This is a genomic window from Streptomyces sp. NBC_01264 (assembly GCF_026340675.1).
In the GTDB taxonomy this organism is placed as follows: domain Bacteria; phylum Actinomycetota; class Actinomycetes; order Streptomycetales; family Streptomycetaceae; genus Streptomyces.
The window spans coordinates 1,367,127-1,593,009 of sequence record NZ_JAPEOX010000002.1; the positions used below are offsets into that span (position 1 = coordinate 1,367,127).

209 protein-coding genes, 2 tRNA genes, 6 pseudogenes and 1 riboswitch (2 of these 218 only partly in view) are annotated in these 225,883 nt (G+C 72.0%); of the genes and pseudogenes, 99 read left to right on the top strand and 118 right to left on the bottom strand.

The genetic code is table 11. The annotated features are described in order from the left end of the window. Positions 1-338, bottom strand: the start of a protein-coding gene (locus OG435_RS39150) for a response regulator transcription factor (RefSeq protein WP_430625846.1). The gene continues 382 nt to the left of window position 1, outside the view; 338 of the gene's 720 nt are visible here — the first part of the coding sequence; it begins with the start codon at positions 336-338; its stop codon lies off the left edge, out of view. Positions 339-545: 207 nt separating this feature from the next. On the opposite strand from OG435_RS39150, the gene OG435_RS39155 reads away from it, so the two are divergent. The 3 genes from OG435_RS39155 to OG435_RS39165 are packed head-to-tail and all read left to right on the top strand — an operon-like array spanning position 546 to position 2,580. Then, complete coding sequence (locus OG435_RS39155) at positions 546-1,256, top strand: glycosyltransferase family 2 protein (protein WP_266884578.1); 711 nt, start codon at positions 546-548, stop codon at positions 1,254-1,256. After that, positions 1,253-1,879 carry a TIGR04282 family arsenosugar biosynthesis glycosyltransferase gene (locus OG435_RS39160; RefSeq protein ID WP_266884580.1) on the top strand — a complete coding sequence of 209 codons (627 nt, stop codon included), beginning with the start codon at positions 1,253-1,255 and terminating at the stop codon, positions 1,877-1,879. Before OG435_RS39155 ends, OG435_RS39160 begins: the two co-directional genes overlap by 4 nt. Beyond that, the gene (locus OG435_RS39165; protein ID WP_266884582.1) at positions 1,876-2,580 is read left to right on the top strand and encodes a class I SAM-dependent methyltransferase; all 705 of its coding nucleotides are present in this window, start codon (positions 1,876-1,878) and stop codon (positions 2,578-2,580) included. The genes OG435_RS39160 and OG435_RS39165 overlap by 4 nt, the downstream gene beginning before the upstream one ends. Positions 2,581-2,645: 65 nt before the next feature. Here the strand turns inward: OG435_RS39165 and OG435_RS39170 are convergent, their stop codons facing one another. Next, positions 2,646-3,761: a serine hydrolase domain-containing protein gene (locus OG435_RS39170; protein ID WP_266884584.1), complete on the bottom strand. Its 1,116-nt coding sequence runs from the start codon at positions 3,759-3,761 to the stop codon at positions 2,646-2,648. Positions 3,762-3,847: 86 nt separating this feature from the next. Here OG435_RS39170 and OG435_RS39175 point away from each other — a divergent pair, with 86 nt between their 5' ends. Beyond that, a complete protein-coding gene (locus OG435_RS39175; protein WP_266884586.1) occupies positions 3,848-4,717 on the top strand; it encodes an AraC family transcriptional regulator in 870 nt (289 codons plus the stop codon). 12 nt (positions 4,718-4,729) lie between these two features. Here OG435_RS39175 and OG435_RS39180 read toward each other — a convergent pair whose 3' ends face one another. Together OG435_RS39180 and OG435_RS39185 are read right to left on the bottom strand one after the other, a co-directional pair. Then, entirely contained in the window at positions 4,730-5,191 is a 462-nt protein-coding gene (locus OG435_RS39180; RefSeq protein WP_266884587.1) for a hypothetical protein, read from the bottom strand. Next, the gene (locus tag OG435_RS39185) at positions 5,188-6,411 is read right to left on the bottom strand and encodes a molybdopterin-dependent oxidoreductase (protein ID WP_266884589.1); all 1,224 of its coding nucleotides are present in this window, start codon (positions 6,409-6,411) and stop codon (positions 5,188-5,190) included. Before OG435_RS39185 ends, OG435_RS39180 begins: the two co-directional genes overlap by 4 nt. Before the next feature lie 114 nt (positions 6,412-6,525). Here OG435_RS39185 and OG435_RS39190 point away from each other — a divergent pair, with 114 nt between their 5' ends. Next, positions 6,526-7,983 carry a glycosyltransferase family 87 protein gene (locus OG435_RS39190; RefSeq protein WP_266884591.1) on the top strand — a complete coding sequence of 486 codons (1,458 nt, stop codon included), beginning with the start codon at positions 6,526-6,528 and terminating at the stop codon, positions 7,981-7,983. Here OG435_RS39190 and OG435_RS39195 read toward each other — a convergent pair. Continuing rightward, entirely contained in the window at positions 7,931-8,776 is an 846-nt protein-coding gene (locus OG435_RS39195; protein ID WP_323187994.1) for a chitosanase, read from the bottom strand. The genes OG435_RS39190 and OG435_RS39195 overlap by 53 nt on opposite strands. A gap of 337 nt (positions 8,777-9,113) precedes the next feature. Between OG435_RS39195 and OG435_RS50830 the strand changes: the two genes are divergently transcribed. Continuing rightward, the gene (locus tag OG435_RS50830) at positions 9,114-9,701 is read left to right on the top strand and encodes a hypothetical protein (protein ID WP_430625819.1); all 588 of its coding nucleotides are present in this window, start codon (positions 9,114-9,116) and stop codon (positions 9,699-9,701) included. After that, entirely contained in the window at positions 9,698-10,087 is a 390-nt protein-coding gene (locus OG435_RS39200) for a class I SAM-dependent methyltransferase (RefSeq protein ID WP_430625820.1), read from the top strand. The genes OG435_RS50830 and OG435_RS39200 overlap by 4 nt, the downstream gene beginning before the upstream one ends. Before the next feature lie 33 nt (positions 10,088-10,120). Here the strand turns inward: OG435_RS39200 and OG435_RS39205 are convergent, their stop codons facing one another. From OG435_RS39205 to OG435_RS39220, 4 genes are all read right to left on the bottom strand, one after another. Continuing rightward, positions 10,121-10,759 carry a GNAT family N-acetyltransferase gene (locus OG435_RS39205; RefSeq protein ID WP_266884593.1) on the bottom strand — a complete coding sequence of 213 codons (639 nt, stop codon included), beginning with the start codon at positions 10,757-10,759 and terminating at the stop codon, positions 10,121-10,123. Between the two features lie 90 nt (positions 10,760-10,849). Beyond that, complete coding sequence (corA, locus tag OG435_RS39210) at positions 10,850-11,938, bottom strand: magnesium/cobalt transporter CorA (protein WP_266886480.1); 1,089 nt, start codon at positions 11,936-11,938, stop codon at positions 10,850-10,852. Between the two features lie 83 nt (positions 11,939-12,021). Continuing rightward, positions 12,022-12,414 (bottom strand): TOBE domain-containing protein, encoded by a 393-nt coding sequence (locus OG435_RS39215; RefSeq protein WP_266884595.1) that lies wholly within the window; start codon positions 12,412-12,414, stop codon positions 12,022-12,024. 165 nt (positions 12,415-12,579) lie between these two features. After that, on the bottom strand, positions 12,580-13,476 hold the full coding sequence (locus OG435_RS39220) for a LysR family transcriptional regulator ArgP (protein ID WP_266884597.1): 897 nt from the start codon (positions 13,474-13,476) through the stop codon (positions 12,580-12,582). Between the two features lie 70 nt (positions 13,477-13,546). Here OG435_RS39220 and OG435_RS39225 point away from each other — a divergent pair, with 70 nt between their 5' ends. Further along, positions 13,547-14,182 (top strand): LysE/ArgO family amino acid transporter, encoded by a 636-nt coding sequence (locus OG435_RS39225; RefSeq protein ID WP_266884599.1) that lies wholly within the window; start codon positions 13,547-13,549, stop codon positions 14,180-14,182. Positions 14,183-14,288: 106 nt separating this feature from the next. Beyond that, complete coding sequence (locus OG435_RS39230) at positions 14,289-15,368, top strand: NUDIX domain-containing protein (RefSeq protein ID WP_266884601.1); 1,080 nt, start codon at positions 14,289-14,291, stop codon at positions 15,366-15,368. 7 nt (positions 15,369-15,375) lie between these two features. Here OG435_RS39230 and OG435_RS39235 read toward each other — a convergent pair whose 3' ends face one another. The 3 genes from OG435_RS39235 to OG435_RS39245 form a co-directional block, all read right to left on the bottom strand. Next, positions 15,376-17,256 (bottom strand): hypothetical protein, encoded by a 1,881-nt coding sequence (locus OG435_RS39235; protein WP_266884603.1) that lies wholly within the window; start codon positions 17,254-17,256, stop codon positions 15,376-15,378. A gap of 133 nt (positions 17,257-17,389) precedes the next feature. Continuing rightward, on the bottom strand, positions 17,390-17,800 hold the full coding sequence (locus OG435_RS39240; protein ID WP_266884605.1) for a VOC family protein: 411 nt from the start codon (positions 17,798-17,800) through the stop codon (positions 17,390-17,392). After that, the gene (locus tag OG435_RS39245; RefSeq protein WP_266884607.1) at positions 17,797-18,099 is read right to left on the bottom strand and encodes an ArsR/SmtB family transcription factor; all 303 of its coding nucleotides are present in this window, start codon (positions 18,097-18,099) and stop codon (positions 17,797-17,799) included. Before OG435_RS39245 ends, OG435_RS39240 begins: the two co-directional genes overlap by 4 nt. Before the next feature lie 267 nt (positions 18,100-18,366). On the opposite strand from OG435_RS39245, the gene OG435_RS39250 reads away from it, so the two are divergent. Beyond that, a complete protein-coding gene (locus OG435_RS39250; RefSeq protein ID WP_266884609.1) occupies positions 18,367-18,960 on the top strand; it encodes an RNA polymerase sigma factor in 594 nt (197 codons plus the stop codon). Further along, entirely contained in the window at positions 18,957-19,229 is a 273-nt protein-coding gene (locus tag OG435_RS39255) for a hypothetical protein (protein WP_266884611.1), read from the top strand. Before OG435_RS39250 ends, OG435_RS39255 begins: the two co-directional genes overlap by 4 nt. A 57-nt stretch (positions 19,230-19,286) precedes the next feature. Here OG435_RS39255 and OG435_RS39260 read toward each other — a convergent pair whose 3' ends face one another. The 4 genes from OG435_RS39260 to OG435_RS39275 all read right to left on the bottom strand — a co-directional run bounded on the left by OG435_RS39260 (position 19,287) and on the right by OG435_RS39275 (position 23,942). Further along, positions 19,287-20,075 (bottom strand): class I SAM-dependent methyltransferase, encoded by a 789-nt coding sequence (locus OG435_RS39260; RefSeq protein ID WP_266884613.1) that lies wholly within the window; start codon positions 20,073-20,075, stop codon positions 19,287-19,289. Positions 20,076-20,094: 19 nt separating this feature from the next. After that, a complete protein-coding gene (locus OG435_RS39265) occupies positions 20,095-21,471 on the bottom strand; it encodes an FAD-binding oxidoreductase (RefSeq protein WP_430625821.1) in 1,377 nt (458 codons plus the stop codon). 132 nt (positions 21,472-21,603) lie between these two features. Beyond that, a complete protein-coding gene (locus OG435_RS39270) occupies positions 21,604-22,293 on the bottom strand; it encodes a PadR family transcriptional regulator (RefSeq protein WP_266884617.1) in 690 nt (229 codons plus the stop codon). After that, a complete protein-coding gene (locus OG435_RS39275; protein ID WP_430625795.1) occupies positions 22,290-23,942 on the bottom strand; it encodes an ISAzo13 family transposase in 1,653 nt (550 codons plus the stop codon). The genes OG435_RS39270 and OG435_RS39275 overlap by 4 nt, the downstream gene beginning before the upstream one ends. 127 nt (positions 23,943-24,069) lie before the next feature. On the opposite strand from OG435_RS39275, the gene OG435_RS39280 reads away from it, so the two are divergent. Next, positions 24,070-24,963: a class I SAM-dependent methyltransferase gene (locus OG435_RS39280; RefSeq protein WP_266884619.1), complete on the top strand. Its 894-nt coding sequence runs from the start codon at positions 24,070-24,072 to the stop codon at positions 24,961-24,963. On the opposite strand, the gene OG435_RS39285 is transcribed toward OG435_RS39280, so the two are convergent. Then, a complete protein-coding gene (locus tag OG435_RS39285; RefSeq protein ID WP_266884621.1) occupies positions 24,953-26,083 on the bottom strand; it encodes an NADH:flavin oxidoreductase in 1,131 nt (376 codons plus the stop codon). The genes OG435_RS39280 and OG435_RS39285 overlap by 11 nt on opposite strands. A 95-nt stretch (positions 26,084-26,178) precedes the next feature. On the opposite strand from OG435_RS39285, the gene OG435_RS39290 reads away from it, so the two are divergent. Next, positions 26,179-26,706, top strand: a complete 528-nt coding sequence (locus tag OG435_RS39290; protein ID WP_266884623.1) for a MarR family winged helix-turn-helix transcriptional regulator — start codon at positions 26,179-26,181, stop codon at positions 26,704-26,706. Between the two features lie 105 nt (positions 26,707-26,811). Here OG435_RS39290 and OG435_RS39295 read toward each other — a convergent pair. Then, a tRNA-Pro gene (locus tag OG435_RS39295) sits at positions 26,812-26,888 on the bottom strand. A 170-nt stretch (positions 26,889-27,058) separates the two neighbouring features. Between OG435_RS39295 and OG435_RS39300 the strand changes: the two genes are divergently transcribed. Both OG435_RS39300 and OG435_RS39305 read left to right on the top strand, forming a co-directional pair. After that, a complete protein-coding gene (locus OG435_RS39300; protein ID WP_266884625.1) occupies positions 27,059-27,763 on the top strand; it encodes a transketolase in 705 nt (234 codons plus the stop codon). Between the two features lie 62 nt (positions 27,764-27,825). Further along, a complete protein-coding gene (locus OG435_RS39305) occupies positions 27,826-28,725 on the top strand; it encodes a transketolase family protein (RefSeq protein ID WP_266884627.1) in 900 nt (299 codons plus the stop codon). Here the strand turns inward: OG435_RS39305 and OG435_RS39310 are convergent. From OG435_RS39310 to OG435_RS39355, 10 genes are all read right to left on the bottom strand, one after another. After that, positions 28,712-29,131: an MmcQ/YjbR family DNA-binding protein gene (locus tag OG435_RS39310; RefSeq protein WP_266884629.1), complete on the bottom strand. Its 420-nt coding sequence runs from the start codon at positions 29,129-29,131 to the stop codon at positions 28,712-28,714. The genes OG435_RS39305 and OG435_RS39310 overlap by 14 nt on opposite strands. 81 nt (positions 29,132-29,212) lie before the next feature. Continuing rightward, a complete protein-coding gene (locus tag OG435_RS39315; RefSeq protein WP_266884631.1) occupies positions 29,213-29,779 on the bottom strand; it encodes a GAF domain-containing protein in 567 nt (188 codons plus the stop codon). A gap of 20 nt (positions 29,780-29,799) precedes the next feature. Then, on the bottom strand, positions 29,800-30,441 hold the full coding sequence (locus OG435_RS39320; protein ID WP_266884633.1) for a GTP-binding protein: 642 nt from the start codon (positions 30,439-30,441) through the stop codon (positions 29,800-29,802). Further along, positions 30,419-30,838: a DUF742 domain-containing protein gene (locus OG435_RS39325; RefSeq protein WP_266884635.1), complete on the bottom strand. Its 420-nt coding sequence runs from the start codon at positions 30,836-30,838 to the stop codon at positions 30,419-30,421. Before OG435_RS39325 ends, OG435_RS39320 begins: the two co-directional genes overlap by 23 nt. Further along, complete coding sequence (locus OG435_RS39330) at positions 30,835-31,296, bottom strand: roadblock/LC7 domain-containing protein (RefSeq protein ID WP_266884637.1); 462 nt, start codon at positions 31,294-31,296, stop codon at positions 30,835-30,837. The genes OG435_RS39325 and OG435_RS39330 overlap by 4 nt, the downstream gene beginning before the upstream one ends. 38 nt (positions 31,297-31,334) lie before the next feature. After that, positions 31,335-32,993, bottom strand: a complete 1,659-nt coding sequence (locus tag OG435_RS39335) for a sensor histidine kinase (RefSeq protein WP_266884639.1) — start codon at positions 32,991-32,993, stop codon at positions 31,335-31,337. Positions 32,994-33,338: 345 nt separating this feature from the next. Next, a complete protein-coding gene (locus OG435_RS39340) occupies positions 33,339-34,538 on the bottom strand; it encodes an MBL fold metallo-hydrolase (protein WP_266884641.1) in 1,200 nt (399 codons plus the stop codon). A gap of 192 nt (positions 34,539-34,730) precedes the next feature. Then, positions 34,731-35,660 carry an SGNH/GDSL hydrolase family protein gene (locus OG435_RS39345; RefSeq protein WP_430625822.1) on the bottom strand — a complete coding sequence of 310 codons (930 nt, stop codon included), beginning with the start codon at positions 35,658-35,660 and terminating at the stop codon, positions 34,731-34,733. 109 nt (positions 35,661-35,769) lie between these two features. Beyond that, entirely contained in the window at positions 35,770-36,210 is a 441-nt protein-coding gene (locus OG435_RS39350) for an ester cyclase (protein ID WP_266884645.1), read from the bottom strand. Positions 36,211-36,374: 164 nt separating this feature from the next. Beyond that, positions 36,375-36,914 carry a MarR family winged helix-turn-helix transcriptional regulator gene (locus tag OG435_RS39355; RefSeq protein WP_266884647.1) on the bottom strand — a complete coding sequence of 180 codons (540 nt, stop codon included), beginning with the start codon at positions 36,912-36,914 and terminating at the stop codon, positions 36,375-36,377. A 144-nt stretch (positions 36,915-37,058) separates the two neighbouring features. Between OG435_RS39355 and OG435_RS39360 the strand changes: the two genes are divergently transcribed. The 4 genes from OG435_RS39360 to OG435_RS39375 are packed head-to-tail and all read left to right on the top strand — an operon-like array spanning position 37,059 to position 40,121. Beyond that, positions 37,059-37,541: a hypothetical protein gene (locus tag OG435_RS39360; RefSeq protein WP_266884649.1), complete on the top strand. Its 483-nt coding sequence runs from the start codon at positions 37,059-37,061 to the stop codon at positions 37,539-37,541. An 8-nt stretch (positions 37,542-37,549) separates the two neighbouring features. After that, a complete protein-coding gene (locus tag OG435_RS39365; RefSeq protein ID WP_266884651.1) occupies positions 37,550-38,134 on the top strand; it encodes an MFS transporter in 585 nt (194 codons plus the stop codon). Then, positions 38,032-38,910, top strand: a complete 879-nt coding sequence (locus OG435_RS39370; RefSeq protein ID WP_323188028.1) for an MFS transporter — start codon at positions 38,032-38,034, stop codon at positions 38,908-38,910. The genes OG435_RS39365 and OG435_RS39370 overlap by 103 nt, the downstream gene beginning before the upstream one ends. 14 nt (positions 38,911-38,924) lie before the next feature. Next, entirely contained in the window at positions 38,925-40,121 is a 1,197-nt protein-coding gene (locus OG435_RS39375) for an FAD-dependent monooxygenase (RefSeq protein ID WP_266884655.1), read from the top strand. A gap of 2 nt (positions 40,122-40,123) precedes the next feature. Here OG435_RS39375 and OG435_RS39380 read toward each other — a convergent pair whose 3' ends face one another. Continuing rightward, positions 40,124-40,411, bottom strand: coding sequence for a hypothetical protein (locus OG435_RS39380; RefSeq protein ID WP_266884657.1), 288 nt, complete (start codon positions 40,409-40,411; stop codon positions 40,124-40,126). Between the two features lie 54 nt (positions 40,412-40,465). Here OG435_RS39380 and OG435_RS39385 point away from each other — a divergent pair, with 54 nt between their 5' ends. The 3 genes and pseudogenes from OG435_RS39385 to OG435_RS39395 all read left to right on the top strand — a co-directional run. Then, on the top strand, positions 40,466-41,197 hold the full coding sequence (locus tag OG435_RS39385; protein ID WP_266884659.1) for a MerR family DNA-binding transcriptional regulator: 732 nt from the start codon (positions 40,466-40,468) through the stop codon (positions 41,195-41,197). An 80-nt stretch (positions 41,198-41,277) separates the two neighbouring features. Beyond that, positions 41,278-41,505 (top strand): PadR family transcriptional regulator, encoded by a 228-nt coding sequence (locus OG435_RS39390; RefSeq protein WP_266884661.1) that lies wholly within the window; start codon positions 41,278-41,280, stop codon positions 41,503-41,505. 77 nt (positions 41,506-41,582) lie between these two features. Further along, positions 41,583-41,879, top strand: a pseudogene (locus OG435_RS39395) (sensor histidine kinase); the annotation flags it as partial. 546 nt (positions 41,880-42,425) lie between these two features. Here OG435_RS39395 and OG435_RS39400 read toward each other — a convergent pair. Beyond that, entirely contained in the window at positions 42,426-43,436 is a 1,011-nt protein-coding gene (locus OG435_RS39400; RefSeq protein WP_266884663.1) for a helix-turn-helix domain-containing protein, read from the bottom strand. On the opposite strand from OG435_RS39400, the gene OG435_RS39405 reads away from it, so the two are divergent. The 3 genes from OG435_RS39405 to OG435_RS39415 all read left to right on the top strand — a co-directional run bounded on the left by OG435_RS39405 (position 43,435) and on the right by OG435_RS39415 (position 45,378). Then, positions 43,435-44,193 (top strand): nuclear transport factor 2 family protein, encoded by a 759-nt coding sequence (locus OG435_RS39405; protein WP_266884665.1) that lies wholly within the window; start codon positions 43,435-43,437, stop codon positions 44,191-44,193. The genes OG435_RS39400 and OG435_RS39405 overlap by 2 nt on opposite strands. A gap of 16 nt (positions 44,194-44,209) precedes the next feature. Continuing rightward, positions 44,210-44,533: a phenolic acid decarboxylase gene (locus tag OG435_RS39410; protein WP_266884667.1), complete on the top strand. Its 324-nt coding sequence runs from the start codon at positions 44,210-44,212 to the stop codon at positions 44,531-44,533. 173 nt (positions 44,534-44,706) lie between these two features. After that, the gene (locus tag OG435_RS39415; protein WP_266884669.1) at positions 44,707-45,378 is read left to right on the top strand and encodes a dioxygenase family protein; all 672 of its coding nucleotides are present in this window, start codon (positions 44,707-44,709) and stop codon (positions 45,376-45,378) included. A 548-nt stretch (positions 45,379-45,926) separates the two neighbouring features. On the opposite strand, the gene OG435_RS39420 is transcribed toward OG435_RS39415, so the two are convergent. Further along, on the bottom strand, positions 45,927-47,063 hold the full coding sequence (locus OG435_RS39420) for a DegT/DnrJ/EryC1/StrS family aminotransferase (RefSeq protein WP_266884671.1): 1,137 nt from the start codon (positions 47,061-47,063) through the stop codon (positions 45,927-45,929). A gap of 226 nt (positions 47,064-47,289) precedes the next feature. Next, the gene (locus OG435_RS39425) at positions 47,290-47,754 is read right to left on the bottom strand and encodes an SRPBCC family protein (protein WP_266884673.1); all 465 of its coding nucleotides are present in this window, start codon (positions 47,752-47,754) and stop codon (positions 47,290-47,292) included. A gap of 93 nt (positions 47,755-47,847) precedes the next feature. Here OG435_RS39425 and OG435_RS39430 point away from each other — a divergent pair, with 93 nt between their 5' ends. Next, positions 47,848-49,437, top strand: coding sequence for a hypothetical protein (locus OG435_RS39430; RefSeq protein ID WP_266884675.1), 1,590 nt, complete (start codon positions 47,848-47,850; stop codon positions 49,435-49,437). Beyond that, positions 49,434-49,973 (top strand): cupin domain-containing protein, encoded by a 540-nt coding sequence (locus OG435_RS39435; protein WP_266884677.1) that lies wholly within the window; start codon positions 49,434-49,436, stop codon positions 49,971-49,973. The genes OG435_RS39430 and OG435_RS39435 overlap by 4 nt, the downstream gene beginning before the upstream one ends. A 16-nt stretch (positions 49,974-49,989) precedes the next feature. Here the strand turns inward: OG435_RS39435 and OG435_RS39440 are convergent, their stop codons facing one another. The 3 genes from OG435_RS39440 to OG435_RS39450 all read right to left on the bottom strand — a co-directional run bounded on the left by OG435_RS39440 (position 49,990) and on the right by OG435_RS39450 (position 51,709). Continuing rightward, complete coding sequence (locus OG435_RS39440) at positions 49,990-50,703, bottom strand: nucleotidyltransferase domain-containing protein (protein ID WP_266884679.1); 714 nt, start codon at positions 50,701-50,703, stop codon at positions 49,990-49,992. 110 nt (positions 50,704-50,813) lie between these two features. Beyond that, positions 50,814-51,032 carry a hypothetical protein gene (locus OG435_RS39445; protein ID WP_266884681.1) on the bottom strand — a complete coding sequence of 73 codons (219 nt, stop codon included), beginning with the start codon at positions 51,030-51,032 and terminating at the stop codon, positions 50,814-50,816. Positions 51,033-51,301: 269 nt separating this feature from the next. Then, the gene (locus OG435_RS39450) at positions 51,302-51,709 is read right to left on the bottom strand and encodes a hypothetical protein (protein ID WP_266884683.1); all 408 of its coding nucleotides are present in this window, start codon (positions 51,707-51,709) and stop codon (positions 51,302-51,304) included. 513 nt (positions 51,710-52,222) lie between these two features. On the opposite strand from OG435_RS39450, the gene nhaA reads away from it, so the two are divergent. The 3 genes from nhaA to OG435_RS39465 all read left to right on the top strand — a co-directional run bounded on the left by nhaA (position 52,223) and on the right by OG435_RS39465 (position 55,284). Next, positions 52,223-53,542, top strand: coding sequence for a Na+/H+ antiporter NhaA (nhaA, locus tag OG435_RS39455; protein WP_266884685.1), 1,320 nt, complete (start codon positions 52,223-52,225; stop codon positions 53,540-53,542). A 585-nt stretch (positions 53,543-54,127) separates the two neighbouring features. Further along, the gene (locus tag OG435_RS39460) at positions 54,128-54,379 is read left to right on the top strand and encodes a hypothetical protein (RefSeq protein WP_266884687.1); all 252 of its coding nucleotides are present in this window, start codon (positions 54,128-54,130) and stop codon (positions 54,377-54,379) included. Positions 54,380-54,531: 152 nt separating this feature from the next. Continuing rightward, complete coding sequence (locus tag OG435_RS39465) at positions 54,532-55,284, top strand: hypothetical protein (RefSeq protein WP_266884689.1); 753 nt, start codon at positions 54,532-54,534, stop codon at positions 55,282-55,284. A 1,141-nt stretch (positions 55,285-56,425) separates the two neighbouring features. Here the strand turns inward: OG435_RS39465 and OG435_RS39470 are convergent. Then, positions 56,426-57,574, bottom strand: coding sequence for a winged helix DNA-binding domain-containing protein (locus OG435_RS39470; protein ID WP_266884691.1), 1,149 nt, complete (start codon positions 57,572-57,574; stop codon positions 56,426-56,428). Between the two features lie 78 nt (positions 57,575-57,652). Then, entirely contained in the window at positions 57,653-58,642 is a 990-nt protein-coding gene (locus tag OG435_RS39475; protein WP_266884693.1) for a M23 family metallopeptidase, read from the bottom strand. Between the two features lie 2 nt (positions 58,643-58,644). Beyond that, a riboswitch (cyclic di-AMP (ydaO/yuaA leader) is annotated at positions 58,645-58,842 on the bottom strand. Between the two features lie 324 nt (positions 58,843-59,166). Between OG435_RS39475 and OG435_RS39480 the strand changes: the two genes are divergently transcribed. Continuing rightward, positions 59,167-59,973 (top strand): tyrosine-protein phosphatase, encoded by an 807-nt coding sequence (locus OG435_RS39480; RefSeq protein WP_266884695.1) that lies wholly within the window; start codon positions 59,167-59,169, stop codon positions 59,971-59,973. 39 nt (positions 59,974-60,012) lie between these two features. Here the strand turns inward: OG435_RS39480 and OG435_RS39485 are convergent, their stop codons facing one another. The 15 genes from OG435_RS39485 to OG435_RS39555 form a co-directional block, all read right to left on the bottom strand. Then, positions 60,013-61,395 carry an aspartate aminotransferase family protein gene (locus tag OG435_RS39485; protein WP_266884697.1) on the bottom strand — a complete coding sequence of 461 codons (1,383 nt, stop codon included), beginning with the start codon at positions 61,393-61,395 and terminating at the stop codon, positions 60,013-60,015. Further along, positions 61,392-62,426, bottom strand: a complete 1,035-nt coding sequence (hpnH, locus tag OG435_RS39490; protein ID WP_266884699.1) for an adenosyl-hopene transferase HpnH — start codon at positions 62,424-62,426, stop codon at positions 61,392-61,394. The genes OG435_RS39485 and hpnH overlap by 4 nt, the downstream gene beginning before the upstream one ends. Positions 62,427-62,431: 5 nt before the next feature. Then, positions 62,432-63,115 carry a 1-hydroxy-2-methyl-2-butenyl 4-diphosphate reductase gene (locus OG435_RS39495; protein ID WP_266884701.1) on the bottom strand — a complete coding sequence of 228 codons (684 nt, stop codon included), beginning with the start codon at positions 63,113-63,115 and terminating at the stop codon, positions 62,432-62,434. Next, complete coding sequence (gene shc, locus OG435_RS39500) at positions 63,112-65,181, bottom strand: squalene--hopene cyclase (RefSeq protein ID WP_266884703.1); 2,070 nt, start codon at positions 65,179-65,181, stop codon at positions 63,112-63,114. The genes OG435_RS39495 and shc overlap by 4 nt, the downstream gene beginning before the upstream one ends. Before the next feature lie 125 nt (positions 65,182-65,306). After that, positions 65,307-66,401, bottom strand: a complete 1,095-nt coding sequence (locus tag OG435_RS39505; protein ID WP_266884705.1) for a polyprenyl synthetase family protein — start codon at positions 66,399-66,401, stop codon at positions 65,307-65,309. A gap of 101 nt (positions 66,402-66,502) precedes the next feature. Then, positions 66,503-67,876 (bottom strand): hydroxysqualene dehydroxylase HpnE, encoded by a 1,374-nt coding sequence (hpnE, locus tag OG435_RS39510; protein WP_266884707.1) that lies wholly within the window; start codon positions 67,874-67,876, stop codon positions 66,503-66,505. A 91-nt stretch (positions 67,877-67,967) separates the two neighbouring features. Beyond that, positions 67,968-68,918, bottom strand: a complete 951-nt coding sequence (gene hpnD, locus OG435_RS39515; protein ID WP_266884709.1) for a presqualene diphosphate synthase HpnD — start codon at positions 68,916-68,918, stop codon at positions 67,968-67,970. A gap of 62 nt (positions 68,919-68,980) precedes the next feature. Further along, positions 68,981-69,940, bottom strand: coding sequence for a squalene synthase HpnC (gene hpnC / locus OG435_RS39520; protein ID WP_266884710.1), 960 nt, complete (start codon positions 69,938-69,940; stop codon positions 68,981-68,983). A gap of 369 nt (positions 69,941-70,309) precedes the next feature. Then, entirely contained in the window at positions 70,310-71,089 is a 780-nt protein-coding gene (locus tag OG435_RS39525) for an ABC transporter ATP-binding protein (RefSeq protein WP_266884711.1), read from the bottom strand. Beyond that, positions 71,082-72,011, bottom strand: coding sequence for an ABC transporter permease (locus OG435_RS39530; protein ID WP_266884713.1), 930 nt, complete (start codon positions 72,009-72,011; stop codon positions 71,082-71,084). Before OG435_RS39530 ends, OG435_RS39525 begins: the two co-directional genes overlap by 8 nt. 96 nt (positions 72,012-72,107) lie before the next feature. Beyond that, positions 72,108-72,971: a glycosyltransferase family 2 protein gene (locus tag OG435_RS39535; protein ID WP_430625847.1), complete on the bottom strand. Its 864-nt coding sequence runs from the start codon at positions 72,969-72,971 to the stop codon at positions 72,108-72,110. A 35-nt stretch (positions 72,972-73,006) separates the two neighbouring features. Further along, a complete protein-coding gene (locus OG435_RS39540) occupies positions 73,007-73,786 on the bottom strand; it encodes a CDP-alcohol phosphatidyltransferase family protein (RefSeq protein WP_266884717.1) in 780 nt (259 codons plus the stop codon). Continuing rightward, entirely contained in the window at positions 73,764-74,825 is a 1,062-nt protein-coding gene (locus OG435_RS39545; protein WP_266884718.1) for an iron-containing alcohol dehydrogenase family protein, read from the bottom strand. Before OG435_RS39545 ends, OG435_RS39540 begins: the two co-directional genes overlap by 23 nt. After that, positions 74,813-75,565: a phosphocholine cytidylyltransferase family protein gene (locus tag OG435_RS39550; RefSeq protein ID WP_266884719.1), complete on the bottom strand. Its 753-nt coding sequence runs from the start codon at positions 75,563-75,565 to the stop codon at positions 74,813-74,815. Before OG435_RS39550 ends, OG435_RS39545 begins: the two co-directional genes overlap by 13 nt. Next, positions 75,562-77,352: a DUF5941 domain-containing protein gene (locus tag OG435_RS39555; protein ID WP_266886482.1), complete on the bottom strand. Its 1,791-nt coding sequence runs from the start codon at positions 77,350-77,352 to the stop codon at positions 75,562-75,564. Before OG435_RS39555 ends, OG435_RS39550 begins: the two co-directional genes overlap by 4 nt. A 526-nt stretch (positions 77,353-77,878) precedes the next feature. Here OG435_RS39555 and OG435_RS39560 point away from each other — a divergent pair. Both OG435_RS39560 and idi read left to right on the top strand, forming a co-directional pair. After that, positions 77,879-79,129, top strand: a complete 1,251-nt coding sequence (locus tag OG435_RS39560) for a bifunctional class I SAM-dependent methyltransferase/N-acetyltransferase (protein ID WP_266886484.1) — start codon at positions 77,879-77,881, stop codon at positions 79,127-79,129. Between the two features lie 151 nt (positions 79,130-79,280). Beyond that, positions 79,281-79,880 (top strand): isopentenyl-diphosphate Delta-isomerase, encoded by a 600-nt coding sequence (idi, locus tag OG435_RS39565; protein ID WP_266884721.1) that lies wholly within the window; start codon positions 79,281-79,283, stop codon positions 79,878-79,880. 64 nt (positions 79,881-79,944) lie between these two features. Here idi and OG435_RS39570 read toward each other — a convergent pair whose 3' ends face one another. Both OG435_RS39570 and OG435_RS39575 read right to left on the bottom strand, forming a co-directional pair. Next, the gene (locus tag OG435_RS39570; protein WP_266886487.1) at positions 79,945-80,463 is read right to left on the bottom strand and encodes an ATP-binding protein; all 519 of its coding nucleotides are present in this window, start codon (positions 80,461-80,463) and stop codon (positions 79,945-79,947) included. 130 nt (positions 80,464-80,593) lie between these two features. Next, complete coding sequence (locus tag OG435_RS39575; RefSeq protein WP_266884723.1) at positions 80,594-81,286, bottom strand: HdeD family acid-resistance protein; 693 nt, start codon at positions 81,284-81,286, stop codon at positions 80,594-80,596. Positions 81,287-81,412: 126 nt separating this feature from the next. Between OG435_RS39575 and OG435_RS39580 the strand changes: the two genes are divergently transcribed. Continuing rightward, entirely contained in the window at positions 81,413-82,162 is a 750-nt protein-coding gene (locus OG435_RS39580; protein WP_266884725.1) for an enoyl-CoA hydratase/isomerase family protein, read from the top strand. Here the strand turns inward: OG435_RS39580 and OG435_RS39585 are convergent. After that, complete coding sequence (locus tag OG435_RS39585) at positions 82,137-82,775, bottom strand: DJ-1/PfpI family protein (protein WP_266884727.1); 639 nt, start codon at positions 82,773-82,775, stop codon at positions 82,137-82,139. The two genes, OG435_RS39580 and OG435_RS39585, sit on opposite strands and share 26 nt — an antisense overlap. Positions 82,776-83,031: 256 nt before the next feature. On the opposite strand from OG435_RS39585, the gene OG435_RS39590 reads away from it, so the two are divergent. The 3 genes from OG435_RS39590 (at position 83,032) to OG435_RS39600 (ending at position 86,460) form a co-directional block, all read left to right on the top strand. Further along, entirely contained in the window at positions 83,032-84,273 is a 1,242-nt protein-coding gene (locus OG435_RS39590) for an ArsB/NhaD family transporter (protein ID WP_430625848.1), read from the top strand. A 73-nt stretch (positions 84,274-84,346) separates the two neighbouring features. Next, the gene (abc-f, locus tag OG435_RS39595) at positions 84,347-85,984 is read left to right on the top strand and encodes a ribosomal protection-like ABC-F family protein (RefSeq protein ID WP_266884730.1); all 1,638 of its coding nucleotides are present in this window, start codon (positions 84,347-84,349) and stop codon (positions 85,982-85,984) included. A 242-nt stretch (positions 85,985-86,226) separates the two neighbouring features. Next, a complete protein-coding gene (locus tag OG435_RS39600) occupies positions 86,227-86,460 on the top strand; it encodes a hypothetical protein (protein ID WP_266884732.1) in 234 nt (77 codons plus the stop codon). Between the two features lie 69 nt (positions 86,461-86,529). Here OG435_RS39600 and OG435_RS39605 read toward each other — a convergent pair whose 3' ends face one another. The 6 genes from OG435_RS39605 to OG435_RS39630 all read right to left on the bottom strand — a co-directional run bounded on the left by OG435_RS39605 (position 86,530) and on the right by OG435_RS39630 (position 93,598). Continuing rightward, positions 86,530-87,318, bottom strand: coding sequence for an SDR family NAD(P)-dependent oxidoreductase (locus tag OG435_RS39605; protein ID WP_266884734.1), 789 nt, complete (start codon positions 87,316-87,318; stop codon positions 86,530-86,532). A 63-nt stretch (positions 87,319-87,381) separates the two neighbouring features. After that, complete coding sequence (locus OG435_RS39610) at positions 87,382-88,563, bottom strand: MAB_1171c family putative transporter (RefSeq protein ID WP_266884736.1); 1,182 nt, start codon at positions 88,561-88,563, stop codon at positions 87,382-87,384. Beyond that, positions 88,553-89,098, bottom strand: a complete 546-nt coding sequence (locus OG435_RS39615) for a hypothetical protein (RefSeq protein ID WP_266884738.1) — start codon at positions 89,096-89,098, stop codon at positions 88,553-88,555. Before OG435_RS39615 ends, OG435_RS39610 begins: the two co-directional genes overlap by 11 nt. A 241-nt stretch (positions 89,099-89,339) precedes the next feature. Next, entirely contained in the window at positions 89,340-91,829 is a 2,490-nt protein-coding gene (locus tag OG435_RS39620; RefSeq protein WP_323187997.1) for a Tex family protein, read from the bottom strand. Between the two features lie 145 nt (positions 91,830-91,974). After that, positions 91,975-92,838 (bottom strand): SCO6745 family protein, encoded by an 864-nt coding sequence (locus OG435_RS39625; RefSeq protein WP_266884740.1) that lies wholly within the window; start codon positions 92,836-92,838, stop codon positions 91,975-91,977. 187 nt (positions 92,839-93,025) lie between these two features. Continuing rightward, entirely contained in the window at positions 93,026-93,598 is a 573-nt protein-coding gene (locus OG435_RS39630) for an isochorismatase family protein (protein WP_266884742.1), read from the bottom strand. A 300-nt stretch (positions 93,599-93,898) separates the two neighbouring features. On the opposite strand from OG435_RS39630, the gene OG435_RS39635 reads away from it, so the two are divergent. After that, the gene (locus OG435_RS39635) at positions 93,899-95,425 is read left to right on the top strand and encodes a M1 family metallopeptidase (protein WP_266884744.1); all 1,527 of its coding nucleotides are present in this window, start codon (positions 93,899-93,901) and stop codon (positions 95,423-95,425) included. A 34-nt stretch (positions 95,426-95,459) separates the two neighbouring features. On the opposite strand, the gene OG435_RS39640 is transcribed toward OG435_RS39635, so the two are convergent. Then, a complete protein-coding gene (locus OG435_RS39640; RefSeq protein WP_266884746.1) occupies positions 95,460-96,320 on the bottom strand; it encodes an oxygenase MpaB family protein in 861 nt (286 codons plus the stop codon). A gap of 210 nt (positions 96,321-96,530) precedes the next feature. On the opposite strand from OG435_RS39640, the gene sph reads away from it, so the two are divergent. Beyond that, entirely contained in the window at positions 96,531-97,520 is a 990-nt protein-coding gene (gene sph, locus OG435_RS39645) for a sphingomyelin phosphodiesterase (RefSeq protein ID WP_266884748.1), read from the top strand. Between the two features lie 97 nt (positions 97,521-97,617). Here the strand turns inward: sph and OG435_RS39650 are convergent, their stop codons facing one another. The 4 genes from OG435_RS39650 to OG435_RS39665 form a co-directional block, all read right to left on the bottom strand. Beyond that, positions 97,618-99,276: a bifunctional aspartate transaminase/aspartate 4-decarboxylase gene (locus tag OG435_RS39650; RefSeq protein WP_266884750.1), complete on the bottom strand. Its 1,659-nt coding sequence runs from the start codon at positions 99,274-99,276 to the stop codon at positions 97,618-97,620. A gap of 63 nt (positions 99,277-99,339) precedes the next feature. Further along, on the bottom strand, positions 99,340-101,043 hold the full coding sequence (aspT, locus tag OG435_RS39655; protein WP_266884752.1) for an aspartate-alanine antiporter: 1,704 nt from the start codon (positions 101,041-101,043) through the stop codon (positions 99,340-99,342). A 23-nt stretch (positions 101,044-101,066) separates the two neighbouring features. Beyond that, complete coding sequence (gene aspT, locus OG435_RS39660; protein ID WP_266884754.1) at positions 101,067-102,749, bottom strand: aspartate-alanine antiporter; 1,683 nt, start codon at positions 102,747-102,749, stop codon at positions 101,067-101,069. 121 nt (positions 102,750-102,870) lie between these two features. Next, positions 102,871-104,727 carry an AMP-dependent synthetase/ligase gene (locus OG435_RS39665; RefSeq protein ID WP_266884756.1) on the bottom strand — a complete coding sequence of 619 codons (1,857 nt, stop codon included), beginning with the start codon at positions 104,725-104,727 and terminating at the stop codon, positions 102,871-102,873. Between the two features lie 104 nt (positions 104,728-104,831). Between OG435_RS39665 and OG435_RS39670 the strand changes: the two genes are divergently transcribed. After that, positions 104,832-105,608 (top strand): MerR family transcriptional regulator, encoded by a 777-nt coding sequence (locus OG435_RS39670; RefSeq protein WP_266884758.1) that lies wholly within the window; start codon positions 104,832-104,834, stop codon positions 105,606-105,608. Further along, positions 105,571-106,245, top strand: a complete 675-nt coding sequence (locus tag OG435_RS39675) for a maltokinase N-terminal cap-like domain-containing protein (protein WP_266884760.1) — start codon at positions 105,571-105,573, stop codon at positions 106,243-106,245. The genes OG435_RS39670 and OG435_RS39675 overlap by 38 nt, the downstream gene beginning before the upstream one ends. A gap of 18 nt (positions 106,246-106,263) precedes the next feature. On the opposite strand, the gene OG435_RS39680 is transcribed toward OG435_RS39675, so the two are convergent. From OG435_RS39680 to OG435_RS39705, 6 genes are all read right to left on the bottom strand, one after another. Beyond that, a complete protein-coding gene (locus tag OG435_RS39680) occupies positions 106,264-108,435 on the bottom strand; it encodes a 3-hydroxyacyl-CoA dehydrogenase NAD-binding domain-containing protein (RefSeq protein WP_266884762.1) in 2,172 nt (723 codons plus the stop codon). A gap of 55 nt (positions 108,436-108,490) precedes the next feature. Next, positions 108,491-109,705 carry an acetyl-CoA C-acetyltransferase gene (locus OG435_RS39685; RefSeq protein WP_266884764.1) on the bottom strand — a complete coding sequence of 405 codons (1,215 nt, stop codon included), beginning with the start codon at positions 109,703-109,705 and terminating at the stop codon, positions 108,491-108,493. A gap of 47 nt (positions 109,706-109,752) precedes the next feature. Further along, positions 109,753-110,895: an acyl-CoA dehydrogenase family protein gene (locus OG435_RS39690; RefSeq protein WP_266884765.1), complete on the bottom strand. Its 1,143-nt coding sequence runs from the start codon at positions 110,893-110,895 to the stop codon at positions 109,753-109,755. A gap of 12 nt (positions 110,896-110,907) precedes the next feature. Continuing rightward, positions 110,908-111,933: an LLM class F420-dependent oxidoreductase gene (locus tag OG435_RS39695; protein ID WP_266884767.1), complete on the bottom strand. Its 1,026-nt coding sequence runs from the start codon at positions 111,931-111,933 to the stop codon at positions 110,908-110,910. After that, positions 111,933-113,099: a CaiB/BaiF CoA transferase family protein gene (locus OG435_RS39700; protein ID WP_266884770.1), complete on the bottom strand. Its 1,167-nt coding sequence runs from the start codon at positions 113,097-113,099 to the stop codon at positions 111,933-111,935. Before OG435_RS39700 ends, OG435_RS39695 begins: the two co-directional genes overlap by 1 nt. Before the next feature lie 104 nt (positions 113,100-113,203). Then, complete coding sequence (locus OG435_RS39705; protein ID WP_266884772.1) at positions 113,204-113,641, bottom strand: MmcQ/YjbR family DNA-binding protein; 438 nt, start codon at positions 113,639-113,641, stop codon at positions 113,204-113,206. Between the two features lie 151 nt (positions 113,642-113,792). Here OG435_RS39705 and OG435_RS39710 point away from each other — a divergent pair, with 151 nt between their 5' ends. Beyond that, positions 113,793-114,998 carry a saccharopine dehydrogenase family protein gene (locus OG435_RS39710; RefSeq protein ID WP_266884774.1) on the top strand — a complete coding sequence of 402 codons (1,206 nt, stop codon included), beginning with the start codon at positions 113,793-113,795 and terminating at the stop codon, positions 114,996-114,998. 29 nt (positions 114,999-115,027) lie between these two features. On the opposite strand, the gene OG435_RS39715 is transcribed toward OG435_RS39710, so the two are convergent. Beyond that, a complete protein-coding gene (locus OG435_RS39715; protein WP_266884775.1) occupies positions 115,028-115,708 on the bottom strand; it encodes an endonuclease V in 681 nt (226 codons plus the stop codon). A gap of 26 nt (positions 115,709-115,734) precedes the next feature. Here OG435_RS39715 and OG435_RS39720 point away from each other — a divergent pair, with 26 nt between their 5' ends. The 3 genes from OG435_RS39720 to OG435_RS39730 all read left to right on the top strand — a co-directional run bounded on the left by OG435_RS39720 (position 115,735) and on the right by OG435_RS39730 (position 118,616). Beyond that, positions 115,735-116,034, top strand: coding sequence for a YciI family protein (locus tag OG435_RS39720; protein ID WP_266884777.1), 300 nt, complete (start codon positions 115,735-115,737; stop codon positions 116,032-116,034). A gap of 300 nt (positions 116,035-116,334) precedes the next feature. Next, positions 116,335-116,751, top strand: coding sequence for an SsgA family sporulation/cell division regulator (locus OG435_RS39725; protein WP_266884779.1), 417 nt, complete (start codon positions 116,335-116,337; stop codon positions 116,749-116,751). Between the two features lie 224 nt (positions 116,752-116,975). Beyond that, a complete protein-coding gene (locus tag OG435_RS39730) occupies positions 116,976-118,616 on the top strand; it encodes an ABC-F family ATP-binding cassette domain-containing protein (RefSeq protein WP_266884781.1) in 1,641 nt (546 codons plus the stop codon). Positions 118,617-118,622: 6 nt separating this feature from the next. Here OG435_RS39730 and OG435_RS39735 read toward each other — a convergent pair whose 3' ends face one another. Next, on the bottom strand, positions 118,623-119,090 hold the full coding sequence (locus OG435_RS39735; RefSeq protein WP_266884783.1) for an ATP-binding protein: 468 nt from the start codon (positions 119,088-119,090) through the stop codon (positions 118,623-118,625). A 211-nt stretch (positions 119,091-119,301) separates the two neighbouring features. On the opposite strand from OG435_RS39735, the gene OG435_RS39740 reads away from it, so the two are divergent. The 6 genes from OG435_RS39740 (at position 119,302) to OG435_RS39765 (ending at position 123,946) form a co-directional block, all read left to right on the top strand. Then, a complete protein-coding gene (locus OG435_RS39740) occupies positions 119,302-120,153 on the top strand; it encodes a helix-turn-helix domain-containing protein (RefSeq protein WP_266884785.1) in 852 nt (283 codons plus the stop codon). A gap of 67 nt (positions 120,154-120,220) precedes the next feature. Next, entirely contained in the window at positions 120,221-120,460 is a 240-nt protein-coding gene (locus OG435_RS39745) for a hypothetical protein (RefSeq protein ID WP_323187999.1), read from the top strand. A 166-nt stretch (positions 120,461-120,626) separates the two neighbouring features. Then, positions 120,627-121,598, top strand: coding sequence for an acyl-ACP desaturase (locus OG435_RS39750; protein ID WP_266884787.1), 972 nt, complete (start codon positions 120,627-120,629; stop codon positions 121,596-121,598). 134 nt (positions 121,599-121,732) lie between these two features. Then, complete coding sequence (locus OG435_RS39755) at positions 121,733-122,044, top strand: hypothetical protein (protein WP_266884789.1); 312 nt, start codon at positions 121,733-121,735, stop codon at positions 122,042-122,044. Beyond that, on the top strand, positions 122,037-123,227 hold the full coding sequence (locus tag OG435_RS39760; protein ID WP_266884791.1) for a putative T7SS-secreted protein: 1,191 nt from the start codon (positions 122,037-122,039) through the stop codon (positions 123,225-123,227). Before OG435_RS39755 ends, OG435_RS39760 begins: the two co-directional genes overlap by 8 nt. Positions 123,228-123,250: 23 nt before the next feature. Further along, the gene (locus OG435_RS39765) at positions 123,251-123,946 is read left to right on the top strand and encodes a hypothetical protein (RefSeq protein WP_266884793.1); all 696 of its coding nucleotides are present in this window, start codon (positions 123,251-123,253) and stop codon (positions 123,944-123,946) included. A 9-nt stretch (positions 123,947-123,955) separates the two neighbouring features. On the opposite strand, the gene OG435_RS39770 is transcribed toward OG435_RS39765, so the two are convergent. Continuing rightward, the gene (locus OG435_RS39770) at positions 123,956-124,210 is read right to left on the bottom strand and encodes a WhiB family transcriptional regulator (protein WP_266884795.1); all 255 of its coding nucleotides are present in this window, start codon (positions 124,208-124,210) and stop codon (positions 123,956-123,958) included. A gap of 100 nt (positions 124,211-124,310) precedes the next feature. Between OG435_RS39770 and OG435_RS39775 the strand changes: the two genes are divergently transcribed. Continuing rightward, on the top strand, positions 124,311-125,051 hold the full coding sequence (locus OG435_RS39775) for a TetR/AcrR family transcriptional regulator (RefSeq protein ID WP_266884797.1): 741 nt from the start codon (positions 124,311-124,313) through the stop codon (positions 125,049-125,051). A gap of 314 nt (positions 125,052-125,365) precedes the next feature. On the opposite strand, the pseudogene OG435_RS39780 reads toward OG435_RS39775, so the two are convergent. Both OG435_RS39780 and OG435_RS39785 read right to left on the bottom strand, forming a co-directional pair. Then, positions 125,366-126,466 (bottom strand): annotated as a pseudogene (locus OG435_RS39780) (MFS transporter); the annotation flags it as partial. Further along, positions 126,463-127,353: an alpha/beta fold hydrolase gene (locus OG435_RS39785; protein WP_266884800.1), complete on the bottom strand. Its 891-nt coding sequence runs from the start codon at positions 127,351-127,353 to the stop codon at positions 126,463-126,465. The gene OG435_RS39785 and the pseudogene OG435_RS39780, both read right to left, overlap by 4 nt. A gap of 344 nt (positions 127,354-127,697) precedes the next feature. On the opposite strand from OG435_RS39785, the gene OG435_RS39790 reads away from it, so the two are divergent. Beyond that, the gene (locus OG435_RS39790) at positions 127,698-129,179 is read left to right on the top strand and encodes a S41 family peptidase (protein WP_266884802.1); all 1,482 of its coding nucleotides are present in this window, start codon (positions 127,698-127,700) and stop codon (positions 129,177-129,179) included. 24 nt (positions 129,180-129,203) lie between these two features. Here OG435_RS39790 and ligD read toward each other — a convergent pair whose 3' ends face one another. Further along, a complete protein-coding gene (gene ligD / locus OG435_RS39795) occupies positions 129,204-130,223 on the bottom strand; it encodes a non-homologous end-joining DNA ligase (RefSeq protein ID WP_266884804.1) in 1,020 nt (339 codons plus the stop codon). Between the two features lie 75 nt (positions 130,224-130,298). On the opposite strand from ligD, the gene OG435_RS39800 reads away from it, so the two are divergent. From OG435_RS39800 to OG435_RS39810, 3 genes are all read left to right on the top strand, one after another. After that, positions 130,299-131,369: an ATP-dependent DNA ligase gene (locus OG435_RS39800; RefSeq protein ID WP_266884806.1), complete on the top strand. Its 1,071-nt coding sequence runs from the start codon at positions 130,299-130,301 to the stop codon at positions 131,367-131,369. Positions 131,370-131,866: 497 nt separating this feature from the next. Beyond that, on the top strand, positions 131,867-132,166 hold the full coding sequence (locus OG435_RS39805) for a thioredoxin family protein (RefSeq protein ID WP_266886495.1): 300 nt from the start codon (positions 131,867-131,869) through the stop codon (positions 132,164-132,166). Next, a complete protein-coding gene (locus OG435_RS39810; protein WP_266884808.1) occupies positions 132,157-132,756 on the top strand; it encodes a protein-disulfide reductase DsbD family protein in 600 nt (199 codons plus the stop codon). The genes OG435_RS39805 and OG435_RS39810 overlap by 10 nt, the downstream gene beginning before the upstream one ends. A gap of 44 nt (positions 132,757-132,800) precedes the next feature. On the opposite strand, the gene OG435_RS39815 is transcribed toward OG435_RS39810, so the two are convergent. After that, positions 132,801-134,039 (bottom strand): NAD(P)/FAD-dependent oxidoreductase, encoded by a 1,239-nt coding sequence (locus OG435_RS39815; RefSeq protein WP_266884811.1) that lies wholly within the window; start codon positions 134,037-134,039, stop codon positions 132,801-132,803. A gap of 355 nt (positions 134,040-134,394) precedes the next feature. On the opposite strand from OG435_RS39815, the gene OG435_RS39820 reads away from it, so the two are divergent. Then, on the top strand, positions 134,395-134,952 hold the full coding sequence (locus OG435_RS39820) for an NUDIX domain-containing protein (protein WP_266884813.1): 558 nt from the start codon (positions 134,395-134,397) through the stop codon (positions 134,950-134,952). A 41-nt stretch (positions 134,953-134,993) separates the two neighbouring features. On the opposite strand, the gene OG435_RS39825 is transcribed toward OG435_RS39820, so the two are convergent. From OG435_RS39825 to OG435_RS39840, 4 genes are all read right to left on the bottom strand, one after another. Next, complete coding sequence (locus tag OG435_RS39825; RefSeq protein WP_266884815.1) at positions 134,994-135,662, bottom strand: GOLPH3/VPS74 family protein; 669 nt, start codon at positions 135,660-135,662, stop codon at positions 134,994-134,996. 153 nt (positions 135,663-135,815) lie between these two features. Continuing rightward, complete coding sequence (locus tag OG435_RS39830; RefSeq protein WP_266884817.1) at positions 135,816-137,948, bottom strand: MDR family MFS transporter; 2,133 nt, start codon at positions 137,946-137,948, stop codon at positions 135,816-135,818. A gap of 35 nt (positions 137,949-137,983) precedes the next feature. Then, positions 137,984-139,333 carry a 6-phospho-beta-glucosidase gene (locus tag OG435_RS39835; protein ID WP_266884819.1) on the bottom strand — a complete coding sequence of 450 codons (1,350 nt, stop codon included), beginning with the start codon at positions 139,331-139,333 and terminating at the stop codon, positions 137,984-137,986. A 72-nt stretch (positions 139,334-139,405) separates the two neighbouring features. After that, positions 139,406-140,395, bottom strand: coding sequence for a helix-turn-helix domain-containing protein (locus OG435_RS39840; protein ID WP_266884821.1), 990 nt, complete (start codon positions 140,393-140,395; stop codon positions 139,406-139,408). A 225-nt stretch (positions 140,396-140,620) separates the two neighbouring features. On the opposite strand from OG435_RS39840, the gene OG435_RS39845 reads away from it, so the two are divergent. The 3 genes from OG435_RS39845 to OG435_RS39855 all read left to right on the top strand — a co-directional run bounded on the left by OG435_RS39845 (position 140,621) and on the right by OG435_RS39855 (position 143,086). Further along, a complete protein-coding gene (locus tag OG435_RS39845) occupies positions 140,621-141,289 on the top strand; it encodes a helix-turn-helix domain-containing protein (protein ID WP_266884823.1) in 669 nt (222 codons plus the stop codon). A 64-nt stretch (positions 141,290-141,353) separates the two neighbouring features. Beyond that, positions 141,354-141,911 (top strand): toxin-antitoxin system, toxin component, encoded by a 558-nt coding sequence (locus OG435_RS39850; RefSeq protein WP_266884824.1) that lies wholly within the window; start codon positions 141,354-141,356, stop codon positions 141,909-141,911. Further along, entirely contained in the window at positions 141,908-143,086 is a 1,179-nt protein-coding gene (locus OG435_RS39855; RefSeq protein ID WP_266884825.1) for an MAB_1171c family putative transporter, read from the top strand. The genes OG435_RS39850 and OG435_RS39855 overlap by 4 nt, the downstream gene beginning before the upstream one ends. A 23-nt stretch (positions 143,087-143,109) precedes the next feature. Here OG435_RS39855 and OG435_RS39860 read toward each other — a convergent pair whose 3' ends face one another. Together OG435_RS39860 and OG435_RS39865 are read right to left on the bottom strand one after the other, a co-directional pair. Continuing rightward, complete coding sequence (locus OG435_RS39860; protein WP_266884827.1) at positions 143,110-143,886, bottom strand: DUF4239 domain-containing protein; 777 nt, start codon at positions 143,884-143,886, stop codon at positions 143,110-143,112. Positions 143,887-143,937: 51 nt separating this feature from the next. Further along, a complete protein-coding gene (locus tag OG435_RS39865; RefSeq protein ID WP_266884829.1) occupies positions 143,938-144,486 on the bottom strand; it encodes a hypothetical protein in 549 nt (182 codons plus the stop codon). Between the two features lie 350 nt (positions 144,487-144,836). On the opposite strand from OG435_RS39865, the gene OG435_RS39870 reads away from it, so the two are divergent. After that, the gene (locus OG435_RS39870; protein WP_323188001.1) at positions 144,837-146,237 is read left to right on the top strand and encodes a M20/M25/M40 family metallo-hydrolase; all 1,401 of its coding nucleotides are present in this window, start codon (positions 144,837-144,839) and stop codon (positions 146,235-146,237) included. Continuing rightward, complete coding sequence (locus OG435_RS39875; protein ID WP_266884831.1) at positions 146,234-147,784, top strand: YfcC family protein; 1,551 nt, start codon at positions 146,234-146,236, stop codon at positions 147,782-147,784. Before OG435_RS39870 ends, OG435_RS39875 begins: the two co-directional genes overlap by 4 nt. Before the next feature lie 33 nt (positions 147,785-147,817). Here OG435_RS39875 and OG435_RS39880 read toward each other — a convergent pair whose 3' ends face one another. The 9 genes from OG435_RS39880 to ubiG all read right to left on the bottom strand — a co-directional run bounded on the left by OG435_RS39880 (position 147,818) and on the right by ubiG (position 157,234). Beyond that, positions 147,818-148,900, bottom strand: a complete 1,083-nt coding sequence (locus tag OG435_RS39880; RefSeq protein WP_266884833.1) for a polyprenyl synthetase family protein — start codon at positions 148,898-148,900, stop codon at positions 147,818-147,820. Next, complete coding sequence (locus tag OG435_RS39885) at positions 148,897-150,105, bottom strand: 3-hydroxybenzoate 6-monooxygenase (RefSeq protein ID WP_266884835.1); 1,209 nt, start codon at positions 150,103-150,105, stop codon at positions 148,897-148,899. The genes OG435_RS39880 and OG435_RS39885 overlap by 4 nt, the downstream gene beginning before the upstream one ends. Continuing rightward, a complete protein-coding gene (locus tag OG435_RS39890) occupies positions 150,102-151,991 on the bottom strand; it encodes an anthranilate synthase family protein (protein WP_266886500.1) in 1,890 nt (629 codons plus the stop codon). The genes OG435_RS39885 and OG435_RS39890 overlap by 4 nt, the downstream gene beginning before the upstream one ends. 17 nt (positions 151,992-152,008) lie before the next feature. Continuing rightward, positions 152,009-152,671: an isochorismatase family protein gene (locus OG435_RS39895; protein ID WP_266884837.1), complete on the bottom strand. Its 663-nt coding sequence runs from the start codon at positions 152,669-152,671 to the stop codon at positions 152,009-152,011. 79 nt (positions 152,672-152,750) lie between these two features. Next, positions 152,751-153,521, bottom strand: coding sequence for a 2,3-dihydro-2,3-dihydroxybenzoate dehydrogenase (locus OG435_RS39900; RefSeq protein WP_266886503.1), 771 nt, complete (start codon positions 153,519-153,521; stop codon positions 152,751-152,753). A gap of 20 nt (positions 153,522-153,541) precedes the next feature. After that, positions 153,542-154,012, bottom strand: coding sequence for a DUF2834 domain-containing protein (locus tag OG435_RS39905; RefSeq protein ID WP_266884839.1), 471 nt, complete (start codon positions 154,010-154,012; stop codon positions 153,542-153,544). Positions 154,013-154,062: 50 nt separating this feature from the next. After that, the gene (locus tag OG435_RS39910; RefSeq protein ID WP_266886505.1) at positions 154,063-155,574 is read right to left on the bottom strand and encodes a flavin-containing monooxygenase; all 1,512 of its coding nucleotides are present in this window, start codon (positions 155,572-155,574) and stop codon (positions 154,063-154,065) included. 5 nt (positions 155,575-155,579) lie between these two features. After that, the gene (locus OG435_RS39915; protein WP_266884841.1) at positions 155,580-156,500 is read right to left on the bottom strand and encodes a 1,4-dihydroxy-2-naphthoate polyprenyltransferase; all 921 of its coding nucleotides are present in this window, start codon (positions 156,498-156,500) and stop codon (positions 155,580-155,582) included. Next, entirely contained in the window at positions 156,497-157,234 is a 738-nt protein-coding gene (ubiG, locus tag OG435_RS39920) for a bifunctional 2-polyprenyl-6-hydroxyphenol methylase/3-demethylubiquinol 3-O-methyltransferase UbiG (protein WP_266884843.1), read from the bottom strand. Before ubiG ends, OG435_RS39915 begins: the two co-directional genes overlap by 4 nt. 189 nt (positions 157,235-157,423) lie before the next feature. Here ubiG and OG435_RS39925 point away from each other — a divergent pair, with 189 nt between their 5' ends. Continuing rightward, the gene (locus OG435_RS39925; protein WP_266884845.1) at positions 157,424-158,689 is read left to right on the top strand and encodes an FAD-binding protein; all 1,266 of its coding nucleotides are present in this window, start codon (positions 157,424-157,426) and stop codon (positions 158,687-158,689) included. 89 nt (positions 158,690-158,778) lie between these two features. Here the strand turns inward: OG435_RS39925 and metG are convergent, their stop codons facing one another. After that, positions 158,779-160,494 (bottom strand): methionine--tRNA ligase, encoded by a 1,716-nt coding sequence (gene metG / locus OG435_RS39930; protein WP_266884846.1) that lies wholly within the window; start codon positions 160,492-160,494, stop codon positions 158,779-158,781. A gap of 297 nt (positions 160,495-160,791) precedes the next feature. Then, positions 160,792-163,128: a hypothetical protein gene (locus OG435_RS39935; protein ID WP_266884847.1), complete on the bottom strand. Its 2,337-nt coding sequence runs from the start codon at positions 163,126-163,128 to the stop codon at positions 160,792-160,794. Between the two features lie 313 nt (positions 163,129-163,441). Between OG435_RS39935 and OG435_RS39940 the strand changes: the two genes are divergently transcribed. Continuing rightward, on the top strand, positions 163,442-163,969 hold the full coding sequence (locus tag OG435_RS39940) for a sigma-70 family RNA polymerase sigma factor (RefSeq protein ID WP_266884848.1): 528 nt from the start codon (positions 163,442-163,444) through the stop codon (positions 163,967-163,969). Positions 163,970-164,802: 833 nt separating this feature from the next. Beyond that, positions 164,803-165,522 (top strand): annotated as a pseudogene (locus tag OG435_RS50835) (IclR family transcriptional regulator domain-containing protein); the annotation flags it as partial. A 411-nt stretch (positions 165,523-165,933) separates the two neighbouring features. On the opposite strand, the gene OG435_RS39950 reads toward OG435_RS50835, so the two are convergent. Next, positions 165,934-167,508 carry a serine/threonine-protein kinase gene (locus OG435_RS39950; RefSeq protein ID WP_266886507.1) on the bottom strand — a complete coding sequence of 525 codons (1,575 nt, stop codon included), beginning with the start codon at positions 167,506-167,508 and terminating at the stop codon, positions 165,934-165,936. A gap of 207 nt (positions 167,509-167,715) precedes the next feature. On the opposite strand from OG435_RS39950, the gene OG435_RS39955 reads away from it, so the two are divergent. Together OG435_RS39955 and OG435_RS39960 are read left to right on the top strand one after the other, a co-directional pair. Continuing rightward, complete coding sequence (locus OG435_RS39955; protein ID WP_266884850.1) at positions 167,716-170,871, top strand: NACHT domain-containing protein; 3,156 nt, start codon at positions 167,716-167,718, stop codon at positions 170,869-170,871. An 11-nt stretch (positions 170,872-170,882) separates the two neighbouring features. Beyond that, positions 170,883-171,467 carry a TetR/AcrR family transcriptional regulator gene (locus OG435_RS39960; RefSeq protein WP_266884851.1) on the top strand — a complete coding sequence of 195 codons (585 nt, stop codon included), beginning with the start codon at positions 170,883-170,885 and terminating at the stop codon, positions 171,465-171,467. A gap of 233 nt (positions 171,468-171,700) precedes the next feature. Here the strand turns inward: OG435_RS39960 and OG435_RS39965 are convergent, their stop codons facing one another. Together OG435_RS39965 and OG435_RS39970 are read right to left on the bottom strand one after the other, a co-directional pair. Continuing rightward, positions 171,701-174,406 carry a hypothetical protein gene (locus OG435_RS39965; protein ID WP_266884852.1) on the bottom strand — a complete coding sequence of 902 codons (2,706 nt, stop codon included), beginning with the start codon at positions 174,404-174,406 and terminating at the stop codon, positions 171,701-171,703. 860 nt (positions 174,407-175,266) lie between these two features. Next, complete coding sequence (locus OG435_RS39970) at positions 175,267-176,121, bottom strand: helix-turn-helix transcriptional regulator (RefSeq protein ID WP_266886510.1); 855 nt, start codon at positions 176,119-176,121, stop codon at positions 175,267-175,269. Between the two features lie 209 nt (positions 176,122-176,330). Here OG435_RS39970 and OG435_RS39975 point away from each other — a divergent pair, with 209 nt between their 5' ends. The 3 genes and pseudogenes from OG435_RS39975 (at position 176,331) to OG435_RS39985 (ending at position 179,535) form a co-directional block, all read left to right on the top strand. Then, positions 176,331-177,506, top strand: a complete 1,176-nt coding sequence (locus tag OG435_RS39975) for an agmatine deiminase family protein (protein ID WP_266884853.1) — start codon at positions 176,331-176,333, stop codon at positions 177,504-177,506. An 80-nt stretch (positions 177,507-177,586) separates the two neighbouring features. Next, positions 177,587-177,919, top strand: a pseudogene (locus tag OG435_RS39980) (urease subunit beta); the annotation flags it as partial. A 79-nt stretch (positions 177,920-177,998) separates the two neighbouring features. After that, positions 177,999-179,535 (top strand): annotated as a pseudogene (locus OG435_RS39985) (urease subunit alpha). A gap of 14 nt (positions 179,536-179,549) precedes the next feature. Here the strand turns inward: OG435_RS39985 and OG435_RS39990 are convergent. Both OG435_RS39990 and OG435_RS39995 read right to left on the bottom strand, forming a co-directional pair. Next, positions 179,550-180,095, bottom strand: a complete 546-nt coding sequence (locus tag OG435_RS39990; RefSeq protein WP_430625849.1) for an N-acetyltransferase family protein — start codon at positions 180,093-180,095, stop codon at positions 179,550-179,552. A 51-nt stretch (positions 180,096-180,146) separates the two neighbouring features. Next, a complete protein-coding gene (locus tag OG435_RS39995) occupies positions 180,147-180,719 on the bottom strand; it encodes a TetR/AcrR family transcriptional regulator (protein ID WP_266884855.1) in 573 nt (190 codons plus the stop codon). A 243-nt stretch (positions 180,720-180,962) separates the two neighbouring features. On the opposite strand from OG435_RS39995, the gene OG435_RS40000 reads away from it, so the two are divergent. The 7 genes from OG435_RS40000 to OG435_RS40030 all read left to right on the top strand — a co-directional run bounded on the left by OG435_RS40000 (position 180,963) and on the right by OG435_RS40030 (position 188,732). Continuing rightward, the gene (locus OG435_RS40000; RefSeq protein ID WP_266884857.1) at positions 180,963-181,976 is read left to right on the top strand and encodes an agmatine deiminase family protein; all 1,014 of its coding nucleotides are present in this window, start codon (positions 180,963-180,965) and stop codon (positions 181,974-181,976) included. Positions 181,977-182,090: 114 nt separating this feature from the next. Next, entirely contained in the window at positions 182,091-183,830 is a 1,740-nt protein-coding gene (locus OG435_RS40005; protein WP_266884859.1) for an ABC transporter substrate-binding protein, read from the top strand. Next, complete coding sequence (locus tag OG435_RS40010; RefSeq protein WP_266884861.1) at positions 183,827-184,786, top strand: ABC transporter permease; 960 nt, start codon at positions 183,827-183,829, stop codon at positions 184,784-184,786. The genes OG435_RS40005 and OG435_RS40010 overlap by 4 nt, the downstream gene beginning before the upstream one ends. After that, complete coding sequence (locus OG435_RS40015) at positions 184,783-185,637, top strand: ABC transporter permease (protein ID WP_266884863.1); 855 nt, start codon at positions 184,783-184,785, stop codon at positions 185,635-185,637. The genes OG435_RS40010 and OG435_RS40015 overlap by 4 nt, the downstream gene beginning before the upstream one ends. Continuing rightward, positions 185,634-186,662, top strand: coding sequence for an ABC transporter ATP-binding protein (locus OG435_RS40020; RefSeq protein WP_266884865.1), 1,029 nt, complete (start codon positions 185,634-185,636; stop codon positions 186,660-186,662). The genes OG435_RS40015 and OG435_RS40020 overlap by 4 nt, the downstream gene beginning before the upstream one ends. Further along, on the top strand, positions 186,659-187,498 hold the full coding sequence (locus OG435_RS40025; RefSeq protein ID WP_266884867.1) for an ABC transporter ATP-binding protein: 840 nt from the start codon (positions 186,659-186,661) through the stop codon (positions 187,496-187,498). The genes OG435_RS40020 and OG435_RS40025 overlap by 4 nt, the downstream gene beginning before the upstream one ends. A gap of 91 nt (positions 187,499-187,589) precedes the next feature. Beyond that, positions 187,590-188,732 (top strand): agmatine deiminase family protein, encoded by a 1,143-nt coding sequence (locus OG435_RS40030; protein WP_266884869.1) that lies wholly within the window; start codon positions 187,590-187,592, stop codon positions 188,730-188,732. Between the two features lie 35 nt (positions 188,733-188,767). Here the strand turns inward: OG435_RS40030 and OG435_RS40035 are convergent, their stop codons facing one another. Together OG435_RS40035 and OG435_RS40040 are read right to left on the bottom strand one after the other, a co-directional pair. Then, complete coding sequence (locus OG435_RS40035; protein ID WP_323188029.1) at positions 188,768-189,145, bottom strand: DUF4440 domain-containing protein; 378 nt, start codon at positions 189,143-189,145, stop codon at positions 188,768-188,770. A gap of 72 nt (positions 189,146-189,217) precedes the next feature. Further along, positions 189,218-189,805, bottom strand: a complete 588-nt coding sequence (locus tag OG435_RS40040; RefSeq protein ID WP_266884873.1) for a MepB family protein — start codon at positions 189,803-189,805, stop codon at positions 189,218-189,220. Positions 189,806-190,398: 593 nt separating this feature from the next. Between OG435_RS40040 and OG435_RS40045 the strand changes: the two genes are divergently transcribed. After that, on the top strand, positions 190,399-191,643 hold the full coding sequence (locus tag OG435_RS40045; protein WP_266884875.1) for an NAD(P)/FAD-dependent oxidoreductase: 1,245 nt from the start codon (positions 190,399-190,401) through the stop codon (positions 191,641-191,643). 42 nt (positions 191,644-191,685) lie between these two features. On the opposite strand, the gene OG435_RS40050 is transcribed toward OG435_RS40045, so the two are convergent. The 3 genes and pseudogenes from OG435_RS40050 to OG435_RS40060 form a co-directional block, all read right to left on the bottom strand. After that, a complete protein-coding gene (locus tag OG435_RS40050; RefSeq protein WP_266884877.1) occupies positions 191,686-193,191 on the bottom strand; it encodes a cryptochrome/photolyase family protein in 1,506 nt (501 codons plus the stop codon). Further along, complete coding sequence (locus tag OG435_RS40055; RefSeq protein ID WP_266884879.1) at positions 193,188-193,628, bottom strand: SRPBCC family protein; 441 nt, start codon at positions 193,626-193,628, stop codon at positions 193,188-193,190. Before OG435_RS40055 ends, OG435_RS40050 begins: the two co-directional genes overlap by 4 nt. 50 nt (positions 193,629-193,678) lie before the next feature. Then, positions 193,679-194,319 (bottom strand): annotated as a pseudogene (locus OG435_RS40060) (MMPL family transporter); the annotation flags it as partial. A 203-nt stretch (positions 194,320-194,522) separates the two neighbouring features. On the opposite strand from OG435_RS40060, the gene OG435_RS40065 reads away from it, so the two are divergent. Further along, a complete protein-coding gene (locus tag OG435_RS40065; RefSeq protein ID WP_266884881.1) occupies positions 194,523-194,966 on the top strand; it encodes a helix-turn-helix domain-containing protein in 444 nt (147 codons plus the stop codon). A 14-nt stretch (positions 194,967-194,980) separates the two neighbouring features. On the opposite strand, the gene OG435_RS40070 is transcribed toward OG435_RS40065, so the two are convergent. Genes OG435_RS40070 through OG435_RS40080 form a run of 3 tightly spaced genes read right to left on the bottom strand, consistent with a single transcriptional unit; the run spans position 194,981 to position 196,556 of the window. After that, positions 194,981-195,325, bottom strand: a complete 345-nt coding sequence (locus tag OG435_RS40070) for an Asp23/Gls24 family envelope stress response protein (protein WP_266884883.1) — start codon at positions 195,323-195,325, stop codon at positions 194,981-194,983. Next, a complete protein-coding gene (locus OG435_RS40075) occupies positions 195,322-195,978 on the bottom strand; it encodes an Asp23/Gls24 family envelope stress response protein (RefSeq protein WP_266884885.1) in 657 nt (218 codons plus the stop codon). The genes OG435_RS40070 and OG435_RS40075 overlap by 4 nt, the downstream gene beginning before the upstream one ends. Next, complete coding sequence (locus OG435_RS40080) at positions 195,969-196,556, bottom strand: RNA polymerase sigma factor (RefSeq protein WP_266884887.1); 588 nt, start codon at positions 196,554-196,556, stop codon at positions 195,969-195,971. Before OG435_RS40080 ends, OG435_RS40075 begins: the two co-directional genes overlap by 10 nt. Before the next feature lie 181 nt (positions 196,557-196,737). On the opposite strand from OG435_RS40080, the gene OG435_RS40085 reads away from it, so the two are divergent. Genes OG435_RS40085 through OG435_RS40100 form a run of 4 tightly spaced genes read left to right on the top strand, consistent with a single transcriptional unit; the run spans position 196,738 to position 198,945 of the window. After that, the gene (locus OG435_RS40085; protein WP_266884889.1) at positions 196,738-197,229 is read left to right on the top strand and encodes an Asp23/Gls24 family envelope stress response protein; all 492 of its coding nucleotides are present in this window, start codon (positions 196,738-196,740) and stop codon (positions 197,227-197,229) included. A gap of 45 nt (positions 197,230-197,274) precedes the next feature. Next, positions 197,275-197,460, top strand: coding sequence for a hypothetical protein (locus tag OG435_RS40090; RefSeq protein WP_266884891.1), 186 nt, complete (start codon positions 197,275-197,277; stop codon positions 197,458-197,460). Then, positions 197,457-198,389 (top strand): DUF6286 domain-containing Asp23/Gls24 family envelope stress response protein, encoded by a 933-nt coding sequence (locus OG435_RS40095; RefSeq protein WP_266884893.1) that lies wholly within the window; start codon positions 197,457-197,459, stop codon positions 198,387-198,389. Before OG435_RS40090 ends, OG435_RS40095 begins: the two co-directional genes overlap by 4 nt. Then, entirely contained in the window at positions 198,373-198,945 is a 573-nt protein-coding gene (locus OG435_RS40100; protein ID WP_266884895.1) for a hypothetical protein, read from the top strand. The genes OG435_RS40095 and OG435_RS40100 overlap by 17 nt, the downstream gene beginning before the upstream one ends. A 94-nt stretch (positions 198,946-199,039) precedes the next feature. Here OG435_RS40100 and OG435_RS40105 read toward each other — a convergent pair. Then, positions 199,040-199,127, bottom strand: a tRNA-Leu gene (locus tag OG435_RS40105). Positions 199,128-199,457: 330 nt separating this feature from the next. Here OG435_RS40105 and OG435_RS40110 point away from each other — a divergent pair. After that, complete coding sequence (locus tag OG435_RS40110) at positions 199,458-200,690, top strand: low temperature requirement protein A (protein WP_266884897.1); 1,233 nt, start codon at positions 199,458-199,460, stop codon at positions 200,688-200,690. Here the strand turns inward: OG435_RS40110 and OG435_RS40115 are convergent. After that, the gene (locus OG435_RS40115) at positions 200,677-201,618 is read right to left on the bottom strand and encodes a beta-ketoacyl-ACP synthase III (protein ID WP_266884898.1); all 942 of its coding nucleotides are present in this window, start codon (positions 201,616-201,618) and stop codon (positions 200,677-200,679) included. The two genes, OG435_RS40110 and OG435_RS40115, sit on opposite strands and share 14 nt — an antisense overlap. A gap of 205 nt (positions 201,619-201,823) precedes the next feature. Between OG435_RS40115 and fdhD the strand changes: the two genes are divergently transcribed. Further along, complete coding sequence (fdhD, locus tag OG435_RS40120; protein ID WP_266884899.1) at positions 201,824-202,657, top strand: formate dehydrogenase accessory sulfurtransferase FdhD; 834 nt, start codon at positions 201,824-201,826, stop codon at positions 202,655-202,657. A gap of 76 nt (positions 202,658-202,733) precedes the next feature. On the opposite strand, the gene OG435_RS40125 is transcribed toward fdhD, so the two are convergent. The 3 genes from OG435_RS40125 to OG435_RS40135 form a co-directional block, all read right to left on the bottom strand. Next, a complete protein-coding gene (locus OG435_RS40125; RefSeq protein ID WP_266884901.1) occupies positions 202,734-203,009 on the bottom strand; it encodes a hypothetical protein in 276 nt (91 codons plus the stop codon). Positions 203,010-203,127: 118 nt separating this feature from the next. Then, positions 203,128-203,559: a (2Fe-2S) ferredoxin domain-containing protein gene (locus tag OG435_RS40130; RefSeq protein ID WP_266884903.1), complete on the bottom strand. Its 432-nt coding sequence runs from the start codon at positions 203,557-203,559 to the stop codon at positions 203,128-203,130. Between the two features lie 9 nt (positions 203,560-203,568). Then, a complete protein-coding gene (locus OG435_RS40135; protein ID WP_266886512.1) occupies positions 203,569-204,630 on the bottom strand; it encodes a bile acid:sodium symporter family protein in 1,062 nt (353 codons plus the stop codon). A 135-nt stretch (positions 204,631-204,765) separates the two neighbouring features. Here OG435_RS40135 and OG435_RS40140 point away from each other — a divergent pair, with 135 nt between their 5' ends. From OG435_RS40140 to OG435_RS40175, 8 genes are all read left to right on the top strand, one after another. Beyond that, the gene (locus OG435_RS40140; RefSeq protein ID WP_266884905.1) at positions 204,766-205,617 is read left to right on the top strand and encodes a LysR substrate-binding domain-containing protein; all 852 of its coding nucleotides are present in this window, start codon (positions 204,766-204,768) and stop codon (positions 205,615-205,617) included. A gap of 506 nt (positions 205,618-206,123) precedes the next feature. Then, positions 206,124-206,783 carry an NADPH-dependent F420 reductase gene (locus tag OG435_RS40145; protein ID WP_266886514.1) on the top strand — a complete coding sequence of 220 codons (660 nt, stop codon included), beginning with the start codon at positions 206,124-206,126 and terminating at the stop codon, positions 206,781-206,783. A 98-nt stretch (positions 206,784-206,881) separates the two neighbouring features. Continuing rightward, positions 206,882-208,705, top strand: coding sequence for an AMP-dependent synthetase/ligase (locus OG435_RS40150; protein ID WP_266884907.1), 1,824 nt, complete (start codon positions 206,882-206,884; stop codon positions 208,703-208,705). Positions 208,706-208,849: 144 nt separating this feature from the next. After that, a complete protein-coding gene (locus OG435_RS40155) occupies positions 208,850-210,112 on the top strand; it encodes an ABC transporter substrate-binding protein (protein ID WP_266884909.1) in 1,263 nt (420 codons plus the stop codon). A 16-nt stretch (positions 210,113-210,128) separates the two neighbouring features. Beyond that, entirely contained in the window at positions 210,129-213,230 is a 3,102-nt protein-coding gene (locus OG435_RS40160; protein WP_266884912.1) for an ABC transporter permease subunit, read from the top strand. Beyond that, the gene (locus OG435_RS40165; RefSeq protein ID WP_266884914.1) at positions 213,227-214,021 is read left to right on the top strand and encodes an ABC transporter ATP-binding protein; all 795 of its coding nucleotides are present in this window, start codon (positions 213,227-213,229) and stop codon (positions 214,019-214,021) included. Before OG435_RS40160 ends, OG435_RS40165 begins: the two co-directional genes overlap by 4 nt. A 157-nt stretch (positions 214,022-214,178) precedes the next feature. Next, positions 214,179-215,027: an aldo/keto reductase gene (locus OG435_RS40170; protein WP_323188002.1), complete on the top strand. Its 849-nt coding sequence runs from the start codon at positions 214,179-214,181 to the stop codon at positions 215,025-215,027. 7 nt (positions 215,028-215,034) lie between these two features. Further along, on the top strand, positions 215,035-215,475 hold the full coding sequence (locus OG435_RS40175) for an RICIN domain-containing protein (protein WP_266884916.1): 441 nt from the start codon (positions 215,035-215,037) through the stop codon (positions 215,473-215,475). 81 nt (positions 215,476-215,556) lie between these two features. On the opposite strand, the gene OG435_RS40180 is transcribed toward OG435_RS40175, so the two are convergent. Together OG435_RS40180 and OG435_RS40185 are read right to left on the bottom strand one after the other, a co-directional pair. Next, on the bottom strand, positions 215,557-216,315 hold the full coding sequence (locus tag OG435_RS40180; RefSeq protein WP_266884918.1) for a class I SAM-dependent methyltransferase: 759 nt from the start codon (positions 216,313-216,315) through the stop codon (positions 215,557-215,559). 20 nt (positions 216,316-216,335) lie between these two features. Then, positions 216,336-216,641, bottom strand: coding sequence for a 4a-hydroxytetrahydrobiopterin dehydratase (locus OG435_RS40185; protein WP_266884920.1), 306 nt, complete (start codon positions 216,639-216,641; stop codon positions 216,336-216,338). Positions 216,642-216,883: 242 nt separating this feature from the next. Here OG435_RS40185 and OG435_RS40190 point away from each other — a divergent pair, with 242 nt between their 5' ends. Beyond that, positions 216,884-218,683 carry a hydroxysqualene dehydroxylase gene (locus OG435_RS40190; RefSeq protein ID WP_266884923.1) on the top strand — a complete coding sequence of 600 codons (1,800 nt, stop codon included), beginning with the start codon at positions 216,884-216,886 and terminating at the stop codon, positions 218,681-218,683. 36 nt (positions 218,684-218,719) lie between these two features. Beyond that, a complete protein-coding gene (locus tag OG435_RS40195; protein ID WP_266884925.1) occupies positions 218,720-219,568 on the top strand; it encodes a helix-turn-helix domain-containing protein in 849 nt (282 codons plus the stop codon). Positions 219,569-219,570: 2 nt separating this feature from the next. Here the strand turns inward: OG435_RS40195 and OG435_RS40200 are convergent, their stop codons facing one another. Continuing rightward, the gene (locus OG435_RS40200) at positions 219,571-219,993 is read right to left on the bottom strand and encodes a hypothetical protein (protein WP_266884927.1); all 423 of its coding nucleotides are present in this window, start codon (positions 219,991-219,993) and stop codon (positions 219,571-219,573) included. A gap of 314 nt (positions 219,994-220,307) precedes the next feature. On the opposite strand from OG435_RS40200, the gene OG435_RS40205 reads away from it, so the two are divergent. From OG435_RS40205 to OG435_RS40220, 4 genes are all read left to right on the top strand, one after another. After that, positions 220,308-221,387, top strand: coding sequence for a hypothetical protein (locus OG435_RS40205; protein WP_266884929.1), 1,080 nt, complete (start codon positions 220,308-220,310; stop codon positions 221,385-221,387). After that, positions 221,384-221,947, top strand: a complete 564-nt coding sequence (locus OG435_RS40210; protein ID WP_266884931.1) for a toxin-antitoxin system, toxin component — start codon at positions 221,384-221,386, stop codon at positions 221,945-221,947. Before OG435_RS40205 ends, OG435_RS40210 begins: the two co-directional genes overlap by 4 nt. Positions 221,948-222,051: 104 nt before the next feature. After that, complete coding sequence (locus tag OG435_RS40215; protein ID WP_266884933.1) at positions 222,052-223,521, top strand: NAD(P)/FAD-dependent oxidoreductase; 1,470 nt, start codon at positions 222,052-222,054, stop codon at positions 223,519-223,521. After that, positions 223,518-224,801, top strand: coding sequence for an MAB_1171c family putative transporter (locus tag OG435_RS40220; protein WP_266884934.1), 1,284 nt, complete (start codon positions 223,518-223,520; stop codon positions 224,799-224,801). Before OG435_RS40215 ends, OG435_RS40220 begins: the two co-directional genes overlap by 4 nt. Before the next feature lie 25 nt (positions 224,802-224,826). On the opposite strand, the gene OG435_RS40225 is transcribed toward OG435_RS40220, so the two are convergent. Further along, positions 224,827-225,883 carry the 3' portion of a peptide MFS transporter gene (locus OG435_RS40225; RefSeq protein ID WP_266884935.1) on the bottom strand. It continues 482 nt past the right edge of the window, so 1,057 of the gene's 1,539 nt are visible here — the last part of the coding sequence; the start codon falls outside the window, past its right edge; its stop codon occupies positions 224,827-224,829.

Consider the following 225,883-nt stretch of genomic DNA (forward strand, 5'->3'; position numbering starts at 1 on the left):
ACGGAGGCGACCCGCAGGACCAGCTCGCGTGGGCTGAAGGGTTTCGTGACGTAGTCGTCGGCGCCCAGTTCCAGTCCCGCGATCCGGTCGTCCTCGTCGCCCCGCGCGGTCAGCATGATCACGGGCACCGGGCCGCCGGCCGCGCGGAGCCTGCGGCACACCTCCAGCCCGTCCAGACCCGGCAGCATGAGGTCCAGTACGACCAGGTCGGGCCTGCTCAGAGCGGCTCGGGCAAGCGCCGCCGGGCCGTCGGCAGCGCTCTCCACCGTGTGGCCGGCGCGCCTGAGGTAGCCGGTGACGACCTCCGACACGGTCGGGTCGTCGTCGACGACCAGGATCCGCGCGGGCGCCGGTGCCGCACCGCCGCCACCGCTGCTGCTGTTGCTGTTGCTGTTGCTGTTGCTGACGCCGTCACCGCTCATACCGTCCACCCTCCCACCCGCGGGCGCCGGGCCGGGCCCCGGACTGCGTCCGTGGGAGCGACGTCCGCGTTTCGTAAGGAGTCCACGGCCCTTTTGCGGGGCCCCGGTTCCTACGGTGAATCCGTGAGCGAAACCGTGACGGTAGACGTCGTACTCCCCTGTCTGAACGAGGCGGAGGCCCTGCCCTGGGTCCTCGCGCGCATTCCGGACGGCTGGCGGGCCCTGGTCGTGGACAACGGTTCCACCGACGGCTCCGCCGAGGTCGCGCGGGCCCTCGGCGCGACCGTGGTCACCGAGGACCGGCGCGGTTTCGGAGCCGCCTGCCACGCCGGGCTGCTCGCCGCCGAGGCGGACGTCGTCTGCTTCTGCGACTGCGACGCCTCGCTGGACCCCGGGCTGCTGACCGGCTTCGTGGCGGCCGTCGCCGCGGGCGAGGCCGATCTGGTGCTCGGCCGGCGCCGGCCGCAGGGCCGCGGCGCCTGGCCCGCGCATGCGCGGGCCGGAAACCTGGCCCTGGCCCGGCTGCTGCGCCGGCGGACCGGCCTGCGGCTGCGCGACCTGGGCCCCATGCGGGCCGGGCGCCGGGAGGGCCTTCTCGCGCTGGACCTGTCGGACCGGCGCTCCGGCTACCCGCTGCAGATGGTGGTCCGGGCCGCGGACGCGGGCTGGCGGATCCGGGAGGTGGACGTGCCGTACCTGCCGCGCTCGGGGAAGTCGAAGGTGACGGGCACCTGGCGGGGCACCTGGCAGGCGGTGCGCGACATGAGCCGGGTCCTGGCACAGCCGGCCGACGGCCGGACCGCCGCGGACGCGCACCCGGGCGGTGCGCGATGAACACGACGACCACGCTGATGGTGATCGCCAAGGAGCCGGTCCCGGGCCGGGTCAAGACCCGGCTCACCCCGCCGTTCACCCCGGCCGAGGCGGCCGCGCTCGCCGAGGCCTCGCTCGCCGACACCCTCGCCGCCGTGGCCGCGACCCCCGCGCGGCGCCGGGTCCTGGTCCTGGAGGGCCGGCCCGGCCCGTGGCTGCCGCCCGGCTTCGAGGTGGTCCCGCAGTGCGCCGGGAGCCTGGACCTGCGGCTCGCCGCCGCGTTCGGGGCCTGCGACGGGCCCGCGCTGCTGATCGGCATGGACACCCCACAGGTCACACCGGAGCTGCTGGACGTCGACTGGTCGGCGTACGGGGCCTGGTTCGGGCCCGCCGTCGACGGCGGGTTCTGGGCCCTGGGACTCGCCGTCCCGGACCCGGCGCTGCTGCGCGGGGTACCCATGTCGCTCCCCGAGACGGGCGCGGTCCAGTACGAACGGCTGCGCGCGACCGGGCTGCGCACCGGCCGGCTGCCCGTCCTGCGGGACGTCGACACCGCCGGGGACGCCCGACTGGTCGCCGCCGAGGCCCCGGCGGGCGCCTTCGCCGCGCGGCTGGCGGACCTCACCCGGCCGGTCCTGCGATGACCACGCTCACCTCGGGCGACGCCCGGGCCGGCGGTCCGGTCACCGCCTGGTCCGCCGATCCGTACACGGTGGCCCTGCGGCGCGGCCGCGGGCCGCTCTATCTGCGGCGGGGCGACGGATGGCTCCTCCCGCTGGACGTGGAGCGCTGGTGCGAGGCTCCGGACGGCGCCGACCGGACGGTGCTGGGCCGCTGCCGCGGCGCCGTCCTGGACATCGGCTGCGGCCCCGGCCGGCTGGTCTGCGCGCTCGCCGCCCGCGGACACCGGGCCCTGGGCATCGACGTCAGCCCGGAGGCGGTGGCCCGGACCGCCCGCACGGGTGGCACCGCCCTGCACCGGTCGGTCTTCGACACCCTTCCCGACGAAGGCCGTTGGGACACGGCGCTGCTCATCGACGGGAACATCGGCATCGGCGGGGACCCCACCGCGCTGCTGCGCCGGACGGCCGAGGTGCTCGCGGTGACGGGCTCGCTGATCGTGGAGTGCGTGCAGGCGGAGGCCGGGGCCGACGTGGACGAACGCTGCGAGGTCCGGGTGGCCGACGGCCGTGGCGGCCTCGGCGTTCCGTTCCCCTGGGCCCGCGTCGGCCCGGCGGCCCTGACCCGGCACGCGGCGGCCGCGGGCTGGACCCCGGCCGGCCACTGGACCACGGCGGGCCGGGCCTTCACCGTACTGACGCGGGGAGCGGCCCCGTCCCCGTAGTAGGAGCCCCGTAGCCGCAGTCCCGTAGCCGCGTCCTCGTAGCCGCAGCCCCGTAGCCCGGGCCGTCAGTGCAGTCCGCCGTACGCGGCCATGACGATCTCCATGCCGCGGTCGTCCTGCTCCCGGTCCCGGTCGGTCATCTGGTTCATCACGTAGGCCACGGTCATCCGCGCGTCTGGATCGCTCACCACCAGCGAGCCGCCCCAGCCGCCCCAGCCGAAGGTGTTGCCGAACTTCCCGAAGCCCGTCGTCCAGGACATCGGCGTGCCCAGGACGCGGTCCGGGCCGCTGAACACCTCCTGCCACGCGGGCTCGCACCCCCGGGGCGACAGCAGGCGCACACCGCCGGCCGTCCCCCGGTTCGCCAGGACCGACTGGACCAGGGCGACCGAGCGGGCATTGCCGAAGCCGTTCACGGCGGGGATCCGCGCACGGCGCCAGGCGGGAGAGTTGACGTCCCTGACCCGGACGGCGAGGCCGGTGTCCTCGCGGGGCGCGCCGTCCGGTCCGGGCGGCGCACTGGCGGCGTACGCGTCGGTCAGGGACGGCGGCGGGATGAGCGGTGCGACGCGGTGGTCGTGCTCGGCGGGCAGCCCGATGTGGAAGTCCGCGCCCAGCGGCCCGGCGACCTCCTGCGCGAAGAACTCGCCGATGCCGAGGCCGGTGACGCGGCGGACGATCTCGCCGACGAGGAACCCGAAGGTGAGTGCGTGGTACCCGGCGGCCGTTCCCGGTTCCCAGGCGGGTGCCCGCGCGGCCAGGCCCGCCGTCACGCCCTCCCAGTCGTACAGTTCCCCGACCGTCCGCAGCCGGGGCAGATCCGGCAGCCCCGCGGTGTGCGAGAGCACGTGCCGTACGAGCACGCCCTCCTTGCCCGCCGCGGCGAACTCGGGCCAGTAGGCGGCGACCGGCGCGGACAGGTCCAGGAGGTCCCGGTCGGCGAGGATCAGCGCGCACAGGGCCGTCATGTTCTTCGTCGTCGAGTTCACGCAGGCGAGGGTGGAGTCCTGCCATGCGACGGAGCGGTCCGTGTCGGCGTACCCGCCCCAGAGGTCGACCACCGGCTCACCGTCCACGTGGACCGCCACCGAGGCACCCACGTCGCGCTTCTCGAGCAACCCCGCGAGTGCCTCGTGAACAGCGCCGAACCGCGGCGCGCAATATCCCTTAATGTCGTTCATGGGACCGAGCCTCGGGCAGCGCCAGGGCTTGCCGCCCGACAATTCCCGCACCGGATCCGTCGGGCGGGCAGGGAAGGACGGACAGCGTGCTGGAGCGGCTCAACCAGGCGTTGGAGCACCTGGAGTCCCGCCTCGACCAGGAGATCGACATGGCCGAGGTGGCCCGGATCGCCGCCGTGTCGGAGTACCACTTCCGCCGGCTGTTCTCCGCGCTCGCGGGGATGCCGCTCCCGGTCTACGTGCGGCGCCGGCGGATGACGCTCGCCGGGGCCGAGGTGCTCGCCGGGGAGCTGACCCTGCTCGACGTCGCGGTGCGCTACGGGTACGGCTCGGGCGAGGCCTTCGCCCGCGCGTTCCGGTCGGTGCACGGCATCGGTCCGGGCGAGGCCCGGCGCACGGGCGCGGTGCTCACGGCGCAGCCCCGCATGTCCTTCCGGGTCGTCGTCGAGGGCAGTACGGCCATGCGGTACCGGATCGTGGAGAAGGGGCCGTTCCGGGTGCTCGGCCGCAAGGCCCGGGTCCCGCTCGTGCACGAGGGGGCCAACGCGGCCGCCACGGCCCACGTGGAGAGCCTGGACGAGTCGGCGGTCCTACGGATGAAGGAGCTGCCCGGCCTGGAGCCGGAAGGGGTCCTGTCGGCGGTGGTCTACCTGACCGACAGCCGGGACGAGGGTGCCGAGGCGGACTACTGGGTCGGTGTGGTGAGCGGTCCCGGGACCACCGCCCCGGAGCTCGACGCCCTCGACGTGCCGGCCGGGACCTGGGCTGTCTTCGACAACCACGGGCCCTATCCCGACGCCCTCCAGGAGCTGTGGCGGGACGTGTTCACCCAGTGGTTCCCCTCGAACCCGTACACGAGCCGGCCGGGTCCGGAGCTCCTGCTGACACGGCCGGTGGCGATCGGCGCGGAGACCGGCTCCCAGCTGTGGATCCCGGTCGAGCGGGGCAGGAGCTGACGCCGCGCCGGGCTACCCCTCGCCCGGCGCGGCGCCCGGCCCGTCGCCCGGCCCGTCGCCCGGCGCTGCGCCGCCGGAGGCGCGTCGCCGTGACCGCCGCCACCGGCCGCCGGCCGCCGTCACCCCGGCGGCCACCGCCACCGCGGCGAGCACCAGGAGCAGGTTCCGCCCGTACGGCAGCGGCAGGGCCGACGGGTTCGGCGGCGTCCCCGGTCGCAGCAGCAGGGGCAGGGTGACCAGTACGAGCACGCCCGCCGTCAGCAGCGCTCCCCGTACGAGGCCCCGCGCGGGCACGGCGGCGACCGCGAGCCCGGCCAGCAGGACGAGGGGCGCGATGATCCCGTCGTGCAGGACGACCGCCCCGCCCATCCACACCAGCACGTCGAAGGGGTCGGGGAGGACCGCCAGCAACCGGCCGCCGATCGCGATCAGCAGCAGCCCGGCGGCGCCCAGGACCAGGCGCAGGCTCTTCACAGCACCTCCAGCCGGGTGACCCATTTGGTCTGCAGGACCCCGGGCCGGTTCGGCGCGATGACGCGCGCGGGGTAGCCGTGGTCGGCGCTCAGCACCTGGCCGTTCAGTTCCAGTGCGAGCAGGGTCAGCGGGTCCTCGGCGTAGTCCCGGCCCATCTCCATCACCCGGTAGGCGCCGCCCGTCTCCAGCGAGGTGACCCTCAGTCCGGCCCCGGCCGGGGCGCCGGCCCGCGCCATCAGGTCGCGGATCCGTACGCCGCTCCAGCGCGCCTCCACGCTCCAGCCCTCCACGCAGGCGATCGGCAGCCGCGCCTGCGCCCTTGGCAGGGCGTGGAGCTGATCGATCGTCAGTGTGTAGGGGGTCGGGCCCCGCACCTCCAGCCGCCAGTCCCGTACCGCCTGCCCGGTGATCCCGGCGGCCGCGGCGGTGCGGTTGACCGGGAGCCCCTGCGGTCCGTGGTCGGGATGCCGGGGCGCGAGCAGGTCGAGCCGCTTGAGCGGGGTGAAGGACTGGCCGACGGTGGTGAGGGTGACGGCTCCGACGGCCGCACCGACGCCGAGCATCAGGGAGCGCCGGTCCGGGCCGTCCTGGGCGGGGAGTTGGAGCGTGCCGGGTGACCGGCTGCTCCAATGGGCCTTGATTTCAGGCGCCTTGACCGCGAGGTGCAGGAGCAGCGAGCCGGTCACCACCCAGGCGAGCGCGAAGTGCGTCTGGATGAAGCCGAACGGCCATGGATACCACTCGGCGATGTTGAGGAGTCCGGTGAAGACCTGGAGGACGGCGGAGGCCACGAGCACCGCCACCGACAGCCGTTCCAGCCCGTGCCGGACACCGCGCACGGGGGGCCACACGAACAGCCTCGGGTACACCGCCCACAGTTTCGCCAGCAGCAGCACGATCGCCGCGAGCCCGGTGGCGATGTGCAGGCCCTGGCTGAGCCGGTAGCCCCAGACCGGGCGGCTGGGCAGCGAGTTCTCGGCCCAACCGGGCGGGTGCTGGAGGTAGTGGCTGATCAGGCCGGTCAGGAAGCAGACGGCGAAGGCGGCGCCGAGCCAGCGGCCGAGCGAGGTGGCGGTACGGGCATCGTGCAGCCGGCCGCCGAAGGAGGGCGGCCGGAACGGGAAGCGGGAGGCCGGTTCCGGCGGGACCGGGGGCGGAGGAGGCGTGGGCGGCGGGGCGGACGGAGGTGGCGGCGCGGACGGAGGCACGGGCGGAGTCATGCCCTCCATGAGAGCGCCGCCGGGCCCCGCGCGGGCGGCCCGACACCTTACGAAACGCGGACGCCGGGCCGGGTCGCCCGCCCGGCGGCGCCCCGCGCTGCCAGGCTGGCCCGTATGGACCACCCCCGCGCCCGGCCCCTCCTCACCACCGTGCTGCTGCTCGCCGCGCTGACCGCCGTTCTCGTGCCCGCCGTCCGCGAGGAGGGCTACTTCGCCGACCCGGCCCGGCTCACCTGGTGGTACGCGGCCGCCTGGACGCTGTTCGGGGCGGCCGCCTGGTCGCTGCGGCGGGTCCCGGAGCGGTACGTGGTCCCGCTCGTGCTGGCGGGTGCACTGGCCGTCTGCGCGGCGGGGCTCTCCGGGCCGCCGCTGACCAGCACCGATTCCTTCCGCTACGCCTGGGACGGGCGGGTGCAGGCCGCCGGGATCTCCCCCTACGACCACGCCCCCGCCGATCCGGCGCTGCGCACCCTGCGCGACGACTGGCTGTTCCCGCGCGGCGGGGCCGCCTGCGCCGGGCCCGACCGGGTGGCCATCGAGCCGGGGGTGTGCACCCGCATCAACCGGCCCACCGTCCACACCGTCTACCCGCCCGTCGCGGAGGGGTACTTCGGGCTGGTCCACGCCCTGTCCCCGGCGGGCGTGCGGCACAAGGCCCTGCAGACCGGCGGGGCCCTGCTGGCGCTCGCCGTCACAGGGGCGCTGCTGCTGGTCCAGCGCCGCCGGGGCGCGCGGCTCCGTACCGCCGCGTACTGGGCCTGGTGTCCGGCGGTGGCGGTGGAGGCGGTGAACAACGCACACGTGGACGTGCTCGCGGTCCTGCTGTCGGTGGCGGCGCTGGGGATGGTGGTGCGCCGACGCGCCCTCGGCGGCGCCCTGTTCGGGCTGGCGATCGCGGCGAAGCTGCTGCCCGCCGTGCTGCTGCCGGGCGCACTGGCCGGCGTACGGCGGTGGCGGGACGCGGCGGCGCTGCTGCTGCCGGCGGCCGCTGTGGTGGCCCTGACGTACCTGCCGTACGTACTGGTCTCCCGCGCGTCGGTCTTTGGTTATTTGGGCGGCTACGCCGAGGAGGAGGGGTACGAGGACCCGGGCGCGGGCGGCCGCTACGCGCTGCTGCGCCTCGTGCTCCCGGACTCCTGGTCGGTGCCCGCGGTCGCGGTCGGGATGCTGGCGGTGACGGCGTACGTCTGGCGCCGCGGGGATCCCGAACAGCCCTGGAGCGCCGCGCTGTTGGTGACGGGTACGGCGTTCCTGCTGATGACGCCGGGGTACTCCTGGTACGCGCTGCTGCTGATCGCGCTGGTGGCGCTGGACGGCCGCGCCGAGTGGCTGGGGGTGGCGCTCGCGGGGGCGGCGGCGTACGTCTCGGTGCGCGCGCTGGGCGGGGCTACGATCCCGGTGGCGTACGGGCTGGCGGGCGCGGCCGTGCTCGCGGGATGGGCGCTGCGCCGACGGGCGGCGGCCCGGGGAGGAAGGGGATTCACCCCGGACCGCCGCCGCCGCACGCTCCCCGGAGCGGTCAGCCGATGTGGAACGGGTCCCCGTAGACCTTCCAGTCCAGGGGGGTGTTGAGGTTGAGGTTGTCCTTCTTGAGCCACACCCGCTGGGCCGTGTCGACGCGGCTCGTGTCGCTGTGTGCCTCCTCCTGCTTCATCGCCCAGACCCGGGCGTCGAGGAAGGCGTTCAGCCAGGTGGTCTCGTTGCCGCCCTGGGCCGGGGGCTTGGCCTTGGTGAGGGCGCGCTTGCGGATGTTGCGGAAGCTGGTGGAGTCGCCGCCGTCGCCGTGCATGACGATGGCGTCGTAGTAGGTGAACTGCCCGAGCACGCCGACTCCGTCGGACTTGCCCTGCTTCACCGCCGGGTTGAAGTAGACGCGGTCGCGCTCGTGGTCCTGGGCCTTCTTGAAGTCGGAGTCGGAGGCCGCCTTCACCCAGTCCTTGGTGAAGTTGGGGTCGAGGCCGGCGTGCGAGTCGCTGCCGTCGACCTTCCGCAGGGCGGGCAGGTACTTGGCGAGCACGTTGCCCGGCTTGATCTGCGTGTAGTACTCGACGAGTTCGAGCATGTCGTGGGTGCCGGAACAGAACCCGATGATGCCCGCCGTGTAGCCGCGGCCGTCGTCTATGTCCTCGATGTACTTGTACTGCGCCTTCCAGTTCAGCGAGGAGTTCTCGGCGCTGGAGACGATCTGCATGGCGATGTCCTTCTTCACCGGATCGTCGAGTCCGACGGCGGCGGCCGACGCCTGCGCGGAAGCCGGAGCCGCGGCGGGGGCGGAGGCGGTCGCGTGGGCGGTGACGGGCACGGCGAGAAGGGCGGCGCCGAGCAGGGTACTTACGGCCAGTCGCTTGCGGTGGGGGGTGAACACAGTTCCTCCATGAGGGAGTTGATGCTCGGGCGACTTCGTTAGGAAACTTTACTACCAGAAGTCGCGCCACCTCAAGACCTGGGCACGACCCGCTCCTGCCGGACGGGGTTCACGATTCCCGCCCCTTGCATATGAGAGGCTGCTCGGGGCATGCTTACGCAGATGCGGCCGCCTGTGGCCACTGAAACCTCATATGCACGATCAACGGCAAGCGCGGTCCCGCGCGGGGCGAGCGCACGAGCGGGCGCACGCACGACGCGAGAACGCGAGCGACGCGGGAACGCGGGCACGCGGGCACGACGCGAGAACGCGCACGACGCAGGAAAGGAAGGCGCCGATGGCCGTCCTCGTCATCGGAGACGCACCCACCGCCGCCATCGAGGCGGCCGGGCTGCGGATCCACCCGTGCCGGCCCGACGCCGACGACCCCCTGCCGGACACCCTCGCCGGGATCGACGCGCTGATCCTCTCCCCCGGGGCCACCCCCGCCGCCCTTCCCCTCGTCGGGCCGGCGCTGGCCGCCGAAGTCCCCGTCCTCGCCCTGGGTGACGGCGCACGACTGCTCACCGAGGCGGCGGGCACGAAAGGCGCCGGAGGTGGCGGGACCCCGGGCCCGAGCACCGACCCGCTCCTCGGCGGCGGCCGCGCGCCGCACGGGTTCCGCGTGGGCGCCAGCGCCTGGGGGCTCCCCGTCCCCGGCGAGGCCGACCGCGAACTGCTGTGCCGCTTCGCCGAGTTGGTCGCCGGGCGGGCCGAAACCACCGCCACCCGCACCTTCTTCACTCCCCGGGCCGCCGCCTGGGAGGAGCGGTTCGCCTACCAGACCCCGGCCTACGAGGCCGCCGTCGCCCGGATGGGGCTGCGCCCCGGGCAGTGCGCGCTCGACCTGGGCTGCGGGCCCTGGTCGGAGCCGCCGGCACGGTGATCGGCGTCGACGTCACGCACGCCATGCTTGACGCCGCCGCCCGCGCGGGGCACGGCGGCCCGGCGCGGCTGCTGCTGGCCGACTGCGCGCGGCTCCCGCTGGCGGCCGGCGCCGTCCACGGCATCTTCGCCGCCGGGCTCCTGGACCATCTGCCGCGTCCGGCCGCCGCCCTGCGCGAGTGGGCCCGCGTCACCGCCCCCGGCGGGGAACTGCTGCTCTTCCACCCCTCCGGCCGGGCGGAGCGCGCCGCCCGCCACGGGCGCGCCGTCAGCCCCGACGACCCGCTGGCCGAACCGAACCTCCGCCCGGCCCTCGAAGCGGCGGGCTGGCACGTGGCCACGTACGAGGACGCCCCCACCCACTTCCTGATCCGCGCGACCCGCTGACCGGGCGGGGGCGGTCACGGGGCGGGGCTTCGCTCAGCCCTCGGCGCGAGCCGCGCCGCCGGCCGCGCCGTGGGCCGCCAGGCGGGCGCGCAGGCCCCGCTCCACCTCCGGCCACTCCGGACGCGTGATGCTGTACACCGCCGTATCGCGGATCCAGCCGTCCCGCATGACCATGTGGTGCCGCAGTACGCCCTCGTGCTGCGCGCCGAGCCGGGTGATCGCCGCCCGCGACTTCGCGTTCCGCACGTCCGTGAGCAGCTCGACCCGGTTCATCCCCATCGTCTCGAAGGCGTGCGTCAGCATCAGCAGCTTCGCCTCCGTGTTCGCTCCGCTCCGCTGCCGGGACGCGGCCAGGAAGGTCCAGCCGATCTCCAGTCGCCGGTTCGCGGTGTTGATCACCATCAGCCGGGTCGACCCGATGACCCGCCCCGTCGCCGCGTCCACGGTGGCGTACGGGAGCTGTGTGCCCGCCGCCCGTCCCGTGACCGCGTCCTCGATGTAGCCCCGCACGTCGTCCGGGTGCGGGACCGTGGTCACCGCGAGCTCCCACAGACTGCCGTCGCGGACCGCCTCGCACAGGCCGTCGTGGTGGCGGAGCTCCAGCGGCTCCAGCCGTACCCGCTCCCCGACCAGCTCAGCCGTCACCGTGCCGTCCGCCACCCGCTGTTCCATGCCTGGCCTGCCCGTTCTTCGTCGCCGCGCGCCAACGCAGGGACCCTACCCGGGCAGGCCGGTGCCCTTCACCCGCATTTCCCGCCGCGGTCAGAGCCAGCCGTTGCGCCGGAAGCCCCGGTGGATGACGAAGCAGGCGACGGCCATCACGCCGAGCACGAGGGGATATCCGTAGGTCCAGTGCAGTTCGGGCATGTGGTCGAAGTTCATGCCGTAGACCCCGCAGACCATCGTCGGAACGGCGACGATGGCCGCCCACGCGGTGATCTTGCGCATGTCCTCGTTCTGGGCGACGGTCACCTGCGCGAGATGGGCCTGCAGTATCGAGTCGAGGAGGGCGTCGTACGCGGTGATCTGGTCGGTGGCGCGGGTCAGATGGTCGGCGACGTCCCGGAAGTACGTGCGCATCTCCGGCGGGATGACCGGGATCGGCTGGGTGCTCAGCTGCTGGAGCGGGCGGGCCAGCGGGGCCACCGCCCTGCGCAGTTCCAGCAGTTCGCGCTTGAGCTGGTAGATCCGGCCGGCGTCCCCGCGGCCGCCGTGCTCGCTGAAGACCATGGTCTCGACGGCGTCTATGTCGTTCTGCACCGCGTCCGTGACGGCCACGTACTCGTCGACCACGTGGTCGGCCAGCGCGTGCAGGACGGAGACCGGCCCCTTGGTCAGCCGTTCGGGGAAGGTCTCCAGCTCCTCGCGCACCGACCCGAGGGTGCCGCGCCCGCCGTGCCGGATGGTGATGACGAAGTCGCTGCCGGCGAAGGCCATGAGCTCGCCGGTCTCCACCACCTCGCTGGTCGCCGTCAGTTCCTCGTGCTCCACGTACCGCACGGTCTTGAACACGGCGAAGAGGGTCTCGTCGTAGCGCTCGATCTTGGGCCGCTGGTGGGCCTGGACCGCGTCCCCGACGGCGAGCGGGTGCAGGCCGAGCAGCTCGGCGAGCCCCGCGAACTCCTCCTGCGAGGGCTCGTGCAGGCCGACCCAGACGAAGCCCTCGCCCGTCTTGCGGACGCGGCGCAGCGCCTCGCCCACATCGGCGTGGCCGTGCCCGTCCTGGCGTACGCCGTCCCGGTACACGATGCAGTTGACGACGGCGCTGCCGAGCGGGGAGCGGGCCGGGTGACTGAGGTCGACGGCCCGCCGGTAGCTGCGGCGCACGGCCCGGCGCAGGGTGCTGAACATGGACAACGGACGTACTCCCCTTCGGCGGATCAGCGGCCAGTGTGCCACCGGCACGCGCCCCGGCCGACCAGCCTGCCCCGGGCCTAGGCCCGGTCGATGAAGACGCTCGTGGACTTGACCCGTGCGGTCGCCCTCGCGCCGACCTCCAGGCCGAGTTCCTCCACGGCCTCCCGGGTCAGCAGCGACACGACGCGGTGCGGTCCGGCCTGGATCTCCACCTGTGCGTCGACCGTGCCCAGTTTCACGCCCGTCACGATGCCGGGGAAGGCGTTGCGCGCCGAGGTGTACGGGGCCCCCTCGTCGTCGCCGCCCTCCTGCGCGACCTCCACGCAGAACGCGGCGAGGTCCGGCCCGTCGACCATCCGCCGGGTGCCGTCCCGACGCGTCGGGAACCTTTCCGCGTCGGCCCACCGCCGGGCCGTGTCCACGCTGACGCCGAGCAGTCGCGCCGCCTGACCGATGGTGTAGGACTCCATGCCCGCAGCCTAAGCCCTCCCCCGACCGGTCCCCGCAGGCCAAGGCCCCGGCCCCGGCCCGCGCGAGATCCCCGCAGGGCCTCGGCGGGCCCTCCGCGGGCCGTCGGTCCCCCTAGGCCGTCTCTTTCGGATCTTGCCGGCCCGGCAAGATCCGAAAGAGACGGCCTAGTCCAGCGCCCCCGCCGCCGCCCGCGCCACCGCCTCCGCGACCATCGACAGCACGGGCGAGTCCAGCTTCCACTGCTGCCAGTACAGCGGGATGTCCAGGCTCCGCCCGGGCGCGATCACCACCAGCCGCCCCGCCTCCAGCAACGGGTCGGCCTGCACCATCGGCAGCATCGCCCAGCCCAGCCCCGCGGCCACCGCGTCGCAGAAGCCCTCCGACGTCGGCACGTGGTGGCGCACCGCGGACGCCGTGGCCTCCGCGTCCCCCGTCACCACCCGCACGAACTCGTCCTGGAGCAGGTCCCGCCGGTCGAACACGACGACCGGCGCCCGCCTCAGGTCCCGCTCCACCGTGCCCCGCAGGTGCCGCGCCGCGAACTCCGGGCTCGCCACCGCCCGGTAGCGCACGAGCCCCAGCCTGCGCGCCGTGCACCCCGCGACGGGCACCGGCTGCGAGGTGACCGCCGCCATCACGCGTCCGTCCCGCAGCAGCTCGGTGACGTGCGCCTCGTCGTCCCGGTGCAGTTCGAAGCAGACCGGCGGGTCCTGCGGCACCGCCGTCAGCGCGGGCAGGAACCACGTGGCCAGCGAGTCCGCGTTGACCGCGATCGGCAGCCGCACCGGCCCCAGGCCCTCGGCCATGCCGAGCTCGGTCCGCGCGTCGCGCTCCAGCCGGACGAGCTGCCGCGCGAAGCGGACGAGGACCTCCCCCGACTCGGTCGCCCGCACGGGCTTGGTCCGCATCAGCAGCACCCGCCCGGTCCGCTGCTCCAATGCCTTGACGCGCTGGCTGACGGCGGAGGGGGTCACGTTCAGGGCGGCGGCCGCCGCGTCGAAGGTGCCCTCGTCGATCACCGCGAGCAGGGTCCGTACCTGGTCGACAGGCAGCTCATCCATCACAGCTGCTAAAGGTACGTAAGAATCTTTAGCTGTACTCCTCGCCGCGCCGCTGCCTACCGTCGAAGACATGACCCACGGCATCATCCCGGCCGCCCTCGCGGGCTTCGGCACCGGACTTTCCCTCATCGTCGCCATCGGCGCCCAGAACGCCTTCGTCCTGCGCCAGGGCGTACGCCGCCAGTCGGTCCTCGCCGTGGTCGCCATCTGCGCCCTCTCGGACGCCGCCCTGATCGCGCTCGGGGTGGCCGGCGTCGGTGCGTTCGTCACCGCCTGGCCGCCCGCCCTCACCCTCGTCGGGCTCGTCGGCGGCGCCTTCCTGATCGGGTACGGAGCCCTCGCCGCCCGCCGCGTGCTGCGCCCCGACCCGGGTGCCGCCCTCGAGGCGGGCGCCACCGGCGGGGTCACCGGCTCCGCCTCCGCCCGGCGGGCGGTGCTGACCTGCCTGGCCATGACCTGGCTCAACCCGCACGTGTACCTCGACACCGTGCTGCTGCTCGGATCCCTGGCCGTCGGCCGCGGCGACCTGCGCTGGGCCTTCGGAGCCGGGGCCGTCCTGGCGAGCCTCACGTGGTTCGGCGCGCTCGGCTACGGCGCCCGGCTGCTCAGCGGCCCGCTCGGCAGGCCCGCGGCCTGGCGGGCCGTGGACGGCCTCGTCGCGGCGACCATGGTCACGATGGGCAGCCTGCTCCTCGCCCGGGCCTGAACCCGCCACACGGCCGGTCCGCCCCCGACCCCCGAGGTCCACCCCATGGACCCTCCGCGAGTGGGTACGGATCACCGTGCCCACCCGCCCCACCCCAGGAGCCCCCGTGCCGGATCAGCCCCCATCCCCGCCACCACCGCCCCTCTCCCCGTACACCGACTCGGTCCGCGCCTACTACGCGGCCCAGCCCTCCCCCCTCGTGGCCGCCACCGGGATCGTGCTGGACCCGCGCGGGCGGGTGCTCGTCCTCACCACCTCGTACAAGGCGGAGCTGGAGCTCCCGGGCGGGGGCGTGGAGGACACCGAGACCCCGGAGGAGGGGCTGGCGCGCGAGCTGAAGGAGGAGCTGGACCTGAGCGTGCCGGTGGGGCGGCTGCTCGCCGTGGACTCCCGCCCGCCGGGGCCCCTCGGGCGCTCCCTCGTCGTCCACGTCCACCTGGTCGGCCCGCTGACGCCCGAGGAGACCTCCGCGATCTCCTTCCCGGACGGGGAGGTCACCGAGGCGCGCTGGCTCACCCCCGAGGAGGCCTACGCGGCCCTGGACACCCGCAAGGCGTCCCGCCTGCGCGCCGCACTGGCGGCCCTGTACTCCGGCTCCCTCGCGCACCTGATCGAGGGGGTGCCGCAGCCGGGCTCCCCGGCCGGCTTCGATCCCGCGCGCCGGGCGGAGCTGGAACACGCGGGCGCCTACGACACCGCCGGCCACCGCGCCGCCCGCCCCAAGGCCCTCACGGCGGCGAGCGTGCTGTTCACGGACTCCGCGGGCGGGGTCCTGCTGGTGCGGCCCGCGTACGGCGACCCGGACCACTGGAACCTGCCCGGCGGCGGCATCGACAGCGACCTCGGCGAGATCCCGCGCGCGGCGGCCCGCCGGGAGGTCCTCGAGGAACTCGGCCTCGACCTCGCCCCGGGCCGGCTGCTCGCCGTCAACTGGTCCCACCGCCCCGGCTATCCGGCAAGGGTCCGCTTCCTCTACGACGGCGGCACCCTCGACCCCGCGACTCTGGCCCGGATCCGCCTGCCCGCCACGGAACTCCTCGAATGGCGCACGGTCCCCCCACCCGAACTCCGCCGCTACACCAAACCACCCCTCCGCCGCCAGATCGAAGCCTCCCTCACAGCCCGCACCACGGCCACCGGCCCCCTCGAACTGCACGCGGGGCGGCCGGTGGCCCAGGCGAAGTAGGGCGGGATCAGAAGAGGCCGGCGACCGCGGTCGCCCAGCCGCTCGCCCCGACCAGCAGGGGCGCCTTGAGCCCGGCCGGGCCGCCCGGGTAGAAGAGCAGGCAGCCGGTGGGGCAGGTGGTGGTGGCCGCCTTCCCCGCGCTGTCGACGTACTCCACCTTCCGTGCGGGATCGGCCGCGGTGGTGGCCCACAGGTCGCCCTGCTCCTGTCCCGCCTTGGGCTGGAACTGGCTGTACTTGATGACCTGGCCGTCGCTGGTGAGCGTCTTGCTGACGACGGTGCCCTGGGCGTTGCCGTGGCTGACGATCAGCGGGCGGTTGGCGGGCTGCCACCCGGCGGCGTAGACGGCGCGGGGCTGGAGGCCGAATCTCCCGTCCTTGCCGATCTTTCCGGGGTAGAGGTACAGGTTCCCGTCGCTCTTGTTGCGGGCGAGGACGTCCTTCACCCCGTCGCCGTTCTGGTCCCCGATGCCGAGGATCGCGTAGTTCTTCCAGGTGGTGCCGCCGGTGTAACCGGGGTCCTGGAAGTCGAAGGGCTTGGTCTGGTCGGCGCTCCCGTCGGCCGTGGTCCGGCCGGAGTAGACGCGCAGGCGCGCTCCGGAGCACGCGTCGTCCACGCATTCGACGACGGCCAGGTCGTTGCCCTTCCTGAAGCCGTCGCCGGAGCGCTGGTCCAGATCGCCGGGGGCGATGATCTGCTGGACGCGCCCCCACCCCCTGGAGCCGAGGGCGGCGGGCGGGGTCAGCTCGCGGCGGGTGTCGTACAGCACGTCGCCGAGCCCGTTGCCGGGATAGAGGTAGAGCTTGTTGTCGCTCAAGCGCGCGATGACGTCCTCGTAGCCATCGGGTGCGGCCGAGGAGCCGGCGTAGCCGGTGAAGTCACCGCCGTGCGCGATCAGCGCACCCTTCCAGCCGGATTCCGCGATGACGCGCCTCTGCACGCGGCCCGCTCCGTTGCCGGCGTAGAAGCGCAGACCGCCGTCCGGTTCCGGGCCCAGCAGGTCGACGAAACCGTCTCCGTCGAGGTCGCCGGGCAGGTCTCCGATCGCCCGGTTCAGCGGGGTCTGCCCGGCCGGGTAGACGAAGGAGGGCGAGGTGACCACCAGTACCGTGCCGGCGTCGCCCGGCGAGGAGTTGCCGGCCTTGTCGAAGGCGCCCACGTACAAGGTGCTCCCGGTCTGGCCCAGGAGGAGGATTTCGACGACGGCTTCGGTGGCTCCCTCGGCGAGGGGAACCCGGTTGCTCCCGGCACAGGGGGTGCTGGACGCGGAGAGAGGGCGGCCCATCGACCAGCAGAAGCCGGCGAGGTCGGTGGCCGCGTGCTTGAACTTGAGCCGCAGCCTGGTGCGCGCCTGCTGGCTGGTGAGGGCGGTGCCGTCCTCCTTGGTGACGGTGACGGGGCCCGTGGGCGCCTTCGCGTCGACCCGGAAGGCGCATTCGGCGGTGAAGGCGCTGTAGCCGCCCTCCTGGTCCTTCGCGCGGACCTTCCACTTGTAGCTGCCGGTGGGGAGGTTCTTGGCGAGGACCCTCGCGGTCGCCGTGCCGCCGCTGGACACGGTGGTGACCTCCGAGACCGGTACGGCCGCGCCCGCGGCGGTGGTGACGACGAACTGCGGGGTGACGGTGCCGCCGTCGTTGTCGCGCAGTCCCGCGGTCAGGGCGAGGCCGCTGTTGCCCATCAGGCCGTTGCAGGCGACGGGCCTGTTGCCGTCGCCCGCAGGCTCCCAGCTCCCTTCGAAGGCTCCGGCGCTGACGACCTCGGGCTTGGTCGGGGTCGCCGCGGCCGCGCCCTGCGCGGAGAGCAGCTCTGCCGCCGTGAGCGGGAGGACGAGGGTGAGGAGGGTGGTGAGTGCGCGGGGCAGGCGTATGCCGGCTCTTCGGCGAGTCATGGAAATGGTGAGTCCCTCTGCGGATGTCCGGGCGTGGATCACCGCAGGGTAGGGCACGCGGTTCGCGTGAGCACAGCGCAATCTGAGTGCACATCACCACGCCGACACCAGCCTTGATCCCACATGATCTGGTTCAAGACAGCCCGGACGGCTCCTTCGGTTCGGTCGCGAGCTGGATCAGGTTGCCGCAGGTGTCGTCGAGGACGGCGGTGGTGACGGGGCCCATCTCCAGCGGCTCCTGGGTGAAGCGGACGCCGAGGGCGCGCAGGCGCTCGTACTCCGCCGTGACGTCGTCCACGGCGAACTGGGCGAGCGGGATGCCGTCCTCGACGAGGGCGTCGCGGTAGGTCCTGGCGGCGGGGTGGCCGGCGGGTTCCAGGAGGAGTTCGGCGGCGCCGGGCTCCTCGGGGGAGACCACGGTCAGCCACCGGGCGCCGCCGCCCAGCGGGACGTCGTGCTTCTTCACGAATCCGAGGATCTCGGTGTAGAAGTGCAGGGCCTTGGCCTGGTCGTCGACGAAGACGCTGGTCATGTGGATCTTCATGGGGTGCTCTCTTCCGGTCCGGACGGGTCGGGCGTGGGCCATCGCTCGGCGATCTGGCGCAGCGGGGCGGTGTTCAGGTCGTGGAACTTGTACCGGCCCTCCCGCCTGGTCTCGACGAGTCCGGCGGCCTCCAGCACGGCGAGGTGCTGGGAGACGCCCTGGCGCGAGATGCCGCGCTGGTGCTTCATCGTCAGTCGCGAGCAGATCTCGAACAGCGTCTGCCCGGACTTCTCGGCGAGCTCGTCGAGGATGGTGCGGCGGGTCGGGTCGGCCAAAGCTCTGAAGAGTTCGTCGGCCACCGCTCCAGCATAGGCAAGCAATCACTTGCCTATCAACTCCGGCCCGCCGGTGAATCCTTTTCGGGCCTCCCCGCCTCCTATCCCCGTACCGGCCGAACGGGCCGGTACGGGGACAGGAGGAAACACTCATGATGATCACCAGCCTCGTAGTGATCGGAGCCCTGCTCGTGGGCGCGTGCAGTTGGCATCTGCTGCGTCGCCACAGGAGCCGGACCTGACCGGAACCGGGCACGGGAGACCTTCTGGAACGACTGGAATGAGCAGCGCATGAACCAACGCTTCCGCTGGCCGGACGAGCGGCTGATCAGGGCCGCCCAGGACGGCGACGCCACCTCGCTCACCGCGGTCCTCATGGAGTCGCAGCCCCATGTGCGCAAGTTCGCCGTCTCGCTCTGCGCCTCGCCCCAGGACGCGGAGGACGCGGCGCAGGAGGCGCTGATCATCCTCTACCGGAAGATCGGCACTTTGCGGGCCACGGGCGCCCTCGCCTCGTGGATGTTCCGGATCGTGCGCAACGAGTGCCTGCGGCAGCTGCGGCTCGTGGTCCCGCGGAGCGACGGAGCCCCGGACGACGCGACGCCGGCGGAACCGTCCGCCGAGGACTCGGTGCTGCACCGGCTGGAGGCGGAGCGGGTCGCGTCCGCGATCAGCGCCCTGCCCCGCGACCAGCGCCAGGTCCTGATCCTGCGGGACGTCCAGGGCCTGCCCGGCAGGAGGGTCGCCGATGTGCTCGGCCTGAGCACCACCGCGATGAAATCGCGGCTGCACAGGGCACGCGCGGCGCTGCGCCACTCACTGGCAGCGATCGACCGACCGGTCGCACAACCGGTCGCACGAGAGGAAGGAGACGTAGGGCGGTGAACTACGCGAGTACGTCCCTCCCGCGCCACCTGGCGCGCGGCGCCATCGGCTTCGGGCTGATCATCGGCTCGATCGCGCTGGTGCCCGTCGTCGGTCCGGTCGCCCTGCTGGCCGCCCCACCGGCTCTCATCGCCTTCCGCGGCTGCCCCACGTGCTGGATGGTCGGCCTGGTGCAGACCATCTCGCGCGGCCGCCTCGAGCGCCGGTGCGTGGACGGGGTCTGCACCCTCACCAAGGCCCACCCCGCGGCCAGGACTACGGAGACATAGCGGGGCGCGCGGCAGGGCGGGAGCCGTACGGGGGACGGCTCCCGCTCCGCCGCCAGTTCAGCGGGTCGGGCGCCTGCCCCGGCCGTTCCACGCGCGGGCCGTCAGCGCGATCGAGCCGTCGGCCTCGACGGGTACGCGAGCACGCAGACGCTCGCGCAGTGCGTCGTGCCGCTTCCGCGGGAGCGAGGCGAGGTACGACGGCGCGGGCCCTTGCCCGCCCAGGAAGGGAGCCCAGTAGGCCTCGAAATCATCGAAGCGGGTGGGGATGTCGATCGCGTCGACCGCCACGTCCGCCCATCCGCCCGCCCGCAGCAGCTCGGCCAGGGGCCCGGGCGCGCACCAGGGGAACCGGCGGGCCTCGTCCAGTTCCCGGCTGCCCGCGTCCAGGGAGACCGCGGCTTCCCAGAAGGAGCGGATGAGTTCCATGCCTCCCCGGGTGTAGTCCCAGACGTACGCGGCGACCGCGCCGCCGGGGCGCACGATGCGGGCCATCTCGGCCACGGCCCGCTCCGGAGCGGGGAGGAAGTTGAGGACCAGGCCGCTGACCGCCGCCGTGGCCAGGCCGTCCGGGAACGGCAGCCTCGTCGCATCGCCGCGTACGAACCCGGCCCGGGCATCCGTGACGTGCCGCCGGGCGTACCGGACGTAGCCGTCCGACGGGTCGGCTCCCACGACCCGTTCGGGGTCCGCCACCTTCAGGACCGCCTGTGTGACGGCGCCCGTGCCGCAGCCGATGTCCCGCCAGTCGCCGCCCGCGGGGACCTCCAGCCGGCGGACGCACTGCGCCGCCACCTGCCGGCTCCACCGCCCGATGTACGGCTCGTACGCCGCCCCTTCGCCCCACACCGCGGCGCCCGCCGCTCCGCTAGGGCCTGATGTTCTGGTTCAGGTGGAAGAGGTTGCCCGGGTCGTAGGTTGCCTTGACCGCGGCCAAGCGGTCGTAGTTGCCCTTGTAGTTGGCGCGGATGCGGTCCTGATCGTCGTCCGCCATGAAGTTGACGTAGCCGCCCTCCTCCGAGTGCGGGGCGGTGGCCTCGTAGTAGTCGCGGACCCAGGCCGTGTTGGCCTCGTTGTCGGCGGGGTCCGGCCACATGCCCGCGATGACGGTGGCGAAGGAGGCGTCCCGGTACGCGAAGGCCGTGGCGTCCGGGGCGACGCGGTGGCAGGCGCCGTTGATCGGGTAGATGTGGACCGTGGAGTTCACGGCGGGCACCCGGGGGCCGTGCACCAGGTGCGCCTCGATGGCCTCGTCGGTCAGCTCCGTCACGAAGTTGGCCTTCCAGTAGTGCTGGAGGCCGGGCGGCACCAGCGCGTCGAAGGCGCTGTTGAGCGCGGGATACGGCATGACGCCGACATGCTCGGCGACCACCGGGGCGAAGTCGTGGAAGGGCTGGAGCGCGCGCTCGCCCTCCTCCACCGGGCCCGCCCAGCACGACACCATCAGGATGAAGGTGTCGCCGTGCCGGTCCTGCGGGATGAACGGCAGCGGCGGGGCGATCTGGAAGGCCGGGAACCCGCCGAGTTGCTCCGGCGCGTCGGCGATGAAGTCCCGGTAGCCGCGCAGCACGGCGCCGGCGTTGTCCAGTTCGTAGAGGATCGGCCCGCCGTAGATGTCCTTGACGGAGCTGAGCCGGAATTCGAAGGAGGTCACCGCGCCGAAGTTGCCGCCGCCGCCGCGCAACGCCCAGAAGAGGTCCTCGTGCTCCTTCTCGCTCGCCACGACGAGCTGTCCGTCCGCCGTCACCACATCGGCCGAGATCAGGTTGTCGCAGCTCAGACCCAGGCCGCGGTCGAGGTAGCCGATGCCGCCGCCCAGGGTGAGGCCGCCGACGCCGGTGGTGGAGATGATCCCGCCGGTCGTCGCCAGCCCGAAGGCGTACGTGGCCGCGTTGAAGTCGCCCCAGGTCGCGCCGCCTTCGGCGCGCGCCGTCCGCCGTACGGGGTCGACGCGGACGCCGCGCATCGCGGACAGGTCGGCGACGACGCCGTCGTCGCAGGTGCCGAAGCCGGGCACGCTGTGCCCGCCGCCCCGGACGGCCAGGTCGAGCCCGTTCTCCCGGGCGAAGTCGACGGCCGCCATGACGTCGCCCGCGTTGGCGCAGCGCACGACGACGGCCGGCCGTCTGTCGATCATGGCGTTGTAGACCGTGCGGGCCTCGTCGTAGTCCGCGTCCCCCGGAGTGACGACGGTGCCGCGCACCCGTTGGCTCAGCTGCTCCACAGTGAGGTTGCCCATGGCCATCGCTCCTCCTGCCCCGGCCCGGGGCGGAGTGACCTCCAGCGAGCCCAGGGCTGTCCGCCAGTGGATAGGCCCTCAATTCACGCTACGCCGAATGGGTGGAGCGGCAATCCGAACCGCTCAGGCCGTGCCCGCTCAGGCCTTGTCCGTGGCGCTCCAGCTCGCTCGCCGAAGGACCTCGACCAGCTCCTCGGGGTCGGGGGCGGCGTCCGCGGGATCGTCGGGCCACTGCTCGACGATGGCGGTCGCCCACTCGGCCCAGGTGGCGACGAGTCGGTAGTAGTCGGTGAGGAAGCGGCCGACGAGCAGCGTCTGGGCGGCCCGTTCCGGGAACGGGGCCTCGCCGGCGAGATGCGCGTGCGCGGTCGCGGCGTTCCCCTGGTTGCGCTCCTCGGCCCAGGCCCGGGCGCCACGGAGGGTGGCCAGGGTGTCGGCTCTGGTGCCTGAGTCCGCGAAGAACACCTTCAGGAGCTGTTCGGACTCCAGGACCGGCCCGGCGCTCGGCTCGGGAAGCCAGTCGGCCAGCGCGCGCCGCCCCTCGGCGGTGATGCGGTAGACGGTGCGCGGCCGCCGTCCGACCGCTTCGCGCGTCGCCTCGGCCAGGCCGTGGCGGACGAGCTTCTTCGGCTCCTCGTACAGCTTGCTCTGGGCGCGGGGCCAGATGCGGCCCAGGCTCCGGTCCATCTGCTGGGCGAGCTCGTAGGTGCTCCAGGGCCGGACCGAGAGCAGGCCGAGGATCGCGTACGACGTGGTGGTGAGTGCCGGGCCCATTGACATCGCCAGGGGGCTGTCGATTAATAACTCATGGATCTTGGTGGGTGTCATGGGGCTGTGAGGTTGTGTCCGGCGATCTGAGCGAGTTGCTGAGCTGAGGTCACGGTGAGAGGGCCGGTGGGAACGGTGTGGCTGAGTGCGGCGAGGACGGGGGTGGTTTCCCGGAGGGTCGCGCCGATCCTGTTCTTGGTCAGGCCGGTCGCCTCGGCGAGCGGGGCCTGGGCCATGGTCCAGCGCTTGGCGAGAAGAAATACGGTGAGGTGGTCGGCGGCGGAGAGTCGTCGGCCGCCTGCGCCAGGGCCGCCGTCGGGGCGTTTGCCGGGCAGCAGGATGGGCGGGTGTTCGTCGCACCAGGTGCGGTAGCGGGTGACGAGGTCGTCGAAGGCGGCGGGTTCCAGGCCGGTGAGGCTGGGATGCCGGAGCCAGGCGGGAAGCTTGTCGCCGGCGGGGAATCGGCCGAAAGCCCGGTCACGGGGCTGCTGAATGAACGGTGCCAGAGGTTCGGGGCGCAGGGTGTAGTTCCAAGTGCCGTGCCACTCGTGCGGGGTGAGCGGAAGCCGCTCCATGATGTCGTCGGGAACGGTGACGCCGGTGGGGTAGGCGTCGGGGTCGAGTTCGGCGTGGACGGTGAGCCCGGTGCGGGTGCGGGTGGCGCCGATGGTGTTGACGACGACTTCGTGGCTGGTCAGGGGCCTGCCGCGCCAGTTGATGCTGATCTGGGAGAACAGCCGGTGCTCTATCTTGTTCCACTTCGAAGTGCCCGGAGGGAAATGGCACACCGACACTGACAGGCCCGTGGCCAGGGCGAATTCGGCGAGGTGTCGCTTCCAGGCGCGGACCCGGTATCCGTTGGAGCCGCCCGCGTCGGCGGTGATCAGTAGACGGGACGCGTCCGGGTAGCGGTGCCGTCCCTCACCGTCCCACCAGCGACGCAGGGTGGCCACGGCGAACGCCGCGGTATCGCCGTCGCAGCCCACTGAGACCCAGCCGGCGTCCGTGCCGATGTCGTAGATCCCGTATGGCACGGCCTTGAGCGCGCCCTTCTCCGGGAAGTCGTGAGCGCGGACCTCGACCGGCTGCCCGGCCCGGTGCCACTCCCGCCCGCCGACCGCGTACCGGCCCAGGGTCTCCTTCTTCTTGGCATCCACGCTGATCACCGGCTGTCCGTCCGCAAGATGTGCGGTGGCCTGCTCGTTGATATAGCGGAACTGGGCGTCGCGGTCCGGGTGCCGGGCGCCCTCGGTCGTCCGGGAGGTGCCCTGCAGGGAGAAACCCTCGGACCTCAGCAGCCCGGCCACCGTGTCATGGCCGACCCAGTGGCCCTGCCGCGACAGCTCGGCGGCCAGGGCCCGGGTGGACTTCACCGTCCACCGCAGCGGCGACTGCGGATCCCCCCGCTCTTCCGGCTCGACCAGCGCCAGCAAAGCCGGTACCAGGTCAGGATCGATGTCCCTCAGCCGCTTCCGTCCCGCACCCGCCGCCCGAACCCGACCATCGGGCACCGCACCCTGTACCAGCTCCCGCAGCCCGCGCGACACCGTGGACTCCGCCACCCCCGCAGCACCAGCCACCAGCCGAATCCCGCCGTGCCCCCGCACACGGGCGACAGCGCCCAGCACCAACCGCTGCTGACGCTCATCCAGACACGGCAACAACAACGCCAACGTCTCCGCCAGCTCCGACTCGATTCCCTCCGCCACACCGGAATCCTACGGGGCAACCAGCCCCAGAAACCGAGGAGTTATTAAACGACAGCCCCCAGCCTTGAGGCGTATTCCGGAATAGTCTCTTTGGGACTATTTTGCGCCAGCATAGGCGGTGATGGTCATGATCAGCACTCTTCGGGTCGATCCCGCCAACGCCGAACAGGCCCGCGCCTGGGACGGCCATGAGGGCGCGTACTGGGCGGAGCACGCCGATCGGTACGACCGGGCGATGCGCGCCCACCACCCGCACCTCCTCGCCGCGGCCGGCATCTCCGCCGCCGACCAGGTGCTGGACATCGGCTGCGGCACCGGCGAGACCACCCGCGACGTCGCGCGACGGGCGAGCGGCGGCCGGGCCCTGGGCGTGGACCTGTCGGCGGAGATGCTGCGGGGGGCACGGGAGCGTGCGGCGGCCGAAGGACTGCGCAATGCCGACTTCGTGCAGGCCGACGCCCAGGTCCACACCTTCCCCTCCGAGGCGTTCGACGTGGCCGTCAGCCGCAGCGGGACGATGTTCTTCGCCGACCCGGTCGCCGCCTTCCGCAACATCGCCGGCGCGCTGCGGCCCGGCGGACGCCTCGTCCAACTGGTCTGGCAGGCCCCGGCGGAGAACGAGTGGTTCCTCTCCTTCACCCGGGCCCTGGCCGCCGGACGCCCGCTGCCCACGCCCGCATCCGACGCCCCCGGGCCGTTCGCGCTCGCGGACCCCGAGCGGGTCCGGACCGTCCTCGCGGCCGCCGGCTTCACCGGCATCCGGCTGGAACCCCACAGCGAGCCGATGTGGTTCGGCGGGGACTCCGCCGACGCGGAGCGGTTCCTCCTCGGCATGCTCGGCTGGATGCTCGACGGACTCGACGACGAGGGCCGGCGGCGCGCCGTCGAGGACCTGCGAGCCACCCTCACGGCCCACGAAACCACCGACGGCGTCCGCTACGCCTCGGCGACCTGGATCATCCGAGCGACCCGGCCGCCGGCCACCACTACCGCCAGCGCCACCGCCACCGCTACCGGCTGAGCGACTTGAGCGCCGCCGCGTCGTACGGCTTCAGCTCGTCGAAGCGGTTGTCGAGCACCTTCGCCGCCCACTGCGGGTCCTGGAGCAGCGCCCGGCCGACGGCGACCATGTCGAACTCGTCCCGTTCCATGCGGTCCAGGAGGTTGTCGATGTCGCCGAGCGCCGCGCCCTCGCCGGCGAAGGCGCGGAGGAAGTCGCCGTCGAGGCCGACCGAGCCGACGGTGATGGCCGGCCTGCCGGTGAGCTTCCTGGTCCAGCCCGCCAGGTTCAGGTCCGAGCCCTCGAACTCCGGGATCCAGTACCGCCGGGTGGAGGCGTGGAACGCGTCGACGCCGGCCGCCGTCAGCGGGGCCAGGATGGCCTCCAGTTCCTCCGGGGTGTGCGCGAGCCGTCCTTCGTAGGCCTCCTGCTTCCACTGGGAGTAGCGGAAGATCACCGGGAAGTCGGCCGCTACGCGCTCGCGGACCGCGGCAACGATCTCCGCGGCGAACTTCGTACGGGCCACCGCGTCGCCGCCGTAGGCGTCGGTGCGGCGGTTGGTCCGCTCCCAGAGGAACTGGTCGATCAGGTAGCCGTGGGCGCCGTGCAGTTCGACACCGTCGAAGCCGATCCGCTCGGCCTGCGCCGCGGCGTCGGCGAACGCGCCGATGACCTCGTCGAGGTCGGCGCGGGTCATCGCCCGGCCGGTCCCCTCGGTGCCGTCGACGCGGATCCCGGAGGGCCCCATGGCGGGGGCGTCGGCGTACGGCGCCTCGCCCTGCTTGCGCACCATGCCTATGTGCCACAGCTGCGGCACGATCGTGCCGCCCGACTCGTGCACGGCCGCGGCGACCTTCTCCCACCCCGCCAGCTGGTCCTCGCCGTGGAACCGCGGCACCCGGTCGCTCTGCCCGGCGGAGTCGTGCCCGACGTAGGTGCCCTCCGTGACGATCAGGCCCACACCCGCGGCGGCGCGGCTGGCGTAGTACGCCCGCACGTCCTCACCGGGCACGCCGCCCGGGGAGAACTGCCGCGTCATCGGCGCCATCGCGATGCGGTTGGGAACGGTCAGGCCGTTCAGCTTGACGGGCCGGGACAGGATCTCGGCGGCACGGGAGGCGGTGGACGTGGTGACGGTCATTCGGGTCCTCCGGGTTGAGCTGCGGCTCGTCGGATCACGACGAGAAGTGCATAGTACACACGCTATGTATCATGCATATTGCGGCGTCCGCGACAATGGGACGTCAGAAGGAACGGGGAGGCGCAGTGCTGGAGAGACTGGAGAAACTCGAGCGGGAGCTGATGCTCCTCGCGCGACACCAGGTGCTGGCCCGGCGCGAGCGCGACCCCGAGCGCCTGGAACGGTCGGCGTACCTGCTGCTGAGCCGGATCGACACACAAGGCCCCATGTCCATCGGGCAGTTGTCGGAGGCCTTCGCGCTCGACACCTCGACCGTGAACCGCCAGACGGCCGCGCTGCTGCGCTGCGGACTGGCCGAGCGCGTCCCGGATCCGGAAGGTGGCATGGCCCGCAAGCTGCGCATCACGGACGAAGGCGGGCGCCGGCTCCGCGAAGACCGCGAGGTCAACCGGTCCTGCCTGGCCCGGGTGGTCGCCGACTGGTCCCCCGAGGAAGTACGGCAGCTGGAAGACGCCCTGATCCGCCTCAACCGCAGCGCCGAGGCCCTCGAAGGACGGCACTGGCCGCGCACCGAGGAGGACGGCACCCACACCGCGTGCCGGCCGCAGGTACCCGCACCGTAGGAGCCGTCGCGACTGCGGCCTTTCGTGCGCCCCTCACGGGGCCCGGACGCACGAAAGGCCGTCCTCCCATGGATGAGAGAACGGCCTCCGACCTGCGTTTCCGCATGGTCGGGACGACAGGATTTGAACCTGCGACCCCTTGACCCCCAGTCAAGTGCGCTACCAAGCTGCGCCACGTCCCGATACGCGTTGACCTGGGGTTTCCCCTGTTTGAACGCGCAGGAGAACGATACCGCACTTCCGGAGGTGATCGCGCGCACCTTTCCGCCCCGCGCCGGGGCGAGGGGCGCGGCGAGGGCGGGAAGACCGGGGTGGTTGACCTCAAGCGTGCTTGAGGTTGCACGATCGGTCCATGACGCCGACAGCAGCCGCGGACGCCCGGTTCCGCCACGAAGACCTGGGGGCCCTCATGGCCCTCATGACCGGGGCCGAGAAGCACGGTCCCGCCGCCACCTCCACGCTCGACGCGCTGTGGGTGCTCTACGACCGGATCCTGCGGGTCGGGCCCGACAGCGCCGGGGATCCGGGGCGGGACCGGTTCCTGCTGTCGAAGGGGCACGGACCGATGGCCTACTACGCCGTCCTCGCCGCCAAGGGGTTCTTCCCGGTCGACTGGCTCAGCGGGTTCGGCGCGTACGACTCGCCCCTCGGACACCACCCGGACCGGACCCTGATCCCCGGAGTGGAGATCGGCAGCGGGTCCCTCGGGCACGGGCTGCCGCTCGCCGTCGGGAGCGCGCTCGGGCTGCGCGCCCAGGGGCTCACCGACCCGGCCGTGTGGGTGTTGATCGGGGACGCCGAGCTGGACGAGGGGAGCAACCACGAGGCGATCGCGTACGCCGGCTCGGCGGGTCTGGAGCGGTTGCACACGATCGTGATCGACAACGACTCCGCGACCCACGGCTGGCGGGGCGGCGTCGCCTCCCGCTTCGAGGCCGCCGGCTGGTCCGCGGTCACCGTGGACGGCCGGGACCACGCGGCGCTGCACACGGCCTACACCACGCCTCACCCGGGCCGGCCGCACGCCGTGGTCGCCCGGGTCGAGAAGAAGTACTGAAGAAGCCGAAGAAGCCAAGAAGTACTGAAGAAGCAGTAGCCGGCCATCTCCGAGGGGGAGACATGGACACCATGCGCGAACGGTTCATCTCGGTCACGTCGCGGACGCTCGACGAGGATCCGCGGCTGGCCGTGGTCCTTGCCGAGATCACCATGGACGGCTTCCGGCCCGCCCAGGAGCGCCATCCGGACCGGGTGATCAACGTGGGAATCCGCGAGCAGCTGCTGATCGGCGTGGGCGGCGGCCTGGCCCTCACGGGGCTGCGCCCCGTGGTGCACACCTTCGCCAGCTTCCTCGTGGAGCGGCCCTTCGAGCAGGTCAAGCTCGACTTCGGGCACCAGGGCACGGGCGGGGTGCTCGTCAGCGCGAGCGCGAGCTACGACTGGCCGGCCGGCGGGTTCACGCACATGGCGCCGGGCGACGTGGCCCTGCTGGACACCCTGGACGGCTGGACCGTGCACGTCCCGGGCCACCCGGACGAGGCCGAGGCGCTGCTGCGCCACGCCTACGCCGCCGGGGACGAAAAGGTCTACGTCCGGCTCTCCGCGCAGTCGAACACGGCGGCCCGTCCCGTCACCGGCCTGCACTTCCAGACCGTACGGGAGGGCCGTGCGGGCGTGGTCGTCGCCGTCGGGCCCCTGCTCGACAACGTCCTCGCCGCCACCGAGGGCATGGACGTGACCGTGCTGTACGCGCCGACCGTACGGCCCTTCGACGACGCGGCACTGCGCGCCGCCGTCGGGCACGGCCCGGCTGACGTGGTGCTGGTCGAGCCCTACCTCGCGGGGACCTCCACGGCTGCCGCGAACCGGGCGCTCGAAGCGGTCCCGCACCGGGTGCTCGACCTCGGGGTCGGCCGCGCCGAGCTGCGCCGCTACGGCACCATCGAGGAGCACACGGCGGCCCACGGACTCGACCCCGCCGCGCTGCGTGCGCGGATCGCCGCCTTCACCCCGCGGTGAGCGGCCTCCTCGGCCCCGGGCCGTCCAGTTCCGGATGGGCGGCCGCCAGCCGCTTGGGGGCCGCCTGGCGCCAGGCGTCGGTCAGGATCGAGCGCAGCTCGGCGGTGTCCTCCACCGCCGCGAGCCGGACCCGGAGCCACGCGTAGTTGTCGTCGTGGCCGGGCCGTATGAAGAACTTCTCCGGCTCCGCGGCGATCAGCTCCTCGCGGTCCTCCCGGGGACACTTCACCCCGATCGAGGTGTCGTCGTCGGCGAGCGCGGCGAAGATCTTCCCGCCGCTTCCGCCCTTGCGGTCCTTCCCGTTCGCTGCGCCCACTCTGAAAGTGGGCATGCCCCAGGCGAGCTTCTCGCTGCTGCCCGGGAGCGAGAGCGCGATCTCCCGGACGTCGTCCGCCGTCGTGGCCATCCCCCGACTCCTCTCCGACACAGGTACGGACACCGACACCGATGGTGCCTCGTCTCCGACCGTAGACCCGGGCACTGACATTCACCCCCGGGCCGCCCCAAGGGCCGCCGCCCGGTCCTCCCGTCCGTGCAGCAGCTCCACCAGCTCCGCCGCCAGTGCCTTCACCGTCGCGAGCCCCGCCAGCCCCCACCGCCTCGGCACCACGTCCACCACGCACACCGTCCCCAGGACGATCCCGCGCCGGTCGGTGAGCGGCGCGCCCGCGTAGGACCGCACCCCGCTCTCGTCCACGACGGCATTGCCCGCGAAGCGCGCGAAGTCCCGTACGTCCTCCAGCACCAGCGCGCGCCGCCGTACGACCACGTGCGGGCAGTACCCGTGGTCCCGGGGGAGCGCGCGCGCCGGATAGCCGCTTGCCGGGGCGTCGGCCGCGTGGTGCAGGCCGGCGAAGAACTGCCGTTCCTCGCTGATGAAGTTGACGCCGGCGTACGGCGCCGCGAGCTCGTCGGCGACCCGCCGCGCGAACGCGTCCAGCTCACCGTCCGTCCGTTCCCCCAGCCCCAGTTCGCGCAGCCGCAGCACGCGCGCGGGCGCCTCCCGGTCCACCGGTGTGAGCAGCAGGTGTCCGGTCGATTCGTAGTACGTCATGGTGTCTCCCCCACATCACGTCACTCCGCGCGCCGCGCGGACCTCATGGACATCTCGTACTCCGGGTGCGTCGCACGCGTCGGGTGCGACGCGTCGAGCAAGTGGTGGACCAGGGCTGCCAGCACCCCCGTTCCGGAGCTCGGCAGGCGGGCATCGCAGCGCACGACGGGCACCTCCGCGCCGATCCCCATGGCGTCCCGCACCTCGCCGGGGGTGTAGCGGTGCCCGCCGTCGAACTCGTTGACGGCGACGATGTAGCCGACCCTGCGCCGCTCGAAGAAGTCCACGGCGGGGAAGCAGTCGGCGAGGCGGCGCGTGTCGGCGAGCACCACCGCCCCGAGCGCGCCCGTGCACAGCTCCTCCCACAGGAACCAGAATCGCTGCTGGCCTGGGGTGCCGAAGAGGTAGAGCACGTTCCGCTCGTCGAGGGTGATCCGGCCGAAGTCCAGGGCCACGGTCGTGGTCGTCTTCGCCTCGACCCCGTCGAGCGGGTCGGCGGCCTCGCCCGGCCCGCTGAGCAGCTCCTCCGTGCTCAGCGGCTCGATCTCGCTCACCGCGCCCACGAAGGTGGTCTTGCCCGCCCCGAATCCGCCCGCGACCAGGATCTTCAAGGTCGCGGAGGATGCGCGGGCGGCCGGGTCAGAGCCGTTTGCGCAGGCCATCGAGCACCGCCCGGAGCAGGGACTGGTCGTCGTCGGCGAAGGAACCGCCGGTGGGGAAGCACGGCGCCCGCACCGTCACGGCCCCGTGTTCCATCAGGTCGCCGAGGACGACCTTGACCACCACCGCCGGCAGCCTCAGGTGTCCGGCCACCTCGGCGACGGTGACCGCGGCCGAGCCCGCGCACAGCCGGAGCGCGAGGACGTGCTCGGCGCCGAGGGGGCCGCGCGGGCGCACTCCGGTCGCCGTCACCAGCGACAACAGGTCGAGGGCGACGGACGGTCGCGTCCGCCCGCCGCTCGCGGTGTACGGACGGATCACCCGGCCCGCCGAATCGTCCAGCCACGGCGCGTCGCGCGGTCCCCCCGGCGCCGTCGTCCCCCGGGCACGGGCCCTCATCGCTCCGCGCCAGCGGCGGGCCGCCTCGGCGGGGCCGCGAGGTACGGACGGACGCTCTTGACCAGCATGGCCATCTCGTAGCCGAGCACGCCGGCGTCGGCCTCCCGGTCGGCCAGTACGGCCAGGCAGGTGCCCGATCCGGCCGCCGAGACGAAGACGAGGGCGGTGTCGAGCTCGACCACCACCTGCCGGACCTCGGCGCCCTCCGCGAACCGGGACCCGGCGCTGCGCCCCAGGGCGTACAGCCCGGAGGCGAGGGCCGCGAGGTGGTCGGCGCTGTCGGCGTCGAGCCCGTGCAGGCAGGTGACGAGCCCGTCGGCGGTCAGCAGGACCGCGCTGCGCGTGTACGGAACCCGCTGGACCAGGCCGCTGAGCAGCCAGTCGAGGTCCGAGAGCCGCGTGGTCGTCGTACTGATCGTGGTCGCCGTGCTGATCGTGGTCGCCGCTTCGCCGCCCATGGGGGTGCGCTCCTTAGCTGTCGGGTGAGAGGCCGGGGTCACGTCTGGTGCTCCGACTGGGCGAGGCCGAAGCCCCGTTGGAAGGCGGCCATCAGGCCGGGGTCGTGTACGGGCCGCTCCGTGCCCGCGCCGCCGCCGGGCCGGGGTACGGGGGCCTCGCGCAGCTGCGGCGCGAGGTGTTCCTGGGCCCGCCGACGGGGCAGCGGCGGGCGCTCGCCGCCGTCCCTGGCGGCCGGTACGGCGGGGAGCGGCGGCGCGCCGGGCGCCGCGGCGGCCCTCACGGGCGCGGCAGCCGGGGATGCCGCGATCGTGACGCCGGAGGCCGTCACCACCGGTTCCGCACCCATGGGTTCCGCACCCACCGGTTCCGCACCCGCAGAGGGCTCCGGCTGCCCGGGCAGGGGTACCCGTACGGGCTCCAGCCGTGGCGCTCCCGCCCCCTCGCCGGTCCCCCAGGAGGTGGCCCGGGAGCCGCCCAGGGCGTCGGCGGCGCTCGGCGCCTCGGCTCCCATCAGCTCCTGGGGCAGGACCAGTACGGCGAGCACGCCGCCGTAGATGTTCGACTTGAGCTCGACGGCGATCCCGTGCCTGCGGGCCAGCGCGGAGACGACGAAGAGGCCGATCCGCCCGTCGGCCAGCAGGTGCCGGACACTGATCTGGTCGGGGTCGCCGAGCAGGGCGTTCATCCGGTGCGCCTCCTCGGGCGGCATGCCGAGGCCCCGGTCCTCCACCTCGACCGCGATCCCGGCCGTGACCCGCTCCGCGCGCACCACGACATCGGTGTCGGGGGCGGAGAACACGGTGGCGTTCTCGACGAGTTCGGCCAGCAGGTGCACGACGTCGGCGACGGCGTGGCCGCGTACGGAACCGCCGGCGGGGGGCACGACCTTGACCCGGGTGTACTGCTCGACCTCCGCGACCGAGGAGCGCAGTACCTCGCTCAGGTCGACGGGCCGGGTCCACTGGCGGCGCGAGGCCGCTCCGCCGAGCACCGCGAGGTTCTCCGCGTGGCGCCGGATCCGGGTGGCGAGGTGGTCGACGTGGAAGAGCTCCTTGAGCAGGTCCGGGTCCTCGACCGTGTCCTCCAGGTCGTCCAGCAGCGAGATCTCGCGGTGGACGAGGGACTGGAGGCGGCGTGCGAGGTTGACGAAGACCTCGACCTTGCGGTCGCTGTCCGAGGGCGTGACGGGGCCGCCGAGGCGGACCAGGGTCGCGTGGGCCTGTTCGCGGGCGCCGCGCAGTTCCTGGGCGAGCAGCCAGAACTCGTCGATGCCCGCCGTCTCGGGGCCGAAGGACGGCCCGGCCGGCCCGCCGCGCACCGGGCGCGCGGGCAGTTCGCCGCGCTCCAGGCGGTCGGCGGTGGTGTGCAGCTCCTGCCGGCCCCGGACGCTGGAGCGGCGCAGCGCCTCGCAGCGGTCGCGGACGGTCTTAGCCGCGCGCTGGGCCCCGAGCAGGGCGGCCGCGAGCGCGCCGGCGAAGAGCAGGGCGCAGCCGCTGAGCACCGGCCACAGCCGGGGGTCGCGGGCGCCCGCGCCGCCGCCGAGCTGGAGCGCGAAGAGCACCGCGGCGGCGCCGCTGAGCCCGGCGGCGAGCGTGGGCAGCAGGGCGGCGCGGATCAGCTGGGGCCGTATCTGCCGGCCGGGACCGGTGACGGCGTGTCTCGACGGGGAGTGGCGGGCGGCGCGGAGTCCGGACATCGGCGTCCTCGGTAGGTGGGGCCCGGGCCCCGGGCTTCCCGGGATCCGGTGTTGATCACCGGATACCCACGCTAGACCGCACGCTCGGCCCCAGGACGGCGAGTTGGGGAACTTCGCCCGTGCGCTTCCCGCTCCCGATGGAGCGCTCGCACGACAGCCCGAATGCGCCGGGAGCGCACACGCCCCGGCGCCCCACGGGCACGCGCCGCCTCCCGGAGCCCCCGCCCGCACCTCGGCCCCCTCCCGCCCCACCGACGGCGGCCGGCCGCCCGAGGGCCGGCACGGCGGAGCGGGCCCTCCCGTACCGGGAGGGCCCGCTCCGCCGTGGTTTCTGCCCGGGGACTCCTAGGAGCCCACCGCCTCCGGCTCCTCGCGGGTCACGGCTGCCGGCCTCGCGGCCGCGGCGGGGCGGGCCGGCGTGACCGGCGGGGGTGAGCCCGCGGCCACGAAGGGGCGCCACCACGGCGCGCTCGGCGCGTCGGCCGCGCCCGGCTCGAACGGCTGACCCGGCACCGGCAGGGCGATCGCCGCCCCGACGCCCTCGGCGGCGGTCACCGTGCCCTCCCCCGGCTCGTCCCACGGGTGCGGGGCCAGGTTGAAGGTGCCCCAGTGGATCGGCAGCATCGTGCCGCGCGCGGTACCGCCCTGGAGGTCGAGGTGGGCGCGCACGCCCTCCTCGGGCGTCATGTGGATGTCGGTCCAGAACTCCGAGTACGCCCCGATCTGGATCATCGTCGCGTCGAAGGGGCCGTGCGCCGCGCCGATCTCCTTGAAGCCGGAGAAGTAGCCGGTGTCACCGCTGTGGTAGATCCGGTGCTCGTCGCCCGCGACGACCCAGGAGGCCCACAGGGTGAACTGCTGGTTGCGCAGGCCGCGACCGCAGAAGTGCTGGGCCGGGGTGGCGGTGAGCGACAGTCCGGCGACCTTGGTGGTCTCGTTCCAGTCGAGCTCGCGCAGCCGGTCGGCCGGGACGCCCCAGCGCTCCAGGTGCGCGCCGACGCCCAGCGGGACCGCGAAGACCGTGTCCGTACCGGCCAGGGCCTTGATCGTCGGCAGGTCGAGGTGGTCGTAGTGGTCGTGCGAGATCACCACCACGTCGACCTCGCCCAGCGAGGCCAGCGGTACGGGTACCGGGTGCAGGCGCTTGGGCCCGGCGAAGGGGAAGGGGGAGCACCGCTCGCCCCAGACCGGGTCGAAGAGGACCCGGCGCCCGTCGATCTCCGCGAGCACGCTCGAATGGCCCATCCACGTCAGCCGCAGGCCGCTCTTCGGGGGCTTCGAGAGCTCCGCGAGGGTCGTCGGGTAGACCGGGATGGGGGCGCCGGGGCTACGCCGGAGCCGCTGCTCCTTGTGGAAGTAGATCTTGGCGAACTCGGCCATGGACCCGGAGGGTCTGGTCCTGGTCCCGGCCGGGTTCTGGAAGATTCCGTCGGCGAAGTTCGGCGAACGCCGGATCCGCTCCAGCCGGGCACCGGACGGGTCCGCGCCGAAGGCTTCGGGCCGCAGTGCGCGCAGCCGTGGACGCAAGGGACGGGAGCCGGTCAAGGCGCCTCCAGTGTGGGGGGGTGCGGGCAGGGCGTTTTCATGATTACCACCATCCCAACGCACGACACTCCCCAAGGATTCCGCTACGCGCCCACGAACGCGTTCCGCCCCTGCCCGGCCCCCTCTCCCCCGGCCCCTCCGCCTCTCCCCCGGCCCCTCCGCGCACCGCCCCCGCAGCCCCCCGCACCCGCTCTACAGCGGCAGCAGGTCCGGCCGCTTCGGCTCCACATGGTCGCCGGAGGACTCCCCGCGCAGCCGTCGGCCGATCCACGGCACGAGGTGCTCGCGCGCCCAGTGGATGTTGTCGCGGGTGGTGTCCACCGACCCGCGCGGCCGCATCGGCGGCCAGGGCTGGTCCGGATCGGCCGGCGTGTCGAGGCCGAGCACCTGGGCGGCGCGCAGGGCCACCCGGGTGTGCCCCTCGGGCGACAGGTGCAGCCGGTCGTCGTCCCAGGCCCGCCGGTCCTGTATGGATTTCAGCGACCAGAGGTCGAGCACGGGGCACTCGTACCGGTCGGCGATGGACCGGACGTGCGCGCTGAACGTGGCGATCTTGCCCCGCATGTGCTTGAGGACCGGCACGTCGCGGGTGTCGAAGCCGGTGGTGATCACGACCAGGCCGACGGATCCGGTGAGGTCGCGCACGGCCGCCTCGTACCGTTCGGCCACGTCGTCCGGATCGCTGCCGGGCCGGATGATGTCGTTGCCGCCCGCGCAGAAGGTCACCAGGTCCGGCGCGAGCTCCATGGCCCGGGGGACCTGCTCGGCCACGATCTGGTCCAGCAGGCGGCCCCGTACGGCCAGGTTCGCGTAGCGGAAGGCCCCGGAACCGGCGGGCCCTGCGGAACCGGCCGGTTCGCCGGGGCCGCCGGATGAGCCGGGGTCACCGGATGCACGGGATGCGCCGGAGTCACTCGATGCGCCGGAGTGCTCGTACCGCTCCTCGCACCGGTCGGCCAGAAGGACGGCCAGCCGGTCCGCCCATCCGAGGAAGGTGTCCCCCGGTCCCGGGTCACCCACGCCCTCGGTGAAGCTGTCCCCGAGCGCCGCGTACGAGCCAATGGTCTTCGTCTTGGATGTCGTCGTCGCTGCCACGGGACCCCATACTTCACTGCGGATCATGACCTACGCGACCGTAGCCAGGGCCTCACGGACCGTGATCTTCACCACCCCGTGCCCCGGGAATAGCGCACCGGTCGGCGGCCGGCTTCGTGGCCGACGGGGGCGGGCGTCAGTGACCGACGGGGGCGGGCGAGATCTGCTGGAAGAGGCTGATCAGGTCCGGGGCGACCCACTCCTCGGCGATCCGGTCGCCCTCGAAGCGGTAGACCTCGACGCTCCGGTAGCCGACCTGCCGTCCGGTCGCCTCGAACTGCTGGAACGCGCCCCGGTGCGTGCCCTGGAAGTGGACCAGCACCGTCACCTTGTCGCCGACGCCGAACATGTCCCGCACGTCGATCTTCAGGTCGGGGAACGCATCCTTCATGAGCTGCGTGCCCGTCCGCCAGGTCTCCCGACCGCGCAGGGGGTCCGGGGATCCGGGGACGTTGGCGATGAAGTCCTCGCTCAGCAGTTGCCCGGCGGCGTCGATGTCACCGCTCTCCAGCAACCGGTACGCGGTGCGCAGCAGGGCCATGTTGTTCTCGACAGCGGTGATCGCGGTCTCGGTCATCGGGCAAGTCCTCGCGGGTGACCGTCCCGTGAGCTCGGTTCGCCCCGGGCCGGATGTCACCCAGTACAAACCGTGACGTCGCGGCAAGGTCAAACCGGTCGCGGTCCGCTCCCGGCACGCCTTCGTGCCGGTGCGGGCGGGGCCCGGGTCACGGGGTCACCGGGTCACCGCGTCCCGGCGGCGCCGGTGCGGCGAGGGCCCGGCGCCTGGCGACCGCCGCTGCGGCTGGGGCCGGGTGCGGGCAACTCGCGCAGGCGCCGCACGTGCTCCTGCTGGATGTTCCGGCTGAAGGTGAGGAAGTCGGCGACCAGTTCGAGCTGTTCGGCGCTGTAGCGGCCCATGACCTGACGCGTGGAGTCCTCTATGAACGGAGCGATCAGGGCGTAGGTCTTCTCGGAGGCCTCGGGTGTGACGCGCACCAGGGTGCGGCGGCGGTCCGTGGGGTGCGGGGTGCGGGTGAGGTATCCGGCCTTCTCGAGTCGGTCGAGCATCGTGGTGACGCTGCCGGTGGTCAGCCCGAGCTGCGCACTGAGCGTGCTGGGGGCGGCCTCCTCGGTGGCCATGAGGATCTCCAGGCACCGCAGATCGGTCTCGTTGACGCCCAGCAGGCGTGCCGTCTCCCGGTCGTAGTCGTCAACGACCGACTGGTAGTCCTGGACGGCTTTACCCAGCTTTGCCCCGACCCCCTCTTCTTCGCTTGACATTCAAGCCATCTCCGCTCATGGTGGATATCAGTTGCTCGACATTCAAGATACCTGAGATTCGAGGCAACGAGGAAAGTGCGCGACGTACCGGGCGACCGCGCCCGACCGCCCACGCCCTCACACCCCACGGAGAAGAGCACCGCCATGTCTGAAACTGAAACCGCCCTGCCTGAAATCGCCACGTCTGGAACTGCAACGCCTGAAACCGCAACGCCTGAAGCCGCCTTCACCGCCGACGAGCGCCTCGTCCTCCAGACCGCCGCCCACGGCGTCGTCGGCCTGATGGCAGCCGCGGACCCCGGCCTCATCTCCTCCACCCGTTCCGGCATGGCCGGCGGCAAGGCCCTGTCCTCCGCGACCGGCGCCATCGGCCGGGTCCTGGCGCAGAGCCCGAAGGGCATGGAGCTCGGCGGCAAGTCCACCGCCGATGTCGCCGACCAGGTCTTCACCGCGCTGACCTCCTCGATCGCCCTGCTCAAGGCCAAGGCCCCGCAGGAGATCGACAACTTCCGCGACACCATCGCCGTCATCATGGACGCCGCCTCCCGCGCCCACCGGGGCGAGGCCGGTCCCGCCGAGGCCTCCATGATCCGCAAGATCACCGCGACCCTCGACGCCGCCGCCTGACATCGCGCATGGACCTGCTCGACAACACGATCATCAACGTCGCGCTGCCCTCCATCCACCAGGACCTCGGCGGCACCTACGCCGCCGTGCAGTGGATCGCCGCCGGCTACACCCTGGCCTTCGCCCTCGCCCTGATCACCGGCAGCCGTCTCGGTGACGTCTTCGGCAGGCGCCGGCTCTTCCTCACCGGCGCCGCCGGCTTCACGATCGCCTCCGCACTGTGCGGGATCTCCCAGGAGCCCTGGCAGCTGATCGCCGCCCGCGCCGCGCAGGGCGTGATGGCCGCGCTGATGATCCCGCAGGTCCTGGCGATCATCCAGACCATGTACGCGCCCAAGGACCGCGGCAAGGCGATCGGCATGTTCGGCGCGCTCGCCGGCATGGCCACCGTCGGCGGCCCCGTCCTCGGAGCCGTGCTCACCAGCGGCGACGTCGCAGGCCTCGGCTGGCGTTCCATCTTCCTGGTCAACGGGCCCGTCGGCTCGTCGCCATCGCACTCGCCGCCAGACACCTCCCCGAGTCCAGGGCCCCGTACGGGACCCGCCTCGACCTCCCCGGTGTGCTCCTGTCCTCACTCGCCCTGCTCATGCTGATCTACCCGCTGGTCAAGGGTCAGGACCTGGACTGGCCCGCCTGGACCTTCGCCTCCATGGCCGGCTCCCTGCTCGTGCTCGCCGCCTTCGTCGCCCACCAGAAGCGGCGTACCCGTACGACCGGCTCCCCGCTCATCGAGCTCAGCCTGTTCCGCTACAAGTCCTTCTCCGGCGGCCTCCTGGTCAACCTCCTCTTCATGGGCGGCGTCGTCGGCTACTTCCTGGTCTTCACCGTCTACCTGCAGACCGGTCTCGGCTTCTCCGTCATGCGCTCGGGCCTGACCAACCTGCCCTGGGGCCTCATGGTGCCCGTCTTCGCCGGGGTCGCCGCCGGAGTGCTCGCACCCAAGCTGGGCCGTCCCGTCCTGCAGGCCGGTCTGATCCTCGACATCATCGCGATGCTCACCCTGATGTGGACGGTCGGTTGCGGCGAGGTGACCACGGTCAAGCTCATCCCGGCCCTGCTCATCGGCGGCATCGGCATGGGGCTGGTGGTCGCCCCGCTCCTCGACTTCACCCTGGCGGACGTACCCGTGGCCGACGCGGGCTCCGCCTCCGGCCTCTACAACACCATCCAGCAGGTCGGCAGCGCCATCGGCATCGCCGGGCTCGGCGCCTTCTTCTTCAGCCGCGCCGGCCACCACGTCCCCGGCCCCGCGACCTACGATCCCGCGCTCCAGCACACCCTGTGGCTGCCCGTCGCCGCCTTCGCCGCCGCGCTCGCCGCCACCTTCCTGATGCCGCGACACGCAGCCCACCACGACGACGCCCGATGAGAGGGACACCCACCATGAAGGCATTGATCATCGGTGGCGGCATAGCCGGACCCACCGCCGCCATGGCCCTGCAGAAGGCGGGCATCGACTCTGTCGTCCACGAGGCCCACACCACCGATGCCGACGGAGTCGGCGTCTTCCTGACCCTCGGCTCGAACGGCATCGACGCCCTGCGGACGATCGACGCCGACGCCCCGGCCGTCGCCGCCGGCTTCGCGACCCCGGCGATCGGCATGGTCTCCACCACCGGCAAGGCACTCGGCGAGGTCCGCACCAGCCGCCCGGACGGAGACATCACCAGCCGGACCCTCAAGCGCGCCGACCTCTACCGCGCCGTCCGGGACGAGGCCCTGCGCCGCGGCATCCGCATCGAGCACGGCAAGCGCCTGGTCGACGCGCAGGACACCGGCGACGGCGTCCGCGCGGTCTTCGCCGACGGCAGCGAGGAACACGGCGACCTGCTCATCGGATGCGACGGCATCCACTCCACCGTCCGCGGCCTCATCGACCCCGCGGCTCCCGCCCCCACCTACTCCGGGCTCATCGGGCTCGGCGGCTACACCCGCGGAGTCCCCGTGGACGCGCCGACGGGCAGCTACCGGATGATGTTCGGCAAGCGCGCCTTCTTCGGCCACGTACCCGCCCCCGACGGCGAGGTCTGGTGGTTCGCCAACGTCCCCCGGCCCCGGGAGCCCGCCCCCGGCGAGCTGGAGAACATCGGCTCCGAGCAGTGGCGCCGGCGCCTCACGGACCTCTTCCGCGACGACACCGGCCCCGCCGCGTCCCTCATCCGCGCCGCCCAAGAGATCACTCCGGCCACCCCCATGCACGCCCTCCTGACCCTCCCCGCCTGGCACCGCGGCCGGATGATCGCCATCGGCGACGCCGCCCACGCCCCCTCGCCCACCTCCGGACAAGGCGCGTCCCTGTCCATCGAGGACGCCGTGGAGCTGGCCAAGGCACTGCGCGACCAGCCCACCATCGTCGGCGCCTTCACCGCGTACGAGGCCCTGCGCCGCCCGCGCGTCGAACGGATCGTCAAGCAGGCCGCCCGGGTCAACACCAACAAGGCCGCCGGCCCGGCCGGCCGGATCGTCCGCGACCTGCTGATGCCGCTGCTCCTCCCCCGCCTCGCCAACGGCAACCAGACCCGGCAGACCTACGGCCACCACATCGACTGGAACGCCACGACGACCGGCCGCTCCGTGTGACATCAGTGTCCGTCGGCCGACGCCTTCAGCAGCCGGTCCAGCTCGCTTCCGGCCTCGCCGTAGCCCGCGTCCGAGATCCGTTGCAGCTCTCGGAGGTCTCCGGAAGCGACCGCGCGTCGAGTGAGCAGGAGCCCGGCGTGCAGGGATCCCTCGTCCAGCAGCCCGCTCAGCTCCTGGAGGTCGCCTGCCTCGTCCGCCAGGTCGGCCAGTCGGTCCAGAGCGGTCTCGTTGCCCCCATCGGCCAGCTCGCGCAGGGTGTCCCGATCGATGTTCGTGTTCGTGTTCGCCATGGGGCCATGGTGCAGCCCTGACCCAGGGGAAGGGTCAAGTGGGACGATGGCCAGGTGATCACCATCGGGCAGCTGGCCAGGTACGTCGGGGTGTCGGTCAAGACCATCCGCGTCTACCACGACAAGGGACTGCTACCGGAGCCCGACCGCGATGCGTCCGGCTACCGGCGTTACGGTGCGAGCGACGCCGTCGAGTTGATCAAGATCCGAACACTGGCCGAAGCCGGTGTCCCGCTGGCCCGCATTCGCGATCTGAGAGGGTCGGGCGAGGAGGAACTCCGGCAGGCGCTGGGCGAGATCGACGACGAACTCGACGCCCGCATCCGCAGCCTGCAGGATGCGAAGGACCGCCTGCGCCGGCTCGCCGCCGGACGTCTGGTGCCGTTGCCCGACGAAGTCGCCTCCCATCTGGGCGACCTGACCCGTTGGGGTTTCACGCCCCGATGGGTGGACCTGCAACGCGACCTGTGGATCCTCGTGTTCGCCACCCACCCGGACCGCGCGACCCCCCTGTTTCACGACCAGGCCGACATCTTGGCCGACCCGACGCTACGGCAGCTCTTCCTCGGCTACGACCATGCGTACGACCTCGACGCCGACGACCCGCGCCTCGACGACCTCGCCCGCCGCATCGCCGAGGCGAACCGGGAACGCTACGGGTCCGACGAGCTGCCCGGCCTGGATGCGGACTCCGAGATCCCCGCCCTCATCCAGGGCACGGTCAACGCTTCGTCCCCGGCATGGGAACGACTCGACTCGCTGATTCGCGCCCACCTGAACGCATGACACCCTCCACTACTCGGTGGTACCGCATAGCTGTACTCGGTACTACGGAGGACCGAGGGCGCCGAGGAGGAAGACGTGCGATGGGCGACCTGACGGAGATGCTGAAGGGCACGCTCGAAGGGTGCGTACTCGAGATCATCGCCCGCGAGGAACGGGCCGTCCAGGTGACGAAGCGGCCGTCCGGGGTCGGCCCACCGCGCAAGTTCTACGCGCTCAACGACACCGGCCGCGAGGAACTCGCGAAGCTCTGGGCGAAGTGGCAGTACGTCTCATCACGCATCGACAAGCTCAAGGAGGGTGGGCGATGAACTGAGCAGGCTGGGAGGCTGACATGGGCATCCAGGACATCATCGAGGGCAAGAAGCAGTGGCGGGCACACGCGGCCCGGGTCGACCGCGTACTGACCAACCTGGTGGTCAACGCGCACCGGCACGGCCGACCGCCCCTCGTGGTCACCGTGAACGGCCCGGTCGTCGAAGTGCGCGACCACGGCTCCGGCTACCCCGCCGAACTCCTCGACCACGGCCCCCAGCGCTTCCGCACCAGCGCGCCCGAACGCGGCAAGGGCCACGGCCTCGGCCTGACCATCGCCACCGGCCAGGCCCGCGCCCTCGGCATCGATCTGGCCTTCACCAACGCCCCGGACACCGGCGGCGCCATCGCCACCCTGCGGCTGCCGTGAACACCCCCGGGAGGGCGCCGGGGTCCGGCTCGGCCACCCGGCGCCGGCGCCCCTGTGGACCGGGACGACGCCCCCGCGAACCGGGACGACGACCGCGGGACCGGGACCTATCGCAGTGACCCGTCTCACCTGCAGTTTTTCACAAGAGCAGGACATATAGGCCTTATTCGGTCCTGCCAAGTCGGCCTCGACCCTCGTCAACCGAGAACGGTGCAGCGATCGATGCACGGCCCCTGCGGGGCACGTCACGCCCGCTCAGAACTCGGTCACGAGCTGGAAAGGCATCTCAGTCACTCCCGACCTCCCAGGAAGAGACCTTGATTCGCCCTCCAGCATCACACCCATAGACCGTAACGGAACGTGACGCGTCAGGTCGGGTCTGACAGTAAATGGTCTGGCCTTCAACGACGCCTGCACAAGATCGCCGACACGCCCGTGACCTGCACGTCGAGGGGGTGGGGCGGTTCGCCGAAATGATCGGCCGGGTGGGCGGGGTGGACGAGTCAGGCTGCGCGAGGATGCTGTGGCCGATCGGTACGCCGATGGTCAGGGGCGTTGTTGTGTGCGGAAGGTGCCGGGGGGCAGGCCGGTCTCCCGGGTGAAGAACTTGCCGAAGTTGGTGGGTTCGGTGAAGCCGAGTCGGCGGCCGATGGCGGCGACGGGCAGGTCGGTGTGGGCCAGGAGGCGGCCGGCTTCCAGGGCGACGCGGGCATCGATGAGGGTTTTGGCGTTGCGTCCGGTGGCGGCCTGGCAGACGCGGTTGAGGGTGGTCAGGGAGTAGCCGACCCGGGCGGCGTAGTCGGCGGCGTTGCGGGTGCTGGCGAAGAAGCGTTCGAGTTCGTGCTGGAAGCGCAGGAAGGTGTCGCCTGCGGTGGTGGCGGGTCCGGGCTGGCCGCCGTGCGGGGTGGGGAGTCTGGCGATGCGGAGCACGAGTGCGGCGAGAAGGTGGCGCAGGAGCTCCGCGGTCGCCGTGCTGCCCGGGTCTCGCAGGGCGCTTCGGTATTCGGCGGCCAGTTCGTCCAGGGCGGCGGTGAGCAGGGTGTTCTCGTGTGGTGCGAGGTGCCAGACGGCGGGACCGAAGGGCGTGAGCAGGGTGCGGGCGGCCCCCAGGGGCGGCAGGAAGGCGGGGGTGAACAGCACTATGGCCGCCTGGACGGGGTCGGCCGGGCGGACGGGTCGGGGCAGGCGCAGTACCCGGCCGGGGGCCACGTGCAGCAGAGTGCCCGGTAGTGAGGGGTGGTCTTGGAAATCAACCATGGTGATGGCTTCGCCCGCGGCGACCAGGATGATCTGATGGAAATCGGTGCGGTGTACGCCGGTAAGTGCCTGCGGGGAAAGTTTGCTGGCCAGGCGCATGGTGCTGGTCACTTCTATGCCCAGCGGGGTGCGGTCGGGGTTGTGGAAGCCGTACTCGGCGACGTGCGCGCCTTCGCCAGGATGCTCGATTTTGACCATGATGCTTTCGGATCTTACCTCGCGACAGCGGCGCACCTGGCCGAAGGTGGAGGTGCGACTGGTGGAGACGGCTCCGCCTCCGCGCTGGAAGGAACGTGTCATGGGCAACAAGGAACTGGTTCTGCAGGCCGCCGATGAGCTGTTCGGCAAGAAGGACCCCTCCGCGGTGGACCGCTGGGTCGCGGCCGACTACCGCCAGCACAGCTCACTGGCTGCTGACGGCCCCCAGGCACTGCGCGACCTGGTTGCCGGTCTGCCCGACGGGTTCCGATACGAGGGCGCCCGGGTGATCGCGGACGGCGACCTGGTGGCGCTGCACGGCACCTACTACGGCTTCGGACCGGACCCACTGGTGGCCTTCGACCTGTTCCGCGTCGACGCCGACGGCAAGCTGGCCGAGCACTGGGACGCCCTCACTCCGGTCGTGGCGAAGACCGCTTCGGGTCGTACGCAGACCGACGGGCAGGGCGAGCCGCATGATCTGGACAGGACCGAGGCCAACCGGGCCCTGGTCCTGGAGTTCGCTACGAGGGTCCTCAAGGGCGCCGACTACTCGGTGCTGACCGACTTCATCTCCACCGACACTTACCTCCAGCACAACCCGGAGGCCGCCGACGGCCTGGACGGCTTCGGCGCCGCCGCCGCGAAGTGGGGCGAGCAAGGCAAGAACCTGGTCTACAAGCAGGTGCACAAGGTCGTCGCCGAAGGCGACCTGGTGCTGCTGCAGTCCGAGGGCGAGTTCGGCGTGCCAGTGGCGTACTGGGACCTGTTCCGCGTCACGGACGGCAAGATCGTCGAGCACTGGGACGTCATCGCGCCAGTCCCTGCCGAGCTGCCGCACACCAACGGCCTGTTCTGAGCGGCCGGAGGACATCGTGAGCACTCTGACCTACGCCGGGAAGAAGTTCCGGTTCACCGTGGACAACGGCACGGTGTTCCACAACACCTACGCACCCGGCGGCACCGAACTGCGCTACGAGACCGTCGTCGGCCCCGGCACAGGCACGGTCGAAGACGTGCACTTGCACGCCGCGGAGGTCGCCACCGGGGTGTTCCTGGTCGGCTGGACGGAGAAGTCCGGCATGAGCGTCACCCACGCCATGAATATGAACACCAACACGGTCCACGCCTTCTGGACCTACGAGACTCCCGACGGCCGGGTGGGCGAACTGCATACCGGCACCCTCGAAGAGCTCTGAGGACACCCGACGGCGAGCGGCCGGTCCGCCCCCCACGGTCCGGCGGCTCGCCGCTTGGCACCCGAATCCCCCGGCGCCCGCGCCCCCCTGCGTCCGCCGCCTCCGAGGCATTCCGCGGCCGACGTCCGCGATCGGTCTTCTTCCCTCCGCGATCCGACTGTTGAGGAGTACCGGTGACCACCGAGGCCGGCACCATGCCCGCCGTCTTCGTCGGCCACGGCAGCCCCATGAACGCCCTGGAGCCCAACGAGTGGACTTCAGGCTGGGAGGAGCTCGCCCGGTCCATGCCCCGCCCGCGCGCGATCCTGTCCGTCTCCGCCCACTGGTACGTGCCGGGTGTCCGCGTCACCGCGGCCGAGCAGCCCCGCACCATCCACGACTTCGGCGGCTTCCCTCCCGCCCTGCACCAGGTGCAGTACCCCGCGCCGGGCTCGGCGGAGCTGTGCCGCCGGGTGACCGAACTGCTCGGCCCGCAGCCGGTGGCCGCCGACCGGCACTGGGGTCTGGACCACGGCACCTGGTCGCTCCTGGTCCACATGTACCCCGAGGCCGACATCCCCGTCGTCCAGCTCTCCGTGGACGAGAACCTCACCCCGCGCGCATGGCGGGGAAGGCGGCGGCCCACATGCCGTAGGCGGCGTCGAGGTGGAGCCAGCCGCCGCATTCGTGGGCGATCGCGGCGATCTCGGTCCGCGACGTGGCCCATGTCCATCCTCGCGTCGTCGCCGGCGTCGACCCAGCCGATGTGGCCGGCCAGTCCCAGCAGCCGTAGACAGCGCAGTACGGACACTTGGGTGTGGCGCCCGGCCAGGACGCTCACGGGTGGGGCCTGGTTCATCCCTTGATCGTTGACGTCCCAGCCCGCGGCCCCCAGCTGGTGCTGGCGGGCGGCGGCCAGGCAGGCCAGGTTCGCCGTCGTGCAGCCCGAGGTGAGTCCCATGACGGTGTCGGCCGGCAGACCGAAGAGGTCGGTCAGCCAGCCCTCGCAGACCTCTTCGGCCACCGATGCCAGGGGGCTGGTGTCGTAGACGGCGGCGCACTGGTCCCGGAGGCTGACGAGCCAGTCGGATGCGGTCCCGATCGGGAGCGCTCCTCCCACCACGTAGCCGAAACTGCGCGGGCCCCTGCGGGCAGGACCCCTGCTTCACCGGCCTCGATGAGCCGGTGCAGGGTCGCGAGCTCCTCGTGGCCCGCCTGCGGCAGGTCGCCCCCGAGGATGTCCCTGAGCTGCTCCGGAGAGCGGGGCCGCATGGGGCGCGGGGCCTCAAGGAAGGAGCGGGCGTAGCGGGCCGCGGTGTCCAAGATGGCGTGGCCGTCGGCGATGACCGGGGCGAGTGCCGTGGCCGGTTGATCAAGGATGTTCGCTATGCCATTTTCCGGGCGCTGTGCGGGCTCAGGCCCGGTCGGTGTGGAAAGCGTGGACGGCGTCGATGACGCGGTCGGTTTCCTCGTCGGTGAGTTCGGGAGCCAGGGGCAGGCACACCATGCGTGGGAGCAGGTCGAGAGTGACGGTGATGTCGGTGGTGCGGTGGGTGATGTCGCGCAGGGCGGGCTGGTGCGGGACCGCGTGCGGGTAGACCTGTTCCGTCGTGATGCCGGCACGGCTCAGGTGGGTCATGAGGGCCGCGGCGGTGGCGGGGTCGGGCAGGGTCAGCGGGTACTTGTAGTACGTGTGCGGGCGGTGCTCGGCGTCGTGCGGAGCACCGACGGGCAGGGTGGCAAAGGCGTCGGCGTAGCGGGCTGCGAGGGTCCGTCGGCGCTCGGTCCAGGCGGGCAGCAGGTCGAGCTGGTGGCGGATGACGGCGGCGTCGATCTCGCCCATCCGGGCTCGGCTGCCGCGCAGGTGGTGGGTGTTGCGCTCGCCGTCACGGCCCAGGTCGGTGAGCTTGCGCAGCAGCGGCACGAGGGCGGGGTCGCGGGCGAGGAGCAGGCCGCTGTCGGCGAGGCCGCCGAGGTTCTTGCCGACCCACATCGAGTAGCAGCCGATGTCGCCGACGGAGCCCGCGGGCCGGCCCGCGTCGGTGGCGCCGGCGGCCTGGGCGCAGTCCTCGATGACGGCGAGGCCGTGGCGGTCGGCCAGGGCGGTGATCGCGGTCATATCGGCCATCAGGCCGTGCATATGGACGGGGATGACAGCGCGGGTGCGGGGGGTGACGGCGGCCGCGGCCGCGGCCGGGTTGATGGTGCGGGTGTGCGGGTCGATGTCGACGAACACCGGGACCGCGCCCGCGGCGGCCACCGCGAAGGCGGTCGACACGAACGTCAGGGCTGGCATGATCACCTCGTCCCCGGTTCCGATCCCCAGTGCCCGAACGGCACATTCCAGCGCCATCGTCCCCGAGCTGGCGGCAACGGCGTGGCCGCGCCAGCGCTCGCCCGCCACCGCCTCCAGTTCCCGGACCCGGCGGCCGCCGTGGAAGACGCCGTCGTCGATGACCTCCTCCACCAGCCGCAGCACGTCCGCCTTGAGAGCTCGTACGCGGCGTGCGTGGAACTCGCCGGCGATCGTCCCGGCAGTCAGGGTGTTCATGGTTCTTGTTCTCCATCGTCATCACAGTCAGAGCAGGGGTGACCATGTGTTTTCAAGATCACCCTCCGGCCGGAGAACGAGGAAACGATCCGCCCGTCATCACGCGGGCGCACCGCTGATTCGTTCGACCATCTCCTCGGCGACACGTCCGCTGGCGGGACCGCATCGCAGTCGCTCATATTCGATCGAAGGTGGAGGCTCCAGATTCCTTCGCGATTATTTCGCGTCAGGATGCCGTGCCGGTTTCAGGCCTGACGCCTACAGGGTTCAGCGCTTCGATTCCGGGTCGGAATACCTCGTTTGCGAACAGATCCCTCAGCCGTGCTCCGTCGGCGGGGTCGTTCGGCTCGAACGTCGCGGTCCAGGTGACCAGGCAGGAGGCGGAGCCCGTTTCGGACACTTCCATAGTCGCGCAGTAGTTGGTGACGGTAAACGGGCTGGTCAGGAATGTGTAGGCGAGTGTGCGTGCTGCGGGATCGCACGCGGTCAGCTCCTCGCGGATGGCCGCTCCGTCGTGAGTGGTGAGGGCCCTCACCGCCCCGCCTCCAGGTCCGGGCGTGTTCTCCTGAATGCTGCGGGAGATCAGCGGATGCCACTGCGCGATGTCGCCGAATGCCACGACGCGGCCCCAAACGACTGCGGCCGGGCATGCGACATTCCCCTTCACGATCACCTTCGCGTGATTATCCATTTTTCACACCGCCTCTTATCTGTTTTGCGGTTGGGGGCCTGTCCGAGTACAACAGGTCAAGATTCAATGCCGAGCAGATCGAGAATTCAAAACGTGACCATCCGACGTCCGGACCAGCCCGAGCCGGCGCCCGTGGACGGCCTTGCCTCCTTCGCCTCGACCGCGGTCGATGTCACCGCCGCCCCCGAGGACGGCCCCCACCTCCTGTACCGGGCGGCCAGCCGCCTGTGCGACGCCGCCGGTCGGAACGTGGTCCTCGGACACACCGCGGGCGAGCTGACCGCGCACCTTGAACCCGGTCTGCATGCCCGGATGTTCCTCTCCACCGAGATGCGCCACGAGCACGCTGAATCGTCCCTGCTGCGCCTGAACCTGCGGCTGTCCACCACCACGGGCACGCCACCGAGCGCCTTCCTGGGCCGCTGGGCGGAGATCTGGCACCGCCAGCCCCTCACTACACAGGAAACGCAGCGGGTGGCGGGCGAGCTCCCCCTGATGAGCGCCACCGTCCAGCGGCTGCGCGAGGGCAAGCCGCTCGCGGGCTTCGCGCTGGTGGTCACCGGGCACTTCCTCACCGACCTGGTCCACCTCGTCGGCTGCCTCGCCGAACTGGGCGCTCCGCTGGAGGCCATGACGGTCCTGCGCAAGGACTACGCCTACCAGTGGCGCCACCGCGTCCACGGCCACCTCACCGACCTGGGCGTGAGCGTCCGCGACGCGTCGGATCCCGAAGCGGTCTCGCAGCACACGGTCCGGGCCCGCCGACTGGGCCTGCGCTGCCTGGCCCTGGACGACGGCGGATACGTCGTACCCGCGTTGCTGGACCCGTCAGGATCCGGCCATCGGGCGGCCGACGAGGCCGGCGCCTGGGCGGGGGTGGTCGAGCAGACCATGTCCGGAATCTACAAGCTCCAGGGTCGAGAGCAGGAGCTGCCGTTCCCGGTGTTCTCCGTGGCCCAGTCCCGGCTCAAGGGGCGCATCGAGTCGTACTGGATCGCCGAGAAGGCCGTCGCGACAGCCCTGGAACTGCTGCCCGCGACGAAGATCGAGGGCCAGCCCGCCCTGGTCATCGGCTACGGCCAGGTCGGCGCTCAGATCGCCGCGCTCCTGACGCAGCGGCGCATGCGCGTGGCGGTCCACGACGCGGACATCCTGAACCTCATCGACGCCCACGAGAGCGGCTACACCACCGCACGCGAACTGGGCACGCTCCTCACCGGGCACACACCCCTCCTCGTCTTCGGGGCCACCGGCCGCACCAGCATGTCCACCCGCGAGTTCCAGGCCCTCAAGCGGCCCGTCTACCTCGCCAGCGTCAGCAGCCGCGACATCGAGTTCGACCTCCCCGCCCTCACAACCCTGGCCCCCTCGGCCGAGGCCACGCCCGGCCACTTCCGCCGCACCCACCGTCTACCGGATGGTGTGGACGTCACGGTCTTGGCCGGGGGCCGGCCCGTGAACTTCCACGAGACCGACAGCATCAGCAACCTCCACTCCGACCTCGTCTACGCCGGCATGCTCACCGGCGCCTGCACCGTCGCCACCCGGCCCGCACCCGCAGGGCTGGACCCCGCCTGGGCCGACACCGTCCTGGAGGAATCCGGACTCCTCCAGGACTACTACGAGCGCTACGGCCCGCCCACCACGCCCAAGAGCACCGTCCCGACCGGAAGCCGCCGATGACCGCCCGCCCCGAGACCGCCCGCGTCCTCGACCTCCAGCCACACCCCGAAGGCGGCTGGTACCGCAGGATCTATGCCTCCTCCGTCACCCTCCCGCATCCGACCGGCACCGGGCACCGGCCGTCGGCCACCCTCATCCACTACCTGCTCGCACCGGAAGAACGCTCCCAGTGGCACACGGTGGCCAGCGACGAGATCTGGCTCTGGCGCGACGGCGGCCCCCTCGCCCTGCGCCTCAGCCCGCCCGGACCGGCACCGACCATGGTCACCGAGCACCTGCTGGGATCGCACCGTTTCCCCGGCACCGAGCTGGAGGTGTGCGTGCCGGCCGGCCACTGGCAAAGCGCCAGCCCGGCCGGAGACCAGGAGGTCCTGGTGAGCTGCCTGGTGACCCCCGGATTCGACTTCGCCGACTTCACCCTCCTCACCCCGCAGCACCACACTCCGGGGACGGAAGGGGAGGTTTCCCCGACGGAGCCGGAGAGAACCGGCCGGGAAGGAAACCGCCTCCCTAACCCAGTCAGGACAGGACGTTAAAAGAGAGGCGAGAAGTTCAGGCCGTCCTGCGTGGTCCGCTGCGGCGGTACCCCTCCCAGACCGGGCCGCCCACCGCGTCGAGGACGTCTGTGACCAGCGAGGTGAGGCCCTCCGGTGCGCCGCGCAGCGCGGCTTGCGCCGTCTCGTTCAGTCGTGCGGCGAGGTCCGGGGCTACGGGTTCGAGGCGCCGGGCCAGCCACTTGCCGCCACCGAGCCACGTTTCGTGGGTCAGCAGCGCCAGTTCGCCGCTGCGCCGGACGAGTTCGGCCACGATGAACAGCCGCTCCCCCGCATCCGTGCAGGCGGCGAGGTCATCGAGGAGGTCCGTCAGCGCGTACAGGACGTCTTCGAGGGCCGTGTCGGTGACCGGCGGCGGGCCTGCGGCCGCGAGACGTTTCGCTGTTTCCGCGATCCGCACTCCTGTCCCGTCGGCATCGAGCAGCAGCGCGCCCTCGGCGCACATCCACAGCAGAGGCGAGTTACGCTGCACGATTTCTGGGGTCACGAAGGTGTGCCAGGAGTCCTCGGTGTGCACGAACAGCTCCACCGGCCAGTCCCCGTACCGCAGGCTCTCGCGGTACGGGGCAGGAGGGCCGTCGAGCAGCACGACGATGTCCAGGTCGGACCGGGCCGTACGCCGGCTGGTGAGGACACTGCCGCCAAGGAATGCGGCGCGGGCGTCGGGGTGGCGCTCCAGAACAAGGGCACGGGCAAGATCGAGTACGTCCATGCCCCTACTCTGCCGTGGCTCACCACCTGCGAAGCACGGGACTGAACCGGGAGAGAACACCCGTTTCCAGGCCGCCGCCGGAGCGGCGAGCAGGCCCGGTGGAGTGCGGACTACGGGCCGAAATGACGCAAGACCAGTCCGGCGGCCGGCAGCTCCTCCGGGCCCTCCGCGATCCCGGTCAGGGGCAGCACGTGGCTGCGGGTGCAGGAGCCGGGCTGCTGGTGGTCGATCTCCCAGTTCCGGGCAGAGGTGTCCGTCACTGTGCTGGTCGCGTAGAGGGGCTGGCGGCAGGCCCGGCACCAGAAGAACGAGCGTTCTCGTTCCCTCACTCCCCCACCCCGTTCGCAGCCCGGCGAAACGGACGGGACGTCCCAGCCGCAGCACGGCACGGTGGGCAGGCCAGAGGAGGTCGTTCGACGCGGGAGTTGGTGTTCATGACTGCTGAAACGATCCCGCACTCCCGGCGGCACGGTCCCGACCGCCATCCGGGGTCACGCCTTGTCGGCCGGCCTGGCTCCGCGCGGTCATGGCGGCTGTGGGTCAGGTACGCGACCGACCGTGAGATCGCCCGTGCTGGTGCGGCCTGCGGGGCTGTGCTTCAGTCTGTCGTCCACCACTGTTCCAGTGCCCGCGCAGCCTGGGCGGTTTCGTGGGCCCGGGCCGTGAGCCGAGTGCGGAGTTCTTCCAGGACCTTCGGGTCGTGGAGCAGGTGGTCTTCGACGACGGCCCAGCTGGCCGTCCCGTCGCTCTGGGGCAGGGTGATGATGTGGTGGTCGGTGCGGCCGGTGATCAGGACGGCCAGCAGGGCCAGGTATTCGCGTTGCAGGCCATGGCCGAAAGCGTCGTCGTCCGGGCCGGCCAGGAGGGTGGGATGCCCGCCTGCGAGGAGTTCGCAGGTCACGTCCGCGGCACGGAGCACTACCTCGAACCCTTCCCGGCCCAGGCGTGCCAGGACCTCCTGCAGGTAGGCGTCGAGTAAGTCGGGCCCCTCGCCTGGTGTGTTCACCGCTGCCCCCGTAGCCGGGAACGGCATTACGCCGGAAAGAGGACGGTCGGGTACAGCCGACCGCTTCGGGATGCTTGGCCGCCGGGGGGCGGTCCACGCACGGTGGCAGGAAGGGCTGCTTCCAGGCCGGATAGTCATCACTACGGTCGGCGGCCCGGCGTTGCGTCGTCGCCTCGGCGGCCGGCGGTGCCTACGGACGGCAGTGCCCGTCCGGGCGGCGCGGAAGCAAGGTCGGCGGACCCGCATGGGCGACGCCGCGCCCTCAGTGTGCGCGGCGGCAGGCCACATGAGCATCTCGACCCTCTGGCGGCCTGGTGGTGCGCTTCCCGCCAGGGCTGATCACCACCCGACACCGATTGATTACGGGAAGCGGTCCGGGGCAGACACCCCGGCCGTTCGCTCGATACGGTGTAAGGAACGCGTCAAAAATGGCGCGCGGTGTGCCGGGAAGTCTGGTCGGCGTCCCGGGGGCAGTGTGCCCTCTCGTCGCTGACACACCGGAGGCCCACTGCCATGGCCGGCACCCGCTCCCCATTCCTCGGACTGCTCCCCCTGCCCGAGCGGCAGGCGATCACCCGCGCCCTGCGCACCGAGACCGTCGGCGGCCTGGTCCTCCTCGGCGCGGCCGTCCTCGCACTGATCTGGGCCAACAGCCCATGGAGCACGGCGTACGCCTCCGTACGCGACTTCCACTTCGGGATACCGGCCCTCGGCCTGGACCTGTCCGTGGGCCACTGGACGGCCGACGGGCTCCTGGCCGTGTTCTTCCTCGTCGCCGGCATCGAGCTCAAACGCGAACTGGTCGTCGGAGAACTGCGCACCCCGGCCACCGCCGCGCTCCCCGTGATCGCCGCCCTGTGCGGCATGGCCGTACCCGCCACCCTCTACCTGGCCACCACCACAGCGGGCGACGGCAGCAGTGCGGGCTGGGCGGTCCCGATGGCCACCGACATCGCCTTCGCCCTCGCCGTCCTCGCAGTGCTCTCCACCCACCTGCCAGCCGCGCTGCGCGCCTTCCTCCTGACCCTCGCCGTGGTCGATGACCTGGGCGCGATCCTGATCATCGCGGTGTTCTTCACCTCCAACCTGAACCCGTGGACGCTCGCCGGAGCCTTCGCGGGCCTGGTCCTCTTCTACCTGCTCCAGCGGCTGCGGGTGCGCGGCTGGTGGTGGTACGTGCCCCTCGGGCTGGCGATCTGGGCGCTGATGTACAACGGCGGCGTCCACGCCACCGTCGCCGGAGTAGCCATGGGCCTCATCCTGCGCACCACCCGCGACAAGGGCGAAGAGGTCTCACCCGCCGCCCGGGTCGCGCACCTGGTCCACCCGTTCTCCGCCGGGATCGCGGTGCCGCTGTTCGCGCTCTTCGCCGCCGGGGTGAGCATCTCCGGCCCGGCCCTGGGCGCGGTGTTCACCAGCCCCGAACCCCTCGGCGTGGTGATCGGCCTGGTGGCCGGAAAGACGCTGGGGATCTTCGCCGGAACCTACCTGGCCGCCCAGTTCACCCGCGCCCAGCTCAACCCCGACCTCGCCTGGGCCGACGTGCTCGGCCTGTCGGTACTGGCCGGGATCGGCTTCACCGTCGCCCTCCTCATCGGGGAACTCGCCTTCCCCGGCACCCAGACTGGCGAGCACGTCAAGGCCGCCGTCCTCGTTGCCTCTCTGATCGCCGCCGTCCTCGCGGCCATACTGCTGCGCAGGCGCAACACCGTCTACCGGCGCCTGTACGAGGCGGAGAACCTCGACGCCGACAACGACGGAATCCCCGACATCTACCAGCACTACATCGAGCCCGCAGGCAACGCCGCTCCTACGGACGGGAAGCACATCTGATGGCTGGCAGTGACGCCCCACTGCTGGCGCCCGTGATCGTCATCGCCGCCCTGGCCATCAGCACGGCCGTCACCGAGCTCCGACATCCGGGCAGTGCCCGGCGGCAGTGGGCGTTCACCACCAGCCCCCAGGCCATGGCGGCCGGTGCGACGGTCGCCGCGGCCACGGCCACGGCTCACTGTCGTCAGCTGAGGTTCAGACGAGGTGCAAGGCCTGAGCCTCTCCCTCTCCCTGCGGCCGCCGACAGGCGGCCACAGGCGCGTTCGCGACCTTCACTGACCTCGGCTCAGACTGGTCTCCTGACGCACGAATGCCCCGCCGGAGAGGCGGAGCATTTTTGCGTCGTCGCCGTGAACGGCGCCTGAACCGGGTTTTACGGTCCGGCAGTTGGTAGCGTCCAAGACGTAACCCTCTGAGGAGCCGGTGCTTCAGGCAGATCAACAGGGGCTCGGCGCCGAACTGTTTCGTGGACGGAGCAGCGCAGGCCCCCGCCAGCACACCCAGTCTCGCACTCATCGCCTCCGTAATGCACGTCTCTCGTGATTACGGACCACCGGTTGCACCTGCGTGCGAGCACGGAGAGTTATGACCCATCAACTGATCGAAGCCGCACCCGGGATGCCCGAACTGATCTGGCACATCGTGTTCGCGCTGGTCTTCGCGCTGCTCGCACACCAGGTGATCAGCGTTCTCAAGGCGATGCGTCACCTGCCGCGCCGCATGGCGCCCACGCTTAAGTCGGCGCTAGACATGACAAACCCGCTCGTGGTCTTCACCCTCCACTTCGTCGCCACCCTCGTAGCGCTCGGCCTCTACGGCATCCTGGAGTCGATGTGACTGCCGCGCCGGAACCCTCGGGGGCCGTGCCAGCGGAGATCCCAAGGAACCGGGCGGGGCGAAAGCGTCTGCGCATCCCGAGCAGCACGCCTCCGGCGGCTGCCCTCCTGGCCCGGACGCTCGACGAGTATCTACCCGACCAGACCCTCCTGGTGATCGCCGAGAACGCGCATTGTCACTACGCGTCGGTGTCCCGGATCCTCCGCGCCCGACAGCGGCCCTCCTGGCATGTCTTGGAGCCACTGACGGACTACCTGCGCAGCGAGTACAAGAAGCGCAACGGCGACAGCGTTGGGGACTTCCCAAGTCGAGAAGTCTGGTACCAGATGTACGTGGACGTCATGGTCGAGGTCGAGAGGCGTCCCGAAGTCATCCGCGACGAGAAGGACAAGCGCGGCGAGGCCGGCGGCGGCGCGCCCACCGGCATGCCGAACGCCTCGTCCCGGGCGGGCGCCTCCGTAGCGGGCCGGTCCGATGCCCGCACGGCTCGTGCCGGGCGCGGCACCGGTGCGCGACAGGCATGGATGGTCGCCATGACCGGAGTCCCCGCCGTGCTGTCCGCCTTGCTCGGCCACGCCTCCTGGATGGAGGCCATGCGGAACTGGTGCGTCATGCTCGCCGCCGCCGAGGCCATCAGCTTGTTGGGTAGAGCGCACCGCATCAGTTACGTGAACCTCGCGGTGGACCTGCGCCCTCTGCCACTGTCCGTCCGGCTGGTCGGCCGACTGCTCATGATCACCATGTTGACGTGGCCCGCAGATGAAGAGCAACTCCGCTTCCTGGAAGGGTCCCTCGCCGACTTGATGGTCATGCGCGAGCAGTCGGCGCTCCTGATGTGGAGATGTGCCGCCGGGACACTGTGGAGCAGCCTGGTTATTGCGTTCGAACTGCGGCTTCGCCGGTGACCCCCGCGAGGGTGACCCGGCGGCACGACGGGCGTCGCCCGTCTGGTGGCGGTCCCCGACGCGGGCGGGCCCCGACGAGGTATTCCCCATGTTTCTATGACTCTCAGATGCAGACTCCACGTATGTCGCCTGTGCGCCATGTTGACGGCCCGGCAGAGCTGGCAGCCTTTGCGAGTTGAGGGATGGTCGTTGTTCGCCAGGAATGGGCCACTCTGCGATGACAGTTCCTGTTACCCGAAAGTGAGTATCAACCACCCCCCTACGCGCAGCGGGGACGGCATACAGAACCCCGCCACCGATCGTTCGGGGCGGGGTGGTGGGGGCAGGACATGCTGAGGGGTTTGGGGTCAGTGTGCCGCCCCGCCCACAAACGTTGGCCACCCTCGCCCCACCACGGGGGGATGGGGTCATGGCACCGACGTCCGCTGACACGGGATTCCGCCGACGCTTAGGCGTTGGTACCCCCGCATGAGGACCGCTATGGCAGCCGCGCCGGGCCGGCAGCACCTGGCCGCTCAACCCGTCGTGGCAGGTGTGAACAGGCGGGTACGGCTGGCGCGCGGGTTTCAATTTGATCCGTGCTGGCCCTGTGCCGGGGTTGCTGCCCGGCACTCAGATGTCGATGCCCTGGGAGCGGATACTCGCGACCAGCCGCTCGAAGGGGTTCCACCGCCGCTTCAGATCATGCTGCATTTGGATGAGTGTGGACATCTCCGGTGGGGCCGGCCGTCCTTGCCGTACACCCGCCAGTGCTGCGCGAATCCCGGCTTCGTCCAGGTAGGTAACAAGATCGTCAAGAGCATGCCCACCGGCGCTGCTACCGACTGCGCTGCGCCCACCGTAGGGCGCGAACCCCGCCCACCCCGCCACCGGCCCCGACGGCAAGATGTGGGTCACATACTCCGGCGCCAAGAAGATCGCCGCCGTCACCACCAGCTGCCCCGCGCCAGCTTTCCCGGGAGCCGACGAGCCGGCCGGTACCGGCGGACATCGGTCCCGGTTCCCCCGGGGCGTCGCTGCACGTCGGTAACGCGCTGTCCGGGCCAGGAAGGCCCGCGCCGCCGACATCCACCGCCGCGTGGCCCGGACTCCTCCGGCCCGACGGACCGGGACCCCCCTCCGGTCCCGGCCCCGCGGCAGCTCAGGCGAGCAACCGGGTCTCGGCGCTCGGCAGTTTGCTCCACCAGTGGCCGTACCGCCGGTAAACCTCCGGTTCGCGGTCGGCCAGGAAGGCCGTCAGCGCCCGGGCCTCGGCGGTGAGCGCCTCCCAGACCTCCTCCGGCAGCGGGTGGAAGGCGGTTGCCTCGATCCCGGCGCCGGACGGCCGCCACACACCGGCGACGTGGCCGTCGACCAGCAGGGTCGCCAGGGTGTCGCCGTTCATCCGCGCGACGAGCTTGCGGTACTGCGGCGGAACGATCCGGCTCCGGTCCGCGTAGGCCAGCAGCACGCTGTCCCACATGGCCATCAGCCGGGGCGGCGCGGGTGTGTCCGCCTGCGGACGCGGTGCGCCCTGGACGTCGAACAGTTCCTCGCCCTCCGGTCCCGTCAGCCGGTCGAGCCTTCCGGAGAGCTCCAGAGCGCGCAGCGCCTGGCGCACCCTGGACCGCTGGACCAGGGAGAACTGCGCCACGTCCGCCGCCGACGCCGGCCCGAACCCCTCCAGGTAGCGCAGGACCAGCGTCCGCAGGGACTCCTCCGACGCCTCCGGGTCCGCCGGTACGGCGCGCGGGCGGCTCGGCGGCGCGACGTACGACGGTCGCTCCCCGAACGACCACGGCGCGGCGGTGGGCGCGTGCAGCAGCGGTGCGTACTGCCGCAGCCCCCACCACGCTCCGGGCTGCGGCGGGGCGCCTAGCCGGTCGCCGAGCCAGGCCTCGCACTCCGCCGTCGTACGGGGCCGGCCGGCGAAGTCCAGCAGCTCCGGCACGAGGACGTCGGCGTCCTCAGCCGTCAGCCCCGAGGCCGTGAAGCGGGTCCCGAGCCGGGCGGCCCGTACGGACGGCTGCACGGCCTCCCGGAAGGGCGGGTAGTCCTCCGCGTGCACGGCGTGCAGGGTCAGTCGCATCAGCGTCGACTTGAGGACCTCGCGCCCCGTGAAGGCGGCGTCGAGGTCCGCCGGGTCGAAACCGGCGAGCCGGTTCCACAGCGCGAGGTAGGGCGAGGCCGCGTGCTGCGCCTGCAGGGCGACCACCCCGCGGACCGCGTCACCGACGCCCATCACCTCGCGCCGCAGCAGCAACTGCCGTGCGAGGGTGGAGCGGTTGAGCTCCCCTGCGCTGATCTTCATGCCGCGCCCGTCCCGTCCCCTGTCGGAACGTGCAGCCTAACCGGCACCTCCGACAGCGCCTCGGATTCAGATTCGGATTCAGATGCTGACGCCCTTCGACCGCAGGTAGGCCAGCGGGTCGATGTCCGAGCCGTACGAGGGCCCGGTGCGGATCTCGAAGTGCAGGTGCGGGCCGGTCGAGTTGCCCGTGGAACCGGAGAGGCCGATGCTCTGGCCGCCGGTGACGCTCTGGCCCGAGGAGACGGACAGCTGGGAGAGGTGTGCGTACTGGCTGTACTTGCCGTCGGCGTGCCGGATGACGACCTCGTTGCCGTAGGACCCGCTCCACCCGGCGGAGACCACGGTGCCGGCGCCGACCGCCTTGACGGTGGTGCCGCTGCTCGCGGCGAAGTCGACCCCGGTGTGGTACCCGCTGGACCACATGGAGCCGGCGGTCTTGTACGCGGTGGAGGTGCCGCCGCCCACCGGGGCGACGAAGCCGGTCGAGGTGGAGCCGCTCTGCTGCTTGGCGGGCGCCTTCGCGACGGGCGCCTTGCGGGCGGGTGCGGCGCCCCCGTCGGAGGAATCCGACGAATCGGCAGAAGTAGAAGAACCGGAGGAAGCGGAGGAAGTAGACTTCTTGGACGGCTTCGGCGTCTCGGCCGGCGCGGACTCGGCGGCCGCGGCCGGAGCCGAGCCCTTCGCGCCGAGCGTGAGCTCCAGGCCCGGGTGGATCAGCGACGGGTCGGTGCCGACGGCCTCGCGGTTGTCCGCGTAGAGCCGCTCCCAGCCACCGGTGAGGTGCTGGCGCTCGGCGATCTTGGACAGGTAGTCACCCGGCACCACGGTGTAGACCGTGGGCGCGCTCTGCGCGGCGGCCGGCGCGGCCTTGAGCGCGGCGGGCGCCTGGGCGGCCACCACCTGGGGGGCCGGGACTGCGGCGGGCGCCGCGGCCGGGGCACCCGCGGCGTGGGCCGCGGTGGCGCCGAGCAGCGGAAGCGCGAGGGCCGCGCCACCGGTGCCCGCGGCGGCGAACCCGCGGGATATCGAGCGGGACTTGGGACGGCGGTGCTTACCCGTTCCGTGCATGGCGAATTCCTCTCCGACGCCTGCGAGGTGAGCTGTCGGGTTCGGACTGGAGATGTCCGGCCGCCCCTGTGCCGGTGAACAGCACATGTACGGCTTCACCCCGAGCTGTCCCGTTGTAAAGATCTCAACCGGAGATCCGGAACAGCGGCCTACCTGGTTCCCCCGCTCCTGCCGCGCGCGTGAATAGTCGGGTGCGGTTTCCGGTCGGCGGCAGGATTAGGCGGTCCGTCCGGATCGATCGCGAACGTAATCGAGTCCGGCCGCACGGAACAAGTCATGAATTCCCCAACAGAATCTTGAAGATGACGGGCCGCCGGAATTCCGGTCACCCTGCGTCCATTCCGCACCTTCAACAACCGCCCCAGCAAGGCAATTCGCCATTCGCGATCAGGCACTCACCGTCACCGTATGATCTGGCTCACGGGGGCATGTCCGATCTCGCCTGTCGCTATGGCAAGTTGCCCATAACTGGCGTAATTCGGACACCACCGACGACGAAGACCACCACCACACGGAGGAGCCCGGTGACCCAGCCGATACCCCAGAGTCCGCACGAGGAGCCGGCGCTGACCGGAGTGCGCAACTTCCGCGACGTGGGCGGGTTGCCGACCACGGACGGCCGGAGGGTCAAGTCGGGACGACTATTCCGAAGTGGACATCTGGCGCATGCCACCGAAAGCGACGCGGAATTCCTCGGGTCGCTCGGACTGCACACCGTCTTCGACTTCCGCAACGGAGCCGATCACGCACTGGAGGGGCAGGACGTGGAGCTGCCCGGCGTGCGCAACGTGAACATTCCGCTGTCGGATCCGGCCGACGGCGGGGAGTTCTGGAAGATGGTCCGCGAGGGAGAGCTGGCGCAGCTCCGCGAGCTGCTGGGCGAGGGCAGGGCCGCCGACCGGATGTCCCGTTCGTACCGGTCGATGATCCGGACCCGTACCGCCGAGCACAGCCGGGTGGTGCACGCGCTCGCCGAGGACAGCGTCCCGGCCCTCATGCACTGCGCGGCCGGGAAGGACCGGGCCGGCCTGTCGATCGCCGTCACCCTGCTCGCGCTGGGCGTGGAGCGGGAGGCCATCGTCGCGGACTACCTGGAGTCGAACCAGCCGCACAACCGCTACCGGGTCCGCCGGGGCAGCGACGCGCCCGAGGCCCGCGCCCCCGAGGTGATGGAACTGCTCGCCCCGCTCTTCGACGCCCGCGCCCCGTATCTGACCACGGCCTTCGACACCATCGACGAAGAGTGGGGCGGAGTGGACCGCTACCTCGCCGAGGGCCTCGGGCTCACGCCCGAGACCCTCGGCAGACTCCGCGACCGGCTGCTGGACTGACGCCCCACGAGGTGGGCCGTCGCCCGCCGAACCGCCGGCTCAGCGGTTGGCGACGGCCTGCTTCACCAGCGTCCGGCCGAAGTCCCACATCAGGCCGCCGCCGCCGTGCGCCTCGTCCATGACCGTGCGGAAGGCGCCGACGAACCGGTCGACGTCCGCCTCGTCCACGATCAGCGGGGGGATCAGCTTGATCACTTCCAGGTGGTCCCCGGAGACCTGCGTGAGGATCCGGTGCTTCTGCAGCAGCGGCACCACGACCATCTGCGCGAACAGCCCCTTGCGGGCCGCCTGCAGCATGGTCCAGCGGCTCCGCAGGCCCAGCGAGGACGGCCGGCCGAACTCGATGCCGATCATCAGCCCGCGTCCCCGTACCTCGTGGAGGAGTTCGTACTCGTCCACGAGCGCGGCGAGCCGCCCGCGCAGCAGGTCTCCCGTCGCGCGGGCACGGGCCACCACCTGCTCGTCCTCCATGACGGACAGGACCGCGAGCCCGGCCGCCATCGCCTGCGCGTTGGAGCCGAAGCTGGCGGAGTGGACGAGCACCCGGTCCATGGAGGAGTAGACCTTCTTGAAGATCCAGTCCTTGCCCAGGGTCGCTCCGACGGGCACGTAGCCGCCGGAGAGGGCCTTGGCCACGCAGACCAGGTCCGGTTCGACTCCGGCCTCGTGCTGGTAGGCGTAGAAGTCGCCGGTCCGTCCGAGGCCGGTCTGCACCTCGTCCGCGATCAGCAGCGCCCCCCGCCGGTGCAGCGCCTCCTGTGCGGCGAGCAGGAAGCCGGGCGGCGCGGCGAGCACCCCCTTGCCCTGGATCGGCTCCACGACGAGGGCCGCCACGTCCCCCTTCTTCAGCTCCCGCTCCAGCGCGGCCAGGTCTCCGAGCACGATCCGGGTGTCCGCCAGCAGCGGCCCGAAGCCCTCGCGGAAGCTGGCCTCGCCGTTGACCGAGAGCGAGCCCGTCGTGAGCCCGTGGAAGGCGTGGTCGCAGTAGAGGACCCTGGGCCGCCCGGTGGCGTACCGGGCGAACTTCAGGGCGGTCTCCACCGCCTCCGTGCCGCTGTTGCCGAAGAAGACCCGGTCCAGGTGCGGACTGTGGGAGAGCAGCTTCTCGGCCAGCAGCCCGGGCAGCGGCTGGCAGTCGAAGCGGGTGAGGTCGGCGAGCTGGGCGTCCAGCACGTCGTGCAGGGCCTGCCGGACCACCGGGTGGTGGCGGCCCAGGCCCATCACCCCGAAGCCCGCCAGCATGTCGAGGTAGTCGTTGCCCTCGGCATCCCAGAAATGGGCTCCCTCGGCCCGCACGTACACCTTGTCGAACCCGATGGTGTGCAGCATCCGGGGCAGCTGGTGGTTGAGGTGGCGGGCGTGCAGTTCGTACCGCTCGCCACCCCGCTCGGCCAGGAGGGCGCCGAGATCGAAGCCGGTCATGCCGACTTGTCCCTGCTCCCGCCCCCCACGGTCTCGCGGACCGCCCGCAGCGACTCCTTGAGCGAACCCATGGTGGCCAGGACGGCCGTGGGCTCGTACCCGCAGTGCGCCATGCAGTTCGCGCAGCGCGGGTCCTTCCCGCGGCCGTACTTGCTCCAGTCGGTGTCCTCGATCAGTTCCCGGTACGAGGGCACGTACCCGTCGCTCATCAGATAGCAGGGGCGCTGCCAGCCGAAGAGCGAGTAATTCGGAATGGCCCAGGCGGTGCAGGGGAAATCGGCTTTGCCTTCCAGGAAGTCCAGGAAGAGCGGGGAGTGGTTGAGCCGCCAGCGCCGCCGGTTGCCCCCGGCGAAAGCCTTCTTGAAGAGTTCGCGGGTCTGTTCGACGCCGAGGAAGTGCTCCTGGTCGGGGGCCTTTTCGTAGGCGTAGGCGGGCGAGATCATCATCTCGTCGACCTGGAGGTCGTCATTCAGGTAGTTGAGGACCTCGATGATGGTCTGCGGGGTGTCGGTGTTGAAGAAGGTGGAGTTGGTCGTGACCCGGAATCCGCGCTTCTTCGCCTCCTTGATGGCCTCGACCGCCTCGTCGAAGACGCCCTCCTTCGCGACCGACTCGTCGTGCCGCTCGCGCAGTCCGTCGATGTGTACGGCGAAGGCGAAGTACGGGGAGGGCGTGAACTTCTCGATCTTCTTGCGGAGCAGCATCGCGTTGGTGCAGAGGAAGACGTACTTCCGCTTGGCCACCAACTGGCGCACGATCTCGTCGATCTGCGGGTGCATCAAGGGCTCTCCGCCCGCGATGGACACCATCGGCGCGCCCGATTCCATCACGGCGCCCACCGCCTGGGCCACGGGCATGCGCTGCTTGAGCACCCCGGCCGGGTGCTGGATCTTCCCGCACCCCTCGCAGGCCAGGTTGCAGGCGTAGAGCGGTTCCAGCTCGACGATCAGCGGGAACTTCTCACGCTTGCGGAGCTTCTGTTCGAGCAGGTACGTCCCGACCCTGATGGTCTGTCGCAGTGGCATGGCCATCTGGCTCACCTCCTGGGGAGCAGCAAAGAACGGTGCCATTCATAAAACGCGGGCAGTACGGCACGCAGTACGCGAAAGGCCGATATTCCCCCGCGGACGGTGCCGATACGGACGAGCTCATGCTCCGGAGCGTCCACGATCACCCGGACGGCCGCAACCGGACGGTCCGGAGCGCCGGGGGCGCTCCCGACGCGGGTCGCGGTCCAGAGGGTGGCGGCCGATTCCATGTCGACCCCGATGGCGCCGCCGGCGCGCAGCTGGGCGCGCTCCTGGCCCCGGACGACGTGATCGGATCCGGTCAGTGCACCGAGGTGTACGGTCCGGCCGGGTACGGCCCGGGCCAGTGCCTCGGCGAGCAGGGCGGAACCGGCGCAGGCGACCGTGCCGCGCGGGTCCCGGGTCTCCTCGGCGACGATCAGGTCGCCGGGGCTCATGCCGGGCAGCAGCCCGGCGCAGAAGCCGGTGGCGAGCACGGCGGCGCCGCGCAGCTCCGGCTCGGCGAGTTTGCGGCCGACGGCGCGCTCGGCCGCTCGCGGGCCCATGCCGGTGCGCAGGACCTCGTACCGCTCGGGCGCGCCGTGCTCGCGGACGCTGCGGTACGAGGCGCTGCGCAGGGCGGTCCGCTCGATGCGCAGGGCGCAGGCGATCAGCAGCGGCGGCGGTGCGGCCGCGGCGGGGCCGCCGGTCATCGGGCCTCCCCGGGGGACGGGGCCGCGTGCGGGAACGCGGCCGGATCGGCGTACCGCCCGCCCGGGCCGAACGGTTCTCCGTACAGGTAGCGGCCCAGCGCGGTGAGCGGGAAGACCTGTCGGTACAGGTGGTAGTTGATGGAGAAGTCCCAGGGGAATCCGGTGCCGGTGAAGTACGGCTCGTCCCAGGTGCCGTCGGCGCGCTGGGTGGAGACGAGGTAGCCGATCCCCCGCTCCACGGACGGCGCGTCGCGCTCCCCCGCCGACAGCAGGGCCATCAGCGCCCACGCCGTCTGCGAGGCCGTCGAGGCACCCTTTCCCGCCCAGGACGGGTCCTGGTAGGAGCGCTGGTCCTCGCCCCATCCCCCGTCCTCGTTCTGTACGGACTCCAGCCAGGCCACGGCGCGCCGGATCGCGGGGTGCGAGGGGGCGTAGCCGGCTGCGGTCAGCGCCGGGAGCACCGAGCCGGTGCCGTAGACGTAGTTGGTGCCCCAGCGGCCGAACCAGCCGCCGTTCGGGTCCTGTTCGGCGAGGAGCCAGGCGATGCCGCGCCGGGTGCGGGCGTCGCCCGCCCGGCCCTCGACGGCGAGCATCTCCACGACGTGGGCGGTGACGTCGGCCGAGGGCGGGTCGATGACCTCGCCGAAGTCGCAGAAGGGCAGCTTGTTGGGGTAGGGGCTGGTGTTGTCGGCGTCGAAGGCTCCCCAGGCCCCGTTCTTCGACTGCATGCCGAGGTTCCACGACACGCCCCGGGCGATGGCCCCCTCCACGCGCGCCGGGTCGGGGTGCTTGACGCGGCGCAGGGCGAGGACGACCTCGGCGGTGTCGTCGATGTCGGGGTAGTTGTCGTTGTGGAACTCGAACGCCCAGCCGCCCGGGGCCAGTTGGGGCCTGCGCACGGCCCAGTCCCCACTGCGCACGATCTCCTCGCCGAGCATCCAGTCGGCGGCCTTGACCAGTGCGGGGTGGTCGGGGCGCAGTCCCGCGTCGGCCAGCGCGATGGCCGCCAGGCAGGTGTCCCACACCGGGGACTGGCAGGCCTCGATCATGCGGGCGCCGTCCGCGCGCCAGACGGCGAAGCGGTCCAGGGACTCCAGTCCGGCGCGCATCACCGGGTGCCGGAGGTCGTAGCCGAGCAGGTGCAGGGCGATGACGGAGTACACGGCGGGCGGCTGGATGCCGCCCCAGCAGCCGTCGTTCTCCTGCCGTTCCACGATCCAGCGGCCGGCACTCGCCATGGCCGCCGCGCGCAGCCGGCGCGGGGCGAACCGGCGGTAGACGTGCAGGGCCTTGTCCATGCGCTGGAAGGCGCCGCCCCAACTGGCCAGCGGTGCGAGCTTCTTGGCGGGGTACGGGGTCCGCGCGTCGGTGTGCAGCTCGTCCAGGGCGAAGGGGGCCGGGCGGACCGGGCGCAGGGCGGAGACCACGGTGAGGGGGACGATCGTCTGCCGGGCCCAGCAGCCGAAGTCGTAGATGTTCAGCGGTACCCAGGGCGGCAGGAAGAGCAGTTCGGGCGGGAGCTCGGGCAGGTGGTCCCAGCTCCACCAGCCGAACAGCGCCAGCCAGATGCGGGTGAAGACGCGGGCGCCCGCCACTCCCCCGTTGGCCCGGATCCACGCGGAGGCGCGGGCCATGTGCGGGGCGTCGGGCGCGTCTCCGGCGAGGCGCAGGGCCACGTAGGCCTCGATGGTGGCGGAGAGGTCGCAGGGGCCGCCGTGGAAGGTGGTCCAGGTGCCGTCGTCCTGCTGCTCCCCGCGGATGAACAGGGCCGCCGCCCTGGTGGTGGCCTCGTCGCGGATCCCGAGGAACTGGCGCAGCAGCAGGTCCTCGGCGTCCATGGTGACGTTGGTCTCCAGGTCGCCCTTCCACCAGCCGGCCTCGTCCTGCCGGTCGAGCAGGTCCCGCACCGCCCGCTCGGTGGCCTCGCGGACCCCGCGCGGCCCCGCGGAGCCGGGGTCCGGTCCGGCGCCCGGAACCGGGCCCGGCGGCCCGGAGGCGGGCCCGGGACCGGGCTCGTTCGGGTCGGCGCCGCAGGCATGGGCGCCGCCGTCGGTCGTCGCAGTCATGGCTTCCCCTTTGCGTGCAGTGTCCTCTGCTGTCATCCGCTGTTCTGGGGGCCGCCGTCGGCCGGTACTACTGGCAGGCAGTACCGGCCGGCGACTCGCGATTCATATGCGCGTACGGGTGGCGATCACCTCTTGCGCACGACGACGAAGTCGGCGAGCGCGACGAGCTGGTCGCGCACGCGCTGGTCCATGTCCACGTCGTCGAGGGCCTTGATGGCGATCTCGTACTGGCGGCGCGCCTCGTCGGCGGTCCACTGGCGGCCGCCGGCGGCCTCGATGAGCGCGGCGCGGGCCGCGAACTCCTCCTCGGAGAAGTTCTCGAAGTCGTTGCTCTTGGCATCGGCGGCGAGCAGTTCGGTCAGTTCCTCGCAGGCCGGTCCGCCGGCGGCCAGGGCCGCGACGACGGGCAGCGACTTCTTGCGCTGGCGCAGGTCGCTCCAGGTCTGCTTGCCGGTGGACTCCGGGTCGCCCCAGATGCCGAGGAGGTCGTCGACGGCCTGGAAGGCGAGGCCGAGGTGGTAGCCGTACTCCTCCAGCTTGTCGGCCGTACGGCCGTCCGCGCCGCCGAGCACGGCGCCGATGGAGACCGCGCAGGCGAGCAGGGCGCCGGTCTTGTTACCCTCCATCTCCAGGCACTCCTCGACGCTGACGCTCTCGCGGTGCTCGTAGGAGATGTCCTGGGCCTGGCCGTCGATGAGCTTGCGGCTCGCGGTGGTCAGGCGGCGCGCCGCGCGGCCGGCCTCGACCGTGCCGAGCTCCAGCAGCACCTCGTTGGCCAGGGCGAACAGGGCGTCGCCGACCAGGATGGCGAGGGCGGGTCCATGGACCTTCCACACCGTGTCGCGGTGGCGGCGCTGCTCGTCGCCGTCCATCAGGTCGTCGTGCAGCAGCGAGAAGTTGTGGACGAGTTCGACGGCGACGGCGCCGGGGATGCCGACCTCGGCGGCGGCGCCGGCGGCTTCCGCCGAGAGCAGGGCGAGGGCGGGGCGGACGGCTTTGCCGCCGTCGCCGTCCGCCGGGTTGCCGTAGGCGTCGATCCAGCCGAAGTGGTAGGCGGCGACGGTGTCCATGGGCGCGGCGAGCCGGTCCACGGCGGCGCGGAGCACGGGCGTCGAGAGCGTACGGCCTCGTTCGAGGAGGGCGAGCGTGTCCGCCTTCTCCCCGCCGGCCGGGCCCGCACTGGCGTCCGTGTTCTCGACGGCCGGATTCCCCGGGTTCACTGGCTCTCCTCTGGTTCCTGTACGTACTGCGGTGCGTGATGCTGCGGTGCCGGTGGTGCCGGTCGTCCCGGTACCGGTGGCGCCTACGGTGCCGGTGGTGGTCATACCGCCTCCTGCAAGGGGTGTTCGCGGTGGCGGCCCAGCGGGACGAGCGCGGCGTGGGCCGCGCTCAGTCCGCTGCGGACGGCGCTCTCCATGGTCGCGGGCCAACCCGTCGCGGTCCACGCACCGGCGAGGAAGAGCCCCGGCGTGTCGGTCCGGGTTCCGGGCCGGAGCCGTCCGACGCCGGGTGTGGGGGCGAAGGTCGCTGTGCGTTCCCGGGTGACGAAGAAGTCGCGCACCTTGGCTCCGCGCGCGGCGGGCAGCAGCCGTTCCAGCTCGGGCAGGTACTTCGCGCGCAGGACGGAGACGGGCTCGTCGATGTCCTCGTGGGCGACCGACTGGGACAGGGCCAGGTACTGGCCGCCGTCGGGGAGTCCCGAGGAGTCGGTGCGGTCGAAGACCCACTGGACCGGGGAGCCGAGGGCCGCGAAGAAGGGCTGCTTGAGCACCCTGCGGTCGTAGACGACGTGGACGTTGAGGATCGGCGCGGTGCCGATGTCGAGCAGCTTGTCGGGGTCGGCGAGCGCTCCGGCGGGCAGCAGCCCGTGGGCCTCGCGCTGCGGGACGGCGAGGACGACGGTGCCGGCGTCGAACGAGTCGCCCTCGGTGGCCACCCGCCAACCGCCCTCCGGGGTACGGGAGATGTCCGTGACCCGGGTGCGCAGTTCGGTGCGCACCCCGGCGGCGTCCAGGGCCTTGCGGGCGAGGGTGTCGTGCAGGTCGCCGAGCGGTACCCGGGCCCAGCCGATGTCGGCCGCGCCGTTCTCGGAGAGCAGGCCGGTCTTGAAGACCATGGCGGCCAGTCCCAGCGAGGACTGCCCGGCGGTGGCGTTGAGCGTGGCGATGCCGACGAGGTCCCACAGCGCCTCGATGGTGCGCGGGGACTGGCCGTACCGGCCGAGCCAGGTCGCGAAGTCCACGCCGTCGAGCGCCGGGTCGGCGGGGTCGAGGCGGCGCAGCGCCAGGGCTGCGCGCCCGACGGACGCCCGCTCGGCGAGCGAGAGGTGCGGGTAGCGTGCCAGCGAGGCGGCCAGGTGCAGCGGTACGGGCAGGGCGCTGCGGCGCAGCCGGCCGAGCCGGGGGCCACCGGGGTGGGCGACGTCGAGGACGGGCACGTCGAGCCGGTCCTGCAGCGGCGCCAGGTGGGCGCCGTCGATCCGGTCGAGGAACCACCGGTAGGCGGTGCAGCAGCGCAGGTAGACGTGCTGGCCGTTGTCGACGGTCAGTTCCCCGCGCTTGAAGGAGAACGCCAGGCCGCCGAGGCGGGGCCGGCCCTCCAGCAGGGTCACCCGCAGTCCTGCGTCGGCGAGTTCCAGCGCGGTGGTCACACCGGCGAGCCCGCCGCCGACGACCACGGCCCGGTCCACGGTCATGCGTCCTCCTCCGTCACTCCCACGGACGCCGCCGGGCGCCGCGGGGTTGCTCCCGTCCGCCCCGCCGGCACGGCTCGCCGGCCCGCCGTCATCAGAGCCGCCTCCTGGCGCTCTGGCGCGCGATGGTCCGCGCGTCCAGGCCGGAGAGGCCGCGGACCGCCACGTACGCCTTCTCGTGCGGCGGCAGCGAGACCCGGCCGCGGAGCACGGCCTGCGGCTCGCGCTCGATGCGGTCGAGCAGGCGCCGGTAGATGCCGGCCATGGCCGCGACGCAGGCGCCGCTGCGCCGGTCGAGCAGGGGCAGCAGCCGGTAGCCCTCCACGAACAGGGCGCGGGCGCGCCGGACTTCGTGGTGGACGAGCCCGGCGAAGTCGGCGCCGCGGGGCATCCGCTCGCTGTTGAACCCCTCCGAGCAGCCGAACTTGGCGAGGTCCTCGGCGGGCAGGTAGGTCCGCCCGTTGGCCGCGTCCTCGCGGACGTCCCGCAGGATGTTGGTGAGTTGCAGGGCGAGACCGAGGGTGTCGGCGTACTCGCCCGCCCGCGCCGCGTCGTGCGCGCCGGAGCCGGCGTGCCCGGCCGCGCCGCCGGAGGCCGCGGTGCCGAAGACTCCGAGCGAGAGCCGGCCGATGGCTCCGGCCACGCAGCGGCAGTAGACCTTGAGGTCGTCCCAGGTCTCGTAGGTCTCCCCGCGGACGTCCATGAGGACGCCGTCGATGAGTTCGTCGAGCCCTTCGAGCGGGATCGGGAAGCGGCGCGAGGCGTGCGCGAGGGCGACCGCGACCGGGTCGGTGTCGTCCTCGTCGATCTCCTCGGCGCGGATCCGGCCCAGCAGGGTGCGGGTCTCCTCCAGCCGTGCCAGTTTGACCTCGTGCGGCAGCGTGCCGTCGCCGATGTCGTCGACCCGCCGGGAGAAGGCGTACAGCGCGGACATCGCCTGCCGCTTGTCCGCGGGCAGCAGCCGGATGCCGTAGGCGAAGTTGCGCGCCTGCGAGCCGGTCACGGCCTCGCAGTAGCTGTAGGCGGCCGAAATCGGTGCGGACATCGCTGTCGGCGCGGACGGTGCGCCGGGTGCGGACGCGTGTGTGGGGCCCTCCACGATGGGGCTCACCCCTTTCTCGGCGCTGTGCGCAGGACGGCGGCCACCTCGCGGAGCAGGACGCTCTTGGTGGCCTTGGGCGGGCCGGGGAGGACGTCGAAGCCGGCGGCGGTGACGGCTCGCAGGGCGGCGCGTCCCCCTCCCACGAAGCCCGCGAGCAGCAGCCGGAGCCTTCCGTGGACGCTGCCCACGAGCGGCGTGCCTTCGTCGAGGAGCTCCCGCGCCCGTTCGGTTTCGAAGGCGACGAGGGCGCGTACGGACGCACCCGCGGACGGGGCCTTCAGGTCGGTCTCGGTCACGTGGAAGCGGCGCATGTCCTCGCCCGGGAGGTAGATCCGGTCCCGGGCGAGGTCCTCGGCGACGTCCTGGAGGTGTTCGGCGATCTGCAGGGCGGTGCAGACGGCGTCGGAGCGGCGGATCCGCTCGGGGGTGCTGGTGCCGGTGAGGTCCAGCACGAGCCGCCCCACCGGGTTGGCGGAGAGCTCGCAGTAGCCGACGAGGTCGCCGTACGTCGCGTAGCGCGCGACCCGCTGGTCCTGGCGGTTGGCCTCGATGAGCCCCAGAAACGATTCGGGGGTGAGCCCGTGGGCGCGCACGACGGGCTGCAGGGCCAGCATCAGGGGGTGGCGCGGGGGGCCGTCGGTGCCGCCGAAGACGCGCCCCAGGTCGGCTTCGAGGGCGTCGAGCATGGCGAGCCGGTCGTCCGTGGCGGCGGGGTCGAGCCCGAGCAGCACGGCGTCGTGGCCGCCCGGGGCGAGGTCGCCGTCGCCGATGTCGTCGACCAGACGGGCGTACCCGTACACCGCCATCAGGCCCTCGCGCCAGGCGCGGGGCAGGAAGGCGGGGGCGACGGGGAAGTTCTCGGAGCGCGCCTTGCCGAGAGTGGCGGCGCCGGGGTGGGCGGGGAGGGTGCCGGAGGCGTCGGCCGGCTCGTGCGGCCGGGGGCTGGTGCCGTGCCCCGGGGTCACCGCCCGCCGCCCGCGGCGGGAACGGCCGTCGTGCCTGGGGGCCGGAGAATTCCCGTAGCCATTGCCGTCACATCTCCCGTTCTACACTGCCAACCTAAAACATCCTATTTCGGACACGCCGCCGCACTTTCCCGGGGCGTACCGGGCTATTCACCTATAGGGGGAATCGTCCCCAGTTGCCCATGATTGAGGCCTGGCCCAGCTTACGCTGTACAACGGCGCCGGGGCTCGACGGGTATTCGCTCCACCACACAATGTCGCCCGCACGCCACTCGCGTGGAAAGGGGGCGACCCCGGCGTGCCCGGCACCCGTACGGCATGCGACGGCCCCCGCCGCCGGACGCGGTGGGGGCCGTCGGTGGAGAACCGTCAGCTGGTCGCCTTCTCGTAGGCCGCGACGACTTCCTCGGTGGGGCCGTCCATCAGGAGTTCGCCCCGCTCCAGCCACAGCACCCGGTCACAGGTGTCGCGGATGGACTTGTTGTTGTGACTCACCAGGAAAACGGTTCCGGCGGTCTTGCGTAGTTCCCGGATGCGCTCTTCGGAACGCACCTGGAACTTCCGGTCACCGGTGGCCAGCGCCTCGTCGATCATCAGGACGTCGTGGTCCTTGGACGCGGCGATGGAGAAACGCAGGCGCGCGGCCATGCCGGAAGAGTAGGTCCGCATCGGCAGGGAGATGAAGTCCCCCTTCTCGTTGATGCCCGAGAAGTCGACGATGTCCTGGTACCGCTCCCGGATCTGCGCGCGGGTCATCCCCATCGCGAGACCGCCGAGGACCACGTTGCGCTCACCGGTGAGGTCGTTCATCAGCGCCGCGTTGACACCCAGCAGCGAGGGCTGGCCGTCGGTGTAGACCTTGCCCGACTCGCAGGGCAGCAGACCCGCGATGGCCCGCAGCAGGGTGGACTTGCCGGAGCCGTTGGAGCCGATGACACCGATGGCCTCGCCGCGGTACGCCGTGAAGGAGACCCCGCGCACGGCGTGGACCCGGCGCACGCCCGGTGCGTCGCCGCGCCGTCGGCGGACTATCTTGCTGAGCGCCGCCGTGGCGCTGCCCTTGCCGGCGCTGCCGGTGTTGACCCGGTAGACGATGTGCACGTCGTCGGCGATGACGGTGGGGACGTGCCCCTGGTTGTTCTCAGCCACGGCCGTAACGCTCCTCAGCCTTCCAGAAGTACACGAATCCGCCGATGCCGAGCAGGAGGGCCCAGCCGACCGCGAAGGCCCAGACGTGCGGCGGCAGGTGGCTCCCGCCGTACCCGTCGATGAGCGCGAAGCGGATCAGGTCCATGTAGATCGCGGCCGGGTTCCACTGCAGGATGTCCGCGATCCACGGCGGCTTGCCCGCGAGCATCGTGTCGATCGAGAACATGACGCCGGAGGCGTACATCCACGTACGCGTGACGAACGGCATGAGCTGCGCGAGGTCGGGGGTCTTGGACCCCATCCGGGCGAAGACCAGGGCGAGACCGGTGTTGAAGGCGAACTGGAGGATCAGTGCCGGGATCACGAGCAGCCACGACAGCGACGGGTAGTTGCCGAACCCGATCGTGACCACGAACACGACGACCATCGAGAACAGCAGCTGCTGGAGCTGCTGCAGCGAGAAGGAGATCGGCAGCGAGGCGCGCGGGAAGTGCAGGGCCCGGACCAGCCCGATGTTGCCCGGAATCGCCCTGACGCCCGCCATCAGCGAGGTCTGCGTGAAGGTGAAGACGAAGACGCCGATCACCAGGAAGGGGATGTAATCGTGCTTGTCGATGCCCCGCCCGGCGTTCAGGATCAGCCCGAAGATCAGGTAGTAGACCAGCGCGTTCAGCAGCGGGGTCGCCACCTGCCAGATCTGGCCCAGCTTCGCCTGGCTGTACTGGGCCAGCAGCTTGGCCCGGGAGAACGCGATGATGAAGTGGCGGCGTTCCCAAAGCTGGCGCACGTACTCGACCAGGCTCGGTCGGCGTCCGCTGACGGACAGGCCGTACTTCCGGGCGAGCTCCGCGGAGCTCAGCCCGGCGTCTTCGGACGGCCGCCTGCTCGTGGCAAGGGTTCCGTCCTGGGTTGTGTCACTCACAAGATGAAACTTTCCGTCTTCATGATGCGGCAGAAGGTGGCATCGGGCCTGAGTCGATCGGTTCGTGATCGCGCCATGGTCTCAGACCCGGACGTGTCAGATGACAGGCGGTCGGCCCAGCCGGGTCAGCCGCCAGACCGTACGCCATTTCATGGGGCGCCGGGGACCGCAGGAGGTGGTCCAGCCCTCCTTGAAGCCGCCGAACCACGCCTTGAGCGCGGGCCCCGAGGGCTTGCGCAGGAGCGTCAGCAGGAGCCAGACGCCCACGTAGACCGGGACCAGCGGGGCGGGCAGGTTGCGTCGGGCCAGCCATACCCGGTTGCGAGCCACCATACGGTGGTAGACCGCGTGCCGGGAGGGGGCCGTGGCGGGGTGCAGGAGCACCATGTCCGCCCGGTAGTCGATCAGCCACCCGGCGTCGAGCGCCCGCCAGGCCAGATCGGTCTCCTCGTGCGCGTAGAAGAACTGTCCCGGGAGGTCCCCGACCTGTTCGAACACCTTCGTGCGGACGGCGTTGGCGCCGCCCAGGAAGGTGGTGACGCGCGAGGAGCGCATCGGGTCGGAGGCCCGCAGCCGGGGGACGTGCCGCCGCTGCGTCTCGCCGCTCTGCGGATCGGCGATCCGGAAGCTGACGATGCCCAGCTCGGGGTCCTCCGTGAAGGCCTGCCGGCACAGCTCGGCGGTGTCGGTGCGCTCCAGCAGTCCGTCGTCGTCCAGGAAGAGCAGGACGTCCACGTCGAAGGCGCCGCCGCCCGCGGTGCGGAAGGCCTCGATGCCGACGTTGCGGCCGCCGGGGATGCCCAGGTTCTCGGGCAGCTCGACGGTGCGCACGCCGGCCGCCGGGTCCGCCAGGCCGGTGAGCGGTACGCCCTGGCCGACGACGACCACCTCGACCGGGGCCCCGTCCTGCCGGGCCACCGAGTCGAGGAGCGCCTTGAGCTCGTCCGGGCGGTTGCCCATGGTGATGATGACGGCGCCCAGCCGCAGCGGCGCCGTCACTTGAGCCTGCTGGAGGCAAGGACCGACACCAGGTGCAGCACCGTCTGCAGCATCGCGATGCCCGCGAGCACCGCGACGCCGAGGCGGGAGAAGTACAGGTCGCCGCGCATCTGGTCCAGGACCGCCAGCACCAGGATGAGCAGCGAGGCCTCGATGCCCAGGACCAGCCGGTGGAACTTGAGGCCGGCCGCGGCCCGGCGGGCGAGTGCCATGCCGGACGAGCGCGGCGTGGCCGCCGCGTCCTGGACCACGGGCTTGCCGGCCTGGTGGCGGGCGACGCCGACCAGGTCGGTCTCGGCCTTGATCAGGATCGCGCCGAGCGCCGCGAGGGTGCCCAGGAAGGCCCACAGCCAGTCGATGCGCCCGGTGCCCCACAGGTCGGAGGCGCGCAGGCCGAAGCCGACCAGCACCGCCGCGTCGCACAGGTAGGCGCCGACCCGGTCCAGGTAGACCCCGGACAGCGAGAACTGCTTCTTCCAGCGGGCGACCTCGCCGTCGACGCAGTCGAGCAGCAGGTACATCTGGACCGCGACCACGCCGAGGACGGCGCCCCAGACGCCCGGCACCAGCAGGGCCGGGGCGGCGAGGACTCCGGCGAGGGTCATCACGTAGGTCAGCTGGTTCGGCGTGACCTTGGTGGTGACCAGGAGGCGGGTGATGCGCAGGGAGATCTCGCGCATGTAGAGGCGCCCGCCCCAGTGTTCGCCGCTGACCCGGTCCTTGACGCCCGCCGGGTGAACGACGGGCCGGAGTTCAGCTACGGATGGTCTTGGCATAATCGGCGTAAGCGTCCCTGATCTCGGCGGCGGACAGGTTGAGGTGCTCCAGGATCGTGAACCGTCCCGGACGGGTCTGGGGTGCGTACTCGACTGCAGCGACGAACTCCTCCACGCTGAACCCGATCTCCTCGGGCAGCACGGGCAGGCCGTGACCGCGCAGCACCTGGACGAAGAGCTCGGACTGCTCCTTGGCCCCCCGCAGGTGCATGGCGAAGGCCGCACCGATGCCGACCTGCTCGCCGTGGAGCGCGGAGCGTCCCGGGTAGAGCAGGTCGAAGGCGTGGCTGATCTCGTGGCAGGCGCCGGACGCCGGGCGGGTGTCCCCGCTGATCGACATGGCGATGCCGGTGAGGACCAGCGCCTCGGAGAGCACCGTGAGGAACTCGTCGTCGCCGCAGCCGCCCGGGTGGCGCAGCACGGACTCCCCGGCGGTACGGGCCATGGCCGCGGCCAGACCGTCCACCGGCTCACCGGTGATCTTGTGAGAAAGCTCCCAGTCGGCGATCGCCGAGATGTTGGAGAGGCAGTCGCCGATGCCGGAGCGGACGAAGCGCACCGGGGCCTCGCGGATCACGTCGAGGTCGATCACCATGGCGATCGGCGTCGGGACGCCGTAGGAGCCCCGGCCGTTGTCGTTGTCCAGGGTGGCGACCGGCGAGCAGATCCCGTCGTGCGCCAGGTTGGTGGCGACGGCCACCATGGGCAGCCCGACCCGCGCCGCGGCGTACTTGGCCACGTCGAGGATCTTGCCGCCGCCGAGGCCCACGACGGCGTCGTAGCGGTTCCCCTTTATGTCGTCGGCGAGCTTGACCGCGGAGTCGATGGTCCCGTCGATGACGGAGTACCAGTCGGCGTGCGGCAGCACCGACTCCAGCTTGGCGCGCAGCACGGCGCCGGAGCCGCCGCTGATGGCGATCGCGAGCTTGCCGGACGATGAGATCCGCTGGTCGGCCAGGAGGCCGGCCAGGTCGTCCATCGCGCCCCGGCTGATGTCGACGACGAGGGGCGAGGGGATGAGCCTCGTCAGTACTGGCATGCGATCGTCCGGCCCTTGGCGAGGTCGTCGTGGTTGTCGATCTCGACCCACTTGACGTCACCGATGGGGGCCACGTCGATGGTGAAACCGTCGTTCACGAGCTGCTGGTAGCCGTCCTCGTAGTAGAGGTCGGGGTCGCGCTCGAAGGTGGTCTTCAGGGCCTCGGCCAGCGCCTCGGCGGCCTCCGGCTCGATGAGGGTGACGCCGATGTACTCGCCGGTCGCGGTGGCCGGGTCCATCAGCTTGGTGATCCGCTGGACGCCCTTCTCACCGTCGGTGATGACCTTCATCTCCTCGTCGGCCAGGCTCTTGACCGTGTCCAGGGCGAGGATGATCTTCTGGCCCTTGCCGCGGGCGGCGAGCAGGGCCTTCTCGACGGAGACGGGGTGGACGGTGTCGCCGTTGGCGAGGATCACACCCTGCCCCAGGACGTCACGGGCGCACCACAGGGAGTAGGCGTTGTTCCACTCCTCGGCCTTGTCGTTGTCGATCAGCGTGATCTTGACGCCGTACTTGGCCTCCAGCGCGTCCCGGCGCTCGTACACGGCTTCCTTGCGGTAGCCGACGACGATGGCGACCTCGGTCAGACCGACCTCGGCGAAGTTGCCGAGCGTCAGGTCGAGGACCGTGATGCTCTCCTCGGCCCCTTCGGGTCCGACGGGCACGAGGGCCTTGGGCAGGGTGTCGGTGTAGGGACGCAGGCGGCGTCCGGCTCCGGCAGCGAGGACGAGGCCGATCATGCTGGTTCTCCTTCGTCATGTACGGCGGGTGCCCCGGAGGAAACCCAGAAGCGGATGCTCTCCACGAGCACCACGAGTGCCACGAACACGGCGAGGGCCGTGAGCGCGACGGGGAAGTCTGCGGCGCGCGACGCCAGGACGGAGGCCAGGACCGTGATCAAGAGGATCCGGCCTTCGTGCCCGCCGATCGTCCGCACCAGCCAGTGCGGGGGCGCGCCGGTGCCACCGCGGATGCGGTAGACCGTGTCGTAGTGATGGTAGGCGACCGCCGCGACCAGTCCGAATGCCGCCGGAAGGGCTCCGGGGACGTCCGCCTTGGCGGCGAGGATCAGGACGGTGGTGTATTCGGCGGCCCGGAAGACGGGCGGCACGAGCCAGTCGAGGGCGCCCTTGAGGGGCCGGGCGACGGCCGCGCCGGCGAGTACGGCGTAGAAGGCGGCGGCGACGATCACCTGGCGGCTGCCGAACCCGTAGGCCCAGGCGGCCCACAGCAGGACGCCCGAGCCGACGACGGCCGCGGCGATCCCGGCGCCGGGGATCCTGCGGCCCACCAGGCGGCCCGTGAGCTCGGCGACCGGGCCCGAGTCGGCGAGGTCCGCCAGGGCCTGGGCGGCCCGGTCGGTCCGGTTCGCCTTGCGGGTCAGCGAGCGCAGGACCCGGCCGGCCGTGGTGTAGAGCGCGCCGAAGGCGCAGCCGACGAGCAGGGCGTAGAAGACGATCCGCGGGGTGGTGAAGGCGATGAGGACCGCGATCATGGCCCAGCGCTCGCCGATCGGCAGGATGATCATGCGCCGGACCCAGACCGTCCAGCCGACGCTGTCCAGCTTGTCGGAGAGGGCTGCGGTGGGGCTCGTATTGGCCGTGGCGTCGTGGTTGGCCTCGTTGAAGGCGAAGTCCACGACGTGCCGGCAGGTCATGAGGATCATGGCGCCCAGCGCCAGGGACCACACGTCGTCGCCGTTCCGTGCCGCGCCGAGCGCGAGGCCCGCGTAGAAGGAGTACTCCTTGGCGCGGTCGAAGGTGGCGTCGAGCCAGGCGCCCATCGTCGAGTACTGGAGCGAGTAGCGGGCGAGCTGCCCGTCCGTGCAGTCCAGGACGAAGGAGACCAGCAGCAGCACGCCGGAGGCCACGTAGCCCCAGCGGTCGCCGGTGGCGGCGCAGCCGGCCGCGATCAGCGCGGTGATCAGCGAGGCGGTGGTGACCTGGTTCGGGGTCAGTCCGCGGCGCGCGCACCAGCGGGCGATGTAGCGCGAGTACGGGCTGATGAAGAAGGTGGTGAAGAATCCGTCGCGGGACTTCACGGCGGTGCGCAGCCGGACGGCCTCGTCGTCGACGGCCGCGACGGCGGCGGTGGCCGCCCGGCGCTCGTCGGTGGTGGCGGGCACGGCGGCCACGAGGGTGCCCAGCTCGGGGCGGTGCACGGGGGTGCCGGCGGCCTCGACGGCGGCGGCGAGCCGGTCGGGGTACGGGCCGTCGCCCACGGGGGCGGACGCGTCGAGCGCGGCGGCCCGGTCCAGGGCCGCGCGGCCGCCGGGCTGGACGGCGAAGGCCCCGGTGACGGCGCAGGCGTCGAACCTCGGGTCCGTCAGCGCGAGCCGCAGGGCGTGCACGTGTCCGACGAACTCCCCGTCCACGACGGCCACCCGCTGCTCGGCGGGTACGCGCGCCAGCGCGGCGGCGGTGTCCGACGGTGTCGCCGCGGGTTGGACCTCGAAGCCGAGGGAGCGCAGCTCGTCGGCGAGCGCTGATCCGGGCACCGGCAGGCCGGTAAGGATGACGGTCGGCAGACGAACTCACTCCTTGCACACACACGGGTAAACGAGCGCCAGGTGGGCCGGCGGCACGTCGGCAGAGGCTATCGGATGAACGGAAGCAGGGGTTCACCGCCTGTTTACGCTCCGATAGGCCGAAAATCATTGGCCTGTCGGTCCTGTGCCGATCATCATTGACGATCGATGGGAGCGATCACAAACCGCCGTGGGTGCCCCGGCTGTTATCGTGGTCGCAGACGTGTACGAGTGACGCGAACGCGTCGCAATCGCCCGAATGTCACACGAGGTGTGACGCACGAGACGTGCCGAACGAAAGAAAGAGGTGGGGTTGATGACCGTCGCAGGCGTCGCCGCCCAGCGCAGCGCACTCCGGTACATCCCCCTCTCCTTCCGGGCGTCCGGCCGGGCCTGATCGCACCGATCACCCGCGTCGGCCGGAGCCCCCTTTCAAGGGTTCACGTTGACCGACCACACCGGTAACACCAGCAACTCCCACACCACCGACTTCAGCACCCGCGGCGACCTGTTCTTCGAGGCGTTCCTGGAGCTGCACCGCGGCCTGCCCCGGCAGTCCCCCGGTTCCGAGGCCACCACCCGCCACCTGCTGTCCCTGTGCGGACCGCTGCCCGAGCGGCCGCGCGCCCTGGACCTGGGCTGCGGTCCCGGCCCCAGCGCCCTGCTGCTCGCCGCCGAGGCGGGCGACCACGGGGCCGACGTCACCGCCGTCGATCTCCAGGACGGCTTCCTCGACGAGCTCCGTACGGCCGCCGCGGCCCGCGGGCTCACCGACCGCGTCCGCGCCGTCAAGGCGGATGTCGGCGACCTCTCCGACCGTCCGGACGGTTCCTTCGACCTCGTCTGGGCCGAGGGTTCCGCCTACAACATCGGCTTCGCCGCCGCGCTCGCACGGTGGAAGCGACTGCTCGCCCCCGGCGGCACCCTGGTGCTGAGCGAGTGCGAATGGACCGTCGACGAACCCTCCGCCGGGGTCCGCGCCTTCTGGGACCCGCACTACGCGCTGCGCTCCACCGCCCGCAACCTGGCCGCGATCCAGGCCGCCGGGTACCAGGTGCTCGGAGTCCACCGGCAGCCCGACTCCGACTGGGCCGCCTACTACGGCCCGCTCGACGAGCGGGTGGCCGGGGCGCCGGAGCCCGCCGGGCCCGAGGCCGCGGCCGCGCTGGGCTTCGTACGCGAGGAGATCGCCGTACGGGAGCGGTACGGGCACGAGTACGGGTACACCGCCTACGTCCTGCGGCCGGTGACGGCCGGGGACGGCGGCGGCTGGCCCGTCCGCCCCGAGGCGGACGGGGACGCGGCCGCCGGGCACGCAGTGCACGCAGTGCACACGGCCGCCTTCGGGACCCCGGCCGAGGCCGACCTCGTGGACGCGCTGCGCGCGGACGGCTCCTGGCTGCCCGGACTCTCCTACGTGGCCGAGGGCCCGGACGGGTCGGTCGCGGCGCACGCCCTGCTGACCCGGTGCGAGGTGGACGGGGCGCCGGCCCTCGCGCTCGCCCCGGTGGCCGCCGCTCCAGCGCTCCAGCGCTCGGGCGCCGGCAGCGCCGTCGTACGGGCGCTGCTCGCGGCGGCCGCGGAGCGCGGGGAGCACCTCGTGCTCGTGCTCGGGCATCCCGAGTACTACGCCCGCTTCGGGTTCGTGCCGGCTTCGCGCTTCGGAATCCGGGCCCCCTTCGAGGTGCCCGACGAGGCGATGATGGCGCTGGTGCTCGACGATTCGGTGCCGGTTCCCACAGGCACGATCAAGTACCCGGCGCCGTTCGGAGTTTGATGCCGGGTCCGGCCCGCGGCCGGATGAACTGAACGGTCCGCCCCCCCCGCATATCACGCGGCGGGGGGCGGACATGCGCGGATCACCGAAGTCGGGGCAATCCCCATTTGTACGGCAGACTGAAAGCCGAAGTCCGAAGCGAAGGATGGGTATGCCGACCACACCAACCACCGCCGCGAACAGCGCGACCACCGGCACCGGCGCTCAAGAACCGATCATGCTCGAACTGGTCGACGAGTCCGGCAACACCATCGGTACGGCGGAGAAGCTCTCCGCCCACCAGGCCCCCGGTCAGCTGCACCGGGCGTTCTCGGTGTTCCTCTTCGACGAGCAGGGCCGGATGCTGCTCCAGCAGCGCGCCCTCGGGAAGTACCACTCCCCCGGTGTCTGGTCGAACACGTGCTGCGGCCACCCCTACCCCGGGGAGTCGCCGTTCGCGGCGGCGGCGCGGCGGACCCACGAGGAGCTGGGGCTGTCGCCCTCGCTGCTCGCGGAGGCGGGGACGGTCCGCTACAACCATCCGGATCCGGCGTCGGGGCTGGTGGAGCAGGAGTACAACCACCTGTTCGTGGGACTCGCGCAGCGGTCGGTGCGGCCCGATCCGGAGGAGATCGCGGACACCGCCTTCGTGACCGCGGAGGAACTCGCGAAGCGGCACGCCGAGGTCCCGTTCTCGGCCTGGTTCATGACCGTGCTGGACGCGGCCCGGCCCGCGATCCGCGAGCTGACGGGCGACGCGGCGGGCTGGTAGCCGTCGCTCCCAGGTGTGGCGGCCTGCCCCGTTCGGCAGTGGCCGGTGACGGCCCCGCGCGGGCTCAGACCGCCGAGGTCGGGATGGCGGCGGGTGACGCGAGGGCCGTGGTGAGCGGCAGTGCCGCCCAGATCACCTTGCCGCCCGTGGAGGTGTGCTCCACGTCGCAGACCCCGCCGGCCTCCAGCGTGACCTCCCGGACGAGGAGGAGGCCCCGGCCGCCGGTCTGGCCGAAATCGGCCTCCAGCGCCTTGGGGCGGTACGGATGGTTGTCCTCGACGGCCACCCGTACCCACTCCCGGCCGATGGCCACCTCCACCGCGACCTCCGGTGAGAGCACGGCAGCGTGCCGGACCGAGTTCGTCACCAGTTCGGAGACGATCAGCAGCAGGGAGTAGACCAGGTCCCCGTCGGCCGGCACCTCCTGTCGGCCGAGCAGGTCACGCACCGCACGGCGGGCTTGCGGAACGGATTCTTCTACTGCGGGTGCCGTGAATCGCCACACCCCCTCATACGCGAGGGGGGCGGCCGCGACCTCCGGCTCGTCCCCCTTGACTGGCGGGACGCTCCCGCTCACATCCATCTCCCGGCCCCCGTCTTCACGCTCGATCGTCTGCACACGTCAAGAGTGGGGACCGGACCGCTCCGGGCCGGACCACTGACCAGAAGTCAGCAGCATTCGGACACTTTCTGACCGCTGGCGTATGACAGAGTCAGTTGTTCGACCGTTCCTGATCTTCTGGCGGCTGCTTCCCGGCCGCCTCCTGCGTCTCGGGCGCGGCCGTTCCCGCCCCTGCCGGCGTCACCGGAACCTCGTCGTCCCTGACCAAGCCCAGGATGCGGCGGGCTCCCATGCCCACGGCGATCAGACTCAGGCCGTCGAACAGCAGCGCGAGGGAGAAGAACGCTCCGATCACGTACAGGCTGCTGCCGGGCCAGTTGGCGAGGATCAGCAGGCCCAGCAGGATGCCGAAGGCTCCCTGGACCAGGGTCAGCCCGAGGTGCGCGCCGCGCACCACCACGGCGCCGGCCAGCCGGAACACCCCGCCGGTGAGGAACAGCAGCGCGGCGAACATGGTGAGCGCCTCCGCGCTCGCCTCCGGGCGGCGCAGGATCACGAAACCGGCCGCGATGTTGATCGCGGCGACGATGACGGCGAGCCAGAAGTAGTTGCTCTTGCGCGACTGGATCGCCTGGAGCAGGCCCACCACGCCGCCGAACAGCAGCAGCCAGCCGAAGAGGAACATCGTGGTGAGAGTGGCGACGCCGGTGTAGACGAGGCCCACCAGACCGGCCACCACCAGGAGCGCACCGAGCAGGGCCATCAGCGCGAAGCTACGGCTGACCTTCTTCTTGTCGTCCTTGATGCCCTGTGGACCCGTACGGTCCGCACGGTCTGCGCCCATGGACGCGCCACCTTTCAAGCTGCCCCCGACGGACCCTCGGACCCCGCGACTGCCTGCCGGTCCACCGAGCTGCCGGTTGCCGGTCTTTTGATCATAGGTTTGACCGTCCGGGATAGCATCCGGCGCATGGACGCCGCCCTGCTCTCCTCCGTCGCCGACGGGGTCGCCACCGTCGTGATCTCGCACCCCGCCAAGCGCAACGCCATGACGGCCGCGATGTGGCGGCGGCTGCCGGAGGTGCTGGCCGGGCTCGCGGTGGATCCCGCCGTACGGGCGCTGGTCCTGACGGGGTCCGGCGAGACCTTCTGCGCGGGGGCCGACATCTCCTCCCTGACCGGCGACGACGACCCGCAGGCCCTGGCCGTGGCGGCGGAGGAGGCGCTCGCCGCCTTCCCCAAACCCACACTGGCCGCGATCCGCGGGTTCTGCGTGGGCGGGGGCAGTCAGCTGGCCGCCGCCTGCGACCTGCGTTTCGCGGAGGAGGGTGCCTCCTTCGGGGTGACTCCGGCGAAGCTGGGCATCGTGTACCCGGCCTCGTCCACCCGGCGGCTCGCGGCCCTGGTGGGCCCGGCCGCCGCCAAGTACCTCCTCTTCTCCGCCGAGTTGATCGACGCGGAACGGGCGCTGCGCACCGGACTGCTGGACGAGCTGCTCCCGGCGGGTCAACTGTCCAAGCGGGTGGCGGAGTTCACGCGGATCCTGGCCACGCGCTCGCGGCTCACGCAGGCTTCGGCGAAGGAGTTCGCGGACGGCCGCACGGACCGGGACGGCTACTGGGCGGCACAGGCCGCCGGAAGCGGCGACACCGCCGAGGGCGTCGCCGCGTTCCTCGAGCGGCGCGCGCCCGCCTTCACCTGGACTCCGCCGAAGGCTTGAGGGCACGCAGCCGGGCGACGATTCCGGCGGGCGCCTTCTCGGGGGAACCGGCGTCGTAGGGCGGCTGCGGGTCGTACTCGGTCATCAGCTGTACCGTCTGCGCGTACTCGTCCCCCGCGATGCGACCGAGGAGCGTGAGCCCCATGTCGATCCCCGAGGAGACCCCGGCGGCCGTGACGTACTTCCCGTCGAAGACCACGCGCTCCCCGGTGGGCTCCGCACCGAACCGGGTCAGCTCGTCCAGGTAGAGCCAGTGGCTGGTGGCCCGCCGGCCGTCGAGCAGGCCGGCGGCGGCGAGCAGGATCGACCCGGTGCAGACGGAGGTGGTCCAGGTCGTGGTGGCGTCGACGGCCCTCAGCCAGTCGAGGACGACGGGGTTCTTCATCTCCACCTCGGGGGCCGGGCCGCCGGGGACGATGACGATGTCCGGCCGCGTCACCTCGCCGAGCCCCCTGTCGGCGACGAGTGCGAGCGCCCCGCTGTCGGTCCGTACGGGCCCGGGCCGTTCGGAGACGAAGACGGTCTCGGCGCCCTGGAGCCGGCCGAGGGTGTCGAAGGGGCCGATGGCGTCGAGGGCGGTGAACCGGTCGTAGAGCAGTACGGCGATCTGCATGGCTCCTCCGGAGCGGTGGTGGGGCTCCGCACGCCGTCGTGGAGGACGGCGAACGTTGCGCAGCGACCTGACCTCATCGTGTGACACCCGTGCGATGGCCGCAATGACGCGCACCCCACCCCTCCGGCCATGCGGGTCCCGGTGCGATCCTGTCCTGGCCCCGCCATCGCCCCTACGCCCGTACGCGCCCGTGGGCCCGCCCCTCCTTCCCCCTCTCGTTCCGGAGCCCGTCCTGTACCCCGTCGCCGCCGCGTGTCTGTCCGCCGCCCTCCTCCTCGGGGTACTGGCCTTCGCCGTCCTGCGCCCGCGCGGGCTGCCGGAGGCCGCGGCCGCCGTGCCCGCCGCGGGGCTGCTCGTCGTGCTGGGCGTCGTACCGCCCGCCGACGCGTGGGCGCAGACGCGTGAGCTGCTGCCCGTGGTCGGGTTCCTCGCGGTGATCCTGGCGCTGGCCCAGCTCTGCGCCGACGAGGGGCTGTTCCGGGCCGCCGGCGCCGCGGTGGCCCGGCGGGCGGCCGGACGGGGGCCCGTGGCACTGCTCGGCGGGGTGTTCGCCGTCGCCTCGGTGGTCACCGCCGCGCTGAGCCTGGACGCGACCGTGGTGCTGCTGACCCCGGTGGTGCTGGCGACCGCCTCCCGGCTGGGTGCCCGGCCGCGCCCGCACGTCTACGCCACCGCGCACCTGGCGAACTCCGCCTCGCTCCTCCTGCCGGTGTCCAACCTCACCAACCTGCTGGCCTTCGCCGCGAGCGGGCTGTCCTTCACCCGGTTCGCGGCGCTCATGGCCCTGCCGTGGCTGGCGGCGATCGGCGTGGAGTACGCCGTGTTCCGGCGCTTCTTCCGCGGTGACCTGGCGGCCGCCCCGGAGCACGTACCGCAGGCCGGGGACCCGGCGCCGCTGCCCCGGTTCGCGGCCGGGGTGCTCGCGCTGACCCTGGTGGGCTTCGCGCTGGCCTCCTTCGCGGGGGCCAGTCCCGCCTGGGCGGCGCTCGCGGGCACCCTCGTCCTGGCCGTACGGGCCCTGCGGCGCCGGGAGACTACGCCCCTGCGGATCCTGGGCTCCTCGGCGCCGGCCTTCTGCCTGTTCGTGCTGGCGCTGGGGGTGGTGGTGCGGGCGGTCGTGGACCACGGGCTCGGGGACGGGCTGGAGTGGGTGGCCCCGGCCGGGGACTCGCTGCCCGCGCTGCTCGGCGTGGCGGCGGTGGCCGCCGTACTGGCTAACCTGATCAACAACCTGCCCGCGGTACTGGCCCTGCTCCCGGTGGCGGCGGCGGGCGGCGCGGGTCCGGTGCTGGCGGTGCTGATCGGGGTGAACATCGGGCCGAACCTGACCTACGCGGGATCCCTGGCCACCCTGCTGTGGCGGCGGATCCTGCACGCGGACGGGTACGACGGGGTCACGCTCGGGGACTTCACCCGGCTCGGCCTGCTGACCACCGTGCCGGCCCTCGCCGCCGCGGTGACGGCCCTGTGGGCGGGCCTTCGGCTCATCGGCGCCTGACCTTAGGGGGTGCCCGAGCTCCGCCCCGGCCCCGGGACCCGGACGTGCGGGGCGCGGATAGGATCGGGACATCATGACTGCAACCCTCGTCGCCAAGAAGCTCACCGCCGCGCACGGTGAGCGCACGCTCTTCGCCGATCTCGACCTCGTCGTCGCGCCCGGCGACGTCATCGGCCTCGTCGGCGTCAACGGCGCCGGGAAGTCCACCCTGCTGCGGATGCTCGCCGGGCTGGACGCACCCGAGACCGGTGAGCTGCGCCTCTCCCCGCCCAGCGCCGCCGTCGGGCACCTTCCCCAGGAGCCGGAGCGGCGCCCCGGCGAGTCGATCCGCGAGTTCCTCGCCCGCCGTACCGGCGTGGCAGCGGCCCAGGCGGAGCTCGACGCGGCGACGCAGGGCCTCGTGGACGGCACCCCGGGCTCGGACGACGCGTACGCGGACGCCCTCGACCGGTGGCTGAACCTCGGCGGGGCCGACCTCGACGAGCGGGCCCTGCAGGTGGCCGACGACCTCGGGCTGTCCGTCGGCCTCGACCTGCCGATGACCGCGCTGTCCGGCGGCCAGGCCGCCCGCGCCGGCCTCGCCTCGCTCCTGCTGTCCCGCTACGACGTCTTCCTGCTCGACGAGCCCACCAACGACCTGGACCTCGACGGTCTGGAGCGCCTGGAGCAGTTCGTGAAGGGACTGCGCGCCGGCACCGTCGTCATCAGCCACGACCGCGAGTTCCTCACGCGCACGGTCACCAAGATCCTCGAACTGGACCTGGCCCAGCAGCAGATCAACCTCTACGGCGGCGGCTACGACGCCTACCTGGAGGAGCGCGAGCGGGCCCGCAACCACGCCCGCGAGGAGTACGACGAGTACTCCGACAAGCGCTCGGCCCTGGAGGACCGGGCCGCCATGCAGCGCGGCTGGATGGACAAGGGCGTCAAGAACGCCAAGCGCAAGTCCACCGACAACGACAAGATCGCCAGGAAGGGCGCCGCCGACGCGAGCGAGAAGCAGGCCTCCAAGGCCCGCCAGACGCAGCGCGCGATCGAGCGGCTCGACGTGGTCGAGGAGCCGCGCAAGGAGTGGGAGCTGCGCATGGAGATCGCGGCGGCCCCGCGCTCCGGCTCCGTGGTGGCCACCCTGCGCGAAGCGGTCGTCCAGCGCGGGGACTTCGCCTTCGGACCGGCGAGCCTGCAGATCGACTGGGCGGACCGGGTCGCCATCACCGGCGCCAACGGAGCCGGGAAGTCGACCCTGTTGGCCGTCCTCCTGGGCCGCCTCGCCCCGGACTCCGGCTCCGCCACCCTCGGCTCGGGCGTACGGATCGGCGAAGTGGACCAGGCCCGGGGCCTGTTCCTCGGCGACGAGCCGCTCATCGACGCCTTCTGCGCCGCCGTGCCCGATACCGAACCGGCGGAAGTCCGCACTCTGCTGGCCAAGTTCGGCCTGAAGGCGGCGCACGTCACCCGCCCCGCGGCCACCCTCTCCCCCGGCGAGCGCACCCGGGCCGCCCTGGCGCTGCTCCAGGGGCGCGGGGTCAACCTGCTGGTGCTGGACGAGCCGACGAACCACCTCGACCTGCCGGCGATCGAGCAGCTGGAGTCCGCACTGGAGTCCTACGAGGGCACCCTGCTGCTGGTCACCCACGACCGCCGGATGCTCGACGCGGTCCAGGTGACCCGCCGCCTGCACGTAGCGGACGGCAAGGTCACCGAGGTCTAGACCCGGGCCCCGCCCAAGATGCCGACCGGCGCAAGTGTGACTAGCCTTTGTGAGTGAGAGCCGCAATTGCGGAGCGCGCCCCCATGGCCGGACGCACAACGTCACCAGGGTGGGCGGACCTGCGCTTCCGCATCCTTCGGCGGCCCTGTATCCGATTCCGCGTCGCGCGTACTCGTGCGGCCAGCGGTTCCATCCTTCATGCCTCGGAGCGTCGAGCAGGATGGAAGGAAAGGGAAATCCTCATGTCTGCACTGAGAGCGAAGCGCCTCTTCGCCATCTCCGCCGCCGGTCTGCTGATGGCCGGCGGGGCCGCGCTGGGCACTGCGGGTACCGCCTCGGCGGCGGCCCCGACCCAGCAGGTGAGTTACGTCGCCGGTGGCTGGGACCACGACGACGACAACGGCTGGCACCACGGCGGCTGGTATGACGACGATGACGACTACGGCTACGGAGGTTACAACGACGGCGACTGCTGACCCGCCCTCCAACCCAGCGTGCGCGGCCCTGCCACAGGGGCCGCGCACCGGGCTGCCGCGGTGCCGGCGTCAGCTCCCGTCCAGCCGGTCCGCCGGGGCCCGCCGGGTCCGGGCCATCTTCCGGGCCACGAAGCCGCGCGGGAGGTGGCGGGCGGCCAGGGCGTACGCCTGGTAGCGCCGGCCCGTGATGCTCACCGGGCGGCGGCGGGCCAGGTCCTTCAGGGCCCGGGCCACCACGTCGCGCGGCTCCAGCCACACCGCGTCGCGCAGGGCGCTGACGTCCATCCCGGCGCGCTCCTGGAACTCGGTGCGGGTGAATCCCGGTACCACCGCCAGCACGCGGACCCCGTAGGGCTCCATGTCCACGCGCAGGGACTCGCTGAAGGCCGTGATCCATGCCTTCGCGGCGCCGTAGGTCCCGGTCGGCAGCAGTCCGGCCACCGAGGAGACGTTGAGCACCGCGCCGCGGCGCCGCTCGCGCAGGCCCGGGAGCACCGCGTGGGTGAGCCGCAGCGGCACCTTGACGAGCAGGTCGAGCATCCGCTCCTCGTCCTCGACCGGGTTGTACGGGAACGGCGCGGGGAGTCCGAAGCCGGCGTTGTTGACCAGGATGTCGACGGGCCGGGCCCGGTCGCCGAGCCGCTCGGCGACGGCTCCGAGCCCGCCCGCGTCGAGCAGGTCGGCGGGCAACACCTCGCAGACGGCGCCGAATTCCCGGGCGAGATCCGCGGCGACGGCTTCGAGGCGGTCCTTGTCGCGGGCGACGAGGACGAGGTCGCAGCCCTTGGCGGCGAAGCCGCGGGCGAAGGCCGCGCCCAGTCCCGCGCTGGCTCCTGTGATCAGTACGGTGGTGGTCAAGAGACGTTCACTTCCTGGCTGTCGGGCGTTGCGTGCTCGCGTGTCGCGCGTGTCGCGCGTGTCTCACGCGGTGAAACCGGCCGTGGCCGGTGAGGCGTAGGCCTGGGCCACGTCCACGAGGAAGCGGGCCTCGCCTTCCAGGTCCCCGCCCTCGGCCGAGGTCTGGAGGGCCGCGGGCAGCTCCAAGGCGTTCTCGTCGGACCGCTGTTGCGGGATCCCGGCCAGCTTGGCCTGCCGTGCCTCCTTCAGTACGCAGGCCAACACGGCGGCGGGGGCCCGCTGTTCGGGCGCTCCGGTGCCGACCACGTGGCTGCGCGCGAGCTCCTGAACGCCCGGGGCGACGTACTCCCCCAGGATCAGGATGGCGTCGCGGGTCTCGATGACCTTGCGGTACACGAGCAGGTTGCGCGGGACCGGCGGCCACAGCAGTTCCAGCAACCGGCCGCCGCGCGGCTCGTTGAGGGCGACGTGCGGGACGGCGTGGACCAGGTCGCGCCAGAGCGGCCACAGCCGCCAGGCGGTGGCGGTGTCGGCGGCCGTGCGGCGGAAGGTGAACAGCGTCGGGACGAGGATCGCGGCGGCCCGGAGCAGGCCGTGCACGTTCATCAGCAGCGGGTTCGCGGGCATCGCCCAGGTGAAGCCGAACAGCGTCTTGAGCAGGTACACGAACCAGAACACCCCGGCGAGGGCGGTGCCGAGGCCGAACAGCAGCAGTCCGGCGGCGAGGCCCCGACTCTCGGCGCGTCGGCTGTAGCGCCAGCAGACCAGCACGCAGACGGTGTTGGCGATCAGGTGGGCGGATATCAGCACCAGCCAGTACGCGAGGGAGGGCACCGGGTCGCCGACGGGCGGGATGGTGTGCGTGCCGTGTTCGGGCGCGGCCGTGTCCAGGACGACGAGGACGGTCAGCCACAGGACCGTGCCGGCGCCGGAGGCGATCTGGAGCCGGCGGCCCCGGGTGGCGGCGGCCACGAAGTAGAGCACGGCTCCGGCCGAGAGGACGCCGATGAGGTTGCGCACCAGCCCGATGGTGTGCGCGTAGCCCGGGTCGCGGCCCATGGCGTAGGCGACGACGTCGGGGAGGTTCAGGGTCATCGCCGCGGCGGCGGTGGCGACGGCGAGCCACAGGCCCCGCTGGTGCGGGGCGCGCAGGGCGCCGGGCGCGCGAAGCAGGACGGCGATCCAGAGGCACACGACACTGGGGAAGGCGAGCGCGTCGCCGAAGGCGGTCAGATCAGAAGCCACGGTGGACCGGCCCCCGCCCGCGCCGCTCGTAGCCCATCGCGGACTCCAGCCGGGCGAGCGTGTCCCCGCCCGCGCCGCCGTGGCCGAGGTGCGGGCCTCGGGTCCCCGTGCGGATGCGGATCATGCTGGCGAGCATCTCCGCCTCCCGCTCCTGACGGGTGGTGTAGTTGGTGCGTCCGAGCACGGTGGGGACGGATCCGGCCGGCCCTCCGGCGCCCGCGGGGTCCTCGGCGGGGGCTTCCAGCGAGTGGTGCCCGAAGAGGATGTGGCCGAGCTCGTGGAGCACGATGTGCTCCCGGTGGAGCGGGGTGGTCTGGGCCTCGTAGAAGACGTAGTCCACATCGGCCGTGCCGACCCACAGTCCGCACACCCCGGACTCCGCCGCCTCCTTGGGCAGCGGGTGGAGCCGGATGGGACGGCCGCGCTGTTCGGCTATCCGCTCGCACAGACCGTCGAGCGAGAAGGGGTGTGTCAGTTCAAGACGGCCGAGAATCGCCTCGCACCGTTTGCGCAGACTGGGCTGAGGGTGGCGCATGTGTTCCCTCTTCGGACCCTTTCTCGGGCAACGATGATAGGCGTGCGTGGACTGGGGCATGGCGTCCTTGGTCGTCAAGGCGACCCCGGGAGTGCGGTCCCGAGGGGGAAAGGCGGAAGCCCGCTCGCCGGAAGACGAACGGGCGTTCCGTCATGCCTACAGATCGTGCGGATGAGTTGGCAAGGTATGTCCCCATGTCGGGTGCCTATTCAGCCAATCCGGCACGCACTGCCACGAACGGCTAGCGCTTGCGGCCACCGCGCTCGTCGGGACCGCCGCTGAGCCCGGCGCGGCGCAGGGCGTCGGCCATCGCGCTGTTGGCGGGGGCCGGAGCGCCGCCGCCCTGTCCGCCCTGACGCTGGCCGCCGCCCTGGCCGCCCTGTCCGCCCTGGCGGCGGCCCTTGCCGCCGTCGCGGGAGCCTCCCTGGCCTCCCTGGCCGCCCTGACCGCGATCGCCGCCGCCCTGGCCGCGCTGCTGCGGGGGCCGGCCGCCGCCTCGCCGGTCGCCCCGCTCCTCGCGCTGTCGCGGCGCACCGCCGTCGGCGCCGCCGCGCTCGGCCTCGTCCTCCAGCCGCAGCGTCAGGGAGATCCGCTTGCGCGGGATGTCCACGTCCATGATCTTGACCCGGACGATGTCGCCCGGCTTCACCACGTCCCGCGGGTCCTTGACGAAGGTCTTCGACAGCGCCGAGACGTGCGCGAGGCCGTCCTGGTGGACGCCGATGTCGATGAAGGCGCCGAAGGCGGCCACATTGGTGACCACGCCCTCCAGGATCATCCCCGGGGCCAGGTCGCCGATCTTCTCGACTCCCTCCTTGAAGGTCGCCGTCTTGAACGCGGGCCTCGGGTCCCGGCCCGGCTTCTCCAGCTCGCGCAGGATGTCCGTGACCGTCGGCAGGCCGAAGGCCTCGGTGACGAACTGCTCCGGCCGCAGCGAGCGCAGCACGCCGGTGTTGCCGATCAGGGCCGCCACCTCGCTGCCCGCCGTCTTGCCCATGGTGCGGACCACCGGATAGGCCTCGGGGTGCACGCTGGAGGAGTCCAGCGGGTCGTCCCCGTCGCGGATCCGCAGGAAGCCCGCGCACTGCTCGTACGCCTTCGGGCCCAGGCGGGCCACGTCCTTGAGCCCCTTGCGGTTGCGGAAGGGGCCGTTGGCGTCGCGGTGGGCCACGATGTTCTCGGCGAGGCCGCCGCTGATGCCCGACACGCGCGAAAGCAGCGGGGCGGAGGCGGTGTTGACGTCGACGCCGACGCCGTTCACACAGTCTTCGACGACGGCGTCGAGCGAACGCGAGAGCTTCACCTCGGACAGGTCGTGCTGGTACTGGCCGACGCCGATCGACTTCGGGTCGATCTTCACGAGTTCGGCGAGCGGGTCCTGGAGGCGCCGGGCGATGGAGACCGCGCCGCGCAAGGACACGTCCATGTCCGGGAGTTCCTGCGAGGCGAAGGCCGACGCCGAGTACACGGAGGCGCCGGCCTCCGAGACCATCACCTTGGTGAGCTTCAGCTCGGGGTGGCGGGTGATGAGGTCCGCGGCGAGCTTGTCGGTCTCCCGGGAGGCGGTGCCGTTGCCGATGGCGACGAGCTCGACCGCGTGCTCCTTGGCGAGGCGGGCCAGCTTGGCGAGCGCGTCGTCCCACTTGTTGGCGGGCACGTGCGGGTAGATCACCTCCGTGGCGACCACCTTGCCGGTGGCGTCCACCACGGCGACCTTCACTCCGGTGCGGAAGCCCGGGTCGAGCCCGAGCGTGGCGCGGGTGCCGGCGGGTGCGGCGAGCAGCAGGTCGCGCAGGTTGGACGCGAAGACCCGTACCGCCTCGTCCTCGGCGGCCGCGCGGAGCCTGGAGCGCAGGTCGATGCCGAGGTGCACCTGGATCTTGGTGCGCCAGGCCCACCGGACGGTGTCGGCGAGCCACTTGTCGCCGGGGCGGCCGCGGTCGTTGATGCCGAAGCGGCGGGCGACCATCCCCTCGTACGTGGAGGGCCCGGGCGTTTCGCTCGGCTCCTCCGGCTCCAGCGTGAGGTCGAGGACGTCCTCCTTCTCCCCGCGGAGCATGGCGAGCACGCGGTGCGAGGGGAGGGCGGTGAACGGCTCGGTGAAGTCGAAGTAGTCGGCGAACTTGGCGCCCGCCTCCTCCTTGCCCTCACGGACCTTCGCGGCGAGCCGGCCGCGGCCCCACATGCGCTCGCGCAGTTCACCGATGAGGTCGGCGTCCTCGCCGAACTTCTCGGTGAGGATGGAGCGGGCGCCCTCCAGGGCGGCGGCCGCGTCGGCCACGCCCTTGTCCGCGTCGACGAACGCGGCGGCCGCCACGGCCGGTTCCGCCGACGGGTCGGCCAGCAGTCCCTCGGCGAGCGGCGCGAGGCCGGCCTCGCGGGCGATCTGCGCCTTGGTGCGGCGCTTGGTCTTGAAGGGGAGGTAGATGTCCTCCAGCCGGGCCTTGGTGTCGGCCGCGTTGATCCGGGCCTCCAGCTCGGCGTCGAGCTTGCCCTGCTCCCGTACGGAGTCGAGGATCGCGGCGCGCCGGTCCTCCAGCTCGCGCAGGTAGCGCAGCCGTTCCTCCAGGGTGCGCAGCTGGGCGTCGTCGAGCATCTCGGTCGCTTCCTTGCGGTAGCGCGCGATGAACGGCACGGTCGAGCCGCCGTCGAGCAGCTCGACGGCGGACTTGACCTGCCGCTCCCGTACGCCGAGCTCCTCGGCGATCCTGCCTTCGATGGACATCGTCACTGTGCGGTCCCGCCTGCCTTCGTACGTGTTCGTGCTGCTGGTCCGGGCTGCGTACTGGGTGCAGCTTGCAGCGTGCTGCGTCGGAAGGCTGCCAATTGTGGCAGGTGGCGGCCGCGGACGTCGGGAGCCGGGCCCGGTCCGGCTCTCAGGCCTTGCCCATGAGGTCCCCGGGGAAGGCTCCGGCGACGAAGGCCTGCACGGTGAGACCGCCGCCGATCTCCGCGAGCCGGGCGACTCCGGCCGCGCCGAGGTGCTCGTACGGAGCCTCGTCCAGGCGGTCGGTCTCCGTCTCCAGCGCTTCGCGCAGCGCCGCGCCCTCGGGGGTGAGCTCGCCCCCGGAATCGAGGAGCCCGCGCTCGCGCAGACGGTCCGCGGCCGCGTCCAGGTCGGACTGCTCCCAGCCGCGGATGTACTTGAGGTACTTCGGGGTCATGCCGTGGCCGCTCGCCGTGTGGCTGACCAGGGCCTCGACGGGGTCCAGGCCGACGGTGAGCAGGGCGACCAGGTGCCCGTCGCCGCGGTGCTCGCGCAGCAGGGTGGTGGCGTGCCACAGCTTGAGGTGCGGCTCCTCGGGTACGGGGAGGTCCGCATGGGCGGAGTAGAGCGTACGGGCGTGCCGGGTGCAGGCCTCGGTCGCGCGCATCGCCAGAGCGGCGGCCTCCGCGATCTCGGGGGACGCGATGGTCTCCTCGCCGAGGAGCCGGCGCAGCGTGCTGTCCGCGGCCCGCAGCCGGGCGGCGAGGACCTGCCCGGGGGTGGCAGTGTCCCAGACGGCGGGGAGGTGCCGGGCCACGAGGTCGTGGCGGTAGTTGTAGAAGGTGGCCGTCACCGTGCCCGCGCCGACCGCGCCCATGGCGGCGGAGCGGGAGGCGAGGTTGACCGCGTTGCGGTCGGTGACCCCGAGGGACGCGAACTCCTTGCCGAGGTCGGGCGAGAAGTAGACGGTCGAGTGCAGCGGGTTGATCGCCCCGTGCCAACAGCTGCGGGCGGCGTGCTCCGGAAGAGTCATGGCGCGCAGGCTAACGACTGCTTGGTATGGAGAGAAGAGCGGGATGCCGCCGGACCGGTGGAGGAGCGGTAGTGGGAGGGGGCCTTCCGGCCCGCGGGCCCGGCTCGCAGGCCCCCGCAGGCCCGGGCCGCATGTCCGGGCCCGGACCGGGGCCGGGGCCGGGGCCGCGGGAGCGACGCGTACGCGCCTACTTCAGCTCGGCTCCGGTGGCGACGACCACCCCGTAGAGCTCGGCGACCGTGGCGAGGGCCGCCTGGTGGATCTGGTGCGCCGCGAGGGCGCCCGCCGGGCTCTCCAGCGCACGCGTCGCCGAGGCGTCGGCGACGACCGTCGGGGCGTAGCCGTGCAGGAAGGCGCCCTCGGTGGTGAACAGGGTGCACATGTTGGTCATGAACCCGGCGATGATCAGGTTCTTGCGCCCGGTGGCCTCGATGATCTCGTGGAGTTCGGTCCCGTGGAAGCCGTTCGGGACGGACTTGGTGACGACGGCCTCACCGGCCCGGGGGGCGACGGAGGCGTGGAGGGTGCCCGGCTCGGTGTCGACGCCGTAGCCGCCGTCCCGGATGTGGACGACGGGGGTGCCGGCCTCGCGGGCCCGGGCGAGGAGCTGGGCGGCGGAGGCCAGCGCCGGTTCCCAGCCGTCGAGTTCCATCACGCCGCCGGTGTAGGTGTTCTGGTAGTCGACCAGGACCAGGACCGCGTCCTCGAAGGTCGCGGGGGTCTCGTCGAAGCCGTTGAGCTGACGCAGGGTGGTGGTCATGGGAGTGCCGTTCTCAGGAGGGTGGGGTGGTGTGGTGCGGCCGGCTCGGGGCCACGACGGCAACGCTAGGACCCCTCGCGGACAGGGGCAATGACGGCCCGGCCGCAGATCCGGACATCGGTCCGCGCGGGCCGCGGGCGGTGCGCGGGGGTCTCGCCCCCGCCCTGACCGGGCGTGTTCCGACGGGTGTTTTTCAGACGCGTGGCGATCATGTGACAGGAGGGGCCATGGACATGACGTGGGGTCCCGGGTGTGAATACGGTCGAACGGAAGCCACTCCCCAACCACTTGGAGTTCAAGGTGCACCGCAAAGTCATCGCCCCGAGCGTGCTCGCCGCCTCCCTTCTGCTGGTGATCCCGGCGTCGGCGGCGAGCTCCGTTCCGGGCGCACCGGGCATCGGCGATCCCTACTACCCGGCCAGCGGCAACGGCGGGTACGAGGTCTCGCACTACGATCTGCGCCTCCAGTACCAGCCGAAGACGGATCTGCTGGAGGGCACCGCCACCCTGCTGACCACCGCCAAGCAGGACCTGTCCCGCTTCAACCTCGACTTCGGTCTGGACGTCAGCGAGGTCCGGGTCAACGGGGTCAAGGCGAAGTTCGCCAAGTCCGGCACCTCGGAGCTGGAGGTCACCCCGGCCTCCCCGCTCGCGCGGGGCAAGCAGTCGAGCGTGGTCGTCAAGTACAAGGGCAAGCCTTCGGAGTTCAAGGTCGACGGCTGGTCGGCCTGGCAGCGCACTCCGGACGGCGGCATCGCCGCGCAGGAGCCCGATTCGGCCGCCTGGTGGTTCCCGAGCAACGACCACCCGCTCGACAAGGCCACCTTCGACGTGTCGGTGAACGTGCCCGACGGCACCCAGGCCATCAGCAACGGCGTCCTTCAGTCGCAGAGTTCGCGTCTGGGCTGGACCCGGTACAACTGGCGCTCGAACAAGCCGCAGGCCACGTACCTCGCCACGCTGGCGATCGGCAAGTTCGACATCACCACCGACAAGACGGCGAGCGGGCTGCCGATCCTGAACGCCTACAGCCCGGACCTCGGCGACAACGCGGGTGCGGCGCGCGCGAGCGTGGAGCGGACCGGTGAGGTCGCGGAGTGGCTGGAGGGGGTCTTCGGTCCGTACCCCTTCAACGCCCTCGGCGGGTACGTGCCGAACGTGCCCAGCGGATTCGCGCTGGAGACGCAGACCCGGCCGTTCTACAGCCCGAAGCAGTTCTCGAACGGCGCGAACGTCTCGGTGGTCGTGCACGAACTGGCCCACCAGTGGTACGGCGACAGCGTGTCGGTCGACGGCTGGAAGGACATCTGGGTCAACGAGGGCTTCGCCCGCTACAGCCAGTGGCTATGGTCGGAGAAGGAGGGCGAGGGCACCGCGCAGGAGCTCGCCGACTGGGCGTACGCGCAGCGGCCTGCCGAGGACCCGTTCTGGCAGGTCAAGCCGGGTGACCCGGGTCCGGAGAACCAGTTCCACGGGGCCGTCTACGACCGCGGCGCGATCGCGATCCAGGCGCTGCGCAACAAGATCGGCGACGAGAAGTTCTTCCAGATCCTGAAGGGCTGGCCGACCGAGCGGGCCTACGGCAACGCCAAGGTCGGCGACTTCGTCCGCTACGCGGAGAAGATCTCGAACCAGCCGCTCGCGCAGCTCTTCGAGACCTGGCTGTACACCCCGGGCAAGCCGGACGCCTCGGCGCTGAACACGACGAAGAAGCTGCCGGCCGCGGGGGGCACCCGCACCCTGCGCTCCCCGGCCGCCAAGCCGGCGGCCGAGCCGAAGTCGTGGAAGAAGATCGCCGCGACGAACACCGTGCACGACGCGCACTGACCCGGCACGGTACGAAGCTGCGCGCCGTCGCCCCTCAGCGGGCGGCGGCGCGTACGCGCGCCCGGGCGGCGCGGGCGATCGGCAGGTAGCGCAGGCACTCCGGCAGCAGGGGTACGAGGAGGCGCAGGGCCGCGCTGAACCGGCGCAGCCGGCGTTCCTGGGCCGGGGTCCACTCCAGGCCGATGGCGGCGCGCGCCTCGGGCGGCATGTAGCCGGCGGTGACGAAGGCCCGGAAGTGCAGGAAGGCGGCCCGCAGGACGGGCCAGGTGAGGCGCAGCAGGAGCCGGACCGGCAGCGGGCCTCCGGTGGGGCGGGGCAGGGGCGCGTCGGTCGCGAGGAGTTCGCGGGCGACCTTGGTGGGCTCGATCTCCTCGGCCAGCATCCGGCGGTAGTACGGCCAGTATTCCTCGATGCTCTGCGGCATGTCCCGGTCGTGCAGACCGAGGATGCGGCCGACCTGGAGCCACTCGCGGTAGAGCTGGCGCTCCTGCTCCGGGGTGAAGGGGCGCAGCAGGTAGCGCCCGGCGTAGAGGTAGACCGGGAAGCCGGTGGCGTGCACCCAGGCGTAGCAGGCCGGGTCGAGGGAGTGGTAGCGGCGCCCCCGGGTGTCGGTGCCCTGGATCTCCTTGTGTAGGCGGCGCACCCGGCGCCCCTCGGCCGCGGCGTCGGCCCCGCCGTACACCCACAGCTGGACGGAGCGCAGGGAGCGCTCGCCGCGGCCCCAGGGGTCGGTGCGGAAGACGGAGTGCTCGTCGACCCCGGCGCCGATGGCGGGGTGGGCGACCTGCAGGGTGAAGGCGGCGGGCAGCATGAGCAGCGCGCGGACGTCTCCGGCGATGGTCCAGAGCACTCCCCCGGGCGGCGGGGGCTCGGGGTCGCTTCGCTTCGTGCCCATCCGTGTTCCCCCACTGTGTCGACCTGCCTCCCAGTATGCGGGGGGTCCGGCGGCTCCGCCGGACCCTGTGGACGGTGCATGCTGCGGCTGCGGAAACACCGAAGAAGTAGGACTGCGTCCAGAAACCCGTGTCACAGGTGTTACCGCGAAGTAACCCTGGCTGCTTGGATGGCGGAGCCGATCTTCCCCCACAGGAACGAGGGAACCTCCATGCCCCAGATCCAGCCCCGCAGGACCCGCGCCACCGCCGCGGCCGTCGCCGCGATCGCCGTCGGAGCGCTCGTGGCGACCACGGCTCCGGCCGCCGGCGCCGCCGAGAGCGCCGCCGCGCCGCGCCTCAGCGTCCTGTCGTACAACGCGTTCCTGATGAGCAAGAGCCTGTACCCCAACTGGGGCCAGGACCACCGGGCGGCCGAGATCCCCAAGGCCTCCTGGTACCAGGGTCACGACGTGGTCGTGCTCCAGGAGGCCTTCGACAACGGCGCCTCCGACGCGCTGAAGGCCAACTCGGCCGCGAAGTACCCGTACCAGACCCCGGTCGTGGGCCGCAGCAAGAGCGGCTGGGACGCCACGGGCGGCGCCTACTCCTCCACCACCCCGGAGGACGGCGGCGTCACGATCCTCAGCAAGTGGCCGATCGTGCGCAAGGAGCAGGTGGTCTACAAGGACGCCTGCGGCGCCGACTGGTGGTCCAACAAGGGCTTCGCCTACGTCGTGCTGAACGTGAACGGCACCAAGGTCCACGTGGTCGGCACCCACGCCCAGTCCACCGACCCGGGCTGCGGCGCGGGCGAGGCGGCCGAGATGCGCGCCCGCCAGTTCCGGAACATCGACGCGTTCCTGGACGGCAAGAGCATCCCGGCGAGCGAGCAGGTCATCGTGGCGGGCGACATGAACGTCGACTCGCGCACCCCGGAGCTCGCCACCATGCTGGCCAACGCGGACCTGGCGGCCTCCGACACCCGCACGGGGCACACGTACTCCTTCGACACCGCGCTGAACTCGATAGCGAACTACCGCTACCCGACGGACCCGCGCGAGGACCTGGACTACGTGCTCTACCGCAAGGGCAACGCCCGCCCGGCGGGCTGGGAGAACAACGTGGTCCTGGAGCAGTCGGCGCCCTGGACGGTCTCCAGCTGGGGCACCTCCTACACCTACACCAACCTCAGCGACCACTACCCGCTGATCGGCCGCTGACCCGAGGCTGACCCGAGGCCGATCCGCCTCCGGGACATGGGAGAGGGGGGTGCCCGCCGCGATCCGGCGGGCACCCCCCTTCCTCTTCCCAGGGCCGTCAGCCGTTCGCCCTGGCCCGCTGCCACTCGCTCGCGTAGTCGTTGAAGATCTCCCGCAGGTGGTGGCCGATCTTCAGGTAGTCCAGGTCGTCGAGGTTGGCCAGCGAGACGCGCACCGACCACTGGGGGCCGTCGAAGCCGCCGCCGTTGAGGAGGACCACCGAAGTCTGCTCGGCGAGCCGGAACAGCGGGTCGACGGGCTCGTAGTTCTTCTCCAGGAAGTCCGCGAAGTCCTTGCCGTGGACCCGTTCCGCCTCGGCCAGCAGGTCGAGCTCGATGTAGTACCCGGCGCGCTTGTCGTCCTCGGAGATCTTCATCTGGGCCCCCTCCAGGAGGAGGTCGAGCCGGCGGTGGACGATCTGCCGGATCCGCTCCTTGTACGCCTGGCCCTCGCCCAGCATGTCGAAGAGCGAGAAGAGGCTCATCATCACCTGCTGCGGCAGCGAGAGGCCGGCGGTGTGGTTGAGGGCCACAGACCGGGAGTCCGCGACCAGCCGGTCGATGAAGCGGATCTTCTCCGGCTCCAGGCTGAGCGTGCCGTACCGCTTGGCCAGGCGGTCCTTCTGGTCCTGCGGGAAGGCCGCGATCATCTCGTCGATGACGTTGTCGTCGTGCAGCCCGATGACGCCGAGCCGCCAGCCCGTGCAGCCGTAGTGCTTGGAGTACGAGTACACGAGCAGGGTGTTGCGCGGCAGGTCGGCGGCGATCGAGCGGAAGCCGGGCACGAAGGTGCCGTACACGTCGTCCGTGACGATCAGCAGGTTCGGGTTGGTGGTGGCGACGATGTCCTTGATCTGGTTCGCCACCCGGTCGCTCAGCGCGAGCGAGGGCGGGTTCGACGGGTTGACCAGGCAGACGAGCTTCACGGAGGGGTCGGCCAGCTTGGCGACCTCCTCCTCCGGGTAGCGCCACTGGCGCACTCCGGTCTCGGCGAAGAGGCTCGCGGAGACGTTGACCACCTCGAACTCGAAGGTGTCGAGCTCGGGGATCTCGATGTACGGGGTGAACACCGGGGTCATCAGGGCGATCTTGTCGCCCTTCTTCAGGACCCCGTTCTTCATCAGGGAGTCGAAGATGTAGCACATGGCGGCGGTGCCGCCCTCGGTCGCGAACAGCGACAGGTTGTTGCCCTCCGGCGGCCTCTTGTCGAACATCTCGTCGGCGACGTAGCCCCGGACGACGTGTTCCGCGTGGGTGAGCATGCGGTCCGGGACCGGGTAGTTGTCACCGGTGATGGAGTCGGTCAGCTCGTGCACGAAGGCGTCCTTGTCGAACGGCCAGCGCGTCAGGGCGTACTGGACGCAGGCGGACAGCATCTCCACGCCGGGCAGGTCCGGGTGGCGCCGCGCCCAGGACTCGAACCGCCCCCCGATGCCCTTCTTCTCCGGCATGCCGCCGAGGTTGTCGGCGGTCCACACCCGGCGGGACTCATCCAGCGCGAAGTAGCCCAGGGCGTAGAAGGCCTCGCGCGGCCCGGTGGCGATCCAGTTCGGGTTGCCGCGGCCCGCGTTGAGCATGGCCCGGGCGGTGGTGTCCTTCTGGCCCGGCTTGTCGGCCTGGGCGGCCGTGGCGAGCTGGATGAACTTGTCCTTCAGCTCGAACGGGCTGAGCTGCGCGAAGGACTGGATCTCCTCGCGGCTGAAAGTGGTCTCCGGCACGGTGGTTCGTTCCTTTGCGTCGGGGGCGTTCGGTTGGCCTTGCGGGCGAGGTGGTGGGGGTGATCAGTGGTTGAGGAGGACGATCACGGCGCCCCAGATCGTCAGCAGGACGTTGCTGACCGCGTAGGGGATCGTGTAACCGAGCGTCGGCACCTGGGATTTGGACTCCTCGTTGACGGCTCCGATCGCCGCCGTGGTGGTCTGGCCGCCGGCCAGTACGCCCATGAGGATCGGGAAACGGATCTTCTGGATGTAGTGGCCCACCAGGAAGCCCACCAGCAGCGGGATCAGCGTGATGACCGCACCCCAGAGCAGCAGCCCCCACCCGGCGGAGGCGAGGCCGCTGGTGAAGCTGGGTCCGGCATTGAGGCCGACGACCGCGACGAAGAGACAGAGGCCGAGGGTGTCCATGAACCACTGGGCCCCGGGCGGGACGTTGCCGTAGGTCGGGTACCTGCCGCGGATCCAGCCGAAGACGAGGCCCATGATGAGTGCGCCGCCCGAGGTGGACAGCGAGATCGGCACCCCGCCGGCGGTGAGGGCCGGGATGCCGAGGCAACCGCCGAGGAAGATGCCGAGGCCGACCCAGATCATGTCGGTGGCGAAGCTGGTCGGGACCGGCTTGCCGATGGCCCGGCCGGCCGAGTCCACCAGGCGCTTGGGGCCGGAGAGGATCAGGGTGTCGCCGCGCTCCAGCTGGGTGGAGAGCCGGTAGGGGAACTCCGAACCGGACCGGTAGAGCTTGTCGACGTAGACGCCGACCATGAAGGGCTCGGCCCGCAGCTCCGCGATGGTCTTGCCCAGCTGCGCCTTCTCGGAGGCGACCACGTGCAGGTTCTCCGTCTGGTAGCCGAGGAGTTCGACGTCGTCGGCCTCGGGGCCGATGTGCGTACGTGCGTCGAACGAGACGAGGGATTCGCGCAGGGCGCTGACGGCGACGACGTCGCCCTCGCGCAGAACGGTCTGCTGGGTGTGGTCGATGATCGCGCCGTCCCGGCGGATCCGGGTGATGTAGATCCGCTGGCCCAGGGCCTTCTGCTGGTTCTCGAAGTCGTCGATGGTCCGGCCCACGAGGTCGGGCCGCTGGATGGTGTAGGCCCGCAGGACGACCTCGTAGTAGCCCTCGTGGAGGTCGGGGTCGTCGCTGGGCGCGTCGAGCTCCTTGGCGAGCTGGGCGCTCTCGGCGGCCAGGTTCCGGCGGTAGAGCCGGGGCAGCACGTTGGCCAGGAGCAGCGCGCAGAGGATGGTGCCGAGGGGGTAGGTGACGGCGTAGCCGACCGCGACCAGGTTCTGCTGGTCCGTGATCTCGGACGGGCTGAGTCCGGGAAGGTTCCCGATCGCGTCCTGGGCGACGCCGATGACGGCGGACTGGGTGAGCGCGCCGCCGAGGAGGCCCGCGCTGAGCCCGGGGCCGTAGCCGAGCATCACGGCGAAGCCCCAGGAGACGAGCAGGCCGGTGACACAGACGATGACCGCGTTGAGGACCTGCGGCAGGCCGTCCTTCTTGAGGCCGCGGAAGAACTGCGGGCCGACCTTGTAGCCGAGGGCGAAGAGGAACATCGTGAAGAAGAGGTTCTTCACGGTCCCGTCGATGGTGATCTTGAACTGGGCACCGAAGATCAGGCCCATGATGAGGCAGCCCGTGACCGCGCCCAGCCCGATGGCCTTCCACCGCAGTTTGCCGACGAGGAAGCCGAAGGCGACGGTGATGAAGACCAGGAGTTCGGGATGGGGCTTGAAGATGTTCCGTACGAGGAAGTCGATCATGCTGATACCCGTCCTGGTGGGGGTCAGGCGCCGAGGATCCCGACGAGGATCGGTCCGGTGAGCGGGAGCAGGAAGTTGGAGAGCGCGTAGGTGATCGTGTAGCCGAGCATCGGCACCGAGCTCTGCGCCACCTGCGTGACCGAGGTGATGGCCGGTGTGGAGCACTGCTGTCCGGCGATGGCGCCGATCAGCAACGGCTTCTCGATCTTCAGGAACTTGCGCCCGACGACCAGCGAGATCGTGGCCGGTACGAGGACCATGGCGATCCCGGCGAACGGCAGCAGGGCCCCGTACTCCTTGAGCAGCGGCCAGGCCTGCGGACCCGAGGTCAGACCGGTGCAGGCGATGAAGACCGCGAGCCCCATGTCCTTGATGGTGGTGGCGGCTTGCGGCGGGAAGGCGCCGAAGGTCTGCCGGCGGGAGCGGAACCAGCCGAAGAGCAGGCCCGAGATCAGGCAGCCGCCGCCGGTGCCGAGCGAGAGCGGGACCCCGCCGGCCCGGACCACGATCTGCCCGATGAGCGAGCCGATCGCGATGCCCAGACCGAGGTAGATGAAGTCGGTGGCGTCGTTCTTGGCCACCGTGCCGATCTTCGCCACGATCCGGTTCAGCCCCGAGCGGGCGCCCACGAGGGTGACGACGTCACCGCGCTCGACGATGGTGTCCGGGTTGGCGGGCAGGTGCTGCTCGCCGCGGAGCACGTCGGTCACGTACACGCCGCTGCGCCCGAACTCCGCGTGGGTGGCGCGGATCTCGTCCAGCGACTTGCCGGCGACCGACTTGTCGGTCATGGCGACCTGCCGGGTGGCCAGCGGGGTGTCCACGCCCGGGATGCCGGGGGTCTCCGGGCCGATGGCCCGGCCCGCCGCGATGGCCTCGGAGCGGCGGCCGACGACGAGGACGAGGTCGGAGAGGAGGAGTTCGAGGTCCGGGGCGGGAGTGAGGTCCTTGGAGCCGCGCCGGACGGCCTCCACGGTGACCCGGCCGTCGAAGGCCGCCTCCAGGTTCCCGACGGTGCGGCCGTCGGCAAGGGTGACCAGGTGGGTCCGCCCGACCAGGCCGGGCACCGCCTCGCGCTCGTCGCTCTCCAGGCCGCCGGAGCCGCCGCCGCGCATCTTCTCCCACAGCTCGCGCGAGGCCTCCGCGAGGTTGGTCCGCAGCAGCATCGGCATGATCTGGCTGGTGTAGATGACGATGGTGACCAGGCCGAAGAGGTAGCAGACCGTGTACGCGGTGGCCACGTGACCCTGGTAGGTGGAGATCTGGTCCGCGGTCAGGTCGGGCAGTTTGCCGATCGCCTCGGTGGCGGTGCCGACCACCGCGGATTCGGTGGCCGCGCCGGCGAGGATGCCCGACGCGGTACCGACGTCGAGGTCGAAGGCCTTGGCCAGCAGGTAGGCGAGGCCGAGCACGCTGACGAGCTCGATGAAGCAGAGCGCGAAGAAGCGCATGCTCTTGCGGTTGAGGTTGGCGAAGAACTGCGGCCCGGCCATGTAGCCGAGGGCGAAGATGAAGAGCGCGAAGAAGATCGTCTTCACGTCGGCGTCGATCTCGATCTTGGCCCAGGCGCCGAGCAGGAGCGACACGATCAGCGTGCCGCAGATGCCGCCGAGGGTGATCGGGCCGACGCGCACCTTGCCGAGGAGGTAGCCGGCCGCCAGGCAGAGGAACAGGGCGAGTTCGGGGTGGTCCTGCAGCACACCCATGGGCGATCAGCCGCCCTTTCCGGGCGGCGCGGTGGATTCAGGGCATATACACATTCCCTCAGCCTTGTCCGGTGGGGATGTGCGTGCCCACCGGACAAGGGCCATTCGCGTGACGGGGCTGCTACGAGGCTTCGTACGGCTCGGCGTACAGCCCCTCGATCAGCTCCGCGTACTGCTCCCGGACCACCCGGCGGCGCAGTTTCAGCGACGGGGTCAGCTCCCCCGACTCCGGCCCCCACTCCTCGGTCAGCAGCCGGTAGCGCTTGATCTGCTCGGTGCGGTTGAGCCGGGCGTTGGCGGCCGCGACGGCCCGGGCGATCTCCTCCCGTACGGCCGGGTGCGCGGCGAGCTCCGCGGGCGTGGCGGCCTCGGCGTCCGCACTGTTGATGCCATGGGCCTGCGCCCAGGCCGGGCCGAGTTCGGGGTCCAGGACGAGGAGGGCGACGAGGTAGGGGCGGCCGTCGCCGTGCACCAGGGCCTGCCCGATCAGCGGGTGCTCCTTGACGGTGTTCTCCACCAGGGCGGGCGAGACGTTCTTCCCGTTCGAGGTGATGATCAGTTCCTTCTTGCGGTCGGTCAGCCAGAGGAACCCCGCCTCGTCGAGCCGGCCGATGTCCCCCGTCGGGAACCAGCCCGCCTCGTCGCAGGCGCTCTCCACCGAGCCGTCCGGCAGGAGGTACCCGCCGAAGACCGTCTCCCCGCGCGTGAAGATCTCCCCGTCCTCGGCGATCCTCAGCTCCAGCCCCTGGATCGGGCGGCCCACGGAGCCCAGCCGGAAGCCGTCCGGGCTGTTGACCGTGCACACCCCGGAGGTCTCGGTCAGCCCCCAGGCGTCCATGATGGTGATCCCCCAGCCCGCCCAGAAGCGGACCACGTCGATCGGCATCGGCGCGGTGGCACTGGCCGTCCAGACCAGCCGGTCCAGCCCGGCCAGCGTCAGCAGCGGGTCCAGCACCCGTTCCTTGGCCCGGGCGTACGAGGCTTCGAGCGCGGCCGGGACCTCCTCGCCGCGCTCCCGGTGGCCCGCCCGCTCCCGCGCCAGGTCGTTGGCCGCTTCGATGGCGCCGCGCTGCTCCTCGGGAAGCCGCCCGAGCACCGCCCGTACGGAGGCGGCCAGCTTCTCCCACACCCGTGGCACCCCGAAGAACTGCACCGGGTGCAGCTCGCGCACCGCGACCGACACGGCGGCCGGGTCGGCGCACAGCCGGACGTGGGCGGCCCGCAGGAGCGGGAGGTAGATGCCGAGGATCCGCTCGGCTATGTGCGCGAAGGGCAGGTAGCAGAGGTGCTCGGCGTGCTCCGGCAGCTCGATGTGCCCGTCGAGGCGGACGGACTGGAGCACGATGTTGCGGTGGGTCAGGCGCACCCCCTTGGGGTCGCCGGTGGTGCCCGAGGTGTAGACGACGGTCAGCGGGTCCTCCGAGCGGGCCTCCCGCCAGGCCTTCTCGAAGGCCTCGGAGCGGTGCAGCCGGGCGCCGCCGGCGTAGACCGACCCGTACGTCGAGTGCGGGCCCGCCTCGGGGGCCTCGGCCACGACGAGCCGTTCCAGCGGGACCCCGGGGTCGGCCAGCAGCGGCTCCCACCGGACCAGCTCCCGGGCGCCCTCGACCACGGCGAGCCGGGCCCGGCTGTGGCGGGCTATGTGGGCGATCTGCTCGGGCGCGGAGGTCCCGTACACGGTGACGGGGACGGCGCCGAGGTGGACCAGGGCGAGGTCGGTGAGCCAGTGCTCGGGGCGGTTGCCCATCATCAGCAGGACGTGCTCGCCGCGTCCGACGCCGAGGGAGGCGTAGCCGGCGGCGAGGACGGCCACCTTGCGGCGGACGTCCGACCAGCTGAGGGTCGTCCAGGCCGTACCGTCGGGGCCTTCGCGCCACGAGAGGGCGGGAAGGTCGCCGTGTTCGGCGGCGTTGCGCGCCAGCAGGGCGGGCAGGGTGAGTTCTTCGGGAGGTGCGGGCAGGCGCAGTTTCGTGGGCATGGGCAGCTCCTTGCCGTTTCACATCGTTGGTGCGACAGCAATACTGTTGAACACGAACCGTGGCGATCACAGACGCGCTGATCAGAGAGCAAGGCGGAGAGCCCATGACCACCCAGGCACCGGAGCCGGCGTCGCTGACCGTCGACGAACTGGCGGCCAGGGCGGGTGTGACCGTCCGCACCGTACGGTTCTACAGCACCCGCGGGCTTTTGCCCCCTCCCGTGATCGGACCCCGTCGGGTGGGCCGCTACGGCCCGGAGCACCTGTCCCGCCTCGCGCTCATCGAGGAGTTGCAGCACCAGGGCATGACCCTCTCCGCCATCGAGCGCTACCTCGACGCGCTCCCCGACGACCTGAGCGCGCACGATCTGGCCATCCACCGCGCGCTGGTGGCGACCTGGGCCCCCGACGCGGCGCTGGACTCCTCGCGCGCGGAGCTGGAGAAACGGGCCGGGCGGACGCTGACGGAGACCGACATCCGGCGGCTGGCGGCCATGAACGTGCTGACGGCGACCCCGGAGGGCTTCCGGGTGGACGTGGGACTGCTGCGGCTGGGGGTCGCGCTGCTCGACGTGCCGATCGCCCACGAGACGATCCTGGCGGCGCGCGAGGTGCTGCTCGGGCACGCGCGGACGGCGGCGCACCAGCTGACCGCGCTCTTCCGGGACGAGGTGTGGGGGCCGTTCACGGAGGGCGAGAGCGATCCGGAGCGGGTGGAGTCGATGAAGGCGCTGTCCGCACACATGCAGCCGATGGTGGTGCAGGCCCTGGTGACCGCCTTCCAGCGGTCGCTCAAGGAGGAATTGCGGGCTGCCTTCGTATCGGAGCCGGTAGGTTCGGGCCATGGCGATGATCTACAAGACCACCATGAAGCCCGGTAAGACGGAGCTGCTCACTGCCTGGCTTCCGACGCGGCCGTGGTACGCGTCCACGGGACACGCCCCCGAGCTCGACCGCTCGGGCGGGTTCCGGCTCGACGACCCGGAGGGCGAGGTCGGCATCGAGTTCATGGTGCTCACCGACCACTCGGGCGGCCGGGAAACCTCCTACCTGGTGCCGCTCACCTACCGCGGCGCCCCGCTCGACGGCGCCGGGGCCGCATTGGTGGGCACCTCCGAACACGGGGTGCTCGGCACCCGCTGGATCTACGACGGCGCCCACGACCCGGTGCTCGTGGGCCAGTTGCTCGCCCTGCTGCAGGGCCGCGCCGTGGCGCAGGACCAGTGCGACAGCGGGGTGAGCGACCCCTCGGTCACACCGTGGTTCGCGGGACCGGAACTCCCGGCGGACCTCCCGCGGGGACGGCCGGACGTCACCGACACCGCGCGGGGCACGGACGTACGCCTGCCCGGCGCCCCGGTGCTGACGCTCACGCGCGTCCTGCGGCCCGGGGATTCCGGGCCGCAGGACACCACGGCGGCCGCCGGCGGGCTCACCGCCGGCTGGACCACGCTGGACGGAGCGGCGTACCGGGGCGTGTTCGTGGAGCTGCACACCGCCGGCGACGCCGCCTTCTGATCCTGCCGCTCAGCCCCTTCAGTCGGCGTACGTCTCTCCCCGCCCGGCCTTCTCCACCAGGGAGGCGGGCGGTGTGAAGCGCTCGCCGTACTGCTCGGCCAGCTCGCGGGCGCGGGCCACGAAGCCGGCCAGGCCGCCCTCGTAGCCGTTGATGTACTGGATCACGCCGCCGGTCCAGGCCGGGAAGCCGATGCCCATGATGGAGCCGATGTTGGCGTCGGCGTACGAGGTCAGGACCCCCTCGTCGAAGCAGCGGACGGTGTCCAGCGCCTCGGAGAAGAGCATCCGCTCCTTCATGTCCTCGAAGGGGATCTCGGCCCCGGCCTTGCCGAAGTGCTCCCGCAGCCCCGGCCAGATCCCGGCGCGCTTGCCCGCCTCGTCGTACGCGTAGAACCCGCCGCCGCCGCTGCGCCCGGGGCGCCCGAACTCATCGACCATCCGGTCGATGACGGCGTCGGCCGGGTGCTCGGCCCAGTCCCGGCCCTCGGCCTCGAAGGCCTTGCGGGTCTCGTTGCGGATCTTGCGGGGCAGCGTGAGGGTCAGCTCGTCCATCAGGGAGAGCACCTTGGCCGGGTATCCGGCCTGGGCCGCGGCCTGCTCGATGGAGGCGGGCTCGATGCCCTCGCCGACCATGGCGACGCCCTCGTTGATGAACTGGCCGATGACCCGCGAGGTGAAGAACCCGCGCGAGTCGTTGACCACGATGGGGGTCTTGTTGATCTGCCGTACGAGGTCGAAGGCGCGGGCGATGGCCTCGTCGCCGGTGCGCTCGCCCTTGATGATCTCCACCAGCGGCATCTTGTCCACGGGCGAGAAGAAGTGCAGCCCGATGAAGTCGGCGGGGCGCGAAACCCCTTCCGCCAGGCCAGTGATGGGCAGCGTGGAGGTGTTGGAGCAGAGCAGCGCGTCGGGGGTGAGGTACTCCTGGATCTCCTGGAACACCTTGTGCTTGAGGGCGGTGTCCTCGAAGACGGCCTCGATGACGGCGTCGCAGCCCGCCACGTCGGCGGCCTCGGCGGTCGGGGTGATCCGGGCGAGCAGCTCGGCGCGCTTGGCCTCGGTGGTGCGGCCGCGGGACAGGGCCTTGTCGAGGATCTTCTCGGAGTACGCCTTGCCCTTGACGGCGGCCTCGGCGGTGACGTCCTTCAGCACCACCTCGATGCCCGCGCGGGCGCAGGAGTAGGCGATGCCCGCGCCCATCATGCCGGCGCCGATCACGGCCACCTTGGAGACCTGGCGGGGCGCCACGCCCTGCGGGCGGCTGCGGCCGGCGTTGACGGCCTGGAGGTCGAAGAAGAACGCCTGGATCATGTTCTTGGCGGTCTGCCCGGTGACCAGCTCGGTGAAGTAGCGGGCCTCGATCGTCAGCGCCGTCTCGAAGTCCACCTGGGCGCCTTCGACGGCGCAGGCCAGGATGTTGCGCGGGGCCGGGTACGGGGCCCCGTTCAGCTGCTTCTTCAAGTTGGCGGGGAAGGCCGGGAGGTTGGCGGCGAACTTCGGGTTCGACGGCGTGCCGCCGGGGATCCGGTAGCCCGAGACGTCCCACGGCTGCTTCGACTCCGGGTTCGCGTCGATGAAGGCGCGCGCCTTGGTAAGCATCTCCTCGGGCGTGGCGGCTAGTTCGTGCACCAGGCCGTTGTCCAGGGCGCGCTGGGGGGTGTACTGGGTCCCCTGCAGCAGCACCTTGAGGAGCGCGTCGGCGATGCCCATCAGGCGGACGGTGCGGGTGACGCCGCCGCCGGCCGGGAGCAGGCCGAGGGTGACCTCGGGCAGGCCGATCCTGGAGCCGGGCGCGTCGAGGGCCACCCGGTGGTGGGAGGCCAGGCAGATCTCGTAACCGCCGCCGAGGGCGGCGCCGTTGATGGCGGCGACGACGGGCTTGCCGAGGGTCTCGATGCGGCGCAGCGAGGCCTTGATGGCGGTGCCGGTCTCGAAGGCCAGCTGCGCGTGCTCGGGGCGCAGTTGGATCATGTCCTTGAGGTCGCCGCCCGCGAAGAAGGTCTTCTTGGCGGAGGTGAAGATGATGCCCCGGATGGAGTCCCTCTCGGCCTCGGCGCGGTCGGCGATCGCTGCGATGGAGTCCTTGAAGGCCTGGTTCATCGTGTTGGCGGACTGGTTCGGGTCGTCGAGGACCAGGGTGACGACGCCGGTCTCGTCCTGTTCCCAGCGGATCGTGGTGGACTCGCTCATGGTTCGCAACTTCCGTGTCAGGGGTGGGATCAGGGATCGGGGATCAGGACGGGGTTCAGAGGCGTTCGACGATGGTGGCGACGCCCATGCCGCCGCCGACGCAGAGGGTGACGAGGCCGTAGCGCTTGTCCTGGCGCTCCAGTTCGTCGACGACGGTGCCGAGGATCATCGCGCCGGTGGCGCCGAGCGGGTGGCCGAGCGCGATGGCGCCGCCGTTGACGTTGACCTTGTCCAGGGAGACGCCCATGTCCTTGACGAAGCGGAGCACGACGCCGGCGAAGGCCTCGTTGATCTCGATCAGGTCGATGTCGTCGATGGTCAGCCCGGCCTTGGCGAGGGCCTTGCGGGTGGCCGGGGCGGGGCCGGTGAGCATGATGGTGGGCTCGGAGCCGGAGACGGCGGCCGAGACGATCCGGGCTCGGGGCGTCAGACCGTTGCGCTCCCCCGCCTCTCGGGAGCCGATCGCGACGAGGGAGGCGCCGTCGACGATGCCGGAGGAGTTGCCCGCGTGGTGGACGTGGTCGATCTTCTCGACCCAGTGGTACTTCTGCAGGGCCACGGCGTCGAAGCCGCCGAGCTCGCCGATGTCCGCGAAGGAGGACTTCAGCCGGGCGAGGGTGTCGGCGGTGGTGCCGGGGCGGACGAACTCGTCGTGGTCCAGGACCACCAGTCCGTTGCGGTCGGTGACCGGGACGAGCGACTTGGCGAAGCGGCCGTCCTTGATGGCGGCGGCGGCCCGCTCCTGGGACAGGGCGGCGTACTCGTCCACGTCGCGCCGGGAGAATCCCTCGATCGTGGCGATCAGGTCGGCGCCGATGCCCTGCGGGACGAAGTCGGTGACCCATCCCGTCATCGGGTCGTTGAACCACGCTCCGCCGTCCGAGGCCATCGGGACGCGGGACATCGATTCCACGCCGCCCGCAAGGACCAGGTCCTCCCAGCCGGAACGGACCTTCGCGGCGGCCATGTTGACGGCTTCGAGGCCCGAGGCGCAGAAGCGGTTCTCCTGGACGCCCGCCACGGTGTCCGGCAGGCCGGCGGCGATCGCCGCGATCCGGGCGATGTCGGATCCCTGGTCGCCGACCGGGCTGACGACGCCGAGCACGATGTCGTCGATGGTGGCGGGGTCCAGGCCGGGGTTGCGCTCGCGCAGGGCGTGGATCAGGCCGACGACCAGGTCGATCGGCTTGGTGCCGTGCAGGGAGCCGTTGGCCTTGCCTCGGCCGCGCGGCGTGCGGATCGCGTCGTATACGTACGCTTCGGTGCTCACTGGTCAAGCCTTTCGGGGGTGCGGAGACGGTGGGAGGTCTTGAGGGGTCAGCCCAGCAGGGAACGGCCGATGATCTCCTTCATGATCTCGGTCGTGCCGCCGTAGATGGTCTGGATGCGGCCGTCGGTGAAGGCCCGCGCGACCCGGTATTCGGTCATGTATCCGTATCCGCCGTGCAGTTGCAGGCAGCGGTCGGCGACCCGCTTCTGGAGTTCGGTGGCCCACCACTTCGCCATCGAGGCGTGGACGTGGTCCAGTTCCCCGTTGGAGTGGTCGGTGATGCAGCGGTCCAGGAAGGTACGGGTGACCGCGCACTCGGTGGCCATCTCCGCGATCTCGAACCGGATGTGCTGGAGCTTGGAGAGCGGCCGCCCGAAGGCCTCGCGCTCCTTCACGTACTGCGTGGTGATCTCCAGCAGGTACTCGGCGGCGGCGATGCCGGCCATCGCGATGCCCATCCGCTCCTGCGCGAGGTTGGTCATCAGGTGGACGAAGGCGCCGTTCAGCTCGCCGAGCAGGTTCTCCTTGGGGACGCGCACGTCGTTGAAGAACAGCTCGGCGGTGTCCTGGGCCTTCTGGCCGATCTTGTCGAGGTTGCGGCCGCGCTCGAAGCCCTCCGTGCCGCGCTCCACGACCAGCAGGGACATCCCGTGGGCCCCGCCCTCGGGGGTGGTCTTCGCGACGACGATCACCAGGTCGGCGAGGATGCCGTTGGAGATGAAGGTCTTGGAGCCGTTGAGCACCCAGTGATCGCCCGCGTCCTCGGCGGTGGTCCGGATGCCCTGGAGGTCGGAGCCCGCGCCCGGCTCGGTCATCGCGATGGCGGTGATGATCTCGCCGGAGCAGAAGCCCGGCAGCCAGCGGCGCTTCTGCTCCTCGGTGGCCAGCGAGGTCAGGTACGGCCCGATGATGTCGTTGTGCAGGCCGATCGCGAGCCCGGCGGCGCCCGCCCGGGTGAACTCCTCGGCGATCACCGCCGCGTACCGGAAGTCGGTGTTCCCGCCGCCCCCGTACTCCTCCGGGACGGCCAGGCCCAGCAGCCCCTGCCGGCCGGCGGCCCGCCAGGCCTCGCGGCTGACGATCCCGTCCTTCTCCCACTGCTCGTAGTGCGGCAGCACCTCCTTGGTGAGGAAGGTGCGGACGGTCTCGCGGAACGCCTCGTGGTCGGCATCGAAGAGCTGGCGTTTCATGGTGAGGGCCTCCTAGAGCCAGTTCTTGACGGTGTCGACGAGCCGGGCCGGATCGGGTCCCACGGGGGTGACGTTGAGCATGGTCACCCCGGCTTCCCGGAAGGCCTCGACGCGCTCGCGCACGTAACCCTCGGGCCCGCACAGCGTGGTGAGTTCGCACAGCTCGTCCGGTACGGCGGCGGCGGCGTCGCGCTTGCGCCCGGAGAGGTAGAGCTCCTGGATCGTGCGGGCCGCCTCCCCGTACCCGTAGGCGACGGCCAGGTCGTTGTAGAAGTTCTTGCCGACCGCGCCCATACCGCCGACGTACAGGGCGATCTGCGGCCGCGCGAGATCGCGCAGCGCCGCCGCGTCCTCGCCGATGGCGAGCAGTCCGCCCGCGACGACCTGGAGCGGGCCGAGCTCGGGCGCGCGCCGGGCCCCGCCCTCGGCGAGCGGGCCGCCCCACACCGCGTCGGCCTTCTCCGGCACGAAGAGGGTGGGGAGCCAGCCGTCGGCGATCTCCGCCGTCATCCTCACGTTGGCCGGTCCCAGCGAGGCCACGTAGACGGGGATGTCCGCGCGGACCGGCCGGGTCAGCATCTTCAGCGGCTTGCCGTGCCGGCCGCCCTTCCCGGGCGGGAGCGGCATGTCGGTGATGCCGTGGTGGTCGATGGTCTCGCGGCGCCAGATCCGGCGGCACAGCTCGACCGTCTCGCGGGTCCGGCCGATCGGCTTGTCGTACGGCTTCCCGTGCCAGCCCTCGACCACCTGCGGGCCCGACGCCCCGAGGCCGAGCATCGCCCGGCCGCCGGACATCGCGTCCAGGCCGGCCGCGGTCTGGGCGATGAGGGCGGGGGTGCGCGAGTAGACGTTGAGGATGGCCGAGCCGATCTTCATCCGCTCGGTCCGGGCAGCCAGGTACCCCATGATCGTCGGGGCGTCGAAGCCCCAGGCCTCGGCCACCCACACCGCGTCGAGCCCGGCCGCCTCCAGCTCGGCCGCCGCGTCGGCGGCGCGGCGCGGATCCGCGGAGTAGTCGAGCATCATCGAGAGTTCCATCAGGCGTCGGACTCCTTGTCCAGGAGCCCCGGTACGCCCCAGTCGGCCGCCACCGACTCCGTGTGCGCGCCCGGCAGCGCGGGTCCGCCGACGACGGTGGCCGGGGTCGCGGAGAAGCGGGGCGCGGGGGCCGGCTGGGTGATGCCGGCGGCCTCCACGAAGGTCCCGCGGGCGGCCAGGTGCGGATGGTGCGGGGCCTCGCGCAGCGAGAGCACGGGCGCCACGCAGGCGTCGGTGCCCGCGAAGACGGCCGTCCACTCCTCGCGGGTACGGGACTTGAAGCGCACGGCGACGGCCTCGCGGAGCTCGCCCCAGCGGGCCAGGTCCTTGCGGGCGGGGGCCTGGTCCTTGATGCCGAGGAGCTCGACGAAGGTGTCGTAGAACTGCTGCTCCAGCGCGCCGACGGCCATGTACCCGCCGTCGGAGGTCTCGTAGCTGCCGTAGAAGGGGCAGCCGCCGTCGAGGAGGTTGGCCCCGCGCCGGTCCTGCCAGCCGCCGGCCGCCATCATCCCGTGGATCATGGCAGTGAGGTGGGCGGTCCCGTCGACGATGGCCGCGTCGACGACCTGGCCGGTGCCACCGGGGGTGCGGGCGTGCTGGAGGGCGGCGAGGACGCCGATGACGAGGTAGAGCGAGCCGCCCGCGTAGTCGCCGACCAGGTTGGCGGGGACGGCCGGGGGTTCGCCCGGGTTGCCGATCATGCCGAGGGCGCCGGTGACCGCGATGTACGCGATGTCGTGCCCGGCGGTGTGGGCGAGCGGGCCGTCCTGGCCCCAGCCGGTCATCCGGCCGTAGACGAGCCGGGGATTGCGGGCGTGGCAGTCGGCCGGTCCCACGCCGAGCCGTTCGGCGACCCCGGGGCGGAAGCCCTCGACGAGCACGTCGGCACGCTCGACCAGGTCCAGCACGCGGGCCGGGCCGTCGGCGGACTTCAGGTCGACGAGGACGGAGCGCTTGTTGCGGTTGGTGATGTCGTAGGCCGGGTTCACGGCCAGCCCGCCACCGCCGGGCCGGTCCACCCGCACCACGTCGGCGCCCAGGTCGGCGAGGAGCATGGCGGCGAACGGGCCCGGCCCGATGCCGGCCAGCTCGACGACGCGCACGCCCGCGAGCGGGCCCCCGCCGCTTCCGGCCGACGTCCCCGCCGCGTTCCCTGTCACTGCCATCGAGCCCCCAGCATCCGGTGGCACCACTGCCGCCACTGTGTGACACAACTGATGTAACACCAGTGATGCTAGGAACCTGTTCCACTGAGCACAAGAGCAAGCGCTTAGCCGGTTGGCGCGTTTCCCGCGGGGCCGGGTCCGGCGCCCGGTCCGGTGGCCCGCGCGTCCAGCTCCTTGAGGTCCCGCTGGAGCGCGACGGTCCGGTAGCTCTCCTCCACCCATTCGCACAGCACCTCGGTGGAGGGCGCCGCCTTCTCCCCCAGCGGCACCGAGACCCAGCCGGCCTTCCCCAGCCCGTATCCGGTCGGCTCCGCGCCGGGCGCGGTCATGGCATGACCGTGCAGCGCCTCGTCCTTGAGCTTCACGGAGATCCCGGGCGACGGGCCGTCGGCGTTCCCGAGGAAGAGGAAGATCTTCTTGTTGACCTTCACCACACAGTCCTCGGGACCCCACGGGAACTCCTCCCGCGCCTGCGGCAATCCGAGGGCGAACTCCCGGACCGCCTCCCACCTGCGCACCCCAGCCTTCACGCGAACCTCCACTCACCGCGGGCCGCGCCCGATCGCACGGACCCTTCCTCTCCACGCTAGGTCGTCACCTTCGGATCGGGCAGCAGGAACGGGCCCCCGACACGGCCGCGGGACGGACACCCGCTAGCCTCAGCGACCACCGACACCGACTGGGAGGCTCCCGATGAACGCAGCTGGCCGGCACGAACCGCGCACCGCGGAACGGGAGTACGACCTCGTGCTCTTCGGCGCGACCGGGTTCGTGGGGGCGCTGACCGCCGAGTACCTCGCGGCGCACGCCCCCGCGGACTGCCGCTGGGCCCTCGCGGGGCGCGACCTCGCGAAGCTGGAGCGGCTGCGCGAGCGGCTGACCGCCCTCGACCCGCGCTGCGCGGACCTGCCGCTGCTGCGCGCCGACGCCCAGGACGCCGCGGCGACGCGCGAACTGGCCGCCTCCACCCGGGTGCTGGCCACGACCGTGGGGCCGTACGTCTGGTACGGGGCCCCGCTGGTGGCCGCCTGCGCCGCGGCCGGCACCGACTACCTGGACCTGACCGGCGAGCCGGAGTTCGTGGACCGGATGTACGTCGAGCACGACGCCCGGGCCCGCGAGAGCGGCGCCCGCATCGTGCACGCCTGCGGCTTCGACTCCGTTCCGGCCGACCTCGGGGCGTACTTCACGGTCGCCCAGCTGCCGGCCGGGGTCCCGCTGACCGTGGACGCGTTCGTGCGCTCCAACGCCCTGTTCTCGGGCGGCACCTTCACCACGGTGCTGACCGCGCTGGGCCGCGGGCGGCAGAACCTGGCCGCCGCCCGCGCCCGCCGGATGCACGAGCCCCGGCTGCTGGGCCGGCGGGTACGGGTGCCCGTGGGCGCGCCGCGCTTCAGCCGGGAGACCGGCACCTGGGCGCTGCCCATGCCGGTCCTGGACGTCCAGGTCGTGGCCCGGTCCGCGGCGGCCCTGGAGCGGTACGGCCCGGACTTCCGCTACCGGCACTACGCCTCCGTACGGCACCTGCCCGTCGCGGTGGGCGGTACGGCGGCGGTCGGCGGGGTGGCCGCCCTCGCGCAGATCCCGCCGGTGCGCCAGTGGCTCGCGGACCGCTGGGAGCCGGGCCAGGGCCCGGACGCGGAGCGGCGGGCGCGGAGCTGGTTCAGCGTGCGGTTCGTGGGCGAGGGCGGCGGCCGCCGGGTGTTCACCGAGGTCTCGGGCGGCGACCCGGGGTACGGGGAGACGGCGAAGATGCTGGCGGAGTCCGCGCTCTGCCTCGCCTACGACGCCCTGCCCGAGCGCTCCGGCCAGCTGACCACCGCCGTGGCGATGGGCGACGCCCTGCTGGACCGGCTCCGACACGCGGGCATCCGTTTCCGGGTGGCGGCCTCCGACTGAGGCGCCGGCGGCGACGCCGGCGGCCCGCTCTACGCGGTGGCTTCGCGCAGGGCCCGCCGGCACAGGGAGTCGGCGTGCCGGGTGGTCTCCGGGATCCGGAAGCGGGGGCTCAGTGCCAGGGCGTGCGCGCAGGCGTTGTCCAGGGACACCCGGTGGCCCACCGACACGTACACGGGCTTGATCCCGTCCTGCGTGCGCAGCGCCCGCCCGACGACCTCGCCGTCGGGTGCGCGGAGCGGGGAGAGGTCCCCGCGCCGGGCGCCCGGTTCCCCGTAGGTGAAGGTGAACGGGTTCTTCGCGACGCCGATGGCGGGCAGCCCGGTGACCACCCCGAGGTGGCAGGCGAGCCCGAAGCGGCGCGGGTGGGCCAGCCCGTAGCCGTCGCAGACGACCAGGCCGGGCGTGACCGTCAGCGCCTCCAGCGCGGCGAGCACGGTCGGCAGCTCGCGGAAGGCGAGCAGTCCGGGTACGTAGGGGAAGCTGACGCGGCCGACGGAGGTGACCTCCTCCACGACGCGCAGGGTGGCGGCGTCGAGGACGACGGCGGCGGCGGCCACCAGGTCGCGCTCGTCGTCGTAGGCCACGTCCACCCCGGCGATCAGCCCTTCTCCGGGCGGGGGTCCGGTTTCGGTCAGGACGACGCGGCCGCGCAGCTCGTCCTGTATCGCCTTGGCCTCGGCCTCGTCGGCGGGAGTCTTCGCACTCGTCATAGTGGTGCGAGAGTAGCCTGGCGATCATGTTCGTCATGGAGCTCACCTACACCGCGCCCGTCGAAGCCGTCGAAGAAGTGATGGACGCGCACATCGCCTGGCTGGACGGTTACTACGCGGCCGGCATCTTCCTCGCCTCGGGCCGCAAGGTCCCGCGGGACGGGGGCATGATCCTGGCCGGTGGCGTCTCCCGCCGGGAGATCGAGAGGATCGCGGCCGGGGACCCCTTCGCGGTGGCGGGCGTCTGCACTTACCGCATCACCGAGTTCATGGCGACGAAGACCTCGTCGGACCTGGCGACGGTGCGGGAGAACCCGGAGCTCTAGGGGGTGTCCTGCCGCGGCCCGGCAGGGCGCCGGATGCTGCCGGACGGGTGATCCGGAGCCTGCTTTGGGCCTGTGGAGTGAGCGGGAACCGGCCTTAATGGAACTCCTCCGGGGCCCGCCGACAGGTCCTGGATCCCGGCGCCACCCGTCACCCTGTGCGATCACACAGGCGTGTTCAGGCCAATCGGTGACACAGCTCACTCCGGTTGGCGTGCACGGATTCGCCGCCCCACGCGTCTATCCCGTTGCCGGACCCCCACCCCGCGGTCCGGCACGAGATCCGCCGCAAGGGAGCGAGCCTTGATCACTGTCATCGAGCAGGCCGTGCAGGCCCGACTGATCGCCACCGCGCCGAAGGTCGACACCGTACCCGTCACGCTCTGCTACGACCGGTCCGATCCCTTCGCCGTCCGGATGGCCTTCCCCGCGCCCGCCACGCTGGAGGGCATCGAGGTCTCGTGGACCTTCTCGCGCGAGCTGCTGGAGTGCGGGCTGGACCGCCCGTCCGGCTGCGGGGACGTGCGCGTGCGCCCGTACGACGCCGACCGGACCACCGTGGAGTTCCACGCCCCCGAGGGGGTCGCGATCGTGCTGATGGTGACGGCCGAGCTGCACCGGTTCCTGGAGCGGGCCTCGACGATCGTGCCGCCCGGCCTGGAGCACCTGTACCTCGACATGGACCAGAGCCTCGACGAGCTGATGCGCGGCTCCTGCTGAGGCCGTGCTCCGGGAGCACGCTCCGGGGCCATGCTCCGGGGCCACGGTTAATTCGTTTGCCGACGGCTTCCGCCGCGCCGTAGCTTCGTAGACGCCCCATCGCCGTCGAAACGGAGCAGGACATTGTTCCTCTGAGGTCCGAGACACCGACCCACCGCCTTCTGCCGCGGTCCGCTGTGTCTCCCCCGCGTTGCACTCACCACTCACGCAACCTGGAGGCCTCCATGAGTCCTGCTCCCACCTTCATCACCTGCTCCGACCTGTCCTTCGACTGGCCGGACGGAACGCCCGTCTTCGACGGGTTCCAACTCTCCGTGGGCCCCGGCCGCACCGGCCTGATCGGGCGCAACGGCTGCGGGAAGTCCACCCTGCTGAAGCTGATCGCCGGGGAACTGGCGCCGGGCGAGGGGCAGTTGGCCGTCGCCGGCACCGTCGGACAGCTTCCGCAGACCGTCACCTTCGACACCACCCTGCGGGTGGACGAGGCGCTCGGCGTGCACACCGCCCGGGCCGCCCTGCACGCCATCGAGGCGGGCGAGGCGACCGAGGCCAACTTCACCGCGGTCGGCGACGACTGGGACGTGGAGGAGCGGGCCCTGGCCACGCTCGACCAGCTCGGGCTCGGCCGCATCGGACTGGACCGCACCACCGGCGAACTGTCGGGCGGGGAGTGCGTACTGCTCCGGCTGGCCGCTCTGCTGCTGAGCCGTCCGGACGTCCTGCTGCTGGACGAGCCCACCAACAACCTCGACCTCAGGGCCCGGCGCCGACTGTACGCGGCCGTCGAATCCTGGTCCGGGGTGATGCTCCTGGTCAGCCACGACCGGGAGCTGCTGGACCGGGTCGACCAGATCGCGGACCTTCACGACGGTGAAATCCGCTGGTACGGCGGCAACTTCACGGACTACGAGGAGATGCTCGCGGCCGAGCAGGAGGCGGCCGAGCGGATGGTCCGGGTCGCGGAGGGCGACGTACAGCGGCAGAAGCGCGAACTGGCGCAGGCGCACGCGAAGCTGGCCCGGCGCAAGCGGTACGGCCAGAAGATGTACGACACCAAGCGCGAGCCGAAGATCGTCATGGGCGCCCGCAAGCGCGCGGCGCAGGAGTCGGCGGGCAAGCACCGCATCATGCACACCGAGAAGCTGGCGGAGGCGGAGGAACGCCTCGACCAGGCGGAGCTGGCGGTGCGCGACGACGCCGAGATCCGGATCAAACTGCCCGCCACCCAGGTCCCGCCGGGCCGCCGCGTGCTCACCCTGAGCGGTTTGCACCCGGTGCACGGCTCCGCGATCCCGGGCGAGTGGGAGCTGCGCGGTCCGGAGCGGGTCGCACTGGTGGGGGCCAACGGCTCGGGCAAGACCACCCTGCTGCGCACGATCGCGGGCCAACTGGCCTCGCTGTCGGGCGAGTCGGTGACCCATGTCCCGGTCCGTTTCCTGCCGCAGCGGCTCGACGTACTGGACGACGACCGCTCGGTCGTGGAGAACGTGGCGCGGTTCGCCCCGCACGCGACGAACAACCTGATCCGGGCGCGGCTCGCGCACTTCCTGTTCCGGGGTGCGCGGGCGGACCGGCCGGCGGGCACGCTGTCGGGCGGCGAACGATTCCGGGCGACGCTGGCGGCACTGCTGCTCGCGGAGCCGGCCCCGCAGCTGCTCATGCTGGACGAGCCGACGAACAATCTGGACCTGGGATCCGTACGGCAGTTGACCGACGCCCTGGATTCCTACGAAGGGGCGCTCGTGGTCGCGAGCCACGACGTGCCGTTCCTGGAGGCGATCGGCATCACGCGGTGGCTGCTGCTCGACGACGGTCTGCGGCCGACGACGGCCGAGGAGGTCCACCGGTCGCTGTGGCGCGGGTGACCCGCGCTAACGCGGCAGGGGCAGTAACGCCCAGGACTTGGTGCCGCCCATCGGGGTGAGCACCGGGGTGAGTCCCCAGTCCCCGCCGCAGGCCTCGACCACGGCCGACAGCAGCCACATCCCGCGGCTGCGCCGCCTCCGGCACTCCTCGCTCGCCTCGGGCGAGGAGTGCGCGGGGTGCTGGTCGAAGACGACGATCCGCAGCGCGTCGAACTGCCAGCGGACCTTGAGCACCATTTCCTTGTCGGGCGTGAACCGGTAGGCGCAGGCCACGAGTTCGGACGCGGCCAGGGCCGCGTTGTCGCACAGGTCGGGCAGTCCGTGCCGGTCGAGCAGGGAGCGCAGGGCGCCCCGGGCCCTGCCCGCACAGTGGGCGCCGCCCGGCAGACCTATGGAATAGCTCAGTTTCTCCGCCCCTGGCGGGGCCTGCCGGAACTCGTGAACCGACCGCAGGCCACGGAGAGTGCCCGTCATCGTGCTGCTCCAAGGTTCTGAGGTGCTGAATGCGCTGATCGCCGTGTGGTCATACAAGAGCTGGAGGTCGCCCCGTGTGAGGCTTGCGCTACCGACCGTAGCGCAACGTGGTGCACAGTGCTACTACTTGTACGACGACTTGATGATTTCTCATGCCATTTCCGGACTCGTGAGGGCGCTCCCGCATGCCCCGCCGGAGGAGGGGGGACCCGTGCCACCGAGGAGTACGCCGACCGCGCGCCAGCAGCGCCTGGGCTCCGAGCTGCGCAAACTCCGCGAGCAGTCGGGCATGTCGGTGCAGCAGGCAGCGGCGCTCATGGGGGTGGACCGCACCAGGATCCCCAACATCGAATCCGGCCGGATCGCGATCGGCGCCGAGCGTGTCCGCACCCTCTCCTTCAACTACGACTGCCCCGACCCGGGGCTGGTCGACCTGCTCGCCTCCATGGCCCAGGAGCGCGAGAAGGGGTGGTGGGAGCAGCACCGGGGAATGCTGCCGCCCGCGCTCCTGGACATCTGCGAACTGGAGCACCACTCCGTCGCGTTGCACACCGCCGTGACCACGCACATACCCGGACTGCTGCAGACCGAGGCGCACGCGCGGGCGGTCTTCGACACGGCCGACCCGCCGCTGCCCGAGCCCGACCTGCAGGCCCGGCTCGCCCTGCGGATGCACCGCCAGCAGGTGTTCGCGCGCGAGACACCGCCGTTGTACGAGGCGGTCGTGCACGAGGCGGCGCTGCGCATGCAGTTCGGCGGCCCGAAGGTGGCGCGGGCGCAGCTCGAACACGTACTGGAGCAGTCGGAGCGGGCGCGTACGACCGTGCGCGTGATTCCGTTCTCCGCCGGCGGGTTCCCCGGAGCCGGCCAGTCCTTCACGTACGCGGCCGCCACGATCAGCGAGCTGGACACCGTTCAGCTGGACAGTTCGCACGGTTCGATGTTGCTGGATTCGCAGATGAAGCTGCTCCGCTACCGGGGCCTGCTGGAGCGGCTGCGCTCCCTGGCGCTGCCGGCCCGCGAGTCCCGCGATTTCGTCCGCGCCATCGCACAGACCCTCTGACCGGGCCGACCGGCCGACCGGCCGGCTGACCACCCGACCGGATCCGACGAGGAGACGAGAGAACGACATGGGCACGACCACCACGACCACGACCACCCCGGCGGACCCGTCGGCGACGGCGGGCATCGCCTGGGACGAGGCGTTCTGCAGCGAGGGGGCCAACTGTTTCCGCTTCGGGCGGGACGCCGGTGGGCAGGCGTACATTGGAACCACCGGGTCCGGCGCGTATGTCACCGACTCGATCGACGCGCTCCGTGCGCTGATCTCGGCCGTCAAGGCGGGCGCCGCGGACCACCTTCTGGCATGACTTTAGTCCCTTCAAGCCACCAAACACCCCCCCCAATCTGCACAGATAACGGGATGTAACCAGACAGAAGTCCCTCTGGGGCTTGGCTGGTCTTGATGTCACGCTTAACCTACGACTCCGTAGGCTACGGAACCGTAGGTAAGTCTCTTTGCACTCAGGAGTACCCGTGACGATCACCTCTCCCCACCTCGGCAGCTCGGAGGCGTGGACGGACGCCAAGCTGCTGTTCGCGCTGGAAGAGGTGGTCGAGAAGGAGCTCAACCGCCATCTGAAGGTCACCAAGGACTGGATGCCGCACGAGTACGTCCCGTGGAGCGACGGCCGGAACTTCCCCGGCTTCTTCGAGGACGGCGAAGCCTGGGACCCGCAGCAGTCCAAGGTGACCGAGATCGGCAAGATCGCGCTCGTCGTGAACCTGCTGACGGAGGACAACCTCCCCAGCTACCACCACGAGATCGCCTCCCTTTTCGGCCGCAACGGCGCCTGGGGCACCTGGGTGCACCGCTGGACCGCCGAGGAGGGCCGCCACGGCATCGTGATGCGCGACTACCTGCTGGCCTCGCGCGCCGTGGACCCGGACAAGCTCGAAGCATTCCGGATGCAGCACATGTCGGAGGGGTTCGAGTCCGACAACCGCCACTCGATGCTCCACTCCGTGGCGTACGTGGCCTTCCAGGAGCTCGCGACCCGCATCTCGCACCGCAACACCGGCCACCAGTCCGGTGACCCGGTCTGCGACCGCATGCTGGCCCGCATCGCGCAGGACGAGAACCTGCACATGGTCTTCTACCGCAACCTGCTGGGCGCGGCCTTCGAGCTCGCCCCGGACCTGACGATGAAGGCCGTGCGGGACGTCGTGGTCGACTTCCGGATGCCCGGACACGGGATGCCCGGCTTCGAGCGGATGGCCGCGCAGATGGCGATCGGCGGGGTCTACAACCTGCGGATCCACCACGACGACGTGCTGAGCCCCGTGATCCGCTTCCTGAAGATCATGGAGATCGACGGCCTCGGCCCCGACGGGCAGAAGGCCCAGGAGGAGCTCGGCCTCTTCATGAGCGGCCTGGACTCCGAGGCCCGCAAGTTCGACGAGCGGCTCGCCGCCCGCGCCGCGCGCATCGCGGCCCGCAAGGCCTGATCGCACCGGCTGAACCCGCCGCCCGATCGCACCGGCCGACCGCGCCGCGCCCGCCGACCTGACCGGTTTCCGCTCCCTCGGGCGGGTGACGACGATTGCCCTGGCAGAGCCCCGCTCTGCCAGGGTTTCGCGTCATGACCGCCATGACGCCGCTCCAGGTCGAGATCGACCAGCTGGCCCGCCTCACCAAAGCGCTGGACACCTCGCTCGCCGCCCTGCGCGAAGCCCGGCGCGAGCTGGACCACGTACGGGCCGACCAGCTGGGCACGGCGGACCTCGACGCGGCGTGCGACGGCTTCCAGAAGAGATGGGGCCACGGCACCAAGGAGCTCGGCGGGCGGATCAAGACCGTGCGCGAGGGCGTGCGCCGCAGCGCCGCCGAGTACGCGGAACTCGACGAGGCCATCCGCGCGGCCTTCCGGCAGGCGGCGTCCACCCGTGGCTGACTCCCCCGCGACCGGCTCCCCCTCGGCCGGCTCCCCCTCCGCCGGTCACACCGCGCTCGATCACGGCGCGCTCGGCTTCGACCCGGCTCCGGGGAACCCGGACGCCGTACGGGCCCTGGCGAAGAAGCTCCGCGCCTCGGCGGACTGCCTCGGGGAGACCTCCCGCGTCGTCGACGCCCTGGTCTCCCACAGCTCGTCCTGGCAGGGCGAGGCCGCCACCGCCTTCCGCGCCTCGCTGTCCCGGGAGCTGCCCCGCCACCTGCACGCGGCCCACACCTCCCTGGCGGAGGCGGCGAAGCGGCTGAGCGGCTGGCACGACACGCTGGCCTCCCACCGCATCCTGGCCGACCGCTACGCGTCCCGGGCCGCCGCGGCCACCACCGAGGAGGGCCTCACCGACGTCCGCCGCCAGGCCCACGAACTGGCCTCGGAGCACTCGGCGGCGGCCCGCCGGGTGGCGCACGCCCTCGCCGCCACGGCGGAGCGGCTGGCGCCGAAGGAGCCCGGGATGCTGGAGTCCGTCTGGAACAAGATCGTCAACGATCCCGCGGACGCCCTCTCGAACGCCGCGGCCATCCTCGGAGCCGCCGGCGCGGCCGTCGCCCTCTTCTTCCCGCCGGCCGGGATGGCCGTCATGCTGGTCGCGGGCGGGCTCTCGCTGGCCGCCCTGACCGCGCACCTCGCGGACCCCGGCTTCCGCAAGCCGCTGACCGAGGGGTTCGCCCGGGGCAAGTTCGATGCCGCGTTCTGGAAGAACGGCGTGACCCTGCTCGGCGACGGCCTGGGCGCCGTTCCCGGCGTGGCCGCGGTCGCCACGGGCGCGAGGGCCGGTACGGTCGCGGCCCGCGCGGCCATGGCGGTCCCGGAAGCCGGGGCCTTGGCGGGGGTCTCGCCGGGCGCGGGGGCCTTCGCCCGCACGACGTGGAACACGGCGGACGAGCTGCGGAAGGTGGACAGCCCGCTCTCCGCCTGGGCGCTGCGGTCGTCCACGCCCGAGGTCAGGGAGCGGGTGGCGGTAGGCGTGGCCACCACCGGAGCGGTCACGGCCGCCGCCGACTACACCGGTGACGACGAGTCCGTGGACCGCGGCTCCACGGCGGTGGACGGTACCCGTCTCGTCGTGGAGGACGGCCCGTCCACGGCCGCGAAGACGGCCCGGCTGTGGACGCTGGTGCAGCCGTGACTGCCCAGACAGCAATGACAGCCGTGACGAACCAGCCCGTTCCGCCCGTCTGGTTCCGGCTGCCTCCCGGTTTCCACGACATCGGCCCCGCCGACCGGGACGCCCTGGAGGAGATCGCCGGAGCCCTGGGGGCCTTGGGGGCTGCGGGTGGCTCGGGCGGCTTCGGTGAAGGTCCCGCCGCGGGTGCGGCTGCCGGAGCCGGTGCGGGGTCGCAGCTCGCCCGGCTGATGGACTGCCTCGACGAACTCGCCGCCCAGCCCGGCCTGCACCTGCTGCACAGCGCGGTCGGTCTCCACCCCGAGGGCCCGGAGGCCGTCTCCACCTCGCTGTTCTCCCTCTCCGTCCGGCCCGCCGAGGACGCCGGAGCCGGGGCCGCCGTGGCACGGGCGGCCCTGGCCCTCGCCCGGTCCGCCCCCGGGAGCGGCTCGACGCGCAGGTTCGTCGACCTGGCGTCGGGCCTCCCGTGTGCCCTCGTCTGCGGGGTCCTCCCCGTGCCGGGCACCGGCCGGGGGCTGTTCCAGGCCAGGGCCGTCACCGCGCATCCCGGGGGACGCCACCTGCTCCTGCTCGACCTCACCAGCGCGGCCACCGAGCACGCCGATGCGTACACCGCCATCCTGGAGGCGGTCGCGCACACGATCGTCTTCGCCGATCCGAGCCCCCGGCCGCCCGGGCCGCCGGGCGGCGGGATCTCTCGGATCCTGGAACTGCTGGGCTGACGCGGCCGGTCAGGGCCGGCGGCGCAGGGCCTGACGCTCGGATTCGGACAGGCCGCCCCAGACGCCGAAGCGTTCGTCGTTGGTCAGCGCGTAGTCCAGGCAAGGCTTGCGGCCCTCGCAGGCCCCGCAGAGCCTCTTCGCGTCGCGCAGCGAGGATCCGGGCTCCGGGAAGAAGAAGCCCGGGCCCGTCTGGGCGCAGAGGGCGAGCTCGTACCAGGCCGGGGTGGCGGTGGCGGTATCGGTATCGGTGGTGTTCATCGACATGCCGCAGAGCCTGTCCGGCGGCGATGGACGTCCGATCAACGCCTGATCAACAGCACAGAGTGAACGACCGTGCGTGCGATGACTTCGGTACCATGGCCGCATGGCAGACGGACGCGTGGAGCGCGGGAACCAGACGCGGCGGACGGTCCTGGAACGGACGATGAGCATCGCCTCGGTGGACGGTCTGGAAGGGCTGTCCCTGGGGAAGATCGCCACGGATCTGGGGCTGAGCAAGAGCGGCGTGTTCGCCCTCTTCGGGTCGAAGGAGGAGCTGCAGCTCGCCACCGTGCAGGCCGCCCGGGCCGTCTTCGTCGAGCAGGTCGTACGGCGCGTACGGGACGAGCCCGCCGGACTCGCCAAGGTGTGGCGGCTGTGCGAGAGCTGGATCGAATACTCCGGGCGCCGGGTCTTCCCCGGCGGCTGCTTCTTCTACTCCGCCGCCGCCGAGTTCGACTCGCGCCCCGGGCCCGTCCACGACGAGATCGCCAAGGTCAACGGCGACTGGACGCGGTACATCGAGCGGCTGCTCGACGAGGCACGACTGGCGGGCGGGTTCCGCGAGTCGGCCGCGGCCGACGTCGAGGCCGTCGAGCAGCTCGCCTTCGAGATCATCGCGATGATGGAGCTGGCCAACGCGCACTCCGTGCTGCACCAGGAGACCAAGGCCTACGACCGGGCCGCGCGGGGCATCCTCGCCCGGCTGCGCGCGGCGACGGCCGCCCCGGAGGAACTCCCGGAGCGGCCGCCCGTACTGGCGTTCCCGGTCGTCGGCTTCTCTGCCGACGACGCCCCGTCCGTCAGCCTGCCGGCCGCGACCGCTCCGGCCGCGACCGGCCGCTGAGCGGTATCGAGGCGCCCACGGCCGCCGCGGCGAGCGCGGAGAGCGTGATCAGCAGGAAGATCCCGCGCCAGTGGTCGCCCGATCCGCCCCCGGTGAGCAGGGCCGCCGTACCGGCGACTCCGAGCGCCCCGCCGAGCTGGCGGGCCGTCATCAACAGGCCGGTACCGGCCGCGAAGCGCTGCGGCGGGAGTCCGGCCGAGGCCGTCGTCGAGAGCGCGGTCAGTACGACTCCGATGCCGAGACCGCCGAGGAGCGCGGCGGGCAGGAAGACCTGGGCGTACGAGGTGGACTCCCCGGCCCAGCCCCACAGCAGCAGCCAGCCCGTTGGCGGCGAAGAACAGCGATCCGACGGTGACGGCGGCCCCTTGAAGGCGGGCGGGCACCCGGCGGCCGACGAAGAGCGCACCGGCCATGGCGAGGACGGCGCCCGGTGTGACGCCGAAGCCGGCTTGCAGGACCGAGTAGTCCCAGCGCTCGACGAGGTAGGAGGGGCCCGTCAGCAGCCAGGCGTACATGGCGACGCCGAAGAGCAGCGCGCCGATGTTGGCGCGGGCGAACAGCGGGTCGCGCCACAGGTCCCGGTCGACGGCCGGGGCGGGATGGCTGCGCGAGCGGCGCAGCGCGAGGGTGCCCGCCAGGGCGCCGCCGATGACCAGGGCGAGCACCTTCGGGTCGGTCCAGCCCCACTCGGCGCCCTGGGAGAGCCCGGCCACCACTCCCGCGATGCCGACGGCGAGGGCCGCCGTACCGACGGGGTCGGGGAGCCGGCGTCCGGCGCGCGGCTCCCGGGGGACGATCCGGGCGGCGGCCCAGCCGACGGCCAGGCCGAGCGGGACGTTGACGAGGAAGATCGCGCGCCAGTTCCACCACTCGACGAGCAGTCCGCCGATGCTGGGGCCGACGGCCGCGGCCAGTCCGCCCGCCGCCGACCAGGCGCCGAGGGCCGCGGCCCGGCGGGCGGGCGGGGCGTGGGCGAGTACGAGGCCCAGCGCGGCGGGGATCATCCCGGCGGCGGCCGCTCCCTGGAGGGCTCGGGCCACGATGAGCAGGTCGGCGGTGGGGGCCGCGCTGGCGGCGAGCGAGGTCAGGGTGAAGGCGAGGGTCGAGCCGAGGAAGAGGGTCCGGCGGCCGAGGGTGTCCGCGAGCCGGCCGGCCGCGGCGAGCAGGGCGGCGAACAGTACGGCGTAGGCGCTGACGACCCAGGTCAGTCGGGCCGTCGGCACCTCGGGGAAGGCCCGGCGCAGGTCGGGGAAGGCGACGTTGACGACGGTGGCGTCGAGGAAGGCGAGGAAGGCGAGGAAGGTGACGGCGCTGGCCAGCGCGAGCACCCGCCCGCCCCCGGATTCGGGAGCGGAGACGGGAGCGGAGACGGGAGCGGACGCGGGCGCGGTCGGCTCGGGGCGCGTGGAGGTCATCGGGTGGCTCCCGCGGTGCCGGCCGGGCTCGCCGCACGGGCATGGGAGGGGGCCCCGCTCAGGAACTCGACGGTGGTCGCGATGGCTTCGGGGTCGAGGAGGATGCGGCGGTGGCCGAGTCCGCTCGTCTCGATCAGGCGGGCCCGCTGCCCGTAGGCCGCCGCGAGGGCGCGGGACTGGCCGGGGGCGGCGGTGTCATCGTCCGCGTCGTGCACGAGCAGGATCTCCGAGGGGATCTCCCCGGGGTTGCGGCACGCGTCGAAGCGGGGCCAGATGCCGGGCTCGGCCGGGAAGAGCCGGCGTTGGACGTGGCGCCGCATGGCGTCCTCGACGGCCTGGTTCACGCCCAGCATCGCGCGGAACCGTTCGGCCAGGAAGTCGAAATCGGCGATGGCCCCGATACCGGCGATCCGGTCGGCCCGGATCCCGTCCCGCAGTGCGAAGAAGGTGGACACCACTCCGAAGGAGTGGGCCAGGACGGCCGAGAAATCCCCGTACTGCGCGTGCAGTCGGCGGATGATCTCGCGCTGGCGGCGGATGGTGGTGGCCCGGCCGCCGGACGCGCCGTGGCCGGGTGCGTCGAAGGAGACCACGCTGCGCCCCTCCGCCAGCAGCGCCTCGACGAACCCGGCGAAGCGCGAGGCGCGCGAGGTCCAGCCGTGCACGACGAGGACCGGCCGGCCGCCGTCGCCCCAGCGGTACGTGGTCACGGGTATCCCGTCCACGACGAGCCGCCCGGTCACGGCCCGGGCCATGACCTCCGCTTCGCCCGGCTTCACCTTCGGCCGGCCGAGGGGCCGTACGAACAGCGCGAACGCCACCCGCCCGACCGGGCCCGGGGCGACCCGGGCGGTGATGTTGAGGGTCGTGCTCAGGAGTGAAGCCATGGGGTGCATGCCCGGTTCTCCGGATCTCCTCAGAGTGGCCAGACGGCGCTGGCGGGTCAAGGTAGTGAAGAAATATTAGCACGATCGTTCGTGTTGTTATGGAGGGATCATGCGAACCCTCTTCCCGCGCGGCCGCCCTCGCCACCGAAAGTAGTCGACGTCGATCCACGCACCGGGTGAACTGCCTTCGCCATCAGGGACTTTGATGACCCGACCGACTCCGGCCGACCGGATCGGGGGGTAGCCCCACCTCTGGTCGGGTGGGCCGCCGGATGTCCCCGTCCCCCGGCCACCCCGGATCCTGTGACGGGTCAAGGGCTTCGGCGGCGAACGGGGACAACACGATGACCGGCACACGCACACGCACACGCACACGCATACGCACACGCATACGCACACTCACACGTACGGGCGCGCGCCGGCGCGCGGCCGCGGCGGCGGTGCTCCTCGCCCTCGTGGTCACCACCGCCGGCCCCGCCGCGGCCGCCACCACCACCGCGGGCCGCCCACCCGCCGGGCCGGTCACGCCGGTCGGACCGGTCGGGATCTGGCAGCTCGACGGCTACGGCACCGTGCTCCGCGCGGAGTCCGGACGGCTCCAGGAGTACCAGGTCACCGGGATCAGCTGCCTGCCCGGGGCGAGCGCGCGGCGGCTACCGGGCGGCGGGAGCTCCGCGGCCTTCCGCTACGCCACCGAGGACGGCGAGGTGCTCACCGTGCGCCCCGGATCGGTGCGCGTCGACGGCTCGGTCGGCGACCGTGCGACCCGCCGCCTCACCTCCCTGCCCGAGCGGTGCCGCGAGGCCCAAGAGCCCGGCCCCGCCGCGGACCCGGTCGCCACCTTCGACGTGTTCTGGCAGACCTTCGCGGAGAACTACCCCTTCTTCGCCGCCAAGGGCGTCGACTGGAACGCGGTCCGCGCGAGCCACCGCCCCCGCGTGCACGCCGGCACCACCGAGGACGAACTCTTCGCCGTCTTCGAGGAGATACTCGCCCCGCTGCACGACGCGCACGTCCACCTCTCCGACGGCGCCGACCGGTTCTTCGGCGAGGTACGCCCGGGCACCGTGATGCCGACCCTTGAACTCGAAACCCGCGTCAAGGCGTACATCCAGGAGGTGGCCCTCGGCGGACGGGCCCCGCAGGAGTTCGCCCAGGGACGCATCTCCTACGCCGACCTGCCCGACGGCCGCGGCTACCTGCGCCTCTCCGGCTTCGGCGGCTACACCGGGAGCGGTGACTTCGCCTCCGAGAGTGCCGAACTCGACCGCGTCCTGGAGAGCGTCTTCACCGCCGAGCGCACCGCCCGCCTGCGCGGCCTGGTCATCGACCTGCGCATCAACGGCGGCGGCTCCGACGAGCTCGGCCTGCGCCTGGCCGCCCGGCTCACGGACCGCCCGTACTTCGCCTACGCCAAGCGCGTGCGCAACGACCCCGCCGACGCGACCCGGTTCACCCGCCCGCACCCCCTGTACGTCCAGCCCGCGCGGGGCCCCCGCTACACCGGACCGGTCGCCGTCCTGACCGGCGGCTCCACCGTGAGCGCGGGCGAGACCTTCACCCAGGCCCTCCTGGAGCGCCCCGGCCGGACCGTACGCATCGGCGAGCCGACCCAGGGGGTCTTCTCCGACGTCCTCGGCCGCTCCCTCCCCAACGGCTGGGAACTCGGCCTGCCCAACGAGCAGTTCCTGACCCGCACCGGGAAGACCTTCGACGGCCCGGGCATCCCGGTCGACGTCACCACCCCGGTCTTCACCCAGGAGGAGTTCGACGCCCACCGCGACTCCGCCTTCGCCGCCGCCCTGCGCCGCCTCCCCCGCGCCTAGGCCGTCTCTTTCGGATCTTGCCGATCAGTCCTCGTGCTTCGCGCGGCTCGGCTGTACCCGCTTGGGCTCGCCCGGCATCTTCGGGTAGTCCGGGGGGTACGGCATGTCGCCGAGGCCGTGGTCGTGCTCGTGGCGGTCCGCCAGTTCCAGCGCGGCGTCCAGCGCGAAGGCGTGCTCGTCCATGTCCGCGTGCAGATCGCCCAGTTCCGCGAAGCGGGCCGGCATCGTCACGATGTCGAAGTCGCGCGGCTCCGCCGTGTCCAGCTCGTCCCAGCGCAGCGGTGCGGAGACCGGGGCGTGCGGGCGCGGACGGACGGAGTAGGCCGAGGCGATGGTGCGGTCGCGCGCCGTCTGGTTGTAGTCGACGAAGATCCGCTCGCCGCGCTCCTCCTTCCACCAGGCGGTGGTGACCTTCCCCGGCATCCGGCGCTCCAGGTCCCGGCCGATCGCGATGGCACACCGGCGGACCTCCGTGAAGGTCCAGCGCGGCGCGATCGGCACGAACACGTGCAGGCCGCGGCCGCCCGAGGTCTTGGGCCAGCCGCGCAGGCCCAACTCCTGCAGGAGTGCGCGCAGTTCGTGGGCGACAGCGACCGCGTGGTGATAGTCGGTGCCCGGCTGCGGGTCCAGGTCGATGCGCAGCTCGTCGGGACGGTCGGTGTCCTCCCGCCGGACCGGCCAGGGGTGGAAGGTGAGGCAGCCCAGGTTGGCGGCCCACAGGACGGCGGCCGGCTCGGTCGGGCAGATCTCGTCGGCGGTGCGTCCGCTCGGGAAGGCGATGTGGGCGGTGGGGATCCAGTCGGGAAGGTTCTTCGGGGCCCGCTTCTGGAAGAAGGACTCCCCCTCCACCCCGTCCGGGAACCGCTCCAGAGTCGTGGGCCGGTTGCGCAGAGCGCGGGTGATCCCGTCCGCGACCGCGAGGTAGTAGGCGGCGACGTCCCCCTTGGTGAGGCCGCGCTCGGGGAAGTACACCTTGTCCGGGCTGGACAGCCGGACGGTCCGGCCGCCCACCTCCAGCTCGATCGCTTTGCCCGCTGCACCCATGTGCGCCACGGTAGGCCGACCCGCGCGGCCCCGCACACCGAGCGGGCCCGGGCACCGCGCCCCAGAATCGGAGACATGGATCTGCCGGTCATGCCACCCGTGAAGCCGATGCTCGCCAAATCCGTGTCCACGATCCCGCCGGGCATGCAGTACGAGGCCAAGTGGGACGGCTTCCGCGCGATCGTCCACCGGGACGGGGACGAGATCGAGCTCGGCAGCCGCACCGGCAAGAGCCTGACCAGGTACTTTCCCGAGCTGGTGACGGCGCTGAAGGCCAATCTCCCCGACCGCTGCGTCGTCGACGGCGAGATCGTCGTCATCCAGGGCGGGCGGCTCGATTTCGACCGGCTGAGCGAGCGGATCCATCCCGCCGCCTCCCGGGTGAAACGGCTCGCCGAGACGACCCCGGCCTCGTTCGTGGCCTTCGATCTGCTCGCGCTGGACGACGAGGCCCTCCTCGACACCCCGCTCGCGGACCGCCGCGCCGCCCTGACCCGCATACTCTCCACCGCTCGGCCCCCCGTTCACCTCGCGCCCGCGACCACCGACCCCGCGCTCGCACAGGAGTGGTTCGAACGATTCGAGGGCGCCGGGCTCGACGGGGTCGTCGCCAAACCCCTCGATCTCCCCTACCGGCCCGATGCCCGCCTCATGTTCAAGATCAAGCACGAGCGTACGGCCGACGCCGTGATCGCGGGTTTCCGTTTCCACAAGAGCGGTCCGATTGTCGGATCGCTGCTCCTGGGCCTGTACGACGCCCACGGCGCGCTCCAGCACGTGGGTGTCTGCGCCGCCTTCCCGATGAAGCGCCGCGCCGAGCTGATCGACGAGCTCGAACCGCTCCGGATGCCCGGCCCCGAGGGCCACCCGTGGGCGGCCTGGGCCGAGGAATCCGCCCACGAGAGCGCCCGAATGCCCGGAGCACAGAGCCGCTGGACCGGAAAGAAGGACCTGTCCTGGGTGCCACTGCGCCCGGAGTGGGTCTGCGAGGTCGCGTACGACCACATGGAGGGCGACCGGTTCCGGCACACCGCGCAGTTCCGCCGCATGCGGCCGGACCGGGAGCCGGGGAGCTGTACGTACGCCCAGCTGGAGGAGGTCGTCGGCTACGACCTGGCCGAGGTCCTGAGCGCGAAGGCGACCTGAGGTCCGCCGCACGGCCGGCTCGAACCGCATCGAATCCGGTGATCCCGGCAGGGATCGCCGGGCCCGGTCCGATCATGGGATCCCTCCCCGGGAAGCACCGGCAGGCGTGTGCGAAACTACGGGCCCACCTGCGGGTACCCGCAGAAGACCGAGGCCACCCGCAGCACCCGCACGTGCCACGGGTACCGAGGTGAGAACGACGCGGACGCGCATGAGACGTCCCCTGCTCCCCACGGCACTGGTGCCGGCCGTACTCGCCGTGGCGGTGCTCAGCGGCTGTGGCGGCGAGGTCCGCACGTCCACCGGAGCCGGTGACGGCGCCCGGCCGCTCCTGCCACCGCGTCGGCATCCCCCTCCTCTAAGCCGGCCGCACCGCAGCGGAGTTCGCAGGCGCCCGCCGCGGGACAGGGCGCGCTCGACTACGACCCCGAGGCGGACGCCGGGGCCGACATCGAGGCCGCGCTCGCGGCGGCGAAGCTGGACGGCCGCCCGGGCTCATCGACTTCGGCGCCGACTGGTGTCTGGACTGCCGCGTCCTGACCACCCGGTTCAAGCAGCCCGGAGCCTCCGCGCTGCTGGCCAAGTACCACGTGGTGAAGGTGAACGTTGGCGAGTTCGACCGCAATCTGGACGTGGCCGAGCGCTACGTCGACCTGAACACGAGCGGCATACCCGCGCTGGCCGTCCTGGACTCCGCCTCCGGCCGGATCAAGGTGGCCACGAACCAGGGCGAGTTCTCCAGCGCCCGCAGCATGTCGGCGGCGCAGGTCGAGAAGTTCCTGACGCGATGGCTGTAGCCGTCCCGCTCCGGACCCGCCGCGCGCGGGCCGGTCGCGCACGGGCCGGTCGCGCGTTCGCCGTCGCCCTCACGGCCCTGCTCACCGGGTGCTCGGGCCCCGGTGAAAGGGTGAGGACCGCGGAAGCCACCCCCTTCACCGCCGGCGGAGTGGCCGTCAGGGTGCGGGCGGAGTCCCGCGAAGGCAGCGTGCGGATCCTCGCGGAACTGCGGCCCGAGCAGACGGGTTTCCACCTCCACGGCCTCGACCTTCCGAACGACGGGATCGACGGGATCGGCATCCCGACCCGGATCCGCGCCGAAGGCGGCCTGGGGGCCACCGGACAGGCGACCACCGACGCGAAGCCGCGGATGCTGCGTCCGGCCGGCCTGGACGTCGCGCTGCCGGTCTACGCGGACGGGACGGTCACCCTCGAGCTTCCGGTCCGGCGGCTCGGAGGTACCGACCGCGCGAGGGTGCACCTCACCTACGGGGCCTGCAGCGAGACCGGCGGCTGCCTGCCCCCCGTCCGCGACCACGAGGTGATTCTCCCGCTCGACTCGCTCGGCTCGCTCGGCTCTCTCGACTCGCTCGACGCGCCGGCCCGGTGAGCCCGGCCGGCCCGGCGAGCTGAGGAAACCGCCCGACCCGGCCGTCAGCGCGCCGTCAGCTCCTCCCACGCCGCGCGGCTCGGGCCGGCCGCGTTCGGCGTGTAGTCGGGGTGCGCCTCCAGCCATCGCGTCACCCGCGCCCGGATCCCCGGGTCCGCGTACGCCCGCTCCGGCGGGTCGGCCAGGTGGCGGACCCTCGCGCGTGCCCGCATCACCTCCGGGTCCTCCAGCGCGCAGTCGAACAGCGCCGCCACCTCGCGGGCCGTCCCCGCGCGCCCGGCGCGGGTCGCGAACCGCTCCCCGACGGCCCCGTCGGCGACCACCTGGAAGTCGAACCACGGTTTGAGGGTGCGTACCGTCCATGCGTGGTAATCGGCGGCGAACCCCACCGACCCCGGGTCCCGGTGCGCCGTACGGGCCACCCTGCGCGCGGCCCACAGGGTGAGCGAAGTGCCCTGACCGAGCGTCGGGTTGGTGTGGGTGGCGGCGTCTCCGACCGGAACGAACCCGCTCACCACCGGCCCCCGCTCGTCGGCCAGGGCGCTCCAGCGGTTGTCCAGGCCGGCCGTGGCCAGTACCCCGGACAGCGGTTCGGCGCCCAGTCCCAGCCAGGCCGCGCCGGGCGGGAAGGTCCGCGCGGCGGTCTCGAACACGGCCGGATCGCGCAGCGCGGAGCGTGTGGCGTCCCCGGTGTGCACGAACAGCGTCACGGCGAACAGCCGGTTGTCGGCCGGGAAGACCGCGCACCCGGCGAAGCTGCCGCCCGTCACCGCCCAGGGGCGCCGCGGCCCCTCCTCGCGGCCCTCGGGCAGCCGGTACCAGCGGCAGAAGTAGGCCAGGCCCGTGCGGTGCCGCTCCACGACGCCCGGCCGGCAGCCGATCGCCGCCAGCCACCGTTCGGAACCGCCGCGCCGGCCGCCCGCGTCCACGACGAGGTCTCCCCCGTATGTCCCCGCCTCCGTGGTCACTCCCGTCACCCGTATCCCGGAAGCAGCGGCCCCGGCCGCGACCAGCCCGCTCACCGGCTCCCCGTACCGCGCCACCACTCCCGGCTCGGCCCGTACCGCCGTGGCGAGCGCGCTCTCCAGCACGATGCGCCGCGCCTGGAGCATCACCAGGTCCTCGTCGCCGGGCCGCGCGGGCGGGCGTACGTCGAACCAGTCCAGCTCGTGCCGCTCCCGGGCTCCGAGCCGGAGCATCTCGGCGTGGACGTCCGGCAGTTCCTCGCGCAGCAGTCCCCGTGCGGCGCCGAGCAGCACGTGCGGCTGGTTCGCCTGGGGCACCGTGGTCCGGTGCCAGCCGAAGAAGTCCCGGTCGAGGGCTGTGCCGGGGGCGCGCGGATCGCGTTCGAAGAGCTCGGCCGTGTGTCCGTGGCGCCGCGAGCAGCGCGGTGGCCAGCCCTCCTATGCCCCCGCCGACGACCAGCACGTGTGCCATGGAACCCCCTTGGACCGGTCGGACCGATGGGGCGGGTCGACCGGTGAGTCGACGAACCGATGCGCCGTACGACGATCGGACCGCGAGAAGCCTGCGCGGGCGGCGCCTGGCCGAAACCCGCGCGGCCGGCTGGGACGTAAGGTCACAGCGGGGCGGCTCCGCAGGCCGCCCCCGTGACACCGACCCACCCGAAGGACTCCCATGAGCGCAGAAGCCGGCGAACCCACCGAGCGCGCCGTTCCCCGCCCGCACGCCGTCGTCGGAGTCGGCGTGATCGTGGTCGGCCACGACGGCCGGGTGCTGCTCGGCCAGGCGCACGACGGGCGCTGGGAACTGCCCGGCGGCAAGGTCGACCCCGGGGAGGGCTTCGAGCAGGCCGCCGCCCGCGAACTGGCCGAGGAGACCGCACTGCGGGTCGCCCCCGAGGAGATCAGGATCGTGTCCATCATGCTGGCCGGCAGCTCCGGCACCGACTCCGACTCCGACTCCGACTCCGGCGCCCGCTCCGGCCCGACCCGGCTGACGGCCGCGGCCTTCACCTCGGCCGCCGAGGGCTCCGCCACGGTCACCGAGCCCCACAAGATCGCCCGCTGGTCCTGGTTCGCCCCGGCGGAGATCCCGGCGGCCCTCTACGCCCCGTCGGCGGCGGCCCTGCGCGCATGGCGGCCCGACCTCGCGACGCAGCTGCCCCCCGTACCGTCCTACGACTACCCGACCACCGCATCGCCGGACCCGGCCGGCGGCCCGGGACCGCGCTGAAGGCCCGCCCGCGCGCCGGTGTCCCGGCGCGGCAGCGGCTCTCAGACCGCGCTCACCGCCGCCGTCGTCGTGGCCACCGTGACGGCGACCATCGCCAGCTGCATGTCGCGCAGTGCGGTGCGTATGCTCTCGGCCGCCCACTGCCCGTCGGCTATCTCCGCCGTGCGCGCGGACACCTCCTTGCGCGGGACTTCCGGGAAGGCCAGGCCGTGCAGGCGGACCGCGTGGATCACCGCGATGAGGCCCGCGGTGCGCTCGTCCGGCTCCGCGCCCTTGGGGAGCGCCGAGGCGAGCCGCTCGCGCAGTTCGCGCTCGACCTCACCGTCGGCCTCCGGATAGCGGCGTACCGGGAACACCCCGAGGGCCTTGCGCCGCTCCTCCACGACCACCCCGCGCCCGCACAGCCGCTCCACGACCGGGCCAACGGCCTTGGCCTGGTCCTTCGTCAGCCATTCGGTCACCCGGCGCCTGGGCCGGCCGCGCATCCAGACCCGTATCGACTCGATCCGGCCGTCGAGCAGTTCCTCTCCCGTGGGCGAGGTGTCCACCAGCTCCAGGTACTTGCCCGAGACCCGGACCCGCTCCGCGAGGACCAGTTCGAGCAGGAGGGCGCCCGCCACGGCCCAGTTCACCGACTGCCGCTGCTTGACCGAGCCGGACTCGTCGTCCAGCGACAGCAGCATGATCTCTTCAGCCAGCGTGATCCGCATCCGGCACCCCCGCACCCGTAGAACCCGTAGAACCCGTAGAACCTGTAGAACCTGTAGAACCTGTAGAACCTCTAGAACCTGTAGAACCTGTAGAACCAGTCTCCCCACCAGACGTCCACGCCCGCCCGGAAGTTCCCTGCTCCCGGCTCCCTCTTACGGCCGCCCCGCCATCGCGCGCGGGGCGAAGTTGCCGTCCCCCAGGTCCTCCGCCAGCAGGCGCTTCGCGATCGCGTCCGCCGCGGCCCGCAGCTCCGCGCTGCGCGGTCGGCCCCGGTCCTTCTCCAGCTGGTCGCCGAGCCACTGGGCCCACGCGGCCGAGATGACGCCCGCTTCCCGCTCCCCCGCCGGAGTCTGCGCGTAGAAACCGTTCTGCCGCGTCATGTAGCCCTCGTCCACCATCCGTTCGAAGACCGGCAGCAGTACCTCCGGGGGCAGGTGCCGGCGCGAGGCGATGAGTCCCAGGCTGGCGTACCCGACGGTGCGGGTCATCAGGTCCACCTGCATGACCGCCCAGGCGCCCGCCATGTCCAGCCGGGTGTCGGAGGATTTCACGATCCCGCGCGCCGTCTCCGGCCCCATGTTCCGCACCAGCTTGCCGACCGCCAGTTCCAGCAGCTTCGCCGAGTCCCCGGAGGCCGTGGCGGGCGAGCCGAAGCCGTCGCCCATGTCCGTGGAGCCGGCCCGGGCGCTGTCGCGCAGCTTGACCTGCTTGAGGAACAGCGCGACGACGAAGCCGACCACGGCCACCGGCACGGTCCACAGGAACACCGTGTGCAGGGTGTCCGCGTACGCGTTGATGACCGGCCCGGCCGCCGCCGGATCCAGCCCGTGCAGGCCTTGCGGACTCTGCGCCGCCACGGCCAGTTGCTGCGGGTTCTCGCCGGTGGCGCGGGCGGCCTCCGCGACTCCCTTGGCCAGGGCGGGCTTCAGGGTGTTGGCGTAGATCGTGCCGAAGACGGCGGTCCCGAAGGCGCTGCCGAGCGTACGGAAGAAGGTGACGCCGGAGGTCGCGGTGCCGAGGTCGGCGTAGTCCACGGTGTTCTGCACGGCGATGGTCAGCACCTGCATGCACAGGCCGATGCCGGTGCCGAGCACGAACATGTAGAGGGATTCCAGCCAGGCCCCGGACTGCGGTCCCATGCGGGACAGGAGGTAGAGGCCGAGGCCCATCACGGCGCAGCCGACGATGGGGAAGATCCGGTAGTGCCCGGTCTTGCTTGTGACGTTGCCGCTGAAGACCGACGCGATCAGCAGGCCGATGACCAGCGGCAGCGTCCGTACGCCCGAGACGGTGGCCGAGTCCCCGTCCACGTACTGCAGGTACGTCGGCAGGAAGGTCATCGCGCCGAGCATCGCGAAGCCGACGACGAAGCTGAGGACGGAGCAGACCGAGAAGACGGGGTTGCGGAAGAGCCGCATCGGCAGCATCGGTTGTGCGGCGCGCATCTCCACCAGGCAGAACAGTGCGAGCGCCAGGACGCCGCCCGCGAAGAGCCCGACGATGAGCGGTGAGCTCCAGGCGTACTCGTTGCCGCCCAGACTCGTGCCCAGGATCAGCGCGCTCGCGCCGATCGCGACCATGGCGATGCCCAGGTAGTCGATGACCGGCTTGCCGGCGGCGCGCACGGAGGGGATCGTCTTCGCGGCCGCCACCACGACCAGGATCGCGATCGGCACGTTGACGTAGAACGCCCAGCGCCAGGTCAGGTGGTCGGTGAAGAGTCCGCCGAGCAGCGGCCCGATCACCGTGGCGACGCCGAAGACGGCGCCGATCGCGCCCTGGTACTTGCCGCGTTCGCGCAGGGGGACCACATCGGCGATGAGTGCCATCGCGGTGACCATCAGCCCGCCCGCGCCGATGCCCTGGATGCCCCGCCAGACGATGAGCAGGGTCATGTTGCTCGCGAGGCCGCACAGGAACGAACCGGTGATGAAGACGATGGCGGAGACCTGGAAGACCAGTTTGCGGCCGAAGAGGTCGCCGAACTTGCCGACGAGCACGGTCGCGACCGTCTCGGTGAGCAGGTAGGAGGTCACGACCCACGACATGTGGTCCCCACCGCCGAGGTCCGCCACGATCGTGGGCAGCGCCGTGCCCACGATCGTCTGGTCCAGGGCCGCGAGCAGCACGCCGAGCATGATCGTGCCGAACACGATGTTGCGCGAGCGCCGGTCGAGCACGGGCGGCGGCGCGACGGATATGGCGGGGGCGGCACCCTCGGCTGTGGCTGCACCTTCGGCTGTGGTCACATCTCGCACTCTGCTGGCGCGCACGCCCGGCCGCATGCGGCGTTAGCCCATCCGCGCGGCGCGTCGGCCCGTCAGCGCAGGTAGCCCAGCCCCGGGTGCTCCGCCGCGTATCCGGCCACCAGCCGCCGGGCCACCCCGACCGAGTCGACCAGCGGGTGCAGCGCGAAGGCCTTGACTGCGTCCGCCCGCGATCCGCTCGCCGCCGCGGCGAGGACCTCGCGCTCGGCGGCCTTGACCGAGGTCACCAGACCGACGGCGTGCAGCGGCAGCGGATCGACGGCGACCGGGTGGGCCCCGTTGGCGTCGACCAGGCAGGGGACCTCGATGACGGCCTCGGCGTCGAGCACCGACAGGGTCCCGCGGTTGCGGACGTTCAGGATCAGGGTGGCGCGTTCGTCCCGGGCGATGGCGCGCATCAGGGCGAGGGCCACCTTCTCGTACCCGCCCGACTCCAGGTCGCTCTCCTCCCGCTCGCCGACCCCCGCGACCTCGCGGTTCTCGGCCATGTACGTGGCTTCGCGCTCGGCCCTGGTGCGGTCCCAGGCGGCCAGCGCCGCCCCGGGCGCCGGATCCGGCCGCCCGGCCTCGGCGTAGAACCCCTGCTGCTGGTCGCGCAGGAACGCCCCGCGCGTCTGTTTGACCTCCTGGTAGGCCCGTACCGTGTCACGGTTGAAGTAGTAGTAGTGCAGGTACTCGTTCGGGATCGCGCCGAGCGAGCGCAGCCACTCGGCCCCGAACAGCCGGCCCTCCTCGAAGGATTCCAGCGCCCGCGCGTCGGCCAGCAGCCGCGGCAGTTCGTCGCGGCCGCCGATCCGCAGCCCGCGCACCCAGCCCAGGTGGTTGAGGCCGACGTAGTCGATCCAGGCCTCCCCGGGGCGGGCGCCGAGCAGCCGGGCGATCCGCCGTCCGAGCCCGACCGGCGAATCGCAGATGCCGATGACCCGGTCCCCGAGCTCCTCGGCCATGGCCTCGGTGACCACTCCGGCCGGGTTGGTGAAGTTGATCACCCAGGCGTCCGGGGCGGTACGGGCCACCCTGCGCGCGATCTCGCGGGCCACCGGCACCGTCCGCAGGCCGTAGGCGATCCCGCCCGCGCCGACCGTCTCCTGGCCCAGCACCCCCTCGGCCAGGGCGATCCGCTCGTCGGCGGCGCGCCCGTCCAGCCCTCCGACACGAATGGCCGAAAACACGAAGTCGGCGCCGCGCAGGGCCTCGTCCAGATCGGTGGTGGCCGTGACGGCCGGGGCGTCCGCGATCCCCGCGGCCTGGTCCGCGAGGACCCGGGCCATGACACGGAGCCGGCCGGAGTCCTCGTCGTACAGCGTCACGTGCGACACCCTGCCCTCGGCGCGATCGCCGAGCAGGGCTCCGTAGACGAGCGGTACCCGGAATCCGCCCCCGCCGAGGATCGTCAGCCGCACGCCCTTACCGCCTTTCGCAGTGCACCGGTGCACCAGTGCCACGTTTCCGTGGCCCCAGTCTCCCCCGCCGGATCACTCCACCGGCGACGGCACGGCCCTCAGCCGCGGCGGCTGGTGCTGCTGCGATCCCGGACCGCCCGGCAGCGGACCCGTCGGCAGGCCCTGCGGCGCGGAGAGGACCAGTGTCATCCGGGTCAGCCCCATGCCGTCGAGCATCGGGCCGGATTCCGCCACCATCCGGCAGCGCACCAGGCCCCAGCCCGGGTCCGGGTGGCGCACGGTGCGTACGGCGCCGTCCTGTTCGGCGGCCCCGGCCCCGCGGGTCGTCAGCCAGTGCGGCACTCCGTACCGGTAGGCGGCCTCCATGAACGGGTCACGGGCCACCTCCTGACGGATGCTGCGCAGCCCCTCGTCGTCGGGGGCGGCGGCCAGCGCCGTGGCGAAGCGGGCCAGCAGCGGTACGCACCAGGCCGGTTCGTGGTCCTCCAGCACGGCCGCGGCGTCCGGGTGGAACAGCACGAAGCGCAGGAAGTTGTCGTCCGGCAGGGCGGTCGGATGCGGGCGCACGGACTGGAAGAGCCGGTCGAACGCCGAGTTGGTCAGGGCCACGTCCCAGCGGTGGTCCACGAGGAAGCTCGGGTACGGCACGGCCTCCATGAGGGCCGCGTAGTCGCACAGGTAGTCGCGCTGCGCCGGGTCGTCGGGCAGCCGGTTGTCCTCGGCCGCGCGCCACGTGGGCGGCGGGTCACGGTCGACCATGATCCGGAAGAGCCAGAAGCACTGCCGCTCGCTCATTTCCAGGGCCTCGGCCAGGGCGAGCAGCTTGCGGTCCGTCCACTCCTTGACCAGGCCGCGCTCCCAGTTTCCGTACGCGCGCACGCTGATGCGCAGTCGCGCCGCCAGGTCTTCCTGACTGAGCCCCAGCTCCTCCCGGCGCTGGCGCAAAATCTCCTTGCGTCGCTCCGACCGCACGGCGCCGCGTGCGGACTCCTCGCCCGCGAGGCGCTCCCCACCGATGTGGGCGAGGCCATCGGACGGGCCCACCGCTGCGAGATGTGGCACCGAGAGCTCCCCCCTCTTCTATACGGTCTGGATCTTCATTTCCGTGTGGCGATCCTGCTACCGACTTCATTCGAGTGTCAACTATTGTGGCAATTCCAGCCTCTTGGCAGCTCGTTCCCGCCACAGATGTGGCACGTTCTAGCCGTACGGACCGAGACCGGATAGATTCCAGAGGCCGACCACGTGCCCGCACCCCCGACCTCGCGCGATCTAGGAGAACCACTGGTGACAGACGGCTTCCCGGCTCCCGTCGCGGTGGCCAACACGCTCCTGGCAGCCACCGTCACGCGAGTCGCAGAACTCGCAGGCAAGCTGGGCCGCGACCTGAACCAGGTCTTCGACCTGCGCCGCCTCTCCGAGGCTTCGGGCGTCCCCGCCGACGTGGTGCGGAGCCTGCTGGACGGCCGGCCCGCCGGCGAGCCCGATCTCCAGACCCGTTTCCTCCAGCGTCTCGACCTCCTGCGGCGCACCCGTGTGAAGCCCAACGGCCGCCGCTACACGCAGCAGGAGATCGCCGACGGCGCCGCCATGTCGCGCCAGCAGGCCGGGGCTCTCATCAACGGCGACCGGCGGCCGACCATGGAACACTGTGACGCGATCCAGCGCTTCTTCGGAGTGCACGCCGGATTCCTCACCGCCCATGACGCGGACGCGCTCACCGACGCCCTCCAGCGCACCGAGCAACAGCTGCTCCAGGACTTCGCGGGACGCGCCCGGGAAACCGCATCCGCTCCGGCCGCTTCGACGGGCGATCCGCTGGCAAGACTTCTCCAGAACCACGGCGTACGGGGCATCGCCTGGAGAGCCGCCCAACTGCCCAGCGACAAGCACCGGGACAAAGTGACCGAATGGCTGGACATGCTCCTCGAAAGCGTAAAACCGAACGAATCCTGACCCAGTCGAAAGTCTGGGTCTGATCCTTGAGTCCTGATCCGGATCCGCGCCGACGGGGAGAACGGTGAGCATAGGCAGAGAGCAGCGGCGGTTGTGCGGGGAGCTGGTGGCAGGCATCAACCTGACCGCGCCCGTGGAGCCCGTGGACCTCTACGCCGCCCTCTGCGAGGGCATGAGCAAGCACCGCGGCCGCCGGGTGGAGTTCCGGATGGCCTCGTTCCCGCCGGGAACGGCCAGCGGCCTGTGGCTCGACATGGCGGACCGCGATCTGGTGGTCATCGAGGAACGCACCGCGCCCGACCACCAACTGGTGATCCTCGGGCACGAACTGTGGCACATGAAGGCCGGCCACTGCAGTCACCACGTCGACGGCGCCGCCGTCGCCGCCCGGCTGCTGACGGACGAGGCCGACATCGGCGAGACCGTGCGACGCGTCGCCGCGCGCACCCGCGCCGACGTCCAGGAGGAGACCGAAGCGGAAACCTTCGGTTTACTGCTGGGCAGCCGGTGCAGGACCTGGCTCGCCGGATCGGCGAGCCACCGCGCACCGGCACAACGTGATCAGCTGGCGGGCCGCATCGAGGCCGCGCTCGGATACCGGGGGCACAGGAACGACCATTGAAAGGCCAGGACTACTACACGCCGGCAGCCGCGATGGCGATCGCACTCGCCTTCAAACTGCCGACGCTACGGAAAAACTGGCGCGATCCGCTCCTACGGTCGGTCTGCGCCCTGCTCACCCTGGCCGGCGCCGTCTTCACCTTCGCCGCCCCGCCCACGATCGCGGCGGTGAACCGCTGGACGGGCATACCCAACTTCTCCGCCCCGTTCGTCTACTGCCTGATCACCGCCTTCAGCGCCGCGTGCCTCGTGCTCATCGTCAACTGGCGCGGTGGCCCACCGGAGGAGACCCGGCGCGTCTCGCGCGCCTGGATCCTCGGCTACTCCGTCGTGATCGTGGTCCTGATGGTGCTGTTCGCCCTCGGTGACAGTCCGGTCGAGCGGCTGCGGGACTTCGACACCTACTACGCCAACACCCCCTTCACCCGGGAGATGATCGCCCTCTACCTGGTGGCCCACAACGTGGCCGCCATCGTGATGGTCGCGATGTGCTGGCGCTGGTCCCTGCAGGTGCGCGGCTGGCTCCGCGTCGGCCTCGTGATCATCGTCATCGGGTACGTCTTCAACCTCTGCTACGACGCCACCAAGATGACCGCCGTCGTCGCCCGGTGGACCGGCCACGACCTGGACTGGCTGAGCACCTCGGTGGCACCGCCCGTCGCCTCCATCGGAGCCAACGTCAGCGCCATCGGCTTCGTCCTCCCGCTGGTCTTCCAGCGGCTGTCCGACAGCTGGCAGTACTGGTCCACGTACCGGCAGCTGGGCACGCTCTGGCGCGAGCTGCAGGCCTGCGGCCCCAAGGGCGCCCCCAGCGTACGGATGGCCTGGTGGTCCGCCGTGGAGCTGCGGATGATCCAGCGCGAGTCGGACATCCACGACGGCTTCCTGCACCTCGGCCCGTACTTCGACCGGTCCCACCGGGACGACGCCCTCGCGCGGGCCGTCGCCGCCGGCGCCGACGAGGAGACCGCGCGGGCCGTCGCCGACGCGGCCATGGTCGCGGCCGCCGTGCGGGCCCGGGCGGCCGACCCCGAGGGCCGGGTCATCGGGGCCAGTGACGAGGGGGCCCCGCCGCCCGCCGACGGTCCGCGCGACCTCGTGCGGATCTCGCACGCGCTGCGCAACTCCCGCGTGGTGGCCGAATGCCGGCGCCAGTCCTCCCTGTCGGGGAGCTGACCACCGGTCTCCAAAACCGGTGGTCAGCTCCCGGAGGCCAGGGTCAGTGACGGGAACAGGTCCTGGAACGGGGCCGCCGAGTCGATGCCGTCCCGGCCGAAGGGAGCGTCGAAGCTCCACACCATGAACAGCAGGAACACGATCAGCGCGCTGAACAGCCCCGCGAGCAGCAGCTCCCGGCCCGAACGCCGGATCTGCAGGGTGAAGATCAGCCCGACGGTGACCAGCCCGCCCGCGACCAGCCCCAGCCAGACCACCCCCGGCAGCGTGGACTCGTCGCTCTGCGTCCGCTCGTGGCGGGCGTCGTCGGCGGCCGCGATGTGGTCCAGCAGCGGCTGGTAGGCCTGGGCCTGGAGTTCGTTGCCCGGGCTCTGGTGGGTGACGTCGGAGCGCAGCTTGCCGAGGAGTTCGCCGCCCTCCGTGGACACCGGGGCCCCGGAGGTCAGCCGCGGCCAGTCCACGGCGACGGTGTGGGACACGTACGCGTTGACCTCGCCGCGGATCCGGTCGCGCACGGCGGCCGGATAGACGTCGGCCCGCTGGGTGACCTCGTACAGGGACTGGGCCTCGCGGCGCACGCTGTCCTCGGCGGCGCCGCGCGCCTCCCAGACGCCCGCGATGGCCAGGCCGAGCACGATCGCGTAGACCACCCCGACCATCATCACCATGTACTCGAGGACGTCGGGGGTTTCGCTGGTGTCCTCGTCGTCGGCGACCCGGCGGTGCCGGATCGCGGTGAAGGCGAGGACGAGGGCGCAGACGAGCGCCATGGCGATGGCCAGGACCAGCCATTCGGACACGAGGGTTCTCCGTAGGTCGAGACGAGCGGACTGAACGTGGAGGAGCGGGGCTTAGCCGCGGCTCCTGGATCGGGGCCGCAGCGCGACGGCCGCGAGCACCGCCGGGGTGGTGACGACGACCATGAGCATCAGGGTGGACATCCCGTCCGGGCCGCGTCGTGCCAGTGCCGCCGAGTGGTACGGGCGCACGTGGAAGCGCCCCGCCGCCACCGCCCCCGCTGCGACCCGCTGCGGAGCCACCGCTCCGCCCGGAGCCGCCTGCGCCGCCCCGGGCCTTGCCTGCGCCGTCGGCCCCGGGCCGGGCTCCGCCGCCGCGCCGGCCGGCGCGGGGACCGCCGGCCCCAGCCCGGGGTGACGCACCGTCGGCGCGGCCGGGCCGGGCCCCAGCACCCGGGTGGTCGGCCGGACGGCCGGAGCCGGAGCGGGGGCCGACGCGGACGACGCCGGCGCCGCAGGCGGCCCCGGCCGCGACCCGGCGGGAACGCACAGGTCGACCCGGGCGCCGCGCCCGTGGCCGTCCCCGGCCACCGCCACGTGACCGTGCAGCGGGCAGAGCGCCGCCACCAGGCCGGCCCCGGCGAAGTACTGCCAAGCGGTCACCGCGCGTTCTCCCGATTCAGCGGCAGGGATGAGGACTACGTCTGAAGAAACGATCACGGCGGTGCTTCGACACGCGGCAGACAGGTCAAGATCGGCCCTCGGAAGGCCACTTCGGGCCACGCCGGGTCCGGCCCGGTCCCGGGCCCCGCCCGGCTGCGTACCGCCGCAGCCCGGCGGGCACGCCCGCACGCACCACCCCGGCGCACCCTCGAGCGCCCCGGCTCCCGTGGCCGGCGTTCACCCGCTCGGCCCACTCCGCCGCGGCGCGGCCCGCTCCCCCCGCCGATGATCGGAGAACCCGATCCCGCAGCTCAGCGGGGTCGCCCCGGGGAGCACAGGGACGGTGGCAGGTGGACGCGGACGGCTCGCAGACCCTCGAAGCACAGGTCGACGCCCTGATGGACGACCTCCGGGCCGATCTGGAACGGCTCGCTTCGATCCCCTCGGTCGCCTTTCCCGGATATCCGCCGGAGCCGGTCCTGGAGGCGCACGACCTGATCGTCTCCCTGCTGCGCGAGGCGGGCGTCCCCACCATCGAGCGGATCGACCTCCCCGACACCGCCCCGGTCGTCTACGGCGAGATCCCGCCCCCGCACCCGGACGCACCGACCGTCCTGCTCTACGGGCACTACGACGTCCAGCCCGCCGGCAACCCGACCCTGTGGCTCTCCCCGCCCTTCGAGCCGACGCCCGTGGCCGGGGTCCCCGGCGCCCTGCGGGCGCGCGGGATCGCCGACGACAAGTCGAACGTGATCGCGCACCTGGGCATGCTCCGGGTCTACGGCGGCCGCCCGCCCGTCGGGATCAAGCTGGTGATCGAGGGGCAGGAGGAGTACGGCAGCCCCTTCGACGACTACCCGCCCACCGATCCGGACCGGTTCGCCTGCGACGCGATGGTCATCGCCGACCTCGGCAACCTGCGGCCCGGCACCCCGACCCTGACCACCGGTCTGCGCGGGGCCTGCGAGGTCATGGTGGAGGTGCGCACCCTCGCGGAGGCCCGGCACAGCGGAGAGTTCGGCGGAGCCGCCCCCGACGCCCTGCTGGTCCTGCTCCGGGCGCTGGCCACCCTGCACGACGAGCACGGGAACGTGGCGGTGCCCGGGCTGCGCCGCGATCCCTGGGAGGGCACGACCTACACCGAGGAGGAGTTCCGCGAGCTGGCCTCCGTACGGGACGGGCTGCCGCTGATCGGCACCGGCTCGCTGGGCGAGCGGCTGTGGAGCGGGCCCGCGGTCACCGTGATCGGGCTGGACGCCCCGGACGTGGCGGGCGCCGCCTCCGCCGTGGTCCCGTACGCGCGGGCCAAGCTGAACCTGCGGTTCCATCCGCTCCAGGACCCGAAGGAGGCCCGCACCGCGCTCGTGGAACACCTGCGCGCGCAGCGCCCCTTCGGCATCCCGCTCACCGTCACTCCGGGCGACACGGGCCCCGGCTTCGAGGCGCGGACGGGCGGACCGGCCTACCGGGCGGCCCTGACCGCGCTGAAGGAGGCCTGGGGCACCGAGGCCTCGTACGTGGCCACGGGCGGCTCGATCCCCCTGGTGAACGGCCTCGCGAGGGCGGCTCCGGACGCGGAGGTGCTGCTGTTCGGCGCGCAGGACAGCATGTGCAACCTGCACGCGCCGAACGAGCGGGTGCTGCTGTCGGAGGTGCGCAACACGGTGGTGGCGATGGCCGCCTTCGTCCGGGAGTACGCGGCGGACTTCGGCGCGGGGCGGGCCACGAAGTCCCCGGGAGGCGAACGGTGACCACGACGCCTCCGGCCCCGCCCCAGATCCCGACCGTGCAGGCTCCGCCCGAGGAGCCGCCGCCCGTGCGCAGGTTCTCCTTCCCCAGCGCGCTGACCATCCTGGCCATCGTCACCGTCGCGATCTGGCTGCTGGCCTTCCTGATCCCGGCCGGCGAGTACGACCGCGACGACAGCGGCTCCCCCGTCTCCGGCACCTACCACCGGGTCGAGGGCACGCAGAGCTTCACCGATCGCCTGAACGACCTGTTCCTCTCCCCCGTCAACGGGCTCTACGGCCTCCAGGACCCCAAGACCGGCCGGGTCGGGCCCACCCTCAGCGGTGATCTGTACGGCAGCGCGGGCGTGTTCCTCTTCGTGCTGGCCATCGGCGCCTTCATCACCGTCGTGTTCGCCACCGGCGCCCTCGACCGCGGCATCGCCCGCCTCGCCCACCGGCTGCGCGACCGCGGGGCGCTGCTGATCGCCGCCGTGATGGTGGTCTTCTCGATCCTGGGCACCGTGGAGGGCTTCGCCGAGGAGACCCTCGGGTTCTACGGACTGCTCGTGCCGATGATGCTGGCCCTCGGCTACGACCGGCTGGTCGCGGTCGGTGCCAGCATCCTCGGCGCGGGCATCGGCGTGCTCTGCTCGACGGTGAACCCGTTCGCGACCGGCGTGGCCTCCTCGGCGGCCGGGATCTCGCTCGGCGACGGGATCGGGCTGCGCTTCCTCATGTGGATCGTGCTGACCACCGTGACCGTCCTCTACGTGATCCGGTACGCGCGACGGGTCCAGAAGGACCCCTCCAAGTCGATCTGCGGGTTCCTGCCCGGGGACCGGGAGCAGAAGGCCACCGGCGACGAGGAGGCGGAACCGGAGCTGACCCGGCTGCACAAGACCGTGCTGGTCCTGCTGGTCCTCGTCTTCGCCTTCATGATCTTCTCGGTGGTGCCCTGGTCGAGCGCGCTCACCGGCGACGCGGACGCGACCCCGTACGCCTGGGAACTGGACTGGTCCTTCGCCCAGTTGGCGGCCCTGTTCATCTGCGCGGCCGTGCTCATCGGCCTGGTCGCCCGGATGGGCGAGGCCAAGCTCAGCTCCACGCTCATCCAGGGCGCCGCCGACTTCATCTCGCCCGCCCTGGTCATCATGCTGGCGCGCGGGGTCACGGTCATCATGAACAACTCGCAGATCACCGACACCGTCCTGCACTCCATCGAGGGCGTGGTGAAGGGGACTTCGTCGGGAATCTTCGCGATCATCGTCTTCCTCGTGAACCTCCCCCTCGCCTTCCTGATCCCCTCCACCTCCGGGCACGCCACGCTCACCATGCCCATCCTGGCCCCGCTCGCCGACTTCGCGGGCGTCTCCCGCGCGCTGATGGTGACGGCCTGGCAGTCGGCGAGCGGCTGGATGAACCTCTGGGTCCCCACCACCGCCGTCACCATCGGCGGTGTCGCACTGGCCAAGGTCGGCTACGACAAGTACCTGCGCTTCGTCTGGCCGTTGCTCGGCATCCTCTTCGTGATGATCTGCGGGTTCCTGGCCCTGGGCGCCGCGATGTGAGGGTGCTCTCCGCGACCGGGATCCGCGGCTCCGTCAGCGCCGCCGGACGACGACGAAGTCGGCGAGTGCGGTGAGCTGTTCACGGACCTCTTCCGGCAGGTAGACCGCGTCGAGGGCCTCGAGGGCGGCGTCGTACTGCCGCCTCGCCTCGGCGGCGGTCCACGCGCGGCCCCCGGCCTCCTCGATCAGGGCGGCCCGGTAGGCGAACTCCGCCTCGTCGAAGAGCCCGTCCGGCACGGCTCCGGCGGCCCCGGCACCCGCGTCGGCCGCCAGTACCGCGGCGAGGTGTTCCGCGGCCGGGCCGCCGGCCTCCAGTGCCGCGCACACCGGCAGGGACTTCTTGCGCTGCTTGAGGTCGCTCCACGCCTGCTTGCCGGTCTGCTCCGGCGCGCCCCAGATGCCGAGCAGGTCGTCGACGGCCTGGAAGGCGAGGCCGAGGTGGTACCCGTAGCGTCCCAGGGCGTCGGCGGTCACGTCGTCGGCGCCGCCCAGGACGGCGCCTATGGCGACGGCGCAGGCGAGCAGCGCGCCGGTCTTGTTGCCCTCCATCTCCAGGCATTCGGCGACCGTCGCCCGGTCGCGCTGCTCGAAGGACATGTCCTGGGCCTGGCCGTCGATCAGCTTGCGGGTCGCGGTGTTCAGCAGGCGGGTGGCGCGGTTCGCCTCGACGGTGCCCAGTTCGAGCAGCACCTCGCCGGCGAGCGCCAGCAGCGCGTCCCCGACCAGGATCGCCTGGGCCGGGCCGTGCACCTTCCAGACCGTGTCGCGGTGGCGGCGCTGTTCGTCGCCGTCCATGAAGTCGTCGTGCAGCAGCGAGAAGTTGTGCACGAGCTCGACCGCGACCGCGCCGGTCACCCCCACCTCGGGCGGGGCGCCGGCGGCTTCGGCCGAGATCAGGGCGAGGGCGGACCGCAGGGCCTTGCCGCCGTCGCCGTCCGACGGGTTGCCCTCGGCGTCGATCCAGCCGAAGTGGTAGGCGGCGACGGTGTCCATGGGCGCCGCCAGCCGTCCGACGGCCTGGCGCAGCAGGGGCGCGGACAGGGTGCGCCCCCGCTCCAGCAGGCCGGGCACGTCAACGGCGCCGCGGGTCCTCGGCTTCACGTCCAGACGGGTCATGGTGTTTCCTCCCAGAGGGGCCGGGCACCGTGCAGCCAGGCCATGTGCTGGTACATGTCGTCCTCGCCCATGGACCGCAGCATCGCGTTGCGCACGCGGGCGGCCTCCCCGGCGGGGTGGTAGAGCTGTTCCCCCATCTCCCTGGCCAGGAGCTGGATGCGTGCGGTGCGCCGACGCCGTTCGGCGTTGTACTTCTCCAGGCGCTCGGGTACGTCACCGAAGGCCGCCCCGCCGAGGACCTCGCCGAGCACCACGGCGTCCTCCAGGCTCTGGCACGCGCCCTGGGCGGCGTACTGGAGCATCGGATGGGCCGCGTCGCCCAGCAGGGTCACCCGCCCGTCGGTCCACACGTCCACGGGGTCGCGGTCGCACAGCACCCACTCGCGCCACTCCTCGCCCAGTTCGAGGAGCCTGCGGGCCGGCCCGCGCACTTCCCGGAAACGGTCCCGTACGTGGTCCCGGGGCGCGGGCCGGCCCGACACGGCCGTGCCGGCGCCGTCGTCGATGGTCGCGGCGAGGTTCAGGTACTTGCCGCCCCCGATGACGTAGTGGACGAAGTGCCACCCGGGCGCCGCCCACAGCGTCACCGCGTTCCACCGCAGCTCCTCGGGGACCTTCCGCAGCGGTATCACCGAGCGGTAGATGGTGTGCCCGCAGATCCGGGGGTCGCCGTCGCCGACGAGCTGACCGCGGATCGCCGACCGGATGCCGTCGGCCCCGACGAGCAGGTCTCCCGAGAAGGTCCGGCCTTCCGCGGTGGACACGGTGACCCCCGAGGGGTCCTGCGCGTACGAGCGCACGGTGGCGCCGGACACCAGCTCGATGCCGTCCGCCGCACCGCAGGCCTCGAGCAGCGGCTGGTAGAGGTCGACGCGGTGCACCACCGCGTACGGGTTCGCGAACCGGCTGCGGTAGCGCTCGGTGACGGGAACGGTGGCGACGTTCTCGCCGGTCACCCCGTCCATGAACCGGAGTTCGGCGATGTACACCGCCCGCTCGCGCACCCTTCGGCCCACGCCCAGCCGGTCCAGGGCGTCGAAGGCGTTCGGGGCGAGCTGGATGCCCGCGCCGAGCTCGGTGAAGGCGCCGGCGCGCTCCAGGACCGTGACCCGGTACCCCTGCCGGGCGAGGGACAGGGCCGCGGCGAGACCGCCTATGCCCCCTCCGGCGACCAGTGCGTGCATCGTGGACTCCTCGGCGTTCATGCCCGCAGCACCCCGCCGAGCAGCGTGCCGAGGATCCGCCGGCCCTCCTGGGTCAGGACGGACTCCGCGTGGAACTGGACGGAGGCGAAGCGGCGGCCCTCCAGGGCGTGGACCTCTCCGGTGTCCCGGTCCCTGCTCACCGCCACCCGGCCGTGGTCGGGATGGTCGAGGACGTCGGCCCCGGCGCGGGCGGCGAACGTGTTGTAGAAGCCCACCCGTTCCCGCCCTCCCAGCAGGTCGATCTCCCGCTGCACCCCCTGGTTGGGCGTCGCCCGGCGGACCAGGTCGAGGCCGAGCACCCCGCTCAGCACCTGGTGGCTCAGGCACACCCCCAGGAAGGGCCGCTCCCGGGCGAGCAGCCGGGACACCTCGGCCCGCAGGTGCGCGATCTTCGGATGCCCGAGGTCCCCGGGGTCTCCCGGTCCGGGCCCCAGGACCACCACGTCGTGCGCCGCGGTGTCGTACGGCTCGTCGAACCGCCGTACGGTCACCTCGGCGCCCAGGGAGCGGATCAGCTGGGCGAGCATCGCCGTGAAGGTGTCCTCGGCGTCCACGACCAGGACCCGGCGCCCCGCCAGCTCGGCGGTGGCCCCGTCCCGGCCGCCCGGTTCGTCCAGCCAGAACCCGGCGACGGTCTCGTTGCGCAGGGCGAGCGCCGCGCGGACCTCGGGACGGTCGGCGAAGCGGCTGGGGGCGGGACCTGCCAGGGCCGCGAGCAGCCCGGCCGCCTTGGCCCGGGTCTCGCGCGCCTCGGCCTCGGGATCGGAGTGGCGCACCAGCGTGGCACCGACACCGATGCGCAGCCGGCCGTCCACGGCGATGTCCGCCGTCCGGATCAGGATGGCGGAGTCCAGGCTCCGGGCGCCCGAGGCGTCCCGCCCGATCAGCGCGGCCACGCCGCTGTAGTAGCCGCGTCCGGTGGTCTCGTGGCGGCTGATCACCCGGGCGGCGTTCTCCAGCGGTGCGCCGGTGACCGTCGGGGCGAACAGGGTCTCCCGGAGGATGTCGCGGACGTCGAGGTCGGTCCTGCCCTCGATGAGGTACTCGGTGTGCGCGAGCCGGGTCATCTCCTTGAGGTAGGGGCCGACGAGCCGCCCGCCGGACGGGCAGAGGCGGGACATCATCTTCAGTTCCTCGTCGACGACCATGTACAGCTCGTCGGCCTCCTTGCGGTCGGTCAGGAAGGACAGGACGCCGTCGAGCGTGGGGCCGCCCGGGGGGTAGCAGTAGGTGCCGCTGATGGGGTTCATCACCGCCGTGCCGCCCCGGACGCTGATGTGGCGCTCGGGGGTGGCGCCGATGAGCATCCGGTCGCCGGTGTGCACGAGGAAGGTCCAGTAGGCCCCCGCCTCCCGTTCGAGGAGACGGCGGAAGAAGGACAGGGCTCCGACGACCGAGCAGTCCGGCAGCCAGGCCGTGAAGGTCCGCCTGATCACGAAATTCGCGCCCTCGCCGGCGCCGATCTCGTCGGCGACCACCCGGCGCACGATGTCCGCGTACGCCTCGTCCGAGAGGTCGAACTCCTCGGACTCGACCTTGACGGGGTCGTCGGGCAGCCGGCGCAGGGCATCGGCGAGCGGGAGGTCCTGCCGGTCCGTGACGGTCAGCGCGATCAGCGGCTCGCCGTCGTCGAGGGCGGCGAACCCGCGCTCGGTGATCTGCCGGTACGGCACCAGGGCGAGCACCTCGCCGCCACCGCCCGCCGGGGCCGCGGGGTCCGGCAGCGGGAGGTCGGCCAGCGTCGCGCAGGCGGCCGTGTCGCCCAGCAGTACCTCCAGGGTGCCGGGGGTCGTGGACTGCGGGCGGTACAACAGCGCGAAGGCTCCCGTGGAGCCGTCCAGGACCCGGGCGAGGAGGTCGGGGGCCGCGGCGCCGGGCGGGGCCACGGCCCGGACCGCCCCGGTCACCGCCGGCCCCCTGCCGGTGCGGCGGCCAGCGCCTCGCACACGGAGGCCGTCGTCACCACGGCGGCGCACCGCTCGGCCGCGTACTCCAGCGCGAGCTGGTGGTAGGAGGCGGAGAAGTCGGCGACGGCGTCGCCCACGAGGAACGGCTGGATGTCGCGGGTGAACGCGTCCACCGCCGTCATCAGGACCCCCACGTGCGCGTAGACCCCGCAGATGACGAGTTGGTCGCGGCCCTCGGACCGCATCCGTTCCAGCAGGTCCGAGTTGAAGAAGGCGCTGTAGCGCCACTTGGTGAGCACCCAGTCGTCCGGGGTCGGTTCGAGTCCCGCGACGACCTGACGGTGTTCGGGCGACGGGCGCATCCCGGGGCCCCAGAAGTCCGCGAGCAGGCCCCGCTCGACGAGGTTCATCCCGCCGGGCTGGGCCGTGTAGGCGACCGGGATGCCGAGTTCGGCGCAGCGCCCGCGCAGCAGGATCGCGTTGCCCACGAGGGCGTCCCGGGGGGAGGTTCCCCTCTCGAACGGCCGAAGGAAGTACTCCTGCATGTCGTGGACGAGCAGCACCGCGCGCCGCGGGTCCACCCGCCAGCCGACCGCCGCGGGAGGGAACTCGCCGGGCAGGGGCATCGGGTAGGGATCGATGGAAGGGAGGCCTGCCATGCGGTGATCGGTCCTTTCGGGATGCGGTCGGTGGAGGGCGGGGCAACACGGGCAACACGGGCTACAGGGGCTACAGGGGCTACACCCCGAGCGTGGCCCCGCCGTCGACGGTCAGGCCCTGCAGGGTGATGTGCCCGGCCTCGTCCGAGAGCAGGAAGCGGATGGCGTGGGCGACGTCCTCCGGGCTCGCCACCTTTCCCAGCGGGATGCCGGTCCGGTAGGCGTCGGGGTTCCCCGCCACGGAGGCGGCGACCGCGCTGCCGTCGGCGTGCATGCCGTGCAGCATGTGGGTGTCCGTGGATCCGGGGGCGACCACGTTGCAGCGGACGCCGTACCGGGCTGCTTCCAGGCCCATGCACTTGGTGAAGGCGATCGCCGCCGCCTTGGAGGCGGCGTAGGCGGCCATGTGCGAGCGGGCGGTGCCCGCGGCGTTCGACGCGACGGTGACGATCGAGCCCCTGCGGCGCGCGATCATGCGGCTGACCACGGCGCGGGACACGAAGAAGACCCCGTTCGCGTTGACCGCGAAGGTGAGGTGCCACTCCTGGTCGCTCAGGTCCGCGACCTCGCCGAGGCGGAGCACGCCGGCGGCGTTCACCAGGTAGTCGATGGGCCCCAGTTGCTCCTCCACCGCCTCCACCACGGCTTCGACCTCGGCGCTCGACGTCACGTCCGCCGGGTGACCCCGTACGGGCAGGCCTTCGGCGGCGAGCTTCTCGACCGTTTCCCACAGCTGCCCGTTGTCCAGGTCCACGGCGGCCACCACCGTGCCCTGCTCGGCGAGCAGCCGGACCACGGCCGACCCGATGCCGCCGGCCGCGCCGGTGACCAGGGCCACTTTGCGGGCCATCCCGTCACTCATCCCGTCACTCATCGCGAGGCCAACGTCGATACGGGCCGGAGGGCGGACCGGTCGGCGAACTCTTCGGCAGCGGAAGCCCGTTCACCCACCGCGATCCGCCCCTCGGCATCACGCAGGGCGGCGATCTTCAACTGGCGGACGAGCATGAAGAGGCCGTAGGTCACGATCAGGGCGATGGCCGGGGCCCCGACGATGTACGCCCATACGTGCCGGATGCCGAACCGCCGGCTCTCCACGATCATGTACGCACCGACGGCCGCCCAGGTGAGCACCAGGTCCATGTAGACGAACTGGGTCGCCAGATTGGTCGTCGAGTCGCGCAGGAAGTTCTCGACGACCCCCAGCGCGCCGGCGTCGGCGTTCCGCACGACGAACGTGACGGCCATCCACCCCATGACGATCGAACCGATCAGGGCGGATGCCCCGTACAGGAAGCACAGCGCGCGGTCCTTCCCGCGCACCTCGCTCAAACGCGTCACAACTGCCTCCCAGGCATTGGATTTCGCCCCGCGGCCGACCGGCCGCGGGATCACCGTTCGTAGCTGTAGTCGTCCAGGTCGAAGTGGCGGGCCCGCCAGGCCGCTTCGTAGGTGGAGGCGGGACGGACCGCCGGCGCGTCTCCGTGCTCGTCCAGGTAGTAGCTGTTCGTGCCCCGGCAACTCGGGTCCAGGAAGACGGTGTTGCGCATGCGGCGCAGGTTCCGGCGGAAGGAGCCGTCGTGCTTCTCCGGGCGGATGACCGCTTCCGTGGCACGGCGCCGCCGGGCTTCGCCGATCACCCTCAGGGCGTGGGTCACCTGGTAGTCGATCATTCCGAACCAGGAGCCGCCGGTGAAGGAATAGGGGCCCACGATGAACCACAGGTTCGGGTAACCCTTGATCGACGTGCCCTCGTAGGTCTGGAACCGCTCGGTCTTCCAGAACTCCTTGAGGTCCCGGCCCCCTTGGCCGCGCATCGGGAACGGGGGAAGGTTGTCGAGCACGTGGAATCCGGTGGCCAGGATCAGCACGTCGAGGTTCTGTTCCTCGCCGTCCGTGAGGCGGATGCCGGACGGGGTGATCTCCTCGATGGGCTCGGTGACCAGCTCGACGTCGGCGCGGGTGAAGGCCCGCCAGTAGCCCTTGCTCAGCGAGGGCCGCTTGCAGCCCACCCGGTAGGAGGGCGTCAGCTTGCGCATCAGCGTGGGGTCGCCGCCCACCTGACGCCGCAGGTACAGCTTGGACGCCGCTTCCCCGGCCCTCGCGAGGAAGGGGAACCGCCGGTAGTGGACCATCGCGATCACGAAGCTGAGCTCGGTCACGACGTCGGTGAGCAGCCGGATCGTGCGCTGCGTCGCGGGAACCGTGCGGAAGAGCCGGCGGACGGCCTGCGGCACCGCGAAGTCCGGCTTCGGGAGCAGCCAGATGGGGGTCCGCTGGTAGACGTGGAGCTGTTCCGTGCGCTCGGCGATCTCCGGGACGATCTGGACCGCCGAGGCCCCGGTGCCGATGACTCCCACGCGCTTGCCGTCCAGATCCAGGGACTGGTCCCACTGCGCCGTGTGCACGAGGTCGCCCTTGAACGTGTCGAGGCCGGCGATGGCTGGGGTCTTGGGCTTGGTGAGCCATCCGGTGGCGCAGATGACGAAGCGCGCCGTCAGCGAGGTGCCGTCGCCGAGGACCATCGTCCACATGTGCGCCGATTCGCTGTAGGCGGCGCGTTTGACACGGGAGTTGAAGCGCAGGTGGGGCCGCAGACCGTACGCGTCGATGCAGTGGTCGGCGTAGGCCTTCAGCTCCTCTCCCGGAGGGAAGACCCGGGACCAGGACGCGAAGGGTTCGGCGGCGAAGGAGTAGGAGAAGGCGGAGATGTCCACGGCGACACCGGGGTACTTGTTGGCGTACCAGCTGCCGCCCACGTCGTCCCGCTCCTCCAGGACGACGAAGTCGTCGATGCCCGCCCGGCGCAGGCCGAGTGCGGCTCCGATGCCCGAGAACCCCGCGCCGATGACGAGGACTTCGTGGTCGGGATCGACCGGGCCCGGCGGCCGCGTCTCCCTCATGGCGCTCACAGCGCCAGGCCGATCGCCAGCAGGGACCCGAACGCGAGCAGCAGCAGACAGGTGTGCTCCAGCGCCGGAATCAGGTCGCGGCCGGCCGCTCCGCCCAGCACCCGGCGCACTGGCAGGACGGCGACCGGGGCCGCGCCGAGGACGAGGAAGGCCCCGGGCCGGGCGGAGGCGAGGAGCAGCGCGGACACGAAGGCCGCGGCGACGCAGAGGACGTAGAACTGCCGGGTCGGTCCGGCGCCCATCCGTACCGCGAGGGTGATCTTCCCCGCGGCCGCGTCGGTCGGGATGTCGCGGAGGTTGTTGGTGGTCAGCAGCGCGACCGCGAGGAAGCCGAGGGGCACGGACGCACCGAGGGCGATCGGGGGCAGGTGCACGAGCTGGATGGCGACCGGGGCGCAGACGAAGACGACCCCGTGGTAGAGGAAGATGCTGACCTCGCCGAGCCCGCGGTAGCCGTAGGGCCGCGCCCCGCCGGTGTAGAACCAGCCGCCGAGGGCCAGGGACACGGTCAGCGCGAGCACCCACCACGAGACCAGTACGGCCAGGATCACCCCGGCCAGGGCCCCGACCGCGAACAGGACCAGCCCGTGCCGGAACACCTGCCGGGGCGTGGCCTGTCCCGAGCCCACGAGCCGGGCCGGGCCCGCCCGGTGGTCGTCGACGCCGCGGATCCCGTCGCTGTAGTCGTTGAAGAAGTTGGTTCCCAGGACGAAGCCCAGGACGAGCACGGCCGTCAGTGCGGCGTGCCACCGGTCGACGGTCCCGGCCTCGGCGGCGATGGCGAGGCCCACCGCGAGCGGGGCGAAGGTGACGGGCAGGGTCTTGAGCCGTGCGCCGGCCACCCAGCCCCGCAGGGCGGCGTACCGCACCGGCTGCTGCTGTTGTTGCTGATGCTCCTGCTGCTGCTGAAGGCTCACTTCTTCGTCCCCGTGCCCAGGTAAAGGACGGACGTGGACTTGGTGCGCACCATGGTGACCTCGTCGAGCCGGCCGACCGCGAAGCGGGCCATCTCGCGCATCCGCGGGCGCAGGCCGAGGAGTTCGAGCTCGACGCCGTTCTCCCGGGCGGCCCGGGTCAGCCGCTCCCGGTTGACGAAGAGCCGGTGGTCGTGTGTGCCGCGGGGCGGCCGGCCGGGGAGGGGGAGGTTCTCGGCGAGGGTGATCGAGACCAGCCGGGCCACCCGGGTGTCGGCGATGGTGTCGACGATCAGCGTGCCGCCGGGACGCAGGACCCGGCACGCCTCCGCCACCACGGCGTAGGGATCCGGTACGTGCTCCAGGCACTGGCCTGCGGTGACCACGTCGAACGACTCGTCCTCGAAGGGGAGTTCGGCCACATCGGCCCGTACGACCTCGTCGAACCCGTGCCGCAGCGCCTCGCGGAGCGACATCTCCGACAGGTCGACACCGACCACGTGGTAGCCCTTGGCCGCCGCGTGCGGGCCGAACAGCCCCCCGCCGCAGGCGATGTCGAGCAGAGCGGCCTGCTCGTTCCGGGCCGGGGGAACGAATTCCGCACGGGCCCGTGCGATCCAGCTCAGTGGCGCGAGCGCCCCCCTGGGATCCCACCACTCATCGGCGAGCCCGTCGTAATCCGAGATGAAGTCCTGCCGGATTTCCGACCTGTCCTTTTCTTCACTGCGCGTAAGCAAAGCAGTTTACCTCCGCCCATCAGTCGCACTGCGGTCAGCCTTTCCGAGAAGCCTGACAGGGACTGATAGAGCCCCCATGGAGCATCCCTATAGCCGACGGCCCGCGAGCGGCCCGCGGCCTTCCGGAGCGGGGCCGCGTCCGGTTACTGTCCCCTGGATTCCCCGACTCCGCGAAAAAGGTGGCACACGATGAGCGCATTCAGCAGCGATTTCGGCCGGTCCCTCTCGATCACCCCCGAAAAAGTGGTCCGGGAAGGGACGGACGGGGAGATCGGCGGCCTCATGGCCGACGCGGCCGCCTCCGGCAAGGACACGGCGGTACGGGGCGTCGGCCGCTCGTGCAATACGCAGACGCTCGCGTCCGGGACCGTGCTGGACAATTTCCGCGAGGACGCGGAGCCGCGCTTCACGGGCGGGGAGCACCTCGTGGAAGTCCCGAGCGGAATCACCTGGCTCGCGCTGGAGAAATGGCTGAACGGGCACGGGCGCGCCAACCCCGTCCTGCCCAGCTATCTGAATCTCACGGTGGGCGGGACGCTGTCGATCGGGGGTTTCGGACACGGTTCCCTGCGGTCGGGACTTCAGATCGACCAGGTGGAGGAGATCGAACTCGTCGACGGAACGGGACGTTCGCGCACGTGTTCCCGCCAGGAGAATGCGGAGTTGTTCCGGTTCGCCCTGGGCGGCCTGGGACAGGTGGGTTTCATCAGGACCGTGGTGCTCCGTACCGCGCCGTACCGGGCGGTCACTCCGGTCTCCCGGATTCCGCACACGGGAATATCGGAACTCGCGGAATTCATGAAGAACGTCGCCGACGATCCTGCGGTTTCCGGCTATTTCGGCATGTACGACCGGACCTCGTGGTATTCGCAGATCGCTCTCGCGGCCGAGCCCGCGGAAGCCGTGGAGGCCGGCGAACCGGGCACCGTGCTGCCCGCACCGGACTACTCCCTGCTGCTGCACCAGGAGGTCGACCAGCACCTCCTGCCCGTCCTCGAGGACGCATCCCGCGTGAACCTCTGGGCGGACTACGTCTTCGACGGGGCGGGTTTCGAGGGGATCACGAAGACGCTGGAGGAGCTGACGCGCGAATCCCCGTTCGCCGACAACCTGATCAGCCTGTACTTCCTGGTCATCAAGCGTCCCGAGGGGGCGACGCCGTTCGTCTTCGCGCCGTCGCTCGACACCCCGGTCCAGTACGGGATCGGCGTGTTCACCACCATCGAGAAGTCCGACTCCCACGCGGTGGCCGAAACCCGCAGGGTGCTGCGCGAGCTGCTGGCGGCCTGCGCGCAGGCCGGGGGGCGCCCTTACCTGTACGGCTGCCACGAGCTGGACGCGGAGCTGCTGGAGGGCTTCTACGGTGCGGACGCGCTGCGGCGGCTGGAGTCCCTGCGCGAGGAGCACGCGCTGACCCGCTTCAACCCGCGGGCCTTCGGCGGCGTACGGCCGTGAGGAACGCGCGCAGGGGCGCGACCTGTTGAGGTCGCACCCCTGCGCGCGTCGATGCTGTGGAGCCGTCCGGCCGTGGCGGCCGGTCCGGCTCAGGCCTCGGGGTTGCCGCCGAAGCGCTCCCGGTACGACTCCAGGTCGTCGTCGGTGATCTTCGCGAAGAGCACCGGCGGAACCGTGAACGGCGTGCCCGCCGGCACCGCGTCGAGGGACGTGGCCTGCTCCGGGGTGATCCACGTCGGGGTGTCGTCGGCGAGGTCGAACGCGGAGCGCATGGCGCGCGCCGAGGCCGGGATGAACGGCTCGGAGACCACCGAGTAGAGGTGGATGAGGTTCATCGCCGTGCGCAGGGTGAGCGCCGCGCCCTCCAGGTCGGTCTTGACCTCCAGCCAGGGCGCCTTCTCGTCGAGGTAGGCGTTTCCGGCGGACCACAGGGCGCGCAGCGCGGCCGCCGCCTTGCGGTACTGGAGCGCGTCCATGTGGCCCTCGTACTCGGCCAGCAGCTCGGCGATCTGCGCGCCCAGCTTGGCCTCGGCCTCGCCCGCGGGGCTGCCGGCCGGAACCTCGTCGCCGAACTTCTTGCGGGAGAAGGTCAGTACGCGGTTGACGAAGTTGCCCAGCGTGCCGCCGAGGTCCTTGTTCACCGTGGCGGTGAAGTGCTCCCACGTGAAGGAGGAGTCGTCGGACTCAGGCGCGTTGGCGATGAGGAAGTAGCGCCAGAAGTCGGCCGGAAGGATCTCCAGCGCCTGGTCGGTGAAGACGCCGCGCTTCTGCGAGGTGGAGAACTTGCCGCCGTAGTACGTCAGCCAGTTGAAGGCCTTGACGTAGTCGACCTTCTTCCACGGCTCGCGGGTGCCCAGCTCGGTGGCGGGGAACATCACCGTGTGGAACGGGACGTTGTCCTTGGCCATGAACTGCGTGTAGCGCACGTCCTCGGCCTCGTACCACCAGGACGTGTAGTCGCGGTTCTCGGGGTCGCCGTCCGCCCACTCCTTGGTGGAGGCGATGTACTCGATCGGCGCGTCGAACCAGACGTAGAACACCTTGCCGTCGGCGGCCAGCTCGGGCCACGTGTCGGCCGGGACCGGGACGCCCCAGTCGAGGTCGCGCGTGATGGCGCGGTCGTGCAGGCCCTCGGTCAGCCACTTGCGGGCGATGGAGGACGCGAGCTGCGGCCACTCCTCCTCGTGCTCCGCGACCCAGGCCTCGACCTCGACCTGCAGCTTGGACTGGAGGAGGAAGAGGTGCTTGGTCTCGCGGACCTCGAGCTCGGTGGAGCCGGAGATGGCCGAGCGGGGCTCGATCAGGTCCGTGGGGTCCAGGACGCGGGTGCAGTTCTCGCACTGGTCGCCGCGGGCCTTGTCGTAGCCGCAGTGCGGGCAGGTGCCCTCGACGTAGCGGTCCGGCAGGAAGCGGCCGTCGACCGGCGAGTAGACCTGCCGGATCGCGCGCTCCTCGATGAAGCCGTTCTTCTCGAGCTGGCGCGCGAAGTGCTGGGTGATCTCGCGGTTCTGCTCCGAGGAGCTGCGGCCGAAGTAGTCGAAGGACAGCTCGAAGCCGTCGTAGACCGCCTTCTGGGCGTCGTGGGCCTGCGCGCAGAACTCGGCGACCGAGAGGCCGGCCGCCTTCGCGGCGAGCTCGGCGGGGGTGCCGTGCTCGTCGGTGGCGCAGATGTAGAGGACGTCGTGGCCGCGCTGGCGGAGGTACCGGGAGTACACATCCGCCGGAAGCATCGACCCGACCATGTTGCCCAGGTGCTTGATCCCGTTGATATAGGGAAGCGCGCTGGTGATCAGGTGTCGAGCCATCCTCGGATGCTCCATTTCATATATGCCGGTACAACGTGACGTGCGGTTCATCGTATCGAACCGCCGAAACGCCACGCCCCGCATTTCTTCGGGGTGGACTGGGGTACAGCACAGCACTGCGGAACCGCAGAACTGACGGGTGCAACGCAAAAGCGAGGACTGTGACCTCTCCGTCACGGCCCTCGCGCTGCGGCCATGGTACAGCGGGCCGGGCAGCCGCCGAACCGCCGTCCGCCCCGGTGGGACACCGCCCGCGGCCGCCCCGTCGCCGGTCCGCAGGGCGGCCCGGCGGCGGGGTCAGTCGCGTCCGCCCCGGGCGCCGTCGATCGCGGTGATCCGGGCGCCGCTCGCGAGCTTGCCCGTCAGCGTGGCCGCAGGGCCCTGCGGACCGGCGACGGGGGCGGTCAGGGTCCGGCCGGTGGCCTCCGCCCGGACGGCGCCGGCCGCCGTGATGCCCGCGACCTCGCGGCTGCCGGCCGCCAGCAGGTACCAGCGGCCGGCCGGCGACCTCCACCGGGTGCCCGCGAGCAGGTGCTGCCCGAACCGTCCGCACGCGGCCGTCCCGCGGGACCGCGCCACGTCCTGCGGAGCTCCGGCCGGCAGGCGCAGCTGGACCAGGACGTCACCCGGGCCGGCCCAGCCGGAGGCACGGGTGCAGGTCCACACGGCCCGGCCCGCGCCGTCGGGGAGTTCGGAGTCGGCGAAGTCCCAGATGTTGACGGCCCGTACCCCGCCGGCGCCGTACTCGCGCAGCCGGCAGGCGACCGGCGCCCACGCCGCCCGCGCGGCCGGGCCGGTGGCCTCGCGCGGCTGGCGCGCCGCCACCGCGCCCGGACCGTCGGGCAGCGGCGTGTAGGTCAGGTGTACGGGGGTCAGCGCGCCGAGGTCCGCGAGGACGAAGGCGTGCTTCTCCACGATCCGGGCGGAGGAGGTCAGCTCCAGTACGGGCCATGCCGCGCAGGCTCCGCCGGTGCCGCCCTCGCCGGCGCCGTCCGTACGGGGTACCGCGGTCTCCTCGGTGACCCCGTCGGCGGAGACGGCCAGCGGCTTGGTCCCCTCCCCGGTCCGGAGCAGGTCACGGGTGCCGGCCCGGGCGATCCAGGGCGCGAGCAGGTACCTGGCCCGGCCTCCGTCCGTGCTGCCGCTCCCGTTTGCACTTCCGCTCCCTGTTCCGTTTCCGGGGGAACGGAACAGGGTCAGCGCGGCGGCGGTGGTCACGTTCGCCTCGTCGGTACGGGCGAAGGCGAGCTCCCGGCCGCGCGGCCCGGCGGGGCCGTCGGCGCCACCGGGGCCGTCGGCGGGCTCGCCGTACCGAACCACCCGGTCCCCGTCGAGCAGCACCACCACCGCCCGCCCAGCGAGGTCCCCCGCGTACAGGAGCTGCGGTGCGCGCAGCGGGGCATCGGTGGCCGTCCCCGGCGCGGCCGTCACCGCCACCTCCCGGGGCCGGGTGGCCCAGGCGCCCAGGGCGCGGGCGAGCAGGCCCCGGTCCGCGGTACGGGCGCCGCGCGCGGGCCAGGCGGTGAAGTCGACGCGGGCGGTGTCCGCCCAGGCCTCCGCGGGAACGCGGACCAGCCGGGCGGGGTCCAGTGCCCCGGAGACGGCCGGCCCGGCGAGCGGCGAGGCCTCGGGGCGGGGCGGCGTCCCGTCGGCCGCGAGGATCCCGGCCGCCAGGGCCAGGGCCAGGGCGACCGCGGCGGTCCAGCCGGCCCGGGTGCGGCGCCGTCGGCGCAGCAGGTCCGTGGGGCGGGCACTGACGACGGCGGCATCGACCGCGACGCCGCCCGGCCCCCGCAGGAGCGTTTCCCCACCGGACTCCCCCGCACCGGCTCCGGCACCGGAGCCAGGGCCGAAAGCAGGGCCGGGGCCGAAACCGTGGCCGGGCCCGGCGCCGGCCGACGCCCCGGCCCCCGATCCGGCCCACGTTCCGCGGCCCGCCCGGGGAGCACCGTCGCGCACCGCGTGCGGTCCCGTCGCCGACGGCCCCGCTCCCGCCGACGGCCCCGCTCCCGCCCACGGCCCCGTGCCCGGCACCGCGGTGGTGGCGCCGCCCGGTGCCCCGGGGGCCGCCCCCAGGGGGCCCGGGGCACCCCCCGCCCACTCCCCCCAGGCGGCCAGCGCCTCCCGCACGGCGTCCGCTGGGTCGGCCACCCCGGCCGCGCCGAGCAGCCGGGCCACCGCTTCCTCGGGCAGGCCGTCCATGCCGTGCAGGACGAACGCGGCCCGGACCGGCCCGGGCGCCGCGCCCAGCACCCGGGCCGGCTCGTCGATCCCGCCCGCCGGGGGCCACAGCCGCAGCCCCCAGACGAAGGGCGGCACCGGCGGCCAGCCGAGCCCGGCCGCGGCGAGGCGGGTCCGGCCGGACGGAGCGAGGCTCGCGCGCAGGACCCGTAGGCGCACCTCGGTCAGGGGGCCGCCCGGCCCGTCGGGACCGGCCGGGGCCTGGGTGCTGCCGCGCCCGCCGCGCGGAAGCGCCCTCTGGACCGCCTTGTGCGCGAGGAGTACCCGGGTATGGCGGCCCAAGGCGACCGGGAGCGTCACGTAGGCGAGCCGTACCAGTTGGGGGTAGTGCTCGACGAGAACGGCCTCGGCCTGCTCCACGGCGGTGGAGCCGAATCGCTGTGTTGTACCCACGCTCCGACAAACGAGTGAATCTTGGGATGGTCACACGCCGTGCTCTCCGGCGGGGAACGAAACGGGCGCACGGGAGAACGGCATATGCGTTTGCGCTGGTTGAGCGCGCGTGCGATCGACTTCGATCAACGCGCGATCATCACCGAACGTAATTCTTCCAGCTTTCGTCTCTGCGCCCTCCGAGTGCGCCCGCGCTGATTTCCTTGCCCCGCACACGGGATGGGGTGGAGCGGTGAGCGATGGCAGCGGTCTTCCGGAGGAGTCCGGTGGCGGGGCCGTGGGTCTGCCGAGCCGGCGACGGCGGCCGGCGCCCATGAGCCAGTGGAATGCGACGGCGCGCCTGTCGTACTGGGCCTTCCACGCCGACCGGCGCCCGGCCTACATGCGGTTCGCGTACCTGCAACTGGGATCGGACGCGGCGGCCGAGGAAGCGGTCGACGCCGCCTTCGACTCGATCATGGGCGAATGGCTGCGGATGCTGCACATGGACCGGCTCGACGCCTACGCGTGGACCGTCCTCAAACAGCGGCTGATCGACCGGCAGTTCCGCCGCAGCCCCGGGCCGGAGCCGATGGACACCAGTGCCTTCGAGGCGGCGCTCAAGGAGGCCCACGCGAAAGCCGACCAGTACGAGGTGCTCACCGACACGATCCGCTTCTACTCCGCCGTCTCCCGGCTCGCCGAACGGCAGCGCGACGCCGTGCTGTTGAGGTACGGACTCCAGTGCACCCCCGGCGAAGCCGCCGCGATCATGGGTGTGGACGAGGCCACGGTCCGCTCGCAGCTCGGCCAGGCCCAGCGACGGCTCGCCCGCCTGCTCGACACCGCGGCCGAGTCATGAACCGCAACACGAGCCGCGGAACCCGCCGCGAGGACGGCGGACTCCCGCGTTCCCTGGAGCAGTTCCTGGCCCGGGCGAGCGTGCGCGACCGCTATCCGCACTACGACCTCGGCGCGGCGGAGGCCCGGCTGCTGCGGGGCACGGACGCCACCTCCGGGGCATCGAGGCCCGTCCCCGCTCCGGCTCCCCGGCGGGGCGGAACCCACGCCCGGCGCCGTACGCTGGGCTGGAGCGACCCCCTGCGCGATCTGCCCCTGGACTCCGAGCGGGCCGGACGCGACCTCAAGGCCGCCTGCCTGGCCTCCGTGTGCGCCACGGGGGCCCCGGAGCGGCTCGACGCCTTCGAGAGCGGCGGCCACCTCGACCTGCCCGGAGCGGTGGTCTTCGGCTGTCTGCTGCACCTGGCCGGACTGCGCGAAGGGGCCCGGTTCTGGTGGCAGTTCGCCGCCGGGTCCGGGCGCAGCCGGACCTCGCACGCCGCGTACTGCCTCTTCCTCGACCACTCGCGGCGCGGCGAGCACCACGACGCCCGGGTCTGGGCCCGGGAACTGGGCCGGCGCCGTTTCCGGCCGGGCGGACGGCGGGAGCTCCGCGAGGTACGGCTGTGCGCGCAGGCGGCCGTCCTGCGCTACGTCGACCAGTTCGAGGACCCCGACCTGGGCCCGGTGCCGCTGCCCAGGCCGGGGGTGTCCCGGGCACTGGACGCGTTCCGGCCGCCGGCCGCCGCCCCGCGGCCGCCCCGGCCGCCCCGGCTGGGGGCGGGCCCGCTGCGCCACCCCGCGCTGACGGCGGCGGCCCGCGGGACCGTCGTCCAGCCCGGCGGGGGCGAAGCCCTGGAGGCCGCGCGGCGCGCGCTGGCCGTCGTACGGGTCCTCCAGCGGCGGCCGCTCGGCGTACGGGCCGGGCGGCTCGCGCGGGAGGCCGGCCTGGCCGAGGCGGAGCTCGGGCCGCTGCTGTCGATGCTCTGCGAGGAGGAGTACGCGTACCGCCCCGGCGTCGGGGTCTACGCCCCGGGGCCGGCCCTCGACCGGCTCGCGGCCCCGGGCGGCCGGGGCCTGGCGGGCCAGTTGCAGCGCACGCTGGCCCTGGCGCGGGACAGCGCGGGCGCGGCCGTGTACCTGAGCCGGTACGCGGAGGGGGAGGTCCGGATCACCCAGATGGCGGACGGGCCCGGCGCCCCGCCGGTTCGGGAGTGGGTGGACTTCCGGGACGCGGCGCACGCCAGCGCGGTGGGCAAGTGCCTGCTGAGCCAGCTCGACCACGACGGCCGCGCCGACCACGTGGCCCGGCACCGGCCAGCCCGGCTCACCGAGCGGACCATCACCGACAGCCGGGCCCTGTTCAGCGCGCTCGATGCGGTGGCACCGGGGTCCCCCGTCTTCGACCTGCGCGAGTACGCCCCCGGTGTGGTGTGCGCGGCGGTGCCCCTCGCGCTCGGCGACGCGGCGGGCAGCCTCGCGCTGTCGCTGCCCGGGGGGCACGCGCACCGGCTGGGCCGGGCCACCGAGGCGCTCCGGCTCAAGGCGGTTCCGGTGCTCCTGGCACTGCTGCTCGCAGGGGCGATCCCGCCGGACGGCGACGCGGACTCCCCGGAGGAGGCCCCGGGGACGGCGGGGACGGCGGGCGCCGCCGACGCGGCCGGGCCGGAACTCCGGGCGGAGCCGGAACCCCGGCCGATGCCGGTACCGGTCACGGCGGAGACCCTGCGCCAGCTGCGCAGGGTGTTCCGGACCCCGCTGACGCGGGCCACGGGCGGGGCCGACGGGCCGCACCTGGTCAGCGACACCGCGTCGGAGGCGGCGTACCTCTTCGACGCTCCCGAGGCCGACGGAGCCCCGGGCCTGGCGCTCCCGCGCACCTTCACCCCGCTGGTCCCGGGCAGCCTGCGGACGGCGGGCGGACAGGACGGGCTGGTGGTGCTGCGCACCTGACCGGGACCTTGGGAAGGGGAGGGAAGAGCGGGGTCAGGGAGTGACGGAGCCGGGCGCGCCGGGGACGAAGGTGGCCACGGCCGTGTCGAAGTGCCGCTTGGATTCGGCGAGTTCACCCACGGGGGCGGAGACCCAGATGTCGTACATCCGGCCGTTCTGGTCCCAGCAGAGGTCGTAGGTGTGCCGGGCCCCCTCGGCCGCGTCGAAGCCGTTCCAGCTGAACTCCCAGAGCGCCGCGGGGAGTCCGTGGCGGGTCGTCGGCGCGACCGAGCCGCCGCGATAACCGGCGTTGGTGTCCGGGCCGTTCGCGTGCGCCTGCCGCATCACGCCGAGCGGCCCGCCGGCCACCGGCATCTTCACCCGGATCCCGATGCGGAAGGCCCCGTCCGGGGAGACGTAGAAGACCCGTTGGTCGTCGGTGGCCCGCTGGTACCCCGCGGGCACGGCGATGGCGAAGCCCTGCGGATCGGCGAAGGTCCGGTACCCGGAGGGCGGCCCGCTCGGGGTCGGGGAGGGGCTCGCCGCGCCGCCGGGGGCCGCCGGCGCGCTCCGCGACCCCTGCCTCCCTTCGTTCGCTCCGGACAGCAGGTTCAGCGGGTCGGCGCCCACCACCACGCCGGCCGCCACCAGGACGGCGGCGGCCGCGATCAGCCCGATGCGCAGGCCCGTCCGGATGGCGACGCGCTGCCTGGCCGTCGGGCGCGGAGCGACGGCCGGGGCCGTCAGCCCCTCGGACTCCGGCGTCGGCGCGGGTCCGGCGGCGGGGGCGTCGCCGCTCGGCGAATCGGACGGCCCGGCGACGGGTACGGGTACGGCTACGGGCCTGCGGTCGGCCGGCACGGTCATCGGCTCGGCGGCCGGGCTTCCGCCGGCCAGGTAGGCCGACAGCAGCCGGTCCGCCTCGGCCGCCGGCATCCTGCGCTCCGGGTCCCGTTCCAGCAGGCCCCGGATGACCGGCAGCAGCGGCCCCGCCTGGGCGGGCGGGCGGATCTCCGCGGTGACGACGGCGTGCAGGACACCGCCCAGCGAATCGCGCCGGAAGGGGGACTCCCCGGTCAGCGCCGTGCACATGAGCGTGCCGAGCGACCACAGGTCCGCGGCCGGCCCGGCCTCGCCTCCCCGCATCCGCTCGGGAGCGGTGTACTCGGGCGAGCCGACGAAAGCGCCCGTCTGGCTGATGGTGGTCGCCCCGGAGAACCGGGCGATGCCGAAGTCGGTGAGCACCACCCGGCCGGTCCCCGCCTCCATGAGGACGTTGGCCGGCTTCACGTCCCGGTGGAGCACTCCCCGGCCGTGCGCCGCGGTCAGGGCGCCGAGCAGGGCGAGGGCGGTCCTGGCCGTCTCGACCGGTGTCAGGGTCTTCCCGGCGGAGATCAGGTCGGCGAGGGACCCGCCGTCGACCAGTTCCATGACGATGCAGGGCCGCCCGCGGTGTTCGACGACGTCATGGACCACGACGACATGAGGGTGCCGCACGTGCGCCACGGCCCGCGCCTCGCGCAACGCCCCCGCGGCCACACCGTCCCCGTCGCCCTCGCCCGCGTGCAGTTCCTTGACGGCGACGGGACGCCCGAGCAGTTCGTCGGTGGCCCGCCAGACGGTCCCCATCCCGCCCCGGCCCAGCCGGTCCTCCAGGCGGTACCGCCCGGCCACCAGGACACTTCCGCGCACCTCGTCCTGTGCCACCGCGTTCCCCCCTCACGCCTCACCCGGTCCCGGAGCCATGATGCCGTAGCCCGCTCTCCCGGCGGCCCGAGCACGGCGCACTCTAGAATCGCGTCGGGCGGCACCTGCACAGCTCTACGGGGGGCACACGTGGAACCCACAGCCATCGGGCTCAAGTTGGCGACGGCCGTGATCGGCCCGCTCGTCAGGAAGTTCTTCGTCGCCGACGCCCCCGGGGCGGGTCTGGTCGACAAGCCGGTCCGGCTCTCCGGGTACGTCTCCTTCAAGGGCGAGAAGCGCACCCTCACCGAGTCCGACGTACGCACCCTGGCCGCGACCCTCGTCGCGCAGGCCCTGAGCACGGGCGAACGCCGGATCCCGCAGGACGAGCACGAGGCCGTCACCGACGCCCTCGCCAGGACCCTGCACGCCCTGGGCGACCTCACGATCACGGACGTCGACGCGGTCCGCCTCGGCCCGGAGGCCTTCGCCGGTGAACTGCGCCGCGCGGCCGACCGCCCGGAGCGCCACCTCTCCGCCGACGCCACGCACTTCTACGAGGCCCTGCTCGGCGTCGCCTCCCTGCACATCCTGGAGTTCTTCACCCAGCGCAAGACCTTCACGGCGCACGCGCTGGTCGGGCAGACCCGGGCGGTCACTGAGCTGACCGCCAAAACGGACGAGTTGATCCGACGCACCCCGCTCCCCGACGCGGCGGACGTCGCGTTCGAGGCCACATACCTGCCCTACGTGGCGAGGAAGCACTCCAAGCTCACCATCTACGGCATCGACCTGAGCAATTCACCGACGCGCTGGCCGCTGGACGTGGCGTACCTCAGCCTGGAGGCGGCCCCGCTGGGACGCACGGAGATCTCCTGGGACGCCTACGAGTCCACGGACGACTTCCTCGCTATGCAGCGGACCCTGGAGCCCCAGCCCGCCGATCAGGCACTGGCCCGCACGCCCCGGGTCCTCCTGCGGGGCGAGGCCGGCTCGGGCAAGACCACGCTCGTCCAGTGGCTGGCGGTCACCGCCGCACAGCAGGACCGCCCGGACCGGCCGGCGTACCTCCGCGGCCGGATCCCCTTCGTACTCCCCCTGCGCACCCTCACCCGCCACGGCGAACGCCTCCCCGCCCCCAAGGACTTCCTCGCCGCGACCGGCTGCCCCCTCGCCGGCTCTCAACCCGCCGGATGGGAACACCGAGTGCTCACCGCCGGGCGGGGACTCGTCCTCGTGGACGGCATCGACGAGGTCCCGGAGCCGGAACGGGAGCGGACCCGCCGCTGGCTGCGGGACCTCATCGACACGTACGACGGCGACAACCGCTGGCTGGTCACCTCACGCCCGTCGGCCGTGGGTCAGGACTGGCTCACGGAAGAGGGTTTCGGTGAACTGGCGCTGTCCTCCATGGGCGTCGCAGAGACGGCCACCTTCATCAAGCGCTGGCACGCGGCGGCCCTGGGCGAGTCCGGTGAGGGGGCCGAACTCGACGCGTACGAGGCGCAGCTCCTCACCGCGGTCCGCGCGAAGGCCGACCTCGGGAGGCTGGCCACCAACCCCCTGATGTGCGGACTGATCTGCGCGCTCCATCGCGACCGGCGCGGCTATCTCCCGTACGGCCGCAAGGACTTGTACGAGGCGGCCCTCTCGATGCTGATCAGCCGCCGCGACCGCGAGCGGGACATGGACGTCCCCGACCTCCGCGAGGAGCCGCAGCTCGAACTGCTCCAGCGCCTGGCCTACTGGCTGATCAAGAACGGCCGTACGGAGATGGACCGCTCCCAAGCCGAGGACATCATCGGCCGGGCCCTCCCAGCCGTCCCGGAGGCAGCCGCCCTGGGTGACGCCCCGGCCGTCTTCGAGCACTTCCTCCAGCGCAGCGGCCTGCTCCGCGAGCCGGCACCCGGAACGGTGCACTTCGTCCACCGCACCTTCCAGGACTTCCTGGGCGCGCGGGCGGCGGTGGAGGAGGGAGACTTCGGCCTGCTGGCCGCGCACGCGGCCGACGACCAGTGGGAGGACGTCATCCGCATGGCGGTAGCCCTGGCCCGGCCCCGCGAGCGGGTGACCCTCTTCGAGGGCATGTTGAGCCGTGGCGACGGCACCGAGGACCAGCGCGTCCGCTTCCGCGTCTACCTCCTCGCCGCCGCCTGCCTGGAGCACGCGACGACGCTGGAACCGGCGGTCCGCGAGGCAGTGGAGGAGCGCACCGCCAGCTTGATCCCGCCCATTGGCGGGGACGAGGCCCGCGCGCTGGCGGAGGTGGGCCCCCTGATCCTGGAGCTGCTGCCCGGCCCGGACACCGTCGATCGAGCGGCCGGGCGCGACGTGGTCATCGCGGCCTCCCACGTCGCGTCCGACGCCGCGCTGCCCTTCCTGGCACGGTACGCCGCCACCTGGGACTCCCCTCTCGCGATCCGCAGTCAGCTCGTGTGGTCCTGGCCCCGCTTCGACGCCGCCCGGTACGCGGACGAGATCATCGCGCTGCTGAACCCGAAGGGACTGGACTACACGGTCACTTCCGATGAACAGCTGCACCTCTTGGAACGGCTGGGCGTGCCGGTGGAGTCCTTGGACGTCAGGAGCGGGCCCTCGGCGGAGGTGCTCGCCTCGTACCTCTCCCGGCACGCACTGACGAGGTTGAGGCTCACCGAGCGCACGCTGCCGGACCTGTCGTTCCTGGCCGGCCAGCCGCGGCTCGAATCGTTCTCCGCTCACAGGTGCGATCCGGGCGTCGGCACGGATCTCCGGAGCTGGACGCTGACCGACCTCCATCCGAGCGCCCCCCTGCGACGCCTCCTCCTGTCGAGTGGCCCTGATGAATCCTGCGGGCCGGAACTCAGCGGGCTCGGCCGCTTCACCCTGCTCGAATCCCTCGCGTTCTCCGGTCCCGCGACGGCCGAGGGCTGGCAGGAGGCGGCCGGCCTACCGGCGCTCTCCGACCTCACCCTCGACGCGGCCTCCTTCGACGCGCTGCCGCCCGGCACGGTCCTGCCGGACGTCGTACGTCTCAACGTGAACGGCGTTGACGACGCACTCACCGCGCAGAAGATCATCGACGCGCTGCCGCACGCTTTCCCCCGCCTCACCGACTGCGGGCTCTGGGGCACGTCCGGCCTGAAGGGCACCATCGACGTCTCCCCCCTGGGGGGTGCACAGGCCCTGGAGAGCATCCGCATCAGCATGTACTCGACCCAGATGGACGGTCTCGACGGACTGCCCTCCCGGATCACCGTTCGCAGCGGCCTTCTGCTCAGACAACCGATCACCCTGGCCGGGCGGTCGACACGACCCGCCCGGTAAGGTGTCGGACCGTGGCTGATCGTCGAACGGCAATCATGGAAGGCGCCGCGCGGGTCATCGCCCGGCGCGGCGTCCGCGGCCTGCGCGTGGAGGAGCTCGCCGCCGAGGCGGGCGTGTCCACGGCCTTGATCTACTACCACTTCAAGGACCGCGCGGGGATCCTCCGCGCCACCCTGGAGTTCATCAACGACCGCGCCGGCCGCTACACCACGGAGCGCGACCCCGCCGATCCGCCGCTCGACGCCCTGGGCGAGCTGGAGCAGACGCTCCTGCTGGAGTTCCAGGACGACCCCGCGGTACGCGAGAACAGCACGGCCTGGGGAGAGCTGCGGGCCAGTGCGGTGTTCGACCCCGACCTGCGGGAAGACCTCGCCGGCGCCACCCGGGTATGGATCCAGGAGGTCGGCGACCTTCTCGGGCAGGTCCGCCCCACGGCCCCCTCCGCCGCCCTCTCCGGCGCCGCCGAGCGGCTGACCGCCCTCGTGGAGGGGCTGAGCTCGCGCTGGCTCAGCGGCAGCCTGCCCCTGGCGCACGCCCGTGAGCTGATGGTGTCCTCCATCGCTGCCGAGCTGGACCGCCTCGCCCGCACGACCTGAGCCGCAGGCCTCGTAAGGGACGTGAGGGGCCCCCATCCGTGACGGTTCGAAGGGGCTGCCCCACGTGATCGGAGCGGTCTGGCCGCAGGCGATCACGCAGAACAGCTCCAAGGCCACCGTTCGCCGGACGGACCCCCGCCCGGCTGTTCCGGAACCGCACGGCCCCGGAGGTGACGCCCGCCCGTGGTGCGGGCGGGGGTTCCTTCCGGGGCCGTGCGGCGGGCTGTCCGGAGTCAGCGGCGGCGGCGGGCTGCGATCAGCAGGGCCGCTCCGATCCCGGCCGCGCCCAGGGCGCCGGCGCCCCACCACATGGCGTTGCTACCAGTGCTGGCCAGGACCTGGTCGACGAGGGATTTCCCGCCGTCATCGGCGGGCGGGGTCTGACCGTCACCCGGCGGCGGGGTCTGATCGCCAGGCGCGTCCGGGCCGTTGGGCTTGTCGGGGTCGTTGGGCTTGTCCGGGTTGTCATTTGGCGCGTCGGCGGTGACCTTCACCTGGGTGCTGGCGCAGATGTCCTGGCATTCCTGCGGGTTGGCCGCATCCGAATGGACCGACAGCACGTCGAAGGTGAAATCCTTCGCCTCCTTCGGAATGAAGGTCAGTGTCAGCGACTTCTCCTGGCCTGGCTTCAGATCACCCACCTTCCAGGTCCCCTCGTTGCCGAAGTCGGAGCCACCGTCATGGGTCAGGCCCTCCACCGGCGGGATGCCCAGCTCGGCCACGGTCCCGCGGGCCGTGGACGGACCTTCCTTGTTGGCGACCGTGACCTTCACCCTGGCCTGCTCACCCACCTTGACCGAGTCCTTGCCGTCGACCGGCGTGATCGCGACATCCAGACCCGCCACCTGCTGCACGGCAACCGTGCTCTCGGCCGTCTTGATGCTCTTGGACTCGTCCAGCGGCGTCGTCGACTTCTTCACCGTCGCCCGGTAATCCAGCTGGTCGTGGTCAGGCAGCACCGTACCGGTCAGCTTCAACACCGCCGCGCCACCAACCGGCACATCGGCCGGCTTCCACAGACCGTCCTCGTACGAGCCCCCGCCCTCCAGCACGGACTCCGCCCCGGTCACCCCGGCAGGAACCGGAACCTCGATCTCCAGCCCCTTCGCCTGCGACACACCAGGATTCGCCGACTTCACCGTCCACGACACCTTCTGCCCCGGCAGCGGACGCGCGTTCGTGCCCCCCTCCGGAACGACCGTCACCAGCGAGGCAGCACGCTGCACCACATGCAGCTCGCTGACCGCCACATGGCCGGCCATGTCATTGCTCTCGTCACAGGGCTTGTACTCACCGGGGAAACCAGACGCGGTCCCCACGACACACACCCGATGAACGGTCTTCTCCTGATCAGCGGGGACGATCCCCTTCACCGTCAACTCGACGGTCTCACCGGCCGCGACGCTCGGGATGGTCCACACCCCGTCCTTGTAGTACGTCCCGTTCGGACCGGACGGGTCTTCCGCCCTCATGCCCGTGGGCATGACATGCGCGACCTTCACACCCGGAGCCGTGGAGGGCCCATCGTTCTTCACACCGATCGTGTACGTGACCGACTCACCCGGCGTGTACTCCTCCGAGGCACCACCAGCGGACGGCGCCGCCGACACAGCCACCTTCAAATCGGCCTTCCGCGCCACCTCCACAGACGTCTGGGACATGTTGTTCGCCAAATTGGTCTCTGTCAGGTCTTTGTACGAATCCGGGTCGATGTCCGCCTTGAAAGCCAGTCGCGTTCCGTCGGCCGGCACCGTCACCGGCAACGTCAAGGACGCCTGCCCGTTGGCCTGCATCTGACCGATCGTCCACTCCCCGGTGGCCTTGTCGTAACCGGGAGACGACGGCTCACCCGGTTCAATGCCCTCAGGAAGGTGGACACGCACCTTGAACTGCGCGGTGGGCGAAGGGCCGGCATTGCTGGCATCGACGACCAGCCGTAGCTTTTGCCCCGGCTTCACCGCACTGCCCACCGGCAGCTCATCTCCGGATTCACCGTCCAGGATCTTGGTCCGCACACCCAGATCTATCTCATTGACAGAGTTGCCCGCGTACCGTACGGTGCCGTCGCCGCCCGCCGGATTGTAAGTACTCGATGAGACCTTCCCGACAGCCTCGAGGGAACCGACATTATCCACAGTGCCCGAAAAGGTGATCTTCTTCGAGGCGTCCTTCGCCAGCGCACCTATAGGACATTCGGTGACATTGCCATCGACTACGCAACGATCGCCCTCCGGCGCTTTGAAATCCTTAATCCCTACCGGCTTCTCTACAGAGAGCTTCACATTCTGCGCCGCATCCGGGCCGTGGTTCTTCATCACGAAGGCAACATCAGCCTTTTCGCCGCGCTGATACTCCGCCTGCTTCGTAAAACCACCTGCTTCGAAGCCGACATCCGCATGCGCGACTTCAAAGGTGACCGAATCCAGGTTCTCTCTCCATCTACCATCGAGCCTGACTTCGATTTTCTGCGAAAATGACTTCCCCTTGCCCAAGTGGCTGGGATCAACCTTGACCTGATAGGTGACCGTTCGCTTGTCGCCCTGCTCCAGCCCTCCCTCCTGGCCACTGCCGATCGGGATGGTGAGCCTGCGGCCATCCACGGTTACCCCGTCAACCTTGTGCACCCCGCCACCCTTGTGGTCGTCCACTTTTGCGGACCCGTCGACATATGCAATTCCGGGCGGAAGGACTGCACCAAGAGCAGCTCCAGCACCCGGCGCTCCGCCTTCGTCGGCAACATCGACTGCCACCTCGGCAATACCGTCGACCTCCAACGGCACGGTAGACTGCTTTGCCTTTACGGCGATAACAGGTGCGTACTCAATTTTCACGTTTGTCAGCGCGATACCGTCGTATTCTGATTTGAAAACGGCAGTCACCTTATCCGTGTCTCCGGAGCTTTCACCCGTGACATGTTTCCATGATGCGTCGACCTCCACGCTACGGTTAGGCAATCCATCATGGGCAGGAAATTCAGGGCTAGGAATATCATTGACACCATACAAAAGCCTTCCCTTGCCCCACAAGGTTTTCACATCGAAGCTGTATCGGAGCGTGCCCCTCGGCTTCATAGGGAATCCCTGCCAAATGGAGGAGTCTCTAGCCAGGACGACGTTTTGAGTTCCGCTACCGGGTGGCCCATCTTCTTTAGACATCGTGGGGAAAAACCAATCTTCTCTTCGATAACTAAAGAGATGCCAATTTTCCGGCGTCGCTTCCCAGCGAAGGGGTTTGCCGAGCACATGCCCTGGCATACCGAAGTTTCCGTTTTTGAAACCGGGCGGGGCATCCGAAACACCTGTATTTTGTTTGGTTTCAGCGCTGGCGGCCTGAAACGCCCCCACGAACATGAGCAGCGCAGCAACGATTACCACTCCGACCCCTGATATCCACCTCGAAGTCCAGAACTTTCCGTGACCCATGTGTGCCCTCTTTGCCTGTCGTGCGTGCGATGCGCATCGCAAGACTTTTCTACAGACGCCAAGGAAAAGTAGCCAGACCTTGTTTCGCCTGGTATTGCGAGCACCAGGATGGGCGATCGGTCGGTGCCCGGCCGACGGCGGCGAAGGAGCCGGCCCCGGCGCATGCGGGTGCCGGTGGTCGACGAGACCTGCTGCGCCGGCGCCCTGGACGGGGTGCTCCCCTGCCAGATCAGGGTGCCGACCGCGTGGGCCACCGGAGCCGGGCGAGCCTTGATCCGCCGAAGGCGGTACCCGCCCAAGGAGTGGAGCGGGGCGAGGATCTCCCCGGCCCTACCGGCCTGCCGCAGGGGCAGGTGTGGGCGGCCGCCGAGGCCTTTCTACGAATCAGCCCCGCCCAGCTCTTCGAGTCGCGCGAGACGATTTCGTGTCTCATTGTCGAGCGGTATGTGCAGCACCATATGCGCATCGGTTCCCGCTTGGAGCCGCAGCCAGAGAATTTCCATGTGGAGCAAGCCGACGTGAGCATTGTGGATGTGCTTGACCCTGGGCTCTTGACCGAACACCTCGTGGTGTTCCCACAGTTCCCTGAACCTTGGCGACGCCTCTGCGAGGCGAGCGTGCAGTTCTTGCCATCCCGGCTCCGTCAGGTGTTCAGCCATCGCCGACCGAAACCTCGCCGCTGCCCCCCGAAGTGCGCGCGGCAGGTCGCCATCCGCAGCCTGCCAATCCTCATCTGTGAATACAAGCCACATGAAATTTCGGTCTTCGGCAGGCCTTTCATTCAAATCACAGTACAAGCGACTGTAGGTCGAATTGTATGCGATCATGTCATATCGGCTGTTCTGCACACACGCAGGTATCGGCGCGAGCTCGTCAAGCATGCGACGCACCGTGGGTGTGACAGGGGGCCGCGAAAGGTTCGGGGCCGGGTCCTGCATGCCTGCCAGTGAGAACAGATGCGCCCGCTCGATACCGTCGAGCCGGAGAGCCCTGGCAAGGGCGTCCATCACCTGTGCCGACGCCTGTATCTCACGCCCCTGCTCCAGCCACGTGTACCACGTCACCCCCACCGACGCGAGATGCGCGACCTCTTCGCGGCGAAGGCCCGGGGTTCGTCTACGCCCTCCCCGCACCAAGCCGACCTCCTCGGGGGCGATGCCCTCACGCCGACGGCGAAGAAAGGTGGCCAACTCGATCCGCCGGACGTCATGCGGGGGTCTGGCTGCGCACATACCTTCAGCATGCCCCAGCACCGCGCCAGCGCCAGTCGCCACCACCTGCTCCCCAGTGAGCCGAGCCCGCAGGCCGGCAGCAGGTACAAGGGCAGCACCCCGCAGGCGGCCGCCTGTCCGTGGAATCTTGACTGAATTTTCAGTCAATGACAGAGTTCTGGCCGTGGCCGCTCCCGGCCCGCCCCCTCATCTGACCCGGAGGCCCCTCGATGCACGACTCCCGCGACGACAGCCGTTCCCTCTTCGGGCGGCTCCTCGGCTCCTCCCCCTCCCGCAGGATCGTCCTGGGCGCCGCCGGACTCGGAGCGGCGGGCGTCGCGCTCGGGACCGCGGCCGCCGCGGTCCCGGGGGCGGTCCGGGCGCCGAGCGCGGGGGTGCAGCGCTGGCGGGTGGACATCGACGACGTCCCCCACACCCGTACCTGGATGTCCTGGCCCTCGCGCTCGTCCATCTGGGGCGGCCGTGCGCTGACCGGGGTCCAGGAGGACATCGCGCTGATCGCGAAGACGATCGCGCGCTACGAGCCCGTCACCATGTGCGCCCCGGACGCGTACACGGCCGCCACCGCCCGCTCCTGGTGCGGCCCGGGCGTGACCGTGACCACCTCCATCGGCACCGACGACCTCTGGATGCGCGACATCGCGCCCGTCTTCCGCCGGGACGGCCTCGGCGGCCTCGACGCGATCGGCCTGAACTTCAACGGCTGGGGCAACAAGCAGGCCCACTCCTACGACCGCCACGTCGCGGAGAGCGTCGCGTACGAAACCCATCTCCCCTTCAGCAAGACCGACTTCGTCGGCGAGGGCGGGTCGATCGAGACCGACGGTGACGGAACCGTCATGGCCACGGAGAGCAGCCTCGTCAACAAGAACAGGAACCCGGGCTGGAGCCGTGCCGAGGTCGAGGACGCCGTGCTGCACGCGTACGGGGCCGACAAGATGATCTGGGTGCCGGGCATCAAGGGCAAGGACATCACCGACGACCACATCGACGTCACCTCGCGCTTCATCCGTCCCGGTGTGGTCATGGTCCAGGTGCCTCCGGCGGGCCGGGACGACATCTGGGCGCGCGATGCCCGCGAGCAGTTCTCGATCCTCTCCGCGGCCACGGACGCCCGGGGCCGGCGGCTGACCGTCATCAAGGTCGACGGTCCCGACACCACCCGCTCGAAGAACCCCGACTTCGTCGACTCGTACATGAACTTCCACGTGGTCAACGGGGCCGTCATCACCGCCCAGTTCGGGGACTCCACGAAGGACGCGGCGGCGAAGCGGGCCCTGGCGGCCGCCTTCCCCGGCCGGACCGTGGTGCAGCTCGACGTCGACCGGCTGATGGCCGGAGGCGGCGGCATCCACTGCTCCACGATGGCCGAACCGCGCCCGTAGAACCCGCCGGTGCCGGTGCCGGCCGACACCGGCACCGGCATTACACCGAGACGGGCCGTCACGTGCTCAGTGCGGCCGAGGTGCTGCCCGGGGGCGGCGAGGGCTACGCGCCCACCACCCCGACGGTGCGGGTCGCCGTACGGAACACGTCGAGCGTGCCCATCAGCGTCACCTCGCACTTCCACTTCTTCGAGTCGAACCCGCGCCTCATCTTCGACCGCGCCGCCGCCTACGGCACCCGGCTCGCCGTACCGGCCGGCTCCTCGGTCCGCTTCGACGGCGGGGCCACCGTCGTGGTGGAGCTGCTGCCCATCGGCGGGGCGCGCGAGGCGGCCCTGGCCAAGGCCCGGGCCACGGGATACCTCACCTCGTACGAGGAAGAGGACCACGCGCAAAGACAGGAACAGGCATGAGCGGCAGCGTCTTCGACTCCGCGGGCTGCCACGGCCGCCCGGGCGCCGCCCCGGCGGACAGCACCGACCCGCACGACACATGGCCGTCCACGGCCCCCGGGCCGGCGACCGGATCCGGCTCGGCGAATCCGGGCTCATCGTCCGCGTGGAGTCCGATTCGCAGAAGCCCGGGGACGAGTTCCTGGCCGGGTTCGGCAAGACGGCACACGAAGGCCTGCACCTGAAGGCCGCCGCCGTCCGCGACACCTGCGACATCGTCATCGGCAACACCCTGGTCATCGACGCCGTCCTCGGCATCCGCAAGACCAGCATCGGCATCCGCGAAGGGCGCATCCACGCCTTGGGCCGGGCCGGCAACCCCGACACCCTCGACCGCGTCGACGTCGTGGTCGGCACGGGGACGACCATCGTCTCCGGCGAAGGCATGATCGTCACGGCGGGCGCCGTCGACACTCATGTCCACCTGCTCTCCCCGCGGATCATGGAGGCTTCCCTGGCCTCCGGGGTCACCACGATCATCGGGCAGGAGTTAGGCCCCGTCTGGGCGGTCGGCGTCAACTCGCCGTGGGCGCTGAAGCACGCCTTCAACGCCTTCGACGCCTGGCCCGTCAACATCGGCTTCCTGGCCCGCGGTTCCTCCTCGGACCCGGCCCCGCTGATCGAGGCCCTGGCCGAGGCCGGCGCGAGCGGCTTCAAGGTCCACGAGGACATGGGCGCGCACACCCGAGCCCTGGACACCGCCCTGCGGGTGGCCGAGGAACACGACGTACAAGTCGCCCTGCACACGGACGGGTTGAACGAGTGCCTCTCCGCCTAGGACACCCTGCGAGTGCTGGACGGCCGGACCATCCACGCCTTCCACATCGAGGGCTGCGGCGGCGGACACGTCCCCAACGACCTGAAGATGGCGGGCGTCGGGAACGTCATCGGCTCCTCGACGAACCCCACCCTGCCCTTCGGCCGCGACGCCCTGGGCGGGCACTTCGGCATGATCGTCTCGGCTCACGACCTGAAGGTCGACCTGCCCGGCGACGCCTCCATGGCCCGCGACCGGATCCGCGCCGGGACGACGGGGGCCGAGGACCTCCTGCACGACCTCGGGGTCATCGGCATCACCCCTCCGACGCCCAGGGCATGGGCCGCGCGGGCGAGAACGTACGCCGCACCTTCGCCATGGCCGGAAAGATGAAGGCCGAGCTGGGCCCGCTGGACGGCGAGGGCCCCTACGGCACCGCGGAGAGCGGCGACGACAACGAGCGCGTCCTGCGCTACATGGCCAAGCTGACCATCAACCCGGCGATCGCCCACGGCCTGGCCCACGAGGTCGGCTCCATCGAGGTCGGCAAGCTCGCGGACCTGGTGCTGTGGTGGCCGGAGTACTTCGGCGCCAAGCCCCAACTGGTACTGAAGGGCGACTTCCCGGCGTACGGGGTCACCGGCGCCGCCGCGTGGCGGTGCGCGGGACCCGGGGCATCGGGTCGAAGCACATGCTCCGCAACAGCCGTACGGGCAGCGTCGACGTCCACCCCGGCACGGGACTGGTGTCGCTCGACGGGGAGCCCCTGGTCTCCGAGCCGGCCGACTCCATCTCGCTGGGCCGGCTCTACTTCCTCTAGGCCGTCCAGTCCCTCTAGGCCGTCTCCACCGGGGCGGGCGTGCGGAAGTCCAGCATGCAGAACACCTTGTCGTAGCGGCGTTCGCCGACGGCGACGAAGCGGGGCAGCCGCCCGTACTCGGTGAAGCCCAGGGAGGCGTAGAGCCGCAGGGCCCGGGTGTTGTCGCCCCGCGCGTCCAGCGTGAGGACCTCGATCCCTGCCCGGCGGGCGTCCTCGACGAGGGCGGCGGTCAGCGCCCAGCCGAGCCCGAGCCCGTGGGCCCCGGCGGCGACGGCGAGCTTCTCCAGGTCGGCGTGCGGCCGGTGGGTCGGGCGGGCGTAGCGCTGCCAGTAGCCGAGCCCGACGAGCCGGTCCCCGAGGTAGGCGCCGCGCAGGGCCGCGTCCCCGGCCCGTACGGCGTCGACGACAGCGTCGAGCAGCCGTGCCACCTCGTCCGCCCCGGGCGGTTCGACCCAGCCCAGCGCGGCTCCCCCGGCCACGAGCTCGGCCAGGATCCTGTGCGCCTCCCCGGCGAACCGGGCCGCCCGCCACGGGTCGGACACCAGCTCCAGGACGTCCATGACCACCGCTTCGGCGGCCGCGCCGCCCGTTTCCCGATCCATGACCGCAGCCTAGGCCGCCAGCTCCCCGTCGATCGCGTCGGCCATCAGCCGCCGCGCGTGGTCCAGGGGCAGCGAGCCGCTCAGCCACCGGACGCTGAGGCCTTCGAGGAGGGCCGTCAGGCGCTCGGCGGCGGCCGCGTGCTCGGGGGCCGTGCCGGTGGGGCGGGCCTGGGCGAGGAGGTAGGAGATCTCGTGGACCCAGCTGTGCGTGGCCTTGGCCACGTCCTCGCGCAGGTCGGGATCGAAAACGGCGCTGGCCCTCAGCTCGCCCCAGGCGGTGCTGTTCTCCCGTACCTCCGGGGTCTCCTGGAGTTCGAGGAGCAGGGTCCGCTTCAGTTCGTCGCGGGGGCTCTCCGGATCGTCCGAGCCGTCCTCGCGTTCGGCCGTGTAGCGATCGGCGCGGTCGCTGATGAACTCCAGCGTGCGGCGCAGGATCCCGGCGCGGTCGGTGAAGTGGTAGTAGATCAGCGAGGTGGACACGCCCGCTTCGGCGGCGAGCTCCCCCACCCGGAGCCCGCGCACGCCGCGTCGCGCGATCACTCGCGTGGCGGCTCTGAGTATTTCCGTTCGACGGTCTGACACGAAGGGTCACTCTACCCGTCGACTCCGTCACCTGGGGCTTTTCCTGACCGTAACATCAGGCACCCGTTTCCGGTGGTTCCGCCGTGATCATGCCGATTCAGGGCCCCTCCCGCACCGCGTTCGATACGCAGCGTGACCGATTCCGCATCAGCTTGGCCAGAACCATTGACTGAATTTTCAGTTCGTTGGAGGATGCGGGCACCTCTTACGAATACTGACTGAATTTTCAAACAGGAGTGGATCATGACGACTTTCCGTATGCCGGCCGAGTGGACGGACCACGAGGGTTGCCTGATGGCGTGGCCGACCCGGCAGGAGCTGTGGGGCGAGGTCTTCGACGAGGTGAAGGTCGAGTACGCCCACGTGGCCAACGCGATCGCCGCCTTCGAACCGGTCACCATGGTCGCCCTGCCCGGCAGCGGTGACGAGGCCCGCGCGCTGTGCGGCGAGGGCGTCGAGGTGATCGAGCTCCCGATCGACGACTCCTGGTTCCGGGATTCCGGGCCGATCTTCGTGCTCGGAGAGGACGGCCGGCGGGCGGGCGTGGACTTCCGCTTCAACGCCTGGGGCGGCAAGCACTTCCCCTACGACACCGACGACAAGATCGCCGCGGCCCTGCTGGCGCATCTGGAGGTGGACCGCGTCGACTCCCGGATGATCCTCGAAGGCGGCGCGATCACGGTCGACGGCGAGGGCACGCTGATCACCACCGAGCAGTGCCTGCTGCACCCGAACCGCAACCCGGACATGACCAAGGCGGAGATCGAGGCCGAGCTGATCGCCCGCCTCGGTGTCACCAAGGTGATCTGGCTGCCGTACGGCGGTCTGCTGGACACCGAGACCGACGGGCACGTCGACGGCGTCTGCGCCTTCGTCGCCCCCGCCACCGTCGTCGTCCAGCTCCCGAGCGACCCCGCGCACCCCGACTTCGAGCGCATGCGCGTCAACCGCGCCGTCCTGGAGGGGTCCACCGACGCCGCGGGCCGCCCCTTCACGATCATCGACCTGCCGCAGAGCAACCTCGTCGAGGTCGACGGCAAGGAGACCGAGGTCGGTTACCTGAACTTCTACATCGCCAACGGCGGGGTCGTCGTCCCGGTCGCCGGCACCAGCGAGGACGAGGGCGCGCTCGCCGTCATCGCGTCCGCGCTGCCCGGCCGCAAGGTCGTCGGAGTCCGCTCGCGCGTGATCGCGTACGGCGGTGGCGGCGTGCACTGCATCACCCAGCAGATCCCCGCGGCCGGCCGCACCGTCTGACCGGCTCGCCCCCTTCGCCGTGCCCGGGCCGGCGGCCCGCTCCCGAGCCTCCCCTCCTCGACCCGCTCGCCGCCTGCCCGTACCTCCCCGCCCCGCATGGAAGAGAGAGCACCGATGTCCAGATCCCTTCCCTGGTCCAGAGCCGCCAGGTCCGGCGGCCACACCGCCGCCGACGAAGCGGCCACCGTTCCCGCCGCCACCGGTCCCGTCTCCGCCGGCCGCCCGTCCGCCCTCCGCCGGTACGCGCCGCCCGTCGCCGCACTGGCCGCCCTCGGTCTGGTCGCCGCCTGTTCCGGCCCGCCCAAGGGCGGCGGGAGCGGGAAGGAAACGGCCTTCAAGCTGTCCGCCGGCACCCCCGCCGCCGCGGGCGGGATCGACTCGTTCACCTGGGCCGTGTACGCGGAACCGCCGACGCTGGACTACATCTCGGCCTTCGACTACCCGGCCAACACGATCCTGTCGAACGTCTGCGAAAGCCTGATGCGGTGGACCCCGCAGCTCACCATGGCTCCGGGGCTCGCCGAGAAGGCCACCCAGCCCAATGACCTGACCTGGGTCTACGACCTGCGCGCGGGCGTGCGCTTCCACGACGGCGGCACGATGACCGCCGACGACGTGGTCTTCAGCCTGGGCCGGCAGCTGGACCCGGAGAACGGGGCCGCCTGGAACAGCAACTTCTCCAACGTCGAGACCGTCACCAAGACCGGCCCGCTCCAGGTGACCGTCAAGCTGAAGCAGCCCGACTCGCAGTTCCCCCAGTACATGGCGACCGCCGCCGGCGTCGTGGCCTCCAAGGCCGGGGTCGAGAAGGCGGGCGAGGACTACGGCACCTCCGGCAGCCTGGACTGCACCGGCCCCTTCAAGCTGGGCACCTGGAACAAGGGCCAGTCGATCGAGCTCCAGCGCTTCGACGGCTACTGGGGCACCAAGGCCAAGTCCGCGAAGGCGGTCTTCACCTTCCTCACCGACCCCAACGCCCGTACGAACGCCCTGCTGAGCGGCGAGGCCGACGGCGGCTACCTGATCCCCACCGAGAGCTACGACCGGCTGCGCGCGAGCGGCGCCGGCACGCTCTACTTCGGCGAGGGCCTCAGCACCGTCAACGTCAACGTGACGAGCATGAAGGGCGCGCTCGGTGACGTCCGCGTCCGCCGGGCCCTGTCCCTGGCCCTGGACCGCCGCGGCTTCGTCAAGGCGGGCCTGGGCGGCGCGGGCACCGTCACCAGCGCGCTGACCACCAAGGCGATCTGGGCCGGCGCGCCCGCCGCCGTCCGCGCGTCCGCCTTCGACACCCTGCCCTCCCCCGATCAGAACATCGAGGCGGCCAAGCGGATGATCGAGGAGGCCGGCGCCACCGGCAAGACCCTGACCGTGGCCACCAGTTCCATCGGCCAGGACGTCTCGGTGCTGGCCACCGCGATCCAGGACGCCGGCACCAGGATCGGCCTGAAGATCCAGCTGAAGACCATCGCCCCCAACGCCTTCACCTCGCTGTTCACCGATCCCGCCGCGCGCGAGGGCATCGACATGTTCCCGGAGACGTACTACGACTCCATCACCGACCCGATGGACATGCTGAGCAACTTCCAGACCGGGGCCTACCAGAACTACGCCGGCTACAGCGACGAGTCCTACGACGCCCTGGCCGACAAGGCCCGCGCCGAGTACGACCCGGCCAAGCGCTTCTCGGCGGCCGCCGAACTCCAGAAGAAGGCCTCCGACCAGGTCCTGTGGATCCCGGTCGCCGAATGGCCGACCGCGGTCTTCCTGAACAAGCGGATCACCGGCGCCCCGACCACCATCTCCTACCTCTACTACCCGTGGGCCGCAGACGTCGGGGCGGCCGCGCGATGAGTTTCCTGCGCTTCGCCGTACGGCGGCTGGCCGAAATGGCCGCCACCCTGCTCGGCGCCTCCTTCGTGATCTTCGGCGCTCTGTACCTGGCTCCGGGCAATCCGGCGAGCTTCCTCCTGGGCGGCCGCTCGGCCTCCCAGGAGGCACTGCAGGCGATCAACGAGCACTACCACCTGGACGACCCCTTCGCGGTGCGGTACCTGAACTGGCTCGGCCAGGTGGTGCAGGGCGACTTCGGCCGCTCGATCACCTACCGCACCGACGTGTCGCGGCTGCTCGCGGACCGGCTGCCCAACACCCTGATGCTGATCTCGATGGCGCTCGCCCTGGTCCTCGTGTTCGGGCTGCTCCTGGGCTGGGTCGGCGCCGTCCGCGGCGGGAAGGCCGACTCCACGATCCTGGTGACGACCACCGTCGCCATCGGCACCCCGTCGTTCGTCGCGGCGGTCCTGCTGCAGGGCCTGTTCGCGGTACGGCTGGGCTGGTTCCCCACCGGCGGGGCCGGCGAAGGGTTCGCCTCGATGCTGTGGCACCTGACGCTGCCCGCCATCGCGCTGGCCCTCTACCTGATCGGCATGCTCGCCCGCGTCACCCGGGCCTCGATGCTGGAGGTCCTCGGCCAGGAGCACGTCACGGTCGCCCGCAGCCGCGGCGTGTCCGCGCGCCAGGTCATCCGGCGCCACGTCTTCCGCAACTCGCTGGGCACCGTGCTCACCACCGGCGGCCTCATCGTCTCCACCCTGCTGGTCTGCACCATCCTGGTGGAGTCCGCGTTCAGCGTGGGCGGCATCGGGCAGCTCCTCGAACTCTCCACCACCACCAAGGACTTCCCCACCGTGCAGGCCATCTCCCTCATCATGGTCGCGCTGTTCATGACGGTGAACCTCGTCGTCGACCTGCTCCATCCACTGGTCGACCCCCGGGTCACCCTCGGCCCCGCGAAGAAGGCCTCGTGAGCTCCGTCCTGGTGCGCCGGCCGGGCCTCGCCCGGCTCCGGACTCCCCGCGCCCCCCTCTCCCTGTTCTGTACGGGCTTCGTCGCCTTCGTCGTGCTCGTCGCGGTGCTCGCCCCCTGGATCGCGCCCTACGATCCCAACTCCGTCGACCTGGCCAACGCCCTCGCGGGCCCTTCGGCCGATCACCTCCTGGGCGTCGACGCCTCCGGGCGCGACACCTTCTCCCGGCTGGTCCTGGGCGCCCACACCTCGCTCCTCGGCCCGCTCGGCGTGGTCACCTTCTCCACCGTGGCCGGCGTGGCGATCGGCACCGCCGCCGCCTGGCGGGGCGGCTGGCTGGACTCGGTGCTCTCCCGCAGCACCGAGCTGGTCTTCGCCTTCCCCGGCATGCTGCTGGCCATCCTGATCGTCTCGGTCTACGGCGAGGGCCTGCTGGCCCCCGTCATTGCCCTGGCCATCGCCTACCTGCCCTACGTCAGCCGGCTGACCCGCTCCCTCGTGCTGGCCGAGCGCGCCCGCGCGTACGTGGAGGCGTACCAGGTGCAAGGACACTCCGGGGCGCAGATCTGCCTGCGCCACGTGGTCCCCGCCGTCATGCCCGTCGTCCTCGCGCAGTCCGCGATCAACTTCGGCTACGCCCTGATCGACCTGGCCGGCCTCGCCTTCCTCGGGCTGGGCGTACCGGCCCTGACCCCCGACTGGGGCCGCATGGTCTTCGACGGCAACGCAGCCATCCAGGCCGGCTATCCGCTCTCCGCGATCGTGCCGTGCGTGGCCATCATGCTGACCGTGGTCGCCTTCAACGTCGTCGGCGAGGCCTGGGCCGACAAGGTAGCCAGGAGGGCGCGATGAGCCAGATCAACACCCTTGAGATCGAGGGCCTGCGGCTGCACCTGCCGGGGGCCGTCCGGCCCGTCCTCGACGGCGTCGGGCTCGCCGTCGGCCCACGGGAGACCGTGGCCCTGGTCGGCGAGTCAGGTTCGGGCAAGAGCCTGACCTCGCGCAGCGTGCTGGGACTGCTCCCCGAAGGGGCCCGTACCGAAGGCGAGGTGCGGGTGGCCGGGGACGACGTGCTCACCATGTCGCCGGGCCAGTTGCGGGTGCTGCGCACCAGCACGGCGGCCATGATCTTCCAGGACCCCCGGGCGGCGGTCAATCCGATGCGCCGGGTCGGCGACTTCCTCACCGAGAGCCTGCGGCTGAACGCCAAGGCGTCCAAGGCGGCCGCCGAGGACCGGGCGGTGGCCATGCTGGAGGCCGTCGGCCTCACGGCGGGGGCGCTGCGCAAGTACCCCGGACAGCTGTCCGGCGGCATGCTGCAGCGGGTCGTGATCGCGGCCGCGCTGATGGGCGATCCCGCCCTGATCCTCGCCGACGAACCCACCACCGCACTGGACGTCAGCACCCAGGCCGAGGTGATCGGGCTCCTCGGCGAGCTGCGCGAACGCTTCGGAACGGGGCTGCTGTTCGTCACGCACGACCTCGGCCTCGCCGCCGCGATCAGCGACCGGGTGTACGTGATGTACGCGGGCCGGATCGTGGAATCGGGCCCGGCCGCCGAGCTGTTCGCCCGGCCCCGGCACCCGTACACGGCGGCCCTGCTGAACTCCACCCCGCGCCTCGACGCGCCCCGCGGGCGGCTCGCCGCGATCGAGGGGCGGCCGCCGAGCCTGCGGGAGGAGCTGAGCGGATGCCCCTTCGCCGCGCGCTGCGCGCTCGCGACCGACATCTGCACCCGGGAGGCGCCGGCCCTGCTCCCGGTGGCCGGCGAAGAGCACCGGCTCGCCTCCTGCCACCACGGCGAGCTGATCGCCGAGCAGGAGCGGGGACGGGAACCGGAACGGACGGGGACCCAGCGGAAGGAACTCCACCCATGATGACCGCCACTGGCACGAGCGCCGGCACCACCGCCGCCGCGACCAAGACCGTCCTGGAGGTCCTGGGCCTGCACCGGACCTACGGAAGCGTCCGGGCCGTGGACGACGTGTCGTTCCGGCTGGCCGAGGGCGGCTCCCTGGGCATCGTCGGCGAGTCCGGCTCGGGCAAGACGACCACGGCCCGCATCGTGGTCGGCCTGGAACACGCGGACGAGGGGCGGGTGTTGATCCACGGCCGCGACCGGGGCGACCACGCGCGCGGCAAGACGCGGCGGCTCGCCCGGGCCCGTGAGGTCCAGATGGTCTTCCAGGACCCCTTCCTGTCCCTGGACCCGCGCACCTCCGTGGGCGCGGCCCTGCGGGAGACCCTCGCCCTGCACTTCCCCGGCACCGACCACGCGCGCCGGATCACCGAACTGCTCGACCAGGTCGGCCTCGGTTCCCGCGAGGCGGACGCACTGCCCCGGCAGCTGTCGGGAGGGCAGCGCCAGCGCGTGGCCATCGCCCGTGCGCTGGCGGTCGAGCCGGCCGTCCTCGTCCTCGACGAAGCGGTGGCCGCCCTGGACGTCTCGGTGCAGGCCCAGATCCTGAACCTGCTCTTCGACATCCGCGAACAGACCGGCATCGGCTACCTGTTCATCACCCATGACCTCGGCGTCGTGCGCTGCGTGACCGATGACGTGATCGTCATGCGGAGCGGCCGGATCGTCGAGTCGGGCCCGACACAGGAGGTCCTCGCCGACCCCCAACACCCTTATACGCGCCTGCTCCTGGAGTCCGTACCCCGCCCGGGGTGGGACCCCCGGGGGATCGCCGCCGCACGTCGCGCGCTGTAAGGGGGCCGTGGGGACGGCGGTTCCCACGGCCCGACGGTTCATCACCCAGCGGTTCATCACCCATCCAGGCAAGACTGATCGGAGATCAGAGATGAACGAGCACGTAGTAGGGAAGCTGGACAGACGAGGGTTCCTGGCCGCGGCGGGCCTCACCGCCGCGGGCGCCGCACTGGCGTCGGTGGGCGGGCAGGCCTTCGCGGCCGGCCGGCCGTCGGCCGCTGCCGCCGGGGCCTTCGCCGTACCGTGCGAGACCGTCCGGCACACCCGGACCTGGATGGCGTGGCCCGACCGGACCTCCATCTGGGGCAACAAGCTCGCGGGGGTTCAGGCCAACATCGCACTCATCGCGAAGACCATTGCGAAGTACGAACCGGTCGTGATGCTCGCCAACCCCGCGAGCCTCTCCAAGGCGAAGAGCGCCTGCGGGACGTCGGTCACCGTCATCAGCTCGATCCCCGTCGACGACTGCTGGATCCGTGACACCGGCCCGGTGTTCCGCACCAACGGGGCGGGCGGCCTGGACGCGTTCGGCACCAACTTCAACGGCTGGGGCAACAAGCAGAGCCACGCCAAGGACGCCCTGGTGGCGGGCCGTGTCGCCGCCTACGCCGGGGTGGCGTTCAGCACCACCTCGTTCGTCGGCGAGGGCGGCTCGGTGGAGACGGACGGCGCCGGCACGCTCATGGCCACGCGCAGCTCCCTCATCAACTCCAACCGCAACCCCAACAAGAGCCAGGCGCAGCTGGAGGCGGGCATGTGCGCCGCCTACGGCGCGTCCAAGGTGATCTGGTTCAAGGGCATCTCCGGCCAGGACATCACCGACGACCACGTCGACGCCACGTCCCGGTTCCTCGAAGCGGGCAGGGCCCTGGTCCAGATGCCGCTCGCGACCGACAACGACATCTGGGCCAAGGACGCGCGCGAGCAGTACCAGATCCTGTCCACCTCCACCAGCGCCCAGGGCGGCCCGATCGCGGTCACCAAGCTCCAGGGCCCCGACTACGACAAGATCCGCTCCACGAGCGCCGACTTCGTGGCCTCGTACGCCAATTACTACGTGTGCAACGGTGCGGTGATCTCCTCGCAGTTCGGTGACACCCGGGCCGACGCCGCGGCCAAGGCCACCCTCCAGCAGCTCTTCCCCGGCCGGGTCGTCGTACAGCTGAACACCGACAGCCTCGGCGCGGGCGGCGGTGGCATCCACTGCGTGACCCAGCAGCAGCCGGTCGCGTAGGTCCGGCGGGGCCGCGGTCCTACGGGGCCGCGGCCCTACGGGGCGACGTCGTCCCAGGCCATCGCGCTCATCCGCCAGCCGTCGGGGGTCCGGACGTACTGCGTGGTCTTGTGGCCGGTGCCCTCGAACCACGCTCCGTCGAGGTATCCGGACTTGCGGTACTCGCTGAACCGGTGCGCGATCGAACCGAAGATCTCGGTCCGCTCGGCGACCTCCCACTCCCGGAACTCCGTCAGCGTCCCGTCGGTGAGGATCTTCTCCCGCGGCTCGATGAAACCGTCGAGGTCGTAGATCACGGGCTCGGCCCCGACGTTCTTTATGATGATCCCCTGGGGGATGAACACCTCACGGACGGCGCCCAGATCCGGCCGCGCGCCGTCGGCGTTGGTGAAGGCGCCTAGGAACAGCCGCATCAGCTGGTCGAGTTCGGCCTTTACTTCGGACACGCACCCCTCCTGAGGAAGAAGATTCCGGCGCCCCGATCTTCACCCACCCCCGCCACCCGGGCAATGCCCGGCGACCCCCGGTCCGTGGAGGGCGCGGGCGCGGACCGGATCGACGGGCGGGTCCCCCGGAAGGTGCAGGAAGTGGTCGAGCTGCCAGGCCTGCGCGGCGGCGGCCGACCGGCTGGCGGTGCTCACCCAGGGCGGGTGGACGCGGAAGGCCCGCTTGCCGCCGGAGCCGTTCACCGAGAGGACCCCGTACCGGCGGAGCACGTCCTTGGGCAGGACGAACTGCCCGAACTCCCCGTGGCCGCGGCCGCGGGAGCTGACGACGAAGAGGTCGACGGCGTCGGCCACGTCGAAGGGCTGGATGGGCCCGTCCGGGGACCTCTTCCACACGGTGACGAACTGCCCCGTCCTGGTGGGTGTCGTCCTGGCCACGCGGAACTGGACGGCGAGTCCGTCGAGCGTGAAGGCGTGGGCGGCGTACTCGGCGCCCTCGGCCTCGGGAACCGGCCGCGAGCAGGCGAACCCGCAGGGGTCGTAGACGAGCTCCTTCGCCGCGCGGAGGTCTCCGTGGACCTGGGCCGCGTCCTGCCACTCAACCGGGCCGGTGGGGTGTCTGATCATGGGGCTACCTTGCCATGCGCTCTACTGGCGGAAAGAGGCGAACCGGCACACATACGGAGGTTCCGTGAGCAGCACACCCGCCCGTCCCGCCGCCCCCACGGGCTCGTACGCGCCGACCGAGCGGACGATCCCCGGCCGGATGCGCTGCACGGCTCGGTGGACTCCCGGCCGATGCGCCAGGCCGAGGCCGCCGCGGGCCGGCCCGAGGGGGACGCCGGCGGCCTGCACGTCTGCGTGACCGTCACGCACCTGGACGGACTGATCCTGGGCCGGTCCCCGACGACGAACCCCGGGACGCGGGCCTCCCCCACTGGTCGGGCCGGATCCCGCTGCTCCGGACCTGCGGCACACCGGTCCCCGCGCAGGACATCACCCCGGGCGTGCCCCTGCCCGCCTACCTCGAGCAGCTCACCCGGCCCGCGGCCCCCGCCACCGGCTGAGTGCGAACCCGCTCCGCGGACGACGCGGCTCACTGCTGTTCCGCCGGGTCGCCGGACCGTCGGCTTCGTCCGCGCGCGCCTCTGCCGGTTCGCAGTCGTGGCTCGCGTACCGTTCCGAGTCCCGCACCATGCCCGCACGAGAGGACGTCGGCGATGTCGATGAGGGACGGACCGGTCCCGGAAGTGGTCGTCGTCGGAGCGGGGGCCGCGGGGCTGGCATGTGCGACGGACCTCGTCGCCGCGGGGCTGCGGGTCCGCCTGCTCGAGGCTTCCGACGCCGTAGGTGGCCGGATGCGCACCGACCGGATCCATGGATTCACCCTTGATCGGGGATTCCAGGTCCTCAACACCGCCTATCCGCAGGTCAAGCGTCGCCTCGACCTGCGTTCCCTGCGCCTGCGGCCGTTCACTCCCGGGGTCCTGCTGCACACCCCCGAAGGGCGGCTGCGGTTCACCGACCCCACCCGCCGTCTCCAGGACAGCGGTGACCTCCTCCCGGGCCGGCTCGCCTCGGGCCGGGACCTCGCCGCCCTCTCCGTGCTGTCCGCCCGCGACGTGCTCACACCCCCGGCGCGCCTGCGTGCCCGTCCCGACACCACTACGCTCACCGCGCTGTCCGCTGCCGGGCTCTCGCCCCGCTTCGTGGAGACGTTCTTCAGGCCCTTCCTGTCCGGCGTCTTCCTCGAGGACCAGCTCGAGACCTCGGCCAGGTTCTTCCACTTCGTCTGGCGGACGCTCCTGCGTGGCACCGTGTGTTTGCCGGCCGGCGGAATCGGCGCCGTACCGGCCCAGCTGGCCGCACGCCTCCCCGACGGCGTACTGCACACCGACACCCCGGTCACCGCGCTCACCGCAGAAGGCGTGTCGCTGGCCGGCTCCGGCGAGCTGCCCGCACGCGCGGTCGTCGTCGCCACGGGACACGCTGTTGCCGCCCGGCTCCTTCCCGGGCTGCCCGTACCCCGCGGCCGGACGGTCACGACCCTTTATCACGCCGCTGAGCGCTCGCCGTTGACGGAGCCCACCCTGCTCATCGACACCGAGCGCCGCTTCCTGAACACCTGCGTCCTCACCGAGGTTCATGCCGGCTATTCCCAGGACGGTCGGGCTCTGGTGTCGACATCGGTTCTCGGAACGCCCGGACCCGCGGACGAACTGGCCATCCGCGCGGCCCTGTCCGAGGTGTACGCCACGGACACCGAGACGTGGGAACCCGTCCACCGTACGACCGTCCACGACGCCCTCCCGGCGATGCCCGCGCCGCTGCCGCTCTCCCGGACCACCCGCTTCGCCCCGCACCGGTACGTGTGCGGCGACCACCGGGCGACCGGCTCCCTCCAAGGCGCTCTGGCCTCCGGCACACGCGCCGCCCGAGAGGTCCTGGCCGACCTGCGCGGGTAACCAGGCCCGGGGGCACTGCCCATCGCCGGACGGTGCACGAACTCAGGGTGGTGTGTCGCCGGCGGCGCGGTGTGCCCGGGTGACCTGCTCGACGTCGCCGAGCCGGTCCAGGCCCTTCACCGCTCGGGCCATGCGGGGATTGCCCTCCAGCCGTGCGCGATGCCGATCGAGGAAGGACCAGTAGCCGACGGTGTAGGGACAGGCCCGTTCGCCGCTGCGGTCCGTGGGGCGGTACCGGCAGCCCTCGCACAGGTCGCTCATCCGGTGGATGTAGGCGCCGCCCGAGGTGTAGGGCTTGGTGGTCATCAGCCCGCCGTCCGCGTACTGGGACATGCCCACCACATTGGGCAGCATCACCCAGTCGTAGCCGTCCACGAAGCTCCGGTGGAACCAGTCCGTCACCTGCGCCGGATCCCAGCCCCGCTGCAGGGCGTGGCTGCCGAGGACCATCAAGCGGGGGATGTGGTGCGTCCACCCCGTGTCCCGTACCTGCGCCAGCACCGTGGAAAGGCAGCGGGCCCCCACGGCGTCCGCGTCCAGTTCGGCGAACCATGTCGGGACGGGTGTGGTGTGGCGCAGCTCGTTGCGGTTGCGGTAGTCCTCGCCGAGGTGCCAGTAGAGGTTCCACACGTACTCGCGCCAGCCGCAGACCTGCCGGATGAAGCCTTCGGCGCTGTTGAGCGGTACGAGCCCGGCCCGGTAGGCCTGCTCGGCCCGGCTCACGCACTCCCACGGGTCGAGGAGGCCGAGGTTGAGGGAGGAGGACAGCAGGCTGTGGCTCATCACGGGGTCGGCGGCCAGCATGGCGTCCTCGTGCGCGCCGAAGTCGGCGAGCCGGTGGCTGATGAAGTGGTCGAGCGCGGCCAGTGCCTCGCGGCGGCTCGCGGGAAAGAGACGGGGGCCGTCGCGCCCCACGAAGGTGATGCCCTTCTCCCGTTCCCAGCGGTCCAGGTCGTGCCGGACCCCTTCGTCGATCTCGTCCTCACGGGGCCGGTACGCAGGCGGCGCACCGAGCGTGGTGCGGCCGCGGGGCGGTGGCTCGCGGTTGTCGTGGTCCAGGTTCCACCGTCCGCCCGCCGGCCCGTCTCCTTCCATCAGGATGTCGTGGGTGCGCCGGGTGTGCTGGTACAGGTTCTCCTGCAGAAGCCGCCGGCCCTGCTGGCGCGCGGCCCAGTCGGCGAACTCCCGGTGTCCGACCAGGAAGCCGCGGGCCGGGTGCACGGTGACCTGCGGCAGCGACGTCACCAGCGCGAGGGCGGCACGGGACGTGGGGTGGTGGACGGAGACGGGTGCGTCACCGACGGTCCGCAACAGCCCTTCCCGGTAGGTCTCCGCCGTGACGTACTGGGCTCGCTCACCCAGATCTGCCGCCCGGTGGCGCATGGCGCTGAGCACCAGATGGGCCTTGGCCCGGTGGAACCGGCGCCGCCGCAGAACGGCGAGAGACTCGATCAGCAGCCACTGGACGTTCCTCGGCGTCCCGCCCCCGGCGGTCGCGGTGAAGTGCGGGCCGAGCTGATCCCCGAACAGCCAATGCACTGAACTCATGCGAGGTGGCGTCGGGCCGCGGACGGCAGTCGCTCCGCGACCTTGTCGGCGAGCACCTCGAACTCTGACCGCAGGAAGGGTTCGGCGAGTCTCGCGAGGCCCTTGAACCGCAGGGAAGCGGTGTAGGTCAGCCGGGTGACGGCCGCCGACCGCGACTCGAACCGCATGACGTCCCTGGCCTCTACGGTCTTGTTCGCACCGGTGAAGACGAGCTGGTGCGACTCCCCGGACTCCAGGCGGTACACCAGATGCGTGGTGCGCCCGCGAAAGCGGGAGGTGTTGTGCCAGGTGGCACCCGGCCGGAGCGGTCCTTCGTCGATCCGCACACACCGGACCGTGCCCGGGTCCCAGTCCTGGGCATGACCGAAGTCCGCCAGGTAGGCGACGAGCTCGTCGAGCGGAATGCCGACGAGGACGTTGCGTTCCACTGTGATCACTGTTCCTCGCTCCTTCTACCGCCGTCAGGACTGTCGACACGCAGAGCGCTTCACCAGCTCTTCGCTCTCCGGTCCCGCGTCGGATGCGGCCGGCGAGACCCGGCTGGGTCCGGCTGCGGTCCGCGGGCCAACGTGCTGGGCCACCAGCTGCGCGGGCCGATGTCGAGCACCAGTGCCGGAACCAGGAGGGACCGTACGACGAGGGTGTCCAGGAGGACACCGAAGGCGACGATGAAGGCGATCTGTACGAGGAAGGCGAGGGGGATGACCATGAGCGCGGCGAAGGTGGCCGCGAGGACCACACCGGCCGAGGTGATGACACCGCCAGTCGAGGTCAGCCCGCGCAGCACGCCTTGGTGGACGCCGTGGACGAGGGACTCCTCCCTGACGCGGGACATCAGAAAGATGTTGTAGTCGACGCCGAGCGCCACCAGGAAGACGAATCCGTAGAGGGGACGGAGGCGTCGGTGCCGCTGAAGCCCAGCAGATGCCGGAAGACGAGTGCGGACACTCCCAGGGTGGCGAGGAAGTTCAGCGCGACGGTGGCCACGAGCAGCACCGGGATGAGCAGGGACCGCAGGAGCAGGACGAGGATGAGCAGGATGATGCCGAGGACGACGGGGACGATGACCATGCGGTCTCGGGCCGCGGTCCGCTCGGTGTCGTACTGCTGCGCCGTGTAGCCGCCGATCTCGCCCTCGTGCGCCGCTGAGCGCCCACCGGCCGCCCCCTCCGATCCGACGAACGGGTGATCTCGGATCCGCACCCGTAACGGAGCTGCGGACGGATTGTCCTACCGGTATGACGTCTTCGCACACGCTGTCCCGGCAGTCGACCCGAGCCACTGCCCGCCCTTCCCTCCCCGCTCCGAGTGAACGCCGCGGGCTCCGCGAAATGTGGGATCTGACGCCCCAGCAGGTAGCGGTGGCCTTCGGCGTACGGGCGGCCACGGTCCGCTCGTGGGAGGCCGGGCGCAGCGAGCCCAGGGGCCCGCGCCGCGAGGCGTACCGCCGCTTCCTCCAGGGCCTTGCCCAACGCGCCGACATCCGGCCCCGCACCCCGGTTCTGCCGGCCAGTCGCAGCCCGGAGCCCTCTGGTGCTCCTTCGCCCGCTCCCCGGGACGCGGCGGCATCCGCCGCACCTGAAGCCCGGCCCGTGCTGTCGGGCGCGGCGGCACGGCCGGCACCGGCGGGTGCGGTGGAGATCCGTGCGCGAGGGGTGGCCACTGCGCCGCACGCCGGCTGGGCGCCCCGAGTGGGTGCGGTGGCCGTGGCGCTCGGGGGGTGGGTGCTGATGCTGGTGCTCCTGGACACCTGGCTACCGGGCTGGGCCGGCTGACGGGCCGGCCGTGTTCAGACGATCCCGGTCACGGTGACGTGGACCGGGATCGTCCGCGAGGAGGGGTACACGCTCCGGACCGTGGCACGGATCGCCCGGGTCACGTCCAGCGCCCGGTGCCCGCGCAACAGGACGACGTGGACCTCGACGGCCGGTCCGCCTTCCTTGCCGGAAGGGGTGATGCGGATGCCCGCGGCGCGGCGGGGCGCGGCGAGCGGAGGGCGGCGCCCCGCTCCGGAGACCGCCGCAGCCCGCAGGAGGTCGCCCAGGGCGGGCTTGAGGAAGGCGACACCCCGCACGCCCAGGACTGCCTCGCCGATCTCCGTGTGGGTTCGGTCGCCGTGCCGGGCCGCGGTCATCGGGGCTCCTTGTCGCCGCTGTTGTCGCCGCTTTCGTGGTGGAGGTCGGTGACGGTGACGTCGACGGACGCCACGGGCATTCCGAGCTCGTGTGCGGAGGCGGCCGCGATCTCCAGCCGGACTTCTTCCGCCGCCGCTCGCAGGTCGCGGGTCATGCCGACCGTGACCTCGATGCGGATCCGCGCCGGCGTCCGGGTCCCGGGGCGGGTGGAGGGTTCCGGGCTGATGCGGCAGCTGCCCGCGCGGACTCCGGGGACCCGCTCGGCTGCCGTCCGGAAGGCACGGGCGGCGACGGCTTCGTGGATCCAGGCGTCCTCGTCGGCCTCACCCAGGGCGAGCGTGTGGCCGGGGCGCAGTTCCAGGCGTACGACGTCCATGATGCTCGCGGTGAGCCGGGCCGCGCCGGCTTCCCAGTCCGCACCGGTGTCCTGCCGGTCGCGCGCGACCGCTTCGCGGAGGCGTGCGAAGTCCTCCAGCGCGGCGCCGCAGTGACCGCAGTCCGCGGTGTGCGGGTCGGCGGGCCGCGGGGCCGTCCCCTGCCGGATCTGGTCCTGCTGGTCCCACAGGGCCGCGAGGTCCCGGCCGCAGGGCAGGAACCCGTCGCCGGCCGCCCCCGGTCCCTGCTGTGGCACGTGGGGTTCGTTCACCGCCATGCGACCATCGCCTCCGTCAGACAGCGCCGTGCTCGGAACACCCTGGCCCGTACGGCTTCCTGACTGATGCCGACCACCTCCGCGATCGTCTCGTACGGCATTGTCTCGATCTCCCGCAGGACCCAGCAGGCGCGCTGTTCCGGGGACAGGACGGCCATCGCGTCGCCCAGTGCGCGCACGGCGGCCTGGGACTCCGCGGCGCGCTCGGGCGAGCTCTGGTGTTCGGGTGCGGCCTGCTCGGGGAGTTCGTCGATGTCGGTGGCGGGCCTCCTGGCGCGCAGTGCGTTCAGGCAGCGGTTGGTGACGATCCTGTGCAGCCAGGTCCCGAACCCGGCCTCTCCGCGGAACTCCGGGAGTTTGCGCCACGCGCTCACGAAGGCCTCCTGGACGGCGTCCTCGGCTTCGGCCCTGTTGCCCAGGATCTGGGTCGCCAGCCGGAGCATGCCGGGGCCGTGTCCGCGGACCAGGGTCTCGAAGGCCTCCTCGTCCCCTTCTCCCGCCCGGACGGCAAGGATTCGGTCATCGGGTCCTCCCGCCGCCGTCGGACTCTGTGGTCCTTGGTCCCGCTCAGCCGCCACGCACCGGCTCCTCTCGCGTTCACCTCGTTGGACACCGCGGGCCCCCCTTCCGTGACGGGAAGACCGCGGAGCAATCCGTCTGGCCGCATGATTCGGAACCGGTGCGTCACAGGACTGCCGCGGCCCGTGTCGAACGTAGGCACCGCACTTTCCACGCCGCCGTCTTCGGAGGAGCACGACGATGAGCACCCAGGAACTGACCCCGGCCACCGCCCCGGCCGCCCGTAGGAGCACGCCCACCACGATGCTCAGCGCGGGGCAGAGCGGGGTGTCGGAGCCGGCTTCCACGCGCGGCAAGACGTCCATCGCCGATGTCGTCGTGGTCAAGATCGCGGGCATCGCCGCCCGTGAGATCCCCGGCGTCCACGACATGGGCGGTGGCCTGTCCCGCACCCTGGGCGCCGTACGCGACCGCGTGCCCGTCGGCCGCCCCAACATCGGGCGCGGGATCAAGGTCGAGGTCGGCGAACGCCAGACGGCCATCGACGTCGAACTCGTCGTCGAGTACGGAGTCCCGATCGCCGACATCGCCCGCGACGTGCGCGAGAACGTGATCGCGGCGGTGGAGCGCATCACCGGCCTGGAGGTCGTCGAGGTCAACGTCGCCGTCAACGACGTCCACCTTCCCCAGGACGACGAGCCCGCGAGCCAGGCCGACGCACGCGTGGAGTGAGCTTGTCCGGCCTCCTGGATTCGGTATCTCGTGAAGGGTCAGACGATGAGCAGAGACGTGCTGGGACTCGTGGTGGGCATGGCGCTGGGGTTCGCCGGCTGGTTCGGTGGTTTCGGTGCCTTCCTCCTGGTCGCCGCCCTCGGGACGGCCGGGTTCGTGGCGGGCCGGTTCCTGGAGCACGGCGGCGACCTGCGCGAGCTGCTGGCCTCCCGGGACCGGGGCGGGCTGTGAGGGAGCGGGGCACGACCACGATCGCCGACCGGGTGGTGCGCAAGATCGCGGAGCAGGCCGCACGGGAAACGGTCACCGTCTTCGGCGGCCGGGTGGCGAGAGGGACCGCGTCGGTGCGCGGACGGTCGGCGCAGGCCCGCGTGGACCTCGTGCTCGGTTACGGCGGACCGGCGGGCGATGCGGCCCGGACCGTTCAGGACCACGTCGCCGAGCGCACCACCCGCCTGACGGGGCTGCAGGTACCGCCCCCGCGCATCCGTGTCCGCAAGCTCACGACGGCCGGCCGTGGCACGATGCCCGCCGCCGAGGACACGCCCGCCGTACCCGGTCCTGGAGGTACGCGTCGACGCACATGGTCCGAGAGGCGCCTGCCGGTCGCCGCTCTGGCAGCCCTGGCCCTGGGCGGATCCGCCGGACTGCTGCGGGATCTGGCCGCCGCGCACCTCCAGGGGCGAAGGCCCGCGCAGTGGCGGGCCCGGGCGGCCGAATGGCTCACCCACCACGGTCCCGCGACCACCCCGTCCTGGGCCGCGGTGGCACTGGCGCTGGCGGGCGTGTGGATGGTCGCCCTGGCTCTCACCCCGGGACACCGCGGCGACCTGGCGATGGCCGGCTCCGACGAGGAAGTACGGGCCGTCATCAGCCGGCGCTCGGTCCTGCGCCTCCTACGGGCCGCGCTCGCCCAGGCCCCCGCGATCACCGGGATCCGCCTGCGCCTGAGCCGCCGACGGCTGACCGTAAGGGCCCGCTTCACCCACGGGGACGAGGCTTCGGCCCGGGATGCCGTGGCCGAAGCCGTTGCCGCCGTCGTGCGGGAGACCGGTCTGGCCGCACCCCCACGCACCAGCGTCCGCCTGCGCCGGGCCTCCTCACTACGGATGGCTCCCGCACCGAGCAAGGAAGGAGAGCCGGGTGGATCACACGCGTAACGTCGTCAACCGGATCGTCCTGCTGGCCGGCGGGTGCGTCCTGCTCGGCGCCGCGACGGCCGTTGTCACCGCAGGGGCCTACGCCGGCACGCTGCCGCGTGGGTGGAAAGGCCTCGCCGCCGGTGTGCACCGGGTCACCCCGTGGACGGGTGCCGGCTGGAGCGGGCGACCCACCTGGACGGCGGCCGCCGCTGTCGTGCTCCTGGTTGCCCTCACCGCCATGGGCATGCTCTTCCTGCAGTTGTGCCGCCGCATCCTCAGGCAGCTTCCGCTGAACTCCCCGAACTGCACGCTGGATGGACGGGCCGTCACCAGCGCGATGACCGCCCGCCTCCGCGCCCTGCCCGGAGTCATCTCGGCTCGCACGAGCCTGTACGGCTCACCGGGCAAGGCGGGCCTTCGCACCCGGCTCGTCGTCGACGACACCGCCTCCCCCGGGCAGCTGCTGGCCGCCCTGAACGCGGCGGTGCTGCCCGAGGCCCGAAGCGTCCTCGCCCCGCGCAGGCTTGCGGCGCACGTACGCGTCACCGTCCGGGGAGCGCGCCGGTTCCCCTAGGACGCAGGGGGCCGGATCACGTCCACGCACGACAACGGAGCCGGCCAAAGCGACGTTCTGTCACTTTGACCGGCTCCGTTTGGTCGTTCGACCTTGGTGTCCGAGGGGGGACTTGAACCCCCACGCCCGATAAAGGGCACTAGCACCTCAAGCTAGCGCGTCTGCCATTCCGCCACCCGGACCAGGTGGTCGGCCCCGGTTTCCCGCGGCGACATGGACAACAATAGCAAAGGTTCGACGGGGTTCCGACCAGGTATTTCGTCCGGGCCGAGTCCGACGCGCCGCGCTGACCTGCACGCATGCCCGGGGCCCGGCGCGCGGGGCGGACGGGACGCGGTGGCGCTCCGCTCCGGCGGGCGCGCACCGTCCGGCAGCCGGCTCGGGACGATCCCCCCTCTCGGGTCGCACCGTGGGGCGCCGGGGGGGCTCCCGGATGCTGATACCCGGTGGACAGCGGCGTGCCCAGGCGGTCGGATGGGCGCCGCACATCCGAGTTCAGGGGGGAATCACCTATGGAATCCGAGCATCGCGTCAGCACGCTGGAGCTCTTCTTCGACCTCGTCTTCGTCTTCACCATCACCCAGCTGACGGTGCTGCTCGCGGACGATCTCACCCTGCGCGGTGCCGGGCGGGTGCTGCTGATCTTCACGGTGTTGTTCTGGATGTACGGCGGCTACGCGTACCTGACCAATCAGGTACCGCCCGACCGGCCCGTGCGCCGCCTGCTGATCCTGCTCGCCATGGGGGCGTTCCTGGTGTGCGCCCTGGCCGTGCCGACGGCCTTCGGGGACGGCGGGGTCGCCTTCGGGCTCGGGTACCTGGTCGTCGTGATCACGCACAGCGCCCTGTACAGCCAGGCCCACGGGCGCGGGGTGCTGTGGTTCGCGATGCCGAACGCGCTGTCCGCGCTCTCGGTGACGGCCGCCGGGCTGCTCGATGGGGCCGCGGCCCTGGGCCTGTGGGGCCTGGCCCTCCTGTTCCAGTTCGTCACGCCCGCCATCTCGCGGCGGGCGACGGCCTCCGGGCCCGAATCCGCCGAGGGCAAGACCATCGAGGAGCAGCTCGGGGGGATCGGCGCCGCGCACTTCGTGGAACGGCACGGGCTGCTGCTGATCATCGTGTTCGGCGAGTCGATCATCGCGGTCGGCATCGGCGTGGGCTCGCTGCCGCTGACCTTCGGGATCGTCGTCGGCGCGTTCCTGACGCTGGCCGTCGGGGCCGCCCTGTGGTGGATGTACTTCGTGCGCGACGAGGGCCGCGCCGAGCACGTCTTCGCGAGCACGACCCCGGACAGGCGTTTCAAGCTGGCGCTGCGTGCGTACTACTACTGCTTCATCCCGATGCTGCTGGGGATCGCCGCCTTCTCTGCGGGCGTGAAGAAGAGCATCGGGCACCTGGGCGAGCAGCTTCCGGCCGGGCCCGCCCTCGCGCTCGCGGGCGGGGTGGCCTGCTATCTGGCCGGGGACGTCGCCTTCCGCGTGGTGCTGGGGATCCGGCCGGTACGGTTCCGCGCGCTCGCGGTGGTGCCCGTACTGGCGACCGCCGCGGCGGGCATGCGGATCGGCGCGGCCTGGCAGCTGACCGCGCTGGTCCTGGTGCTCGTGGCCGCGCTGGCGGCCGAGGCCCGCGCCGCCGGGGCGGTCGTGACCCCGGTCGTGACCCCGGCCGTGACCGGGACCACGGCCGGTCCGGAGCCCGCGACGGGTGCCGCCGCGTGCTCCGGACCGGGTGTCACGGGCAGCTGATGACCTGGCCGGCGTAGGAGAGGTTGCCGCCGAAGCCGAAGAGGAGGACGGGCGCCCCGGAGGGGATCTCGCCGCGCTCGACCAGCTTGGACAGGGCCATCGGGATGGAGGCGGCCGAGGTGTTGCCGGAGTCGACGACATCGCGGGCGACGACGGCGTTGACGGCGCCGATCTTCGCGGCGAGCGGCTCGATGATCCGCAGGTTCGCCTGGTGGAGGACGACCGCGGCCAGGTCCTCCGGGGTGATCCCGGCCTTCTCGCAGACCTTGCGGGCGAGCGGGGGGAGCTGGCTGGTGGTCCAGCGGTAGACGGACTGGCCCTCCTGGGCGAAGACCGGCGGTGAGCCCTCGATGCGGACCGCGTTGCCCATCGAGGGCACCGAGCCCCACAGGACCGGGCCGATGCCGGGCTCCTCGCAGGCCTCGACGACGGCCGCCCCGGCGCCGTCGCCGGTCAGGACGCAGGTGGTGCGGTCGGTCCAGTCGGTGATCTCGGTCATCTTGTCCGCCCCGATGACCAGGGCGCGGGTGGCGGCGCCGGCCCGGATCGCGTGGTCGGCGGTGGCCAGGGCGTGGGTGAAGCCCGAGCAGACGACGTTGATGTCCATCACGGCGGGGCTGGAGCCCATCCCGAGCTTGGCCGCGACGCGGGCGGCCATGTTGGGGGAACGGTCGATCGCGGTGGAGGTGGCGACGAGGACGAGGTCGATGTCGTCCGGGGTCAGACCGGCGCTCGCGAGCGCCTTGCCCGCGGCCTGGTAGGCCAGCTCGTCGACCGGCTCGTCGGGGCCGGCCATGTGCCGGGTCTTGATCCCGACGCGGGAGCGGATCCACTCGTCATTGGTGTCCACCATGGCGGCGAGGTCCTCATTGGTGAGCACCTTCGAGGGCTGGTAGTGCCCAAGCGCCACCACGCGTGAACCGGTCATGGGCGGGGTCCCCCCTTGTAAGGCAGTCAGGATGTACCAGCTTTGCCTGCTACTCATGGGTACACGGGCGCGTGACCCGACAGGATTCAGTGCCCGGAATTTGGAGCTTCCCGAGGGTCCTCAAGCCCGGGAAGGTGCCCGGGGCCGATCCGGGAGAATGGGTGCTCCAGGCGTACGACGAGAACAGAACAGGTGGACTGATCACATGGGACGGGTCACCGAACGCCGTCGCGTCCTCCGGATCCGGGGCGGCGTCGCAGGGGCCCGGGCGGACACCCTGGTGGCCGAAGAGCCGCTGGAGATACGGCTGAACGGCAAGCCCCTGGCCATCACGATGCGCACCCCGGGCGACGATTTCGCACTGGCCGTGGGCTTCCTCGCCAGCGAGGGCGTGCTCGCCTCGGCCTCCGACGTCCGGGCCGTGACCTACTGCGAGGGCGCCGCCGAGGACGGAACGAACACCTACAACGTGGTGAACGTCCAGCTCGCCGCCGGAGTTCCGGTGCCCGACATCACGCTGGAGCGGAACGTCTACACCACCTCCTCCTGCGGCCTGTGCGGGAAGGCCAGTCTGGACGCGGTGCGCACCGCGACCCGGTTCCCGGGGCTCGCGGACGATCCCGTACGGGTGGGCGCGCGGCTCCTCGGGGAGCTGCCGGACCGGCTGCGCGCGGAGCAGAAGGTCTTCGAGCGCACGGGCGCCCTGCACGGCGCCGGGCTGTTCTCGGCAGGGGGCGAGCTGATCGACGTACGGGAGGACGTGGGCCGGCACAACGCGGTGGACAAGATCGTCGGGCGGGCGCTGCAGGCCGGACGGCTACCGCTGGCGGGGTCGGTGCTGCTGGTGTCGGGGCGGGCCTCCTTCGAGCTGGCGCAGAAGGCCGTGATGGCGGGGATCCCGGTGCTGGCGGCCGTGTCGGCGCCGTCCTCGCTGGCGGTGGACCTGGCCCTGGAGTCGGGGCTGACGCTGGTCGGGTTCCTGCGGGGCGGGGACATGAACGTCTACGCGGGCGAGGAGCGGATCGACCTGACGGCGTGAGCCTCGGGGCGGCTCTCCCCCGGGCCCGGGCGGGGGCTGGGGCCGTCGTGCGGCCCCCGCCCCCGCCCGGGACGAGCTACTTGTCGGCCAGGTGTCCCGCACCGGTGTGCTCGGTGCCCACCGGGGCCTGGACGGTCTGGCTGTACGGGTTGTCCTTGGACGCGGGCTCGATCTTCTTCGCGGCCACGTGCGGGGTGCCCGCCGGGGCCTCGACCGTGCGGCTGTGAGCGGAACCGTCCTTGGCACTGCCGTTGCCGCTGCCGTTGTCCGCGGCGTTGGCGGCTCCGCCGAGGGCGAGCGTGGCGAGCAGGGCGGCGGCGGAGACGGCGGCGATGCGCTTGTTGAGCTTCATGAGGGGCTCCCTGGTGGTTCGGGGCTTCTTGCTGACACCCAGAACCTAGAAGAACCGGACATTTCCTCGCTCTAACGCTTTCCGCCCCCGAACGCCCTCCGTCCTTACTCCGCCCCGATCACCGGTTGCGGCGGCCGCGGCGGGAAGCGGGCTCGGCCGGCTTCGGCTCCGGAGGGTCGATGCGGTGGAGGTCCAGGGTCGCCGGGAGCGCGGTGGCGCCGGGCCCGCCCGCTTCGGCCCACGCGATGATCTCGTCGGTGGCGGTGTCGTCCAGGGCCCAGCCGAACCAGACCGCGCGGGCGCCCCGGCGGCGGGCCTCCGTGGTGGGCTGGACCACGATGACGTTGGCCTGCGCGCACGGGCCGAGGCAGTCGGACGTACGGACCGCCAGGCGCCCGTCGGAGGCGGCCGCGGCCTCGCGCAGCCGGGCCAGCTGCCCCGCGTGGTCGGAGCCGGGGTTCTTGCGGGGGTCGCCGCAGCAGCAGCCCCGGCAGACCACCAGGGTGCAGGGGCGCGGGGCATGGGCGGAGAGCGGGCGTATCCAGGTCACCGCCGCACGTTACCGGGCCTGCGGGACCGGGTGTTGAGGGGTGTGCGAGACCTCCGCCACATGCCCTGCGGCGCGTTCGGACCGCTCCGTGTCCCCTGTGGCCCGCGGGTCCCGTGCGCGGCGGCGGGCCAGTACCGCACAGACCATCAGCTGCATCTGGTGGAAGAGCATCAGCGGCAGCACGGCGAGGCTCGCCTGGGCTCCGAACAGCACGCTGGCCATGGGGAGTCCGGCGGCGAGGCTCTTCTTCGACCCCGCGAACTGGATGGCGATCCGGTCCTCCCGGGTGAAGCCGAGGCGCTTGGCCCCGTACCAGGTGGCCGCCAGCATCACGGCGAGGATGACCGCTTCCACGGCCATCAGCCCGCCGAGGCGCGGGAGGCTGACCTGGTGCCAGATCCCCGCAACCATGCCGGCGCTGAAGGCGGTGTAGACGACGAGCAGGATCGAGCCGCGGTCCACGTAGCCCAGGACCTTCTTGTTGCGGACGAGGAAGCCGCCGACCCAGGGGCGCAGGGCCTGGCCGAGGAGGAACGGCAGGAGCAGCTGCAGGACGATCTTGACCAGCGAGTCGAGGGAGAAGCCGCCCGCGCTGTTGCCGAGCAGGCCGGCGGCGAGGACGGGGGTCAGGAAGATGCCGATGAGGCTGGAGAAGGAGCCCGCGCAGATCGCGGCCGGGACGTTGCCGCGGGCGATCGAGGTGAAGGCGATGGAGGACTGGATGGTGGAGGGGACCAAGCAGAGGAAGAGCAGGCCGCTGTAGAGGGGCGGCGTGAGGACGGTGGGGACCAGGGCGTGCGCGGCGAGGCCCAGGAGGGGGAAGAGGAGGAAGGTGGAGGCGAGCACGGTGAGGTGGAGCCGCCAGTGGCGCATGCCGTCGAGGGCTTCGCGGGTGGAGAGCCGGGCGCCGTAGAGGAAGAAGAGCAGGGCCACCGCCGCGGTGGAGGCGGCCTCGGCCAGGGAGGCGGCCGCGCCGCGGGCGGGCAGCAGGGCGGCGAGGCCGACGGTGGCGAGCAGACCCATGATGAACGGGTCCACGGGGAGCCGGGCGGGGAGGTGCGGGCGGCGCATGGGGGTGCTCACTTGCGAGGTCTCGGCGGCAGGTCAGTGTCCCTCCCATCTTCGGGGTCGGACGGTGATCGGGAAACCCGTACACCGCTCTCACTGTCATCACGGAACATGATGAGCGGGCGTAGGGTGGGCGGTGTGTACGACCCCGTTCAGCTGCGCACCTTCCTCACCGTCGCCCAGACCCTGAGCTTCACGCAGGCCGCCGCCCGGCTCGGCGTCCGCCAGTCCACGGTCAGCCAGCACGTGCGCCGGCTGGAGGACGCCACCGGCCGGCCCCTCTTCCTGCGCGACACGCACAGCGTGGAGCTCACGGAGGACGGCGAGGCGCTGCTCGGCTTCGCCCGCTCCATCCTGGAGGCGCACGAGCGCGCGGCGGCCTTCTTCACCGGGACGCGGATCCGGGGCCGGCTGCGTTTCGGTGCCTCCGAGGACTTCGTGCTGACCCGGCTGCCGGAGATCCTGGAGGCCTTCCGGCACGAGCACCCCGAGGTGGAGCTGGAGCTGTCCGTGGAGCTCTCGGGAACCCTGCACGAGCGGCTGGACGCGGGACGGCTGGACCTCGTACTCGCCAAGCGGCGCGGGGACGGCGACGAGCGGGGCCGGCTGGTGTGGCGGGACCGGATGGTGTGGATCGGGGCGGAGGGGCTGCGGGTGGACCCGGACCGGCCGGTCCCGCTGATCGTCTTCCCGCCGCCGGGCATCACGCGGGCGCGGGCGCTGGACGTGTTGCAGGCGGACGGGCGGCCGTGGCGGATCGCCTGTACGAGCGGCAGCCTGAGCGGCCTGATCGCGGCGGCGCGGGCGGGGCTGGGCGTGATGGCCCACACCCGGGGCCTGATCCCGCCCGGGCTCACCCGCGTGGCCGGCCTGCCGGACCTCGGGACGGTGGAGTTCGCCCTGCTGCGGGGCGCCCGCGGGTCCGCTGCCGCGGAGGCGCTGGCCGCGGCGATCCTGTCGGGGGCGGACCGGCTGACCCGGGCGGCGTAGCCGGGCCCCGGATCCCGCTCCCCCGCCGGGCCGGGGTGTGCCCGGCTCCGGCCCCTGCCCCTGCCCCTGCCCCTGCTCCGGCTCCGGCTCCGGCTCCGGCCCGACTCGGCCCGGCCCGGCCCGGCGGGGGATGCGCCGCGGCGCGGGGCAAGGTCCCCTACCCGCCCTTCCACCGTTCCCAGGGCTCCGCCCTGACCCGGTCCTCAAACGCCGGACGGGCTGAAAGGACCCTGGGGCTCCGCCCCAGACCCCGGTCCTCAAACGCCGGACGGCTGAAATGCCCATGCCCCGGTCCTCGAACGCCGGACGGCTGGAATGCCCGGAACCCGGTCCTCGAACGCCGGACGGCTGAATCTGCTCGAAGCCGGACGGCTGGACCGGCGTGGCCGGCCCTGCCGGGGGAATGTGCCGCCGTTCGCCACGGTGGGCGCCTAGGGTCGCCGTACGCCCGCAACCGGTCGTGGCCGGGCGGGGTTTCGTACGGGACGGACCGGGGGATGACGCACATGAAGATCGCGGTGCTGGGGACGGGCGAGGTCGGGCAGCAGCTGGCGGGGAAGCTCGTCGAGGTCGGGCACGAGGTCACGATGGGGTCCCGGACGGCGGACAACGCCGATGCCGCGGCATGGGCCGCCGGGACGGGCGGTGCCCACGGGACCTTCGCCGAGGCCGCCGCCTGCGCCGAGCTCGTCGTCAACGCGACCGGCGGGCTGGTCTCGCTCGCCGTGCTGGAAGCCGCCGGGGCCGGCAATCTGCGGGGGAAGACCGTCGTGGACGTCTCCAACGCGCTGGACTTCTCCGAGGGGTTCCCGCCCCGGGTGGTCACCCCGGACGGCCACAGCGTCGCCGAGCAGCTCCAGAAGGCGTTCCCCGAGGCGCGGATCGTCAAGACGCTCAACACCATGAACAACGCGGTGATGGTCGAGCCGAGCCGGGTGCCGGGTCACCACACCGTGTTCGTAAGCGGCGACGACGCCGGGGCCAAGGCAGAGACCACCGCGCTCCTGCGCTCCTTCGGCTGGGCGCCGGAGCAGATCACCGATCTCGGCGACCTGTCGAGCGCCCGCGCCACCGAGGCCCTGATGGCGCTCTGGCTGCGGCTCTACGGGGTGCTCGGCCCGGTGGACTTCAACCTCTCCGTGGTCACGGCCCCTGGCCTGTCCTGAACACACCACTGAGGAGGTCTTGTGGAGGTCTTCCTTCCGTGATCACTGGCGGGTAGGCGTGCGATAGCGTCGCCGCGCCGTACGGAGAGGAGCGGGCCTTGCACGAGATCGCCGTCCCCCCGGTCGTCACGGGCTCACCCGTCGGTGGCCTGGCCGATGCCGTCTTCCTGCACGCCCGCGAGGACCCCGGCCGGGTGGTGCTCGGCCGCAAGTCGGACGGGGTCTGGGGGGACGTGACCTCGGGCGAGCTGGCCTCGGAGGTGCTCGGGCTCGCCAAGGGGCTGCTGGCGCAGGGGATCCGCTTCGGGGACCGGGTCGCGATCATGTCCCGTACCCGGTACGAGTGGACGCTCTTCGACTTCGCCCTGTGGGCGATCGGCGCCCAGCCGGTCCCCGTCTATCCCTCGTCCTCCGCCGAGCAGGTGCACTGGATCCTGTACGACTCCGGGTGCACGGCCTGCGTGGTGGAGGACGAGGACCAGGCCATGACCGTCGGGTCGGTGATCGAGCGGCTGCCGCTGCTGCGCCGGCTGTGGCAGTTGGACGCGGGCGCCGTGGACGGGCTCGTCCAGGACGGGCTCCAGGTCGCCGAGGACGTGGTGCACCGCCACCGGAGCGCCGTGACGCCCGATGCGACGGCCACCGTCATCTACACCTCGGGGACCACCGGACGCCCCAAGGGCTGTGTGCTGACCCACGGCAACTTCATGTTCGAGGCGGACACGATGGTGACCCGCTGGGAGTCCGTCTTCCGGGCCCGGCCCGGTGAGCAGCCGTCCACCCTGCTGTTCCTGCCGCTCGCCCACGTCTTCGGGCGGATGGTGGAGGTGGCGGCGGTCCGCGCCCGGGTGAAGCTCGGGCACCAGCCGGTGCTGGCGGCGGCCGAACTCCTGCCGGACCTCGCCGCGTTCCGGCCCACGTTCGTGCTCGGGGTGCCGTACGTCTTCGAGAAGGTCTTCGCCGCCGCCCGTCGCAAGGCCGAGACCGAGGGCCGGACGGGTCCCTTCGACCGGGCGGTGGACACGGCCGTACGGTACGCGGAGGCGCGCGAGCAGAAGGCGTTCGGCGCCGGGCCCGGGCCCTCGGCGAAGCTGCGCGTGGAGCACCAGCTCTTCGAGAAGCTGGTGTACGGGAAGGTCCGCGAGGCGCTGGGCGGCAGGGTGCGGTACGCCATGTCGGGCGGCTCCGCGATGCCGCGCCGGCTGGGGCTGTTCTTCGAGGGCGCCGGGGTCACGGTCTTCGAGGGCTACGGGCTGACGGAGTCCTGCGCGGCGGCCACCGCGAACCCGCCGGGGGCCGTCAAGTACGGCACCGTCGGGCCGCCGATCCCCGGCGGCACGGTGCACGTCGCCGACGACGGGGAGATCTGGCTCCACGGCGCCCACGTCTTCTCGGGGTACCTGAACGACCCGCCCGCCACGGAGGCGGTCCTGCGGGACGGCTGGCTGGCGACGGGGGACCTGGGGCGTCTCGACGAGGACGGGTACCTCACGATCACCGGGCGCAAGAAGGAGATCCTGGTGACCTCCAACGGCAAGAGCGTCGCGCCGGCCGCCCTGGAGGAGCGGGTCCGCTCGCACCCGCTCGTCTCGCAGTGCGTCCTGGTGGGCAACGACCGGCCGTACATCGCGGCCCTGCTCACGCTGGACATGGAGGGGGTCGCGCACTGGATGGCGATGCGCGGCCGCCCCCGGCTGCCGGGGGCGGAACTGGCGTCGGACCCCGATCTGACGGCGGAGGTCCGCCGGTCGGTGGTGGCGGCCAACACCCGTGTCTCCCAGGCCGAGTCGATCCGCACGTTCCGCATCCTGGGCGAGCAGTTCACGGAGGAGCGGGGGCTGCTCACGCCCTCGCTCAAGCTGAAGCGACGGGCCATAGAGAAGGTCTACGCCCAGGAGGTGGCGGCCCTCTACGAGCCCTGACGGGCGCCACCGGTACGGCGCGGCGCGATCACACACGCGGTCCGAACCGTTACCTGACGGGTCGTCACTTTACTTGTCGTTGATATTGACGATGCGTCAGGTCACGCACAGAATGCGGGGATTCCGACCGGAGGGGATCCACACATGTTGCGACCGATCCGCACCCTGGCCGCCGCGGCGGCGGCGCTCGCGCTCGTCTCCGCCTGCAACTCCGCCTCCAACAGCGCCTCCCCCGACAAGCCGGGAGCCGCCGGCAACTCCCGCGGGGTGACCGCAGACTCGATCAAGGTCGGCGGCCTCGTGTCGATGACCAGCGCCAGCGGCTACAGCAAGAAGGCCACCGACCTCGGGGCGAAGGCCCGCTACATGAGAGCCAACGCCGAGGGCGGGATCAACGGCCGCAAGATCGACTACATCGGCGCCGAGGACGACGGACAAGACCCCGCCAAGAACCTGGCCGCGGCCCGCAAACTCGTCCAGCAGGACAAGGTGTTCGCGGTCTCCCCCATGAGCTCGGTCACCTTCACCGGCGCCGACTTCCTGGAGCAGGAGAAGGTGCCCACCTTCGGCTGGGGCACGCTCCCCTCCTTCTGCGGCCCCAAGTACATCTACGGGTTCAACGGCTGCCTCGTCCCCACCCCCGGCGGCACCATCAACCAGACCTGGCCCGAGGGCATCGGCCAGGTCCTCGGCGGCGCCGCGGGCAAGTCGGTCGCGATCATCGCCAACGACAGCGACGCCGGAAAGTTCGGTGTGCGCACCTTCCAGCAGGGCTTCGCCAGCGCCGGGTTCAAGGTCTCCTACGCCAAGGCCTCGGTGCCCGGCACCGCCGTGCCGAGCGACTGGTCGGCGTACGTCAAGGAGATCCTGGAGAGCAACGACGGCAAGGCCCCCGACGCGGTCGTCTCCGTCATGCAGACCCCCAACAACATCGGGCTGTTCACCTCGCTCAAGCGCAGCGGGTACAAGGGGCTGCTCTCCGACCCGACCGACTACGACCCGGGTCTACTCGCCAAGGACGCCACCAAGCAGGCCCTCGACGGCGTGCACGTGCTGCTGCAGTTCGAGCCGTTCGAGTCGAAGAACCCGAAGATGGACCAGTTCAAGGCCGACATCAAGGCCGCGTCGGGCGGGCAGGAAGTGCCGCTCAACATGCACATGTTGACCGGGTACATGTCCGCCGACCTGTTCGTGTCGATCGCGCAGAAGGCCGGCAAGGAGCTGACCGTCGAGTCCTTCCAGGCCGCCGCGCAGAGCTTCTCCGACACCGACACCCTCGTCGGCAACCGCTCGGAGCCCAAGGGCCAGAAGGACAGCTTCGGCTGCGGGGCGCTCGTCCAGCTGAAGAACGGCGCGTACGAGGTCTCCGTACCGTTCAAGTGCTACGAGCCCATCCCCTTCAAGTAGGGGTACGGGAAACGGAATGGGAGATCTGCTCGCCTTCGTACTGAGCGGTCTGGTGTCCGGCGCCCTGTACGCACTGCTCGCCACCGGGCTGGTGCTGTCGTACTCGGCGTCCGGGCTGTTCAACTTCGCGTACGGGGCCACCGCCTACCTCTGCGCGCTCACCTTCTACGAACTGCACTCCGGGCTCGGCTGGCCGGCCGTCCCGGCGGCGCTGCTGGTGGTCCTCGTCCTGGCACCCGGCCTCGGGTGGGCGCTGGACCGGCTGATGTTCCGGCGGCTCGCGCAGGTCGGCGAGACGGCGCAGATCGTGGCCACCATCGGCCTGCTGGTGGCCCTGCCGGCGGCCGGGCTGTGGACGGTGGAGCTCCTGACCGACGCGGGGGCGCCGCTCAAGCCCGCGGAGAACCAGTTCGGGCTGCCGGGCGTGGGGCCGAGCCCCGCGAAGTCCTGGCAGCTCACCACCGACGTGGGCATCGACTCCGACCAGCTGATCACCTGGGTGGCGACGGCCCTGGTGGCGGTCGCCCTGTGGGTGCTGATGCGGCACACCCGGCTGGGGCTGCGGCTGCGGGCCGCCGTCGACAACCGCTCGCTCACCGAGCTGCGCGGGATCGACGCCGACCGGCTGTCCTCGGTGGCGTGGATGATCGCCTCGGGGCTGGCCGGGCTCGCGGGGGTGCTGGCGACCCCGCTGCTGGGGCTGTCGGCGCACGATTTCACGCTGTTCCTGTTCGTGTCGGCCACGGCGGCCGTGATCGGACGCTTCGCCTCCGTCCCGCTCGCCTTCGCGGGCGGACTGGGGCTCGGAGTCCTGCAGAACCTGGTCGTCGGCTACGCGTCCTTCGCGGACTCCGTCACCGGCTTCAGGACGGCCGTGCCCTTCCTGATCCTGTTCGGCGGACTCCTCGTCCTCACCCGGCGGGCCCGGGCCGCCGGGACCGCCACCGTGGACGTGGCCTCGCCGGACCATCTGGCCGGGGCCACCTGGGCGCGGCGCTGGGGGATGTGGGCCGCGGGCGCGGTGCTGCTCGCCACGGCCTTCTACACCGTGACCACCCCCTTCTGGAGCGGGCTCCTCGCCCAAGGGCTCGCGCTGGCCCTGGTGTTCATGTCCTTCACCGTGGTCACCGGGCTCGGCGCGATGGTGTCCCTGGCCCAGGGCACCTTCGTGACCGGGGCCGCGCTGGTGGCCGGACTGCTGATGAGCCGCGGGTGGCCGTTCATCGCGGCGCTGGCGGTCGGCACGTGCGTGGCCGCCGTCCTGGGAGCACTGGTCGCGCTGCCCGCGCTGCGGCTGGGCGGGCGCTCCCTGGCTCTGGCGACGCTGGCCCTGGCCTTCCTGGCGGACCAGGTGCTCTTCCAGATGCGGTGGCTGCGCAACGGCGACTCCGGCTGGTCGATCCCGCGCCCTGTCATCGGACCGGTGGACCTCTCGGACGACCGGGCGCTGGGGGTGGCGCTGGTCCTCCTGGTCGCGGCGGTCGCCGCCGGGCTGACGGCCCTGCGCGACTCCCCCTCGGGCCGGGCGATGCTCGCCGTACGGTCGGCTCCCGCGGCCGCGATGGCCTCCGGGGTGTCCGTGCTGCGGACCAAGCTGCTCCTGTTCACCCTGTCGGCGGGGCTGGCCGGGTTCGGGGGCGTCATGTACGCCTCGTACAACACCCGCATCACGGCCACGGACTTCACGGCGATGACCGGGCTGGTGTGGCTGGCGGTGGTCGTCGCGGCGGGCGTGCGCAGGCCGCAGTACGCGGTGGTGGCGGGGCTGGTCTTCGCCGTCGCTCCGCGGGTGATGGCGGACTACGTGACGGAGTCGGCGCACCTGCCGGTGATCCTGTTCGGCCTGGCGGGGTTGGCCCTGGCCAACGATCCCGACGGGTACTGCGCGGCGATTCCGGTACGGCTGGCCCGGCGGCGTGCGGGTTCCGCGGCCGGGGCCGAAGCCTCGGCCTCCGCCAAAGCCGGGGCGGGTACCGAGGCCGGGGCCGGCACCTCGGCCGGAGCCTCGGCTTCTGGTGGCGCCTCGGCTTCGACCGCGGTCGGAGCCGAAGCCGTAGCCGGCGCCGTTCCCTCGGCCCGGGTCGGTGGCGGAGCCGGGGTGGGCCCTGCGGGGCTTTCCCCCACCCCGCCCCTTCCCGAAACCGGGGCTCCGCCCCGGACCCCTTCGGGGGCTCCGCCCCCGAACCCCCGCTCCTCAAACGCCGGAGGGGCTGAAATTCGCTCCGCGAATCCAGCCCGCGGCCCCCGCGGGGGCTGGGGCAGCGCCCCGGTTTCGGGAAGGGGCGGGGTGGGGGACGTGCCGCCCGCAGGGCAACCGTCCGCAGCCGGGCCGGCTCCGGACCAGCCCGCCCGGGAGGGGGCCGCCCCGAACCAGCCCACCCCGGAGGGGGCCAACCTGAACCAGCCGGTGGAGCCAACCGCGGAGCCACCCGCCCTGGAGCTGCGCGGCGTCACCGCCGGGTACGACGGTGGGCTCGTGCTGCACGGGGTCGGCCTCGTCGTGCGGCGCGGTGAGATCCTCGCCGTGCTCGGGCCCAACGGGGCCGGGAAGAGCACCGCCTGCCGGGTGGCGGCCGGGGCGCTGCCGGTCACCGGCGGGACCGTGCTCGTCGGCGGCCGGGACGCCACCCGCGACGGCGCCGTGGGCCGCTCCCGGGCGGGAGTGCTGCTCGCACCCGAGGGCCGGGGCATCTTCCCCTCGCTCAGCATCGAGGAGAATCTGGCCCTGTACCTGAGGGACGCGGCCGAACGGGACGCCGTCTACGACCGGTTCCCCCGGCTGCGCGAGCGGCGTACGGTCCCCGCCGGGTCGTTGTCCGGCGGGGAGCAGCAGATGCTGGCGCTCGCACCGCTGTTGCAGCGGCCGCCCGGGGTGCTGATCGCGGACGAACCCTCCCTCGGGCTCGCCCCGCGCGTGGTGGACGAGGTGTACGGGCTGCTCATGGAGCTCCGCGCCGCCGGGACCGCGCTGCTGCTGGTGGAGGAGAAGGCGGCCGAGATCCTCGGGATCGCCGACACCGTCGCCTACCTCGCGCAGGGCCGGGTCTCCTGGTGCGGCCCGCGTTCCGAGGTGGAGGCGGACCGGCTGACCGAGGCCTACCTGGGGATGGCGACATGAGGGGCTCGGGCAAGGACCCGTACGCGGGCGAGTACGTGCTCGAAGCCCGCGGCATCAGTGTCCGGTTCGGCGGGGTCAAGGCGCTGACGGGCGTGGACCTCGGGATCCGGGCCGGCGAGGTGTGCGGGCTGATCGGGCCGAACGGGGCCGGGAAGACCACCCTGTTCGACGTGCTGTCCGGGATCCGGCGGCCCGACCAGGGCCGGATGCTGCTCGACGGGGTGGACGTCACCCGGCGCTCCCCCGTCTGGCGGGCCCGCCGCGGCATGCGCCGGACCTTCCAGCGCCAGCAGTTGTTCGGGCAGCTCAGCGTGGCCGACAACGTCCTCGTCGCGCAGGAGTGGCGGGGCGGGGGCGGCGGTTTCGCCGCCGATCTGGTCGCCTCGCCCACCCGGCGCCGCCGGGAGCGGGAGCGGCGGGAGCGGGCCGCGCGCGTGCTGGCCGACTGCGGCATCGGCGCGCTCGGGGACTCGTACGCCGGCGGTCTGCCGGTGGGGCGGGCCCGGATGGTCGAGCTGGCCCGCGCCGTGGCCGATCCGCCCCGGGTGCTGCTCCTGGACGAGCCCGCGTCGGGCATGTCCGCGCCCGAACGCGAGCAGCTCGCGGCGGTCGTGCGCAGGCTCGCCGAGGAGGAGGGCTGCGCGGTGCTGCTGGTCGAGCACAACGTGGCCTTCGTGATGGACCTCTGCACCCGGGTGGTCGTCCTGGACCTGGGCACCGTGCTCGCCGAGGGCACGGCCGCCGAAGTACGGGCCGACCCGCTGGTCCGCGAGGCGTACCTGGGGGCGTAGTCGCGCCGAGCGCCTGTTCCAGCCGTACGGATTTCACCCGTACGGCGGGAATAGGCCACGCCGGGGCCCGGTTGTCGCCGGTCGTACGGGCCTGCGCGCCAGCGTCCGTACAGCCAGTCAGCACCCGTACCAGCGACGACCAGAGGGAACGACCGACGTGAACCAGGTCCCCGGCATCAAGCTCAACAACGGCACGCTCATGCCCCAGCTCGGCTACGGCGTCTGGCAGGTTCCGGACGCCGAGGCGGAGCAGGCCGTCCGCACCGCCCTGGAGTCGGGCTACCGCAGCATCGACACGGCTTCCATCTACGGCAACGAGGAGGGCACCGGCAAGGCCATCGCCTCCGCCGGGGTGCCGCGCGAGGAGCTCTTCGTCACCACCAAGCTGTGGAACGGGAAGTCCGAGACCTGGGGCCGGGACAACGTGCTGCGCGAGTTCGACGCCTCGCTCGCCAAGCTGGGCCTCGACGAGATCGACCTGTACCTGATCCACTGGCCGCGCCCGATGCGCGACGACTTCCTCGCCATCTGGAAGACCTTCGAGGAGATCGCGGCGAGCGGCCGCGCCAAGGCCGTCGGCGTGTCCAACTTCCGTCCCGCCGACCTGGAACGGCTCGGCGCCGAAAGCTCCCTGGTCCCGGCGGTGAACCAGATCGAGCTGCACCCGCTGCTCCCCCAGGCCGAGCTGCGCGCCCTGCACGCGCGCCTGGGCATCGTCACCGAGGCCTGGTCCCCGCTCGGCCAGGGCAAGGACCTGCTCACCCTGCCCGCCCTCACCGCGATCGCGGCCAAGCACGGCCGCTCGGCCGCGCAGGTGGTCCTGCGCTGGCACCTCCAGCTGGGCAACGTGGTGATCCCGAAGTCCGTGACCCCGGCGCGGATCCGGGAGAACCTCGACGTGTTCGGCTTCGAGCTGGACGCCGAGGACGTGGCCGCGCTGGACGCGCTCGGCGCGGGTGGGGCGGGCCGCCGGATCGGTCCCGACCCGGCCGAGTTCGACTACTGAGCCGCCGGTGAGCGACCCGAAGGCAGGGACGAAGGCGCCCGACGGCGTCTACCGGATCCGCAATGCCGCGAGCGGACTGCTGCTCCAGGTCGAGAGCGGCAACCGGGTCCGCGTCGGGCCGGACGGCGAGCCGGCCGCGGCCCGGCAGTGGGAGATCACCCCGGTGCACAGCGGCGGCGGGATCTTCCACCTGGTCAGCGTCCACAACGGAAAGCGGCTCGACGTCGCGAACGCCTCGACCGACAGCGGCACCCGGGTCCAGGTGTGGAAGGCGAACGCCTTCGGGGCGCAGGAGTGGGTCGTGGAGGAACACCTCGACGATCCCGGCGTGGTCTCGCTGATCGCCGCCATCAGCGGTCTGCCGCTGGAGGCGGACGCGGAGGGCGGGGCCCGGCAGTGCGAGGACACGGACTCCCCGGCGCAGTGGTGGCGCCTGGAGCCCGCCTGAGGCAAGACGGGCGGGGTGAGGGGCCCGCGGCCCCCCGCCCCGGCCGTCAGGCCGCCCCGCCCGTCAGGCCTGCCCCGCCCGTCAGACGCGTACGAAGCCGTGCAGCCGGTACGTCGGCTCCGCGCGCGGGGTGTCCGGTCCGGGCAGCAGTTCCAGCCGGTCCGCGAGCTCGCGCGGGGTGATCCCGATCGGGTGGACCCGGGAGGCGTACCGTCCGGCGAGCAGCGCGGCGGCGGCCCCGCGCGGGGTGCGGCCCTGGCCGTGGCCCGTGAAGAGGGCTTCGCCCGAGGGACACAGACCCACCGCGGCCGCATGGCCGGTGACGGCCTCGGCGGAGTCGGCGGGGGTCGTGGTGAGGTGCTCGGCGAGCACCGCGTCGATATCGCTGCCCACGTCGTGGGCGGCGTCCTTGTCGACGGTGGTGACGAACACCCCGCCGGGCCGCAGCACCCGCCCCGCCTCGGCGATCACGGCGGCCACCAGGCCCGGTGAGCGCAACAGGTGCAGCAGCCAGACCGCGCTGACCGCGTCGAGCGAGCCCGCGCGGAACGGGAGCCTGGTCCCGGAGGCCAAGACCACCGGGATCCCCCGGGAGCGCGCCATGGCGGCCATCCCGTACGAGGTGTCCGCGCCGAGTACGCGCAGCCCCGGGCGGGCGGCGGCGATCCGGCCGGTGACGATGCCCGTGCCGCAGCCGAGGTCGAGCAGGGTGCCGGTGTCCGGCGGGAGCAGGCCGAGGACCGCCGCGGCGGCGGCCTCGGCACGCGGGACCCCGCCGCGGGTGGCGTCGTAGGCCTCGGCTTCGGCGTCGTAGTCGAGGAGCGGTCGCGGCGTGGGCATCAGGTGTGTGCTTCCGGTGTTCAGGCGGCGCCGTGGGCGGGTGCCAGGGATTCGACGCGCTCGGCGAGGGCGAAGTCCGCGTCGGTGACGGAGTCGCCCGCATCGTGCGTGTTCACGGCGAGACGGACGGTGTTATAGCCGAGGGCGAGATCGGAGTGGTGGTTCAACTCATCCTGCACGCTCGCGATATGGATCACCAGTGCGCTCGCCGCGAAGTGGCTGCCCAGCCGGTAGGTGCGGATGATCCGGTCATCCTCGAAGGCCCAGCCGGGAAGCTCCCGCAGCCGGTCCTCGATCTCCTTCTGCGAAAGCGGCTCTCTCGACATCCGCAGGCTCCTTCCCCGTAGACGATGTGCGCGGCGTACACGATCGCGGCGTACGCGACGTGCGCGACGTAAACGACTGCCCGATTGACCTGACGTGGAGTCAAGGTTCCCACAGCTCAGGCCTGAGGGAAGGTTTCGCGCCATAGTGCGTGCGGGTACTTCCGCGCCTTCCCGTGGCCCTCGCGACGCCCCTACGCTCCTGCGCCGGACGTGACTGTTACCGCCGGTAAGGGGGCGTCGACGTGACGCGCACAGGAAACTCCAGGCATACCTTCATCGCGGGGGCCGCCGGCACCGCGGGCGCGTTATCGGCCGCCGGGACCCACCCGGCCCAGGCAGCGGCAGGACCCGCCACCCACGCCCCCGCCGCGGCAGCACCGGCCGCACGCCGCGTGGCCGTCCTCGGCGGCGGGGTCGCCGGCCTCACCGCCGCGCACGAGCTGGCCGAACGCGGCTACGCCGTCACCGTGTACGAGCGCCGGGCGCTCGGCGGCAAGGCCCGCAGCATGGACGTCCCCGGCAGCGCCCGGGGCGGCCGCCGCCCGCTCCCCGCCGCGCACGGCTTCCGCTTCATCCCGGGGATCTACCACAACCTGCCGGACACGATGCGGCGCATCCCCTTCCCCGGCAACGCCAACGGGGTCTGGGACAACCTGGTCGCCCCGCGCGAGATGATGTTCGCCCGCGCGGCCGGCCGCGAGGACCTGCGCGCGCCCATCCCCTGGCCCGACTCCTCCCCCGCCGAGCTGACCCCCGACGAGCTGCGCCGGGCCCTCACCGGCATCCTCCAGTCGCTGGTCCGCCTCCCGCTCCACGAGACGGCCTACTTCGTCGACCGGGCCCTGGTCTTCCTCACCAGCTGCGACCAGCGGCGCGACGAGCAGTGGGAGCGCACCCCGTGGTGGGAGTTCACCCGGGCCGCCCGGATGTCGAGCGAGTACCAGCGGATCCTCGCCATCGGCGTCACCCGCAACATCGTGGCCACCAAGGCGGAGGAGGCCTCGACCCGCACCGTCGGCACGCTCGGCGAGGCCTTCGTCTTCAACCTGCTGGGCCGCGGCGCCGACGGCCCGCCGGACCGGATCCTGAACCTGCCCACCAACGAGGCCTGGATCGACCCGTGGGAGGCCCATCTGCGCACACTGGGAGTCGAGTTCAGGATCGGGTGGACGGTACGCGAGGTCCGGTACGGGGACGGCCGCGTGAGCGGGGTCCTCGTCGAGGACCCGGCCGGGGCCGCGCAGACGGTCACCGCCGACCACTACGTCAGCGCCCTGCCGGTCGAACACGCCCGCCGCACCTGGAGCCCGGCGCTGCGCGCGGCCGACCCGATGCTCGGGCGGTGCGACCTGCTGAAGACGGACTGGATGACCGGCATCCAGTTCTACCTCACCGAGCGCGCACCCCTGGTGCACGGCCACCTCAACTGCATCGACTCCCCCTGGTCCCTGACGGCGATCCAGCAGGCCGAGCACTGGCCGTCGCGGGACTTTCCCGCCGACTACGGGGACGGCGCGGCCGTGGACTGCCTGTCGGTGGACATCTCCGAGTGGGACAAGCCCGGGATCCTCTACGGGAAGACGGCCAAGCAGTGCACCCGCGAGGAGGTCGCCCGCGAGGTGTGGGCGCAGCTGAAGGCCTCGCTCAACGACACCGGCAAGACCCTGCTGTCGGACGGAAAGCTGCACTCGTGGTTCCTGGACCCGGGGGTGGACGGGATCGGCACCCCCCGTCCGACCAACCAGGACGAGCTGCTGATCCACCCGACCGGAACCTTCCACAACCGGCCGAGCGCCGGCACCCGGATCCCGAACTTCTTCCTCAGCGGGGACTACGTGCGCGTGGACATCGACCTCGCGACGATGGAGGGAGCCAACGCGTCGGCCCGGGCAGCCGTCAACTCCCTTCTGGACAAGAACGGTTCAGCGTCCCCGCGGTGCACGGTGCGGGGGCTCTACCGGGCCCCGGAGGTGGAGTCCGCCAAGCGGCACGACCTGTGGCGCTACCGTCTCGGCCTGCGGAACGTCTTCGACGTGGGGTGAAGGGCCGCGGCCTCCCTGCTGGGCTAACGTCGCCGTATGACGACTGCTGCGCCCTTGACGGTGGGATCCCTGCTGCGCACCTGGCGGGAACGGCGCGGGCTCAGCCAGCTGGAGCTGGCGGGCCGCGCCGACTCCTCCTCCCGGCACATCAGCTTCGTGGAGACGGGCCGGTCCCGGCCGAGCGAGGAGATGGTGCTGCGGCTCGCGGACCACCTGGAGGTCCCGGTGCGGGACCGCAACGCCCTGCTGGTGGCGGCGGGTTACGCGCCCCGGTACGCCCACACCCCGCTCGGCGACCCCTCGATGGAGGTGCTGCGCGAGGGGCTGGAGCGGCTACTGACCGGCTACGAGCCGTATCCGGCGCTGGTGGTGGACGCCACGTACGACGTGGTGGCCGCCAACCGGGGCATCCTGATGCTGATGGAAGGCCTGCCGGAGCACCTGCTGGCCGGCCCCCTCAACGCGATGCGGCTGACCCTGCACCCGGAGGGCCTGGCCCCCCGGATCCGCAACCTGCCCGAATGGCGCGGACACCTGCTGGCCCAGATGGAGCGGCAGATCGCGCTGGCCCGTTCGGCGCCGCTGCGCGCGCTGTACGAAGAGGTGGCCGCCTATCCGGCGCCCGCGGCGACGGGCCCCGGCGCGGACGGACCCCACGGGGACGGGCCGCACGGGCGAGGGTCGTACGAGGAGGAGCCGTACGAGGCGGTCGCGTACCTCGCGCTCCCCCTGCGGATCGAGCACGACGGGCACCTGCTCTCCTTCGTGTCCTCCATCTCCACCTTCAACACCCCGATGGACGTGACGGTCGCCGAGCTGGCCATCGAAACCCTCCTCCCCGCCGACCCGGCGACGGTGAAGTACCTCCGGTCACTGGCGCCCTGAGGTCACCGGCGCCCTGAGCCCGCGCGCAGCGCGAGCTGCTGGAGGACGGCGAAGGAGGCGACGACGAGCGCCTGCGCGATGGTCCACACCGCCCCGGCGGTGGTGGGCGTGAACCAGACGACGAGGGCGACGAGGCTGAGCCCGGCCCAGGCGTAGTTGCCCTCGATGACGAGCTTGACCGGGAAGGCCGGGGGTCGGCGGCGCGAGGCCAGCAGGCCGACGCCCGCCCCGTAGAGCAGCATGAACACCCCGAGCCCCAGCAGCAGACCCTGCCCGAGGCCGAGCAGCCGGCCGAGTGGCGCCGAGAAGGCGACGTAGGCGATCCCGTTGCCGGTGCTGACGACGGAGTCGAGGGCGAGGACGCGGCGCAGCGCGGCCTGGGGGACGGCGGTACGGGCTACGGCGGTGAGCAGGGCTGCGGACATGGCGGATCAGCCTCCGTCGAGGGTCGATTGTGCTGGTGGAGTACGGACGACCCGGGCCCCGGAGCCGAGTGCGCGGCCCCGGAACCCGATGCCCCCACTGTGGCGCCGGACCTCCCGCCGGGTCGATTACCTCCGGAGTAATGGGCACCCTCCATCGGGCACGGGTCCGGCGCGGGCCAGGCGCGGGCCCCACCTTTTTTGAGTCAGACGGAAAGAAAGGTGGGGGGTACTCCTGTTCGGCCACTCACCGGGGGGCTAGGCTTCACGCAGAGCAACCACATCGAACCTTCTCGCTGCTGACGGAGAAACGCCTGGTGCGAGCCGCCGACCGATCCGACCTGACCGCGGCCTGGGCCCGTGTCGTGGCGTCGGCGGAGCGACACGGGCAGGACCCGGATCGCGTGCTCGCCGTGGAACGGCTCAGTCACCTGTCCGGGGTCGCACCGGAGCGCGTCCCCGCCGTGCTGACGGGCACCGCCGCCGAGCTGCCGCTCTGCGCCCGGGTGCACCAGCGCTTCCTGCGGCTGCGCGCCACCCGGCGCGACAAGCACGGCAAGGAGTGGTCGCTCGCCGCGATCGCCGAGGACTTCGACGCCCCCGGCGCCTCCCTCGGCCCGCTCAACGCGGGCACCGGACTGCCCCGGCTCGGCCACGCGGCCGGCGTACAGCGGTTCTTCGGGGTCTACCCCGGATTCCTGCTCGCCGACAGCAAGAGCGCCGTGGAGCGCGCCCTGGCCACCGCCGGGCCGGAGGGCCGGGCGGGGGGAGCCCCGGACGACCTCGAACACCTCTCGTACCTCACCGGGATCACCCCGGAGGACATCCGGCTCACCCTCGACGGCACACCGCCCCGGCTCCCCCTCAAGGAACAGGTGCGCCGGCGCTTCGAGCACCTGCGTCGCACCCGCCCCCGCGAGGACGGGCAGGCCCACTCCCTCACCGCCATCGCCCGCTCCTTCCACGCCTCGGGCCAGTCGCTGACCCGCCTCGCCCAGGGCGAAGGGCTCCCCAACCTGGCGGCGGCCGCCGGGATACAGCGCTTCTACGGGGTCGAGGGCGGCTTCCTGCTGGCCCCGGACTCCGAGGCGCTGAGCGCCGCCCTCGCCGGGATCGAGCGCGAACTGGAATCCGCGGAACGGCCCGCCGAGAACCCGATGCTCGCCGTGATGCGCGCGCACGACGTGCGCAGCATCGTGACCCGTGCGGGCCGGCTCTCCCCGGGCGGCTGGAAGGCGCTGGCGGACCACCTGGACGATCTGCTCGCGCGGGAGGGGCAGTTGGGCCGCCCGCCCGTAGTACCGGGCGGGTCGACGGCCCCGATCCGGCCGACCGCCCCGAGCCGGTCGGGCGGCGCCGATGACATCGACCGCAGTGCCGAAGGGGGAGCGCGATGAGGACCACACGGGCCATGCGGAGGCTCGGCGACGATCTGCTGGCGGCGGCGCGCCTGACCCCTCCCGCCGGGGCCGCGGAGATCATCGGGAGCCTCTGCACCGCCTACGGGCGCGTCCGCGGCGGGCGCCGGGTCGAGTTCCGGTTCGCCCCCTTCCCGCCCGACACCGCCAGCGGGCTGTGGCTCGGCATGGAGGACCGCGACCTCCTCGTCATCGAGGAGCGCACCCGGCCCGAGCACCAGCTCGTCATCGCCTCCCACGAGCTGTGGCACGTGGACGAGGGCACCTGCGGCCGCCACGGCCCCGGCATGGCGGTGGCCGCCCGACTGACGGGCCCCCACGGCAGCCTCCGCGACCTGTTGAGCTCCGACCACGAGCTGGGCTCGGTCGTCCGGCAGACGGCCGCCCGCGCCGACCGGGAGGATCCGGCGGAGATCCGCGCGGAGACCTTCGGGCTGCACCTCGGCAAGATCCTCCAGACATTCCTTCCGCCACCGCGGGAGGAGCAGGTCCCCGAAGCCGTCGAACGGATCAAGAACTCGTTCGGCTGGGGGCGTTGAGGGCGGTCCCGACGACCACACCCGGCGGCCGACCACCGCCTCCCCGCCGACGTCCTTCCTCAGCCGATGCGCCTTCGCACGGCCCTGACAGAGAGCACCACACGATGACTCACGCCTCCCCGCCCTCTTCCCCGCCGCGACACGCCGTCATCATCGGCGGCAGCCTGGCCGGCCTGCTCGCCGCCGCCGTCCTCGCCGAGCACGCGACGGTCACGATCATCGAAGCGGACACCCTGCCGGACGGTCCCGAGCCCCGCCGCGGACTCCCCCAGGCCCGGCACACCCACCTGCTGTGGTCGGGCGGCGCACGCGCCATCGAGGAGATCCTGCCGGGCATCACCGACGACTGGACGGCCGCCGGCGCCTTCCGCCGCAGCCTCCCCACCGACCTGGTCTCCAAGACCGCCCAGGGGTGGCTGCCGCGCCACAAGGAGATGCAGTTCAACATCTCCTGCAGCCGTGACCTCCTCGACTCGGTGATCCGCTCCCGCGTCATCGGGCTGCCCGGGGTCACCGCCCTCCAGCAGAGCCGGGTCCGCGGCCTGGAGGGCACCGCGGCCCGGATCACCGGGGTCCGGGCGGACACCCCCGACGAGGAGAACCGCCTGATCGCCGCCGATCTCGTGGTCGACGCGAGCGGCCGCGGCTCCCGGGCCCGCAACTGGCTGGAGGCGGTCGGCGTGAGCGGCCTCAAGGAAGCCGGCGTGGACTCCGGGCTCGTCTACGCGACCCGCATCTTCGAAGCCCCCGAGGGTGCCCACGCCCTGGGCTTCCCCATCATCAACGTCCAGTCCGACCCCCGGGTGCCCGTACCCGGCCAGACCGCGACGATCGTCCCCATCGAGAACGGCCGCTGGCAGGCCACCCTGTCCGGCACCCGTGGCGGCCAGCCCACCGCCGACCCGGAGTCCTTCATCCCGTTCGCCAAGGGGGTCCGCGACCCCATCGTCGGCGAACTCCTCGAGGGCAAGAAGCCGCTCACCGACGTCTCCGTCACCCAGGGCACCGCCAACCGCCGGATCTTCTTCGAGAAGGCCGACCTCCCCGACGGCTTCTTCGCCGTCGGCGACTCGGTCGCCACCTTCAACCCGCTCTACGGCCAGGGCATGACGGTCGCGGCCCAGGGCCTCCTGGCCGTCCGTACGCTGCTGCGCGCGAAGGGCCTCGCCCACGCGGGCATCGGCCGCGAGGCGCAGCGGGCCATCGCCCCGCAGGTGGCCGTCGCCTGGGACCTCGCCACCTCGCAGGACATCCTGTACCCGGGCGCCACGGGCATGAAGCCGCGCCCCGGCGCCGGGCTGCTCAACGGGTACGTCGAGCGGCTGATGACCGGTGCGACCACCAAGGCCTCGCTCACGGCGGCCCTGCTCCAGGTCATCACCATGAACCGGGCGCCCACCTACTGGATCCGGCCCGGGGTGGTCTGGGAGGTGCTGCGCACATCGGACCGGGGCGCGCTGAAGGCCGCCCCGCTGACCGCCGCCGAGCGGACGGTGGCGGGTCTGGACCAGGACGGGCCGGCCGGCACCGGCGGCCCCCTCGGACCGGTCGACCCCGCCGGCCAGGCACGATGACCGAAGGCCTCGTCCTCTACGTTCCGGGTGCGGTGATCGCCACGGCGCTGATCGTCAAGGCGCCGACGTTGAGACGGGGCTGGGAGCAGCCCCTGCTGCGGGCCGTGTGCACGCTCCTCGTCGGGGGTTCGCTCGCGGTCATCCTCTCGGCGCCGCCGACGATCGTGGCCGTCAACCGGCTGACCGGCGTCGTCAACTTCTCGGCTCCCCTGGTGTACAGCCTGCTCACGGCCTTCTCGGGCGCCTGTGTCGTGGTGATCCTGCACTGGAGCGGAACCCCGGCCGCCGTCCTGCGCCGGGCCACCCGGCTGACGGTGGCGGCGTACGGCACGGTGGTGGTGGCGATCGTGACCCTGTTCGCCCTCGGCGAGGCTCCCGTCGAGCGGCTGCGCGACATGGACACGTACTACGCCCACACGCCGTTCCTGCGCGAGATGATCATCTGCTATCTGTCGGCGCACACCGTGGGCAGCACCGCGCTCACGGTGCTGTGCCACAAGTGGCTGCGTCGCCTGTCCCCCTCGATGCTGCCGCTGCGCCCGCTCCGTACGGGACTTGCCCTGCTGATGCTGGGAGGCGCCTTCGACCTGGCCTTCCTGGCGGCGAAGTGGACGGCGATGGCCGCACGCTGGAGCGGCGGGGACCTGGACCTCCTGTCCACCACCGTGGCCCCGCCCCTGGCGGCGGTGGCGGCCCTGTTCGTGGGCGCCGGATTCCTGGTGCCGCTGGTGGGCGGTTCGGCTCCGTGGAAGGACTACTGCCGCTACCGGCGGCTGCGGCCGCTCTGGGTGGCCCTGCGCGGGTTCTCCCCGGGCGGACTGCGGCCCGTGCCGCTGACCTGGTGGTCACCGGTCGGCATCCGGCTGGTCCACCGCGAATCGGTGATCGACGACGGCATCCTGGCGCTCGGGTGCTGGTTCGACCCCGCCGTGCGCGAGGAGGCGTACGGGGCCGCGCGCGCTCAGGGCCGGTCCGAGGAGGAGGCCGCCCTCGTCTCGGACGCGGCCATGCTGGCGGCTGCCTGCCGCCGCCGCGCGGAGGCCGACCGCGCGGAGGCCGGACGTACGGAGGCCGACCGCGCGGAGGCCGGACGTACGGAGGCCGACCGCACCGGGACCGACCGTCCCGAGGCCGGCCAGGAGACCGCACCCGCGGCCGAGGCCCGCCCCGACTCCCCGGGCCCGTACCGTCTGGACTCCCGCCCGCTGACCGAGCTGGCCCACGCGTTCCAGACCTCCCCGATCGTGGCCAGGGCCCGCGACGGGGCCGCGCGCTCCTGACCGCGGGCCCCGTGCGCCGCTCCGGTCAGGCCGCGACCGCCACCGCCTCGCGGCTCGCGGCCGCCTCACCCGTGAGGACCTTGAGCCGCTTGGTGAAGAAGACCATCACCGCGCCGGCCGCGATCACCATGGCGCCCTGCCACAGGAAGTTCCAGCTCTGCCCGATGACCGCGTCGAGCCGGGGCAGCTGGGCCCCGATCGCGTCTCCGGTGGCGGCGGCGAGGAACCAGACGCCCATCATCTGGTTGGTGAAGGCCCGCGGGGCCAGCTTCGTGGTGACCGAGAGGCCCACCGGGCTCAGGCACATCTCGCCCATCACCTGGATCACGTACACGCCCACCAGCCACATCAGCGAGACCTTGACCCCGCTGGAGGCGATGGCCGCGGCGCCCGACATGACCACGAAGGAGGCGCCGGTCAGCAGCAGGGCCAGGCCGAACTTGAAGGGGGTGCTCATGTGCTTGCCCCGGCGCACCCAGAAGGCGGCGAAGACGGGGGCCAGGATGATCACGAACAGCGAGGGCAGCGACTGGGTCCAGCTCGCCGGGATGTGCCAGCCGAGCAGGGACAGGTCGGTCTTCTGGGCGGCGAACATGTTCAGCTCGTTGCCCATCTGGTCGTAGACCAGCCAGAACAGCGTGGCGGCCAGGAAGAGCCAGACGTAGGCCCGCAGCCGGGTCTTCTCGACCCGGTCGATCTTGGGGCTGCGGTACATCGAGAGCAGGACGCCCGCCGGGACCACCACGGCGACGATCGTCAGCACGAAGGTGATGTTGTCTATGTTCAGCGCGTGCGAGGCGGCCAGCAGGGTGATCAGTACGGCGGTGAAGACCAGGCCGTACGCGGAGGACCTGCGCACCTTGGCCCGCTCGGCGGGGGTGAGCCGGACCACGGGCTCCGTGCGCAGCTGCTCCGACAGGCGGCGGCCGCCGAGGACGTACTGGACCAGGCCGAGGGCCATGCCGACGGCGGCGGCGCCGAAGCCGAGGTGCCAGTTGACCTCCTCGCCGAGGTAGCCGACGACGAGCGGGGCGATGACGGCGCCCAGGTTGATGCCCATGTAGAAGATCGAGTAGCCGGCG

Bases quoted from the DNA above. Each gene is read 5' to 3' on its own strand.
- OG435_RS39160 (WP_266884580.1), top strand. From the start codon at position 1,253: ATGAACACGACGACCACGCTGATGGTGATCGCCAAGGAGCCGGTCCCG.
- OG435_RS39165 (WP_266884582.1), top strand. From the start codon at position 1,876: ATGACCACGCTCACCTCGGGCGACGCCCGGGCCGGCGGTCCGGTCACC.
- OG435_RS39170 (WP_266884584.1), bottom strand. From the start codon at position 3,761: ATGAACGACATTAAGGGATATTGCGCGCCGCGGTTCGGCGCTGTTCAC.
- OG435_RS39185 (WP_266884589.1), bottom strand. From the start codon at position 6,411: ATGACTCCGCCCGTGCCTCCGTCCGCGCCGCCACCTCCGTCCGCCCCG.
- OG435_RS39190 (WP_266884591.1), top strand. From the start codon at position 6,526: ATGGACCACCCCCGCGCCCGGCCCCTCCTCACCACCGTGCTGCTGCTC.
- OG435_RS50830 (WP_430625819.1), top strand. From the start codon at position 9,114: ATGGCCGTCCTCGTCATCGGAGACGCACCCACCGCCGCCATCGAGGCG.
- OG435_RS39205 (WP_266884593.1), bottom strand. From the start codon at position 10,759: ATGGAACAGCGGGTGGCGGACGGCACGGTGACGGCTGAGCTGGTCGGG.
- corA (WP_266886480.1), bottom strand. From the start codon at position 11,938: ATGTTCAGCACCCTGCGCCGGGCCGTGCGCCGCAGCTACCGGCGGGCC.
- OG435_RS39215 (WP_266884595.1), bottom strand. From the start codon at position 12,414: ATGGAGTCCTACACCATCGGTCAGGCGGCGCGACTGCTCGGCGTCAGC.
- OG435_RS39220 (WP_266884597.1), bottom strand. From the start codon at position 13,476: ATGGATGAGCTGCCTGTCGACCAGGTACGGACCCTGCTCGCGGTGATC.
- OG435_RS39225 (WP_266884599.1), top strand. From the start codon at position 13,547: ATGACCCACGGCATCATCCCGGCCGCCCTCGCGGGCTTCGGCACCGGA.
- OG435_RS39235 (WP_266884603.1), bottom strand. From the start codon at position 17,256: ATGACTCGCCGAAGAGCCGGCATACGCCTGCCCCGCGCACTCACCACC.
- OG435_RS39240 (WP_266884605.1), bottom strand. From the start codon at position 17,800: ATGAAGATCCACATGACCAGCGTCTTCGTCGACGACCAGGCCAAGGCC.
- OG435_RS39250 (WP_266884609.1), top strand. From the start codon at position 18,367: ATGAACCAACGCTTCCGCTGGCCGGACGAGCGGCTGATCAGGGCCGCC.
- OG435_RS39265 (WP_430625821.1), bottom strand. From the start codon at position 21,471: ATGGCCATGGGCAACCTCACTGTGGAGCAGCTGAGCCAACGGGTGCGC.
- OG435_RS39270 (WP_266884617.1), bottom strand. From the start codon at position 22,293: ATGACACCCACCAAGATCCATGAGTTATTAATCGACAGCCCCCTGGCG.
- OG435_RS39280 (WP_266884619.1), top strand. From the start codon at position 24,070: ATGATCAGCACTCTTCGGGTCGATCCCGCCAACGCCGAACAGGCCCGC.
- OG435_RS39285 (WP_266884621.1), bottom strand. From the start codon at position 26,083: ATGACCGTCACCACGTCCACCGCCTCCCGTGCCGCCGAGATCCTGTCC.
- OG435_RS39290 (WP_266884623.1), top strand. From the start codon at position 26,179: ATGGGACGTCAGAAGGAACGGGGAGGCGCAGTGCTGGAGAGACTGGAG.
- OG435_RS39300 (WP_266884625.1), top strand. From the start codon at position 27,059: ATGACGCCGACAGCAGCCGCGGACGCCCGGTTCCGCCACGAAGACCTG.
- OG435_RS39305 (WP_266884627.1), top strand. From the start codon at position 27,826: ATGGACACCATGCGCGAACGGTTCATCTCGGTCACGTCGCGGACGCTC.
- OG435_RS39310 (WP_266884629.1), bottom strand. From the start codon at position 29,131: ATGGCCACGACGGCGGACGACGTCCGGGAGATCGCGCTCTCGCTCCCG.
- OG435_RS39315 (WP_266884631.1), bottom strand. From the start codon at position 29,779: ATGACGTACTACGAATCGACCGGACACCTGCTGCTCACACCGGTGGAC.
- OG435_RS39320 (WP_266884633.1), bottom strand. From the start codon at position 30,441: ATGGCCTGCGCAAACGGCTCTGACCCGGCCGCCCGCGCATCCTCCGCG.
- OG435_RS39325 (WP_266884635.1), bottom strand. From the start codon at position 30,838: ATGAGGGCCCGTGCCCGGGGGACGACGGCGCCGGGGGGACCGCGCGAC.
- OG435_RS39330 (WP_266884637.1), bottom strand. From the start codon at position 31,296: ATGGGCGGCGAAGCGGCGACCACGATCAGCACGGCGACCACGATCAGT.
- OG435_RS39335 (WP_266884639.1), bottom strand. From the start codon at position 32,993: ATGTCCGGACTCCGCGCCGCCCGCCACTCCCCGTCGAGACACGCCGTC.
- OG435_RS39345 (WP_430625822.1), bottom strand. From the start codon at position 35,660: ATGATCCGCAGTGAAGTATGGGGTCCCGTGGCAGCGACGACGACATCC.
- OG435_RS39350 (WP_266884645.1), bottom strand. From the start codon at position 36,210: ATGACCGAGACCGCGATCACCGCTGTCGAGAACAACATGGCCCTGCTG.
- OG435_RS39355 (WP_266884647.1), bottom strand. From the start codon at position 36,914: ATGTCAAGCGAAGAAGAGGGGGTCGGGGCAAAGCTGGGTAAAGCCGTC.
- OG435_RS39360 (WP_266884649.1), top strand. From the start codon at position 37,059: ATGTCTGAAACTGAAACCGCCCTGCCTGAAATCGCCACGTCTGGAACT.
- OG435_RS39365 (WP_266884651.1), top strand. From the start codon at position 37,550: ATGGACCTGCTCGACAACACGATCATCAACGTCGCGCTGCCCTCCATC.
- OG435_RS39375 (WP_266884655.1), top strand. From the start codon at position 38,925: ATGAAGGCATTGATCATCGGTGGCGGCATAGCCGGACCCACCGCCGCC.
- OG435_RS39380 (WP_266884657.1), bottom strand. From the start codon at position 40,411: ATGGCGAACACGAACACGAACATCGATCGGGACACCCTGCGCGAGCTG.
- OG435_RS39390 (WP_266884661.1), top strand. From the start codon at position 41,278: ATGGGCGACCTGACGGAGATGCTGAAGGGCACGCTCGAAGGGTGCGTA.
- OG435_RS39405 (WP_266884665.1), top strand. From the start codon at position 43,435: ATGGGCAACAAGGAACTGGTTCTGCAGGCCGCCGATGAGCTGTTCGGC.
- OG435_RS39400 (WP_266884663.1), bottom strand. From the start codon at position 43,436: ATGACACGTTCCTTCCAGCGCGGAGGCGGAGCCGTCTCCACCAGTCGC.
- OG435_RS39420 (WP_266884671.1), bottom strand. From the start codon at position 47,063: ATGAACACCCTGACTGCCGGGACGATCGCCGGCGAGTTCCACGCACGC.
- OG435_RS39425 (WP_266884673.1), bottom strand. From the start codon at position 47,754: ATGGATAATCACGCGAAGGTGATCGTGAAGGGGAATGTCGCATGCCCG.
- OG435_RS39435 (WP_266884677.1), top strand. From the start codon at position 49,434: ATGACCGCCCGCCCCGAGACCGCCCGCGTCCTCGACCTCCAGCCACAC.
- OG435_RS39440 (WP_266884679.1), bottom strand. From the start codon at position 50,703: ATGGACGTACTCGATCTTGCCCGTGCCCTTGTTCTGGAGCGCCACCCC.
- nhaA (WP_266884685.1), top strand. From the start codon at position 52,223: ATGGCCGGCACCCGCTCCCCATTCCTCGGACTGCTCCCCCTGCCCGAG.
- OG435_RS39460 (WP_266884687.1), top strand. From the start codon at position 54,128: ATGACCCATCAACTGATCGAAGCCGCACCCGGGATGCCCGAACTGATC.
- OG435_RS39470 (WP_266884691.1), bottom strand. From the start codon at position 57,574: ATGAAGATCAGCGCAGGGGAGCTCAACCGCTCCACCCTCGCACGGCAG.
- OG435_RS39475 (WP_266884693.1), bottom strand. From the start codon at position 58,642: ATGCACGGAACGGGTAAGCACCGCCGTCCCAAGTCCCGCTCGATATCC.
- OG435_RS39485 (WP_266884697.1), bottom strand. From the start codon at position 61,395: ATGACCGGCTTCGATCTCGGCGCCCTCCTGGCCGAGCGGGGTGGCGAG.
- hpnH (WP_266884699.1), bottom strand. From the start codon at position 62,426: ATGGCCATGCCACTGCGACAGACCATCAGGGTCGGGACGTACCTGCTC.
- OG435_RS39495 (WP_266884701.1), bottom strand. From the start codon at position 63,115: ATGACCGGCGGCCCCGCCGCGGCCGCACCGCCGCCGCTGCTGATCGCC.
- shc (WP_266884703.1), bottom strand. From the start codon at position 65,181: ATGACTGCGACGACCGACGGCGGCGCCCATGCCTGCGGCGCCGACCCG.
- hpnE (WP_266884707.1), bottom strand. From the start codon at position 67,876: ATGACCGTGGACCGGGCCGTGGTCGTCGGCGGCGGGCTCGCCGGTGTG.
- hpnD (WP_266884709.1), bottom strand. From the start codon at position 68,918: ATGTCCGCACCGATTTCGGCCGCCTACAGCTACTGCGAGGCCGTGACC.
- OG435_RS39535 (WP_430625847.1), bottom strand. From the start codon at position 72,971: ATGGGCAACCGCCCGGACGAGCTCAAGGCGCTCCTCGACTCGGTGGCC.
- OG435_RS39540 (WP_266884717.1), bottom strand. From the start codon at position 73,786: ATGCCAAGACCATCCGTAGCTGAACTCCGGCCCGTCGTTCACCCGGCG.
- OG435_RS39545 (WP_266884718.1), bottom strand. From the start codon at position 74,825: ATGCCAGTACTGACGAGGCTCATCCCCTCGCCCCTCGTCGTCGACATC.
- OG435_RS39550 (WP_266884719.1), bottom strand. From the start codon at position 75,565: ATGATCGGCCTCGTCCTCGCTGCCGGAGCCGGACGCCGCCTGCGTCCC.
- idi (WP_266884721.1), top strand. From the start codon at position 79,281: ATGCCGACCACACCAACCACCGCCGCGAACAGCGCGACCACCGGCACC.
- OG435_RS39570 (WP_266886487.1), bottom strand. From the start codon at position 80,463: ATGGATGTGAGCGGGAGCGTCCCGCCAGTCAAGGGGGACGAGCCGGAG.
- OG435_RS39575 (WP_266884723.1), bottom strand. From the start codon at position 81,286: ATGGGCGCAGACCGTGCGGACCGTACGGGTCCACAGGGCATCAAGGAC.
- OG435_RS39580 (WP_266884725.1), top strand. From the start codon at position 81,413: ATGGACGCCGCCCTGCTCTCCTCCGTCGCCGACGGGGTCGCCACCGTC.
- OG435_RS39585 (WP_266884727.1), bottom strand. From the start codon at position 82,775: ATGCAGATCGCCGTACTGCTCTACGACCGGTTCACCGCCCTCGACGCC.
- abc-f (WP_266884730.1), top strand. From the start codon at position 84,347: ATGACTGCAACCCTCGTCGCCAAGAAGCTCACCGCCGCGCACGGTGAG.
- OG435_RS39600 (WP_266884732.1), top strand. From the start codon at position 86,227: ATGTCTGCACTGAGAGCGAAGCGCCTCTTCGCCATCTCCGCCGCCGGT.
- OG435_RS39615 (WP_266884738.1), bottom strand. From the start codon at position 89,098: ATGCGCCACCCTCAGCCCAGTCTGCGCAAACGGTGCGAGGCGATTCTC.
- OG435_RS39625 (WP_266884740.1), bottom strand. From the start codon at position 92,838: ATGACTCTTCCGGAGCACGCCGCCCGCAGCTGTTGGCACGGGGCGATC.
- OG435_RS39630 (WP_266884742.1), bottom strand. From the start codon at position 93,598: ATGACCACCACCCTGCGTCAGCTCAACGGCTTCGACGAGACCCCCGCG.
- OG435_RS39640 (WP_266884746.1), bottom strand. From the start codon at position 96,320: ATGGGCACGAAGCGAAGCGACCCCGAGCCCCCGCCGCCCGGGGGAGTG.
- sph (WP_266884748.1), top strand. From the start codon at position 96,531: ATGCCCCAGATCCAGCCCCGCAGGACCCGCGCCACCGCCGCGGCCGTC.
- aspT (WP_266884752.1), bottom strand. From the start codon at position 101,043: ATGATCGACTTCCTCGTACGGAACATCTTCAAGCCCCATCCCGAACTC.
- aspT (WP_266884754.1), bottom strand. From the start codon at position 102,749: ATGGGTGTGCTGCAGGACCACCCCGAACTCGCCCTGTTCCTCTGCCTG.
- OG435_RS39665 (WP_266884756.1), bottom strand. From the start codon at position 104,727: ATGCCCACGAAACTGCGCCTGCCCGCACCTCCCGAAGAACTCACCCTG.
- OG435_RS39670 (WP_266884758.1), top strand. From the start codon at position 104,832: ATGACCACCCAGGCACCGGAGCCGGCGTCGCTGACCGTCGACGAACTG.
- OG435_RS39675 (WP_266884760.1), top strand. From the start codon at position 105,571: ATGGCGATGATCTACAAGACCACCATGAAGCCCGGTAAGACGGAGCTG.
- OG435_RS39680 (WP_266884762.1), bottom strand. From the start codon at position 108,435: ATGAGCGAGTCCACCACGATCCGCTGGGAACAGGACGAGACCGGCGTC.
- OG435_RS39690 (WP_266884765.1), bottom strand. From the start codon at position 110,895: ATGAAACGCCAGCTCTTCGATGCCGACCACGAGGCGTTCCGCGAGACC.
- OG435_RS39695 (WP_266884767.1), bottom strand. From the start codon at position 111,933: ATGGAACTCTCGATGATGCTCGACTACTCCGCGGATCCGCGCCGCGCC.
- OG435_RS39700 (WP_266884770.1), bottom strand. From the start codon at position 113,099: ATGGCAGTGACAGGGAACGCGGCGGGGACGTCGGCCGGAAGCGGCGGG.
- OG435_RS39710 (WP_266884774.1), top strand. From the start codon at position 113,793: ATGAACGCAGCTGGCCGGCACGAACCGCGCACCGCGGAACGGGAGTAC.
- OG435_RS39715 (WP_266884775.1), bottom strand. From the start codon at position 115,708: ATGACGAGTGCGAAGACTCCCGCCGACGAGGCCGAGGCCAAGGCGATA.
- OG435_RS39720 (WP_266884777.1), top strand. From the start codon at position 115,735: ATGTTCGTCATGGAGCTCACCTACACCGCGCCCGTCGAAGCCGTCGAA.
- OG435_RS39730 (WP_266884781.1), top strand. From the start codon at position 116,976: ATGAGTCCTGCTCCCACCTTCATCACCTGCTCCGACCTGTCCTTCGAC.
- OG435_RS39735 (WP_266884783.1), bottom strand. From the start codon at position 119,090: ATGACGGGCACTCTCCGTGGCCTGCGGTCGGTTCACGAGTTCCGGCAG.
- OG435_RS39745 (WP_323187999.1), top strand. From the start codon at position 120,221: ATGGGCACGACCACCACGACCACGACCACCCCGGCGGACCCGTCGGCG.
- OG435_RS39755 (WP_266884789.1), top strand. From the start codon at position 121,733: ATGACCGCCATGACGCCGCTCCAGGTCGAGATCGACCAGCTGGCCCGC.
- OG435_RS39770 (WP_266884795.1), bottom strand. From the start codon at position 124,210: ATGTCGATGAACACCACCGATACCGATACCGCCACCGCCACCCCGGCC.
- OG435_RS39775 (WP_266884797.1), top strand. From the start codon at position 124,311: ATGGCAGACGGACGCGTGGAGCGCGGGAACCAGACGCGGCGGACGGTC.
- OG435_RS39785 (WP_266884800.1), bottom strand. From the start codon at position 127,353: ATGGCTTCACTCCTGAGCACGACCCTCAACATCACCGCCCGGGTCGCC.
- OG435_RS39790 (WP_266884802.1), top strand. From the start codon at position 127,698: ATGACCGGCACACGCACACGCACACGCACACGCATACGCACACGCATA.
- ligD (WP_266884804.1), bottom strand. From the start codon at position 130,223: ATGGGTGCAGCGGGCAAAGCGATCGAGCTGGAGGTGGGCGGCCGGACC.
- OG435_RS39800 (WP_266884806.1), top strand. From the start codon at position 130,299: ATGGATCTGCCGGTCATGCCACCCGTGAAGCCGATGCTCGCCAAATCC.
- OG435_RS39810 (WP_266884808.1), top strand. From the start codon at position 132,157: ATGGCTGTAGCCGTCCCGCTCCGGACCCGCCGCGCGCGGGCCGGTCGC.
- OG435_RS39820 (WP_266884813.1), top strand. From the start codon at position 134,395: ATGAGCGCAGAAGCCGGCGAACCCACCGAGCGCGCCGTTCCCCGCCCG.
- OG435_RS39825 (WP_266884815.1), bottom strand. From the start codon at position 135,662: ATGCGGATCACGCTGGCTGAAGAGATCATGCTGCTGTCGCTGGACGAC.
- OG435_RS39830 (WP_266884817.1), bottom strand. From the start codon at position 137,948: ATGCGGCCGGGCGTGCGCGCCAGCAGAGTGCGAGATGTGACCACAGCC.
- OG435_RS39880 (WP_266884833.1), bottom strand. From the start codon at position 148,900: ATGACCCGTCTGGACGTGAAGCCGAGGACCCGCGGCGCCGTTGACGTG.
- OG435_RS39885 (WP_266884835.1), bottom strand. From the start codon at position 150,105: ATGAACGCCGAGGAGTCCACGATGCACGCACTGGTCGCCGGAGGGGGC.
- OG435_RS39895 (WP_266884837.1), bottom strand. From the start codon at position 152,671: ATGGCAGGCCTCCCTTCCATCGATCCCTACCCGATGCCCCTGCCCGGC.
- OG435_RS39900 (WP_266886503.1), bottom strand. From the start codon at position 153,521: ATGGCCCGCAAAGTGGCCCTGGTCACCGGCGCGGCCGGCGGCATCGGG.
- OG435_RS39910 (WP_266886505.1), bottom strand. From the start codon at position 155,574: ATGAGGGAGACGCGGCCGCCGGGCCCGGTCGATCCCGACCACGAAGTC.
- OG435_RS39925 (WP_266884845.1), top strand. From the start codon at position 157,424: ATGAGCGCATTCAGCAGCGATTTCGGCCGGTCCCTCTCGATCACCCCC.
- metG (WP_266884846.1), bottom strand. From the start codon at position 160,494: ATGGCTCGACACCTGATCACCAGCGCGCTTCCCTATATCAACGGGATC.
- OG435_RS39940 (WP_266884848.1), top strand. From the start codon at position 163,442: ATGAGCCAGTGGAATGCGACGGCGCGCCTGTCGTACTGGGCCTTCCAC.
- OG435_RS39950 (WP_266886507.1), bottom strand. From the start codon at position 167,508: ATGGGGACCGTCTGGCGGGCCACCGACGAACTGCTCGGGCGTCCCGTC.
- OG435_RS39970 (WP_266886510.1), bottom strand. From the start codon at position 176,121: ATGTGCGCAGCCAGACCCCCGCATGACGTCCGGCGGATCGAGTTGGCC.
- OG435_RS39975 (WP_266884853.1), top strand. From the start codon at position 176,331: ATGCACGACTCCCGCGACGACAGCCGTTCCCTCTTCGGGCGGCTCCTC.
- OG435_RS39990 (WP_430625849.1), bottom strand. From the start codon at position 180,095: ATGGACGTCCTGGAGCTGGTGTCCGACCCGTGGCGGGCGGCCCGGTTC.
- OG435_RS40000 (WP_266884857.1), top strand. From the start codon at position 180,963: ATGACGACTTTCCGTATGCCGGCCGAGTGGACGGACCACGAGGGTTGC.
- OG435_RS40005 (WP_266884859.1), top strand. From the start codon at position 182,091: ATGTCCAGATCCCTTCCCTGGTCCAGAGCCGCCAGGTCCGGCGGCCAC.
- OG435_RS40010 (WP_266884861.1), top strand. From the start codon at position 183,827: ATGAGTTTCCTGCGCTTCGCCGTACGGCGGCTGGCCGAAATGGCCGCC.
- OG435_RS40020 (WP_266884865.1), top strand. From the start codon at position 185,634: ATGAGCCAGATCAACACCCTTGAGATCGAGGGCCTGCGGCTGCACCTG.
- OG435_RS40025 (WP_266884867.1), top strand. From the start codon at position 186,659: ATGATGACCGCCACTGGCACGAGCGCCGGCACCACCGCCGCCGCGACC.
- OG435_RS40030 (WP_266884869.1), top strand. From the start codon at position 187,590: ATGAACGAGCACGTAGTAGGGAAGCTGGACAGACGAGGGTTCCTGGCC.
- OG435_RS40035 (WP_323188029.1), bottom strand. From the start codon at position 189,145: ATGCGGCTGTTCCTAGGCGCCTTCACCAACGCCGACGGCGCGCGGCCG.
- OG435_RS40040 (WP_266884873.1), bottom strand. From the start codon at position 189,805: ATGATCAGACACCCCACCGGCCCGGTTGAGTGGCAGGACGCGGCCCAG.
- OG435_RS40045 (WP_266884875.1), top strand. From the start codon at position 190,399: ATGTCGATGAGGGACGGACCGGTCCCGGAAGTGGTCGTCGTCGGAGCG.
- OG435_RS40050 (WP_266884877.1), bottom strand. From the start codon at position 193,191: ATGAGTTCAGTGCATTGGCTGTTCGGGGATCAGCTCGGCCCGCACTTC.
- OG435_RS40065 (WP_266884881.1), top strand. From the start codon at position 194,523: ATGTGGGATCTGACGCCCCAGCAGGTAGCGGTGGCCTTCGGCGTACGG.
- OG435_RS40070 (WP_266884883.1), bottom strand. From the start codon at position 195,325: ATGACCGCGGCCCGGCACGGCGACCGAACCCACACGGAGATCGGCGAG.
- OG435_RS40075 (WP_266884885.1), bottom strand. From the start codon at position 195,978: ATGGCGGTGAACGAACCCCACGTGCCACAGCAGGGACCGGGGGCGGCC.
- OG435_RS40085 (WP_266884889.1), top strand. From the start codon at position 196,738: ATGAGCACCCAGGAACTGACCCCGGCCACCGCCCCGGCCGCCCGTAGG.
- OG435_RS40090 (WP_266884891.1), top strand. From the start codon at position 197,275: ATGAGCAGAGACGTGCTGGGACTCGTGGTGGGCATGGCGCTGGGGTTC.
- OG435_RS40110 (WP_266884897.1), top strand. From the start codon at position 199,458: ATGGAATCCGAGCATCGCGTCAGCACGCTGGAGCTCTTCTTCGACCTC.
- OG435_RS40115 (WP_266884898.1), bottom strand. From the start codon at position 201,618: ATGACCGGTTCACGCGTGGTGGCGCTTGGGCACTACCAGCCCTCGAAG.
- fdhD (WP_266884899.1), top strand. From the start codon at position 201,824: ATGGGACGGGTCACCGAACGCCGTCGCGTCCTCCGGATCCGGGGCGGC.
- OG435_RS40125 (WP_266884901.1), bottom strand. From the start codon at position 203,009: ATGAAGCTCAACAAGCGCATCGCCGCCGTCTCCGCCGCCGCCCTGCTC.
- OG435_RS40135 (WP_266886512.1), bottom strand. From the start codon at position 204,630: ATGCGCCGCCCGCACCTCCCCGCCCGGCTCCCCGTGGACCCGTTCATC.
- OG435_RS40145 (WP_266886514.1), top strand. From the start codon at position 206,124: ATGAAGATCGCGGTGCTGGGGACGGGCGAGGTCGGGCAGCAGCTGGCG.
- OG435_RS40155 (WP_266884909.1), top strand. From the start codon at position 208,850: ATGTTGCGACCGATCCGCACCCTGGCCGCCGCGGCGGCGGCGCTCGCG.
- OG435_RS40160 (WP_266884912.1), top strand. From the start codon at position 210,129: ATGGGAGATCTGCTCGCCTTCGTACTGAGCGGTCTGGTGTCCGGCGCC.
- OG435_RS40165 (WP_266884914.1), top strand. From the start codon at position 213,227: ATGAGGGGCTCGGGCAAGGACCCGTACGCGGGCGAGTACGTGCTCGAA.
- OG435_RS40180 (WP_266884918.1), bottom strand. From the start codon at position 216,315: ATGCCCACGCCGCGACCGCTCCTCGACTACGACGCCGAAGCCGAGGCC.
- OG435_RS40185 (WP_266884920.1), bottom strand. From the start codon at position 216,641: ATGTCGAGAGAGCCGCTTTCGCAGAAGGAGATCGAGGACCGGCTGCGG.
- OG435_RS40195 (WP_266884925.1), top strand. From the start codon at position 218,720: ATGACGACTGCTGCGCCCTTGACGGTGGGATCCCTGCTGCGCACCTGG.
- OG435_RS40200 (WP_266884927.1), bottom strand. From the start codon at position 219,993: ATGTCCGCAGCCCTGCTCACCGCCGTAGCCCGTACCGCCGTCCCCCAG.
- OG435_RS40210 (WP_266884931.1), top strand. From the start codon at position 221,384: ATGAGGACCACACGGGCCATGCGGAGGCTCGGCGACGATCTGCTGGCG.
- OG435_RS40215 (WP_266884933.1), top strand. From the start codon at position 222,052: ATGACTCACGCCTCCCCGCCCTCTTCCCCGCCGCGACACGCCGTCATC.
- OG435_RS40220 (WP_266884934.1), top strand. From the start codon at position 223,518: ATGACCGAAGGCCTCGTCCTCTACGTTCCGGGTGCGGTGATCGCCACG.